The organism is Amycolatopsis sp. GM8 (assembly GCF_021653975.1).
GTDB lineage: Bacteria > Actinomycetota > Actinomycetes > Mycobacteriales > Pseudonocardiaceae > Amycolatopsis_E.
Genome location: NZ_JAJKFK010000007.1, coordinates 335554 through 520079, shown reverse-complemented (window position 1 = coordinate 520079; position 184526 = coordinate 335554). Strand labels below are relative to the sequence as shown.

The 184526-nt window shown below is 67.8% G+C and carries 169 protein-coding genes, 3 tRNA genes, 1 rRNA gene, 1 other RNA gene, 3 pseudogenes and 1 riboswitch (1 of these 178 running past the window's edge); of the genes and pseudogenes, 103 read left to right on the top strand and 74 right to left on the bottom strand.

Going from position 1 to position 184526, the window contains the following annotated elements; genetic code table 11:
* Positions 1-9 precede the first annotated feature (9 nt).
* The 4 genes from rrf to LOZ83_RS31245 all read left to right on the top strand — a co-directional run bounded on the left by rrf (position 10) and on the right by LOZ83_RS31245 (position 4481).
* Positions 10-126, top strand: a 5S ribosomal RNA gene (gene rrf / locus LOZ83_RS31260).
* Between the two features lie 118 nt (positions 127-244).
* The gene (locus LOZ83_RS31255) at positions 245-1003 is read left to right on the top strand and encodes a type 1 glutamine amidotransferase (RefSeq protein ID WP_236795329.1); all 759 of its coding nucleotides are present in this window, start codon (positions 245-247) and stop codon (positions 1001-1003) included.
* A 21-nt stretch (positions 1004-1024) separates the two neighbouring features.
* Positions 1025-4003, top strand: coding sequence for a bifunctional [glutamine synthetase] adenylyltransferase/[glutamine synthetase]-adenylyl-L-tyrosine phosphorylase (locus tag LOZ83_RS31250; protein ID WP_236795328.1), 2979 nt, complete (start codon positions 1025-1027; stop codon positions 4001-4003).
* Positions 4004-4046: 43 nt separating this feature from the next.
* On the top strand, positions 4047-4481 hold the full coding sequence (locus LOZ83_RS31245) for a thioesterase family protein (RefSeq protein WP_236795327.1): 435 nt from the start codon (positions 4047-4049) through the stop codon (positions 4479-4481).
* Between the two features lie 5 nt (positions 4482-4486).
* On the opposite strand, the gene LOZ83_RS31240 is transcribed toward LOZ83_RS31245, so the two are convergent.
* Both LOZ83_RS31240 and glnA (LOZ83_RS31235) read right to left on the bottom strand, forming a co-directional pair.
* Positions 4487-5521 carry a polyprenyl synthetase family protein gene (locus LOZ83_RS31240; RefSeq protein ID WP_236795326.1) on the bottom strand — a complete coding sequence of 345 codons (1035 nt, stop codon included), beginning with the start codon at positions 5519-5521 and terminating at the stop codon, positions 4487-4489.
* Positions 5522-5743: 222 nt separating this feature from the next.
* On the bottom strand, positions 5744-7168 hold the full coding sequence (glnA, locus tag LOZ83_RS31235) for a type I glutamate--ammonia ligase (RefSeq protein WP_236795325.1): 1425 nt from the start codon (positions 7166-7168) through the stop codon (positions 5744-5746).
* A gap of 175 nt (positions 7169-7343) precedes the next feature.
* Between glnA (LOZ83_RS31235) and LOZ83_RS31230 the strand changes: the two genes are divergently transcribed.
* Positions 7344-7829, top strand: coding sequence for an RDD family protein (locus LOZ83_RS31230; RefSeq protein WP_236795324.1), 486 nt, complete (start codon positions 7344-7346; stop codon positions 7827-7829).
* A 3-nt stretch (positions 7830-7832) separates the two neighbouring features.
* Here LOZ83_RS31230 and LOZ83_RS31225 read toward each other — a convergent pair whose 3' ends face one another.
* The gene (locus LOZ83_RS31225; protein WP_236795323.1) at positions 7833-8561 is read right to left on the bottom strand and encodes a DUF4191 domain-containing protein; all 729 of its coding nucleotides are present in this window, start codon (positions 8559-8561) and stop codon (positions 7833-7835) included.
* Between the two features lie 65 nt (positions 8562-8626).
* On the opposite strand from LOZ83_RS31225, the gene LOZ83_RS31220 reads away from it, so the two are divergent.
* The 5 genes from LOZ83_RS31220 to LOZ83_RS40295 all read left to right on the top strand — a co-directional run bounded on the left by LOZ83_RS31220 (position 8627) and on the right by LOZ83_RS40295 (position 13657).
* A complete protein-coding gene (locus LOZ83_RS31220) occupies positions 8627-10708 on the top strand; it encodes an ATP-dependent DNA helicase UvrD2 (RefSeq protein WP_236795322.1) in 2082 nt (693 codons plus the stop codon).
* 200 nt (positions 10709-10908) lie between these two features.
* Positions 10909-11157, top strand: coding sequence for a hypothetical protein (locus LOZ83_RS31215; protein ID WP_236795321.1), 249 nt, complete (start codon positions 10909-10911; stop codon positions 11155-11157).
* 119 nt (positions 11158-11276) lie between these two features.
* The gene (locus LOZ83_RS31210) at positions 11277-11681 is read left to right on the top strand and encodes a WhiB family transcriptional regulator (protein ID WP_236795320.1); all 405 of its coding nucleotides are present in this window, start codon (positions 11277-11279) and stop codon (positions 11679-11681) included.
* The gene (locus tag LOZ83_RS31205; RefSeq protein ID WP_236795319.1) at positions 11678-11920 is read left to right on the top strand and encodes a hypothetical protein; all 243 of its coding nucleotides are present in this window, start codon (positions 11678-11680) and stop codon (positions 11918-11920) included. Before LOZ83_RS31210 ends, LOZ83_RS31205 begins: the two co-directional genes overlap by 4 nt.
* 411 nt (positions 11921-12331) lie before the next feature.
* Positions 12332-13657 (top strand): trans-aconitate 2-methyltransferase, encoded by a 1326-nt coding sequence (locus LOZ83_RS40295; protein WP_304512165.1) that lies wholly within the window; start codon positions 12332-12334, stop codon positions 13655-13657.
* A 177-nt stretch (positions 13658-13834) separates the two neighbouring features.
* Here LOZ83_RS40295 and LOZ83_RS31195 read toward each other — a convergent pair whose 3' ends face one another.
* The 3 genes from LOZ83_RS31195 to LOZ83_RS31185 form a co-directional block, all read right to left on the bottom strand.
* Positions 13835-14788 carry a hypothetical protein gene (locus LOZ83_RS31195; RefSeq protein WP_236795318.1) on the bottom strand — a complete coding sequence of 318 codons (954 nt, stop codon included), beginning with the start codon at positions 14786-14788 and terminating at the stop codon, positions 13835-13837.
* 129 nt (positions 14789-14917) lie between these two features.
* On the bottom strand, positions 14918-16261 hold the full coding sequence (locus LOZ83_RS31190; protein WP_236795317.1) for an AarF/ABC1/UbiB kinase family protein: 1344 nt from the start codon (positions 16259-16261) through the stop codon (positions 14918-14920).
* 57 nt (positions 16262-16318) lie between these two features.
* On the bottom strand, positions 16319-17371 hold the full coding sequence (locus LOZ83_RS31185; protein ID WP_236795316.1) for a ThiF family adenylyltransferase: 1053 nt from the start codon (positions 17369-17371) through the stop codon (positions 16319-16321).
* Between the two features lie 164 nt (positions 17372-17535).
* On the opposite strand from LOZ83_RS31185, the gene LOZ83_RS31180 reads away from it, so the two are divergent.
* Positions 17536-18108, top strand: coding sequence for a M48 family metallopeptidase (locus LOZ83_RS31180; RefSeq protein ID WP_236795349.1), 573 nt, complete (start codon positions 17536-17538; stop codon positions 18106-18108).
* Positions 18109-18875: 767 nt separating this feature from the next.
* On the opposite strand, the gene LOZ83_RS31175 is transcribed toward LOZ83_RS31180, so the two are convergent.
* Positions 18876-20249 (bottom strand): zinc-dependent metalloprotease, encoded by a 1374-nt coding sequence (locus tag LOZ83_RS31175; protein ID WP_236795315.1) that lies wholly within the window; start codon positions 20247-20249, stop codon positions 18876-18878.
* 251 nt (positions 20250-20500) lie between these two features.
* On the opposite strand from LOZ83_RS31175, the gene LOZ83_RS31170 reads away from it, so the two are divergent.
* The gene (locus tag LOZ83_RS31170) at positions 20501-21508 is read left to right on the top strand and encodes a PDZ domain-containing protein (RefSeq protein ID WP_236795348.1); all 1008 of its coding nucleotides are present in this window, start codon (positions 20501-20503) and stop codon (positions 21506-21508) included.
* Positions 21509-21511: 3 nt separating this feature from the next.
* Here the strand turns inward: LOZ83_RS31170 and LOZ83_RS31165 are convergent, their stop codons facing one another.
* Positions 21512-22063 carry a PPA1309 family protein gene (locus tag LOZ83_RS31165; RefSeq protein WP_236795314.1) on the bottom strand — a complete coding sequence of 184 codons (552 nt, stop codon included), beginning with the start codon at positions 22061-22063 and terminating at the stop codon, positions 21512-21514.
* A 160-nt stretch (positions 22064-22223) separates the two neighbouring features.
* Between LOZ83_RS31165 and LOZ83_RS31160 the strand changes: the two genes are divergently transcribed.
* The 9 genes from LOZ83_RS31160 (at position 22224) to LOZ83_RS31120 (ending at position 31031) form a co-directional block, all read left to right on the top strand.
* Positions 22224-25199 carry a UPF0182 family protein gene (locus tag LOZ83_RS31160; protein ID WP_236795313.1) on the top strand — a complete coding sequence of 992 codons (2976 nt, stop codon included), beginning with the start codon at positions 22224-22226 and terminating at the stop codon, positions 25197-25199.
* A gap of 60 nt (positions 25200-25259) precedes the next feature.
* Positions 25260-25333: transfer RNA gene (locus LOZ83_RS31155), tRNA-Met, on the top strand.
* Positions 25334-26020: 687 nt separating this feature from the next.
* Positions 26021-26094, top strand: a tRNA-Met gene (locus LOZ83_RS31150).
* A 152-nt stretch (positions 26095-26246) separates the two neighbouring features.
* Positions 26247-26747 carry a PadR family transcriptional regulator gene (locus tag LOZ83_RS31145; protein ID WP_236795312.1) on the top strand — a complete coding sequence of 167 codons (501 nt, stop codon included), beginning with the start codon at positions 26247-26249 and terminating at the stop codon, positions 26745-26747.
* A gap of 68 nt (positions 26748-26815) precedes the next feature.
* Complete coding sequence (gene prfB, locus LOZ83_RS31140; RefSeq protein WP_236795311.1) at positions 26816-27919, top strand: peptide chain release factor 2; 1104 nt, start codon at positions 26816-26818, stop codon at positions 27917-27919.
* Positions 27920-28006: 87 nt separating this feature from the next.
* Positions 28007-28696: a cell division ATP-binding protein FtsE gene (gene ftsE, locus LOZ83_RS31135; protein ID WP_236795310.1), complete on the top strand. Its 690-nt coding sequence runs from the start codon at positions 28007-28009 to the stop codon at positions 28694-28696.
* Between the two features lie 58 nt (positions 28697-28754).
* Positions 28755-29651: a permease-like cell division protein FtsX gene (gene ftsX, locus LOZ83_RS31130; protein ID WP_236795309.1), complete on the top strand. Its 897-nt coding sequence runs from the start codon at positions 28755-28757 to the stop codon at positions 29649-29651.
* Between the two features lie 16 nt (positions 29652-29667).
* Positions 29668-30144 (top strand): SsrA-binding protein SmpB, encoded by a 477-nt coding sequence (smpB, locus tag LOZ83_RS31125; protein ID WP_236795308.1) that lies wholly within the window; start codon positions 29668-29670, stop codon positions 30142-30144.
* Positions 30141-31031: an amidohydrolase family protein gene (locus tag LOZ83_RS31120; protein WP_236795307.1), complete on the top strand. Its 891-nt coding sequence runs from the start codon at positions 30141-30143 to the stop codon at positions 31029-31031. The genes smpB and LOZ83_RS31120 overlap by 4 nt, the downstream gene beginning before the upstream one ends.
* Here the strand turns inward: LOZ83_RS31120 and LOZ83_RS31115 are convergent.
* The 5 genes from LOZ83_RS31115 to LOZ83_RS31095 all read right to left on the bottom strand — a co-directional run bounded on the left by LOZ83_RS31115 (position 31021) and on the right by LOZ83_RS31095 (position 35192).
* Positions 31021-32286 carry an acyltransferase gene (locus LOZ83_RS31115; RefSeq protein ID WP_236795306.1) on the bottom strand — a complete coding sequence of 422 codons (1266 nt, stop codon included), beginning with the start codon at positions 32284-32286 and terminating at the stop codon, positions 31021-31023. The genes LOZ83_RS31120 and LOZ83_RS31115 overlap by 11 nt on opposite strands.
* A gap of 96 nt (positions 32287-32382) precedes the next feature.
* On the bottom strand, positions 32383-32598 hold the full coding sequence (locus tag LOZ83_RS31110) for a hypothetical protein (RefSeq protein ID WP_236795305.1): 216 nt from the start codon (positions 32596-32598) through the stop codon (positions 32383-32385).
* Between the two features lie 93 nt (positions 32599-32691).
* Complete coding sequence (locus LOZ83_RS31105; protein ID WP_236795304.1) at positions 32692-33336, bottom strand: response regulator transcription factor; 645 nt, start codon at positions 33334-33336, stop codon at positions 32692-32694.
* Positions 33337-33390: 54 nt separating this feature from the next.
* Positions 33391-34521, bottom strand: coding sequence for a sensor histidine kinase (locus LOZ83_RS31100; RefSeq protein ID WP_236795303.1), 1131 nt, complete (start codon positions 34519-34521; stop codon positions 33391-33393).
* An 8-nt stretch (positions 34522-34529) separates the two neighbouring features.
* A complete protein-coding gene (locus LOZ83_RS31095; protein ID WP_236795302.1) occupies positions 34530-35192 on the bottom strand; it encodes a sensor domain-containing protein in 663 nt (220 codons plus the stop codon).
* Positions 35193-35349: 157 nt separating this feature from the next.
* Here LOZ83_RS31095 and ssrA point away from each other — a divergent pair.
* Positions 35350-35721: a transfer-messenger RNA gene (gene ssrA / locus LOZ83_RS31090) on the top strand.
* A gap of 84 nt (positions 35722-35805) precedes the next feature.
* Here ssrA and LOZ83_RS31085 read toward each other — a convergent pair.
* The 3 genes from LOZ83_RS31085 to LOZ83_RS31075 all read right to left on the bottom strand — a co-directional run bounded on the left by LOZ83_RS31085 (position 35806) and on the right by LOZ83_RS31075 (position 38042).
* The gene (locus tag LOZ83_RS31085) at positions 35806-36699 is read right to left on the bottom strand and encodes an SDR family oxidoreductase (RefSeq protein ID WP_236795301.1); all 894 of its coding nucleotides are present in this window, start codon (positions 36697-36699) and stop codon (positions 35806-35808) included.
* Positions 36700-36712: 13 nt separating this feature from the next.
* Positions 36713-37138 (bottom strand): hypothetical protein, encoded by a 426-nt coding sequence (locus LOZ83_RS31080; RefSeq protein WP_236795300.1) that lies wholly within the window; start codon positions 37136-37138, stop codon positions 36713-36715.
* A gap of 184 nt (positions 37139-37322) precedes the next feature.
* Complete coding sequence (locus LOZ83_RS31075; RefSeq protein ID WP_236795299.1) at positions 37323-38042, bottom strand: SDR family oxidoreductase; 720 nt, start codon at positions 38040-38042, stop codon at positions 37323-37325.
* 98 nt (positions 38043-38140) lie between these two features.
* Between LOZ83_RS31075 and LOZ83_RS31070 the strand changes: the two genes are divergently transcribed.
* The gene (locus tag LOZ83_RS31070; protein ID WP_236795298.1) at positions 38141-38599 is read left to right on the top strand and encodes a MarR family winged helix-turn-helix transcriptional regulator; all 459 of its coding nucleotides are present in this window, start codon (positions 38141-38143) and stop codon (positions 38597-38599) included.
* A gap of 79 nt (positions 38600-38678) precedes the next feature.
* Here the strand turns inward: LOZ83_RS31070 and LOZ83_RS31065 are convergent, their stop codons facing one another.
* Together LOZ83_RS31065 and LOZ83_RS31060 are read right to left on the bottom strand one after the other, a co-directional pair.
* Entirely contained in the window at positions 38679-39251 is a 573-nt protein-coding gene (locus LOZ83_RS31065; protein WP_236795297.1) for a TetR/AcrR family transcriptional regulator, read from the bottom strand.
* A 688-nt stretch (positions 39252-39939) separates the two neighbouring features.
* On the bottom strand, positions 39940-40722 hold the full coding sequence (locus tag LOZ83_RS31060; RefSeq protein ID WP_236795296.1) for an IclR family transcriptional regulator: 783 nt from the start codon (positions 40720-40722) through the stop codon (positions 39940-39942).
* Between the two features lie 72 nt (positions 40723-40794).
* Here LOZ83_RS31060 and hutH point away from each other — a divergent pair, with 72 nt between their 5' ends.
* The 7 genes from hutH to LOZ83_RS31025 are packed head-to-tail and all read left to right on the top strand — an operon-like array spanning position 40795 to position 48955.
* Positions 40795-42318 carry a histidine ammonia-lyase gene (hutH, locus tag LOZ83_RS31055; RefSeq protein ID WP_236795295.1) on the top strand — a complete coding sequence of 508 codons (1524 nt, stop codon included), beginning with the start codon at positions 40795-40797 and terminating at the stop codon, positions 42316-42318.
* Positions 42315-43961: a urocanate hydratase gene (gene hutU, locus LOZ83_RS31050; protein ID WP_236795294.1), complete on the top strand. Its 1647-nt coding sequence runs from the start codon at positions 42315-42317 to the stop codon at positions 43959-43961. Before hutH ends, hutU begins: the two co-directional genes overlap by 4 nt.
* A complete protein-coding gene (locus tag LOZ83_RS31045; RefSeq protein WP_236795293.1) occupies positions 43958-45157 on the top strand; it encodes an allantoate amidohydrolase in 1200 nt (399 codons plus the stop codon). Before hutU ends, LOZ83_RS31045 begins: the two co-directional genes overlap by 4 nt.
* Positions 45154-46416: a formimidoylglutamate deiminase gene (locus tag LOZ83_RS31040; protein ID WP_236795292.1), complete on the top strand. Its 1263-nt coding sequence runs from the start codon at positions 45154-45156 to the stop codon at positions 46414-46416. Before LOZ83_RS31045 ends, LOZ83_RS31040 begins: the two co-directional genes overlap by 4 nt.
* Entirely contained in the window at positions 46404-47570 is a 1167-nt protein-coding gene (gene hutI, locus LOZ83_RS31035; RefSeq protein ID WP_236795291.1) for an imidazolonepropionase, read from the top strand. The genes LOZ83_RS31040 and hutI overlap by 13 nt, the downstream gene beginning before the upstream one ends.
* 27 nt (positions 47571-47597) lie before the next feature.
* The gene (locus tag LOZ83_RS31030) at positions 47598-48725 is read left to right on the top strand and encodes an inorganic phosphate transporter (RefSeq protein WP_236795290.1); all 1128 of its coding nucleotides are present in this window, start codon (positions 47598-47600) and stop codon (positions 48723-48725) included.
* 8 nt (positions 48726-48733) lie between these two features.
* The gene (locus tag LOZ83_RS31025; protein WP_236795289.1) at positions 48734-48955 is read left to right on the top strand and encodes a hypothetical protein; all 222 of its coding nucleotides are present in this window, start codon (positions 48734-48736) and stop codon (positions 48953-48955) included.
* A gap of 13 nt (positions 48956-48968) precedes the next feature.
* Here the strand turns inward: LOZ83_RS31025 and LOZ83_RS31020 are convergent, their stop codons facing one another.
* Positions 48969-49763: a hypothetical protein gene (locus tag LOZ83_RS31020; protein ID WP_236795288.1), complete on the bottom strand. Its 795-nt coding sequence runs from the start codon at positions 49761-49763 to the stop codon at positions 48969-48971.
* Positions 49764-49797: 34 nt separating this feature from the next.
* On the opposite strand from LOZ83_RS31020, the gene LOZ83_RS31015 reads away from it, so the two are divergent.
* Complete coding sequence (locus LOZ83_RS31015; RefSeq protein WP_236795287.1) at positions 49798-50511, top strand: dienelactone hydrolase family protein; 714 nt, start codon at positions 49798-49800, stop codon at positions 50509-50511.
* Here LOZ83_RS31015 and hrpB read toward each other — a convergent pair.
* Both hrpB and LOZ83_RS31005 read right to left on the bottom strand, forming a co-directional pair.
* Positions 50498-52861 (bottom strand): ATP-dependent helicase HrpB, encoded by a 2364-nt coding sequence (gene hrpB, locus LOZ83_RS31010; RefSeq protein WP_236795286.1) that lies wholly within the window; start codon positions 52859-52861, stop codon positions 50498-50500. The genes LOZ83_RS31015 and hrpB overlap by 14 nt on opposite strands.
* A complete protein-coding gene (locus tag LOZ83_RS31005) occupies positions 52858-53658 on the bottom strand; it encodes a glutamate ABC transporter substrate-binding protein (protein ID WP_236795347.1) in 801 nt (266 codons plus the stop codon). Before LOZ83_RS31005 ends, hrpB begins: the two co-directional genes overlap by 4 nt.
* Before the next feature lie 87 nt (positions 53659-53745).
* On the opposite strand from LOZ83_RS31005, the gene LOZ83_RS31000 reads away from it, so the two are divergent.
* The 3 genes from LOZ83_RS31000 to LOZ83_RS30990 all read left to right on the top strand — a co-directional run bounded on the left by LOZ83_RS31000 (position 53746) and on the right by LOZ83_RS30990 (position 55233).
* Positions 53746-54255, top strand: coding sequence for a MauE/DoxX family redox-associated membrane protein (locus LOZ83_RS31000; protein WP_236795285.1), 510 nt, complete (start codon positions 53746-53748; stop codon positions 54253-54255).
* 5 nt (positions 54256-54260) lie between these two features.
* Positions 54261-55034, top strand: a complete 774-nt coding sequence (locus LOZ83_RS30995; protein ID WP_236795346.1) for a thioredoxin domain-containing protein — start codon at positions 54261-54263, stop codon at positions 55032-55034.
* 126 nt (positions 55035-55160) lie between these two features.
* Positions 55161-55233: transfer RNA gene (locus LOZ83_RS30990), tRNA-Ala, on the top strand.
* Positions 55234-56012: 779 nt separating this feature from the next.
* Here LOZ83_RS30990 and LOZ83_RS30985 read toward each other — a convergent pair.
* The 4 genes from LOZ83_RS30985 to LOZ83_RS30970 all read right to left on the bottom strand — a co-directional run bounded on the left by LOZ83_RS30985 (position 56013) and on the right by LOZ83_RS30970 (position 59363).
* On the bottom strand, positions 56013-56216 hold the full coding sequence (locus LOZ83_RS30985) for a hypothetical protein (RefSeq protein ID WP_236795284.1): 204 nt from the start codon (positions 56214-56216) through the stop codon (positions 56013-56015).
* Positions 56206-57297, bottom strand: a complete 1092-nt coding sequence (locus LOZ83_RS30980; protein ID WP_236795283.1) for a site-specific integrase — start codon at positions 57295-57297, stop codon at positions 56206-56208. The genes LOZ83_RS30985 and LOZ83_RS30980 overlap by 11 nt, the downstream gene beginning before the upstream one ends.
* Before the next feature lie 694 nt (positions 57298-57991).
* Positions 57992-58759 (bottom strand): SGNH/GDSL hydrolase family protein, encoded by a 768-nt coding sequence (locus LOZ83_RS30975; protein ID WP_308190340.1) that lies wholly within the window; start codon positions 58757-58759, stop codon positions 57992-57994.
* Positions 58760-58835: 76 nt separating this feature from the next.
* On the bottom strand, positions 58836-59363 hold the full coding sequence (locus tag LOZ83_RS30970) for a hypothetical protein (RefSeq protein WP_236795282.1): 528 nt from the start codon (positions 59361-59363) through the stop codon (positions 58836-58838).
* Positions 59364-59478: 115 nt separating this feature from the next.
* On the opposite strand from LOZ83_RS30970, the gene LOZ83_RS30965 reads away from it, so the two are divergent.
* The 5 genes and pseudogenes from LOZ83_RS30965 (at position 59479) to LOZ83_RS40905 (ending at position 61113) form a co-directional block, all read left to right on the top strand.
* On the top strand, positions 59479-59643 hold the full coding sequence (locus LOZ83_RS30965; RefSeq protein ID WP_236795281.1) for a hypothetical protein: 165 nt from the start codon (positions 59479-59481) through the stop codon (positions 59641-59643).
* Between the two features lie 154 nt (positions 59644-59797).
* Entirely contained in the window at positions 59798-60025 is a 228-nt protein-coding gene (locus tag LOZ83_RS30960; protein WP_236795280.1) for a hypothetical protein, read from the top strand.
* Between the two features lie 15 nt (positions 60026-60040).
* Positions 60041-60646: an IS3 family transposase gene (locus LOZ83_RS40915; protein ID WP_374202736.1), complete on the top strand. Its 606-nt coding sequence runs from the start codon at positions 60041-60043 to the stop codon at positions 60644-60646.
* Positions 60603-60920 (top strand): annotated as a pseudogene (locus tag LOZ83_RS40910) (DDE-type integrase/transposase/recombinase); the annotation flags it as partial. The gene LOZ83_RS40915 and the pseudogene LOZ83_RS40910, both read left to right, overlap by 44 nt.
* A gap of 79 nt (positions 60921-60999) precedes the next feature.
* A complete protein-coding gene (locus LOZ83_RS40905; RefSeq protein WP_374202735.1) occupies positions 61000-61113 on the top strand; it encodes an IS3 family transposase in 114 nt (37 codons plus the stop codon).
* A gap of 545 nt (positions 61114-61658) precedes the next feature.
* On the opposite strand, the gene LOZ83_RS30955 is transcribed toward LOZ83_RS40905, so the two are convergent.
* The gene (locus tag LOZ83_RS30955) at positions 61659-62183 is read right to left on the bottom strand and encodes a hypothetical protein (protein ID WP_236795279.1); all 525 of its coding nucleotides are present in this window, start codon (positions 62181-62183) and stop codon (positions 61659-61661) included.
* A 164-nt stretch (positions 62184-62347) separates the two neighbouring features.
* Positions 62348-63817, bottom strand: coding sequence for a S8 family serine peptidase (locus tag LOZ83_RS30950; protein WP_236795278.1), 1470 nt, complete (start codon positions 63815-63817; stop codon positions 62348-62350).
* A gap of 72 nt (positions 63818-63889) precedes the next feature.
* Here LOZ83_RS30950 and LOZ83_RS30945 point away from each other — a divergent pair, with 72 nt between their 5' ends.
* From LOZ83_RS30945 to LOZ83_RS40135, 4 genes are all read left to right on the top strand, one after another.
* Complete coding sequence (locus LOZ83_RS30945; protein WP_308190339.1) at positions 63890-73807, top strand: LamG-like jellyroll fold domain-containing protein; 9918 nt, start codon at positions 63890-63892, stop codon at positions 73805-73807.
* The gene (locus LOZ83_RS30930; RefSeq protein WP_236795277.1) at positions 73797-74309 is read left to right on the top strand and encodes a hypothetical protein; all 513 of its coding nucleotides are present in this window, start codon (positions 73797-73799) and stop codon (positions 74307-74309) included. The genes LOZ83_RS30945 and LOZ83_RS30930 overlap by 11 nt, the downstream gene beginning before the upstream one ends.
* Positions 74310-74564: 255 nt before the next feature.
* The gene (locus LOZ83_RS30925) at positions 74565-75218 is read left to right on the top strand and encodes a hypothetical protein (protein ID WP_236795276.1); all 654 of its coding nucleotides are present in this window, start codon (positions 74565-74567) and stop codon (positions 75216-75218) included.
* 81 nt (positions 75219-75299) lie between these two features.
* Positions 75300-75422 carry a hypothetical protein gene (locus tag LOZ83_RS40135; protein ID WP_255825840.1) on the top strand — a complete coding sequence of 41 codons (123 nt, stop codon included), beginning with the start codon at positions 75300-75302 and terminating at the stop codon, positions 75420-75422.
* Between the two features lie 316 nt (positions 75423-75738).
* Here LOZ83_RS40135 and LOZ83_RS30920 read toward each other — a convergent pair.
* Both LOZ83_RS30920 and LOZ83_RS30915 read right to left on the bottom strand, forming a co-directional pair.
* Positions 75739-76535, bottom strand: a protein-coding gene (locus LOZ83_RS30920; RefSeq protein WP_236795344.1) for an IS5 family transposase whose coding sequence is annotated in 2 segments (ribosomal slippage) — positions 75739-76205 and positions 76205-76535 — 798 coding nt in all. Because the reading frame shifts where the segments join, the coding sequence is not laid out codon by codon here.
* 98 nt (positions 76536-76633) lie between these two features.
* Complete coding sequence (locus LOZ83_RS30915; RefSeq protein WP_236795275.1) at positions 76634-78673, bottom strand: hypothetical protein; 2040 nt, start codon at positions 78671-78673, stop codon at positions 76634-76636.
* 962 nt (positions 78674-79635) lie between these two features.
* Between LOZ83_RS30915 and LOZ83_RS30910 the strand changes: the two genes are divergently transcribed.
* Positions 79636-80196 (top strand): PH domain-containing protein, encoded by a 561-nt coding sequence (locus tag LOZ83_RS30910; protein ID WP_236795274.1) that lies wholly within the window; start codon positions 79636-79638, stop codon positions 80194-80196.
* Between the two features lie 579 nt (positions 80197-80775).
* Here the strand turns inward: LOZ83_RS30910 and LOZ83_RS30905 are convergent.
* On the bottom strand, positions 80776-82143 hold the full coding sequence (locus LOZ83_RS30905) for a VOC family protein (RefSeq protein WP_236795273.1): 1368 nt from the start codon (positions 82141-82143) through the stop codon (positions 80776-80778).
* A 22-nt stretch (positions 82144-82165) separates the two neighbouring features.
* On the bottom strand, positions 82166-83329 hold the full coding sequence (locus LOZ83_RS30900) for an FAD-binding oxidoreductase (RefSeq protein WP_236795272.1): 1164 nt from the start codon (positions 83327-83329) through the stop codon (positions 82166-82168).
* Between the two features lie 110 nt (positions 83330-83439).
* Between LOZ83_RS30900 and LOZ83_RS30895 the strand changes: the two genes are divergently transcribed.
* Complete coding sequence (locus LOZ83_RS30895) at positions 83440-84354, top strand: LysR family transcriptional regulator (protein ID WP_236795271.1); 915 nt, start codon at positions 83440-83442, stop codon at positions 84352-84354.
* Positions 84355-84506: 152 nt separating this feature from the next.
* Here the strand turns inward: LOZ83_RS30895 and LOZ83_RS30890 are convergent, their stop codons facing one another.
* From LOZ83_RS30890 to LOZ83_RS30880, 3 genes are read right to left on the bottom strand one after another with little or no spacing between them, the layout of a single operon-like run.
* A complete protein-coding gene (locus tag LOZ83_RS30890) occupies positions 84507-84875 on the bottom strand; it encodes a hypothetical protein (RefSeq protein WP_236795270.1) in 369 nt (122 codons plus the stop codon).
* Positions 84872-85468 (bottom strand): TetR-like C-terminal domain-containing protein, encoded by a 597-nt coding sequence (locus LOZ83_RS30885; RefSeq protein WP_236795269.1) that lies wholly within the window; start codon positions 85466-85468, stop codon positions 84872-84874. The genes LOZ83_RS30890 and LOZ83_RS30885 overlap by 4 nt, the downstream gene beginning before the upstream one ends.
* Positions 85461-86288, bottom strand: a complete 828-nt coding sequence (locus tag LOZ83_RS30880) for an alpha/beta fold hydrolase (protein WP_236795268.1) — start codon at positions 86286-86288, stop codon at positions 85461-85463. The genes LOZ83_RS30885 and LOZ83_RS30880 overlap by 8 nt, the downstream gene beginning before the upstream one ends.
* A gap of 232 nt (positions 86289-86520) precedes the next feature.
* Here LOZ83_RS30880 and LOZ83_RS30875 point away from each other — a divergent pair, with 232 nt between their 5' ends.
* Positions 86521-87111 carry a class I SAM-dependent methyltransferase gene (locus LOZ83_RS30875; protein ID WP_236795267.1) on the top strand — a complete coding sequence of 197 codons (591 nt, stop codon included), beginning with the start codon at positions 86521-86523 and terminating at the stop codon, positions 87109-87111.
* 270 nt (positions 87112-87381) lie between these two features.
* The gene (locus tag LOZ83_RS30870; protein ID WP_236795266.1) at positions 87382-87663 is read left to right on the top strand and encodes a hypothetical protein; all 282 of its coding nucleotides are present in this window, start codon (positions 87382-87384) and stop codon (positions 87661-87663) included.
* A 781-nt stretch (positions 87664-88444) separates the two neighbouring features.
* On the opposite strand, the gene LOZ83_RS30865 is transcribed toward LOZ83_RS30870, so the two are convergent.
* Positions 88445-88744 carry a DUF3040 domain-containing protein gene (locus LOZ83_RS30865; RefSeq protein WP_236795265.1) on the bottom strand — a complete coding sequence of 100 codons (300 nt, stop codon included), beginning with the start codon at positions 88742-88744 and terminating at the stop codon, positions 88445-88447.
* Between the two features lie 258 nt (positions 88745-89002).
* Positions 89003-89362, bottom strand: coding sequence for a DUF190 domain-containing protein (locus LOZ83_RS30860; RefSeq protein WP_236795264.1), 360 nt, complete (start codon positions 89360-89362; stop codon positions 89003-89005).
* Positions 89363-89509: 147 nt separating this feature from the next.
* A riboswitch (Fluoride riboswitch) is annotated at positions 89510-89575 on the top strand.
* A 114-nt stretch (positions 89576-89689) separates the two neighbouring features.
* Here LOZ83_RS30860 and LOZ83_RS30855 point away from each other — a divergent pair.
* Genes LOZ83_RS30855 through LOZ83_RS30830 form a run of 6 tightly spaced genes read left to right on the top strand, consistent with a single transcriptional unit; the run spans position 89690 to position 96963 of the window.
* A complete protein-coding gene (locus tag LOZ83_RS30855) occupies positions 89690-90646 on the top strand; it encodes a respiratory chain complex I subunit 1 family protein (protein ID WP_236795263.1) in 957 nt (318 codons plus the stop codon).
* Positions 90646-91320: a hydrogenase gene (locus LOZ83_RS30850; RefSeq protein WP_236795262.1), complete on the top strand. Its 675-nt coding sequence runs from the start codon at positions 90646-90648 to the stop codon at positions 91318-91320. Before LOZ83_RS30855 ends, LOZ83_RS30850 begins: the two co-directional genes overlap by 1 nt.
* A gap of 3 nt (positions 91321-91323) precedes the next feature.
* Positions 91324-92784, top strand: a complete 1461-nt coding sequence (locus tag LOZ83_RS30845) for a proton-conducting transporter membrane subunit (RefSeq protein WP_236795261.1) — start codon at positions 91324-91326, stop codon at positions 92782-92784.
* A complete protein-coding gene (locus tag LOZ83_RS30840) occupies positions 92781-94160 on the top strand; it encodes an NADH-quinone oxidoreductase subunit C (RefSeq protein WP_236795260.1) in 1380 nt (459 codons plus the stop codon). The genes LOZ83_RS30845 and LOZ83_RS30840 overlap by 4 nt, the downstream gene beginning before the upstream one ends.
* A gap of 2 nt (positions 94161-94162) precedes the next feature.
* Positions 94163-94930 (top strand): NADH:ubiquinone oxidoreductase, encoded by a 768-nt coding sequence (locus LOZ83_RS30835; protein WP_236795259.1) that lies wholly within the window; start codon positions 94163-94165, stop codon positions 94928-94930.
* A complete protein-coding gene (locus LOZ83_RS30830; protein WP_236795258.1) occupies positions 94927-96963 on the top strand; it encodes a proton-conducting transporter membrane subunit in 2037 nt (678 codons plus the stop codon). The genes LOZ83_RS30835 and LOZ83_RS30830 overlap by 4 nt, the downstream gene beginning before the upstream one ends.
* Here LOZ83_RS30830 and LOZ83_RS30825 read toward each other — a convergent pair.
* On the bottom strand, positions 96909-97379 hold the full coding sequence (locus LOZ83_RS30825; RefSeq protein ID WP_236795257.1) for an ester cyclase: 471 nt from the start codon (positions 97377-97379) through the stop codon (positions 96909-96911). The genes LOZ83_RS30830 and LOZ83_RS30825 overlap by 55 nt on opposite strands.
* Positions 97380-97428: 49 nt before the next feature.
* On the opposite strand from LOZ83_RS30825, the gene LOZ83_RS30820 reads away from it, so the two are divergent.
* Complete coding sequence (locus LOZ83_RS30820) at positions 97429-97947, top strand: TetR/AcrR family transcriptional regulator (protein WP_236795256.1); 519 nt, start codon at positions 97429-97431, stop codon at positions 97945-97947.
* 5 nt (positions 97948-97952) lie between these two features.
* Here the strand turns inward: LOZ83_RS30820 and crcB (LOZ83_RS30815) are convergent, their stop codons facing one another.
* From crcB (LOZ83_RS30815) to crcB (LOZ83_RS30805), 3 genes are read right to left on the bottom strand one after another with little or no spacing between them, the layout of a single operon-like run.
* Positions 97953-98321, bottom strand: a complete 369-nt coding sequence (gene crcB, locus LOZ83_RS30815; RefSeq protein WP_236795255.1) for a fluoride efflux transporter CrcB — start codon at positions 98319-98321, stop codon at positions 97953-97955.
* On the bottom strand, positions 98318-98659 hold the full coding sequence (locus LOZ83_RS30810; RefSeq protein ID WP_236795254.1) for a DUF190 domain-containing protein: 342 nt from the start codon (positions 98657-98659) through the stop codon (positions 98318-98320). The genes crcB (LOZ83_RS30815) and LOZ83_RS30810 overlap by 4 nt, the downstream gene beginning before the upstream one ends.
* A 1-nt stretch (position 98660) precedes the next feature.
* The gene (crcB, locus tag LOZ83_RS30805) at positions 98661-99155 is read right to left on the bottom strand and encodes a fluoride efflux transporter CrcB (protein WP_308190337.1); all 495 of its coding nucleotides are present in this window, start codon (positions 99153-99155) and stop codon (positions 98661-98663) included.
* A gap of 266 nt (positions 99156-99421) precedes the next feature.
* Here crcB (LOZ83_RS30805) and LOZ83_RS30800 point away from each other — a divergent pair, with 266 nt between their 5' ends.
* Positions 99422-99937 carry a histidine phosphatase family protein gene (locus LOZ83_RS30800; protein ID WP_236795253.1) on the top strand — a complete coding sequence of 172 codons (516 nt, stop codon included), beginning with the start codon at positions 99422-99424 and terminating at the stop codon, positions 99935-99937.
* 1 nt (position 99938) lies between these two features.
* Here LOZ83_RS30800 and LOZ83_RS30795 read toward each other — a convergent pair whose 3' ends face one another.
* Positions 99939-100577: a TetR/AcrR family transcriptional regulator gene (locus LOZ83_RS30795; protein ID WP_236795252.1), complete on the bottom strand. Its 639-nt coding sequence runs from the start codon at positions 100575-100577 to the stop codon at positions 99939-99941.
* Positions 100578-100686: 109 nt separating this feature from the next.
* Here LOZ83_RS30795 and LOZ83_RS30790 point away from each other — a divergent pair, with 109 nt between their 5' ends.
* Positions 100687-101604, top strand: a complete 918-nt coding sequence (locus tag LOZ83_RS30790) for an NADP-dependent oxidoreductase (RefSeq protein WP_236795251.1) — start codon at positions 100687-100689, stop codon at positions 101602-101604.
* A gap of 24 nt (positions 101605-101628) precedes the next feature.
* Here LOZ83_RS30790 and glnA (LOZ83_RS30785) read toward each other — a convergent pair whose 3' ends face one another.
* Positions 101629-103053, bottom strand: a complete 1425-nt coding sequence (glnA, locus tag LOZ83_RS30785) for a type I glutamate--ammonia ligase (protein WP_236795250.1) — start codon at positions 103051-103053, stop codon at positions 101629-101631.
* Positions 103054-103439: 386 nt separating this feature from the next.
* On the opposite strand from glnA (LOZ83_RS30785), the gene LOZ83_RS30780 reads away from it, so the two are divergent.
* Together LOZ83_RS30780 and LOZ83_RS30775 are read left to right on the top strand one after the other, a co-directional pair.
* Positions 103440-104108 carry a TetR/AcrR family transcriptional regulator gene (locus LOZ83_RS30780; protein ID WP_236795249.1) on the top strand — a complete coding sequence of 223 codons (669 nt, stop codon included), beginning with the start codon at positions 103440-103442 and terminating at the stop codon, positions 104106-104108.
* Positions 104109-104136: 28 nt separating this feature from the next.
* The gene (locus tag LOZ83_RS30775) at positions 104137-105435 is read left to right on the top strand and encodes a nucleotide disphospho-sugar-binding domain-containing protein (protein WP_236795248.1); all 1299 of its coding nucleotides are present in this window, start codon (positions 104137-104139) and stop codon (positions 105433-105435) included.
* 32 nt (positions 105436-105467) lie between these two features.
* On the opposite strand, the gene LOZ83_RS30770 is transcribed toward LOZ83_RS30775, so the two are convergent.
* Complete coding sequence (locus tag LOZ83_RS30770) at positions 105468-106877, bottom strand: FAD-binding oxidoreductase (RefSeq protein ID WP_236795247.1); 1410 nt, start codon at positions 106875-106877, stop codon at positions 105468-105470.
* An 87-nt stretch (positions 106878-106964) separates the two neighbouring features.
* Between LOZ83_RS30770 and LOZ83_RS30765 the strand changes: the two genes are divergently transcribed.
* Positions 106965-108650: a GAF domain-containing protein gene (locus LOZ83_RS30765; RefSeq protein ID WP_236795246.1), complete on the top strand. Its 1686-nt coding sequence runs from the start codon at positions 106965-106967 to the stop codon at positions 108648-108650.
* A 9-nt stretch (positions 108651-108659) separates the two neighbouring features.
* Here the strand turns inward: LOZ83_RS30765 and LOZ83_RS30760 are convergent, their stop codons facing one another.
* Positions 108660-109229 (bottom strand): TetR/AcrR family transcriptional regulator, encoded by a 570-nt coding sequence (locus LOZ83_RS30760; protein WP_236795245.1) that lies wholly within the window; start codon positions 109227-109229, stop codon positions 108660-108662.
* 87 nt (positions 109230-109316) lie between these two features.
* On the opposite strand from LOZ83_RS30760, the gene LOZ83_RS30755 reads away from it, so the two are divergent.
* Both LOZ83_RS30755 and LOZ83_RS30750 read left to right on the top strand, forming a co-directional pair.
* The gene (locus tag LOZ83_RS30755; RefSeq protein WP_308190345.1) at positions 109317-110543 is read left to right on the top strand and encodes an amidohydrolase family protein; all 1227 of its coding nucleotides are present in this window, start codon (positions 109317-109319) and stop codon (positions 110541-110543) included.
* A complete protein-coding gene (locus tag LOZ83_RS30750) occupies positions 110540-111394 on the top strand; it encodes an alpha/beta hydrolase (protein WP_236795243.1) in 855 nt (284 codons plus the stop codon). Before LOZ83_RS30755 ends, LOZ83_RS30750 begins: the two co-directional genes overlap by 4 nt.
* Positions 111395-111397: 3 nt before the next feature.
* On the opposite strand, the gene LOZ83_RS30745 is transcribed toward LOZ83_RS30750, so the two are convergent.
* Together LOZ83_RS30745 and LOZ83_RS30740 are read right to left on the bottom strand one after the other, a co-directional pair.
* Positions 111398-112231 (bottom strand): alpha/beta fold hydrolase, encoded by an 834-nt coding sequence (locus LOZ83_RS30745; RefSeq protein WP_236795242.1) that lies wholly within the window; start codon positions 112229-112231, stop codon positions 111398-111400.
* A gap of 45 nt (positions 112232-112276) precedes the next feature.
* Positions 112277-113365 (bottom strand): cytochrome P450, encoded by a 1089-nt coding sequence (locus LOZ83_RS30740; protein ID WP_236795241.1) that lies wholly within the window; start codon positions 113363-113365, stop codon positions 112277-112279.
* 236 nt (positions 113366-113601) lie between these two features.
* On the opposite strand from LOZ83_RS30740, the gene LOZ83_RS30735 reads away from it, so the two are divergent.
* The gene (locus LOZ83_RS30735) at positions 113602-114312 is read left to right on the top strand and encodes a helix-turn-helix domain-containing protein (protein ID WP_236795240.1); all 711 of its coding nucleotides are present in this window, start codon (positions 113602-113604) and stop codon (positions 114310-114312) included.
* Here the strand turns inward: LOZ83_RS30735 and LOZ83_RS30730 are convergent.
* A complete protein-coding gene (locus tag LOZ83_RS30730) occupies positions 114309-115232 on the bottom strand; it encodes a MurR/RpiR family transcriptional regulator (protein WP_236795239.1) in 924 nt (307 codons plus the stop codon). The genes LOZ83_RS30735 and LOZ83_RS30730 overlap by 4 nt on opposite strands.
* A 272-nt stretch (positions 115233-115504) precedes the next feature.
* On the opposite strand from LOZ83_RS30730, the gene LOZ83_RS30725 reads away from it, so the two are divergent.
* From LOZ83_RS30725 to LOZ83_RS30680, 10 genes are all read left to right on the top strand, one after another.
* Entirely contained in the window at positions 115505-116689 is a 1185-nt protein-coding gene (locus LOZ83_RS30725) for a PLP-dependent transferase (RefSeq protein WP_236795238.1), read from the top strand.
* Between the two features lie 80 nt (positions 116690-116769).
* Positions 116770-117801, top strand: a complete 1032-nt coding sequence (locus LOZ83_RS30720; protein WP_236795237.1) for an ABC transporter ATP-binding protein — start codon at positions 116770-116772, stop codon at positions 117799-117801.
* Positions 117798-118730 (top strand): carbohydrate ABC transporter permease, encoded by a 933-nt coding sequence (locus LOZ83_RS30715; protein WP_236795236.1) that lies wholly within the window; start codon positions 117798-117800, stop codon positions 118728-118730. Before LOZ83_RS30720 ends, LOZ83_RS30715 begins: the two co-directional genes overlap by 4 nt.
* The gene (locus LOZ83_RS30710; protein WP_236795235.1) at positions 118727-119566 is read left to right on the top strand and encodes a carbohydrate ABC transporter permease; all 840 of its coding nucleotides are present in this window, start codon (positions 118727-118729) and stop codon (positions 119564-119566) included. The genes LOZ83_RS30715 and LOZ83_RS30710 overlap by 4 nt, the downstream gene beginning before the upstream one ends.
* 31 nt (positions 119567-119597) lie before the next feature.
* The gene (locus LOZ83_RS30705) at positions 119598-120947 is read left to right on the top strand and encodes an ABC transporter substrate-binding protein (RefSeq protein ID WP_236795234.1); all 1350 of its coding nucleotides are present in this window, start codon (positions 119598-119600) and stop codon (positions 120945-120947) included.
* A gap of 15 nt (positions 120948-120962) precedes the next feature.
* Positions 120963-122375: a sulfatase-like hydrolase/transferase gene (locus LOZ83_RS30700; RefSeq protein ID WP_236795233.1), complete on the top strand. Its 1413-nt coding sequence runs from the start codon at positions 120963-120965 to the stop codon at positions 122373-122375.
* Entirely contained in the window at positions 122375-123316 is a 942-nt protein-coding gene (locus LOZ83_RS30695; protein ID WP_236795232.1) for a serine hydrolase, read from the top strand. Before LOZ83_RS30700 ends, LOZ83_RS30695 begins: the two co-directional genes overlap by 1 nt.
* Positions 123294-123959 carry a phosphonatase-like hydrolase gene (locus LOZ83_RS30690; protein ID WP_236795231.1) on the top strand — a complete coding sequence of 222 codons (666 nt, stop codon included), beginning with the start codon at positions 123294-123296 and terminating at the stop codon, positions 123957-123959. Before LOZ83_RS30695 ends, LOZ83_RS30690 begins: the two co-directional genes overlap by 23 nt.
* A 13-nt stretch (positions 123960-123972) precedes the next feature.
* Positions 123973-124884 (top strand): TauD/TfdA family dioxygenase, encoded by a 912-nt coding sequence (locus tag LOZ83_RS30685; protein WP_236795230.1) that lies wholly within the window; start codon positions 123973-123975, stop codon positions 124882-124884.
* Complete coding sequence (locus LOZ83_RS30680; RefSeq protein WP_236795229.1) at positions 124823-125803, top strand: alpha/beta hydrolase; 981 nt, start codon at positions 124823-124825, stop codon at positions 125801-125803. Before LOZ83_RS30685 ends, LOZ83_RS30680 begins: the two co-directional genes overlap by 62 nt.
* 3 nt (positions 125804-125806) lie before the next feature.
* Here LOZ83_RS30680 and LOZ83_RS30675 read toward each other — a convergent pair whose 3' ends face one another.
* The gene (locus LOZ83_RS30675; protein ID WP_236795228.1) at positions 125807-126610 is read right to left on the bottom strand and encodes an SDR family oxidoreductase; all 804 of its coding nucleotides are present in this window, start codon (positions 126608-126610) and stop codon (positions 125807-125809) included.
* Positions 126611-126697: 87 nt separating this feature from the next.
* On the opposite strand from LOZ83_RS30675, the gene LOZ83_RS30670 reads away from it, so the two are divergent.
* Both LOZ83_RS30670 and LOZ83_RS30665 read left to right on the top strand, forming a co-directional pair.
* Complete coding sequence (locus LOZ83_RS30670; RefSeq protein WP_236795227.1) at positions 126698-127150, top strand: MarR family winged helix-turn-helix transcriptional regulator; 453 nt, start codon at positions 126698-126700, stop codon at positions 127148-127150.
* 46 nt (positions 127151-127196) lie between these two features.
* Complete coding sequence (locus LOZ83_RS30665) at positions 127197-128078, top strand: helix-turn-helix transcriptional regulator (RefSeq protein ID WP_236795342.1); 882 nt, start codon at positions 127197-127199, stop codon at positions 128076-128078.
* A 110-nt stretch (positions 128079-128188) separates the two neighbouring features.
* Here LOZ83_RS30665 and LOZ83_RS40900 read toward each other — a convergent pair whose 3' ends face one another.
* Positions 128189-128314, bottom strand: a complete 126-nt coding sequence (locus tag LOZ83_RS40900) for a hypothetical protein (protein ID WP_374202739.1) — start codon at positions 128312-128314, stop codon at positions 128189-128191.
* 70 nt (positions 128315-128384) lie between these two features.
* Positions 128385-128747, bottom strand: a pseudogene (locus tag LOZ83_RS40895) (SDR family oxidoreductase); the annotation flags it as partial.
* Positions 128748-128877: 130 nt separating this feature from the next.
* Here LOZ83_RS40895 and LOZ83_RS30655 point away from each other — a divergent pair.
* Both LOZ83_RS30655 and LOZ83_RS30650 read left to right on the top strand, forming a co-directional pair.
* Positions 128878-129711, top strand: a complete 834-nt coding sequence (locus tag LOZ83_RS30655; RefSeq protein WP_236795225.1) for an SDR family NAD(P)-dependent oxidoreductase — start codon at positions 128878-128880, stop codon at positions 129709-129711.
* 87 nt (positions 129712-129798) lie between these two features.
* Positions 129799-130872, top strand: coding sequence for an alpha/beta hydrolase (locus LOZ83_RS30650; protein WP_236795224.1), 1074 nt, complete (start codon positions 129799-129801; stop codon positions 130870-130872).
* Positions 130873-130917: 45 nt separating this feature from the next.
* Here the strand turns inward: LOZ83_RS30650 and LOZ83_RS30645 are convergent, their stop codons facing one another.
* Positions 130918-131982 carry an MBL fold metallo-hydrolase gene (locus tag LOZ83_RS30645; protein ID WP_236795223.1) on the bottom strand — a complete coding sequence of 355 codons (1065 nt, stop codon included), beginning with the start codon at positions 131980-131982 and terminating at the stop codon, positions 130918-130920.
* Positions 131983-132057: 75 nt separating this feature from the next.
* On the opposite strand from LOZ83_RS30645, the gene LOZ83_RS30640 reads away from it, so the two are divergent.
* The 7 genes from LOZ83_RS30640 to LOZ83_RS30610 all read left to right on the top strand — a co-directional run bounded on the left by LOZ83_RS30640 (position 132058) and on the right by LOZ83_RS30610 (position 138076).
* The gene (locus LOZ83_RS30640) at positions 132058-132492 is read left to right on the top strand and encodes a Zn-ribbon domain-containing OB-fold protein (protein ID WP_236795222.1); all 435 of its coding nucleotides are present in this window, start codon (positions 132058-132060) and stop codon (positions 132490-132492) included.
* A complete protein-coding gene (locus LOZ83_RS40590) occupies positions 132489-133691 on the top strand; it encodes a thiolase family protein (RefSeq protein WP_236795221.1) in 1203 nt (400 codons plus the stop codon). Before LOZ83_RS30640 ends, LOZ83_RS40590 begins: the two co-directional genes overlap by 4 nt.
* Complete coding sequence (locus LOZ83_RS30630; protein ID WP_236795220.1) at positions 133688-134425, top strand: SDR family NAD(P)-dependent oxidoreductase; 738 nt, start codon at positions 133688-133690, stop codon at positions 134423-134425. Before LOZ83_RS40590 ends, LOZ83_RS30630 begins: the two co-directional genes overlap by 4 nt.
* Entirely contained in the window at positions 134422-135510 is a 1089-nt protein-coding gene (locus LOZ83_RS30625) for a hypothetical protein (protein ID WP_236795219.1), read from the top strand. Before LOZ83_RS30630 ends, LOZ83_RS30625 begins: the two co-directional genes overlap by 4 nt.
* Positions 135511-135587: 77 nt before the next feature.
* Positions 135588-135941 (top strand): type VII secretion target, encoded by a 354-nt coding sequence (locus LOZ83_RS30620; RefSeq protein WP_236795218.1) that lies wholly within the window; start codon positions 135588-135590, stop codon positions 135939-135941.
* Between the two features lie 28 nt (positions 135942-135969).
* Entirely contained in the window at positions 135970-137577 is a 1608-nt protein-coding gene (locus tag LOZ83_RS30615) for a WXG100 family type VII secretion target (protein ID WP_236795217.1), read from the top strand.
* Entirely contained in the window at positions 137564-138076 is a 513-nt protein-coding gene (locus tag LOZ83_RS30610; protein ID WP_236795216.1) for a type VII secretion system-associated protein, read from the top strand. The genes LOZ83_RS30615 and LOZ83_RS30610 overlap by 14 nt, the downstream gene beginning before the upstream one ends.
* Here the strand turns inward: LOZ83_RS30610 and LOZ83_RS30605 are convergent.
* From LOZ83_RS30605 to LOZ83_RS30590, 4 genes are read right to left on the bottom strand one after another with little or no spacing between them, the layout of a single operon-like run.
* Positions 138058-139041, bottom strand: coding sequence for a phosphotriesterase (locus tag LOZ83_RS30605; RefSeq protein ID WP_236795215.1), 984 nt, complete (start codon positions 139039-139041; stop codon positions 138058-138060). The genes LOZ83_RS30610 and LOZ83_RS30605 overlap by 19 nt on opposite strands.
* 5 nt (positions 139042-139046) lie before the next feature.
* Positions 139047-140393, bottom strand: a complete 1347-nt coding sequence (locus LOZ83_RS30600; RefSeq protein ID WP_236795214.1) for a phosphotransferase family protein — start codon at positions 140391-140393, stop codon at positions 139047-139049.
* Positions 140390-141313 (bottom strand): hypothetical protein, encoded by a 924-nt coding sequence (locus LOZ83_RS30595; RefSeq protein WP_236795213.1) that lies wholly within the window; start codon positions 141311-141313, stop codon positions 140390-140392. The genes LOZ83_RS30600 and LOZ83_RS30595 overlap by 4 nt, the downstream gene beginning before the upstream one ends.
* Positions 141310-143238: an NAD(P)/FAD-dependent oxidoreductase gene (locus tag LOZ83_RS30590; RefSeq protein ID WP_236795212.1), complete on the bottom strand. Its 1929-nt coding sequence runs from the start codon at positions 143236-143238 to the stop codon at positions 141310-141312. Before LOZ83_RS30590 ends, LOZ83_RS30595 begins: the two co-directional genes overlap by 4 nt.
* 240 nt (positions 143239-143478) lie before the next feature.
* Between LOZ83_RS30590 and LOZ83_RS30585 the strand changes: the two genes are divergently transcribed.
* The 6 genes from LOZ83_RS30585 to LOZ83_RS30560 are packed head-to-tail and all read left to right on the top strand — an operon-like array spanning position 143479 to position 150695.
* Complete coding sequence (locus LOZ83_RS30585) at positions 143479-144924, top strand: carotenoid oxygenase family protein (protein ID WP_236795211.1); 1446 nt, start codon at positions 143479-143481, stop codon at positions 144922-144924.
* Positions 144921-145784, top strand: a complete 864-nt coding sequence (locus tag LOZ83_RS30580; protein WP_236795210.1) for an LLM class F420-dependent oxidoreductase — start codon at positions 144921-144923, stop codon at positions 145782-145784. Before LOZ83_RS30585 ends, LOZ83_RS30580 begins: the two co-directional genes overlap by 4 nt.
* Positions 145785-145809: 25 nt before the next feature.
* Complete coding sequence (locus tag LOZ83_RS30575; RefSeq protein ID WP_236795209.1) at positions 145810-146826, top strand: Rieske 2Fe-2S domain-containing protein; 1017 nt, start codon at positions 145810-145812, stop codon at positions 146824-146826.
* The gene (locus LOZ83_RS30570) at positions 146819-147925 is read left to right on the top strand and encodes an acyl-CoA dehydrogenase family protein (RefSeq protein WP_236795208.1); all 1107 of its coding nucleotides are present in this window, start codon (positions 146819-146821) and stop codon (positions 147923-147925) included. Before LOZ83_RS30575 ends, LOZ83_RS30570 begins: the two co-directional genes overlap by 8 nt.
* Positions 147922-149130, top strand: a complete 1209-nt coding sequence (locus LOZ83_RS30565) for an acyl-CoA dehydrogenase family protein (protein ID WP_236795207.1) — start codon at positions 147922-147924, stop codon at positions 149128-149130. Before LOZ83_RS30570 ends, LOZ83_RS30565 begins: the two co-directional genes overlap by 4 nt.
* Positions 149127-150695 carry a class I adenylate-forming enzyme family protein gene (locus LOZ83_RS30560; protein WP_236795206.1) on the top strand — a complete coding sequence of 523 codons (1569 nt, stop codon included), beginning with the start codon at positions 149127-149129 and terminating at the stop codon, positions 150693-150695. The genes LOZ83_RS30565 and LOZ83_RS30560 overlap by 4 nt, the downstream gene beginning before the upstream one ends.
* A gap of 96 nt (positions 150696-150791) precedes the next feature.
* On the opposite strand, the gene LOZ83_RS30555 is transcribed toward LOZ83_RS30560, so the two are convergent.
* Positions 150792-152216 carry an aldehyde dehydrogenase family protein gene (locus tag LOZ83_RS30555; protein WP_236795205.1) on the bottom strand — a complete coding sequence of 475 codons (1425 nt, stop codon included), beginning with the start codon at positions 152214-152216 and terminating at the stop codon, positions 150792-150794.
* A gap of 69 nt (positions 152217-152285) precedes the next feature.
* Positions 152286-153074 carry a TetR/AcrR family transcriptional regulator gene (locus LOZ83_RS30550; RefSeq protein WP_236795204.1) on the bottom strand — a complete coding sequence of 263 codons (789 nt, stop codon included), beginning with the start codon at positions 153072-153074 and terminating at the stop codon, positions 152286-152288.
* A gap of 131 nt (positions 153075-153205) precedes the next feature.
* Here LOZ83_RS30550 and LOZ83_RS30545 point away from each other — a divergent pair, with 131 nt between their 5' ends.
* On the top strand, positions 153206-154060 hold the full coding sequence (locus tag LOZ83_RS30545) for an enoyl-CoA hydratase/isomerase family protein (RefSeq protein ID WP_236795203.1): 855 nt from the start codon (positions 153206-153208) through the stop codon (positions 154058-154060).
* Positions 154061-154130: 70 nt separating this feature from the next.
* On the opposite strand, the gene LOZ83_RS30540 is transcribed toward LOZ83_RS30545, so the two are convergent.
* A complete protein-coding gene (locus LOZ83_RS30540; protein WP_236795202.1) occupies positions 154131-155729 on the bottom strand; it encodes a class I adenylate-forming enzyme family protein in 1599 nt (532 codons plus the stop codon).
* 90 nt (positions 155730-155819) lie between these two features.
* Here LOZ83_RS30540 and LOZ83_RS30535 point away from each other — a divergent pair, with 90 nt between their 5' ends.
* Genes LOZ83_RS30535 through LOZ83_RS30525 form a run of 3 tightly spaced genes read left to right on the top strand, consistent with a single transcriptional unit; the run spans position 155820 to position 159605 of the window.
* Positions 155820-156974, top strand: a complete 1155-nt coding sequence (locus tag LOZ83_RS30535) for a MaoC family dehydratase N-terminal domain-containing protein (RefSeq protein ID WP_236795201.1) — start codon at positions 155820-155822, stop codon at positions 156972-156974.
* A gap of 6 nt (positions 156975-156980) precedes the next feature.
* Positions 156981-157838, top strand: coding sequence for an enoyl-CoA hydratase/isomerase family protein (locus LOZ83_RS30530; protein ID WP_236795200.1), 858 nt, complete (start codon positions 156981-156983; stop codon positions 157836-157838).
* 48 nt (positions 157839-157886) lie between these two features.
* Positions 157887-159605, top strand: a complete 1719-nt coding sequence (locus tag LOZ83_RS30525) for an AMP-binding protein (RefSeq protein ID WP_236795199.1) — start codon at positions 157887-157889, stop codon at positions 159603-159605.
* Here LOZ83_RS30525 and LOZ83_RS30520 read toward each other — a convergent pair.
* The 8 genes from LOZ83_RS30520 to LOZ83_RS30485 all read right to left on the bottom strand — a co-directional run bounded on the left by LOZ83_RS30520 (position 159602) and on the right by LOZ83_RS30485 (position 167772).
* The gene (locus tag LOZ83_RS30520) at positions 159602-160309 is read right to left on the bottom strand and encodes an MIP/aquaporin family protein (protein ID WP_236795198.1); all 708 of its coding nucleotides are present in this window, start codon (positions 160307-160309) and stop codon (positions 159602-159604) included. The two genes, LOZ83_RS30525 and LOZ83_RS30520, sit on opposite strands and share 4 nt — an antisense overlap.
* An 11-nt stretch (positions 160310-160320) precedes the next feature.
* A complete protein-coding gene (locus LOZ83_RS30515) occupies positions 160321-160755 on the bottom strand; it encodes an arsenate reductase ArsC (RefSeq protein WP_236795197.1) in 435 nt (144 codons plus the stop codon).
* A complete protein-coding gene (locus tag LOZ83_RS30510; RefSeq protein WP_236795196.1) occupies positions 160742-161437 on the bottom strand; it encodes a helix-turn-helix domain-containing protein in 696 nt (231 codons plus the stop codon). The genes LOZ83_RS30515 and LOZ83_RS30510 overlap by 14 nt, the downstream gene beginning before the upstream one ends.
* A 33-nt stretch (positions 161438-161470) precedes the next feature.
* Entirely contained in the window at positions 161471-162898 is a 1428-nt protein-coding gene (gene pntB, locus LOZ83_RS30505) for a Re/Si-specific NAD(P)(+) transhydrogenase subunit beta (RefSeq protein WP_236795195.1), read from the bottom strand.
* Between the two features lie 14 nt (positions 162899-162912).
* Positions 162913-164442 carry a Re/Si-specific NAD(P)(+) transhydrogenase subunit alpha gene (locus LOZ83_RS30500; protein WP_236795194.1) on the bottom strand — a complete coding sequence of 510 codons (1530 nt, stop codon included), beginning with the start codon at positions 164440-164442 and terminating at the stop codon, positions 162913-162915.
* A gap of 132 nt (positions 164443-164574) precedes the next feature.
* Positions 164575-165348: a cyclase family protein gene (locus LOZ83_RS30495; RefSeq protein WP_236795193.1), complete on the bottom strand. Its 774-nt coding sequence runs from the start codon at positions 165346-165348 to the stop codon at positions 164575-164577.
* 37 nt (positions 165349-165385) lie between these two features.
* Positions 165386-166330 carry a fumarylacetoacetate hydrolase family protein gene (locus tag LOZ83_RS30490; protein WP_236795192.1) on the bottom strand — a complete coding sequence of 315 codons (945 nt, stop codon included), beginning with the start codon at positions 166328-166330 and terminating at the stop codon, positions 165386-165388.
* Positions 166327-167772 carry an amidohydrolase family protein gene (locus LOZ83_RS30485; RefSeq protein WP_236795191.1) on the bottom strand — a complete coding sequence of 482 codons (1446 nt, stop codon included), beginning with the start codon at positions 167770-167772 and terminating at the stop codon, positions 166327-166329. The genes LOZ83_RS30490 and LOZ83_RS30485 overlap by 4 nt, the downstream gene beginning before the upstream one ends.
* A 131-nt stretch (positions 167773-167903) precedes the next feature.
* Between LOZ83_RS30485 and LOZ83_RS30480 the strand changes: the two genes are divergently transcribed.
* The 8 genes from LOZ83_RS30480 (at position 167904) to atzF (ending at position 175900) form a co-directional block, all read left to right on the top strand.
* Entirely contained in the window at positions 167904-168791 is an 888-nt protein-coding gene (locus LOZ83_RS30480) for a LysR family transcriptional regulator (protein WP_236795190.1), read from the top strand.
* A gap of 119 nt (positions 168792-168910) precedes the next feature.
* On the top strand, positions 168911-169618 hold the full coding sequence (locus LOZ83_RS30470) for a GntR family transcriptional regulator (protein ID WP_255825799.1): 708 nt from the start codon (positions 168911-168913) through the stop codon (positions 169616-169618).
* On the top strand, positions 169593-170594 hold the full coding sequence (locus LOZ83_RS30465; protein WP_236795189.1) for an ABC transporter substrate-binding protein: 1002 nt from the start codon (positions 169593-169595) through the stop codon (positions 170592-170594). The genes LOZ83_RS30470 and LOZ83_RS30465 overlap by 26 nt, the downstream gene beginning before the upstream one ends.
* A gap of 64 nt (positions 170595-170658) precedes the next feature.
* Positions 170659-171432, top strand: coding sequence for an ABC transporter permease (locus tag LOZ83_RS30460; protein ID WP_236795188.1), 774 nt, complete (start codon positions 170659-170661; stop codon positions 171430-171432).
* A complete protein-coding gene (locus LOZ83_RS30455) occupies positions 171429-172268 on the top strand; it encodes an ABC transporter ATP-binding protein (RefSeq protein ID WP_236795187.1) in 840 nt (279 codons plus the stop codon). Before LOZ83_RS30460 ends, LOZ83_RS30455 begins: the two co-directional genes overlap by 4 nt.
* 13 nt (positions 172269-172281) lie before the next feature.
* Positions 172282-173898, top strand: coding sequence for a carbon-nitrogen hydrolase family protein (locus tag LOZ83_RS30450; RefSeq protein WP_236795186.1), 1617 nt, complete (start codon positions 172282-172284; stop codon positions 173896-173898).
* Complete coding sequence (locus LOZ83_RS30445) at positions 173895-174248, top strand: hypothetical protein (protein ID WP_236795185.1); 354 nt, start codon at positions 173895-173897, stop codon at positions 174246-174248. Before LOZ83_RS30450 ends, LOZ83_RS30445 begins: the two co-directional genes overlap by 4 nt.
* On the top strand, positions 174245-175900 hold the full coding sequence (atzF, locus tag LOZ83_RS30440) for an allophanate hydrolase (protein WP_236795184.1): 1656 nt from the start codon (positions 174245-174247) through the stop codon (positions 175898-175900). Before LOZ83_RS30445 ends, atzF begins: the two co-directional genes overlap by 4 nt.
* Positions 175901-175908: 8 nt before the next feature.
* On the opposite strand, the gene LOZ83_RS30435 is transcribed toward atzF, so the two are convergent.
* Positions 175909-176823 carry an alpha/beta hydrolase gene (locus tag LOZ83_RS30435; RefSeq protein ID WP_236795183.1) on the bottom strand — a complete coding sequence of 305 codons (915 nt, stop codon included), beginning with the start codon at positions 176821-176823 and terminating at the stop codon, positions 175909-175911.
* Positions 176824-176915: 92 nt separating this feature from the next.
* Here LOZ83_RS30435 and LOZ83_RS30430 point away from each other — a divergent pair, with 92 nt between their 5' ends.
* Complete coding sequence (locus LOZ83_RS30430) at positions 176916-177332, top strand: MarR family winged helix-turn-helix transcriptional regulator (protein WP_236795182.1); 417 nt, start codon at positions 176916-176918, stop codon at positions 177330-177332.
* 35 nt (positions 177333-177367) lie between these two features.
* Here the strand turns inward: LOZ83_RS30430 and LOZ83_RS40890 are convergent.
* Positions 177368-177970: pseudogene (locus tag LOZ83_RS40890) on the bottom strand (DUF998 domain-containing protein); the annotation flags it as partial.
* 215 nt (positions 177971-178185) lie between these two features.
* Here LOZ83_RS40890 and LOZ83_RS30425 point away from each other — a divergent pair.
* On the top strand, positions 178186-179310 hold the full coding sequence (locus LOZ83_RS30425) for a S1 family peptidase (protein WP_236795181.1): 1125 nt from the start codon (positions 178186-178188) through the stop codon (positions 179308-179310).
* Positions 179311-179333: 23 nt separating this feature from the next.
* On the opposite strand, the gene LOZ83_RS30420 is transcribed toward LOZ83_RS30425, so the two are convergent.
* The 6 genes from LOZ83_RS30420 to LOZ83_RS30395 all read right to left on the bottom strand — a co-directional run.
* The gene (locus LOZ83_RS30420; protein WP_236795179.1) at positions 179334-179543 is read right to left on the bottom strand and encodes a hypothetical protein; all 210 of its coding nucleotides are present in this window, start codon (positions 179541-179543) and stop codon (positions 179334-179336) included.
* Positions 179527-180879 carry an NAD(P)/FAD-dependent oxidoreductase gene (locus LOZ83_RS30415; RefSeq protein WP_236795177.1) on the bottom strand — a complete coding sequence of 451 codons (1353 nt, stop codon included), beginning with the start codon at positions 180877-180879 and terminating at the stop codon, positions 179527-179529. The genes LOZ83_RS30420 and LOZ83_RS30415 overlap by 17 nt, the downstream gene beginning before the upstream one ends.
* A gap of 60 nt (positions 180880-180939) precedes the next feature.
* Positions 180940-181833: an RNA polymerase sigma-70 factor gene (locus LOZ83_RS30410; RefSeq protein WP_236795176.1), complete on the bottom strand. Its 894-nt coding sequence runs from the start codon at positions 181831-181833 to the stop codon at positions 180940-180942.
* Positions 181834-181943: 110 nt separating this feature from the next.
* Positions 181944-182792 carry an SAM-dependent methyltransferase gene (locus LOZ83_RS30405; protein WP_236795173.1) on the bottom strand — a complete coding sequence of 283 codons (849 nt, stop codon included), beginning with the start codon at positions 182790-182792 and terminating at the stop codon, positions 181944-181946.
* A 74-nt stretch (positions 182793-182866) separates the two neighbouring features.
* Positions 182867-183688 (bottom strand): hypothetical protein, encoded by an 822-nt coding sequence (locus tag LOZ83_RS30400; RefSeq protein WP_236795171.1) that lies wholly within the window; start codon positions 183686-183688, stop codon positions 182867-182869.
* A 254-nt stretch (positions 183689-183942) separates the two neighbouring features.
* Positions 183943-184526 carry the final stretch of a serine/threonine-protein kinase gene (locus LOZ83_RS30395; RefSeq protein WP_236795170.1) on the bottom strand. 838 nt of this gene lie beyond the right edge of the window, so the window shows 584 of its 1422 coding nt (coding positions 839-1422); the start codon falls outside the window, past its right edge; the stop codon is at positions 183943-183945.

Sequence of the window (184526 nt, the reverse complement as noted above, 5' to 3'; positions counted from 1 at the left end):
CGTGAGTGTTTCGGTGGTTTTGGCGGTGGGGAAACGCCCGGTCCCATTCCGAACCCGGAAGCTAAGCCCACCAGCGCCGATGGTACTGCACCCGCCAGGGTGTGGGAGAGTAGGACACCGCCGAACTCAAATTAAGGACCTCGAGGCCCTGGTTGAGACCCCGCAAGGGATCTCCCAGGGCCTCGAGGCATTTCCGGGTCCGAATGGGGCTGAGTCGATCCGCCCGGGTCCGTATCCTGAATGGGTGACCGCGCCCCGCATTCTCGTGATCCAGCCCGACGAATCCGATCCGGTCGGTCCGCTGGGCGAGTGGTGCACCGCCGCTGGTGCCGAGCTCGACATCCGGCTGCCGCCGGCCGACGAACTGCCCGCCGGCCTCGACGGCTACCAGGGACTCATCTGCCTCGGTGGCGGAATGAACGCCGAAGACGACTCGGCGCACCCGTGGCTGAAGTCCGTGCGCGACCTGCTCGCCGCGGGCGCCCACAGCGGTTTGCCGACACTCGGCATCTGTCTCGGTGCCCAGCTCCTCGCCGTCGCCACCGGCGGCCGGGTCGAGCAGGGCACGAAAGGGCCCGAGGTCGGTGCCCATCTCATCGCGAAAAAGGACGCCGCCTGGACCGATCCGCTGTTCGCGGACCTGCCGCTGATGCCCGACGTGATGCACTTCCACGGGGACGAGATCAGCCGTCTCCCGGTGAACGCTGTCCTGCTCGCCTCCGCGCCGCGGTACCCCAACCAAGCCTTCCGGCTCGGGCGCTGCGCGTACGGGGTGCAGTTCCACATCGAGACCACCGCCGAGCTCGTGCAGTCCTGGGCGGCGGACGAACCCGACATGGCCGCCACGGCCAAGCCAGGGGCCTTCGACGCATCCACTCTCAATCAGATCCACCAAGACCTCGCCGACACCTGGCAGCCATTCGCCGAGCGTTTCGTGCGACTGGCGGGCGGTGCGCTCGAGCCGGCGACTCCGGCCCCACGCAACACTCTGCCGCTGGCCTGAGCACGGCTACGGTGGACCTCGATGGTTGAGCAAGCACGCGGGGCGGCTTCCCCCGCACGGTACGGCTTCACCGACGACCGGGCCGAGGGGCAGCTGCGTGCCGCGGGCTGGTGGACCGACGCCGGGCCCGACCCGTCGAGCACCGGCGTCCTGATCGCGCTCTCGCGTTCCGCCGACCCCGACCTCGCGCTCCGCGGCCTCGACCGCCTGCGCGAAGCGGACCCGGGCGGCTGGACCGAGCTGTCCGACGCGCTGTGCGGGAACGCGGGGCTCCGCGGCCGGCTGGTCGCCGTGCTCGGCACGTCGAGCGCGCTCGCGGACTTCCTCGTCGGCTCGCCGGGGGAGTGGCGCCGGCTCACGACCGACGAGTGCACCGACACCAGCTGCTTCACCGACGAACTCCTCGCCGCCGTCCAGGCCGGCCGGCCGGAGGCGCTCACCGGCACCGCCGCCGAACAGGCGCTCAAGGCCGGGTACCGGGGCCTGCTGCTGGAGATCGCGGCCGCGGACCTCGGCCAGTTCGTCGAACCCAACCTCGATCCGTCGCCCTACACCGAGGTGACGGGCCGGCTCACCGCCCTTGCCGAAGCGGCGCTCACCGCCGGTCTGGCCGTCGCCCACGCCGAGCTGGCGGACAAGGAGCTCGACGGCACCCGGCTCGCGGTCATCGCGATGGGGAAGTGCGGCGGCCGCGAGCTGAACTACGTCAGCGATGTCGACGTCATCTTCGTCGGCGAGGGCGACCTCCAGCTCGCGACCAGGCTGGCCAGCACGATGATGCGCGTCGTCCATGGCGCGTGCTTCGAGGTCGACGCGGCGCTGCGGCCCGAAGGTAAGGCCGGGGCCCTCGTCCGGAGCCTCGACGGGCATACCGCCTACTACCAGAAATGGGCCCGCACCTGGGAGTTCCAGGCGTTGCTCAAGGCGCGCGCGGTCGCCGGGGACAACGAGCTCGGCAGCCGGTACATCGAGATGGTCGACGACGTCGTGTGGTCCGCCGCGGAGCGCGAGAACTTCGTCGAGGACGTCCAGCAGATGCGCCGGCGCGTCGAGAAGCACGTGCCGTCCGATCTCGCCGACCGTGAGCTGAAGCTCGGCCGCGGCGGGCTGCGTGACGTCGAGTTCGCGGTGCAGCTGTTGCAGCTCGTGCACGGGCGCGCGGACGCCGATCTGCGCCAACGGTCCACAATGGACGCTCTGCGGGCACTCGGCACCGGTGGCTACGTCGGTCGCGAGGACGCGGCCCAGCTCGAGACCGCGTACGAGTTCCTGCGCACCGTCGAACACCGTTTGCAGCTGCGCCGTCTGCGCCGCACCCACCTGTTCCCCGAAGACTCCGATATCGCCGAGCTCCGGGTGATCGCCCGGGCGATGGGGATCCGGCCGGAGCGCGGGCAGGGCGCGGCGAAGGTGCTCCTCGGGGAGTTTCGCCGGTACGCGCAACGGATCCGCAGACTGCACGAGAAACTCTTCTACCGCCCGTTGTTGCAGTCCGTCGCGAGCGTGCCGACAGAGGCCCTGCGCCTCACCACGAAACAGGCGGCCCAGCGGTTGAGCGCACTTGGCTATGCCGCGCCCGACGGGGCCCTGCAACACATCCGGGCGCTCACCACGGGCGTCTCGCGCCGGGCGTCGATCCAGCACACGCTGCTGCCCGTGATCCTCGACCTGCTCGCTGACACCCCGGACCCCGACGGCGGGCTCCTCGCGTACCGCAAGGTGTCCGAGGCACTCGAGGAAACCCCTTGGTACCTCAGGGTTCTGCGTGACGAAGGTGCCGTCGTCGAGCGGCTGGCGCACCTGCTCGGCACGTCCAAGCTGGTGCCGGACCTGCTGGTGCGGGCGCCGGAAGTGTTGCGCCTGCTGGCCGATCCGGCTCAGCTCGCCGGCCGGGATCCCGCCGAGGTCGCGAACTCTTTGCGTGCCGCCGTGCGGCGGCAGCCGGGGATCAAGGCGGCGGTCGCCGCCGCACGATCTTTGCGGCGCCACGAGCTGCTGCGGGTCGCGGCCGCCGATCTGCTCGGCCTGCTGGACGTCCGCGCCGTCTGTGCGGCCCTGTCGAGCGTCTGGGTCGCCGTGCTGCAGAGCGCGCTCGCGGCGGCGATCACGCAGCGCGTGGCCGAAGTCGGCCACCAGCCCGCGACCATCGCAGTCATCGGGATGGGGCGGCTCGGCGGCGCGGAACTCGGTTACGGGTCCGACGCCGATGTTCTCTTCGTCTGCGAAGCGAACGAGGGAGCTGAAGACGGCGAAGCGGTCCGGTTCGCTTCGTCGGTCGCGGAGACGGTCCGCAAGATGCTGGGGCAGCCGAGCGCGGACCCCCCGCTGGAGGTCGACGCCGACCTCCGGCCCGAAGGCCGCGGCGGCCCGCTCGTCCGCACGCTCGAGTCGTACCGTGCCTACTACGCGCGCTGGGGTGAGGTGTGGGAGGCGCAAGCCCTGCTGCGCGCTCGCGCCATCGCTGGCGACAACGATCTGGGCGCACGGTTCATCGAGATGGCCGACGCGATCCGGTACCCCGACGGCGGGCTGGACGCGACACGCGTCCGCGAGGTCCGGCGGATGAAAGCGCGTGTGCAGACCGAACGCATCCCCCGCGGCACCGACTCGAACCTGAACACGAAACTGGGCCGCGGCGGTTTGGCGGAAGTCGAGTGGACCGTGCAGCTGTTGCAGCTACGGCACGCACACGACGTGCCGGCGCTGCGCACCACCTCGACCCCGAACGCGCTGACCGCCTTGGCCGAGGCCGGGTTCATCGGCGCCGAAGACGCCGAGGCCCTCACCGAGGCATGGTTGCTCGCGACGCGGGTCCGCAACGCGACGGTGCTGGTGCGTGGCAAGGCATCCGACCAGGTGCCGAGCACCGGCCGCCCTCTCGCCGCCGTGGCAGGCGTGTTCGGCTACGACGAGGACGACCTGGGCCGGTTCCTCGACTACTACCGCCGGATCACCCGGCACGCGCACGTCGTGGTCGAACGGGTGTTCTTCGAGGACTGACATCACAGCGAAACCGTCCGGCCCGCCGCCTACAGTTGGGGCCGTGAGCGAGCGCGAGCCCTTCCGGATACAGATCAAGGTGCGGATGTACGAGCTGGACATGCTCGGCCACCTCAACCACGCCGTGTACCACTCGTACTGCGAGGTCGCGCGCATCGAGGGGCTGGCGAAGGCCGCCGGCGGGGCCACCCCGATCGAGGAGCAGCACATCGCGCCGGTGCTGCTCGCCTCGACCATCACCTACCGGCGCGAGATCCGGATGGGCGAGACCGTCGAGGTGACGGCCGACGCCACGTTCGGCCCCGGCAAGACCTTCCAGATCGAGCACCGCATCTACAAGGCGGACGGCACCGTGTCCGCCGAGCTGGTCTGCACCATCGGCCTGATGGACCTGGCCCGGCGCAAGCTCGTCGACGACCCGCGCGGCCGGTTCGAGCGAGCCGGCTACGACCTGAAAGTCCTCTCCACCGCGGAGTAATTCCCTTAGGCGGCACGGGAAGTGGCGGCGTGGGTGAGCCCGCGCAGGTCTGCCCGCGCCGCGTCAGTGATCGGTGCGTGGTCCAGTGCGGCCAGCGCCCGTGCGGTCCGCTGGACGATCATCTGCTCGACCGTGGCCGGTGCGCCGGTCGCGGCGATCACCTCCCGCAGCAGCCCTGCTTCGTCCTGGCCGAGGTCCGGTTTGCCATACAGGGCACGGATTCGGCCGGCCTGCGCGGGTGTCGCCTCCCGCCGGGCCATGGTGATCAGCACCGTGGGCTTGCCATCCCGCAGATCGTCCATAGTGGACTTTCCGGTGACCGCCGGATCGCCGAACACACCGAGCAGATCGTCGCGCAGCTGGAAGGCCTCGCCCAACGGGATCCCGAAATTCGTGAAGGCGCGCAACAGCTCGGGCTCGGCGCCGGCCAGCACCGCACCGATGTGCAGCGGACGCTCCACAGTGTACTTTCCCGTCTTGTACCGGATGATGGTCAAGGCTCTGGCAAGCGAGTCGCCCGAGGTCTGGTCGAGCAGATCCAGTGCCTGCCCGGTCATCAGCTCGGTGTGCATGTGATGACGCACGGCCTGCGCTTCCCGGATCCTGGCCGCGGGCAACCCGCAGGTGTCCAGCATCTCCTGCGACCAGGTCAGGCACAGATCTCCGCTCAGGATGCCCAGCGGCACACCGAGCGTCCGGTGCAGCGACGGGCGGCCACGACGCGTCTTCGAGTCGTCCATGATGTCGTCGTGGATCAGGGCGAAGGCGTGGAACAGCTCCAGCGAAGCCGCGGCGACGATGATCGCGTCGTCGTCCTCGGCGCCACCGGCGCCGCGCCAGCCCTGGTAGCAGAACAGCGGCCGGAGCCGTTTTCCGCCGGACAGCACGAAATCACGGATACCGTCGAAGATCGGCGTCAGCTCCGGCGGGTCCGTGAACACGGATGCCTTGCTGTCGAAGAAGTCTGCGAGGGCGCGATCGACCCGCTGGGAAAGTCCCGGGACGGGAGCGCGATTGTTCTCGACAATGGGCGTACACACGGGGAAACCTCCTGTGGCGCAAGGTAGGCATCTCCCGGTGTAGCTGACGCGCCGCCAATACAGAACAACGTGGCCGGTCAACCGCCCGTTTGCTCGACGGATTCACCCACCTCCGTGCCGGGGTAAGCCCACTGTTGCACGTAGGGTGACCCAAAAAGGAACGCCGACGGCGAGGGCGTTTTCCACTCCCCGCCGCCGGCGTGCTCTTGTTTCCCAGGCGACTTACACGTCGTAGTACAGCGCGAACTCGTACGGGTGCGGGCGCAGCCGCAGCGGGTCGATCTCCTGCTCCCGCTTCAGCGAGATCCACGTCTCGATCACGTCGGGGGTGAACACGCCACCCTCGGTGAGGAAGTCGTGGTCGGACTCCAGGTTCTCGAGCACGGTGCCGAGATCGGCCGGCACCTGCTTGACGTCCTTGGCCTCCTCGGGCGGCAGCTCGTAGAGGTCCTTGTCGATCGGGTCGGCCGGCTCGATCTTGTTCTTGATGCCGTCCAGGCCCGCCATCGTCATCGCGGCGAAGGCCAGGTACGGGTTACCCGACGAGTCGGGGCAACGGAACTCGATGCGCTTGGCCTTGGCGTTCGTGCCCGTGATCGGGATCCGCACGCAGGCGGAGCGGTTGCGCTGTGAGTACACCAGGCTGACCGGCGCCTCGAAGCCCGGCACCAGGCGGTGGTAGGAGTTCACCGTCGGGTTCGTGAACGCGAGCAGGCTCGGCGCGTGCGCCAGGATGCCGCCGATGTAGTGCCGGGCGGTGTCGCTCAGGCCCGCGTAGCCGGACTCGTCGTAGAACAGCGGCTGGCCGTCCTTCCACAACGACTGGTGGCAGTGCATGCCCGAGCCGTTGTCGCCGAAGAGGGGCTTCGGCATGAAGGTCGCGGTCTTGCCCGCGTTCCACGAGGTGTTCTTCACGATGTACTTGAACAGCTGCAGGTCGTCCGCGGCGTGCAGCAGCGTGTTGAACTTGTAGTTGATCTCAGCCTGGCCCGCGGTGCCCACCTCGTGGTGCGCGCGCTCCAGCGTGAAGCCGGACGCCATCAGGTGCTGGCTGATCTCGTCACGCAGGTCGGAGTAGTGGTCGACCGGCGGGACGGGGAAGTAGCCGCCCTTGTACTTGGTCTTGTAGCCGCGGTTGCCGCCCTCTTCTTCGCGGCCGGTGTTCCACCAGCCTTCGATCGAGTCGATCTCGTGGAAGGTGCCGTTCTCGGCGGAGTTGAACCGGACCGAGTCGAAGATGTAGAACTCCGCCTCCGGGCCGAAGAACACGGTGTCCGCGATGCCGGACTCGGCGATGTACTGCTCCGCCTTGCGGGCGATGTTGCGCGGGTCGCGGCTGTAGGCCTCACGCGTGAACGGGTCGTGCACGAAGAAGTTGATCGAGAGCGTCTTCTGCTTGCGGAATGGGTCGATCCGCGCGGTGTCCGGGTCCGGCAGCAGAAGCATGTCCGACTCGTGGATCGACTGGAAACCACGGACGGAGGAGCCGTCGAAGGCCAGTCCCTCGGCGAACGCGTCCGTGTCGAACGACTTCGCGGGAACGGTGAAGTGCTGCATCACGCCCGGCAGGTCACAGAACCTGACATCGACAAACTGCACGTCCTCATCCGCGATGAGGCGTTGGATATCTTCTGGAGTAGTGGACACCCTCTGTAACTCCTTCAACTGTCTTGCCGGGAGGCAGTACTCTCTTCGGCTCACGCTAAAAGCGCGGTGTTGCCCGACCGTCACCCATGTGTTTCATCGGTGTTAACTGGCTTTCGCGAGCTCTGCCAGCACACCAGGTCAAGCAGCGATTCTGCCAGCGACATACCCTGTTGGTGTGGCGAGATGGACCGGCGAATGGTTGTCAGGTGCCCAAACGGGTGTCAGCACCGGTGACGAGGAGCCCGCACGCTGGCGTGGCGAGCGGCTGGGCCTGCCCGAATCCGGCCCGGGTGCGGCCGCCGGCGGTGGCTCGCGGGTGCTCGCCTTCGTGCTCGACCTGGTGCTCGCCTCGCTGCTGACGTCGCTGTTCATGCGCCCGGCGCTGCAGGACACGCCGGCCATGCAGAACTACAACCTGTGGTCGATCGTCGTCTGGGCGGTCATCACGGTGCTGCCGGTGGCGTTTTTCGGCTTCACCCCCGGGATGGCGATCACGGGCGTCCGCGTCGGGCGGCTCGACGGCAGGTCCATGGTCGGGCCCTGGCGCGCCCTGGTGCGTGCGGCGCTGACGGTCCTGATCGTTCCCGCCGCGGTCCGCAACACCGACGGCCGCAGCTGGCTCGACCGGCTCACCGGCACGGTGGTCGTGCGGCTGCGCTGACGGTCAGCGGCGGCGGATCGTGCGCTGCACGTTGCGCATCTTGGCGCCCTGCGGGATCGGGCCCTTCGGCATCGCCGCGCCCCGGTTGCCCAGCGCCGCGAGCTTGGCTTCGAGCGCGTCGACCTGTGCGGGCTTGAGGTTGCGCGGCAGCTTCATCAGCGTCGGCTGCAGACGGCGCAGCGGGGTCTCGCCCTCTTCGCTACCGACGATCACCTCGTAGATCGGCGTTTCGCCGACCAGCCGCGCGATGCGCTTCTTCTCCTGCGAGACCAGGTTCTTCACGCGATGCGGGGTGCCCTCGCCGACCAGGATGACGCCCGGCCCGCCCAGCACGCGGTGCACCGCGTCGAGCTGCGTGGTGGCGGCGACGGTCTGCGTCACCCGCCAGTTGCCGCGCATGTTGTCCAGCGCCCAGCCCGCCGCACCCGGCTGCCCGTCCGCCTTCGAATACACCGTCTTCTGCACGCGGCGACCGAAGATGATCACCGCCGCCAGCACGCCGAGCACGATGCCGAGCGGGAGCAGGATCCACTGCGCGTTGAAGAAGAACCCGATCCCGAACACCACGCCGGCCACGACGATGATCGAACCGGCCAACCAGGGGATGAGCGCCTTGTCCTCTTTGCGCTGCATCTTGAACGCTTCGAAGATCTGCGAACGCCGAGCCTTGCTCGCCGCGCGCTTGTCCCGCTTCGCCTGCTTGGCAGCTTCTTTGTCCAGCTTTCCCGCCATATCTCCCAGGATACGGCCGAGCGTCCCGCACGGAATCTGTCGGCCCCCTCTGCGAGGATGCCCTAGTGGTTGACGCAGCTGTTCGAACGCACCGGCCGGGCCTGCTGGACGGGCTCGATCCCGAACAACGAGCCGCCGCGGTCGCGCCGCGGGGGCCGGTGTGCGTGCTCGCGGGTGCGGGCACGGGGAAGACACGGACGATCACGCACCGCGTCGCGCACCTGGTCAGGTCCGGTCATGTGGCGGCGGGACAGGTGCTCGCGGTCACCTTCACCACGCGCGCCGCGGGCGAGATGCGCACCCGGCTGCGGGCGCTGGGCGTGGAAGGCGCCCAGGCGCTGACCTTCCACGCGGCGGCGCGGCGGCAGCTGCGGTACTTCTGGCCGCGCGTGATCGGCGACCGGCCGTGGGACCTGCTCGAGGGCAAGCTGCGGCTCATCGGCCAGGCCGCGAACCGGGCCGGGCTGGGCGCCGAGTCCGAATTCCTGCGGGACCTGGCGAGCGAGATCGAGTGGGCGAAGGCGTCGCTGGTCAGCCCGGACGACTACCCGGCGACAGCCGTGCGCGTCCAGCGGGACAGCCCGGCCGCGCCGCAGCAGGTCGCCGAGGTCTACCGCGCGTACGAGAAGCTGAAGAACTCCGCACAGGTACTCGACTTCGACGATCTCCTTCTGCACACAACGGCGGTTCTGGAGGAGCACGGCGAGGTCGCGCGCGAGTTCCGCGACCGGTACCGCTGCTTCATCGTCGACGAGTACCAGGACGTCACGCCGCTGCAGCAGCGTCTGCTCGACGCCTGGCTCGGCGGGCGGGACGACCTGACCGTGGTCGGTGACGCGAACCAGACGATCTACTCGTTCGGCGGGGCGTCGCCGCGCCCGCTGCTCGAGTTCACCCGCCGCTTCCCGGAGGCGACGGTGGTGCGGCTGGAGCGTGACTACCGGTCCACGCCGCAGGTCGTGGAGCTGGCGAACAAGGTGATCGGCGCGGCGCGCAACCGGCCGGCCGGGTCCCGGCTCCGGCTGCTCGGGCAGCGGGCGGCCGGGCCCGAACCCCGGTTCGCCGAGTTCGAGGACGAGCCGACGGAGGCCGCCGCGGTCGCGTCCCGCATTCGCGCCCTGCTCGACACCGGGGTCGCCGCGAGCGAGATCGCGATCCTGTACCGCGTCAACGCGCAGTCCGAGGGCTACGAGCAGGCGTTGTCCGAGGTCGGTGTGCCGTATCTGGTGCGCGGGGGAGAGCGGTTCTTCGATCGCCGGGAGATCCGGCAGGCGATGGTCTCGCTGCGCACGGCGGCGGGTGATCCGCCCGGCACGGAGCTGGTGACGGCGGTCCGTTCGGTGCTCGCGCGGGTGGGCCTGACCGAGCAGCCACCGTCGGGCGGCTCCGCGAAAGAGCGGTGGGACGCGCTGCTGTCGCTGGTCGAGGTGGCCGAGGAACTGGCGGCGACGGTCGAGGGTGCGGATCTGCCGCGGTATGTGGCCGAACTGGAGCAGCGCGCGGCCGCGCAGCACCCGCCGACGGTCGAGGGGGTGACGCTGGCGTCCCTGCATGCCGCGAAGGGCCTGGAGTGGGATGCGGTGTTTCTGGTCGGGCTCGCCGAAGGGACCGTGCCGATCGTGCACGCCGACGGGGATGACGAGGCCATCGAGGAGGAGCGCCGGCTGTTCTATGTCGGTGTCACCAGGGCCCGGGAGCATCTGTGGCTGTCGTGGTCGCTTTCGCGTCATCCGGGCGGCAAGCGGAACCGGCGGCGCAGCCGATTCCTGTACGGACTGCTGCCGGAGCACCACCCTGCGGCCCGGGTGTCGCGGTCGCAGTCCGCGCGGAGCGGCCCGAAGCCGCGCTGCCGGATCTGTGACGGGCCGGTGCTGGACACCATGGAAATCAAGCTGGGCCGCTGCCGGCGTTGTCCGTCCAATGTGGACGAAGAGTTGCTCGACCGGCTGCGGGAGTGGCGGATCACGCGGGCGAAGGAGCTCAAGGTGCCGCCGTTCGTGGTCTTCACCGACGCGACGCTCATCGCGATCGCGGAACAGCAGCCGGCCGACCACCGCGGTCTGGTGGCGATCTCCGGGATCGGGCCGAACAAGGCGTCGCGGTTCGGGGAAGATGTGCTGGCGGTGGTGAATGGTGAGCGTGGTTGACCGCGTCGACAGCTCGATCCGTGCGGCAAAACCGCCGCTCAGGGCGGATCTTCGTCGATTCGGGGAGTCTTGGGAAAATAAGTTGCAGCCATCAGGGCAAGAGCAATAGCCTGCATGGGTCGGGTGGAGACCGCCACCCGAGGGGGATTCCGCCCGTCGCGAAAGCGATGAGCGCTGGACAGCGAGAGGAGGCGCCTGGAATGAAGATCACCAATCTGATCGGCAACCCTGGCACCACGCTGTCCTGCGCCAGCCCGATGGGCGCTGTCAACGGCCAGGGCATCGGTGTGCGTTGGTCCGAGGAAAGTGTTGCCGGGAACCCGGTGCGCGTCCTTGCTGACCGCAGCCGTGCCTTCGGTGTCGAGCTCATGCTGGCCGATGCCGTCCTGCCGACGTACGAGCAGCCGAAGATCCACGTTCCGCACCCTCCGCTTGAGCGAAGTCCCTGACACCCTCTGGGAAATAGGCTCACGAAGGCCGCGGAACCGTACATCGGATCCGCGGCCTTCGTGTTTGTGCTGTACCCCTCCATAACCGGAAAACCGTTACTACACAAAGGAGAACGGGAATGTCATCGGCAATCGCCTTCGCGTCAGAGGGGGCGTTACCCGCCGAGTTCACCGATCCCAGCACCCTGGGTACCGGTGACCTGCTCGACGTGGCCGTCTCGCCCGAGCTGGACCTGCCCTGCCGGTCCGGGGATGCCGACCTGTGGTTCGCGGAGGCTCCCGCGGATCTCGAGCGTGCCAAGCGCCTGTGCGGCGACTGCCCGATCCGGGAGTCCTGCCTGGCCGGCGCGCTCGCGCGGCGTGAGCCGTGGGGCGTCTGGGGCGGCGAGATCTTCGAGCGTGGCGTCGTGGTCGCGCGGAAGCGGCCTCGGGGGCGTCCGCGGAAGCACCCGGTCGTCGAGCGTTCCGTGGCGGCGGAGCAGCCCCAGCGGACCTCGACCGAGCGGCGGAGCGCCGCCGCATGAGTGACCTACTTCTGATCAGCGAAAAGCCAGACACCACGGATGTCCGACCGAGTTCGGCACCCGTATTGACCAAGGAGATCACCGAGATGTTGATGTACGAAGAACTCGCGAGAGCACGAATACAGGACATGCGCCGGGATATCCGGGCGCAACAGGAACGCGGACACGCCCGCGCGGCCCGCAGATGGGACCGGATGGCGCACTGGGCCGCCCGCCGCGCCCAGCGCCACCGGTCCTGAGTTCCTGGGTCCACGTCGCGATCGCGCTGCCACCGGGTATCCCGGTTGCCGCCGGGCGTCCCGGCTGTCACCGGGTGCCCGGTGGCAGCGCGTGTCCCGATTGCCACCGTGCGGCCCGGCTGCCACTGGGTTGTCCCTGCGCCACGGGTGTCCGGTGGCAGCGCGTGTCCTGATTGCCACCGTGCGGCCCGGCTGGCACCGGGTGTCCCGGGTGCCACTGGGTGTCCGGTGGTGGCGCGCCGTGGGTCCGGTGGCAGCGCACCGTACGGCCCGGCCGGGATCACCCGGTGACGCAAGGGATGTTCGCTGTGCGGCCCGGGCGGGATCACCTGGTGAGGCAAGGGATGTTCGCCGTGTGCGACCACGGCGAACATCCCTTTTCCGCGTGCGGGGGTCGTGTTGAATGGGCTCATGGCGGCACATGCGCATACCCACGACCACATCGATTGGGCCACCCGGATTCCCGACCTCCGCCGGGTCGACGACCTCGACGCTGGCGCCTACGCCGCGATCGCCGCCCGCCTGATGGCAGCGGTACCCGCCGGCGCGACAGTCGTCGACGTCGGTTCAGGAGCCGGTGGGATGAGCGCCGCGCTGGCCGTCGCACTCGCCGCCCGTGGTGGTGGCACCCTCCTTCTCGTCGATGCTGTTCCGGAGCTGCTGGCCGTCGCCGCGGAAACCGCGCGGGCAGCCGTTTCGCGCGCCACGTCCGCCGTCGCGGCGCCCGCGGCTGTATCTGGCGCGGCGTCCGTCACCGCCGTGTCCGCCGCCGGTGTGTCCGCCGCCGGTGTGTCCGGCATTGGCTTGTCAGGCGTCGCAGCGCCTGACGCGGTTGCCGCGACGGCGGCGCCCACCCCGGCGACTTCCGCGGCAGCGCCGAGTGTCGTGCCTTCCACTACCGCGCCCGTCACGGCGGCGTCCGCAGCGGCGCCGAGTGCCGCATCTGCTACTGCCGCGCCCGCCACCGGCGCGTCGGCCGCCGACGCGTCTAGCACCGCCGCGCCTGCTGATGGCACGGCGGCTACTGGCGTGTCCGTCACCGCAGTGTCTGACGCGACGGCAGCCGCCACTGCCAGCACGCCGGGTGCGCCCGGGGTGGTAGCCGACGAGCGCGAGACCGGTGCGTCGGCGGGCGGAGCTGCCTCGGCGACGGTCGTGATCCGCGCGATCCACGCCGACGTGGCGACCCAGGATCTCGGCGACCTCGTCCCGCCCGCCGACCTGGTTTGGGCGGCGCGGATGGTCCACCACCTCCCCGACCAGCAAGCCGGGGTCACTGGTCTTGCGTCGGCGCTGTCGCCAGGCGGTGTGCTGGCCGTGGCCGAGGGCGGGCTCGAGAGCCAGACCCTGCCGTGGGACCTCGGCATCGGCGAGCCGGGCCTCGAACGCAGGCTGTCGGCAGCCGGCGACGAATGGTTTCGTGCGATGCGCGCGTCGATGGAAGGCGCCGTCCGCATGCCCTACGGCTGGACCACTGCACTGGCCCGAGCCGGGTTGACCGACGTCAGCTCCTTCACCGCGCTCACCGATCATCCTGCCCCGGCCACCGACGAGGTGCGCCAGTTCGTGATTACGCACTTCGGCCGTCTTGCCGAGACCGTCGAGGACCGCGCCGGAGACGAGGACCGCGAAACGGTGCGACGTCTGCTGGACCCGAGCGGTCCGGACTACCTCGGTAATCGGGACGACCTTTACGTGCTCAGCGCAAGGACCGTCCACTTCGGACGAAAGCTGTGATCGCGACCTGCGCCAGGTGCGGCGCTACTCGTGAGGCGGAGCAGGATCCGGCGCTCGCGCTCGCTTGGGTGTCGGAGCGCGAACGTGGCGACATCCAGTGGTTGTGCCCGCGGTGCGCTCGCGAGCACGTCCGTGACATCGAAGGCAAGCTCCCGGCCGAATACTGGTAGCTGCCATTCACACCGTCGCAGGGACCGAGCCGAGGGCGCGGACCCTCGGGCGTCTTCGCTTCGCCGCATTGGCGAACGCGCTCGTCAGCTCCTGCGCGACGCGCCTGACTTGCTCGCGCATCTGGTCCGGCTGGGTGCGCACCAGGACCACGCCCGCCGCGACGAGGGCCAGGTGGTTCATCTTCGGCCCGCGGGTGCCCCACGCGCCCGCGCCGAATTGCCAGCCGAGCGCGACCTCGTCCCACCAGGCGTCCACCATGCCGATCGGACGTCCCAGCACATCGCAAACGGTCACGTTCCAGACCGGCGGCGGCAACGGGACTTCTTCGAGCAGCTCGCGGGCGAGGCCCTGCAAGTACGTCTCGCCCATCGAACCGCCCAGGTTGCGCAGCATCTCGCGGACGGACGCCGTGCCGCGCTGGTTACCGGCGTCTAGTTCGGCGCGGAGGTCGTCCGAGGTGCACAACCCGTAGTAGATCGGTAGCGCCAGCAGCCGGCGGAGCCGTTCCGGCGTTGTTTCCCGGCGGGCGATGTCGATCGTCGCCCTGGCGGGCGGGGCGAACGCGATGCCGTTGTGCCAGAACGGCTCGGGCAACCGGGACGTTCGCTCGAGGTGCACGAAGTCCTGGGAGTGGATCCGCCGGTGCAGCGCGACGAGCGTGTGCACCTGGGCAGGCGGCAGGACCGGAACGCCGTGCGCCTGCAGCGCGTCGATCCCGCTGACGACCGAACCCGCACCACCGTAGAACGTCGCGGCGCGGAGCTTCTGTGGCCGGGACAGCTCTCCGTCATCGAGTTGGATGATGCCCGGCAGCAACCGCCGCCACGGGCCGCCGGCGCGGCACCGTGACGCGATGGCGTGCGGTGTCACACCGGCGTTGCGCAGCCTGGCGCTCGTCGTCACGCCGTTCGTGTCCGGCGCGCCCAGAGCCGTCAGCTCCGCGGAAGTCAATCGGGCCATGCGTCCAGCGTGCCGCTGAATCCGGAATCAGGGAACCCGTTCATGAAAATTGTGGATAACTCGCACGTGCGAATGGCTCGTTCGTCCGAGAACGTAGGGCTTCTGTGGATAACCTGTAGGTCAAATGGGTTAATCTGCGAAGCCCGGTTGCCACCGTTCCACAATCGCCCGCGCCGGAATCTCGGCATCCAGCTGGCAAAGGATCCCGGTCGATCCGGCTGTCACGCGGTGGATCATCAAGTATTCCGGGGGTAGATTCAGTGACCTTCCCACCCGGAAGTCCTGACCTCGGGAATCGCCGACCCGCATCGCCTGCCGCTGCATCCACTTACGGGTGAAATGGAACCGCTCGCCGGCCAGCGGCTCCGTGAACGGTGCCAAATAGGCGAGCACATCTTCGGCACGTAAATCGCTGTCGGGGCGCACGAAACCGGCTGCCCGGAGGAGTTCCATGAGTTCGGTGGAGCGGCCGTCCAGTGCGAGTCTCGTCATTTCCCCGAGATGGCGCGGAATACCGTTCGGTAACCGGGAGACCGCGCCGAAGTCGATCACCCCGAGCCGGCCGTCGTCCAGTAACAGGAAGTTCCCCGGATGCGGATCCGAGTGCAGCAACCCCGCCCTCGCAGGTGAGGAATAGTGGAACTCGGCGAGCATCTCGCCGACGGTGTCACGGGTCGCCTTGTCCCCGCCCGCGATGATCTTTGCCAGTGGCGTGCCGCTGATCCACTCGGTGACCAGCGTCTTGGGCGCGCTCGCGACGACCCGGGGGACGTGCACCCGCGCGTCGTCCTCGAAGGCCTTCGCGAACTTGCGCTGGTTGTCGGCTTCGCCGCGGTAGTCCAGCTCCTCGTCCATTCGCGCCGCGAGTTCGGCGAGCAGCGGTTTCACCTCGGCGCCCGGGACGAGCGCCTGGAACAGTCGGCTGAACCGCTGTAGCTGGCGAAGATCGCTACGCAGCGCCACGTCGGCCCCGGGGTACTGGACCTTGACCGCGACCTCGCGGCCGTCGTGCCAGACGGCCCGGTGCACCTGCCCGATGCTGGCGGACGCGGTGGGGTCGTCGTCGAACTCGCGGAACCGGTCCTGCCAGGAGCGGCCCAGCTGCTCGGCCAGCACTCGGTGCGTCTGCCTGGTCGACATGGGCGGTGCGGCCGCCTGGAGCCGGGTCAGCGCGTCCCGGTACGGCGCGGCCAGCTCGTCCGGCACGGCCGCTTCGAACACGCTCAGCGCCTGGCCGAACTTCATCGCGCCGCCCTTGAGCGCGCCCAGCACCTCGAACAGCTGCTCCGCTGCCTTGGCCGACAACGCCGCGTTGACTTCCTCGGCGCTCTGCCCGGTCAGCCGGCGACCCCAGCCACCGACGGCCCGCCCGGCGATGCCGAGCGGCAAGCTGGCCAGTTTCGCCGTCCTCGCCGCGGTCCGGCGGGGAATGCCGGGACGATCCTGGTCCTCACGCTCCTGGAAGTCCGTCACCTGAATGATTCTGCCTTGCTGCTGATCTCGTGTGCAGACTCCAGGGGGCGTAGCCGATCAGCCTCCGGGCGGCCGGGCCCCGCAGGCGCACGCGGGGTTCGGCGGCCACGGGCGATGCTCGACCACGCCGCCGTGGGCGTCGATCTCGATCGTGGTGTTCCACGCCGGCGGCGGCGGACCTTGTACGTGGTCGAGAACCCGGAGAACCTGCCCGGCCGCCATGCCGGCCGTCGTCTGCACGCTGCACAGATCGGCCTGCTGCGAGCGCCCGGCGAGCTGCCCGGCCACCATCGGCCACTGCGGGTCCATCGACTTGCGGTGCAGGTCCGCACAGCCGAGGCAGGTGCTCCTGCCCGGGTAGACCAGTGGCCCCACGATGCCGACGCCTTCCCGGACGCGCACCGGCAGGTGCGGAATGCCTTCGTGCAACAGCAGTTTCACGATTTCCGGGGCCGGCACAATGGCGTCGGCCAGCACGACGAGCTCCGGCTGCCGGTCGCCGCGCAGGCGGGTGTGCTTCACCGCCGGGTTCGCCCGCTTGACGGCGTCACCCGCGGCGCTGCGGCGCTGCCGGCCGATGTCGGAGTCGAGGTAGCCGCTGCCCGTGTCCTGATCGCTCACCGCCCCGTCCGCCTCGACCTGGACGTGCCCGACGCCGGACGCCGCGAGCAGGGTGGCGATGGCGATGGTCAGCCGGCCGGTGCCGTGTACGAGCACCGCGCTGTGCTCGCGCCGGGTGAAGCTCTCCGCACCGGACTGGCGGGCGCGCAGCGACCACAGGCCCACCTCACCTGCCGTGCGACGCTGCCCGGCCGGCGTCCACGCCTCTTCGACGAGGCCGAGGCGGGTCAGGTCGGTGAGCAGCTCGCGGAGGTAGTCGGTGTTCTCGGCGTCGGCCATCGCGAGCAGCTCGTCGGTCCGGTGGCGGCCGTCGATGCTGTGCAGGACCCGGACGAGGTCCGGGCTCAGCTCGGTGGCCACCATCGCATGCCGGGGATCGAGCCCGATCTGGATCTCGCCCGGACATCGGTCGTACACCTCCAGGCCGGGTCTCAGCCGGGGGCGTTTGGGCAGCCGGGCTTCCGCGCTGCGCGTCGTTGGATTCGCCATGACACATACGGTGACAAGGCGACTACGAAAACGCCAGCTGAACACAGAAGTTATCCACAGGAAGAATTCGATGTGGATAACCAGGCCGGTCTCGCCGCGAAGACTCCCGGGTTGTCGGTGGCTGCCTTTACCGTGGACGAGTGGCGAACGCACGGGTGCCCTCGCTGAGGGGCCGGGACAAAACCGAGCAGGTGGAGAACCCGCAGCAAAAGGTTGAAATACGGCGGAGCAAGCGGCGGCGGAGCACGATCTCCGCGTACCGCGACGGAGACACGTTGGTCGTGCTCGTCCCGGCCGGGATGAGCCGGGCAGAGGAGAAGCGGTGGGTCGCGGAGATGGAGCGCAAGCTGCAGCGCACCGAATCGCGGCGAGCGTCGCCGCCGAAACAGTCGGACGCAGCGCTGCTGGCGCGCTGTGCCCAGCTGTCCGCCCGCTACCTGGACAAGCTCGCGTTACCCGTGAGCGTGCGCTGGGTGCCGCCCATGCGCACGCGGTGGGCGTCCTGCACGCCCACGGACGCGACGATCCGGGTCAGCGAGCGGTTGCGGCAGGTGCCGGCCTGGGTGCTCGACTACGTCCTCGTGCACGAGCTCGCGCACCTGCGGGTGCCTGGGCACGACGCGGCGTTCTGGGAGCTGGTCCGGCGCTACCCGAAAACGGAACGGGCGATCGGGTATTTGGAAGGTCTTTCGGCTGCGGCGGGCTGGGGGATCAGCGTGCTGGAGATCGAGGAGTGAGGGTTGTGACGGATGGGGAGGTGACCTAGGAGCGGACGGGACGCGTCGGCGGCACTTGCCGGATATCGCGTGGTCGTGCTGGGTGTCGGGTTGGGCCGGATGCTGGACCGGCACGGCCGGATTCTCGGCTACGGCGACGGCTGTGCCTGGCGGGTGTTTGGAGCGAGGTGCTCGGCGGGACGCGGCGGATGGCGCGGTGAAGGCCGTGGCGATGGCGTGCCCGAGCGCGGCAGGCCGTTGGCGTTGGCACGGCGTGCCACCGTAGCGCGGGGTCGCGCTTAGGACGCCCGGACGGCGTTTGCCGATATGCCGGACATGCCCGGATGCCGCTGTTGCAGGGAGGGGCAGAGCGCGGCGAAACGACTGCCGCGGGGCAGGCCGCCGTGGGTCGCGGCACGCCCCGGGTACGGGTGGGCGGTGGGCTCACGCGCCTGCCGGGGGGAGGGCTGGCTCCGTGTACGGGTGTGCCGCCGGGTTGGCCGGGCAGCGACAGCGGCCGCTGGTCAGGGTGCGGCGGGCTCAGGCGTCTGCCGGACCGGGCGTAGCAAGGGGTATGCGGCGGCCAGCCAGAGCGCAGTGGCGCAGCGGGGCAGGTCCACGGCGGACCGGGCGCGACGGCCCGCGTGCCGCCGAGGCTGGTAGCGGCGGGTCAGACCGCCGAGGCTCGGCGGGCAGCCGCGCCCAGCCGGAGTGGGGCACGGCGGCCGGAGCCTAGCCAGCCCGTCGTAGCCGCGGCAGCTCCTGCGCCCAGAACGAGCCCGGCAGGGTCAGCTGGACTTGCCGTCCTCCCCACCCTTGTCTTCGCCGGTGTCCTTGCCGGACTCCGGGGTGGCGTCGGACTTGCCCTCCGCCTGCTGGGTGCGTTCCAGCTCGGCGATGGGGTCGAGGTCGTCGATGCTGGCCTGGTTGCCGAGGCGCTCGCTGAACTCCATGGGGTCGTCGAGGTCCGCGGCGTTGGGCATCAGGTCCGGGTGCGACCACAGGCCATCGCGCTTCTCGGTGCCGTGCTGCTCACCCACGAGCTTCCACAGCGCCGACGCGGCACGCATCCGGCGCGGCCGCAGCTCCAGGCCGACCAGCGTCGCGAACGTCTGCTCAGCCGGGCCACCTGTCGCGCGGCGGCGGCGCAGGGTCTCGCGCAGCGCACCGGCACCAGGCAGCCGGTCACCGACGGCGTCGGCGACCACGACGTCGACCCAGCCCTCGACCAGCGCGAGCAGCGTCTCGAGCCGGCCGAGTGCGGCCTGCTGCTCGGGCGTCGTCTTCGGCTCCAGCAGGCCCGAGGACATCGCCTCTTCGATGCTCGCCGGGTTGCTCGGGTCGACCTGACCGGCCAGCTGCTCCAGCGCCGAAGTGTCCACCTTGATGCCGTGCGCGAACTCCTCGACGGTCGCCAGCAGACGCTGCCGCAACCACGGCACATGCGTGAACAGCCGCTGGTGCGCCGCCTCGCGCGCGGCCAGGAACACGAGCACCTCACTGTTGGGCAGCTCGAGCCCCTCGGTGAACTTCTCGATGTTCGCGGGAAGCAGAGCGGAAGTGGCGTCCGGCCCCAAGGGCAGACCCACCTCGGTCGACGTCAGCACCTCCGACGCCAACTGCGCCAACGCGTTACCCAGCTGCGAGCCGAACGCCATGCCGCCCATCTGGCCGACCATCTGCAACAGCGGCCCCGCCGCCTGCTTGGCTTCGGCCGGCAGCGCCTCGACCCACGCACCGGACACCTGCTGCGCCACCGGGTCGCACAGCCGCTGCCACGTCGGCAGCGTCTTGTGCACCCAGTCGCGCGCCGACCAGGCCACCGTCGTGGTGGCGCCCGCGGGCAGGATCGTCGCCGCGTCGAGCCACAGTTCCGCCAGGTGCGCGGCATCCCGGACCGCCGAGTCCGAGTCCCCGCTCGAGGCGACGCCCATCTGCCCGCCACCGGAACCACTCAACTTCTGCAACGCGATCTGCTTCGCGAGGTCATAGTTGACGGGCCCGGACGAGCTGCCCGCCTGGCTGAGCATCTGACCCAGCTGGCTGAGCATCTGGCCCAACTGGTTGAAGGCCTCCGCGCCGGACTGGCCGCCACCCTCGGGCTCGTTCTCGCCACGTTTGTCGGGATCGGAAGGTCCAAAGCCGAACGGGAGATTGCTCATAGCACCACCGTACGCGGACAGCGCCCGGCACATCGGGTCAGCCGGGCGCCGAAATCCGGGCCGACGAGGAGTCCTGATCGGGAGCTCAGACCCGTCACCGTACGCTGTCCCGCGTGAGCGAGTCCCGTGATCAAACCACAGCTCCAGGTCCCAACCCGGCGAGCGCGGCCGACGACGGAGACCGCCGCGACGATACCGGGCGCACCCGGCGCGTGGGGGCGCCCAAGCGCCCCACCCGCCGAGGCTGGACGGTGCTGCTGAGCGCGCTCCTCGTGATCGCGTTCGGGCTCACGGGCGCCTTCGTTCAGGTCCCTTATGTCGCCATCGGCCCCGGCCCCACCTTCGACACGCTCGGCCAGGCCGGCGGCACCCCGGTCATCCAGATCAGCGGGCAGCAGACCTACCCGACCTCGGGCGAGCTGCGGATGACCACGGTCTCCCTCAACGACCAGATCACCCTGTTCGGCGCCCTCGGGCTGTGGGCCAGCGGCCGCTACGCGCTCGCGCCCCGCGAGGAGTACTTCAAGCCGGGGGAGAGCGACGAGCAGGTTCAGCAGGAGAACGTCAAGGAGTTCCAGGACTCTCAGAGCAACGCCGAGGTCGCGGCCCTGCGGCACCTGGGCTACCCGATCAAGGTGCTCACCCAGGAGGTCGTCGCCGGCAGCCCGGCCGACAAGGTGCTCGCCGCGGGCGACCGGCTGCTGGACGTCAACGGCAAGCCGATCGCGCAGGAGGACGACGTGCGCACCGCGCTGGCCGACACCAAGGCCGGGCAGACGATCCAGATCACCTTCCAGCACGGCACCGACGCGCCCCGCACCAGCCCGCTCACCCTCGCCGCCAACCCGGACCCGAAGCAGGCGCAGGGTTTCATGGGCCTGCAGCCGATCGACCGGGCGGATGTGCCGTTCGACGTGAAGGTGTCGCTGCAGGAAGTCGGCGGGCCCTCGGCCGGGCTGATGTTCGCGCTGGCCATCGTGGACCGGCTCACCCCGGGCGACATGGCGGCGGGCGAGCACATCGCCGGCACCGGCGAGATCAACGAAAAGGGTGACGTGGGGCCGATCGGTGGCATCTCGTTCAAGGTCGTCGGCGCGCGCGAGGCCGGGGCGACCGTCTTCCTGACGCCGGAATCCAACTGCGCCGAGGCCGAGGCGGCCGTCCCCGACGGCATGAAGCTGGTGAAGGTGACGAACCTCGATTCGGCGCTCGCCGCGCTCGACGACCTCAAGGCGGGCCGGCCCGGCCCGTCCTGCTGACGGTCAGGGCAGGAACGTCGTCCGCAGCGCCTCGACCAGGTTCGGCGCCAGGTCCGGGTGCTCGACCACCTCGTCGACCGGCTCGCCTTCCGGGGCGGCCGTGTACCCGCGCAGGCGCATGACGCAGGCGGCGGGACCGTCGCGCAGTACGGCGGCCACCAGGCGTGCCTCGGTGCGGTCCGGGTGGTCCGCGGCGGCCTGACGCAGCCGCGCGATGTCCGTCGTCTCGTCGTCGGGCAGTGACTCTTCGGCACTCGGCGGCAGCACGATGATTTCCTGCGCCACGGCACACCCGACCACCGCGTCCGGCCACGCGATGCGCCCCAGCGCTTCCGCCAGATCACCTTCGGGCAGCTCGTCCTGCGCGACCGGGGTCAGCGAGCTCGCCGTCGCGTCCAGCTGACCGGCCAGCTCCGGCTCCTGCCGCAGCAGCTCCTCGGTCAGCACCAGCGCGAACAGCTGCGCCGGCTGGTCCCAGCCCGCGGAGGCCACGAACTCCTCCACCTCGCGGGCCACCGCCGCCACGTCGGCCGTCTGGTTCTCAGGTGTCGCCATGGCGTCATCGTGTCAGGGGGTCCATGTCCGATTTGGGGTGGGTGGGGAACCCAGAGCGCCCTCCGTAGAGTTATGTGACCAGGGGTAGCGTGCGGTTTCATCGCCGCCCCGGACCGAACTCGCAACAACAGGAGCGTGTGCAGTGGCCAACCGGCCCCCTGTGAGCTTGCCGAAGCTGTCCCGCCGCAGCCGGATCCTGCTCGTCATCGCCGCCGTGATCGTCCTGGCGCTGCTGCTCGGCGCGCGACTCCTGGATGCCTATGTCAACTGGCTGTGGTTCGGCGAGGTGCACGCGCGCGAGGTCTTCAGCACGGTCGTGCTCACCCGGATCGTGCTGTTCTTCGCGATCGGGTTGCTGGTCGGCGGCAGTGTCTCGCTGAGCCTGTGGATCGCCTACCGCACCCGGCCGGTGTTCGTCCCGATCTCCGGTGCCGACGACCCGCTTTCCCGCTACCGCTCGGCCATCGTCGGCCGCATCCGGCTGTTCGGTATCGGCATCCCGGTCATCACCGGCCTCATCGCGGGCGCGACCGGCAACGGCGACTGGCAGCGCGTGCAGTTGTTCCTGCACGGCACGAGTTTCGGCCAGACGGATCCCGAGTTCGGCAACGACATCGGCTTCTACGCCTTCAGCCTGCCGTTCTACCAGTGGCTCATCGGCTGGTTGTTCGTCGCGATCACGCTGTCCTTCATCAGCGGGCTGATCGCGCACTACCTGTTCGGCGGGATCCGGCTGGCGGGCCGGGGCGGGCAGCTCGCGTCGGCGGCGCGGGTGCAGCTGGCCACCACAGCAGGGCTTTTCGTGCTGTTGAAGGCGGTCGAGTACTACTTCGACCGCTACAACCTGCTCTTCTCCGATCGCAACGCGCCACTGTTCTACGGCGCCACCTACACCGACCTGAACGCGGTGCTGCCGGCGAAGCTGATCCTGCTGTTCATTTCGGCGATCTGCGCGATCGCGTTCTTCGCGGGCGCTTTCCTGCGCAACATCCAGCTGCCGGCGATCGCGCTGGTGCTGCTCATCCTGTCCGGGGTGCTGGTCGGCGCGGCGTGGCCGGCGATTCTCGAGCAGTTCTCGGTGAAACCCAACGCGAACCAGAAGGAAGCGCTTTCCATCAGCCGCAACATGACGGCCACAAAGGACGCTTTCGGCCTCAACAACGTGCAGTACCAGGATTACAGCGGCACCGGGCAGGCCACCGCCTCCCAGATCAATGCGGACACGACAACCGTGCCGAACATCCGGCTGCTGGACCCGAACGTGCTCGCGCCGACCTTCACCCAGCGCGTCGGCCGCGAGAACTTCTACGGCTTCCCGGCGAAACTGGGTATCGACCGCTACACCATCGGCGGCACGACCAACGACTACATCGTCGCCGCGCGCGAGATCAACACCGCGAACCTGACCGGGAACCAGACCAGCTGGATCAACAAGCACATGGTCTATACCCATGGCAACGGGTTCGTCGCGGCGCAGGCCAACACGATCGACCGCGCGGTGTCCAACGCGAACAGTGACGGCGGTTACCCGATCGCGGCCACCAGCGACACGCAGAACCCGACCGGCAAGGGACTCGTCCCGAACGATCCGAACGCGCCCGGCATCCAGGTTCAACAGCCGCGCATCTACTACGGCCAGCTGACCAACGACTACGCGATCGTCGGCGGGCAGGCCGGCAAGGCGCCCGGTGAGTACGACAGCGCCGCGAGCAGCGACTACCGCTACGACGGCTCCGGCGGCGTGCCGATCGACAACTGGTTCAACCGCTTGGCTTTCGCGGCGAAGTACGGCGAGCGCAACATTTTGTTCTCCGACGCCATCAGCAGCGGTTCGAAGATCATGTACAACCGGGACCCGCGCGAGCGCGTGCAGAAGGTCGCCCCGTGGCTGACCGTCGACGGCGACCCGTACCCGGCGGTCGTGGACGGCAAGATCCAGTGGATCGTCGACGGCTACACGACGTTGAACAACTACCCGTACTCGCAGCAGACGCAGCTGGGACAGGCCACCGAGGACTCGCTGGTCGGCACCGCGCGGCAGGCCAACAACAACATCAACTACATCCGCAACTCGGTGAAGGCGACCGTCGACGCGTTCGACGGCACCGTCACGCTGTACTCGGTGGACGACAAGGACCCGGTGCTCAAGGCCTGGGAGAACGTCTTCCCCGGCATCGTCAAGCCCAGCTCCGACATCAGCCCGGACCTGCGCGCGCATTTCCGTTACCCGGAGGACCTGTTCAAGGTGCAGCGGGAACTGCTGGCGAAATACCACGTCAACGACCCGCAGGAGTTCTACACCACCAACACCTTCTGGAACGTGCCGCAGGACCCGACGCAGGAGGGCGGCACCAACCTCGACGCGTCCGGCCTGGCCAACCAGCCGGGCTACTATGTGCTCGCCGAAACGCCGGGGGAGAGCACGCCGACGTTCCAGCTCACCAGTTCACTGACCGCGCTGCAACGGCAGTACCTGGCGGCCTGGATGTCCGTTTCCAGTGATCCCAAGGACTACGGCACGATCCGGGTGCTGCGACTACCCACGACCGCGGCCGGCAACAGCCAGGCCGACGGTCCGGTCCAGGTACAGAACAAGTTCCAGAGCGACCCGAACTTCGCGCAACAGAGAACGTTCTTCAGCAACCAGTCCGTCAGCGTCATCTTCGGCAACCTGATCACGCTGCCGCTGGAGGGCGGGTTCCTGTATGTGGAACCGGTCTACATCCAGCAACGCAACCAGAACAGTTACCCGCAGCTGGCCAGGGTCCTGGTGGCGTACGGCTCCAAGGTCGGCTTCGCCTCGACACTCAGCGACGCGCTGAAACAAGTCTTCGGCGATACCACCAGCCCCGCGGCGACCCCACCGGCCCAGCCGACCGGCCCCACGACGACACCGTCGTCGCCATCGAGCACCACCCCCACGCCGCCACCAGCGTCCGGTGGCAGCAACCCGGCGCTGGACAAGGCCGTCAACGACATCACGACGGCACTCAGCCAGCTCCGCACCGCACAACAGAACGGTGACTTCACCGCACAAGGCCAGGCCCTGGCGGCGCTCGACGCGGCCACCCGCGAATACGACGCGGCGAAGGGCAGCACCCCGACCAGCACAACAGCCCCGCCACCAGGAGGCTGACGCTCCAAGGGACCCCGCCCCGCACCTCCCCGCAACCACCGCGTACACTGAATTTCACAACGCGGGGTGGAGCAGCTCGGTAGCTCGCTGGGCTCATAACCCAGAGGTCGCAGGTTCAAATCCTGTCCCCGCTACAGAGAAGGGAGACCCATACCTGCGGAAAGCGCAGGTATGGGTCTCTTTCGCATTGCCCTGGGGGTCGAACCCCCAGACCCCCGGCAGGGAGGGCTTCGCCCCCCTGCACCCCCCATCGCGGTGCCGGCGCCGTCGTTGGGTGCAGGCGCGGTGCGGGTGTCGTTGTTTGGTGTCGCTGGTGCGGGCTGGGTGTCGTTGTTGGGTGGCGGGTGCGGTGCCGGGCCTGTTGTTGGGTGCGGGTGTTGTTGTTGGGGTCTGGGTTGGTGGGGTGGGGTGGGTGTGGTTGCGTTCGGCTGTTGGGGGTGGGGGCGTAGGTCATTTGTCTTGTGGGGGATGGGACGGGTGGCCGCGGTGGCGAGGTGAGGGGGTGCCGGGCAAGGCGTTCTGCCGGGCCGATCCTCAGCCGCACTTGCGGTTGGCGGGGGGTTTGGAGGGCCCACATAACCCCCGGACAAACCACCCCCCCCCCCCCCACAAACCGGGGGGTGGGGGTGGTGGTCCCTCTCTCCCTCGCCCGCCCCCACCCCCCCCGCCAACCGCGAACACTCACGGATCGGCCCGGGAGAAGGCCAAAAGGCAACGTGCGGCCCGCGGGCCTGCGACGGCCCTAAACCAACCAGCGTCCCGAGTGGACAGTGAGGGGCGAATGTGACGGCGAACAGCCGGGTGTATAGTTCTCCTTACAACGCGGGGTGGAGCAGCTCGGTAGCTCGCTGGGCTCATAACCCAGAGGTCGCAGGTTCAAATCCTGTCCCCGCTACTGCCGAAAAAGGCCCGGTCCGCCACGGATCGGGCCTTTTTCGTGCGTGTGGCGCACCGTGGGTTGGGCCGGATGGCGGATTTCAGTGACCATTGTGGACGGAGCTGGTGGCCACTGTGGACAGAACGGCCGAAAAGTGGGACGGTGAGGGTGTGTCTGAACTGAATGCGACAGCAGCGGCATTGCTTGGTCTGCTCCAGGACGGTCCGGCGACCGGGGGACAGTTGGTCGCGAGCGCCGAGGAGCGCTTCGGCGCGTTCTTCAGCGTCACCCGCAGCCAGGTCTACCGGGAACTGCCCGCGCTCGCCAAGGAAGGGCTCGTCCGGCTCGGCAAGCAGGGTCCCCGCTCCAGCCAGCAGTACGCCATCACGGCCGCCGGCAAGAAGGCCTTCAGGACGTGGCTCGGCTCCGACGCCGGCCCCGATCACCTGCGCAGCCCGCTGATCCTCCGGCTCGTGCACGCGGGATCGCTGACGGCGAAGCAGCGCAGCTCGCTGATCGAGGCCGCCCGGACCGCGTACGGCCAGGAACTCGACGAGGCCAAGGCCGCGGTCAAAGCCGCTACCGACCCGTACGTCAAGGCCGTGGCGGAGTTCGGCCAGGCGCACGCCAGGGCCGCGCTCAAGCTGGTCGACGGTATCCCGCAGGCCTGAGCAGCTACGGCGCGTCACGACCGGTTCGCTCGTAACCGGTCGTGGCCCTTGCCGTAGCCTTGAGGGTTGTGAGTGCTGAGTTCGAAACCGACCTGAAGGACCTTGCCGGCAAGTTGGCACAGGTCGAGGCCGTCATGGACCTCGACGGCCTGCGTGCCCAGGTCGCCGACCTCGAGCAGCAGGCGTCGGCGCCCGACCTCTGGAACGACCCGGAGGCGGCCCAGAAGGTGACCAGCCAGCTCTCCCACCGGCAGGCCGAGCTGCGCCGCGTGACCGATCTCCGCGGCCGCCTCGACGACCTCGAAGTGCTCTGGGAGCTGGCCGAGGCCGAGGGTGACGCCGGCAGCCGCACGGAGGCCGAGTCCGAGCTCACCCAGCTGGCGAAGGACATCGACGCCCTCGAGGTGCGCACGCTGCTGTCCGGCGAGTACGACGACCGCAACGCCGTCGTCACCATCCGCTCCGAGGCCGGTGGGGTCGACGCCGCCGACTGGGCCGAGATGCTCATGCGGATGTACCTGCGCTGGGCCGAACGCCACGGCTACCCGACCGACGTCTACGACATCTCCTACGCCGAAGAGGCCGGCATCAAATCGGCCACCTTCAAGGTGAGCGCGCCCTACGTCTACGGCACGCTCTCGGTCGAGCAGGGCACGCACCGGCTGGTGCGGATTTCGCCGTTCGACAACCAGAGCCGCCGCCAGACGTCGTTCGCACACGTCGAAGTTCTGCCCGAAGTGGAAGAAGTCGACCACGTCGACATCCCCGAAAAGGACATCCGCGTCGACGTGTACCGCTCGTCGGGCCCCGGTGGGCAGAGCGTGAACACCACCGACTCGGCGGTGCGCATCACCCACCTGCCGACGGGCATCGTCGTGTCGTGCCAGAACGAGAAGTCGCAGCTGCAGAACAAGGCCGCCGCGCTGAAGGTGCTGCAGGCACGGCTGTTGCTGCGCAAGAAGGAAGAGGAGCGCGCCGAGCTGGACGCGCTCAAGGACGGCGGCTCCAGCTGGGGCAACCAGATGCGCTCCTACGTGCTGCACCCGTACCAGATGGTCAAGGACCTGCGCACCGAGTACGAGGTCGGCAACCCGAGCGGGGTGCTCGACGGCGACATCGACGGCTTCCTCGAAGCCGGGATCCGCTGGCGGAAACAGACCGCCGCGGCGTAGCGATCACTGCTAGTGAGCGGGTTCTGCGCCAAAACGGGGACGATGCCTACCCGGGCTTAACGGAGCCCATGAGTAGGATGGCCCACCGTGATCCGGCTCGACAGTGTGTCCAAGATTTACAAGACGTCGACACGTCCCGCGCTCGACGGTGTGTCTGTTGACGTGGACAAGGGCGAGTTCGTCTTCCTCATCGGTCCTTCGGGATCGGGGAAGTCGACCTTCCTGCGGCTCCTGCTGCGGGAGGAGGTGCCCAGCAAGGGCCGGGTGTACGTGTCCAACTTCGACGTCGCCAAGATGGCCCGCCGCAGGATCCCCCGGCTGCGGCAGACCATCGGCTGCGTGTTCCAGGACTTCCGGCTGCTCGGCAACAAGACCGTGGCCGAGAACGTCGCGTTCGCGCTCGAGGTCATCGGCAAGCCCAAGCACACCATCCGCAAGGTCGTGCCGGAGGTGCTCGAACTCGTCGGGCTCGACGGTAAGGCCGACCGGATGCCCAACGAGCTCTCCGGTGGTGAGCAGCAGCGCGTCGCCATCGCGCGGGCGTTCGTCAACCGGCCGCTGGTGCTGCTGGCCGACGAGCCGACCGGGAACCTGGACCCGGACACCAGCCAGGACATCATGTTGCTGCTGGAACGCATCAACCGCACCGGCACCACCGTGCTGATGGCGACCCACGACCATTCCATCGTGGACTCGATGCGGCGCCGGGTCGTCGAGCTGCAGTTCGGCAAGGTGATCCGGGACGACGCCCGAGGCGTGTACGGCGTAGGCCGGTAGTTCCCCCGCTACAAGGTCCCCGCCCTGTCCTTCCCCCGACACAAGGATCCGACCCCCGATGCGCGCAAGCTTCGTCTTCAGCGAGGTCTTCACCGGTCTACGCCGGAACGTCACGATGACCATCGCGATGATCATCACCACCGCGGTGTCGCTCGGCATGCTCGGTGGTGGTCTGCTCATCGTGCGCACGATCGACAAGATGCAGGTCGACTACCTCGCCGACGTCGAAGTGTCGATCTACCTGACGCAGGACGTCAGCACCAACGACAAGGACTGCTCGCAGGACCCGTGCCGGAGCCTGCGCCAGCAGATCCAGGCCAACCCGGCGGTCGAGTCCGTGGTGTTCGAGAACCGCGACCAGGCCTACGCGCGGTTCAAGAAGATCTTCCAGGACAACCCGATCCTGGTGCAGTCCGCGCGTCCCGAGGCGCTGCCGGCGTCCCTGCAGATCAAGCTGCACGACCCGAGCCGCAGCGAGATCATCCAGCAGCAGTACGGCAAGAGCCCGGGCGTCGACCGGATCGAGGACCAGAAGCAGTTCCTGGACCGGTTCTTCGGCCTGCTCGGCGCGGTCCGGGACGGCACGTTCGTCATCGCGCTCATCCAGGCGCTCGCGGCGCTGCTGCTGATCTCGAACACGGTGCAGATCTCGGCGTTCACCCGGCGCACGGAGGTCGGCATCATGCGCCTGGTCGGTGCGACCCGCTGGTACACGCAGCTGCCGTTCCTGCTGGAGGCGGTGATGACGGGCATCGTCGGCTGGGCGCTCGCCGTCGGCGGGCTGATCGCGCTGAAGTTCGCGTTCCTCGACCGGATCCTGCAGGTCACCTCGGGCATCATCCCGAAGATCGAGGTCCTGGACATCATCGTGACCTCGCCCTGGCTGCTGCTCGCGTCGGTCCTCATCTCGGCCAGCACGGGGTACGTCACGCTGCGGCTATACGTTCGACACTGACGTTAAGCTGGATCTCATGTCCAAGGAACGTGGCCACAAGGTGATCGTGTCGAACCGGCGTGCACGGCACGACTGGTCGATTCTCGACACCTACGAGGCCGGCCTCGTACTGGTGGGCACCGAGGTGAAGAGCCTGCGCGCCGGCCGGGCGTCGCTGGCCGACGCGTTCGCGACGGTCGACGACGGCGAGGTCTGGCTGCGCAACCTGCACATCCCCGAGTACGAGCACGGCACCTGGACCAACCACGAGGCGCGCCGGCACCGCAAGATGCTGCTGCACCGTGGCGAGATCGAGAAGCTGATCGGCAAGACCAAGGAGAGCGGGCTGAGCCTGGTCCCGCTGTCGCTGTACTTCAAGGACGGCAAGGTCAAGGTCGAGCTGGCGCTCGCGAAGGGCAAGAAGGCCTACGACAAGCGCCAGGACCTGGCCAAACGGGACGCACAGCGCGAGATGACCCGCGCCGTGGGGCGGGCGTTGAAGGGTCGTCGTTGACGCCGGAGCGCGACGAGGACATCGCCGGGTGGGTGCGGGGGCTGGGCCTCGACGGCCTGGTCGACCTGCACCTGCATTTCCTGCCGGAACGGATGCTGACCAAGGTCTGGGCGTACTTCGACGAGATCGAGGAGCGGCTCGGTTCGCCGTGGCCGGTCTGGTACCGGCAGCCGGAGGCTGACCGCATAGCGCTGCTGGAGTCGTTCGGCGTGGCCAGGTTCGCGCCGCTGGCGTACCCGCACAAGCCGGGGATGGCGGAGTGGCTGAACGGCTGGCTCGCGAAGTTCGCCGAGCGCGTGCCCGCCTCGGTGCGCACCTCGACGTTCTTCCCCGAACCCTCGGCGGCGTCCTATGTGGACAGTGAGCTGCGCGCGGGTGCGCGCTGTTTCAAGGCACATGTGCAGGTCGGCGCCTACGATCCGCGCGATCCGCTGCTGGACCCGGTGTGGGGCGCGATCGCCGACGCCGGCGTGCCGGTCGTGGTGCACGCCGGGCACGGCCCGGAACGCGGCGTGTTCACCGGGCTCGACGTGTTCTGCGAGGTGCTCGCGCGGCATCCGCGGCTCGTTGCCGTGCTCGCGCATGCGGCGATGCCCGAGTACGAGACGGCGCTCGAACTCGTGGCGCGGTATCCGCGGGTGCATCTCGACACGACCATGGTCGGCGTGCCGTTCACCGAGAACCTGATGCCGCTGCCGGGAAACTGGACCGACCGACTCGCCGATGTCGCCGACCGGATCGTGCTGGGCACGGACTTCCCGAACATCCCGTACTCCTATGCGACCCAGCTGCGGGCGATCGCCGGCTGGGCGGCCGACGATCGCCTCGGCGAGCCGTTCCTGCGTGCCGTGCTGCACGACACTCCGGCCAAACTGCTCAGTCTCTGACCACCACCAGGCTCCGGCGAGAGGCCAGCAGCAAGCCGGTGAACACCAGCGTCGCCCACGGGATCGGGCCGTCGAGGACGTTGCCGCCCAGCGGCGTGGTGAACCCGCGCGCCGCCAGACCCAGCAGGCCGATCGAACCGAGCAGGGCCGCGGTGACCAGCCGCGGCATCGGCGCCGGCACGGTCATCGGGAGCCGTCGCGTCTCGAACCGGCCGAACACCCGCAACAGACCGAAAAGGACGGTCGCGGCTGCGGCGAACCACAATGGCGCGGCGGCGAACCACTCCGGTGAGCCCGGTTCCGGTGTGGCGTAACCGAATGCCAGCACGCTGACCCCCGCGACCACCACGAGCGCCGGCATGTGCCACAGGTAGACGCTCATGAACCGGGCGCCGATCCAGCGCAGCGCGGCACCGGCCGCCGGGCGGGCCGCGAGCGCCCGCAGCTGGGGACGGATCGCCAGGATGAGGCCGATCTGGCCGACGGCGAGGCTCGGCAGGACCACGGTCGGCGGGCTCATGTTCGACACCGGCGCACCGGGCATGCCGATCATGCTCATCGGGTACGGGCCGAACGCCACCAGCAGCGCGGTGACCCCGAAGCCCGCCGCCGAGAGCGTGAGCGCGGATTTCCGGTTCAGGGCACCGAGTCCGCGGTCGACGTAGTGGAATCCGAGCTGGTGCACGGCGAGCCAGACGAAGACGGCGTTGAGATAGCCGACCAGGCCGAAGCCGTCGAACCGGGCGACGTCCACGAGGACAGCCAAACCGCCCAACACGGCCGGCACCGCGAGCCCCCAGCGGCGATGCGCGGCGGCCATGAGCGGAGTGGCGAGCACGGTCAGCAGGTACACGGCGAGGAACCAGAGCAACTGCCCGGCGATCGCGCCCGCCACTTCGACGGGTTGTTCGGGCGCGCCGAGGTCACGCAGGAGCGATGGTGCGACGAGCCACACCGCGGCCAGCGGCAGGACCGGTAAGAGCAGTCTGCCGATCCGGCCGGCGAGCCAATCCCGCGACGATGGCGCGCGGTGCAGCGAGATGTAGTTCGCCGCGCCGCCCGCGAAGAACACGAGTGGCATCACCTGGGAGAGCCACGTGATCGCCGCCCAGCCCGGGGTGGCGAGCGCGTTACCGGTCGCGAGGCGGCCACCCGAGTAGCTGAGCACCGGCATCAGCCAGTGCTGGGAGATCACCGCCAGTATCGCGCCGGCGCGTACGACGTCGAGGAAAGTGTCCCGCTGGCTTCGTTGCATGGCTTGAAGCCTGGTCGGGCAAGCGCTTTCAGACAGCCGGGCGAACCGCCGTCTTTCCGCCGGTTTCCAGGCCTGGACAGGGTAGGGGCAGCCCTACTAGACCTCGTCGACCTCCGGCGTCGCGAGCCCGCAGAGGCGGTACTCCCAGCCCGCTTCGGTGCTGTAGCCGAGGCGGTAGTGGGTCTCGATCTTCGGGCCGTCGTGCAGGTGGACGTGCCGCATCACGGTGCCGGACACCGGTTCCGCGTCCCCGAGGGCCTGCACCCTTCCGTCCAGGGGACCGCCGAAGAAACGGACACTCACCTCGCTCATCGGTTCCCCCTCCGGAAATTGTCGATGTGGCGACGTCCGATCAGGATAGGCGAGCGAACGCCGCCGTGGGGCCCTCGGATCGGGTGAGAATGTTCAAGCCCGCCCGAGATACGTCAGCACGGCGCGCACCCGGCGATGTTCCTCCGGGCTCGCTTCGAGCCCGAGCTTCGCAAAGATGTTGCCGATGTGCTTCTCCACGGCACCCTGCGAGACGAACAGCCTGGCGCCGATCGCGGTGTTCGACAGGCCCTGCGCCATCAGTCCGAGCACCTCGGACTCGCGTGCGGTCAGGCTGTCGAGCGGGTTCCTGCGACCTCGTGCCATCAACTGCGCGATCACCTCCGGGTCGATCGCCGTGCCGCCACGGGCGACCCGGCGCACCGCGTCGAGGAAATCGCCGACGTCGGCCACCCGCTCCTTGAGCAGGTACCCGACACCGCCCGCACCACCGGACAGCAGCTCGACCGCATAGCTCTCCTCGACGTACTGCGAAAGCACCAGCACCGGCAGGCCGGGCACGGACACGCGGGCGGCGAGGGCGGCACGCAGCCCTTCGTCGGTGAAGGTCGGCGGCATCCGGACGTCGACGATGGCGATGTCCGGCCGGTGCGTCGTGACCGCCTGGACGAGATCGTCGCCGTTGTCGACGGCGGCGACGGTCTCGATGTCCTCGTCGGCCAGCAGCCGCTGCACCCCCGCGCGCAACAGAACGGCATCCTCGGCCAGTACCACACGCATGCGGCCCCCAGGTGAGATTCGTGAGTGTCAGCCGCCATTCAACTCACGAATCGCTTACCACGCGCACGGGAGGTCCGCTCGGATGATGGTCGGGCCGCCGTCCGGGCTCACCACCGTGATCACCCCGTCGATCGTCGCCGCCCGGTCGGCGAGCCCGGCGAGCCCGCCGCCCGGCCGGACCTCCGCGCCACCGTGGCCGTTGTCGGTGATCTCGACGACCACCTTGTCCTCGGTCCGCCAGACCTTGACGCCCGCTTCGGTCGCGCCCGAATGCTTCGCGACGTTCGTCAGAGTCTCGCCGACGATGAAGTACGCGATGGTCTCGACCGCGGCCGGCGGGCGCGGCTCGACGTCCACCGCCACGTCGACGTGGATCGGCGATTTCGCCGCCTGCGCCGACAAGGCCGCGTCCAGACCACGGTCGCCGAGGACCGCCGGGTAGATGCCGCGCGCGAGATCCCGCAGTTCCGACACGGCGAGCTTCGCGTCGAGATGGGCCTCGTCGATCAGCGCCCGCACCGCTTCCGGGTCCTTGTCCAGCTTGTTCTTCGCCCGGCCCAGGCTCATCGCCACCGACACGAGTCGTTGCTGCGCCCCGTCGTGCAGGTCGCGCTCGATCCGGCGGCGCTCGGCCTCCGCCGCGTCGACCCCCCGCGCCCGCGACGCCTGCAGGTGCTGCGCCTTGATCTCGAGCCGCTTCGCGCGGTTCGGGCCCAGCAGCGCCAGCGCCATCGAGCCGTGCAGCCAGCCGATCCACGGCGCCACCCAGATCGCGATCGGCAGCAGCACGATCGACGCGATCCCGATCGGGCCTTCCAGCACGCTCAACGGGAAGGTGACCAGTACATAACCCAGATCCCGCCAGGTCGTCGGATCGACCATCCGGTACCGCCAGCGGCGCACCAGCCCGCCTTCGACCGGGGCTCGCTCGACCGGCGGCAACGGGGTATCGAGCATTCCGCGGACGAACCGGCGCTCCAGATTCCCCGAACCGCGCACGATGCTCGTCGTCGCGATCAGGATCGGGATGCCGACCCAGATGACCACCGTGCCGATGCCGACCGCGATCCCGGTGACGATCAGGATGAACTGCGCGAGATGCAGGAAGAAGCCGCCGATCATGTACAGGATCGTGCGAACCGCCTTCGGGCGCGGCTGTTCGAGGGGCGCCCGATCTGCGGCCATATCGGTCATCATGCCACCGCGCTCAGCGGCAGGTCATCGGATTCGGCCAGCCGCCGCGCCCGCGCACCGGGGCCCAGCACCGACCGCGCGAACACGGCGTGCGCCACGCCCATCGAGCGGGTCAGCACGACGGCGAGCGCGAGGATCAGCAGGCCCACCACCGCGAACGGCAGGGCGTGCACCACGTCGCCGACCAGGACATGGTCGAAGAACACGACCGGGTCCCCGGGCACGTAATGGATGTAGAGGGGAAGCGTGGCCAGGCCCAGCCCCGCCGACCAGCACGTCACGACGATGACGAACTCGGCGACCCCGAGCGGGAACAGCAGCACGAAGTAGCCCAGATCCCGCCAGGTCGCGCCGTCGAGCAGCCGAGCACGCCACCGCGCCTGCCAGCCCGTCGCGGGCAGCGGCCGGTACGGCGTCGCGATGTAGGTGCCGAGCAGGGCGTGCGCCCGTGCCCGCTCGAACCGGGCCGCGGCGCGCGAGCCCAGGAACAACAGGGCCAGCGCCGGCACCCCGACCCACACGATCGCCGTGCTCACGCCCACCGACACCAGCGTCACCACGGCGACGAACCCGGCGATGCCCACCGGCAGGTTCAGCAGTAGATACCCCAGCGAACCGGCGGCCGACGGGCGCGGCCTCGTCCCGTCCTGGATCGCGTGCATGATGGTTCCTTCCTTCGGGGATGACGGAACCAGCTTCCTGCGCCTCCGGTGGGAGAACCATGGGGAAACCGGGCATCTCCGGGGTAGGGCCAGCCCTACCGCCAGGAACAAACCGGCTTGCCCGACGCGTTACACTGGGTCAGATCAAACATCACCAGGGGGTGAACGGTTTCGACTTTGGACGTTGAGTCAAGGGAAGCGTGCCGGTGCAGGCGAGAGACCACCGTAAGCGTCATCGCAACCAAATAAGCGCCAAGACGAATAGTCAGCGCGACTACGCCCTCGCCGCCTGAGCGAGTGCGTGTCTGTCGGCCCGGGGGCGCCTCCGCCCCGGTAGCCGGCATCAGCTAGGAGGCTCACCGTCCGGACCCGGCCGCGGGGACCGGACGGGAAAACCACAGCGGCTGGGCCCGTCACACCGGCTTGTTCGCGAGAACGGTGGGGCCGAGTAGAGACATAGCGAACTGCGCACGGAGAAGCCTTGGTGAGGCGCCAGAGGACCCGGGTTCAATTCCCGGCACCTCCACAACGTTTCACAACCCGGACTCTCGGCACTTGGGACAAGTGCCGAGAGTCCGGGTTTCTTTTTGTTGTCTACTTCGACCTGAAAAAGTCAGGCGTAGTCGGTGCTGCGGAGGTCGGTGAGCAGGTCCGGGCCGGTGGGGTTCCAGTCCAGTCGTTGCTGGGTTTCGGTGCCGGAGGCGGGTAGGTCCATTTCGGCGAGTTGGAGTAGTGGCCCGAAGTACGCCTGCGCCTGCTGGGGTGTGAGGGATTGGACGGGCAGTCTCAGCTGGGTGCCGAGTACCTCGGCGATCGCGCGCAGGGTCACTCCTTGCTCGGTCACGGCGTGGTACCGGGCGCCTCGTTGGCCGTTTTCCAGCACCAGCCGGTAGAGCCGGGCGACGTCGGTGACGTGGGCGGCGGGCAGCCGGTTGGTGCCGTCGCCGATGTAGGCGACGCTGCCTTGCTGTTTGGCCAGTTGGATGTGCCGCAGGATGCGGCCCTGGCGGTGGGTGTCGTGTACCTGGGGCAGCCGTATCACCATGACGTTGCCGCCTTGTTCGATGAGGGCCTCGGCGGCCTCTTCGGAGGCTGCGCGGGGGAACACCGACGACGGGGCGTGGGGGTCGGTCTCGGTCACCGGGCCACCGGTGGCGGACTGCGCCAGGCCGGTGCCGGAGGTGATGATGAGCGGCGCGTGTGGCCCGGGGAGCGAAGCGCCGAGGGTCGCGATGACCTTCCGGTCGTTCTCGCTTTCCTGTCGCACGTCGGCTGAGCTGTCGTGATTGAACGCCGTGTGGATGACGGCCTCGGCGCCGGAGGCGATCTCGCGCAGCCGTCGCAGGTCGTTGACGTCGCCGCGAGCGACCGTGGCTCCGGTGCGGATGAGGGTCTCGGCGCCGGCGTCGGACCGGCTGAGTCCGATCACCTCGTGACCTGTGCTGATCAGCTCCGATACCGTGGCTAACCCGACGAACCCGGTCGCTCCGGTCACAAATACGCGCATATGTGGTTCCTATCTATTTCTCGGGCGTGTACCGGAAGCGGACGACGAATTCGGTCGTGCCGTCCGGGCGTTCGCGGCGGAACTCCTCGGCGTGAGAGAGCCGGGGGTCGACGGTCTTGTAACCGTCGATGAATCCGTCGAAGTACGCCTGAGTGGGCGGTGACTGCTCGCCGACGGACCCGAAGGAGTCCTCGGTGCGGGTCACCTCGACCACCTCGTGGTCGTACCGGGCGAACAGCGCGCTGGTGTGCCGCGCGCCGGCCGAGGCGTGCGCGGTGTCCTGCCACCGGGCAGTGCCTGCCCGTGGAGGAACGTGTGCAGGCGCCGTGTCCCGTGCGCGAGTCCGGCCGCGTAGGCGACGTGGCAGGCGCTGTCCATCGAGGGTGTTCTGCACAATCCGCACCTGAAGGTCCGAGCGATCGAAAACGAGCTCGCGCACCTGTTGCACACCTTCATCGCGAGCCTGGAGTCCTCGACGCCCGGCTGCTGCTGGCGATAGCGAGCCAGCGCCGTGGCCGCCGCGTCCGCCCAGGGCACTGTGGCCAGCCTCCGCTCTGAGGAATCGGCCGCGTCGCCGGTGTACAACCTTCGCCTTGTCCATCGTGGTGTCTCCTTCCTGCGGTTCAGGTCAGGCGAATTCCGCCGTCGACGGGCAGCACCACGCCGGTGATGAACGGGTTGTCGATCAGCGCGAGGATCGCCGAGGCGACATCTTCCGGGCGACCGTTGCGGCCCAGGGGTGTTTGCTGGGCGAAGTTTTCGAATGCCGTTTCACGGTGCTCGCCCAGCGAGTCCCACCATTCGGTCACGATCACCCCGGGCGAGACGGCGTTGACGCGACGTGGGGCGAGCTCCCGCGCGAGCGGCGCGACCGCGGCTTCCACGGCACCGTTGACGGCGGCGGGTTCGGCCGTGCCGGCGAAGCCGGCCTGCGCGGTGACACCGCCCGTCATCGTGATCGAACCGTCCTCGGACAGCGCGTCGAGCGACTCGCCGACCGCGCGCAACGTGGCGATCGCCTTGCCTGCGAAGGAGCCGGCGAGGTCGGCCAGTCCCAGGTGATCCGCGTCGCGCGACGATCGGTGGCCGCGGCGGGTCAGGGTGATGACGAGATCGTCGATCGGCCCGGCCGCGCGGAAGAATCCGGCTAGCGAGGACATGTCCTCGGCGTCGACCGGGATGGCCGTCGCCCCGGTCTGGTCCGCTGCGGCCTTCAGGCGCGTCTGGTCGCGGCCCCCCAACGTGATCCGGGCCCCGCGCTCGGCCGCCAACCGGGCGGTTGCCAGGCCGATCCCGGAACTGCCGCCGAGGATCGCGATGTGCCTGTCCAGCTTCAGAGTCATCGTGTTCGTCCAATCCGTTGCGGACCCCAGGGGGAGACCACGACCCTAACACAACGTCTTGTGTACACAAGTTCATGTTGGGTGGGTAGACTGGAGACGTGACTGCGACATCGACCGACGACACGGCGACCGGCCCGGCTCTCGCGGCGTTACTGCGCGGTCGCCTCCGGGAGGTCAGCGTGCTCATCGAGCGGCGGGGGGATGCCGCTCTCGCCGGCACGTCGCTCTCGCTGCCGCTGAATCACCTGCTCGACGCGGTCGTGGCCGAGCCCGGAGTGACCGTGACCGAGATCGCCTCCCGGCTGGGCAAGAGCCAGCAGGCCATCAGCCAGGCGGCCAACCGGCTGGAGAAACTCCGCTACATCGAACGGCGGGTCGGATCAGGCCGCACGGTCGCACTGCACGCCACCCCTGCCGGTCGCGAAGCCTCAGTCGAGGCCGTCGCCCGCGAACTCGCCGCCGAGGACCGGCTTCGCGAGCTGCTCGGACCACAGCAGTTCGACACCCTCATGGCCCTCCTCGCCGCGACACGGGACACCCTGCTCGACGAGGCATGAATCCGCTCAGCTGAGGGCTCCGTTCAGGTGACGGTGTTCAACAACTCGTGTGGTGTGACCAGCATCAGCGGGGCGGGGGTCAGGTCGGGGGGCGGAGGCCGGACTGGAGGGTTTGCAGGTAGGTCTTGACCAGTCGTGGGGGGTGGGGGCCGCAGGTCAGGGCGTAGGTGGTGCCGGCAATGAGGCGGCGCAGGTCCGCCGGCCGCACATCGTCGCGGACCTGGCCCTGTTGTTTCGCTTGGCGCAGCAGTTTGCCCAGCGCTCTGTCCAACCGGGACTTCTGGTTCGCGGTATCTTGATCCACTGTGGTCGGCGAAGCCAGAACCGTCGCGAAACCGGGTTCGCTCAGTGTCCGGGCGAGTGCGTAGCGTAATAATTCATGCAATTCGGTTAACGAATTGTTCGCCGTTACCGCGCTTTCCGCGCGGGACGCCAATTCCGTCAGCGACGCACTGGAAAGCGCTTCCAGCAAGGCCTGCCGGCCCGGGAAATGCCGATAGACGGTGCCGACGCCGACGCCCGCGAGCCGTGCGATAGTGTTGAGCTGGAGCGAGTCGTCACCGGCGGCCAACTGCTCGCGCGCGATCCGCAGCACCTGCTCGCGGTTGCGCGCCGCGTCCGCACGTAGTGGCGGTTCACCCCTCGATTTCACGCGCTCATCGTACGGTAGACGGATGAGTAATCCGAATGGATAAATGCTCCGGTTGCGCGGAGTGCGGGCATTTCCGGCGTGTTGCACTCATGTGACGGAGTGAAGCGAAACTGGACGTCCCGCGATACGACTGCGATGCTTATCACGAGTGTGGCGGAAATCGCCACCAAACTCGCCGGAAGAAGGTGCCCAGATGGCCCGGGTAAGCCGTGCAAGCAGCTCCGATGAGGCTCTGCAAGGGGGCTGGCTCGCAGGTGTTCGCGCGGAGGAGAAGGTCCTCCGGGACGTCCAGGAGTGTAAGGCCGCACGGACGGTGGCCGGCCACTCGGTCGACGCCAGCGAGTGCGCGGAACTGCTGGAGATGCTCGGCCTGCACGCTGAGCAGGGCAAGCAACTGATCTAGGCGCGAAGCGCCTCGTTCTGGGGTGATGGTCGGGCGAGGTGCCGGCGCTAGCGGCGCGGAGCGCCTCGTTCTGGGGTGGTCGTCGGATGAGGGGCTGGCGCTAGCGGCGCGGGCGCCTCGTTCGGAGGGCACGCGGTCGGACCGAGGGGCTTGCGCTGGCGGCGCGAAGCGCCCGTTCTGGGGTGGCGGTTGGATGAGAGACCGGCGCTAGCGGCGCGAAGCGCCTCGGTCCGGGGGCGCGCGGTCGGGCAAGGGGCGCGAGCGCTTCGCTCAAGGGCGCCGCAGCTAGGCCCCAGGGCGACCGCCGATGCGGGCGGTCAGCTCACCGGCCACGAGCCGCACGCGCTGTGCCAGTTCGGGCCAATCCTCCCCGCACACCACCGGTTCTCCGGGGCAGTGGTGCCGCAAGGTCACGCTGATCGCCGCCATCGGGCGGCCGCCGTGGTCGAACACCGGGTAAGCCACCGACGCGAACCCGGCCGTCACGAAGCCGTCCTCCACCGCCCAGCCACGCCTGCGTTCCGTCGCGAGCAGGCGGCGTAGCTCGGCGAGACTGCGCGGTCCACGGTCCGTGCGGCGGACGAACGCGGCCGCGTTCGGGAACAGCGCCCGCACATGCGCGGCCGGCAGGTGCGCGAGCATCGCGCGGCCCGACGCGGGCAGGTGCGCGGGAATCCGCACACCCACATCCGTCACCAAGGTCGCCGGCCGCGCCGGATTTTGCTTGAGCAGATAAACCAGCTCGTTCCCGTGCAGCACACCGAGTTGCGCGGTGTGCCCGGCTTCGTCGACGAGCTTGCGCAGCAACGGATCCGCGAGCCGTTCCAGCGGATCGTGGCGCAGGTACGCCGAACCCAGCTCGAACGCCGCGATCCCCAACCCGTATCGCCGCTCCGCGGGCAGATGCACCACGAAACCGGCGGCTTCGAGCTCGGCCAGCAGGTGATACGTCGTCGACCGCGGCAGGTCCAGGTCACGCGCGATCGCGGCGGCCGACGCCGGTCCGGCCCGCCTCGCGAGCGCGCCCAGCACCGCCAGGCCACGCCGCAGAGCAGGCACATCCGTCATCTGTCTGGGATACCAGACACAACCAGGCTGTCGTCAAGTGTGCTCGGCGGCCCCAGCGGGTGGAATGGGCGGATGGAACGCAGTGTGCGGGTGGACGCGGGGCCGGTGAGCCGCGAGCAGGTGGTCGAGGTCGCGCGCGGTGAGGCCCGGGTCGAGCTGGCGGACGCCGTGCTCAAGAACCTGACCGAGACGCGGCGGCATATCGACGCGCTGGCGCAAGCGACCGAGCCGACTTACGGGGTTTCGACGGGGTTCGGTGCGCTGGCCATCCGGCACATCCCGGCCGATCGCCGGACCGCGTTGCAGCGTTCGCTGATCCGGTCGCACGCGGCCGGCGCGGGGCCGGCGGTGGAGCCGGAAGTCGTGCGTGCGCTGATGTTCCTGCGCCTGAGCACGCTCGCCACCGGACTTACCGGCGTCCGCCCGGAAACCGCGGTCGCACTGGCCGGACTGCTCAACGCGGGCATCGTGCCGGTGGTGCACGAGTATGGATCACTCGGCTGCTCCGGGGATCTGGCGCCACTCGCCGCGGTCGCGCTCGCGTTGATGGGGGAGGGCGAAGTCGAGCACGGCGGACGGCGCAAGCCGGCCGCGGAAGCCTTGCGTGAAGCCGATCTTCACCTCGTGACGCTCGCGGAGAAGGAAGGTCTCGCGCTGACCAACGGCACCGACGGCATGCTCGGCATGCTGGTGCTCGCGCTGGCGGACCTGCACCGGCTGCTCGACACCGCCGATCTCACCGGCGCGATGAGCGTGGAAGCCTTGCTGGGCACTGATCGTGCGTTCGCCGCCGATCTGCAGGCACTGCGGCCGCATCCCGGGCAAGCGCTTTCAGCCCGGCGGATGTTCGCCGCGCTCCGGGATTCCGAGATCGTCGCGAGCCACCGCGGACCGGACGACACCCGTGTCCAGGACGCGTATTCGCTGCGCTGCGCCCCGCAGGTGCACGGTGCGGCGCGCGACACCGTGAGCCACGGCGAACTCGTCGCCGACCGGGAGCTCGCCTCCGCCATCGACAACCCGGTCGTGCTGGCGGACGGGCGGGTCGAGTCCAACGGCAACTTCCACGGTGCGCCCATCGCCTACGTGCTGGACTTTCTGGCGATCCCGGTCGCCGACGTCGCGAGCATCGCCGAGCGTCGTACCGACCGGATGCTCGACATCACGCGCTCCCAAGGACTTCCCGCGTTCCTGGCGCACGATCCCGGCGTCGACTCCGGTTACATGATCGCGCAGTACACGCAGGCCGCGATCGTCAGCGAGCTGAAGCGGCTGGCCGTTCCGGCGTCGGTCGACTCGATTCCCAGCAGTGCCATGCAGGAGGATCACGTCTCGATGGGCTGGTCGGCCGCGCGGAAGCTGCGGCGCGCGGTCGACGGTCTGACCACCGTCCTCGCCGTCGAGTTGCTGACCTCGGCGCGGGCGCTGGACCTGCGCGCCCCGTTGCGGCCGGCGCCGGTGACCGCGGCGGTGCGGGAGATCGTGCGCACGCGCGTCGACGGGCCGGGACCGGACCGGCATCTGGCGCCGGACATCGCCGCGGTGGAAGAACTTGTCAGGTCCGGAGCCGTTCTCGAGGCATTGGAGGAAGCATGATCGTGCGAGCTGCCCGCGGATCCGTCCGCACCGCCAAGAGCTGGCAGACCGAGGCCGCACTGCGGATGTTCCACAACAACCTCGATCCGGAGGTCGCCGAGCGGCCGGAAGACCTGGTCGTCTACGGCGGTACCGGCAAAGCGGCCCGCAACTGGGAAAGTTTCGAGGCGATCACCCGCTGTCTGACCACTTTGGACGATGACGAGACGCTGCTCGTCCAGTCGGGCAAGCCGGTCGGGGTGTTCCGGACGCACGAGTGGGCGCCGCGGGTGCTGCTCGCGAACTCCAACCTGGTGGGGGACTGGGCGAACTGGCCGGAGTTCCGCCGGCTCGAACAGCTCGGGCTCACGATGTACGGGCAGATGACCGCGGGATCGTGGATCTACATTGGCACGCAAGGGATCCTGCAGGGCACCTACGAGACCTTCGCCGCGGTCGCCGCTAAACGGTTCGGCGGCTCGCTCGCGGGCACGCTCACGCTGACGGCCGGGCTGGGCGGGATGGGCGGCGCGCAACCCCTTGCCGTCACGATGAACGGCGGGGCGGTGCTGGTCGTCGAATGCGACCCGGACCGCGCGCGCCGCCGCTTGGAGACAAGGTATCTGGACGAGCTGGCGTCCGATGTGGACGATGCGGTACGGCGGGTGACGGCGGCGAAGCGGGATCGGAAAGCGCTTTCGGTCGGGGTGATCGGCAACGCCGCGGAGGTGCTGCCCGAGCTGTTGCGCCGCGGGGTCGAGGTCGACATCGTCACCGACCAGACCTCCGCGCACGACCCGCTCGCGTACCTGCCGATCGGGGTGAGTGTCGAGGACTGGCACGACTACGCGGCGAAGAATCCGGACGAGTTCACCGACCGCGCGCGTGCTTCGATGGCCGAGCACGTCGGCGCGATGGTCGGCTTCCTCGACGCGGGCGCCGAGGTGTTCGACTACGGGAACTCGTTGCGTGGCGAGGCAAAGCTCGGTGGCTGCGAGCGAGCGTTCGACTTCCCGGGGTTCGTGCCGGCCTACATCCGGCCGCTGTTCTGTGAGGGCAAGGGCCCGTTCCGGTGGGCCGCGCTGTCGGGCGATCCGGCGGACATCGCGGCGACCGACCGCGCCATGCTCGAGTTGTTCCCGGACAACGAATCGCTCGCGCGGTGGATCCGGCTGGCCGGGGAACGCGTTGCCTACCAAGGGCTTCCGGCACGTATCTGCTGGCTCGGCTACGGCGAGCGGCACCTGGCCGGGGTCCGCTTCAACGAGATGGTCGCCAGCGGCGAGCTGAAGGCGCCGGTGGTGATCGGGCGCGATCACCTCGACTCGGGCAGCGTCGCTTCGCCTTACCGCGAGACCGAGGCGATGGCCGACGGCTCGGACGCGATCGCCGACTGGCCGTTGCTGAACGCGCTGGTCAACACCGCGTCCGGGGCGAGCTGGGTGTCGATCCACCATGGCGGCGGCGTCGGGATGGGGCGGTCCATTCATGCCGGGCAGGTGTGCGTCGCGGACGGGACGTCGCTGGCGGGGCGGAAGATCGAGCGGGTGCTGACGAACGACCCGGGCATGGGCGTGATCCGGCACGTCGACGCGGGCTACGAACGCGCGGTCGAGGTCGCGGACGAGCTCGGGGTGCGGGTGCCGATGCGGGAGAAGCCGTGAGCGCGGTCGAACTCCTCGCGGAGATCGCTGGTGTCGGACGGGATCGGGCCCGCGGCGGCTATTCGCGGCATCTGTTCGATCGCGCGGAGGGTGAGCTGCGGACGTGGTTCACGGAGCGCGCCGGGCGGCTCGGGCTCGACGTCGAGACCGATCGCAACGGCAACCTGTGGGCCTGGTGGGGCGCGCCGGGCCCGGACGCGCTCGTGACGGGGAGCCATCTCGACTCGGTGCCGGGCGGTGGCGCGTTCGACGGTCCGCTCGGGGTGGTCAGCGCGCTCGACGCCGTCGAGACCCTCCAGAAGGAGGGCTTCAGGCCGGGAAAACCGTTGGCAGTACTGGTGTTTGCCGAGGAGGAGGGTGGTCGCTTCGGGGTACCGTGCCTCGGCTCACGGCTGCTCACCGGCTCGATCGACGCCGATCGCGCGCGGGCGTTGCGGGATCCGGACGGCGGCACCCTGGCCGAGGCCGCGGTTCGGGCGGGCTTCGACCCGGTTCGGTTCGGCCGCGACGAGGAAGCGCTTTCCCGCATTGGTACCTTCCTGGAGCTGCACGTCGAGCAGGGCCGGGGGCTGATCGACCTGGGTGCGCCGGTGGCCGTCGGCAGCACGGTCATCGCCCACGGGCGGTGGCGATTCTCCTTCACCGGCCAGGGAAATCATGCCGGTGCGACGCTGATGAGCGACCGGCACGACCCGATGATCCCGGCCGCGGAAGTGGTCGCGGCCGCGCACCGGATCGCGTCGCGGGTCGAGGGCGCGCGGGCGACCGTCGGCCGTCTCGTGCCCAAGCCCGGCGGGACGAATGTCATCGCGTCCACTGTGGACGTGTGGCTCGACGCGCGGGCGAGCGGTGACGATCAGGTGCGCCCGCTGGTCGACGAGATCGCCCACGTGGCGAGCGAGGCCGCGGCCGCGGAAGGCTGCGTCGTCAAACTCGCCGAGGAGTCCTACGGCGGGTCGGTCGCGTTCGACGCGAACCTGCGGGACGAGCTGACGAATTTCCTTGGTGGTGCACCGGAATTGCCGACCGGTGCCGGGCACGACGCCGCGATCCTGGCCCCGTATGCCCGGACCGGGATGCTGTACGTGCGGAACCCGACAGGGATCAGCCATGCGCCCGAGGAGTTCGCCGAGGACGAAGACGTGGCGCGCGGCGCGCGGGCGCTCGCCGACGTGCTGAGGCACCTGTCGACATGACCACCTACTGGTGTGCCCATGCCTGGCTGCCCGGTGGGGTGGCGAGTGACGTGCGGATCGACGTCGAGGACGGCGTACTGAAAGCGCTTATACCAGGTCAGCCGCGCACCGGAACAGTCCTGAGTGGACTGGTGCTGCCCGGTTTCGCCAACGAGCATTCGCACGCCTTCCACCGCGCCCTGCGGGGTCGGACCCACCACGACCGTGGCACGTTCTGGACCTGGCGCGAGCGGATGTACACGCTCGCCGGACGGCTCGATCCCGACTCCTACTACCGCCTCGCGCGCGGGGTGTTCGCCGAGATGACGCTCGCCGGGTACACGAGCGTGAGCGAATTCCACTACCTGCATCACGCGCCCGGCGGGCGCCCGTACGACGATCCGAACGCGATGGGCTACGCGCTGGCAGAAGCCGCGGCGGATGCGGGTATCCGGCTCACCCTGCTCGATACCTGCTACCTGGCAGGCGGTTTCGGTCGCCCGCTCGACGAACGGCAGCAGCGGTTCGGGGACGCCGACGTCGACGCATGGGCGCAACGGGTCGAGGCCTTCAAGCCCCCCGCGCAGGCCCGGGTCGGCGCCGCCGTGCATTCGGTCCGTGCCGTTCCGGACGATCAGCTGCCGCTCGTCAGCGGGCGGCCGCTGCACGTCCACCTGTCCGAACAGCGAGCGGAGAACGAGGACTGCCTCGCCTACCACGGCCGGACCCCGACGCGGGTGCTCGCCGACGCGGGCGTGCTCGGGCCGGACACCGTCGCCGTCCACGCCACGCATCTGACCGAGGACGACATCCGCACGCTGGCCGAGACAGGCACGCGGGTGTGCATTTGCCCCACCACGGAACGGGATCTCGGAGATGGCATCGGTCCCGCCCGGGCGCTGGCCGACGCGGGCGTGCCGCTGTGCCTCGGCAGCGACAGTCATGCCGTCATCGATCCGTTCGAGGAAGCCAAGGCACTGGAGATGAACGAGCGGCTCGGGTCGGAAAGGCGCGGCCGGTTCACGACGGACGAGCTGGTCGCCGCGGCGACGGGGCCAGGTCTGGTCGCGGGCGCGCCCGCCGACCTCGTCGTGGTGGACCTCGGATCGGTGCGGACGGCCGGGATCGAGCCGGCGGCCGTCGTGCTCGCCGCGTCGGCGGCCGACGTGACCGACGTGTTCGTCGCCGGGCGCCGGGTGGTCCGCGACCGGGCGCACCAGCTCATCGAGCGACCGGAAACGTTGCTGGCAAAGGAGATCGAGGCGCTGTGGCGATCCTGATCGACAATATCGGCGAGCTGACCACGAACGATCCGGAGACCGGCCGGCTGCGCGACGCTGCGGTCGTGCTCGACGGTGAGCGCATCGCGTGGGTCGGCCCGGCCGGCGCCGCGCCCGCGGCCGACGAGCGCGTCGACGTCGAGGGCAGGGCCGCGCTGCCGGGCTGGGTGGACAGCCACACGCACCTGGTCTTCGCCGGGGACCGGACGGCCGAGTTCGAAGCGCGGATGGCGGGAAAGCCTTACACCGCGGGCGGAATCGTCACCACGGTGACGGCCACCCGTGCCGCGTCCGATGAGCAGCTGGCCGCCAACCTGCGAAAACACGTCGACGAAGCGTTGCGTCAGGGCACGACCTGCCTGGAGACGAAGACCGGCTACGGACTGTCCGTTGTGGACGAAACGCGATCCGCGCGGATCGCCGCCGAGGTGGTCGACGAGGTCACGTTCCTCGGCGCCCACCTAGTCCCGCCGGGCATCGACGCGGAGTCCTATGTGGACGATGTGTCCGGCGAGATGCTCGACGCTGTAACGGATCTGGTCGGCTGGGTGGACGTCTTCTGTGAGCGGGGCGCGTTCGACGAGGCCCAGTCCGGGCGGGTGTTGCGGGCGGGCGCCGAACGCGGGCTCGGTCTCCGCGTGCACGGCAACCAGCTCGGTCCCGGCCCCGGAGTTCAGCTCGCGGTCCGCCACGGCGCGGCCAGCGTCGACCACTGCACCTATCTGACGGACGCGGACGTAGACGCCCTCGCGTCGTCGGACACCGTGGCGACCCTGTTGCCGGCGTGTGATCTGTCCACCCGCCAGCCACTCGCGCCCGCCCGGCGGTTGCTGGACGCGGGCGCCGTCGTCGCACTGGCCACCAACGCCAATCCCGGCAGCTCCTACACGACTTCGATGGCCTTCTGCGTCGCGACCGCCGTCCTGCAGATGGGGATGTCGGTCGAGGAATCGATCTGGGCGGCTACAGCGGGTGGTGCACGTGCACTCCATAGAGATGATGTGGGGGTAGTCCGGATGGGTGCACGGGCGGATTTACATGTACTGAATGCCCCATCCGTGACACACTTCGCATATCGCCCAGGAGTACACCTGACCTGGGGTGTTTGGCAGCGCGGCGTTCACTCGATGTTCAGCTACAGACCGTCTATGTGAGTAGCTCCCTCGGTAGCCTCGGCGCCCGTGGATCCCTCACTCATTGTCATTGTCGTGGTGGTCGCGGCATTAGCCTTCGACTTCACCAACGGCTTCCATGACACAGCAAACGCCATGGCGACATCAATCGCAACTGGCGCGCTCAAGCCGAGAATCGCGGTCGCGATCTCCGCCGTCCTGAACCTGGTCGGCGCATTCCTGTCCATCGAGGTCGCCAAGACGATCTCCGGCGGCATCGTCGACGACACCAAAGTGACGCCGGCGATCGTCTTCGCCGGGTTGGTCGGCGCGATCGTCTGGAATCTCCTCACCTGGTTGCTCGGCTTGCCGTCGAGCTCTTCGCATGCCTTGTTCGGTGGCCTGATCGGCGCGACGTGGGTCGGCGTCGGTGCCGACGCCGTGCACTTCAGCACCATCGTGTCGAAGATCCTGATCCCCGCCGTCGCGTCGCCGATCGTGGCCGGGATCGTCGCGGTGGCCGGCACTTTCCTCGTCTACCGGATCACCGCCTCCGCGCGGCAGGACACGGTGTCCAAGTCTTTCAAGACAGCGCAAGCACTTTCGGCGTCGCTGGTCTCCCTCGCCCACGGCACCAGTGACGGGCAGAAGACGATGGGCGTCATCACGCTGACGCTGATCGCGTCCGGATCGCTCGCGGCCGGCTCCACGCCGCCGCTCTGGGTCATCATCGTTTCGGGGGTGGCGATCGCGGCCGGCACGTACCTCGGAGGCTGGCGGATCATCCAGACCATGGGCAAGAAGATCACCGAAATCGAGACCCCGCAAGGGTTTGCCGCGGAGACCAGTGCCGCGGTGACGATCCTCGCGTCGTCCCACCTCGGGTTCGCGCTGTCCACTACGCACGTGTGCTCGGGCGGAATCATCGGCTCGGGTGTCGGTCGCAAGCTCGACGAGGTGCGGTGGGGCGTCGCGGGCCGGATGGTGCTGGCGTGGCTGTTCACGCTGCCCGCGGCGGCCATCGTCGGTGCCGTTGCCTCGGAGGCCGCGAGCACGGGCAGCGTCGGCACGATCCTGGTGGGCGTGGTCGGGGTGGCCATCGCGGTGGCGGTCTACCTGTTGTCGCGGCGTAACCCCGTGACCGCCAGCAATGTCAACGACACCGCGCCGGCCGCGCCGGCCGCCGCGGCCGCCTGAGGAGCGCGATGAACATCGACTGGGCTGCCCTGGGCAGCGTCTTCCTGATCGCCATCGTCGCGGTCGTCATCATCACGGGCGTGTTCGCCTTCGGGGTGCGCGGGCTCGCCGCTCGCGTGACCGCGCGCGAGGGGGGTACCAGCGGCGCCGCCGGTCTCACCACGGCGGTGATCTGCTTCGCCGTCTGCGTTGCCATTGTCGGATATGGGATTTATCTGATCGCCGCGTAGCGGTTCCGGTGCCTCAGCCCGCCAGATCGTCGTCGATCCGGTCGGCCGGGAGCACGTAGTGCACGCGCGCCGGGTCGTCGAGCAATTCGGCGACCCGGGCCAGCGCATCCGGCGGAATGACTTCGACGCTCGCCATGATCGTGCGCCGCGGCAGCATGTCGACGAACCGGGCGATGGTGATCCAGTCCTCGCGGCGGGCAAGCTCCGCCGCCACCTTCGTCACCACCGGCGCCGGGAGACCGGCGATGATCCCGGCCGCGCGCCGCGGATCCAGTTCTGCCGCCACATCGGCGAGAAACCCCGGCGAGAGCCGTTTGGCGATGTCGACCCCGTGTGTCACGTCGACCAGACCCGCTATCCGGGCCGACAGCAGCGGCCCGAACACCCGCTCGGCGATCCGCGCCAGCAGCGAGTTCGGCAGCAGGCGGCTCGCGCCGGCCATTCGTTCCAGCACATCCAGGTGCGCGTCGTAGAGCGCGCTGGTCACTTGTGCGCGCAGCCGCCGAAGCTCCTCGGGCGGCACTTCGCGCAGGTAGCCGAACCGTTCCGGGGCCACGCCGAGCGTCCGGGCGAGCTTGCGGATCTCCGCGTCCGAGGTCATCCAGAGCCCCATCGCGCGGCGGACCGCCGGCCGCAGCAGCGCGGGGATGAACCGCAGCGCCTCGTTTCCCGCCTTCGCGAGTGCACGCGCCTGCCGTCGTCTCGCCTCGTGCAACGCGTCCGAGAGGTCCTGCTGGTCCTCCTCCGGAAGCGCCGCGATGCCCTCGGGCAGGCTGCCGAGCTGCGCGGCGAGAGTGCGGTCATTCATCGGCCGATCATCTCATCTCGCTACGGTTCCCAGCATGACAATTGCGACGGAGACCTCCTTCACCAGCGTGAACGGCCTGAACGCCTACCTCGCCCGCCCGGTGGGCGGCTCCACCCGGGGCATGCTCCTGGTGCCGATGATCACCGGTATCGGAGCGCAGATCCGGGAGTGGGCCGACGAACTGGCCGCCCGCGGGGTGACGGCGCTGGCCTGGGACCCTTGGCATGGCGTGAGCAGCGACGACACCAACCTCGCCGAGCTGTTCGAGCGGATGGCCAAGCTCGACGACGACACCTGCCTGACCGAGCAGCGCACCTTGCTGGACCACCTGTTCGGCGAACTCGGCTGCACCAAGGCCGGCGTCATCGGCTGGTGCCTCGGCGGCCGGTTCGCGCTGATCCTGGCCGGACAGGACAAGCGGGTCGCGAACGTCATCGCCTACCACCCGACCGTGCCGGGTACCCCCGCGCCGAACCACACCGTCGACGCCGTGACACATACCGCGCAGATCGAGGCACCGGCGCTGCTGATCTACCCGGGGTCGGACGACCTGGTGCCGGTCGAGAGCTTCCGCCGGCTGCGGGACGCGCTCGAGTCGCGCGCGAGCGGCGCGACTTTCGTGCAGCTGTTCCCGCACGCCGAGCACGGCTTCAGCAGCAGCCAGCGACACGGGAACCCGGTCAACGCCGAGGCTTTCTCGCTGTCGTGGCCGCAGGCGCTTCAGCTGATCGACCTCACGACCGCTTGATCCGCCGTGTCGCGGTGGCGGTGAGCGGGTCCTCCGGCCAGGGATGTTTGGGATAGCGGCCGCGGAGTTCCGCGCGGACGGCTGGATAACCGTTGTGCCAGAAGGATTTCAGGTCACTCGTCACCGCGGCCGGCCGACCGGCGGGGGAGAGCAGGTGCAGCACTACCGGCACGCCGGACACGCGCGGGGTTTCCAGCCAGCCGAACGTTTCCTGCAGCTTCACGGCGAGTACCGGTTCGCCGGTCGCGTAGTCGACCCGGATGCGCGAGCCCGACGGCACCTCGATCCGTTCGGGCGCCAGCTCGTCGAGGCGGGCGGCCTCGGGCCACGGAAGCAGGCCACGCAAGGCCCGCGCCGTGTCGATCCGGGCGAGATCGGCGCGGCGGCGGGCCGTGCCCAGCCAGTCCACGGCGCCGGCGAGCAGCGCGTCGTCGGACATGTCCGGCCATGGCTCGCCGTGCACGCGGTGCAGGAAAGCCAAGCGCTGCCTCAGGTTCCGAGCACCGTCCGGCCAGGACAGAAGGTTCAGACCTTCCTTGCGCAGGCCATCTCGTAGCGCCACCCGCACCAGTTCCGGGTCGGGGTCGGCCAGCGGACGCTCGGCCAGCACGATCGCGCCCAGCCGTCGCACGGAGCGCGCGACCACATCGCCGTCCCATCGCACTTCGTCCACTTCGGACACCAGATTCGGCGCTGCCCGCAGGGCGAGCTCGGCGTCCGCGCGAGCGGCGAGCCGGATGATTCCGTGCGCCCGCCCGGGATCGCGCGTCGCTTCGGCGATCGCGAGCCATTCGACGTCGCCGAGCCCGCTGCCGCTGGGCAGTTCCGCCGCCGTGCCACCGGCCATCAGGTACACCGGCGAATGCTTGTCCCGGCGGCGTGCGAGCCGTTCCGGATGGGCCAGCGCGACGACCAGTGCCGGGTCGGGCGCCTCCGGCGCGCCGGGCACGAGACGGGCGAGCCGCCGGACTTCCGTGCGCCAGCGCTGATCCGTGGCGATCCGGCGCAGTTCGGCCTCGACGTCGGTGAGCGTCCCGCCCGTGTCCAGCAGCGCCACGACCTCCGCCGCGGAGCGGGGTCCGACCTGCGCGGCACCGTCGAGGAGCGCCCGCGCGAGCCGGGGGTGCAGGCCGAGCGTGGCCATCTTCCGGCCGCGTGCGGTGACCTCGCCGCGTTCGAGCGCGCCCAGCGTGCGGAGGAGTTCCTGGCCGGCGTTGAGCGGGCCTTCCGGCGGCGGGTCCCACCACGACAGCCCGGCGCCGTCGGGCGTTGACCAGCAGGCGAGTTCGAGGGCCAGCCGGGTCAGGTCGGCGGTCCGGATTGCGGGTTCGGGATAGGCGGGCAGGCCGGCCTGTTCGTATTGCGCCCAGCAGCGGTACACGTGGCCCGGCGCCTCTCGCCCGGCGCGCCCGGCTCGCTGGTCCGCGACGGCCGCGGAAACCCGCACGGTCGCGAGCCCGGGCAGGCCGCGGCGATGGTCCACGCGCGGCACCCGGGCCAGGCCGGAGTCGACCACGGCGCGCACCCCGGGCACGGTGAGGCTCGACTCGGCGACCGCCGTGGCCAGCACGATCCGGCGGCGTGGGCCGGATCTGAGTGCCGCGTCCTGCCGAGCCGCGGTGAGCCTGCCGTGTAGCGGAAGGACATCAGCGTCCACATCGGACAGGAGTGAGCTGGTTCGCGAAATCTCCCCGGCGCCGGGGAGGAACGCGAGGACGTCACCGTCTACTTCGGACAATGCGGTGCGGATCGCCCTGGCCACCGACGCTTCCACGCGCTCGTTCCGCGCGGGCGGCAGATAGCTGAGCTCGACGGGGAAAGTCCGGGCGTGCGCGGTGATCACCGGGGCCCCGCCTAGCAACGTCGCGAGCCTCCCGGAGGCGACGGTGGCCGACGTGGCCAACAACTTCAGGTCCTCGCGCAGCCCGCCCCGCACGTCGAGCAGTAGCGCGAGCAAGAGATCCGCGTCGAGATGGCGTTCGTGGCACTCGTCCAGCAATACAGTGTCCACATCGGACAGTTCTGGATCACCTTGGACGCGCCGCACGAGGAGCCCGGACGTGACCACCTCGATCCTCGTGCGCGCGGACACTTTTCGATCGCCCCGCACGGAATAGCCGACCGTCTGCCCGACTTCCTCCCCGAGCAGCGACGCCATCCGGCTCGCCGCCGCGCGTGCCGCCAGCCGCCGGGGCTCGGCGACCACGATGCGCCCGCCGGTGTGCTCGGCCAGGGCGAGCGGGACCAGGGTCGTCTTGCCGGTGCCCGGCGGCGCGACGAGCACCGCGGTGCCGTGCGCGTCCAGTGCGGTGGTCAGCTCGCCCAGTACTGCCGAGACGGGCAGGGTCATCGTTCGGTCACGGTGGGCGGCGCGGGCAGCGGGTAACCGGACGGGCCGATGTTGGCACGCAGCGAATCCAGCCATCGGCCGCTCGTGACCATCTGCTGGATGGCGTCGTCGATCGCGTGCTGCCCCTCGGGGTCGCCCTTGCGCAGGCCGATGCCGTAGCGCTCGGTGGAGAACGGTTTCCCGACCACCTTGAGCAGCTCGGGATTCTGCATGACGTAGCCGGCGAGGATGACGCCGTCGGTGGTCACCGCGTCGACCTGGCCGGCGAGCAGAGCCGTCACACAGTCCGGGTAGCGCGGATACTCGACCAGTTGCACGGCCTGCGCGAAGCGGGTCTTGACCTCCTGGGCGGGTGTCGAACCGGTGACCGAGCAGAGGCGGCGGCCGTTGAGCGCCTCCGGGCCGGTGATCGCGTTGTCGGAGTGCCGGACGAGCAGGTCCTGGCCGGTTTCGAAATAGGGGCCGGCGAAGGAGATGAGCTGCTTGCGCTTGTCGGTGATGGAGTAGGTCGCGACCACCAGGTCGACGTTGCCCGACGTGAGGTCCGTCTCCCGGGTCGCCGAGGTGGTCTCGCGCCACGTGATGCCGGAGGGGTGCACGCCCAGTTGGCCCGCGACGTACTCGGCGACGTCCACGTCGAACCCGACGAACCGGCCGTCGAGGGTGTGTTCGGCCAGGCCAGGCTGGTCGAAGCGGATGCCGATGGTCAGCCGCCCACCGTCGGCCGCGCCACGCACCGTGTCCGAGTCCGAGGAGGAACAGGCCGTGAGCGCACACAGCAGGAGCAGGACGGCCATCACTCGAACGAGCGGCACGAACTACTCCTTCCTGCCGGGCGGGCAGGACCTCACAGGTTTCTCAGGACGCGCCGATAGCCTAAGGGGGTGGTGCGACCTTCCCAAGCCGTGCTCGACGTCGTCGGGACTTTCGTACGGCTCGGCCTGGCCGCGGTATGGCTCACTTCGGGGTCGATCAAACTCGCCGATCCCGGGCAGACCTACCTCGCGGTGAAGGCCTACCAGCTCATGCCCGACGCCGTGGTGCATCCGGTCGCCACCGCGTTGCCGCTGCTGGAGCTGGCGCTGGGGGTGCTGCTGGTGGCGGGGCTGCTGACCAGGTGGGCGGCGGTCGTGTCGGCGGTCGTGCTGGTGCTGTTCATCGCCGGTGTCGCGCAGTCCTGGGCGCGCGGCCTCACGATCGACTGCGGCTGCTTCGGCGGCGGCGGTCAGGTCGCGGCCGGGCAGACCCAGTATCCACAGGAAATCGCTCGTGATGTGGGCTTCCTCGTGCTGGCCGGCTGGCTGATCGTGCGGTCGCGGACGCGGCTGTCGGTCGACGGGTGGCTGCGCCCGCGGGAGGCGGAACCGGCCGTGCGCGAAGTAGAAAGGGCTTGAGACAAGTGGGTGGAGCGGAGCGGTCCGAACGCAAACGCCGGCAGCAGACGGCTGCGGGTGCGCGGGCGGTCGCGCAGGCACGAGGGTCCGCGGGCAACCGGCGGACGATCGTCGTGGTCATCGCCGTCGTCGTGCTGGCTGTGCTGGTGATCGGCGGGGTCATCTGGACCAACTCGTCGAAGAACCAGACCGAGGGCCAGGCGATCCCGCCCGTGGCGACGAACGCGTCGTTGGACACCCAGGGTGAGCGGCAGGGTGCCGTGGTGGTCTCCGGCAAGGCGGACGCCAAGGTGAAGATCGATATCTACGCGGACTTCCTGTGCCCGTATTGCGGGCAGTTGCAGAAGTCGTCCGGGGCGCAGATCGAGCAGCAGATCCAGGCCGGGAACCTGCAGGTGAGTTATCACATGATCCCGTTGCTGAACAGTCGATCCGACCCGCCGGGCTACTCGCTGGCGTCGGAGAACGCCGCGCTGTGCGCCGCCGACCAGGGCAAGTTCACCCCGTTCCACGACAGCCTGTTCGCGAAGCAGCCAGAGGAAGGGCAGCGCGGTTACGACAACGCGCAGCTGATCAAACTGGGCCAGGACCTGGGCATCACCGCGCCGGAGTTCGCTTCGTGCGTCAACGCGGGGACGTACAACCAGCCGCTGAACGATGCCCTGGCGAAGATCTCGGCCGACCCTTCGTTCCAGGGCACGCCGACGATCCTGCACAACGGCACCCAGATCGACTGGACCCAGCCGGACTGGCTCACGAAACTGGTAGCGCAGCCCTGACTCACGGCGCACTCTCGACACGCTCCGTGCGCGGGGGCTCCCCTTGCTGGTGGGACCCCCGCGCAGGGGGCGGCCGAGGTTCATGTACCGTATCCACAGACACGACGCGGAGTTCACTCCGCTCGCGGGGCTATGGCGCAGCTGGTAGCGCACCTCACTGGCAGTGAGGGGGTCAGGGGTTCGAGTCCCCTTAGCTCCACAAGTTGATCATATCCCTCTGGTCGCGCGTTAGCGCTGGTCAGAGGGTTTTTGATCTTTCGGGGTTGAGCGAGCGTGATCGTTTCCGGGCGTGGGATGCGTGTCCCTGCTGGAGTAGAGCTGGAGCACACCGCTCCGGATATGCGCGGCGTTGATGCGGTGACGCGGGGTTGTCCCTATCTGTGAACCCCATGGGGGTCACAACGCCCGATCATTGCTGATGGTTGACGCATGAATGCGTCTTGTGTCCGTGAATGGGTGCGCGTTATCGCGGGGGCCGACCTTGATTTATGGTGGTATCGAGCCGTCCCTCGCGGTACTCGCCAGTATCGGCGTTTCCGATCAATTGTCGATGTTGTTTTCCTTTCGTCGTGTTATATTGTCGTGAGTTCGGTATGCTAACTGGCCGTCGGCAGAACGTTTATGCTTCGATGATCGAGCGTTTTCCCGTGAGCGTTAGGCGACCCGATCGGGGCCGGTATGCAATCGTGCCACTCGGCCTCGGTTAGCGCCATTTTTGTGTTGACAATGCTGTGTTTCGATGCGTGGTCTCGTTTTCCGATCAACGGTGTCCTCGTCCGGTGTGACGGGTGCCGGTCTGTCGCGCGCCGCGCCGGAATACGACCGGGCGTGACGGCGGGGACAAGGGCGACGGCGCGATCGTGATCACGGTCGTCGCCGACACAGACGGTGTGCACGGGTTCCTGAGTTGTGTCCATTGTGGAGGTATTGCCACCGGCCGGGCTGCCGCCGTCACAGCGAGCGGGCGGTGTCGGCCGCTCACTGCGTTCGGGCGTGAATGGGTCTGTCTGCTGTTCGGTGCCAGCACTGGTGTGGGGCCGTGTGCCAGCGGTGTTCAAGGCTGGCGAGGAGCCGCTGGTGGATCTCGCCGGAGACGTGGCTGTAGGTTTCGGCGATCCGGTTGTCGGCGTGGTGTCCGAGGCGGCGGGCGCGGGCGATCTCGGGGATGTCGTCAGTGATCAACCACGTGTTGTGACTGTGTCGCAGCCCGTGAAACGTCAGCCCCGGGCAGGCTGGGGTGGGTGCGCACTGCCGGCTTGGCGACACCCAGGTTGCCGTCGGCGGCGGGGTGCAGGATGCGGCGGGTGAAGGTGGAACGCCACAGCCAGGTGCCGGACTCGGTGGTGAACACGTACTCGTAGGGGTGGGTGTCCAGGTGCTGCCGTAGCAGTTCGGTGAGGAACGGGGGCAGGTGGATGCGGCGGGCGGAAGAGGCGGTCTTGGGTGGTCCGATCCACCGCTTGCCGTTGGACTCGTGCAGTGCGCCTTCCCAGGTGTCGATGGTGATGACGCCATGCTGAAGGTCGATGTTGTCGCGGTGGAGTCCGGTGAGTTCGCCCCAGCGGCAGCCGGTCCAGGCCGCGGTGATGATCAGCAGACGGGCGATGTGGCCGCCGAGCATGCCCGCCTGGTCCGCGACGGCGAGGACTTGTTCGGGGGTGGCCCAGATCCGTTCTGGCCGGAGGTGGCGGGAGCGGCGTCCGCGGCCGCGGTGTTTGCGGACGGGGTTGGTGGCCACGAGGCCTTCGTCGACGGCGTCGGTGAAGATCATGGACAGTAGGTTTTTCCAGCCGCCGATGGTGGCGGGGGCGTAGCCTTCGAGGGCGTGGGTGCTCCAGGCCTGGATATCCAGGGGCGTGATGGCCTGGATCGGGAGCGTGCCGAAGCGGGGCAGGATGTGGCAGCGCAGGTAACTGCGGTAGTTCTCCAGGGTGCGGGTGTCCAGATCGAGCGTTGGCCACCAGTTGCACACCCAGTCGGCGAGGGTGATCACCGTGGTGCGGTCGTTGGAGAGGTTCAGCCAGCTGGTGCGGCGCCGATGGCTGTCGAGCGCGCCGGCGATGTCCTGCGCGGCTTCGGCGTTGTCGAATCCGTAGATCGACTCGACGCTGCCGCCGTCGCGCCGGTGCCGCACCCTCCACGAGTGTTGCGCGATCTTGTCTACCCAAGCCATGACAGGCCTCCCATCAGACGAGGCGCACACCGTCTGGTGCGCCAAGGAGGCACATTCTCCACAGTGCACAGCCTTGACCTGCACGAACATCCGAAAGTGCAGCTTCGGTTAGCGGTTGGTCGGGACGTGCTCGCGACGGCCACCAAGTCTTCATGGACGGCCCCAGCTGCCGGCCCAACAAGCGACCCAAAGGCCGCAACACCACCCCGAAGGAGGACGCCGCCTAAACTCCCACACAAGCCAGGAACTGCGAAATTATCTGATTTCAGCCGCGGGAATTAGCTGATCGCCCACAGTTGAGCATAGTTGACACGATACAGGTCACTGGTTCGATCCCAGTATCGCCCACCATCTGTTTACGCTGGTCAGACGGCCTGTCGGTGATTTTTGCCGACGGGCTGGTGGTGTGTTTGGGGAGCATTTTGGGAGCACGCTGTGCTGAACACTTTCGGTTTTCCTAAGTGTCAGCACGGCTCCAGGTGCCATACGTCTCCCAGCGCTGCTGCAGTGCCTTCAGCGTGTCCTCGATCGTCTGGTCGGTGACGTGCGAGTAGATTTGGCCGTGCCGTGGGGGTACGAAGGACCATGGCTGACGGACGCCGTCGCGGTGGCAAGGGCTGACGCATTGGAACCTGTCCGGGCTGACCGTGGTGCGAGCAATAGTGTGCAACTGCCGCTCCGGGCTTCGAGCCCGAGGCCTGTCGATCAAGAACTTGTTCACGGTGTCTGGGCTAATGGGTGGAGTCAGGTGTGTGTTCGATCTCTTGATCGATTCTAGGCCGGTTTAGCAGATGGAGGCGATGGCGGAGGCCCAGCCCCAGAATCCGCCGTATTCGGCGAGGTTTCCGGCGTCGTTGAGGTGGATATTGTCGGAGTTCCAGGGGCTGGGGTTGGGCAGGTTGGTGCTGGCGGCGGCTGGGATGTATTGGCGCATGTCGATCATGGCGACGCCGTCGGTGACGGCGGTGTTGTAGATCTGGGTGGCGTATTGGCTCCAGGTGTAGTTTTCGGTGGCGGCGTCGGGGTTGGGGGCCCAGGCCAGTTGGGCGTAGGTGGACAGCAGGATGGTGGCGCCGGGTCTGGCGGCTTTGACACTGTTGACGACGTTGGTGAGGTTGGTGGCGAAGGTGTTGGGTGGGACTTGGGAGTAGAACTCGTTGCCGCCGAGGTCGATGATGACGAGTTCGGGTTGTTTCGCGGTGATGTCGGTGGTGGCGCTGGTAGTGGCGGTCCAGCGTCCGCCGGGTAGGTAGTCGGAGGCGAGGGCGCCGTTGTGGGCGTAGTTTTCCATGGTGGTGCCCCATTGGGCGTGGAGGCTGTTGGCGAAGCGGAGTGTCCAGCCGTAGGTGGTGGGTTGGTAGGTCTGGGCGTTGGAGGGGTAGCCGGTGGTGCCGTACCCGGTGTCGGCGGAGGTGCCGACGATCGCCACGTTGTGCTGCGAAGTGCACCAGGCGGAGCTGGCTCCGGCGGCGTCGGAGGGGACGGCGTCGACGACGATCGCGACCAGTGCGGCAACGACGGTGGTCGTGATCAACATGGCGGTGCGTTTCACCAGTAGTCCTTTGTGGTCTGTTCGGGTGGGTGGTTGTTTCGCAGGAGCTTCGGGCGGCGAGGGCGGGTGGCGGACGCTATCGGGCGGGGGTGGTGGGTGCCGCGGCGGCGACGAGCGCGGTGAGGGCGTCGGGTTGGCTGGGGATCGAGTCGACGTTCGCCAGGGGGTCGTGGGGTGGTTGGATGAGGAATCGTTGCTGCGGATGGGTTTTCGCGACGTCAAGGGCGGGTTGCGTGAGGTCGGTGCCGGCGGTGATGATCAGTCCGCAGTGCAGTGAGATCAGGCTGTTGAGGTAGGGCACGAGTTGGTCGCTGGTGCCGGCGGGTGCGGTGATGTGCTGGGCGTTGATGGCGGCCCGGGTGCCCGCCGCCTGGATCGCGGGCCAGACGTGCTCGGAGTCGTCGGCATCGCGTGTGGTGGACAGCAGGCACGCCTTGAAGTTGGCCGACACGTTGGTGTAGACGACCGCCTGGGGTGGACTGTCGGGTAGCACCCACATCACGATCGCGAGGGCGATGCCCGCTACGACGACAATCCCCGTTGGGATGGTTATTTTCCAGTGTCGTCGCAACACTGAAAACGACCACCTAGAAATCGCCCGCATGTTTCCTCGTGTGTTTCGTTGGTGAACCGATGTGGCCCATTTCGGGGTCCGCGGCAACGCAAGTTTTGTCATCACGTTACGGCCTGGATCCGTGTGGTGGCAAGGAGTCTGCCGGGTGGCTGTGATCATTCCATCGCCCAAAAATTATTGTCCAGATTTGCCTGAAAGTCCGCAATTGTCGTACTCCGAATGGCTGCAGAAGCAAGATCAACAGAGAGAAGAGCGCACATTAATCGGCCTTGAAGCGTTCCGTCGTTACAGTGATCGTGGTCACAATTGACGTTGTGCGTTTGTTTCGCGTGAAATCCGTTGTTGGTGCAACTCCGCTGGGGAGGAGCCCGTAAGCGGAGGACTGCACGATGGTCGCTGCGGCACGCTGGGCAAATCGTGATCGGGGAGAGAACTCGCGGCTGAGGCGCGGGCTGGGGACGCGGGTGACGGCCGTGCCGACGGCGGTCGCGCTGGTGGTGTCGGGGATGGCGCAGCCGGCGTGGGCGAGTGTGTCCTCGCAGCCGACTCAGCCGACTCCGCAGCAGCGCTCCAGTACCGCGGCCGGGGCCCCGCACAGCGCGGCCCCGGCCACAGCGGCGACGAAGGGCGGTGCCGCCCAAGTGACGCCAGCCGGCGCCGCACCGCAGGCGAGCACGCAGACGCACCTTTGAACCCGCATCTGTCCAATGTGGCGCAGACCGGTACGGCGACAACGGCGCCACCGCGGCAGCGCACGGCACCGCCGAGCCCCGGGCGGGAGATCACGGGCAAGCGGTCGGCGACGACGCCGGTGTTCGCCAACCCGGATGGAACCGAGACGGCGAAGGTGTATTCGCGCCCGGTGCATTACCGCACTGCTGATGGCAACTGGGCGGATATCGACACCACACTGGGGCAGGGCGGATCGGGGCGCTGGGCGGAGAAGGCAGACGCGGCGGCGACTTCCTTCGCGCCCTCCGCTGCCGATCCCTCATTGGCGTGGGTGCCGGCCCAGCTCGCGTGCCGGGTGCTGGAGGTGTCAGAGTCGGGGGTTCTACGCCTGGCGATCCCGCTCACCATCAGCTCGATCGATCCGGCACGCTTGGCTGACCGATGTGATCACCGATATCCACCAGAACTCCCGGGGTCGCTACGGTGCCCGCCGTGTGCACGCCGAGCTGCGGCTGGGGCGTGGGATCCTGGTCGGTCACGGGGCGGTGGAGATGCTGATGCGCCGCGCCCGTCTGGTTGGCGCCATGGGCGGCCGCGGTGGAAGCACACCAAGCCCGACGAGATCGCCAAGGATCTGGTGAAGCGCGATTTCACGGCAGCGGGACCGAACCGAAAGTGGCTGAGCACCGCACTCCTCGCGAGGGCGAGGTCTACTGCGCGGTCGTGCTCGATGTCTACTCTCGTCGCGTGGTGGGCTGGTCTATCGATTCCTCGCCCACCGCGGCCCTAGTGACGAACGCGCTCGGCATGGCCATCGACAACCGGCTCCGCAGTCTGGCACGATCATCCATTCGGATCAGGGAGTCCAATATGGATCGTGGGCGTTCACCAAGCGCGCGAAGGACTCCGGGCTGGTGCCCGTCGATGGGCAGCATCGGGGACTGTTACGACAACGCGATGATGGAGTCGTTCTGGTCGCGCACGGAGGGTCGAGTTGGCCAACGCGATCTTCGAGTACCTCGAGATCTGGCACAACCGCCAACGCCGTCACAGCCAACTGGGATGGCTCACTCCGATAGAGTTCGAGAACGCAACCGTCGTGGCATGAAATCCAGCAATCGGACTCCACGAAACCCGGGGCAGACCACATCCAAGCAAGGCTGAGCCGCAACACCGCGCTGATCGACCTGGCCGCTCAGCTTCCCGCTACGGTCCTGTCCGACTTGTTCAACCTGTACCCTGGGACCGCGACGGCCTGGAACAACGTCGCCGGAAGCACCCGTTCCGGCTATGCCGCCGAAATATCCCGGCGGAATGCCGAAGCCTGATTGTGTAGCGCAATATTGTCTCGTCCTTCAACGGGTTTCCGCCAGCGCAGGCGGTGCCTAGAACGGGCATTCCATGCTCAACGCAACGCGTCCGCGGCCGTACGCGCCGCGCGACCTCGGCTGGCCGTGGCAGCGGAAGGATGTTCGCGCCGCTGCCTCGTTTAGGGTCGATCAACCACAGTGGGCCAATGACCGCCGTGGTCCGCGATTTTCTCGCTATCGAGTTCGGCGAGGGTACGGGCCGGTTGGGTGCGAGACTGCGTTGCGTGGCATGGTTTGTAAAGACCCGATTGTGCCTCGCGCGTCGCGGTGCGCCTGTCGTCTCCTAGTGAGGTGCTGGTGGTGGCGCATGCGCTGCCGTGATCACGGCATTGGTCAGCTCCTGCGCTGTGGCCGGAATCGCCTCGGCATTGGCGGGCGGGTTGGACGGTGTGGTGACCAGGAAGTGTTGTTCAGAGTGGGTTTTTGCCGCGGCGATCGCGGGATCGCGCAGGTCGTCGCCGACTGCGACGATGACGGCGCAGTGCATCGCGATCGCACTGTTGAGGTAGGACCCAAGGTCGTTGTCGCTCGTGGCGGGGGCGTTGATGCGCTGGGCATTGATGGCCGCGTGCGCCGTGGCTGCCTGGACGGCGGGCCACAGCTGGTCGGCCCGCGCCGTGTTCCGCACACTGGTCACCAGGCATACCCGGACGTGGCGCGACAGGTTCGTGTAGATGGTCGGTTTCGGTGGGGACGTCGCGTCCAGCAAGACCACAGCAGCAACGATTCCAGCAACCACAACGAGAGCCGAGGGGAGAGTTATTTTCCAATACTTACGCAGAGTCAGAACCCGCTGTTTGAGGCTCATGATGCGTCCCCTCCTGGGTAACGTCGCCTGACGATGCATGTGTGTTGGACAAGGACCTGTGGTTGACGTTGCTGGCGGGCTTGGCCGTGCATCGCAACTGCGATCGTCCTTGTGGTGTTTGGTCGAGGGTTTCGTGGTGCGGTGACCGGCTCAGCAGCGTTGGTTCAGCGTTTTCCTCGGGATGGTTGGCGCCCGCGGACAGCGGGTATGGACCTGTCGCGTTGTCGACGTGCGTGGTTCCCCTGTCGTGATTCGGCAGAGTGGGGGGCACTAGAGGTGCGACGACGTCGACGAAACCGGTAGCCGATCGTAGCGGCGGCCACGCACACGACGATCACGACGCCGATCACAACCGCGACCGACAATGACGACGATCCGCTTGACGCGGGCGGCGCGGTGGGCTGCAGAAGAGGGTTACTCGTCGCTGCGGCGGGTGGTGAGGTGACCGCGCGGAGAGGGTCGACCACTCCGTAGCCGTAATGGTCGTCGTGTGGACGCGCACCGTGGGGGTCGGCAGTGTTGACGAGTTGACGAATGACTTGCCCGGCGCTGAGTTCCGGGCGTTGCGACCATATCAGCGCCGCCGTCGCCGACACGTACGGCGCGGAGTAACTGGTTCCGTCACCAGTAAGGTACTTTCCATCGTTCGCGGCGGAGTAAATATCAACAGCTGGCGCGGCGACTGTGGTCGTGCCGCCGGATTCGCTGCCGGACCACGGCTGGCCGCCTCTGTCGACGCCGGTCACGCTGATCACCCCAGGAAAGGCGGCCGGATAGATCGGCAGGTTTGCTTGACGTCCGCTGTTGCCGGCGGCTGCGACAACGACGGTGTCGTGCGCGAGTGCGTAGGTGATGGCGCCGCGGATCTGCGGATCGGGGACGGTGGTGCCTTGCGAGATGTTGATAATGCGGGCGTGGTGATCGACGGAGTAGACGATTGCCTGGGCGAGCGATATCGGCTCGACCCCGTCGCCGATTGCCACACGAACGGGGAGGATTTTCGAACCGGGCGCAAGGCCGATCATTTTCCCACTCGCTGTGCCGTGTCCAGTTCCGGCGATGATTGCGGCGATGGAGGTGCCGTGTGAGTCGCGGGAAAAATCAGATTGTCCCGTGTCGGAGGCGATCCCAGCGAACCCGGTGCCGGGCAGTATTTGTCCGGCGAGATCGGGATGCGTCGCTTCGACGCCGGTGTCCAGGACGGCGACTGTGACGCCTGTGCCGCGACTGTGAGTCCACACTTGCTGGGCATTGAAGTGCTCGCCATCCAGGGGCCATTCCGTCGCACCGATCTCGTCGGCGTGGGCAACGGCCGTGGTGAACGCAAGGGTTGCGGCGGCAGCAAGTGCTGCTGCTTTGCGGGCGACACGGCTGTATCGCGGCGCCGGATGGGAACCCACGTTCGGTGCTCCTTGGATATGTTGCCGAGAATGCTCGACCTCAAGCGTCGATGAGCGTACCTGGTCCATGTGGCATAGTTGTCCGAATTTCCCTTTCCGTGTACAAATATGAGCCTTAATACAACTTTGACTGCTCCATTGGAGCGACTTTTCGGGCCGGGCCGCAATTAATTGAGCATTAAGATCGAACTGGTCTCCCTTTTTATTACTATGACATGGATCACTATTGCTCATTGGTGTTCAGTGCACGTCAAATTGATTCCGGTCGCGCCTCCGCTGCGGAGGGGCTGGGCGGAGGAGTCTGTAGTGGCCACCTGGGGTTGGGGATCACATCGAAATCGCAAAGCGTCGCGACTGGCGGATCGTTGCGGGGGTGTGGTGCGGCGATGGCTGGCGTTGTTTGTGGCGGTGACGCTTCTGGTGTTGGTGGGTGGACAGTCGGCATGGGCCGTGTCGCCGGCGCCAACGCCCCCGAGTCCGGCCACACCGCTCCAGCAGTCTGGCTCGGCGGCGGGAGCCCCGCACACGGCAAGCTCTGCGATTGCCAGCTCGAGGGGTGGGGCGGCGCCGAAGGCGCCGGCGGGTGCAGCGGAGGAGGGGAAAACTCAAGCGGCGCCGCTGAATCCGCATCTGTCCAATGAGCCGCAGCAGGGGACGGCGAACCCTGGGCCGCCGCGGCTGCATGAGCCGGCGGCGAGTACAGGGCGGGAGCTGCCGGAGAAGCGGACCGCGACGAAAACGGTGTTCGCGAACGGGGATGGCAGTGAGACGGCGAAGGTGTATTCGCGTCCGGTGCACTACCAGCGCGCCGACGGTAGCTGGGCGGACATCAACACCAGCTTGGCACTGGGCGACAAGGGGCGGTGGGGTGAGAAGGCTGATTCGGCGTCGGTGACGTTCGCGCCGTCGGCGGATGATCCAGCGTTGGTGTCGGTGCCGGTGGGGCCGGGGCAGAGCATCGCCTTCGGGCTGCAGGGCGCGGCGAAGAGCGCTGGTGTGGCGACGGATTCCACGATCACCTACCCAGGCATCGCCCCGCACACCGACCTGAACTACCTGGCCACGGTCAATGGCGGGGTCAAAGAAACTCTGGTCCTCAACAGTGTGGACGCGCCGACCACGTGGGTGTTCCCGCTGACCCTGTCCGGGGTCACGCCGTCGATGGGGCCGGATGGCAGTGTGGTGTTCACCAACGCTAGGGGCCAGGTGGTGGACACGATCGCGCACGGCTACATGCGCGACGCCAACATCAACCCGCAATCGGATGAAGGTGTCCTGTCCACCGGCGTCACCTACGCTCTGAACACCGTCAACAACCAGCCGGCGCTGCAGGTCACGCTGGATGCGGCGTGGTTGCACGACAAGTCCCGCATGTTCCCGGTGCGGGTGGACCCGTCGGTGGCGAACCCGAACACGTCGGGGTCGACGTATGTGATGTCGCCCTACAACAACGACTTTTCCGCCGACACGGTCCTGGATGTCGGCACGTGGGATAGCGGCTCCAACGTGACGAATTCCTATCTGAAGTTCGACACGATGGGCCTGACCAACGACTACATCGAGAAGGTCTCGCTCAACCTGGACGAGGTGTGGTCCTACTCCTGCCAAGCGCGACGCGTGTGGGTGTCTCCGATCACCTCGGGTTGGTCGACGGGTGGGTTGAAGACGTATCCGTGGGTGTCGATCGGTGGCGCGGTCGGATGGGGCGATTTCGCCACCGGATGGTCAGGAACCGGTTCGACGTGCGCACAAGCTGCGTGGGAATCCGTTGACTTGGGTGACAATCCATCGGCTGCGGGCACGCAATTGGTCGAGTCCTGGACGCATGGTGGTGTGAACAATGGCCTTGCCGTGACCGCCGACACCTACGATTCCTACGGTTGGAAGAAGTTCGCCAGCCTCAACTCCACCAACCCCCCGTTCCTGTCGGTCACCTACAGCCCGTTTGGCGCAAGCTACAACCCGGCACCCAACTACACCGCGCCGACGGGGACGGCGAGTGGGTCGCAGCAGGTGACGGTCACGAACCTGGGCAACAGCACGTGGATGCCGGGCCAGCAGCACTTGTGGTACCAGCTGTATGACTTGAACGGGAACAACCTGCGCATCAACGGTTCGGTCGACCCGTGGACGGAGCTGCCGAGTCAGGTGGCGCCGAATCAGTCGATCACCTTGAACGCAATTATAGGACCAGTTAATCCTGGGCAATATACCTTGTGCTGGGATATGTTCGACGGCACAACCTCATCGAATCTCACCTATAACGTGCCCTCAACGTGCGAGACGATCAACTCGCTGAACACGCCACCCCAGATCGACTCCACAAATCCACCGTCAAACGTGGTGGTGAGCAGTTTGCGGCCGCAACTGTTCGCGACCGGACACGACCCGGACAACTATCCGGGGAACGGAATCACGTTCGATTTCCAGGTGTACTCGGTGCCCGCCGGTGGTGGAAACCCAACGCTGGTGGTGGACTCCGGGGCACAGTCCAGTGGAAATTACGTGGTTCCGTCGGGGAAGCTGGCGTGGAATCAAACCTATTACTGGACGGTCAGGGACTACGACACCATCGGCTACAGTTATTGGTCGACCCCGTCGTATTTTTCCACGACGGTGTCGCAGCCGCTGGTGACCTCGCATATGGGGGCCGCGAAAACCAGTAGCCGCGATTTCGACCCCGGGGTCGGGGACTACACCAGTGGCGCGACCGATGCCAGCGTCGCGGTTGCGGGCCCCGCTCTGTCGGTGGTGCGCTCCTATAACTCGCAAGACCCCCGGACCGGGAACCTGTTCGGCGCCGGGTGGTCCACCGTGTACGACATGACGGCCGTGCCCGACAACGACGGTTCGAACAACGTGGTGGTCACCTTCCCCGACGGCCACACAGCCCGGTTCGGACTCAACGGTGACGGCACGACCTACACGCCACCGCAAGGAACGTACGCCACCTTCGCGTCGATCACCGGTGGCGGCTACATCCTGACCGACCGCGGCGGCACGGCCTACACGTTCGGGCAGCAGGCAGGTGCGGCGTGGAAACTGACCAAGATCACCGACGCCGACGGCCGCGCCGAAACCCTTACCTACGACACGAGCGGGAACCTGACCGCGATCACCAGCGCAGCCGGCAACCGGGCGCTGCACATCACGGTCACCGGCGGGCACGTCACGCAGGTCGCCACTGACCCGGTCACCACCGGTGCAGCCGCGTTGACCTGGGCCTACTCCTACAGCGGGAACAGCTTGACCGGGGTGTGTCCGCCGACGTCGACGACCGCGTGCACGGCGTATGCCTACACCAGCGGAACCGGATCGGGCTCGCATTACCGCTCCACCGTTCTCGACGCCCAGCCCTATGCCTACTGGCGACTCAACCAAGGCTCGACCACCACGACCGCGGCCGATGAGGTCGCCGCGAACCTCGGCACCGACAACGGCGCGTTGAGCAACGTGACCGTGAGCAACTCGACGCCGCACCCCGGGTCGCCGAGCGAGTCGACGTGGTTCAACGGTGTGAACGCCTCCCTGCAGCTGCCGAACAACCTGGTCGAGACTTCCACCTATAACTCGGTGCAGTTATGGTTCCAAACCACGCTGAACGGCCCCGCTGGGGTGTTGATGTCCACCGGGCACTCCGCGATCGGGTCGGCGAACCCGAGCACGGGCGCGATGCCGGTGCTGTATGTCGGCACCGACGGCAAACTGTATGGCCAGTTCTGGACCGGCAGCGTCGCCCCGATCGTGTCGGCGAACAAGGTCAATAACTCCGCCTGGCACCAGGTCACTCTTGTTGGGCAAGGCAACACGCAGTCGATGTATCTCGATGGGGCCCTGGTTGGTAGCCGGTCGGGGAATCTAGCCAACCTCGACCCGATGAACTTCATCGGCGCCGGCTACGTCAACGGCAACCCGTGGGTCAACGGCCCAGCGGGCGGGTGGAGCCATTTCACCGGCAACATCGCCGACACCGCCTTCTACACCCACGCCCTCGGCGCGCCGGCGATCGCACAACAGTGGGCGGCCGGCAGCCAGCCCGCCGCGGAGCTGACCACGATCACCACCCCCGCCGGTGCCAAGGCCGGGCAAGTCACCTACGACAACATCCTCGACCGCGCCACACAGGTCACCGACCTCCACGGCGGCGCGTGGGCACTAGCCCCACCGAGTACGGCCGGATCCTCGGCGCAATACCGGGGTGCGGTGTTTGCCAGCAACCCCACCGACTTTTGGCCGCTGACTGACACCACCGGCACCCAAGCGGTCAACCAGGTCCCCACGAGTGCGATCAGCGCCACCAGCGACGGCTACGGCACCTACAACAATGTCACCCTCGGCCAAGCCGGGCCTCTGGCCAATACCGGCGATACAGCCGCAAGCTTCAACGGCACGAGCTCCTCGCTGACGATTCCGGTGCAAAGCAGTTACTGGTCCGGCATCGGCAAGTCAGTGAGCCTGTGGGTCAAAACCTCAACCCCCGGCGAAGTTCTCGTGGGCTTGAATAACGGTGCCCTGGTCTATATCGGCGCCGATGGCAAGCTCTATTCCTGGTATGGCAGTGGTTACCTGGCCAGTCCACGAACGGTCACTGATGGCAAGTGGCACTACATCGCGGTCGTGCAAAGCGTGGACTTCAGCCACAACTCTATTTCAGAAACCGAATACATCGACGGTAAGTCGGCCGCGTCAGCGACCGGACCGATCAACCCCTCCGCGGCCCAACCCACGATCGCGATCGGCTCCGGCACCTTCGGTAGCGGCGCCCCAGCCAGCGCTGCGAGCACCAACCCGGGCGGTTACTTCACCGGCTCGGTCGCCGACATCGCCTTCTACAACACGCCACTGAGCGGGACCGCCGTGTCCGGGCTCTACACCGCGGCCCAGAAGTCCTCGACCAGCCCCACGCCGGTCACCACCGCGACCGTGACCGACCCGGGCAGCCACACCCTGTCCTACACCTACGACCCGGCCAAGGGGTCGAAGCTGATCGCCGCGTCCGACGGACTAGGCAACACCACCCACTACACCTACGACACCAACGGGTTCGGCTACACCACGACCTACCCGGATGGTAACTACGTCACCACCAGTCATGACACGCGCGGCAACACGTTGTCGCGCACCACGGGTGATTCCAGCGGTTCCTCCGCCACCAGCTATTACACCTATCCGGCTACGGGTACCTATGCCGTCACCGATCCCCGCGACGACAAACCCTTGACCTACCTCGACCCGAACTCCTCGGGCCCGTCGGACACCACCTACCGCACCAGCTACACCTATTCCGCGGGCGGCGATCTGCTGACCACGACGGCACCGTTGGGTGGGGTCACCACCAACACCTATACCGCCGGCACCGAAGCCGCGGTCGGCGGCGGCACCGAACCCGCTGGGCTGCTCGCGACGGCGAAAGACCCGATGGGGAACACCACGACCTACAGCTACACCGCGGCCGGTGACCTGGCGAAGGTAGTGGCGCCGTCAGGGTTGACCACCACCGGCACCTACGACAACCTCGGCCGTCGCACAGGGCAAACCCAGACCTCGGACACCTTCCCGTCCGGTGTCACCACCTCCTACACCTGGGATGGCAACAACCAGCTTTCCACCCAGACCGGCCCGGCCACCACCGATGCGGTCACCGGCACCCTCCATACCCCGCAGATCACCAACAGCCACGACGCCGACGGTGACCTGCTCACCCAAGCTGCCGCCGACACCACCGGCGGCGACGCGACCCGCACCACCACCAACACCTACAACAGTGACGACGAACTCGCCACGACCACCGACCCGCTGGGTCGTAAAACCAGCTACAGCTACGACAGCTACGGCAACCTGACCTCCAGCACCGATCCGGGTGGCAACACCTACACCGGCACCTTCGACGCCAACGGGCACCGCCTGACGACGACCCTCACAGGCTGGACGGGTAACCCCGTCAGTCCGTCCACGGCATCCAATTTGGTGCTGGATTCCCGCGCCTATGACCCCGACGGCTACCTGGCCTCCGACACCGATTCGATGGGGCGCCAGACCATTTACACCTACGACTGGCGAGGCCGCCTGCTGGACAGCACGCTGGTCAACTTCACCCAGGGCACCAGCACCACCAACCTGACGCTGGACCAGTACCAGTACGACGCGGCCGGCAACCCGGTCAAGGTTGTTGTCCCACTCCAGCACTCCAGCGACACCTACACCTACGACGCCAACGGCCGCGTCAGCACTGACCAGAACGCCAGCAATAGCACCACCAGCAACACCTACGACGCGGACGGCCACATCACCGCAGCCGTCACCCCCATCGGCAGCATCAACTCTGATGGCACCACCACGATCCCGAGCAACGCGCCCAGCGCGGAAACGGACTACACCTACGACACGCTCGGCGATGTTCTCACCGAGGTGGTGAAAGACGGCTCCAACCTGACCACGAGCCATACCTATGACCAGCGTGGCGCGTTGACGTCCACTGTGGACCCGCGCGGCAACGTCTACGGCGCCGGGGGCGCAGGCTTCACCACCAGTTACACCACCGATGCTGTTGGCCGCCGCACGATGGTCACCGGTGCGCCCGTCAATGCGGAAACCAACGGCGGCACCGCAACCGTGGTACACCCGATCACCGAATACGGGTACAACACCTTCGGGGACCAGACCAGCGTCTCCGATCCCGATGGGAACATCACCAGCTACACCTATGATGCGGACTCCGAAATCCTCGGTGTGTCCCGCCCGGTCTATACCCCGCCGGGGTCGACGACGGCGATCACTCCGCTGACGAAATACAGCTACACCAACCTCGGCAACGTTGCGACGGTGACCGACCCTTTGGGCAACGTCACCACCGAGACCTACGACCAGCTAGGAAACCTGGTCAAGAGTGCGCAGCCCACGGTGGGCACGACAGCCACGACCTGGCTCTACACCTACGACACCGACGGGGAACAGCTTTCCGTGATCGACCCGAGTGGTGCGCAAACCCAAGCCACCTACGACAAACTCGGCGAAAAAATCACCGGAACCCAGGTGGTCCGGCAACCCACCAGCGTCGCCGACACCACCATCTACACCTACAGCCCGACCTCCGGCCCGGTCAACTTACCGACCGCGGTCACGCTGCCCGGCGGGCAACAAACCAGCTACACCTACGACGGTTTCGGCGACCCGCTGACCGTGACCGACCCCGCCAGCCACAAGACCAGCTACACCTACGACAGCCAGCAGCGCCCCACCACAACCACAATGGCGGACGGCACTGCGGTCACCGCGACCTACGACCTGGCCGGTCGGCGCACCGGGACCGCGCAACTGGACGCGACCGGCGCGACGCTGCGCTCCACCAGCACCGGATACGACGTCGCCGACAACATCACCTCCGCCACCGACGCGCTGGGCAACGTCACCAAGTACACCGTCGACGCCGGTAACCGCCGCACCCAACAGGTGGAGCCGGTGTCCACCACCGGAACGACACCCCCGGTCACGACATCGATCACCACCAGCTGGGGCTATGACGCTGCTGGGCAAACCACCCGCTACACCGACGGCAACAACAACGCCACGATCTACACCTACAACCCGCTGCAGCTACGCGAATCCACCATCGTGCCCGCGGTAACCAACTACACCACCACCGCGGACCGCACCATCACCCGCGTCTACGACGCCGACCAGCACGTCACCGGGATCACCCAACCCGGCGGCGTCACCGAAACCCTCACCTACGACGTGCTCGGCCGGCTCACCAGCGCAGCCGGCGCCGGCGCGGAATCGGCGAGCACGACCCGCGCCTTCGGCTACGACGCGGCCGGGCGACTCACCTCGGCCAGCGCGCCCACCGGCACCAACACCTTTACCTACGACGACCGCGGCAGCATCCTCTCCGCCGCCGGCCCAGGCGGCACAGCCAGCTACACCTACAACTCCAACGGGCAACTCACCTCCCGCACCGACAAGGCCGGCACCGCCAACTTCACCTACAGCTCGACGGGGACCTTGGCGACCGCGGCTGATCCACTCACCGGCACCACCGCCACCTACACCTACAACACCCTCGACCAGCCCACCGGCATCAGTTATGGGACCGGTAACGCCGCCCAGAGCTACACCTACAACACCGCCCACGAACTCACCGGGCAAACCCTGGCCACCTCCACCGGTGCCGCGCTCGCCGGTATCACCTACGGCTACGACGCCAACGGCCGGATCACCTCCAAAACCAACACCGGCACTGCTGGTGCCGCGGCGAACACCTACACCTACGACCAAGCCGGACGCACAACCTCGTGGGCTGCGGGCGGCACGACCACCAACTACACGTACGACGGTGCGGGTAACCGCACCCAGGCTGGGGCGACCAGTTACACCTACAACGCCCGCAACCAACTCGTCACCAGCACCACCGGTGCGAACACCTCGAGCACGACCTACAACGCTCGCGGCGCCATGACCTCGGTGACCGCAGGTGGCGCGACCACCAACTACAGCTACGACGCGTTCGACCAATTGGCCACCGCCGGAACCACGAACTACAGCTACGACGCCCTCGGCCGTACCGCGACCGCCGGCACCTACACCTTCACCTACGACGGCACCGACCCCACCCCAGTGGCCGACGGCACCCAGACCTTCAGCCGCGACGCAGGTGGCCAGGTCATGGCCGTGAACAGCGGCAGCAGCTCGGCCCTGGCGTTCAACGATCAGCACGGTGACCTCACCGCCCTGGTCACCCCCGCCGGGACCGCGCTCGCCGGGTCGGTCAACTTCGACCCCTGGGGTACCCCGACCACCACATTAGGAACGCAGGCCAACATCGGTTACCAAGGCGGCTGGACCGATACCGGCAATACCCAGTTCGTGCAAACCGCGTCCCGCTGGTACTCGCCCGCTATGGGAGCGTTCACCAGCCGCGACACCACCACCAACCTCGCGGGGTCCGCGGCGGACGCGAACCCCTACCTCTACGGCAATGCTGACCCGCTCAACCAGAGCGACCCCAGCGGCGCCAGCGCCTGTGACACCAACAGCGGAGGTGGTTCCGGCGGAGGCGTTGGCCACTCTGCAGGCGGTTCCGGCAGAGGTGGTGGTAACGGCAGAGGCAGTGGCTACGGCACAGGGGGTGGCTACGGCGGAGGCCGCTACGGCGACGGCGGACTCGGGGCACTCGGATCCGTGCTCGACGCAATCCTCGCGCTCGAGGGAATCGGCGCGGGCCTCGGGTTAGACGACGACTTGCTGCAGTCCCTGTCGAGCTGTACCAGCGAACTGCAAGCCCCTTCCGATGCCGCGCAGGTTCAACAACGCGTCAACGAACCCGCGTCCAACTCCAAACCCCTCAACGGACCCAACACCCAAGCCCAAGGCTGGACACCCCAACCTGGCACCAGCAACCCCGCCCTTGACGGACCCGGCTCCGACACAGCCCCCATCACCAACCTCACCGAAGAAACCAACCCGACACTCGACACCACCACAGCCCACCAATCAATCGCGCAAGCCGCCGAATACACCACCGCAACCAGTGGCGGAGACACCCCACCCGACGACCAGCAACGCGCGACAGACCAATACGTACAGCAACAGTACGAAGCGTGTCTTGTGCCAGGTAACCCGGCCTGCGATAACCCCGGGGCGATGCAACGCAACATCGACAGCCAGTTCAACCACTTTCACGAACCAACCAGCCTCGGTGAGGCACTCCAACAAGGCTACGACGAATTCGACGGTAAATTCCTCGCTGATATATCCGGCATAACCGACGCCTACAACTGTGGCACCAACCCTCAACTGGGATCCTGCGCCATGGCCATCGGCGGCTTCATACCCTTCTTCGGTAAAATCGGCGAACTCGTAGGCGAAGCCACCAAGCTCGGAAGAGCCGCAACTGGCACCGACGATATCCTGAATACTGCTGGTCGGGCGTACCCGAAGGTGCTCGATCCACGGACGGGTGATCCGATCCCGGCTCCGCCGTCTGGTTTGTCGAAGGTGCCGGTCGGTGATCGTGTGCCGTGGGGTGCTCAGCAGCGTGGCGCGTACATCAAGGAGTGGTACGACCGGGGCTACTCGACGCCGGAAGGCGGATGGTCGCAGTACGACATCCACCACATCATCCCGCGCGAGTATGGTGGCACGAACGACTTCAACAACCTCGTCCCGGTGCCCCGCACGGTGCACCAGCAGGAATTCAACCCGTGGTGGATGAACTATGGCGGATGACGTGGCGGAGGCGCTGAACGCCTTCCGCGCCTACACCGAGCCGCACGACGGACTCGGCGACAACCCCTTCAAGCTGGCGTGTTCCTTCGACGAGCCTGCTACCCATGCCGAGATCTCGTCGGCATGGACCGGTGCCGAGGTCCCGGGCGAGCTGGTGCAGGCGTGGTCGGCCAGCCGCCAGTCGCGGCTATTCGAAGACGTCGACTACAGGCAGTGGGGCCTGTTGTTGCTCTCACCTGAGGCCACTGCCCAGCGCACCGCGGAGGAGCGCGCCCGACGTCCCGGCGCCTACCGCGCTGACGATGTCGTCGTCGGCGAATTCCTCGGCGATCAGGAACTCGTCGTGATCGCGCCCGCGGAGGCCGACCGCCGTCACGTGCTGATCGCGCTGCCGATGGACGACCGCCCGGACTGGCATGCCGCCGCTGGCAGTCTCGCCGAGTTCTTGGATTCCTATCTGAGGGCGTTCGGCGACAAATTTTGGGAGCAGGGTACCCATTAAGGACCGTCAGCGCCGGGAACCGATGTGAAGCGCCCCCAGAACTCCTAACAAGATTCGTGGGAAGTGGACTTGCTGCTTTCATGTTGGCTGAGTTGCGTTCGGATTGGGAGTTTGGCTCGCGGTCCGCTACTTACGACGTCATAGACCTCGACCAACGGTGAGTTGATCGCCAAGCTTAGGGCGGTAACCCCGCCTTTGACGGACCCGGTCCACACAGCCCCCAGTGTCATCTCGCTTGAACCAGGTGATGGAGCCATGACCGAGGTTGACTTGAGTCGCGCCGCCGCGCTGAGGAAGGTGACGGCCGAAGGTATCGAGGCAGTCCTGCTGCCTGCGGGGTTCGAGTCTGCGAGCAAGCATGCGTGGCTTCGTCGAACACCTGAGCTTCATCATGTGGTCGCTCTGCTCTCGCGCCGTGGCATGTACGACATCCAATGGGGTGTGGTGAGTCCTGAGGCTGCGCCGTTCTTGTGGGGCGTTGAAGCTAAGCACGGCGACGTCGGAGCGGCCATCATGAGCGGTACGCCGGGCACGATCCACCATCCGCCGGAGTGTCAGTCGTTCCGGTTAGGCAACACGGTTTCGCTGGATGATGTCGAGCGGATCGCCTCTGGCGTCGCGACCGACCTACGTCGAGTCGAGCAGAGACTTCGCGTGTTCTCCACGCGAGGTGACGTTCGTGCGTCCCTGCTTCTCAACCGCGAACTGAAGGATCGGCGTGACTTTGTGGTTCCGGCGAATCTGCCGCTGAAGTTGTTCACGGCAGCGACCCTTGCTGTCATCGACTTGGATCCTGGTGCGGGCGAACTTGTCGCGGAGGCTGAGCAAGCGATGGTGCGGTACAGGGATGAGCTGTCTGTTGCTCGCTTACGTCGGCTCCGCGACGCGCTTCAAGCGCAATATGGCTGACCAGGGCAGCAACGCGCGTGGTCGCTCGCCTCGGCGCCGCGTCACCGCTGCCGCAGGCAGCGCGCCCTCGGTAAGAAGCTAGTGCTGCGCCGCAGTGCCTACTGGAAGGATGGGACCGTCGTCATCCGGAATCCCAACGCCGTCGACGGCGGCACAGCCTTCCGGCCGACCAACGGCTACGACTACTTCCTGAACCTGCATTGAGGACGGCAATGAAGATCCTGCATCCCGACTCTCCGTGGATCGGCGACGTCGAGGTCGCCGACGACGAGTTGGTGATCGCGACGACGCGCGACGCTCGCGACCCTTGCCAATGCCCTCAACGAGGCGCTGGGGGCGATCGAGGAGTGGGAGTTCGCCACCAGGCTGGGCGTCGCGACCGAGCAGGCGCGAGCGCTGCGCGACCGCACCGACGAGGTCTTGCGAGGAGCGGTTCCGCCCCGAGTAGCTGCTCAGCTGGTTTGGGCGAGCCGAGGTCCGCAACGGAGAGATCACGAACGGAGGACTCTAAGAGCGTGTCTCATTTGGTTAGTTTCTTGTGGCAGGTGATGGCGGCGCCGAGGGTGAGGAAGGCGAGGTAGTGGCTGGGTTTGCGTTCGTAGCGGATGCTCAGGCGCCGGTAGCCGGTCAGCCAGGCGATCGTTCTTTCGATCACCCACCGGTGTTTGCCGAGTTTCTCGGAGGATTCGATGCCCTTGCGGGCGATGCGCGGGATGATTCGGCGTTGACGCAGCCAGTCGCGCAGGGCGGGGATGTCGTAGGCCTTGTCCGCGTGCAGCTTGGTCCGCTTCCGTCGCCGGGGTCCCCGGCGTGACCGGATCGCCGGCAGCGCGTTGACCAGAGGCTTGAGCGCGTGGCTGTCGTGGATGTTGGCCGCGGAGATCGCGACGGTCAAGGGCAGGCCGGCCCGGTCGGACAGTACGTGGATCTTCGAGCCGGGTTTGCCGCGATCAACCGGGCTTCGACCGGTCAGACCGCCCCCCTTGTGACCCTGATGGATGCTCCGTCCAGGACCGCGCGCGACCAGTCGATCAGCCCCTGGCCACCCAGTTCGTCCAGCACCGCCTGGTGCAACTGTCTCCACAGTCCGGCCTCGGTCCACTCGGTGAACGTCCAATGCGCCGTGGGTACCGACACCCCGAACGACGGCGGCAGGTGCCGCCACGCACAACCGCTGGTCAACACGAATACGATGGCCGTCAACACCGCCCGCGGATCCGTCCGAGCCCGGCCGCCACCCTGCGGACGCTCCATTGCCGGTGGAATCAGCGGTTCCACCAACGCCCACAATTCGTCGGGCACCAGCCGTTGCGACAGCGAGTCGATCACAGCGCAAGATCATTGCAGCCCAACGACAGAAAACCAAACGAGACACGCTCTAAGATATATTCTCCGCGTTGGCAATCAGTATCATGTCACCTCTTCTCTGGTTTATGGTTCTGTTCCAAGATCCAGGGCAGAACGATCGGTGTCGAGGCTTGCCATGCGCGAGCGACGCCGTCCAGGCCGTTGGCTGCCTCGCCGAAGGAACCGCTAAAACGCATCAGCTGAGTTGACAGCATGGCGAGAAACGATGTCAGCCGTCGACGAGCAGGTCTTGGGAAGAGGGTCATGGCCGCTCCAACACCGCGAGCTACCCTTTTGAAAGTCTCAGTCAACTCCTCAAGTGCTGCGCCGTCATGGGCACGGAGCCGTGGTTTCAACTGATCACGCTCACCCAAGATTGTCGATGTCGCCAGGCCTATCACCGAGCGGGAAACGGCTTGCGGCGTCGCGCCGGAGTTAAGGAGCGCACCGGCATAGAGGACCAACTCTGCCGCATGAGGATGCAATACGGCACTTTCGCGGGCGCCAACTTCGGCGACGGTCTCCGTAGTCGAAATCGTATTGGCATCCAGCAGGATCACGGGGCGGCCTTCTTGGACGATCTCCCACGCCTCAGCATGGGGAATGTGGTGACCGGCGGCGGCGACCCCGACGAGATGATCCCGCAGGGTGCTGATGGTCAATGGCGGCACGTGAAGTTGGACCGTCGTACCTTGGCGTCGCAGTTTCATGGCCTCGATGCCCAAGTTGCCGAGTCTTCTGAGCGCCTCGCCGTCCCACGCTACAAGGTCCGTCGTTGGCGGTAGCAGGTGATGAGGATCGCCCTCCCGGTTGAGCGCGACGGCGACACCAGTATGAAAACCCTTGCAGATGCTGTGCGCCCGGATTGCGGCCTCGACGAGGTCAATCGGATCGACAAGCTCATCGCCCAGCGATATTTGCTGTTCGACTGCATCCCACCGGAACCGAGCGTGCGCAGCAGCATTGCGCCAACTCCGGTTGATACACGACAACAATAGGGCGCACGCCACCTGATCTGGCTGTGTCGCCAGTCGTTCCTCCAGTGGTCCCAAAGTTTCGTTGGACTTCACTGGGCGACCAAGCAACCCGAACACCATCTGGGCGGTGCGCCGAACGTCACCCTCCATGATCGCGAGATAGGCGTTGCACGCCGGGCCCATCCTGTCTTCCGGATGCTCTCCGCGACGGAAGGTACTCAGCTCGTCGATCAACCGGCGGTGGGTCGTGAGCATCAAGCCTTCCAGGTCAGTCTGGCCGGCGATCACTTCCAACACCCGCGACGTGTCGTCTGCAAGAGCCGCGAGCGTCAGGTCGCGCCCGGCGACCGCTGCCAGGTGCGAGGGAAGTGGGTTCTCGCCCGCCAACAGCCCTGCCAGATGAAGCCACACGTCGACAGTCAATGTCTGGTCAGGGTCAAGCAAATGCGGAAGCTGATCGCGCAACCTCGCACCCAGCGCCGCACGATCACGCGACCACGCCGAAGCCAATCGCGACGCCGACGACAAGCCATCACCGATGGTGACGGACACCGGTAGACCAAGCGCTCTCTCGACTGCACTCTCTGGCAGGTCAGCCGGAGGGTTTACGGTGAGTAGCCCTTCCAGCAGCCTGTCTCGGCGGCCAACCTGTTCAACCACACCAACCAAGTAATCGGTGTCCAATGCTTTGGCAGCGCAATCAACGACGGTGCGCACGATCTCGCCGATCGCCAGGAACAGTTGGGCAAGAACGGCCGTCGTGTCCCCAACCTCCTCGGGTGGGACGAACCGTCCCACCTCCACGAGCGCGAGACGAGCGTCGGAGTAAACCGTCAGAACCTGATCAAGCTGGCCAAACAGACGACGTCCGATGTCCCGTGCAGGCAATGACACCACAGCGAAAATCTCAGTGATGCTGTCGTCGAGGTCTAAACAAACGCCCTCGATATCGCTGTCGGTTAATACATGACACCACTGCTTAAGGGTCACAAGTACGGTGCGCGACAGGCGCAGCGGCTGTTCGAGCGAATCCTCCGATCTCTTCCGCCACGCTGTCGCGCACTTCGCGATCGCAGTCCGCTGCTGTGGGGTTAGCGCACGGATGTGGTGGATCACGTCATCGAGGGGCACCAAGCCATCATGCCAAATCTGACGCGAGGCCTCAGGCAATTTCTGCACACGGCGCAGGCCGACAGGCAAAGAGGCTGCGAAGATCAGGGCAACAACACGATCGCGACTTCTGTCTGTCGTGGTCGGGGTGGTGCAGCGAGGTTGATCATTCGAGCGGGGTTGAGCGGGTGCTGAACTGGGGAGCGGGCGCGATCGTGGCCGTTGTGGTGGGTGCGGACTTGGCACCCGGGATGCTCGTCGAGCATCCCGGGTGCCAGGACGCCGACATATCGTCGGAGTGCGGCGCGACCTGCAGCCCTCTCTCCGACGTCGCGCCCGGCTCGCACCGCACCAGGTCGCCAAGGTCGAGGTCGTGCGGCCGGAACGGCAAAAACCGTTCAAATATCACCGGAAAAGTAGTAGGATGGAAACAAGCGTTGAACACGCTCGCCATGCATTACGGCGACCGACTCGACGTGCAGCACTGACAAGGTGATCACACCGTCACCCACAAGATCGCTGACACTCCCAGGGCCGATGGCATAGCCGAGATTCGCACACAATTGTGTGCTCCTCTGGACTATTTCAAGACGAGGAGTTCACCGGATTTCGTGAGCGTGGTGGTCAGCGCCGGGCGCCTGCGCAGTGGCGGGCGGAGCACTGTGGCTTGCCACAACCTACGGCGAGTACAAGAGCCAGGGGAGTGTCAACTGGGCCGCTGCGGGGATGAACATGGCTGGGCTCGCCGCAGGCGCCGGAATCGCACGTGCCGTAGGTGGGATGGGCGCGCTCAACCCCCGCAACCGCAACATCGCGCAAGACCGCAGCCGGCCACCCGTGCAGCGCGACCGGGGGCGGCACCGTGCACCGGTGAACGCCACGGCCACCAGAGGGAACTACCTGTGGAACGTCGGCCAATCCGGCGTATGGTATTCCTACGGCACCGGCGTCAATACTGTGATCTGCCAGCAAGGAAGCCGTGCATGCATGTTCTAGTTGGAACTCCCGGCACCGGGGAGATCATCACAGTGGTCTACCGGAATGGCGAACGGATATTCAGCATCGCCGCGCTGGTGTTCTGTGTCCTGATTGCGCTGGCAGGTATCGCGCCCGATGACGCGGTCACCGATAACATCGGAGCCCTCGTCGGCGTGATCCTCGTGACAACGCCGGCCATCTGGCTGATTATCGCAGTGATGCAAGCCAAAGTGGTGGTCCGAAAAGATGGCATCTACGTTCGGAATTGGTTCTTCTCGTGGTGGGTGACGTGGAGCGCGATCGCCGGACTCGACGTCGATGACGATCTCGTGGTTGTCCTGAACAATGGCCATCACATCACCCCGTCCGTCGGCGGTGGTTCAATAGCATCCGCCTTGCGTGGCAACCGGAAGCAACGAGACTTGCGTGACCGAGTCGACGGAGCCCGCGCCAGCGCCGACTCCGCTTTGGAACCGATAGCTGAGCAGCGAAGACGATTCGGAATCTGGCGACTGGTAGCCCTGTATGCCTTCTTCTACGGTATGGCTGGCCTGATGCGCCTGTGAAAACCCCTCGTGCGGGTACCGGGAGTATCTTGACGCCGCCTAGAAGCGCCACGACGCCGGCGAAGAAGTCACCGCGGATGGCGTGGCCACGCACAGTGCCGCCCGCGCCAACACGGCCTCCGTTGTGATGGGGTGAGCTCGAGTTCGGCGTAGCAGGGCAGCAGGCAATAATCGCATGACGGCAAGACGGACGCTTGAGGTAGTCGAACCAGCAAGCGGTGAGCAGGCTGAAGCGATAGGTCGTTACACGTTGTGACGACGCGCCGTTTTGGTTCACGCGGTTATCGCTGGGGCAAATCCGGGGCACGGGCGCGTGTTGAACTGCATCCAACGGCAGGCAACAACAGCCAACGGCAGTGTTTGACGTGGGGATTCTCCACCTGCTACTACTGACCTGTAGACTTAGGGTGATGCGCACCTCACTGGCAGTGAGGGGGTCAGGGGTTCGAGTCCCCTTAGCTCCACAAGTTTTACGATCGCCCGGCACTGCGGTTTCGCAGGCCGGGTTTTTTTGGTTGCGCCGAATAGCTGTCCATTGTGGACTTTCTGGGCGCTCGGCGTCCCTTCCTGGACGCGTGATCAGCGCAGAGGTCCGGTCAGCTCCAACGCCTTCGCGACGTCGGCGATCGAGGCGTTCTGCTGCCGCTCGTAGAGGGCGAACGGGTCGTGGATGTCGCGATCGATCGCGCCGGCCAGCCAGTCCCGGTCATAGCGAACGCCTTCGCGGGAGTTGTCCCGCGTGCCCTCGCCGCTGAGGTTCGACTGGAAGATCCCGGCCGCCGAACGCGGAAGGAAGTCCTCGTAGACGATGGGATCGGCGCGTATCCAGCCCTGGTCGAGCAGCCCGGCCACACTCGTCGGCGGCCGCCCGTGACGAGGCCGGTCGTCGCGCAGGTGATAAGTGAACCAGGCCAGGCCCTCGTCGATGAGTCCGCGCTCCGTGGCGGGGAATCCCTCGCGCCAGACCCTGTCGGCGGCAACGTCGCGCCGGTCGGTTTCCTCGACCAGCCGGTCGTATCGGGCGCGGCCTTTTCGCGTCAGGGCGATGCCGCGAGCCTCGACCTCGCCGAACCGCACCCGCAGCGCCCCGGTGATGATGGAGCCGTCCTCGAGCCGGAGCCGCCGCGGCTCGGCCAGGGCACGGAAGGAGGTCTGGCGCAGCAGGACGTCCGGGCCGTCCCAGCGAGGCGGGCCCTGGATGGCGTCGATCATCTCGATGCCGCGCTCGGTCATCGCCTGGTACAGCGCGTCGATGTCGAGCACACGCGGGGTGAGGTGGTTGACATGGGTGCTGCGAACCCCGCCGATATCGGCGGCAACGGCGGACACCCGTTCCAGTTCCTGGTACCACGCCTTGTCGACAGGATCGGCGGACAGCTCGAAAGCGCCCACCGCCAGCTCCAGGAACCGTTCGGCATCGTCCGTGGACAGCTCCCGGTCGCGCTCGGCCCGGTCTGCCAGTTCGATCAGTTCCGGCGGGAACAACTCGCGCCCGGCGAGGAAGTTCTCCAGCCGGGTCCGCAGGTCGCCATCGAAGAACCGGGGATCGGCGGGAGTGAGCATGGAGGTGAATACGCGGAACGGGTTGCGCGCCAGCTCGTCGGTGTCGATCGGGCGGAAGGCCGTCGAGATGACCGGCACCGCGCTCGCGGCGGCGTCCCGCAGGTCGTAGAAGCCAACCGGGTGCATACCCAGTGCCCCGAAGATCCGGGCAACCTGGTGCAGTTCGGACGGTGTGCCCACCCGGATGGCACCGTGACGTTCAGCCGTGACCCGGGCGATGGAACCGAGCCGTTCGGCGTCGCCGCCGGAACGCCCCAGCACCTGCGCGTTCACCTCGTGGGAGACGTCGACCAGCGTGGTGTAAGCCGGAACCTCGTGGCCGTACATATCGGACAGTCGGCGCGCGAACTCCGCGCGCAACCGCCATGGGCTGACAGTCGTCACTGCGTTCCTTTCGACTCGCGTGTCACACGACGTGGGTTTCGGGACGGACCGAGGCGCCGGTCGCGAACCGCGCCGCACTCAGCGGGCGCACGTCGACGAACGGCTCGCGGCCGAGACAGAGGTCGCGGATCACCTCGCCCACGGCGGGCGCCTGCAGGAAGCCGTGGCCGGAGAAACCGGTGGCGTACAAGAAGTTCGCCGTCTCCTCGGCGCGTCCGATGAGCGCGTTGTGATCGGGTGTGACCTCGTAGAGACCTGCCCAGCCGGGAGCCAGCCCGACGTCGAGCAGCCGTGGCGCACGGGCCTCGATCGCCGCACCCAGTCGCGGCAACCAGCCATCGGAGTACTCGAGGTGAAAACCGGGCTCCTGCTCCGGGTCGGACATGCCCAGCAGCAGGCCGCGGCCCTCCCGGTGGAAATAGAACGACGTGGCGAAGTCGATCGTGAACGGCACGGCCGGTGGGAGGCCGGGCATCGGCTCGGTGAACATCACCTGCCGTCGCACGGGCTGCACCGGGAGGTCGACACCGGCCATCTCGCCGACCGCCGCCGACCACGCGCCCGCCGCGCAGATGACGGTCTCCGCGGAGATCGTGCCCCGATCGGTCACCACCGCGGTCACACAGTCGCCCCGTCGCTCGAGGTCGAGTACTTCGATGCCCGTACGCAGAACGGCACCGTGCCGCCGCGCCGCGGTCGCGTAGCCGAGCACGACCGACTCCGGGGTGCAATGCCCGTCATCGGGTGAGAACGCCGCCGCGAGCACGCCCTCGGTATCGATCAGGGGCGACAGCCGCCTCGCCTCGTCGACGTCGATCATCCGCGAGGTGACGCCGAGTTCGTTCTGCAGCTCGACATCCCGCTCGAACGCCGCGACCTGTTCCGGGGTGGACAACAGGAACAGATAGCCGACCTGGTGCAGGTCGATCTCCTGCCCGGGGCGCTCGCGGAACCGGGTGAACGCTTCCAGGCTGCGTGCTCCCAGCGCGATGTTGAGCTCGTCGGAGAACTGGGCGCGCACCCCGCCGGCGGCACGGCACGTGGATCCGCAACCGAGTTCGCCGCGCTCGAGCAGAACCACGTCGGGCACTCCCGCCTCGGCGAGGTGGAAAGCAACGCTGGTACCGATCACCCCACCACCGATGACGACAACGGAAGCGCGGTCGGGCAAGGGAATCCGGGACATCGAGGGCGGCCCTTTCCGGAGGTTGCCGGACGAACGTTCTCCCTATGGTGAGAGACAGAACCGTTGATGTCCATTCACAGTTTTTCCTCTTCATTGTTTAGAATCAGTAGATGGAGTGGACGAGCGCGCAGCTGAGGTCCCTGGTCGAACTCACTCGCCGGGGCACGGTCACCGCGGTGGCCCACGCACTCGGCTACACACCCGGCGGCGTCTCCCAGCAACTCAGCGCCCTGGAGCGCGCGGCCGGGACGCCTCTGTTGCGCCGGGTGGGACGCCGGGTCGAGCTCACCGACGCGGGTTCCGCACTGGCCACACACGCGGAGCGGATACTGGGCATCGAGGCCGACGCCGTCGCCGCCCTGGAACGCACCACACGCACGGTGCTGGGGACGCTGAACGTCGGCCTCTTCGCCACCGCCGCGGCCGAGATCCTGCCGGTCGCGCTGGCCCGGGTCCACACCGAACACCCGCACCTGACCGTGCACAGCCGAGAGATGGTGGTCGACGACGTGCACGACGCCGTCGCCGCCGGCTCGGTCGACCTCGCGCTCGGGCTGGACTACCCGGACATGCCGATTCCCCGCGACCCCACGCTACGGCTGGTTCGGCTGCTGCGAGAACGCTTCTCGCTCGCGGTTCCGCCGGGCACCCTTCCGGGCGTGCGGGAGATCGGCCTGGCGCAAACCGGAGATCTCGGCTGGATCCTGCCCGATCTGGACACGCATTACGGCCAGGCGATCCTCACGGTCTGCCGGCGCGCGGGAATCGAACCCGACGTGCGGCACCAGGTCACCGACACCGCCGCGTCACTGGCCCTGGTCGAGGCGGGCGTTGGTATCACGCCGGTCACCGATCTCATGCTCATGCTCCGGCCGTCCCGCTTCCGGATCCTGAGCCTGGCGGAGCGGTTCGAACGGCACATTGTCGTCGTCGTGCGCGCCACCGCGCAGAGCCGCCCGACCGTAGCCGCATTCGTCGACGTACTGCGCGAACTGACCAGTGGCGAGGGAGCAGCCCTGGTTTGATACGTGGCGATGCTGGGTTGGCGGTTCGCCAGATGTCCAGTCAGCCAAGTGGCGACGAGGTCCGACAGTGGTGTGACTGGATCGACTTCGAGCGGGGCGGCCACAAGTTGTTGCCCCTCGGGTGGCCGGACCTGATCGCGTGCGCGGACGGTCTAGTGGCGCAGCAGCCAGCGCCATCGCGGCTGTTCGAGGACGACCGATGTCGCGGTCAGCGCGGTGGTGAGGATCGCCGCCCAGGTGGGCCATGCGAACCACGGCGCCACCGCGGCGGCGGTGACTTCGAGGAGCACGAGCAGAAGCATGGCCGCGCCGGGAATCGCCACTGGCGGGTCGAAGGGCCGGTCGCCAGGTGTCCCGAAGACGGCCGGCAGTCCGATCAACAGGCCCAGCGCGACGATCGCGACCACCCAGTCCACCCGGTGCAGCGCCCACGGGGTGGCCGTCCAGCCGATCAGTTCGGTCACGAACCGCAGCCCGGAGGCGGCGTTGGTCCGGTTCGGGGAATCGGCGGCCTGGGTCATGATCCGTCCCTCACATCGAGCAACGCGGCGTCGGCCTCGGCTCGCATACCGCTGATCAGGGTGTCGACAAGGAACCGGTAGCTGTCGGCGGGGTCGCGCGACATCTGGAAAGCACCGCCACCTTCGAGGCCGGCGAACCCGTGGACGACGCTGCGCAGAGCTCGGACCGCGTCGACGGCACGGTCGTCGGTCAGCCCGAAGCCGGCGACCGCGTCGAACAGGACCTGCACCGCGTCGTTACTCACGGCCTGGTACTCCTCGTCCTCGGGGCCTGGGACACGGACGGTGGCGGCGTACCGGCCGGGGTGGTCGAGGGCCCACCGCCGGTACGCCTCGGCGATCGCGCGGACCGCGTCCGGACCGGACCGGCCGACGGCGGCCCGGGTCAGGACGGCGCCGATGTCGCGGATGGCCTGCAGGCCGATGCCCCGCTGGAGGGCGTCCAGCGAATCGACGTGCTTGTACAGCGACGGTGTGCGCACGCCGACCCGCTCGGCCAGCAGGCCCATGGTCAGGCCGGCGAAGCCGACCTCGTCGGCGAGGGCCGACGCCGCCGCGATGACCGCGGCCGGGTCGAGTCCGGCCCTAGGCACGGGCCGTCTCCAGGAACGAGCGCAGCAGGCCGACCACTTCCGACGGGAACTGGACATGTGGGTAGTGGCCCGCCCCGGGGAGCATGTGGAGCTGGCCGACGCCGTCCGGCAACGCGGCCACGATGGCTTCGCCCTCGACCTTCGGGTCGCCCCAGTCGGGATCGAGGGTGCCCATGACGACGAGCACTGGGCAGTGCACATTGCCGAGTTGGGCACCGGCGTCGGCGGCGCTGTTCATCTGCTTCTGCAGGGCCTTCATCCGGCCCGGTTCGCGCAGCATTGCGTCGGTGCGGTCGAGGCTCTCGGCCCAGTCCGCGGGGCGCGGCTCGGGGGTCGCGATCTCCAGGTACTTCCGCCATTGCTTGTGGTTGCCGAACATCGCGACCCCGGAGATCGCCATCGCGCCCTTGCGGTAGCGGGACACGCCCAGGGCGCTCAGTGAGTACTCCACTTTGCGGGTGAACGGTGCCAGCTCGACGACGGCGCTTATGAGCGTCGGCGCCTTGGCCGCGGCGATCGTCGCGGCGCCACCGGAAATGGAGTGGCCGACCAGCACCGCGGGACCGCCGAGGTGCTCGATCAATGCGATCAGGTCGCCGGCGATGTCGGTGCGGGTGTAGGACGGCCACGTCGCGGTCGACTCGCCGCTGCCCCGCAGGTCAACGGCCGCGACCCGGTATCCGGCGGCCACCAGCTCCGGCACCATGAACCGATAGGCGTCGCGGCTCTGTCCGATCCCGTGCGCGAGCACCATCAGCGGCCCGGAACCGGTCACCTCGTAGGCGAGGGTGCCGCCGTCCACGCTCAGAAACTCAGTCATGTCGACCTCCTTAGCTAATCTTGATAGCTAAAAAGCTATCCTCGTTAGCCAAGGCTGTCAAGGCCGGTGCGAGGGCTCCTGGCCGCGCGAATCCGGGCGGGTCCGCTGGGGGCGGCCCATGCCTGAGACGGGTCGCCAGGACCAGCCGACCGCTGCGATGCGCGCCAGTGCGCCGGAGCGCAGTCCTCGGGTGCTTCTGGGGCTTCTAGTTGCGTGCGGGATCCTGGGTGTGGTGGAACAGACGCGGGAGTTTTGGGACGCGCAGGCGGCGACGTTTGATGAGCAGCCTGATCATGGATTGCGAGATCCGGAAGTGCGGGCAGCGTGGGCGGACGTGCTCCTGCCGCTGATGCCCCCGGCCCCGGCAGCGGTGGTTGATCTCGGGTGCGGGACGGGCAGTCTTGCCGTGCTTGTTGCCGAGGCCGGATATTCCGTACGTGGGGTGGACCTGTCCAGCCGGATGGTCGCCGCTGCCGAGGAGAAGGCCGAAGCGGCGGGTGTGGACGCGGAGTTCATGCGGGGCGATGCCGCTGTCCCACCCTATCCCCGGGCGTCATGTGACGTTGTCCTGGCGCGGCACGTGTTGTGGGCGCTGCCCGATCCCGGCGCCGCCTTGGACCGGTGGGTGGAGCTGTTGCGACCCGAGGGATGCCTGGTGCTCATCGAAGGGCGGTGGTTCACCGGCGCCGGACTGACGGCAGTTGACTGCCAAGCCCTGGTACTCGGCCGTCGTCGGGAGGCGACTGTGCGCTGGCTGGACGATCCGGCATTGTGGGGCAGCGCTATTGAGGACGAGCGATACTTGCTGTTCAGCCGAGCTTGATTCCAGTTGGCCAGGACGCGCAGCCGTGGCAGAAGCGGATATCGGAGTTCCGCCACGTAGGGTCGAACCATGAGGCTCGGTTCCGCACTGTATCGCGCCGCGTCTGGTTGGACGGCGGCTGTTCACGGTGCCTTGCCGTCCGATCTCGTCCGCGCGTTCGACCCCGCTCTGCCGCACGTTGTCATTGAGGGGCACTCACCGGCCGCCTCAGGGTGGCATTCTCTGGAGATTCCGATCGCCGCAGGGCACGGGCCCACGAGACTGAGGAGCGTGCGACGCGTTCGGTTCGATCTCCTGCTCAGCCCTCAGGAAGTCATCGCATCTGCGTCCGAACTCGACATGGCTGACCACGGTGGACTCTTCGCCTGGCAGGCCACTGCGGCACCCACACATCTCGCCCTGAGCATGGTGGACGGCAACGCTCGCGAAGCAGCCAGGCGTTCGGCCGGTGTCACGCTGATGATCGATCTCCCGCACCGCAACGAGACCGCGGTGCTATGGAGCTCCGAACGGAGCACGCTCGAAGCCGGCATGGCGCGATTGGGTGCCTGACACTCTCATCGACTCTCTGCCTTCGGGTCGGCGCAGGTCCCGACCGGCACTCTTCTCGAAGTGTGCGAGGAACGCGTCCCATTCCGCGTCAATTGGCGTGAAGTATTTTTGGTCGGGTCGCTCGATGTGCCTCAATTGTTTCGGCCGGACAGGCGGCTTTGTAACCCATGGTTGTGCCAATGGCCAGATCACCATGGCTGATGGCGGTCCGGGTTGCTCAGGGGGATCCAGTGGCGTGCTGCGATCCAGGGGGTAGCTGTGTCAGCTGACGAGTCGGCCACTGCATTCCCTGAGGCAACTGGAAACCCGCGGCGGCGCGGTGCGGTTCGCGTTGCAGGAGCGCGACGCTAACTAATAGGTCTTCGTCTACCACCCAGTCTGGGAACGGGGGTATTGCGACGTCGCCGTCGAGGTAGTCCAGTATTCCGCGGCCGTGTTCGTCCAGGCCGCGAAACCGCGGTGCACCGGTGAAACCGACTTCGTCAGGTGGGTCAGGAAGAGGCGGACCTGGGAACGCGGCCGGACCGCCAGGTCGGCGCACGGTGTCATCGACGCGGACGACCGCGCCGGTGTTATCGACTCCGCCTGCCAGGGGTTGTTCCTCCACTTGGGAATCCATGCAATCATCCTCCCTTGGGGGCTGGGCCTGCGCTGGTGGCGGGACATGATGGCCGAGTGCCGCCGTGTCGGTTCCTGAGCCTGGATCTTCCGCGCCATTTCGGCGCGCACGTCTGACCGAGCCGCCGCGGACGGACGGGCCGGGGCGCCGTTCTTGTTGCGGTCACCGGCGGCGAGACCACGGTGCGCCGTGGCGCCACCACCGCCACCCGATCATGAGCGGCAGGAGCGCCGTGACGACCGCGCCTTCGGCGATGGGGGCGGCGGCGCCGACGTTGATGCCGATCACCATGAGTGTCACCGCCGCCGCGAACAGTGTGACCGCGGAGGCCAGGCCGGCGACCAGCATGGCTGTGATCATCAGGGGGAATCGCGCGAATCGGCGCGCGAGCCGCGGGCTGGTCGCGGCGAGTTCACGTTCGATGGCGGCCAGCCGCCGCTGGTACTCCTCGGACAGGGTCACGATCGCGCACGCCTCCGATACCGGATGGACCTGTCAGGGACCGTCAGCGGCACGACCGCGGTTATGAGGTGAGCCCCCTCACCTTTGGAGCGCAGTAGATATTATCCCTGCCTGTCAACGTGGCGATGGGGCCCTGACGACTACAGCGGGCCGTGTCCGCACCGCCAAGCAGGTCGCGGCACGACGCATTGGGGGGAGACCGAGGAGGAACCGACCCCGCCGAGGTTCTGTTCGCATTGACCGAGGCCGAGGTCGCCGTCAGCCCCAGATGCGGTGTTTCTTGGGGGCGCCGGCGGTGTAGCGGACGATCTCGACATCATCGAGTGCGACCAGGCCCTCGATGGTCAGATCCTCCAGTTGTGGCAGGAAGGCGCGGATCTTGGCTTCGGTATCCACGATGACGATCAGCAGCGGCAGGTTCTCGCTGACCCGGAACAGGTGGGTGGTGTGGATGCGGGAGGTCGCGCCATAACCCTCGATGCCACGGAGCACCGTGGCGCCCGCCAGTCCGGCCTTGTGGGCGCGGTGCACGATCTCGGTATAGAGCGGCTTGTGATGCCAGACATCGCCCTCGTCAATGAAGATCGACAGTCGCAGCTCGCGTTCGGACAGCTTCACCGGCGCCTCCCACCCCGAAAGATGTTGTGGGGCAGGAGCCATCAGCCGTGGCGGGCTCCATCGCCCGGCCACCAGTACACCGCGTCCGGGCGACACCGGTCAACCGGAACGCTACTTGCGCGGCGAGCCCCACGTGCCGCACACTGAGTGATCGCAGGCGATGGGGCTCGCCTCAACCGCGGAGCGTCTTCCGCTAATGGCCTCTACCGAACACCTTCGTGTCCGCACGCTGGTTGACCGGTAGAGGAGGCCTGATGGACCAGGAGCCATCGCCCGACGATCACCGTCACCATCACCCGCCCGCCGGATTCGGGCGGGGGTGACGCGATGACCGTTCCAATTCCCGTGGTGCAACTGCTGCAGGTGCTCACGGTGCTGATTGCCGCACCGGGCGTTTCGGGCGTGATCGCGCGCGTTGAGGCGCGGGTGCAGGGGCGGCGCGGTCCGCGTGTGCTGCAGCCGTATTACGACCTGGGCAAGCTGTTCCACAAGGAGGCCCTCGCCCCGCACGGCGCGACCTGGGTGTTCCTCGCCGCGCCGCTGGGCGCGATGGCGTGCTACTTGACGGTGCCGCTGCTGATCCCGGTGCTCACGACCTACCCGCTGCCGCTGGGCTATCTGGGCGACATCCTCGGTGGCGGTTTCGTGCTGGGGCTGGCCAGCTTCGTGGTGGCGGTCGCGGCGACGGAGACCGGGTCGCCGTATGCGCAGCTGGGGGCGAGCCGGGCGAAGACGTTCGGGGCGATCACCGAGCCGGTGGTGCTGTTCGTGGTGTTCACCGTCGCGCTGATCACCGGCACCGACCTGCCCTATGCCCTGGCGGCAACGGTGCGCTCCAGCGCGGAGCAGATCGTGCGCCCGGCACACTTGCTGGCCGCGGCGGCGCTGTTCCTGGTGATCTTGTACGAGACGGGCCGGATCCCGGTGGAGACCCACACCGGCACGAACGAGTTCGGGATGATCGAGGAAGCCCGACCGTTCGAGCATTCCGGGCCGTATTTCGCGATGCTGCGGTGGGGATCGGCGATGAAGCAGCTGATCCTGTTCACCATCCTGCTCAACGTGTTCATCGCCCCCTGGGGTCTCGCCGCCACCGCCACGATCGGTGCGGTGGGGATCGCGATCGGGGCTCTGCTCGGCAAAGCCGTGCTGCTGGGCGTGGTGATCGCGCTGATCGACAACTCGTTCGCGAAACTCCGCCTGTTCAAGATCACCGAGTTCGTGGCGGCCGCGTTCCTGCTCGCCGTGCTGGCCGTGTTCACCCTCTACTTCGGAGGTGGCTGATGAATCCCGCGGTCAGTCCGCCTGGGATCTATGCCGGGATCGCCAACGGGCTCGCGGTTCTCCTCCTGTTGACGGAGTTCGCGATGCTGCGCGCCGCACTCTTGCGGGCCCAGGTCCGGCTCTACGCCGCACAATCGTTGCTGGTGTCGATTCTCGCGGTGGTTGTCGCGGCGACCCGGCACCTGCCGGAACTGTATGTCCTCGCGGGATTGTCCTTGGCGCTCAAGGTGATCGTGGTGCCATGGCTGGTGTCTCGGATGCTGCGCCGGACCACCACCGAGATCGCCGGCAGTGGCGCGCTCGGCGTCGCGAGTGAGGTGCTGGTCGCGGTGGCGGTCGCCGCGTTCGGGTTCTTCGCCACCAGCCGGTTCCACATCTCCAGCCCGGCGCTGCCTACCACCGCCCTCGGCCTCGGAGTGGCGGTGATCCTGGTGGCGTTCGTGCTGATGGTCGTCCGCCGCGATGTCGTCTCGCAGGCCATTGGATTCTTCTCGCTGGAAAACGGGGTGTCGCTCGTCTCGCTCGTGGTGGCCGCGGGGATGCCGTTGATCCTCGAAGTCGCGTTCCTGTTCGACCTGCTGGTCGCGGTCGTGGTGTTCGGGGTGCTGATGCAGGTGCACCACGCGCGCTCGGAATCGCTGTCCACCACCCACCTCACCAGGCTGCGGGGGTAAGTCATGCCCGTCGTGCTGATCCTGCTCACCACGCTGCCCCTGGCGGCCGCGGTGGTCTCGCTGCTCGGCCGCACCCGTGCGAGCCAGGCGCTCACCCTCGTGATGGGGCTGGCGTGCCTGGGCCTGGCAATCGCGCTGGTCCCGGCCGCCGCCCACGACTCGCCGCACACCGGGTTCTTGCGTGCGGACGCGATCTCGGTGGTCTTCCTGCTCGGCACCGCGTTCCTCTACGCCGCGGCCGCCGTGTATTCGATCGGCTACCTGCGCGCTGAGGAGCATCGGGAGGATTTCGCCCGCTACGCGCGCCGCTTCTACCTCGGCGTGAACCTGTTCGCCTGGTCCATGCTGGCCGCACCCCTGGTCAACGGGCTGGCGCTGCTGTGGATCGCCGTCGAGATCACCACTGTCGTCTCCGCGCTGCTGGTCGCCCTCGACAACACAGACAACGCCGCCGAGGCCGCGTGGAAGTACGTACTGCTCGCCTCCGCCGGGCTCGGGATCGGGCTACTGGCCACGATCGTCATGTACTACGCCGGGTCCACAGTGGCCGGTCAGTCCTACGATCTCGCGTTCGCGCCGCTGCTCGCGGCCGGGACCCGGTTGCCGCACACCGCAGTCCAGTTGGCGTTCGTGTTGGCGGTACTGGGTTTCGGCACCAAAGTCGGGCTGTTTCCCGTGCACACCTGGCTCCCGGACGCGCATTCCGAGGCCCCGACGCCGGTGTCGGCGATGCTGTCCGGGTCGCTGCTGGCGGTGAGTTTCTACGCGGTGCTGCGCTACTACCAGATCGCCTCCGGCACGCTCGGTGCGTCCTTCCCCCGCACCGTGCTGCTGGTCTTCGGCGTGCTTTCCCTCCTGCTCGCGGCTTTGTATCTGCTGGAGCAGCGGGATCTCAAGCGGCTCTTGGCCTATTCGAGCGTGGAACACATGGGAATCCTGGCGATCGGGATCGGGCTGGGCGCACCGCTGGCGACCGCTGGGGTGCTGCTGCATGTCATCGTGCACGCGGCCGCGAAGGGCAACGCGTTCTTCGGCGCCGGGGTGCTGGTCCGCAAGTACCGCACCAAGGACGTCGCCACGATCCGGTCCGGTTTGGACACTCTTCCGTGGACCGCGCCGCTGTTCCTGTTGGCCATCCTCGCGCTCGCGGCGATGCCCCCGTTCGGGCTGTTCCGCAGTGAGTTCCAGATCGTCGCCGGGGGCCTGGCCGCCGCCCACAACGCCGTCACCGTGGTGCTGGTTGTGCTGGTGACGGTGGCGTTCCTCGGGTTGTCGGTGGCCACCACACGGATGCTGTTCACTCCTGGCCCCCGCGTGGTGGCCCGGGGCGAACCCAGCGCTTGGATGGTCGCCCCCATGCTCGCCGGACTCGCCGTGCTCGTGCTGCTCGGCATCCATCCACCCGCGGACCTGGCCGACCTGTTCGCCCGCGGTGTGAGCGACCTGGCAGGAGGTGGGACATGACCGACCTCACCGGGCGTCGCTTCGCCGCGTTGATCGGCGACGGCGACACGACCAGCGGCATCACCCTGCACACCATCTGGGGCACACCATTGGGGCTGGAAGTGGTGGCTATGCCGTTGGCGCCCGGCACCACGCACTACCCTTCTCTGACCCCGGACATCCCGTCCGCGTTCTGGTACGAACGCGCCCTGCACGACCTGTACGGCGTCATCCCTGACGGGCATCCCCGCCTGGATCCGTTGGTGCTGCCCCACATCGACAACGGCACGCCGCTTCCGCGCCGGGTGATGGGGACCGGGTTGTTCACCATCCCGCATGGCCCGGTCCGCTCGGGTGTCTTCGAATCCGTCGAGTACGTGGTGGAAACCCCGGGCGAGGACATCCCACACGTCAATGTCCGGCCCTTCGCCAAGCATCGCGGCCTCGAGGTCCGGTTCGGGGCTATGACAGTCCACAGTGGAGTGATGTTGGCCGAGCGGGTGGAAGGCATTGCCTCGGTTGCCCATGCGCTCGCGTTCAGCCACGCTGTCGAGCGCCTCACCGGTGCCGAGCCGCCGCCGCGGGCGCAGCTGGCGCGGGTGCTGCACGCGGAACTCGAACGCATCGCCAATCACCTCGATGTCGCGGTCAAACTCGCCGACGCCGCCGGGCTCGCCGTCGCGGTCGCACGCTTCGGCTACCACAAGGAACGCGTCTTGCGGCTCGTTTCGGCCCTGTGCGGCAACCGTTTCGGCCGCGGGGTCGTCGTCCCCGGTGGGATCCGCAGTCAGCCCCGCCTCGCCCCCGGTGTTCTCCAGCCACGACTTGATGAGCTACGCCACGACATCCAGGCCGACGCTGGTGCGCTGATGGGCACCGCATCGTTCCTCGACCGGCTTCGAGCTACCGGGCCGCTCGATCCGGACGAGGCGGCGCTGTACGGGTTGCTCGGTCCGGTCGGGCGTGCGTGTGGTTTGGACCTCGATACCCGCTGGCGCCACCCCTACGACGCGTATCCGTTGCTCAAACACGACTCGGGGCCGCAGCGGGACGCCGGTGACGCGATGGCCCGATTGCAGGTCCGGTGGGACGAGCTCGACCAGTCCTTCGACCTGCTCCGCCAAGTGATCGAGCTGCTGCCGGACACCGAGGACACGCTGCGGGCGCCCGTCGAGCCGGTCGCTGGAATCGCGGTGGCCGCCGTCGAGGCACCACAAGGCGAGGTGCTGTACCTGATTCGCGCCGACGCCGAGGGGCACCTGTCGCGCTGCGCGCCGCGGTCGGCGTCGTTTCACAACCTCGCGGTGTTCTCCCACACCTTCGCCGGCGACATCCTCACCGACTTTCCCTTCATCGAAGCCAGTTTCGGAGTCTCGATCGCCGGGGTGGTGATGTAGTCGTGCCGTGGATCTTCCGGGGACTGCGCGACGGAGTACTCACAACCCGGTATCCGCGCCGCCCGGATCCCTACGCCGACGACGGTGTCGAGTCACTGGCCCGCCCGTTGCCCGGCGCCGAGTGGGAACCTGGCCTCGACGGGTTGTGCCCGACCGGCGCGATCACCGGCGACGCAGACAGCATGGTGCGGCTCGACCAGGGCGGCTGTGTCGGCTGCGGCGCCTGTGTCCTCGCGCGGCCGGACACCTTTGCCTGGCAACACGGCAGCCGACAATCCCGAGTGGACCGCGCCGGTCTCATCGTGCCCGAAGTCCCGGGAACCGACGAGGAGCTGGCACGTCTACGCGCCGAGTTGGGGCAGCGCACCAAGGCTTTGCGCCGGTCTGTCCACATCAGACACGTTGACGCAGGGTCGGACGGCAGCGAGGAATGGGAGATTCTGGCGCTGCTCAACCCCGTCTACGACGTGCACCGGCTCGGGATCTTCTTCACTGCCAGCCCCCGTCACGCCGACATCCTGCTCGTCACCGGCGCCGGCACGCACGGCATGGCCGCGCCATTGGCCCGCACCCTGGAGGGCACACCGCGCCCGCTGGTGGTGATCGCCGCCGGCACCGACGCCGTGAGCGGCGGGCTGGTCGCGCCGTCCTACGCCACCAGCAATGGCATCGGCTCACTCGTGCCGGTCGACGTGTGGGTGCCGGGCTCGCCGCCGAGCCCGTTCGCGTTGCTGCACGCGATCCTGCTCGCCACTGGGAGGCTTCGATGAACTGGTTGTTCGTGGCCGGTCTCGCCTTGCTGGGCCTGGCATTGGCGTGGGACCTGGTGTTCGGGGTGCGGCACCGGTGGGCGCGTGTGGTGCCCTATGTGTGCGGCGCCGTGGCGTCGGTGGTGCTGGTGATCGTCGGCGCGGGTGGGCTGGCGGACATCCCCGCCCGGTGGAGCCTGGATTCGGTGCTCGGGTTCGGGTCGGCCGCATTGACGGTGGACCGGCTCTCCGGCCTGTTCCTCGTGATCAGTTTCGCCGTCGCCGCGCCCGTGTCGCTGGCCTGCGCGGGTTGGGCGTCGCGCCCCGAGCGGGTTCGCGCTCGCGGGCTCGGCGCCGCCTATGCGCTCACCCTGGCCTCGGTCGCGGTCGTGGTCACCGCCGACAACGCGTTCGTGTTCCTGTTCGCCTGGGAGTCACTGACGCTCGCGTTCTACCTGCTCACCGCCCACCGTCGCGACACCGCCACTCCCGCGGTCGTGACCGTGATGCTCAGCAAGATCAGCGGCGCCGCCCTGCTGCTCGGGCTCCTGTTGCTGGCGGCACAAGCGCACAGTTTCGCCCTGCCCGCCTTCACCGGCGTGGCCCCCGGCGTGCGGCGCGACATCGCGTTCGCGTTGCTGGTGCTCGGGTTCGCGGTCAAGGTCGGGCTGATCCCGGTGCACATCTGGATGCCCCGCGGCTACCGGGCCGCGCCCGGACCGCTGCGCGCGATCATGGCCGGGGTCGCCGTCAATGTCGGCTTCTACGGGCTGTGGCGCACCCTCGCGCTGCTGCACCAGCCACCGGTGTGGCTCGTCGGCGCGCTCCTGCTGCTGGCCGGGGCGACCGCCCTGCTGGGCATCGCGCACGCCACCGTGCAGACCAATCTCGCGGAGGTCGTCGCCTATTCCAGTGTCGAAAACGCCGGCCTGATCGTCAGTGGTTACGGCGTCGCGCTCGTCGGCGCCCTGCTGAACCAGCCGCCCCTGATCGCCGCCGGGCTGCTGGCCGCCACCCTGCAGGTGGTCGCCCACGCGATCGCCAAGAGCCTGCTGTTCACAGCCACCTCAGGTATTGAGGACGCGACCGGCACCTGCGAACTGGACGAGCTGCGTGGCGTCGGGCACCGGCTTCCGTGGAGCGGCACGGGGCTCGCGATCGGCGCGCTCACACTGGCGGGGCTGCCGATGACCGCGGGGTTCGTGTCCGAATGGTTCCTGCTCGAAGCGCTCATGCAGCAGTTTCGGGTCGGGCACCTCGGCTACACGCTGCCGATGGCGGTCACCGGTGCTCTGGTCGCGCTGACCGCCGGCTTCGCCGCCGTCGCCTTCGTTCGGATTGTCGGCCTGACCGTGCTGGGTCCTCGCGGTCCCCACGAGGTTGTTCGTGTCCGTGATACCTCGTGGCCGGGCAAGGTCGCGGTGGTCACGCTCGCCGCCGCGTGCGTGGCCGTGCCCGCGGTGGCCCCGTTGGAAATCCGGGTGATCAGCGCCGGACTCGGCCCGGTGCTGTCGTCGACGGTGACCGTGGGGGCGTTGAAGGCGCCGTGGGTGCTGCAGCCGGTGTTCGGCGAGTTCTCCGCGCTGTCCCCGAGCTGGCTCGCGATCGTGTTGCCGGTCCTGTTCGGTGCCGCTCTCCTGCTGTGCCTCGCGTTCGGCCGCGCCCGGATGTTCGCTGTGCGCCGCGTACCCGCGTGGCGCTCGGCCAGCGGTGGCGTGGAAGGAGAGAACCAGTACAAGCCCTTCGCGTTCACCAACCCCACCCGCAAAGTCCTGGCCAACGTGCTGCTCACCCGCGCCGAACTCCGCACGGTGGAACGCCAGACCGGCGGCCGGGACGACGACCCCCGCCGTGATCCAGGGGCCGCGCACCTCGGCTACACCAACGATGTCGTCGAACTCGTCGAACAATTCCTGTACCGGCCACTCATCCGGCCCCTGCGGACGTTGGTGCGCAACGCGAAACGCCTGCAAAGCGGTCGCCTCGACGCTTACGTCGCCTACATGCTGCTGGCCCTCATCGCCGTCCTCGCCCTGATCCTCACCATGACCTGACTACCTCGCGGTGTCGGCGAAGGCGGTGGGGTCGGGGAGGGCGCCGAGCCTTCAGTGCGGTAGATGTGCACGGTGGTCATCTGATACGGCTTGCCTTCGGTGCCCGGGCCGTGAACGGCATCGACGCCGATTCCGGTGGCGGTCGCGCGGATCACGACGCGGTCGCCGGTGTCGAAAATGTCGTCGATGGCGTAGCGAATGGCCAGCACATGGTGCACGAAGGTGAGGATCTGGCGGTAGCCCGCCGGACCGGGCGGCAGCGGGAACGGTGACCCGTGGTCGACGAAGTCCTCGGTGACCAGGTCGTCCAGTACCGACAGTTCTCCGGTGTTGATCGCGTCGAACGAGGGGGCCGTGGCAAGGCAGTACCGTGCCCCGCAGCGGGCCGAGCGGGCCCAGGCCACCCGCGCGCACATCGTCAGGACCGCGCGTGAGCTGCTCCTCGGCGGGGGAGGCTACGCGGGAATGACGATCAGTCGGCTCGCCGAAACCGCGGGCGTCAGCCCGCAGACGGTGTACAACTCGGTCGGCGGCAAGGCCGAGGTCATCAAGGCGGTGTACGACGTCATGCTCGCCGGTGACGAGGATGGTACGCCGATGAGCGAGCGTCCCGAATTCCGGCGGGTGACCGGCGCGACCGACGTGACGTCCTATGCGGCCGCGTACGCCGCGTGGGTCCGGGTGATCTACGACCGAGTGGGACCGCTGCTCGGCGTGCTGCTCGCACACGGCCCCGGCGGCGACCCGGTGCTGGCGAACTTCGTGGCGACCATCGACTCCGAACGCAGGCACGGCAACACCAACAGCCTGCGCGGCGTGGCCGAACGCGGGCAACTGCCGTCACACCAATTCGACGGCGCGGTCGATGCCGTCTGGACCCTGACCGCGCCCGAGGTCTACGACCGGCTCGTCCGCCGCTGCGGCTGGGCATCGGCAGCCTACGAACGGTGGTTGACCACCCAATTGGGCGCGGCGCTGTCCTGAGCCGCTCAGGCGACTCCGGCGTGGACGAACGTGTACCCGAGCAAGGCGGCACCCAGCCCGGCAACGACGCTCACGACGACGTTCGTCACGGCATAGAAGTACGCGCGCTGCTCCACCAAGCGCAGCGTCTCGTAGCTGAACGTGCTGTAGGTGGTCAGCCCGCCGCAAAAACCGGTGCCCAGCAAGGCCAGCTCCGGCGAGGGCAGCGCGCTCCCGGCGCCCGCGAGGCCGCCGAGGATCAGGCAGCCGACGAGGTTGACACTGAAGGTGCCCCACGGGAACAGGCTGTCATGACGGGCCTGCACCAGGCGGTCGGTCAGGTACCGCAGCGGTGCGCCGATCATCGCGCCGACGAACACCAGGACGACGGTCACGACAGCGGCCTCCCCGCGTAGTGGACGACCTCGACGTCCTCGAGCGTCACCATGCCTTCGCCGACCAACTCGTCCAGTTCGGGCAGGAACGCGCGGATCTTCTCCTCGGCGTCGATGATGATCACGACTACCGGAAGGTTCTCGGTGAGGTCGAGGATCCGGGTGGTGTGGATGACCGAGCCGGCGCCGTAGCCCTCACACCCGTGCAACACGGTCGCCCCGGCCAGCCCGGCGTCACGGGCGCGTTTGACGATCTCGTGGTGGACCGGCTTGTGGTGCCACCTGTCGTCCTCGCCGACGAACACCGACAGCCGTGTCGCAAGGCCTGCCAACCGCATCTCACGCCGTCCTTTCCGGGCTGCGATCCGAACCGGTCACCGCGCGGGTGAGCCACACACCCAGCACGACGGCGAGCAGCGCCGCCACGAGGGTGCCCGCGAGATAGGCGACGGCGATGCCCACGGTGCCGGGCTGCAGGAGCGCGCGGACCTCGGTGGCGTAGGTGGAGAACGTGGTGAACCCGCCCAGCACACCGACACCGAGGAAGGGGCGGACCAGCCGGTGCGCCGACCACACCTCGGTGACCAGCACCATCAGCACACCGATCAGGAAACACCCGAGCACATTGGTGAGAAAGGTGCTCCACGGGAAGTGGCCGGCGGGAGTGGGCAGCCATTGGGCGAGGCCGTAGCGGGCGATCGCGCCGAGCCCGCCACCGAAAGAGATCACGACCAGTACCGCACCGTGCGAGCGAAGCAGCTCCCGCCGCTGCGCGGGCACGTGCACGTCGACATCTGGATCGATGGGTTCGGTCAGCTCCACCTCGCTGCTCACCGGCGCCTCCTAACTCTTGGCCAGAGCACACTCCGACACACAAGGTTAGGGGCCATTGACAGCGGCGGACCGCTGTGGTTCTCCCGAAACGGGACGGCGGGCTCCACCACCGGTTCGATCATTTTAGCGGGCACCCGTGACCGGTGGGCGATCTTGTCGGGCGCGTCACTCGTAGTCCCGGGCCGCGGCACCCCGTCAATACCGCCGCCATTGTGCTGAAATGGGAAGTGCTCCACGCCCAGTCGTGAATGGTGGGGGCGGAAACGATGCGACAGCTGATGATCCTGCGCCACGCCAAGTCCGCGTGGCCTGACGTCCCCGATCATGAACGTCCCCTGGCCGACCGAGGCCGCCGGGCCGCACCACGGACCGGACGCTGGCTGCGGGACACCGGCAACATCCCCGACCACGTCGTCTGCTCCACCGCCCGCCGCGCCTACGAAACCTGGCAACTCGTCGAGGGCGCGCTCGGCGCCTCACCACCGGTCACCTACGACGAGCGGCTCTACGCCGCCGACCGCGCCGACGTGCTAGCCGTGATCCGCGAAACCCCGGACTGGGTGGCGCGGTTGTTGATCGTCGGGCACGACCCGGGCGTGCCCGACGTGACCCTCCACCTCGCCGACCCGGCCCAGGACGATCTCTTCGACCAGGTTCGTACGAAGTTTCCGACCGGCGCCGTCGCCATCCTGCGCCTACCGGACGCCTGGACCACCGTGGACCCCGGATGTGCCACGCTGACCCACTTTTTCACGCCCCGGCGTGGCGCACCGCGGCCGTGAGCTAGCTCTTTGGATCGGGCGTTGCGAATGTCTGCACGTGGTCGATGGCTGCCTGCAGGGCGTCTCTCAGCGGGGTGATGTCGCGGGCGACTTGGGCGAGGAGCATGCCGCCCTGAAAAGCCGAGAGCAGGAGATGGGCCAGCCGAGTGGGATCCGCGTCAGCGCTGAGGCGGCCGAGCGTCCGCATCCGTTCGAGTCCGTCGCGGAAGATGTCTCTCCACTGCTCGAACGCGTTCGCGAGTTCGGTGCGAACGTCGAGGTCGGTCTTGATGATCTCGCTGGCGAGTGAGCCGAGGGTGCAGCCTTCCTGGTACGAGCGCTCGTAGGCGATGTAGAAGCCCGCCCATTCCCGAAGCGAGTCCAGGCTTTCGAAGTGGGTGAACCGCTCACCGCGATGGAACGTGAGGACGTGCTCGGCCTGCCACTCGATGACCGCGAGGACGAGGCTCTCCTTGGTCGGGAAGTAGTGGTTGAGCTGCGACCCGCTGATGCCTGCCGCATGACGGAGCTGCTCGTTGTTCGTCGCGTGCACGCCCTGGGTGTAGATGAGCTCCGCGGCGTGCTCGAGGATGCGGGCCCGGGTCGCCTGCCCCTTGCCGGTGAGCTTCTGCGGTACCCGAGCGTCCGTCTTGGCTTTCATACCGCACACGGTATCGCAAATTGGGCTTGACAGCCCATATTCGGGTCGTGTTGACTGCCACTAGTGGGCTTGCAAGCCCAAAAACGGTCCGAGACACAGGGAGGCAGCAATGAAGGCAATCGTCGCTACGGATCAGGCCGCGGAAGCAGCTGGAATCGCACTCGCGGAGCGGCCGGAGCCGACGCCGGCGATCAACGACGTCGTCGTTGAAGTCCAGGCGTCGGGCTTCGTCCCCGCCGAGTGGGAATGGCCCTCGACGTGGGTCGATCGCTCCGGTCACGATCGAGCCCCGGCGATCATCGGCCACGAGTTCGCGGGCGTGGTCACGGCTCTCGGCTACGGCACGACGGGACTTTCGCTGGGACAACGGGTTTTCGGCATCACCGACTGGCACCGCGATGGAACCCTCGCCGAGTACACGGCCGTCGAGGCACGCAACCTTGCGCCGCTGCCGGGGAACGTCGACTTCACGGTGGGCGCGAGCTTGCCGATCTCCGGCCTGACCGCCTGGCAGGGCCTGCTCCAGCACGGTCGTCTTCAGGCGGGGCAGAGCGTGCTCGCACACGGCGCCGCCGGCGCGGTCGGATCCGTGGTGACGCAACTCGCCCGGGAGTTCGGCGCCTACGTCATCGGTACCGGGCGGGCGGCGGACCGCCAGGCGGCGCTCGACTTCGGCGCGAACGAGTTCCTCGACCTCGACCACGAGGATCTCGACGACATCGGCGGGGTCGACCTGGTCTTCGACGTCATCGGCGGTGACATCCAAAGGCGCTCGGCGAGCATCATCCGGCCTGGCGGAACGCTGGTGTCGGTGGTCGGCCCCGCTGAAACCCGCCCGGTCGACGGCCTCGCGGTCGACTTCGTCGTCGAGTCCGTTCCGAGTCAACTGGTGGAAATCGTCGACCGGGTGCGAGATGGGCGCCTTCGCACGCACCTTGGCACCGTCACGACCCTCGACGACGCCCTTCCCGCGCTCAACCCGACCCAGCGGCGTAAAGGCAAGACCGTCATTCGCGTGCGCCCGTGAGCGCGCTGGAACACGCTCGCGCCTTTACACGTCGTAATAGAGGGCGAATTCGTACGGATGCGGGCGCAGCCGCAGCGGGTCGATCTCGTGTTCGCGTTTGAAGTCGATCCAGGTTTCGATCACGTCGGGGGTGAACACGCCGCCGGCGAGCAGGAACTCGTGGTCGGTCTCCAGCCGGTCGATCACCGCGTCCAGTGAACCGGGGACCTGGGCCACGTCGCGGGCCTCCTCGGGCGGGAGCTCGTAGAGGTCCTTGTCGATCGGCGTCGGGGGTTCCAGCTTGTTCTTGATCCCGTCCAGGCCGGCCATCAGCATCGCCGCGAACGCGAGATACGGGTTGCCGGAGGAATCGGGGCAGCGGAACTCGATGCGCTTGGCCTTCGGCGAGGTCCCGGTGACCGGGATGCGCACGCAGGCCGAACGGTTTCGTTGTGAGTAAACGAGGTTGATCGGCGCTTCGAACCCGGGCACGAGCCGGTGATACGAGTTCACCGTCGGATTGGTGAAGGCCAGCAGGCTCGGGGCGTGATGCAGGATCCCGCCGACATAGTGCCGCCCGAGATCCGAAAGCCCGCCGTAGCCGGATTCGTCGTAGAACAATGGGCCGTTCTCATCCCACAACGACTGGTGGCAGTGCATTCCGGACCCGTTGTCGTTGAACAGCGGCTTGGGCATGAAGGTGACCGTTTTGCCCGCGTCCCAGGCGGTGTTCTTGATGATGTACTTGAACAGTTGCAGGTCGTCGGCGGCGTGCAGCAGGGTGTTGAACTTGTAGTTGACCTCGGCCTGGCCGCCGCTGCCGACCTCGTGATGCGCCTTCTCCACCTCGATGCCCACGCCGGCCAGGTTGAGCACCATCGCGTCCCGTAGATCCGCGAAATGATCGCGAGGCGACACCGGGAAATACCCGGCCTTGTACGGGGTCTTGTAGCCCTGGTTGCCGCCGTCCTCCTCGGCTCCGGTGTTCCACCAACCCTCGATCGAGTCCACTTCGTGAAAGGCGGTGTTCTCAGTATTGGTGAAGCGAACCGAATCGAAGATGTAGAACTCCGCCTCCGGCCCGAAAAAGGCGCGGTCCGCGATGGTGGATTCGCCGATATAAGCCTCGGCCTTGCGGGCGATATTGCGCGGGTCCCGGGAGTAGGACTCGTGAGTGAACGGGTCGTGCACGAAGAAATTCATCAGCAAGGTCTTCTCCGCCCGGAACGGATCCAGCCGCGCCGTGTACGGATCGGGCAGCAACAGCATGTCCGACTCGTGGATCGACTGGAAACCGCGCACCGACGACCCGTCGAACGCGACTCCCTCGGCGAACGCGCCGGCATCGAACGCGGCGGCGGGGACGGTGAAGTGCTGCATGATGCCCGGCAGGTCGCAGAACCGGACGTCGACGAACCGCACGTCCTCGTCGGCGATGAAACTCAGAACCTCGTCGGCAGTGGTGAACACGTGCTCGCTCCTTCGCCGGCGGCGACAGCGGAGATGCGTGGGAAGGGGATCAAGCTCATCCCGGTCGGGCCGCTGTCGCCGGCCATAGTCGGTACTGATGGCGGAGACAGGGACCGTTGGCGGCACGACCGCGGTTGGCTCACCCGGCGAGCCCCACCACCGGGGTGCCACCCGAGTGGCAGGCGGCACGGGATTCATTTTTGGGCGGATCAACATTAGCAGCTTTGGAGCCATCAGCGGGATACCGAAGGAAGCCGCGACGCATCACCGGAGAGCACAGGCGGGGTCACCGAACGTGAACAGCCGGACTTCTTACCCGACCTGAACCTCGACCAGGTGGTCGCGGCGATCTCCTTGATTCACCCGTACGTGGTACTGTCCAATTCATGGCGAGAGAGCACCGGTCGCCGGCCGTGCGCGCGTACAAGTCACCGCTGAGGAAGCAACAGGCTGCTGCGACCAGGTTGCGTGTGCTGAGCGTCGCGGGGGAGTGCTTCGGCGCGCACGGGTATCCCAATACGACGCTGCGCGACATTGCCCGCGCGGCCGGAGTTTCCCTCGACACGGTCCAGGCCCAGGGCTCGAAGGCGCAGTTGTTCCTGGCCGCCTTCGACCTGGCGCTGGTCGGCGAAGACCAGGCGCTGCCGCTGCGCGAGCAGGAAAATCCCGAGCTGCGCGAGGCATTCGCCGGCGGGGATCTCGAAGGGTTCATGAAACCGATGTGCGCGTACCTCGCCGATTCCAACCGGCGCAGTGCCGCGCTGTGGCGGGCTTTCGTCGGCGCGACCGCCGGCGAACCACTGTTGGACGAGGCATACGCGGCGAAGATGGACGCGATGCGGGCCGAAGGCGTGTCGAGCTTACGGCTGCTGATCTCGCGTGGCGTGATCAAAGCGCCCGCGAACCTTTCCGAACTCGCCGACGAACTGTGGATGACTGCGCACGTCGCCCAATACCACCTGCTCGCACACCAGGCCGGCTGGCCCGAACAGCGCTATCTGGCCTGGCTCACCGAAAGCATGATCGCGGCCGTGCGCCGTCACTGCGCCCAATAGTGCATTCGAGAACCGGAGAAAAACGAGCATGACACGAATCATTATCGCGGCCACGCCGATTTACGGCCACGTCGAACCGCTGCGCCCGATCGCGGCGGACCTCGTGCGCCGTGGTGAACAGGTGACTTTCCTTACCGGTAGCGGCTTCCGCGCCTCGGTCGAGGAGACCGGCGCGCGATTCGCCGCACTTCCCGGAGAAGCCGATTACGACATCGCGGAGTTTCTCGCCCGGCACCCTGAGCGAACCGAACTCGAGCCCGGCCCGCCCGCGATTTCCTGGGATCTCATCAATCTGTTCATCAAGCCGATTCCCCTTCAGCACGAAGCGCTTCAGCACCTGCTCCAGGAGGCGGACGGCGAGCCCGTGGTGGTACTGGCCGAGACTTCCTTCCACGGGGCGAAACCCATGGTGCTCGGCGCCGGCATCCGGCCGGCCGGGTTGATCGGGATTGGCGTCACACCGTTGCCCTTGTCGAGTGTGGACACGGCTCCCTTCGGCCTCGGACTGCCGCCGGACGCCTCACCGGAGGGCCGCGCACGCAACATCGAGGCGAACCGCGCGGTGCGGCAGGCGTTCAGCGAGGTTCAGCGTTACGCCGTCGACGTCATGCGCACGCTGGGCGCCACCGAGGACCTGCCCTTCTTCTTCGACGCGGGCGTCACGGTGCCGGATCTGTACCTGCAACTGTCGATCGAGGGCCTTGAGTACCCCCGTAGTGACGCGCCCGCGTCACTGCGTTTCGTCGGCGCCTTGCCCGAAGACGCGTCGGCGCGGCCCGCGCCGCTGCCCGGCTGGTGGCCCGAAGTGCAAGCGGCACAGCGGGTTGTCGTAGTGACGCAAGGAACGGTGGCGAACGGCGACTTCACCGAGTTGGTCGAGCCCACGCTCGATGCCTTGGCGGACCTGGATGTCCTTGTCGTGGCGGTACTCGGGCGCGGCGGGACGCTGCCCCGCGTCCCGGCGGACGCGCGGGTCGCGGAGTTCATTCCGTTCGCGGACCTGTTGCCGCACACCAATGTGCTGGTCAGCAACGGCGGCTACGGCGGAGTCCAGCGGGCGCTGCGCCACGGCGTACCGATGGTGCTTGCCGGCCAGACCGAGGACAAGATCGAGGTCACCGCGCGCACAGCCTGGACCGGCGCGGCCATCAACCTGGCGACGCAACGCCCTGCCACCACGGATATTCGCGCCGCCGTCGAAAGCGTGCTCGACACGCCCACGTACAAAGAGCGGGCACTCCAACTCAGTGCGCACTACGCCAAGCACGACACCTTTGCCGAAATCCATGCGGCGATCGGCGAAATGATCGCACGGCACGGAGCCTGATTCGCCGGAGCGGTGACGGCGTTTGCTGAGCGTCACGCCCCGTCCGGCTCGGTCGCCATTACCTTGCCGGGGTTGAAGATCCCGTGCGGGTCCAGCGCGTCCTTGACCGCCCGGCCGAGGGCCAGCACGACCGGCCCGGCCTCGGCGGTCAGCCCGGCCCGTTTGAGCAGGCCGACGCCGTGCTCGCCGGTCACCGTGCCGCCCAACTCCAGCGCCGCCGCGATGATGTCGTCGAACGCCGCCTGTGCCCGCTTCTTCGCGGCATCGTCGCCGGGCGGGGTGATCAGCAACGGGTGGAGGTTGCCGTCGCCGGCGTGCGCGATGTTGGCGATCAACGTGTCGTGCCGCGCGGCGACCTCCTCGATCCGCGCGAGCATCTCGGGGACCGCGCCCTTGGGCACGCAGACGTCTTCGGTCAGCACCGGCCCGAGCCGTTCGAGCGCGGGGTAGGCCAGGCGCCGCGCGTCGAACAGCGCGTCGGCCTCCTGCTGGTCGGTCGAGCGCGCCGCGAACGTCGCACCCGCCTTCTCGAAACAGGCCAGCATCGCGTCGGCCTCTTGTTCGCCCGCCGGACCAGCGCTGTCGGTGCGGCCCAGCAACACCACGTCGGCCTCGGCCGACAGGCCCATATGCTTCCACGCGTCGACGGCGGCCAGACAGTGCCGGTCGATCAGTTCCAGCGCGGAGGGCTCCAGCCCGGATTCGGCGACGGCGGCGACCGCGTGCCCGGCGTCGACGATCGAGGAGAAGTAGCCCACGACGGTGTGTTCGGGTTCGCGGGCCGGGCGCAGCCGCACGGTGACTTCGGTGATGACGCCGAGCGTGCCTTCGGAGCCGACCATGAGCCCGGCGAGGTCGTAGCCCGCGACGCCTTTGGCGGTGCGACGGCCGACCCGGGCGAGCTCGCCGGTCCCGGTCACGAACTCCAGGCCCAGCACGTAATCGCGGGTGACGCCGTACTTGACGCAGCACAGTCCGCCCGCATTGGTGGCGACGTTGCCGCCGATGGTCGACCACGGAGCGCTCGCGGGATCCGGCGGGTACCACAGGGCGTGCTCGGCGCAGGCCGCGCGCAGGTGGTCGTTGACGACGCCGGGCTCGACCACGGCGAGCCGTTCGCGCCTGTTGATTTCCTTGATCGTCGTCATCGCCTCGGTCGAGACGACCACGCTGTGCTCGATCGCGTTCGCGCCGCCGGACAGCCCGGTGCCCGCGCCTCGCGGCACGACCGGGGCGCCGAGTCGCAGGCAGACCTGGACGACGTGCCGCACCTCCTCGGCCGTACGCGGCCGCACCACCGCCGCCGGTGTGCCGCGCGGCGCCCATTCGGCCTCGTCGTGCACATAGCCGGACACCACATCGGGATCGGTGAGCACCCGGCCGGCGGGCAGGTCCCGGTCCAGGTCCTCGATCAGCTCGCGCCGCCACGCGTCGTCACGCATGACGGCGACGCTATCGGCGTCCACGCCCTCCGCTCAATGTGTGAACCGGCTACCGTTGACGACTAGTGATGGATGGAGCGTCTACTGGTGCGCGAGTCATGGCTGGACCTGCTGCTGCGCGACGCCACCCTGGACGAGCTCCAGCGGCACGGCAGCGAACTGGTGCGTTCACGAGACACCGCGGCTGCCGACCGGGAGACGGCGCAAGCCCTGCGGCTGACGATGGTGCTGCGGCAGCAGGCGCAGCGGGCGGCCGAGTTGGCCGCGCTCAACGACATCGCGATCCGGCTGGCCACCCTCCACGCGCCCGACGACCTCCTACCGGAGATCGTCGACCAGGCACGCCGGCTGCTCGGCGCGGACCTGGCCTACCTCGGCCTCGTCGAGGACGGGCAGCTGCGGCTGAAGGTCACCAGCGGTGCGCTCACACCAGAGCTGGTCGGGGTGGTGATCCCGTTGTCGGTGGGGCTGGCCGGCGAGATCATCGAGCACGCCGCGCCCCGCTGGACGGCCGACTACCAGGTGGAGCGGCGTTTCCGCCACGACGACATCGCCGATACGGCGGTGCGCGCCGAGAACATCCGCGGGCTGCTCGGAGTTCCGTTGCGCCTGCGTGGCCGCGTGCTCGGCGCCCTGTTCGTGGGCAAGCGCCAGGAACGGGACTTCACTGAGCACGAGGTCACGCTGGCCTCGGCGCTGGCCGCGCACGCGGCGATCGCCATCGAGAACGCCAACGCCATCAGTAGCCTCAACACCGCGAACGACCAGCTCGCGCGCCGTACCGACGAACTGGAGCAGACGCTGCGCTGGGACCAGCGGCTGACGCGGGTGGTGCTCGCCGGCGGCGGTGTCGAGGAGTTGCTGGCCGAGATCAGCTCGATGGCGCGCGGGCAGGTCCGCTTCGTGACGGAACCGCCGGATGACGGGACCGTGGCGCAACCCGTCGTGGCCGGCGAGAGGCGCTTCGGCGCGCTGGTGCTCGACGGCGAGCCCGTCCGCGATGACCGGCTGCTCCTCGACCGTGCGGCCCCGGCGCTCGCGCTCGCGCTGCTCGCCGAGCAGGCCGCGGCCGAAGCGTCGTGGCGCACCCGCGCCGCCCAGCTGATCGATCTGCTCACCACGACGTCGGAGCGACCGGCCTTGCGGCAAGCCGGGCTGGACCCGTCGGCGCGATACTCGGTGCTCGTGGTGGCCTCCGGACGGGCGCGGCTCCCGCAATTGCCCGGCGCGCTCATGGCCGAGCACGGCGGCCGGCTGCTCGTCGTGACCACAGCCGATCCCGACGGCATCCGCCGGGATTGGCCGCGCGAGGCACCGACCGCGGGCATCGCCGGCCCCGCGCGTGGGCAGGCGGAGCTGCGGCGGTGCTTCCACGAGGCCCGGCAGACGCTGCATGCCCTGGAAGTCTTGGGGCGCAAGGGAGAAGCCGCGACCGCCGGGCAACTCGGGCTGTACCGGATCCTGCTCGACCATGCCGGTCGCCGCGATCTGGCGGAGGCCTTCGAGCACGTGCTGGGCCCGGTGCTCGCCGAGGAACGACGCCGTGGCGTGCCGCTCGTGGAGACCTTGCGCGTGTTCCTCGACCATGGCCGCCGCCCCCGCCCGGCAGCCGCCGAATTGGCGATCCATGTGAACACGCTCTACCAGCGACTGGCTGCGGTCGACAGCCTGCTCGGCGAGGACTGGCGTTCCCCACAACGGGCGCTGGAGCTGCACATGCTGCTGCACCTCAAAGCGGCAAGCGGCCCACTGGATGGGCCGGAAGGCGGCTGATTCACGGGATCATCGGCCCTTGCTCATGCGCAGGATCAAGGCGACCGCGTCCTCCGAGGGGACTGCCGGCGTCAGCACTTCCTGTAAGAGCAGGCCACGAATAGCCGCAATGGCGACGGTGGCCATCGTCAGCGCTTCCTGGGCGTCGAACCCTTCGCGTTCCGCGAGCGAGGCCAGCATCTTGGTCAGGTCGTCGAGCGAGTCGATGAACTCACGAAAGTCTTCTGGGCTGTACGCGGCCAGTCCTACGACGTGAAAGAAGCCGCGGGTACGCGACAGCTGCTCCGGGCGGGTGTAGGTCCGCCAGATCGCCACCACGAGGTCGTCGAAGGTGCCGTGTTGGGCGGCCTCGAAAAGCGCCGCGTTGTCACGAGATCGCAGTTCCTCGAGCATGGCCGCCAAGACGCCCGGGAGTGACCCGAAGTGGTAGCGCAGGAGGGCGTGGCTGGTCCCGGTCCGGGCGGCGATCTCACGGAGCGACACGTCCGGTGAGGGCAGGGCCTCGTCGAAGGCGTCGAGAAGCCGGGCCAGGAGACGCTCGCGTGCGTCGCCGTTGCGTTCCGTGCTTGACAGGATCACTCCTACAGTTTATCCATTGGAAAAGAAAGCTGCCGTGGTGCTTCCCACATGGTCGCAGGCAGCTCGCAACGGCGGAGGGAACGACTCGTGGGACCTTTTCAAGTGGTCGACGCGACGATCGTCGATGGGTCGGGTCGTGACCCCGTCGACGTCACCGTCGCCATCGAAGACGGGCGTATTTCCCAGCTCGGTGCCGCCGGCGCACACGGCGAGCGCCTCGATGCCGGGGGATTGACGATGACGCCCGGCCTGATCGACGCTCACGTTCACCTGGGTTTGTCGAGCCCGATCCAGCCGCAGTTCTCGTTCCAGATCAGTACCGCTGAGATCGCGGCCGACATCTTCGCCACGGCCGGCGCGACGCTCGATGCCGGCTTCACGACCATTCGGGACACCGGCGGGATCGACGGCGGCGTTGTCACCGCGATCGCGAAGGGCAAGGTCAGGGGACCGCGCGTGCTGTCGTGCGGACCTGTTCAATGCCAGATCGGTGGGCACGGCTACTACGGAGCCGATTGGGAACCCACCGAACTGTGGAGCAGCCATCACGTTCCGGGCCTGTGCGCCCTGTCCATGATGTCGGGCAATGCGGACGAGCTGCGACGCAATGTGCGCGAGGCTTTCCGTCGCGGGGCCTCCTTCGTGAAGCTCTGTGTGACCGGCGGAGTGGTCGGCGCGCACGACCGGCTGACCGACACCCAGTTCACCGCGGAAGAGATCGCCGTCGCTGTGCAAGAAGCCGCGGCGCGGGGCACCTATGTGACGGTGCACGCCCACAACAACGAAGGCATCCGGAACGCGATCGAGGCCGGGGTGCGCTGTGTCGAGCACGGCACCGACCTCGACGAGTCCACGGCGACCCTGATGGCCACGCACGGGGTTGCCCTTGTGCCCACGTTCGCTGTCGTCGAGCAACTGTTGCATGACACCGCTGGCGCCGGCCTCGGCGAATCGACCCGCGATCGTGTGCTGGGTGTTCGTGAGCGGATGACCGAGGCACTTGCCGTCGCCAAGAAGGCCGGAGTGCGGATCGGGCTGGGTTCCGATCTCATCGGTCCGGCCCAGGACCGCCGGGGCGAAGAACTCAAACTGCGCGCAGAGCTCGAGACGCCGATGGAAGCCCTTGTGGCGGCTACGAAGACCAACGCCGAGGTCCTCGGTCTAGCCGGCGAGGTCGGGGTCATCGCGCCCGGCCTGCAGGCAGATTTCGTGCTCTGGAACGGCAATCCGCTCGAAGATCCGAAGATTTTCGCCGACCCCGCCAATGCCGTCCTGGTTGTCCAGGCCGGCCGAATTGTGAAGGACCTCCGATGAGCATCATGTGGCAAGGCTGCCTCGCCGACACCGACTACTTCGAGCTGCGCTCCAGCGGAGGGCACGACTACGGCGTCTGGGTCACGACGCCACCGCGCTACGACCCCGCCACGACGCAAGCGCCCGTCGTGTATGTGCTCGACGGCAACTGGGCTGTGGGCATGACGGCTCCGCTCATCGTCACCCAGCTGGACCCCATGCAACGGATCCAGCCCTATATCCAGGTCAGCGTCGGCTATGCGGGCGAGGAAGCACAGCACTGGGCACGGCTGCGCAACAGGGACCTGGTGCCACCTGGCGAACCGATCGCCCAGGAGTTCATCGATGCCGTGGAGATGGGACTGGAAACGGGCGCGATGACACGCGAGGAAGCCGACGCCTACCTCGCCGAACTGCGCGACACCCACGCCGACGCGTTCCTGAGCTTCATCACCGCGGAACTGCACCCGCGGATCGAACGCGACTACGGCACGGCCACGAGCGGTCACGGCCTCTTCGGCTACTCCTATGGCGGGCTCTTCAGTCTCTACACCTGGCTCACCGGCAGCACGCTCTTCGAGACCATCGGCGCGGGCAGCCCCGGCGTTGCCAGTGAAGACAGTCAGATCTTCGCCCAGCTCAAAGAGTTCGGGGACAGCGAGCAGGCCGCCAAGCTGCACGTGACCTTCAACGACCGCGAGCTTCTCGGAGACCTGGCCATCTACCAGAACATCACGAAGAACACGGCCGCCGTCCTGCACCGCCTCACCTCACGCAACGGCGCCGTCACCAGCGCGGTCCTGGGCGAGACGCACGTGACCGGTCTGCAGGCCTCGTTCCTCAGCTACCTCAGGACCTGCCGCGCCCTGTGAGGCTCACTCCCGCAGCTTGCGAAGGAAGTCCGTAATGAGTTCGGCGACAGTTCCGGGGCACTGCGCATGCGGATAGTGCCCAGCCCCGTCGATCATCTCGACGGTGCCGAGTCCGGCGGGCATCGCGGCGACGAGGGCCTCGGCCTCGGCCCGCGGATTGGGCCAGTCGGGATCCTCGGTGCCCATGATGACCAGAACCGGGCAGGCGACACGAGGCAACGCGGCACCCGCGTCGGCGCCGGAGGTCTTCATGGTCTTGACGAACTCGGCCATCCGCCCGGGCTCGGAGAGTTTGGCCCGCAGCGCAGCCATGTAGGCGTCGTAGTCGGCCGGCTTCTGCGGATAGGCCACGTCGAGGTAGCGCATCCACTGGCGCAGGCTGCGCATCATCAGCACGGCGGTCATCGCCAGCGTGGCGCGGCGGTAACCCCGGTTGCGCAGCAGCCCGCCCAGGCTGTACGTCGGCGGGCGGGTGAACGGTCCTATTTCGACGATGCCGTCGATCAGGTCGGGTGCGTTCGCGGCGGCGATGGTGGCCGCCCCGCCCGACAGGGAGTGCCCGACGATGACGGCCGGCCCGCCCAGGTGCCTGACCAGCGCGACCAGGTCGCCGGCGACGTCGGTGCGGCTGATCGACTTCCAGTCGCCCATGCTCGACTCACCGTGCCCGCGCAGGTCCGCCGCCGCGACCCGGAACCCGGCCCGCACCAGCTCCGGAACCACGAACCGGAAAGCCTGCCGCAGGTCCCCAATACCGTGCGACAGCACGACGAGCGGCCCCGTCCCGGTCACCTCGAAGGCGATCCGCCCGCCATTGATGTCGAGAAATTCGGCCAAGGTGTCCTCCAGAAAGGGTGTTGTTGACGGCTTTGCGGTGATGGCTCAGGGCCGGACGGGAAGGCTGGCCAGGGCGTGCATGAAGTCCGAACGCCAGCGCAGCTCGCCGGCCGGGACGGCGAGATCGAGGTCGGGGTATCGCTTCATCAACGCGGCGAACGCGACCTGGGCCTCCAGCCGGGCCAGGGGAGCGCCGAGGCAGTAGTGGATGCCGTGGCCGAAACCGAGATGCGGATTCTCGGCTCGGTCCAGCTGGAGCTGGTCTGCTTGTGGGAAGCGGTTCTGGTCGCGATTGGCTTGCGCCAGGCTGATGTCGATCGGAGTGCCGCTCGCGACTGTCCGGCCGGTGAACTCGAACGTCTCGGCGGCGGCTCGGTAGGTGGTCGTGGCCAGTGGGGAATCGAATCGCACGAGCTCTTCGATCGCGGTGGGCAGAAGCTCGGGCCGGGTGCGGAGAAGGTTCCATCGTTCGCGGTTTTCGAGCAGCCGCAATACGCCGGTGCCGATCAGGTTCGCGGTGGTTTCGTGCCCGCCGACCAAAAGCGCGAAGACCATCGAGGTCAGCTCGTCGTCGGAGAGCCGGTCCTGCTCCTCGCGCACCGCGATCAGGGCACTGAGCAGACCATCGCCCGGGTGAGCACGCTGGTCGGCGATCATTCCCCGGATCACGCCGAGCAACCGGGTCAGCTGGGCGGGCTGCTCGTGTTCCCTGGCCGCCCCGCCGGCCACGATGGCCGTCCAGGTGCGGAACTCCTCGCGGCTGTCGGCCGGAACTCCGAGCAGTTCACAGATGACCTGCAACGGCAGTGGCCACGCGTACATCTCGATCAGATCCAGCGTCTCTGGACCGTCCATGGCGTCGAGCAGCTCGGCCGCGGTGCGCTCAATGCGCGGGCGCAGCGCCTCGATGCGCGCGGCGGAGAAAGCGTCCGAGACCAGACGGCGCAGGCGGGTGTGGTCTGGCGGATCGAGGAACAGGATCATGCGCAGCATCGCGTTGCCCAGTTCCGGTGGGAATCCCATGGCTTGTGGGTCGAGGACTTTCGTTGTCCGTCGTTCGGACAACATCCGCCGGGCAGCGTCGAAACCGGTCACCAGCAGGTGGGGTGGAGTGGATTGGTGCGTGCTGGTCAAGGGCTGCTCCTTGTAGAGTCCTGCTCGCTGGCCCTGCCAAGCTAGGTGGTGAGCCGGTGTCGCCGATTGGATCTGGGAGCCAGCTGGTGGAACATGCGGGCCACGATGACTGCGGCCGGCCGCCGGAATACGCCACCGGCACTGAACTCGGCGCCCGTGTGCGGACCCGGGAGGCGCGGGTACGGGACGCGGTCCTGACGGATTTCCGCACCGCGGTCAGGGTGCGGTCAGGCGCTATGCAGCAGCCAGCGGACGAGCTGCAGCTTTACGTCGTGCACCAGGGTTCCTGGACCCTGCAGTACTCTGGCGGCCCGGTCGCCTTGCCGGGCGGGCGGTTCATGGCGCGGCGCTCCACCGGTCTGACCGGTTTCGACGCGAGCCCGCAGACCGCAGGCGCCACCATCGTCTTGCCGTCCGGGGCAGTCGGCGGCTACCCGGGCGACAGACCGATCATCGGCTCGGCCGTCACACCCGAGGTACGCCTCCTGCTGGCCCACGCCAGCCTGCTCCACGAGACGTTCGGTGAACTCACCGACTACGGCGCCGAAGCGGCCCGGAACGCACTGATCGAGCTGACCCGCGGTGTGGTGCACCAGTACGTCGATGCCGGCGAGCCCGCCTTGGCTCCCGCGCTGGCCACGGCTGCCCGCGAACTCGCCGACCAGTGGCTCACTCACGCCGAACTGACGCCCCGCCTGCTCGCCCGTGAACTGCACGTCTCCGTGCGCACCTTGAACCGCGCGTTCGCCCACACCGGGGAACCGGTCGCGGCCTACATCCGGCGTCGTCGCCTGGAAGAGGCCCGCCGTGCCCTGACCGCCGGCCACACCGTCTCGGAGGTCGCGGCGCGCTGGCAGTTCGCCGACAGCAGCCACTTCATCCGGTCGTTTCGCCAGCGCTACCACCAGACCCCGGCCCAGTACGCCCGCAGCCGGCAACGGTCCTAGGTCCTGGGGCGTCTCACGGTGTTGACGTCGGTGACGGAAGTGATCGCCTGGAAGCCGACCGCGGCACGGGATTCGACGAGTGACGCCACTCGGCCGTACAGCGCGTCCAGGACGGCGAGAAGGGCGAGCTGGCTGGTCATTCCCTTGATCCGGAAACCGAGTTCGGGTGCGCCGGAGATCAGGGCGTAGTCACAGGCCGCGGCGAGCGGGGCGTTGTGAAAGCTGGTCATGGCCACGGTCGTGGCCCCGCCTTCGCGCGCCATTTCCGCGGCTTCGAGGGTGGGCCGCATCGTTCCGGTCCTGCTGATCGCGATGCAGACGTCTTCGCGGCTGAGCTGGCGGGCCTGAACCTGTTGCAGCCACACGTCGTCGGGCGCGAACGCGTGCAGGCCGATGGTGGTCAGACGGCTGGCCGCATCGACCGCGGGGGTCCGGGAGGTCCCTACCGCGACGAACAGGATCCGCCGGGCGTGGGCCACCAGATCGGCGACGGTTTCGAACGTGTCGTTGTCGACCGTCGAAATCGCGTCGATGAGTGATTGAGCCGCACCGCGGAGGACCTTCTCGAGGATTCCGCCACCTGGGTCACCGGTTTCGCCTTCTTCGGTGCCGAGCCCTTGGCTGAACCGGACTCCCTCGGTGCGGGCGAGATCGCGCGCCAGCACGATCTTCAGGTCCGGGAACCCATCGAAGCCCAGGTCCCGGCACGCGCGGACGACCGAACTGGCCGAGGCGTCCGCGGCTTCGGCGAGATCGGCCACCCTCGCCGACACCACCCAATTCGGCTGCCGCACGATGATGTCGGCCACGCGCCGCGCCACCCCGCGCAGTTCCGGCGCGGCGGACCTGATCCGGGCCAGCGCCTCGGCCGGTGGCTGCGCGCCGGCGCCGGGCGACGAGATCTCATCGCTGTCGGTCAAGCCCGTCCACCCCCTGTCGCCACCAAGACCGTACACCACGTGGGCGATTGACGGAATCCAGTGCCATCGTGGCCGCCCCAAGCTCCAGACACGCGTGTCATGCAGACAGTGAGCGCAGGTGGACAGCTTGTGGCATCGGATTCGACAATATCTGCATTAGGACAGAATCCAGTTTCATCTGTTCATCTCGAAGCAACGTCGTCGCAACTGTGGCTGCTTAGCGTCAACGCCGCACCGCTCAGCCCACACAGGAAGGTCCGCCGTTGACCGCAATGTCACGCACTGCCTGCCCGGACACGACAGCCCCGTCGTGGCATCAGGCGGCCGTCTATCGCGAACTCGGTGTCCGCCCGGTCATCCACGCGGGCGGCACGACGACCATGTTCGGCGGGTCCAGGCCGCCGGAGTTCGTCTGGACCGCGATGGCCGAGGCGTCGGCGAACTTCGTGCACATCCCGGAACTCAACCGGGCCGTCGGGAAGTACATCGCCACGGTGACCGGCGCGGAGGCCGGCATGGTCACCGCCGGTGCGGCGAGCGCGCTAGTGGTGGCCGTGGCCGCGGCGATGACCGGGGCGGACCCCGCCAAGGTGCGGCAACTGCCGGACACCGCCGGCCTGCGGTCCCGGGTCGTCATCCAGAAGGCCCACCGCGGCCGCTTCACCTATCTCGCCAGGTACACGGGAGCCGAGTTCGTCGAGGTCGGCAACACCAATGAGTGCTACGACTTCGAGGTCGAGAGTGCTCTCGACCAGCACACGGCGGCCATCCTCTATTTGCTCGGGCCCGGCCAGCGCCAGCTCGGCCCGACGATCGCCGAGACGGCGCAGTTGGCACGGCGGGCGGGGGTGCCGTTGATCGTAGATGCCGCCGGGATGCTGCCGCCCAAGCGGAACCTGACGCGCTTCATCGCCGAGGGTGCCGACCTGGTGATGTTCGGTGGCGGGAAGTTCCTGCGCGGTCCCCAGAACTCGGGGCTGCTGTTCGGGCGCAGTGATCTGATCGAAGCCGCGCTGGCGCATTCGGGCCCGAACTACGGAATCGGCCGTGCCCACAAGATGTCTCGCGAGACGATCGTCGGTGTCTACGAGGCCCTCAAGGCGTATGTGAGCAGTGACGAGGACAAGACGCTTGCCGCCTACCGCGCGCAGGCGGACCGGATCCGGGACGGCATAGGCGAAATCCCCGGCGTCGAGGTCACGGTCCGGCATGACGACTTCGAATTCTTCGTGCCGACCACCGTTGTCAGCCTGACTCCGGAATGGACCGGTCCGGAAGCCGACGAGATCGCGCGCCGGTTGCTGTCCGGGGAGCCCCGCGTCTTCCTGTACCACGATCGTCAGTTCCGCCGGCTCACCGCCAACCCGACCTCCCTGCAGGACGGTGAGGCGGAAATCGTCGGCCGCCGGATGCGTGACGAACTCGCCGGTGCCCGGCACGGGCTCGGTTCACAATGACCGCCGCGGCCCGCGTGTCCCAGCCATCGGCATCGATGACACCGCAGGCGGATCAGGTGGCGGCGTTCGAATGCAGATCCGTGTCCAAACGGTTCCCCGGCGGGACGCTCGCGCTCGACGACGTCACGTTGCGCGGCGAACCCGGGCAGATCGTCGTACTGGTGGGGCCATCGGGCTGCGGCAAGACCACGTTGCTGCGCTGCCTCGCCGGCCTCGACTCGGTCACCGCGGGGGAGATCCACCTCCAGGGGCGGGACGCGGCGGGCGTCCAGCCGCATCTTCGCGGGGTGGCGATGGTGTTCCAGAACTACGCGCTCTATCCCAACAAGACGGTCGCGCAGAACATCGCCTTCCCGTTGCGGATGAGCCGGGTACCGAGGCGGGAACGCGACGCGCGAGCCCGGGAGATGGCCGAGATCCTCAAGATCGGGCATCTCCTCGACCGCCGCCCGCGCCAGCTCTCGGGCGGCCAGAAACAACGCGTCGGTATCGGCCGCGCGCTGGTGCGGCGCCCGGCGATCGTCGCGATGGACGAACCACTGTCCAATCTGGACGCGCAGCTGCGGGTCGAGATGAGGGCCGAGATCCGGGCGCTGCAGCAGCGTCTCGGGATGACGGTCGTGTACGTGACCCATGATCAGACCGAAGCGCTCAGCCTCGCCGACCAAATCGTGGTGATGAACGGCGGTGCGATCGAACAGGCCGGATCGGCCGAGGAAGCCTTCAATACACCGGCAACGCCGTTCGTGGCGGGCTTCCTCGGCGCGATGAACCTTGTTTCCGCCACCGGCGAAGCCATTCCGCTGCCGCGCTGGCTTTCTGCCGACGATCGGGACGTGGTCGCGACGATCGGTGTCCGGCCCGAGCACCTCATCGCCGGACGACCGCCAGAGGGCCGGTGGTCGGTGTCGGGACGCGTAATTTCCAGCGAACTTCTCGGCACCGAGCGCCTTGTCGCGATACGCGTGGGCCACAACGGCGAGCAGTCCCTCCGGATCCGCGTACCTGCCGAGCTGCCGCTGTCCTCCGAACTGTACGTGTGGGCCCAGGATGAGCACCTGCACGCCTTCGACGGCGACGGAAAACGGCTGAACGGCGAGGGCGTCCGATGATCGGTGCCGTCACCGCGGAACGGTCCAAACAGGACAGACGCCTGCTCCGGATACCGGGCACAGACGGCGTGATCGGCTGGATCCTCTGCGCGCCCGCCGCGATCCTGCTGGGCCTGTTCATGATCGTCCCGCTGGTCGCGGTCAGTGTGCTCGCGTTCTTCGGCTGGGATCCGCTCACCCAGACCGACCATGCGGTCGGCTTCGCCAACTTCTCCAGGATCCTCACCAGCCCGGACTTCCGTTCGGCAGTACTGCGAACGCTCGAATACACCGTCTTGACCGTGCCCGTGACGTTGCTGCTGGGCCTCGTGATCGCGGTGGCCGTCAACAACGTCCGGCACGGCGCGATGGTGTGGCGCACGGTGTTCTTCCTGCCGGTCGCGTCCACTTTGGCCGCGACCTCGGTCGCGTGGCGCTTCATGTTCTATCCGCACACCGGGATCATCGACCAGACCATCGGCCGGGTGCTGCCCGTCCAAGGTTGGCTGCAGTCAACGGATCTGGCGATCGTCGCGGTCTCGATCGTCGGCATCTGGCAGGCACTGGGCACCACCATCGTCATCTTTCTCGCGGGGTTGTCGGGGGTTCCGCGCCACTTGCACGACGCGGCCGCACTCGACGGGGCGACGGCGTGGTCGCGGTTCTGGCACGTCACGTGGCCCGCCCTTGGCCCGGCCACCGTGCTCGCCCTCGTCATCGACACGCGTGACTCGCTCCGGGTCTTCGACCAGGTCCAGGTGATGACCGAGGGCGGGCCGCTCGGGTCCACCACCACGCTGTCCTATCTGCTGTGGCAGCGCGGCATCCACTACAACGACCTCGGCGGCGGCGCCGTCATCGATCTGGTCATCCTGCTCGTCGTGTTCGCGTTCATCGGCATCCAGCTCAGAACGGCCGGCCGGCGGCTCAACGACGGAGCGACCCGATGACCGCACGAACCACCCGTACCCGCGCGGCGTTCCGCCAGATCGCGCTCCACGTCGTGCTGGCCATCGCGGGCATCCTGGTACTGCTGCCGTTCCTGGTCATGCTCCGGACCGCGCTCACACCCGACGACTCGATCTTCCGGGGCACGCTCGGCCTGCACGGACTGACGGTGCGCCATTTCCTGGACGCGTGGAATCGAGCGCCGTGGGCGCACTACTACCGGAACGGCCTGCTCGCGGTGGCAGGGATCTACATCGGACAGATCCTCACCTGCCTGCCGGCCGGATATGCCTTGGCCCGCCTGCGTTTCCGCGGCTCGGGCACCGCGACGTGGGTGATCCTCGCCTGCCTGGCCATGCCGACCCAGATCATCGCCCTGCCGGTCTTTCTCATGATCTCCCGCGTCGGCTGGCTCGACACGCTCCCGGCGCTGATCGTGCCGTTCGTGACCTCCGCGTTCGGGATCTTCGTCTTCCGGCAGTTCATCCTCACGATCCCGCAGTCGTTGTTCGACGCCGCCCGGCTCGACGGCGTGGGACCGTTCGGCGTCGTGTGGCGTGTGGTGTTGCCGAACGTCCGGCCCGCCCTCGCCGCGTTCGGCGTGCTCAGCGTGATGGGCCATTGGAACGACCTGTTCTGGCCCTCGGTCGTGCTCCGCACCCAGCGTGCGGCGACCGTCCCCTATGGCATCGTCGACTTCGCCTCCGGCGAGGGCGGCACCGACTACGGAACCCAGATGGCCGCCGCGGCCATCGCGGCGATCCCGCTCGTGATCGCCCTGTGCTTCGTCCAGCGTCAATTCGTGCAAGGCCTCGCCCCCTCGGCGACGGCCGACTGACCCATCGATCACCGACTTCCCCGGAGCCACCATGAATTTCGCAGATAACATCAACCGGCGCGGCTTTCTCACGCTCAGCGGGGGCGTCGCCGCCGCGGGGTTGCTCGCCGCGTGTGGCAGCCCCACCGCCAACCAGAACACCGGTGGTACCGGGTTCGCGAGCCTCGACGCCGTGAAGGCAGCGGCCAAGGGCCAGACGGTGTCGATCGTGTATCCCAACAACCCCGGCTTCGACAGCACCCTGAAGCAGGTACTCGGCTCCGCGTTCACTGCCGAAACCGGGGTGACCGTCAAGCTCGTGGGACTTCCCTCGAACAGCTACGACGATGTCACACAACGAATCCAGACCGATCTCACCGCCGGGCAGGTCGATGATCTGGCCCTCATCGGCCTGCAGAACGTTCGCACCTATGCCGACGCGAAACTGGCCCTGCCACTCGATCCCTTTCTGACGCTGAGTCCCGGCTACCGTGATCAGCTTTACCCCACCTTCGCGACGCTGGGGAAGCGAAGCGACACGACCTACGCGATCCCGTTCTGCGCCTCGGTCCTGATCATGTACTACAACGCGGACCAGTTCGCCCGTGCGGGACTCGACCCGGCGAACCCGCCGCGCACCTTCTCCGAAGTCCGTGCGGCCGCGGCGAAACTCGTCGACGCCAAGATCGCGCGATACGGTGCCGTCGTACCGTACGACTCCGAGGACATCTGGCCGCACCAGACATTCCTGTCCTCGGCCGGTGGCTCGTTCATGAGCCAGGACGAGAAGAGCATCACGTTCGACTCCAGCACGGCCATCGCGAACCTCGACTTCTGGGTGCAGCTGACCAAGGCCGGCCACTCGGCCCCGTTGGCGGCCGCCGATGCCCAGAAGGCCTTCCTGAGCGGGGAGCTGGCCATGTTCATCACCAGCAGCGCCCAAGTCGTCTCGACCAAGAAGGGAGCGTCGTTCTCCCTGAAGACAGCCAAGACACCGATTCCCGACGGTGGCACCCTGGCCGCGCCGGCGGCGGGTGCCGGCATCGTCGTCCTCACCAAGGACGCCAACAAGCAGGCCGCGGCCTGGCAGGTCGTCGAAGCGCTCACCGGCAAGGCCGGATCCACCGCGCAGACCATGGCCAGCGGCTACCTGCCGGTCAACAAGGCGGCGGCCGAAGACCCGGCCGGGCTGGGCAAGTTCCTGAACGACGACCCGCTGCGCGCGGCCGCGGCGAGCGAGGTACCGGCCATCGTTCCGTGGTACCAGTTCCCGGGCACGAACACCGCCGAGATCAGCAAAGCCCTCCAGGACGCCGTTCTCGCCGCGACCAGCGGCAAGAAGACCGCTGCGGACGCGCTCCACGACGCTGCGAAACAAGCCGGATCCCTGCTGCCCCGGTAATAGTGAGGACCCGCCATGGGAGATCGCAACGTACTGCTCATCCTCGCCGACCAGCACACGCCGCGCGTGCTGGGTGCCTATGGGAACAACCAGGTGCAGACACCCAATCTCGACGCACTGAGCGCTGACGGGCTCCGGTTCGGCGCGGCGTACTGCAATTCGCCGTTGTGCGCGCCGTCCCGCGCCAGTCTGGCCACCGGCCGTTACGTCCACCAGTTGGCCACCTGGGACAACGCGGCGCCCTATACCGGCGCTCAGGCAGCGAGTTGGGGAGCCTTGGCCACCCGGCACGGGGTGGCCGTCACCACGATCGGGAAACTCCACTTCCGCAACACCGAGGACCCCACCGGGTTCCCTGATCAGCGACTCGCGATGCACGTCGCCAACGGCACGGGCGATCCCTATCCGCTGCTGCGAGGCCGCATGCGCACCAACCCCAGCGAACGTGCGGCGCTGCTCGCCGCCGGTCCGGGGGAGTGTCCCTATGACGAGTACGACGCCGACATCGCCGCCGAGGCCGTCCGCTACCTGACGCACGAAGCACCCGCGGATCGGCCTTGGCTGCTCACCGTTTCCTTCCTCCGGCCCCACGATCCCTATGTCGTGCCACAGAGTTACTGGGACCGGTACGACTCCGACGCGCTCCCACTGCCCCCGGCCTGGGCGCCGGAGTCGTGGCCCCGCCATCCCGGTTACGAGCTTCGGCGGCGGCTCACCGACACCGAGACCGGGTTGACCGAACAGGAACTACGCCGGGTCCTGCACGCGTACTACGCCTTGGTCAGCGAAACCGATGAGCACGTCGGCCAGGTCCTCGACGCGCTCGCACACCGGGCGGACGCCGGTGCGACCACCGTCATCTACACCGCCGACCACGGTGACCTGTTGGGAGCGCACGGACTCTGGACCAAGATGGCGATGTACGAGGACAGCGTCCGGGTCCCGCTGATCATCGCCGGGCGGGGCGTGGACGCCGGCGTGGTCGATACGCCGGTCTCGCTCGTCGATCTCTATCCCACGATTCGCGATCTCCTCGAACTTCCAGCGGCCGCAGAGGACACCGACCTGCCCGGGCAGACCCTGCTCGCCCCGGACGACAGACCCGTCTTCGCTGAGTTGCATGCGTCCTACGCGCCCTCGGCCGTTTATATGCTGCGAATGGGTAGCCACAAGCTGATCCACCACGTTGACGGACCGCCACAGCTGTTCGACCTCGACGACGACCCCGACGAACTCGACGATCTGTCCGGCCGCCGCGAGCACGCCGCCACCCTGGCCGCACTCACCGCGAGACTTGAGCAAATCGTCGACCTGTCCGGCGCCGACCGGGCGGCGAAACAGAGCCAGCAAACCCGTATTGACCGGGCCGGCGGTGAAGCGGCACTGCTGGCCCGCGGCATCGGCGTCCACTTCACCCCGGTGCCGTGATGACCCACTACGCCGAGCAGAACTGGGCTGCCGCAAGCGATCTCGTGCTCCGGGCCGGCGGGTACGCCGTGGTCGTCGTCAACCGTGACGGCGCCACAGTGTGGGTCCGGTACGCGTCCGGTTTCGACCCCGCCACGGCCGTGGACATCGCGTCAGCCCAGAAAAGCGTGGTGGCCATGCTGCTCGCCCGCTCGGTGCACAGACACAGGCTCACCAACGACACCGCGATTTCGGACATCCTCGGGCCTGGCTGGTCCAGAGCACCGCGCCACATCGAGCGGGATATCACGCTCGCCCATCTCCTCGGTATGACCGGCGGACTCACCGAAACCCTTGAGCCCGCGGCCCCGCCCGGCCACACCTGGGCCTACAGCAACGCAGGCATCCACATGCTGAAGCACGTTCTGACCACGCTGCACGGCACGGATCTGGACACACTCAGCCACGAACTGCTGTTCGCCGAACTGGGTCTTGGTGCGCGCTGGCTGCCACGAAGAACCCTCGATGGCGGCGGCATTGTGACTGGGCCGCTCGGCGAACCTGTCTACGCCCTTGTCGCGTCCGCTGACGACTTGGTCCACATTGGACGCCACCTGCTCGCCACTTCGCCGCACGCACCCGTATTCGGCGACGCATCGAGTGCGACGAGACCGAACCCGGCGTGGCGGGACGGCTGGTGGCTCGCCTGCGGCAGGCCCCACCAATTGCCGGACAACACCCGGCATGATCGTCCACTTGTCGACTCGGCGCCGGCGGACGCCTATCTTGCGATCGGGGCCGGGCTCAACCGGATCTATGTGCTTCCCGGCAGCGGGCTGGCGATGGCCTGGCTCGGCCCTAGGACCGGGAACCTGGCGATGCCGGAACTCGCCGCGGTGGACAAGCCCTTCTTCGCGACCATCAAGAACGGAGTACGACATGCCACTGCGGATTCCTGGTGACAACGGCCAGATCACCCTCGCCGTCTTCGATCTGGCCGGCACCACGATCGACGAAGGCGGCACCGTTTATCGCGTGCTCGCCGAGACGGTCAAGGCCACCGGCGCTCCCGTCACTCCGGCCGACGTCGCGAAAACGACCGGCATGGACAAGCGGGAAGCGATTCGCCTCCTCCTGCCGGACGCGCGAGAACACGAACCGGTGTACCAACGCTTTCGCGAAAACCTGGAAACCGCTTATCGCCAGTCGCCGCCGCGCCCGTTCCCGGGCGTCGAAGCCCTTTTCGAGCAGCTCCACCGGGCCGGTATCGCGGTCGCGCTCACGACCGGATTCGATCGAGAAGTCACGGAGTTCGTGCTGAACCCGCTCGGCTGGGGTGCGGACCTCGTCGACGCCGTCATCTGCACCACCGACGTGCCCCAAGGCCGGCCCGCGCCGTACATGATCTTCCGGGCGATGGAACGCACCTCGACACTGTCGGTGCGGCACGTGCTGGCCGCCGGTGACACGGTTGCCGACCTGCAGGCCGGCACCAACGCGGGCGCCGCATTGGTCGTCGGCGTGCTCACCGGCGCGGACACCAGGGAGCAACTCGAACAGGTACCCCACAGCGCCATCGTGCGGTCGCTCGTCGAGATCGGTTGAGAAAGGAAAGAAAATGCACACGGTCAAGCACGTCAACGGGCACCTTCCCGCGCAGCTGGATCTTGCTGAGCGACTGGACATTAATGAGGTGAAATCGGCAATCGCCGGTTTCGACGACAGCTATTCCACGACAACGCTCAGGGACATCGCCGTCCAGTCCGGCGCGACTACGGAACTCGCGGCCGTCGCGCCGTCGCTCGCCGCGGTGGCCGGGGAAATCACGAAGCTCGTAGCCAGCGCTGGTTCGTGTGTCGTGCGGAACCTGCCGCTCGACTCCGACGTGTTCCTGATCCTGTTCGCGTCGCTGCTGGGTCCCGTCACCGCGCCCTCACACCAGGACGAGCTGATCGAGTACATCACGCCCGCTGACGTCAAGACTACCGAGAACGCCCGGTATTTTCCCAATCAGCGGACGGCCCTGGGACCGCACACCGATTCCGCGCTGATGGCTCGCCCGCACCAGTACTTGATGTTCGCCACCTACGAGAATCGTCTCGAGGACGGCGGGCACACCGTGCTGCTTCCTGCCGCTGCCGTTGTGGAGGCGATCAAGCGGCAGGCAGGGGAGGACGCTGTCCGGCTATTGAGCACCGCGGCACTGCCCTTCCGCTCGCGTGACGCGGATCCGGCCGAGCCACCGCGGACCGTCCGGACGATCTTCGAGGGCACGGGCGCGGATACCCGTGTCCGGTACCAGAACTTTTCGCTCCGCCGGGTGTTCGACGGCGCCGAACCGGCGATCGACAGCGAGACGGTGGACGCACTGCGCGTGTTCGACGCGGTCGTGTCGGACGAAGAACTGTGGAATGTGGTCGGTTTGGAAAATGGCGAGGTGCTGATCTTCGACAACTGCCGCAGTCTCCATGGCAGAACCGCCATCGAGCCCGCCGCCCGGCGGTTCCTCAAAGCCTTCCACATCAACTAGCCGGCGGTGCACCGTGCCGCTGGACGAGGATGCCGCCGCCTACCTGGAGCACTATCGGTCTCCGCTGCACCTGCTGCGTTCCGGGGAACAAACAATGGCGTCAATTCGCCGGGATCAGGCGCGCCCGGTGTCCGCCAGGCTGCCTCCGCTGAGGAATGTGGTCGACGTGCTCGGCGCCGGGCGGACACTCCGGTTGTACGTTCCGCAATCGGCCCGCCCGCTACCCGTGGTGCTCTACCTGCACGGCGGTGGCTGGGTGTTCGGCAGCTTGGAAACGCATCACGTCGTGTGTGCGGAACTCGCGCACAGGTCAGGCTGTCTGGTCGCCTCCCTGGATTACCGGCAGCCACCGGAGTTTCCGTTTCCCGCCGCTCTCGACGACGTCTGGGCGTCTCTTCACTGGCTACACCAAGGTGCCCGCGAATATGGCGGCGACCCTGCCCGGATAGGCGTCGCCGGAGACTCGGCAGGGGGCAACCTGGCGGCGGCCGCGGCCATCAAAGCGCGTGACAACGGATTCCCGCTGCGCGCGCAACTCTTGATCTATCCGATCGTTGACGACGATTTCTCGAAACCGTCGTACGTCAAGTACGGATCCGGATTCGGCTTGGACGCGGAAAGTATGGCGTGGTACTGGGATCAGTACTCGCCACAGCGATCGTCGCCCTATGCGAGCCCATTGCGATGTCACGACCTGTCCGGGGTCGCCGACGCCCACATCGTGTCCGTGGAATTCGACCCCCTGCGCGACGACGCGTTCCGGTACCGGCAGGCACTGGCCGAGGCCGGCGTATCCGTGACCCACCAGCACGAGGACACGCTGATCCACGGCAGCCTGCGGCTCACCGGCGCGATCCCGGCCGCGGGCTCGGTTCTCGCCGGCGCCACCGGCGGACTCCGGTCGCTGGTGTGGCGATGAAGCTCAGAGGGTCCGGCCTTGGTGGTGTCCCGCGCGGCGGTTGAAGTCGCCGGCCAGACGTGCGGTCCTGGAGCGGGGGAGCAGCCGGGGGACGAGGGTGCGCAGGCGGTCGGAAGTGCCGCCGGGGAAGGATGTTGCCCGGCCGCGGGAGAAGTCGTCGAGGATTCTGGCGGCGGCGTGCTGCGGCGAGACCGCCTTCGGGTCCATTGTGGCCGTTGTGTGGTCGAAGAACCCGGTGTCCGTCGCGCCAGGATAGGCACCCATCACCCGGATCTTGGTCCCGCGCAGCTCCTCGGCGATCGCCTCGGTGAAGGAGAGCACGAAGGCCTTGGTCGCGCCATAGCTGGCTTGGTACGGCATCGGCTGGAACGCAGCGCCGGACGCGACATTGACGATGCCGCCGCTGCCACGCTTCAGCATTTCCGACCCGATGTGATGGGTCAGCGCCATCAGACCCGTGACGTTGAGACCGACCGACTGAACGTTGGGGTCGAGCGGTTGCGTGAAGAACGGCCCGAGGGCTCCCATACCCGCGTTGTTGACGAGCAGATCCAGCTCGGTCCTGCGCTCTGACAGCGTGTCCGCCACTTGTTTCGCACCGTCGGGTGCGGCGAGATCCGCGACGATGACCTCCGTGGTAACCCCATGTGTGGTGCGGGTTTGCTCGGCCAGCGTTCGAAGCGCGTCGGCGGAGCGGGCGACGAGGACGAGGTGAGCGCCGCGCGCGGCGAGCTCACGTGACAGGGCTTCCCCGAGACCCTTGGACGCGCCCGTGACGAGAGCGGTCTTTTCGGTGTATGACTGCACAGCGAACTCCTTCGAGGCTCGAAGTAGATGTTTCAAGGCTCAAAGTACATGATTCGAGTATCGAAGTGAAAGTGGTAGGCTCGCCCCATGTCCACGAGCACCTTGGAAGTGGCAGTCGTGGCCGTGCAGTCGATCGTCACGCAGACCGACGACCTGCTGGGGGAAGCACTGGCCGAGCACCGGTTGACGGGTGTCACAGCCCAGGCGCTGTGGGCGATCGACCCTTCCGAGGCGCCCCCCTCGATGAAGGCGATGGCGGAACGGCTGTTCTGCAACGCCCCGAACCTCACCTTCGTCGTGAATCAACTGGTCGAACGCGGCTTCGTGGAGCGCACCGTCGATCCGTCCGATCGCCGATCTCGCCGGGTGTCCCTCACTGATGAAGGCCGTCGCGTGCGGGCTGCGGTCATCGAGGCCGCGCTCGCCACCAGCCCGCTCGCCCGGCTGGCTCCGAAGGATCTGGACCGCCTGGTCGCGATCCTGAGGAAGGCGCTCCCGGCGCCGGGCGATCCTGAGGGGGACGAGGTGGGCCACCTTTAGCGCTCCGGCCGCCGGTTCCGGCGGCACAATGGAGGCCATGAGCGCCATGAAGAGCAGGGAGCTGGCGGAGTTCCTGCGGTCCAGCAGGGCCCGGGTGAGTCCCGAGGAACTGGGGCTCGACCAGCAGCAAGCCCGCCGTCGCGTGCCCGGCCTGCGGCGGGAGGAGCTCGCCCAGCTGGCCGGCGTCAGCGTCGACTACTACAGCCGGCTGGAGCAGGGCCGCAGCCGCAGCGCGTCGGCCGAGGTCCTGGACGCGTTGGCGACAGCGCTGCGACTCGATGACGCCGAGCGCCAGCACCTGATGGACCTCGCCCGGCCCGGACCGGCGCGGCGCAAACGCCGCAGCCGCCCGCAGCGCGTGGATCCCGCCACGCTGCGGTTGATCGAAATGCTCGACGAGGTCCACTCCCCGGCGTTCATCCTGGGGCGGCGGCTCGACGTCCTGGCACACAACCGGATCGCCGGTGGGCTTATCACCGAGTTCCGGGCCTTGCCCGCGGCCGAGCGCAACCAGGCCAGGTTCGTGTTCTTCGACCCGCACGCTCGTGAGCTCTACGCCGACTGGGCCGCTGTGGCGGCCGACACCGTGGCGATGCTGCGGCTCGACGCCGGGCGCTACCCCGAGGACCCGCAGCTTTCGTCACTCATCGGCGACCTGTCCATCCACTCCGAGGAATTCCGTCACTGGTGGTCCGACCACAAGGTGCACCGCCGCACCACCGGTAGCAAGGGGTACCGCCACCCGCTGGTGGGTGACCTGACCGTGCAATACCAGGCCTTGCAACCGGCCGGGGATCCCGACCAGATCCTCTTCGTGTACACCACCGAGCCCAGTTCGCCGTCGGAAACGTCGATGCGGCTGCTGGCGAACTGGAACGGCGACCAGGATCGGCAGCGGAATACCACGTCAGCGGCGGAGCTCCGCTAGGTTTTCGCGGTCAGACTGCCTGTGCCGTCGGGGCACGGCGGCGATGAACCCGATGGTCTCCGCGACGTCGGCCGGGCTGAGGCACTCGATGTCCCGCAACAGGTCGTCCATCAACTTGCTGGCGTCGGTTCGATCGCGGACACCCGGACCATTTTCCGGCCCAGCTCGACGCGCGCGAGCCGGGAGAAATGGCTGAGGTAGGCCTTGGTGCCGGAGTAGACAGAGAATTTCTCCAGGATGCGCGTCGCGGCGATGGAGGACGTCGTGATCAGGTCGGCCGGGGCCGCCGGCCTCCGCCGACGCGATCAGCTGGGGCACGAACGCGCCGAGGACGTTCATGACTCCCGTGACGTTCAGGTCGATCTGGCGCTGCCAGTCGTCGACTTTCAGGTCTTCGATCGGCGAGATCAGCTGAACCCCGGCGTTGTTGACGACGAGGTCGACGCGACCCAGTTCCCGCTCGATTCGTTCGGCCGCGTCGCGAACGGCTTCGCGGCCGGTCACGTCCAGTGGCACGGCCAGCGCGGTGCCACCGGCTTCGCCGATGCGCGCCACGAGCGCGTCGAGACTTTCCTTGCGCCGGGCCGCAACGGCGACTTTCGTGCCCAGTTGGGCGAGTCGGAGGCGGGACCTGATTGGTCCGTGCCTCCAGAAAACCAGCCGTGCCACCGGAAAAGCGGACCGAGAAAGGCTCCGCGTATCCGGGGACAAAATGGTCCCCCATCAGGCTGTTTCCGGCCACTCGTAGCTGGTTGAGTACGGGTACAGGAAAAAACCGGCCCACTGGAAGGAAAAGACCATGGCCACCTGGTTCATTACCGGAGCTTCTCGCGGACTCGGCGCGGAGATCGCCCGCGCCGCATTGGCCGGCGGCGACACGGTCGCGGTGGCGGTGCGCAACCCGGACCGCCTGCCCGACGACCTCAAGTCCGCCGAGCGCGTGTTCGCGATCGCGCTGGATGTCACCGACACCGCCGCCATCGGCCCGGCCGTGGAGTCCGTGGTGACGCGGCTCGGCGGCATCGACGTACTGGTCAACAACGCCGGCCGTGGTCTGCTCGGCGCGTTGGAAGAAGTCAGTGACGCCGAAGCGCGTTCGCTGTTCGACCTGAACGTGTTCGGCCTGATCAACGTGACCCGCGCGGTGTTGCCGTACCTGCGCGAGGCCGGCGGCGGCAAGATCCTCCACATTGGATCGCGCTCCGGCTTCGAGGGCGAGCCCGGCGTGAGTATGTACAGCGCCTCGAAGTTCGCGGTCGCCGGTATCAGCGAGGCACTGTCGGCGGAACTGGCGCCGTTCGGGATCCAGAGCATGGTCGTCGAGCCGGGTGTGTTCCGTACCGACTTCCTCGACCAGAGTTCCCTGTCACTGCCGGCTAACCGGATCACCGCCTACGACGGCACCCCGGCACACGCCACATTGGACTGGGTCGGCGAGGCCAATCACACCCAGCTCGGCGACCCGGTCGCCGGGGCCGCGCTGATCTACGAGGTCGCGGGCGAAGCGAAGCTGCCGAGCCACCTGCTGCTCGGCGCCGACGCGATCGACCGCTGGCAGGTCAAGGTGGACACCGTCGCCGACGATGTCCAGGCCTGGCGCGAGAAGTCGGTCGCCACGGCCCACCAGGACTGACGACGAACTCTCCAGTTGCTTAAGTAGGTATAGTACTCTACCTTTATCTCCGGCTCCGGAGGCCGTCAATCTACTGAGGAGGCAAGTGTGGGAACAGTCAGCAGACGCAAAGCCTTGTCGCTCCTGGCGGTGGCTGTGCTGGGATTTCTTGGTGTGCCGGTGTTTACGGCGGGGAGTGCGGCGGCGACGCCGGGACCGGTGTGTTCGGAGGTGACTGTCCCGGTGCGGATCCAGACGGTGGTGCCTCCGTTGCTGCCCACGCCGGGGCAGATTTCCGGCACGTTGTGTCGCCCGGCGGATCCGGGGCCGAAGGCGCAGACGATTCAGTTGTTGTTGCATGGTGGTGCGTACAACCGGTCGTACTGGATGTTCCCGTACGACCCCGCGACGTACAACTATGTCGATAACGCGGTGGGGAACGGCTATACGACGCTGGCCATTGACCGGGTGGGTTATGGCGGTAGTACGCATCCGCTCAGTGCGCTGGTCACCGAGCCCACCACGGCGGACACGGTGCATCAGGTGGTGCAGTACATTCGCGACGGTGGGCTCGGTCGGAATTTCGCGCACGTCGCGCTGGTCGGGCATTCCATGGGGTCGATCGCGGCGATCCAGGAAGCCGGGATCTATCACGACGTCGATGGCATCGTGATCACCGGGATCGTCCACAACCAGGGCGCCGGACTCGTGCAGACCGTGGCCTCCATGGGACCCGCGATCCTGAACCCGAAGTTCGCCGGAAGCGGCCTCGACCCGGGCTACCTGGCGGTCAATTCAGGAGCACGCGAAAGCCTGTTCTATGTGCCCTCGAATACCGACCCCGGCGCGGTCGCCGCGGACGAGGCCACGGGCGACACTTTCCCGGCGGTCGAGGCGACCGGATATGTGCAGGAAGTCAATCGTGTCCCGCTGCTGTGGCAGGCGCCGAATGTCATAGTTCCCGTCCTCGTGCTGGAGGGTGACCACGACATCCTCGGTTGTGGTGGTGCCTTGGATTGCGGCAACACCTCGGCGGTCGTGGCGAGTGAGCAGTCGGCTTACGTGAATTCGCCGTCGGTTTCCGTGCAGGTCATCCCGAATGCCGGTCACGATCTGAATTTGCAGAAATGCGCGCCCGAGGTTTACGGCACGATCAGCTCGTGGATCGATCAGCACATCTGACGATCCAGGTGGTGCGCCCGCTCCCCGCCGGAGCGGGCGCATTACTCACAGGGCGCGGTAGCGCGGCGTGCTCTCGTCGGTGACCGAGACCAGACCACGACGGCGCAAATGGCCCAGATGTGCCGCGGTTTCGCCGATTGCCGCGATCTGCAACAGCCCGTCGTAGGACTCCCAAGGGCGCGACCAGGTCAACTCGGCGGCAAGTTCCCATGGGACGGTGCTGCCGTGGCGGCGGACCGCTTCGAGTACCTCGCTCAGACGCGCTTCGTGATGTTTCTTGAGCTGTTCGACCCGCACGGCGACCTTCCGGTAACGCCACTCGTGCGCCGGGAGTACCTCGCTCACCTCCAGCTGCGAAACGTCGTCGAGCGACTGGAGAAAATCACCGAGGGCATCACTCTCCGGATCACGATAAGCACTGATATTCGGGGTGATCCGGGGCAATAGATGATCACCACCGAACATCGCCCGGCTCTCCTCGTCATAGAAACAAAGATGACCCGGCGTGTGTCCTGGAGTGTGAATCGCGGTGACGGTCCACCCGGGGAGCCGGATGCTTTGCTTGTGCTCGATCAAGCGATCGGCCAGCGCCTGGGAGCTGCGGGTGTCGTGGGGTCCCATGGCCGCGATGAGCGCATCGGCCTGTTCGGTCGACGCGCCCAATGACCTGAACCACCTCCGATCGGCCTTGGCTGCCCGCTCCCGGATGCGGTAGTCGGGGTCGGCCAATCCCTCGGCATCGGCGGGGTGCAGCGCGACCCACGCTCCCGACGTCTCGTGGAGCCGGCGCGCGAGCCCGACATGATCGATGTGCATGTGCGTCACCAGCACGCCGCGCACGTCTTCCGGGGTGGCCCCGAATGTTGCCAGACCGTCGACAAGCGCCGTCCACGCCACGTCGTCGTCCCAGCCGGCGTCGATCAACGTCAGGCCGGAATCACCGGCCAGGGCATAGACAAGGACGTAGCGCAGCGGATTGTCGGGCATGGGAACGGGAATCGACCACAGGTCCGTGCGGAGCCGCTCGACCGGAGGCGCATCGCGCCGCTGCCACGCGGCGCGCTGCTGCCCGCCCGTGACGTCGAGGTCCGCTACCGAATCCCGTTTCATAGAGCACCCCTGATCGCCTTGACCTACTGAGTATAGCGGGTACTGTATCAACTAACGAAGCGTGCGGGAGCCACTATGACGAGCAGAGCAGCTACGCCACCCGATTCCGAGACGACCGTGCCGCTGGTCAACTATCTGGTACTCGGAGATACGCCGCACCTGATCGCGCAGGAATGCCAGACGTGCCAAGCCCGCTATTTCGGACGGCGGAGCGGCTGCGCGTGCTGCGGCGGTGACACCTTCACCGAAGTGCCGGTGGCGACCGAAGGCACCGTCACGGCGTACAGCATCGTCGAGGTGGCGGCACCGGGCGTCGAGGTGCCCTTCGTGTCGGCTGTCGTCGACTGTGCGGGGACCACGGTGCGTGCCAATCTCGTCGATGTCGCGCCGGACCCCGTCCACGTGCGGCTCGGCATGCCGGTGCGGCTCACGACCTATCCGCTGGGTGTGGACGGGTACGGAGTTCAGGCGATCGGATTCGGCTTCGTGCCGGCGAAGGTGGGCAAGTGAACGACGACATCTGGATCCTCGGTATCGCGATGACGCGGTTCGGCAAGCACCGGACCCTGGACGAACTGGACCTCGCGACCGCGGCGACACGGTCGGCGCTCGCGGACGGCGATGTGTCCATTCAGGACATAGACATGATCGCCGGCGGCTGCTATCGAATGGCGGCGGAGAACATCGGCCAGTTGCTCCAGAAACAGATCGGGCAGACCGGGATTCCCGTCTACAACGTCACCAATGCGTGTGCGACGGGGGCGACCGCGCTCCGCACGGCGATCATGGCGCTCAAGGCCGGCGAAGCGCGGTTCGCCCTCGCCTTCGGCGTGGAGAAGCTGTCGGGAGCCGGCCTGCTGGCCGGGCATGATCGCGAATCGACGGACGAGGAGTGGGTGCCGAAGGGGCGCGTGGGCGCGGTCACCGCGCTGGACGGACACGTCGGCACGGACACGATGCCCGGCGTCTTCGCCGAGATCGGCATGGAGTACGCCCACCGTTACGGCGGGGTCGACGCGGAGGTGTTCGCGGGAATCGCCGAGAAGAATCACGCGCACTCCACGTTGAATCCCTTGGCCGCCTACACCAAGCCGATGTCGTTGGCCGAAATCATGAACGACGTGATGGTCGCGTACCCCAATACGCGTTCGATGTGTTCGGCGAACAGTGACGGTGCGGCCGCCGCGGTATTGACCACGGGGGAGGCCTTGCGGCACCTGTCCGCCGCACAACGTCGCCGCGCGGTCAAAGTGAGTGCCTCGGTCCTGACCAGCGATCCGTACACCGACGGCTGCCAGGTGTTGCCCGATATCAACACGTTGACCCGCCGGGCGGCCGATCTCGCGTACGAACAGGCCGGAATCGGTCCGCAGGATCTCGATCTGATCGAACTGCACGACTGCTTCGCGACCGCCGAACTCGTGCACTACGACAATCTCGGGCTCTGCGAACCGGGCGAGGCAGGGGAGTTCTTCCGCTCCGGGGCGACGTGGCGGGACGGTGCGTCCCCGGTCAATGTGTCGGGGGGACTGATCTCCAAGGGCCACCCCATTGCCGCCACCGGAATCGCCAATGTCTGGGAGATCACCCATCACCTGCGCGGCGAGGCGGGCGAGCGCCAGATCGCGGGCGCGCGGGCCGGGCTCGCGCACGTCCTCGGATTGGGCTCGGCGTGCGGTATCCACATTCTCGAGAAGGCCGCCGCATGACCAAGCGAAGAATGCTGGTGACCGGCGGCACGGGATCGGTCGGCCAGGCGATAGTCCGCGCATTGACGCACGATGGTCATGCGGTCGACTTCCTGTACAACAGGTCAACCGCTGCCGCGGAGGCGCTCGCGGCCGACACCGGTGCCCAGCCACGGAATTTCGATCTTGCCGCCACTTCGGCGCCGGAGATCGTGTACGACTACGACGTCCTCGTTCATTCGGCGGCCGTCCTGCTGGGCAAGCAGGAGGTGGCGTCCACACCGCTGGCCGACTACGAACTCACGATGGCCATCAATGTCCGGTCCGCGTTTCTGCTGGCGGCGCAATGCCTGCCGCACATGATCGAGCAGGGCTGGGGCCGCATCGTCAATGTCGGCTCGGTGTATTCGTTGCGCGGTGGCGGCCTCAATCTGGCCTACAACGTGTCGAAGCACGCGCTCAGTGGGTTGACCAAGAACCTCGCCCGTGCGCACGCCGCACAAGGGATCACCAGCAACGAGGTCTGCCCGAGCGCCATCGAGTCGGACATCATGACCGAGCTGGCGCGGCAGACGGCCTCGATCGGCGACGCGCCTTCCGCCGATGTGTGGCTGGGCGCGATTCGCAAGTCGAACCCGACCGGGTCGATGGCGGCCCCCGAGGACATCGCCGGCGCGGTCCGGTATCTCGTCTCCGACGAGGCGCGTTTCGTCAATGGCGCGTCGCTCGTGGTGGACGGTGCGCAGATCTCATGACGCGGGTCGGCGTGTTCGGCCCTGGCGGGATGGGATCGGTGGCCATCTACGAAATCACCCAGAGACCAGAGCTCGAACTCGCCGCGGTGCGTTGCTACAGCAGGAAAAAGGCCGGGCGCGACGTGGGTGAGTTGCTCGGGCTCGACCGCATCGGGGTGACGATCACCGATGATCCGGACGAGGCTCTCGCCGCGCGATGTGACTGCGTGCTCTATTGCGCACGGGACACCGGCGACAACAGCACCGACGACGAGATCCTCCATCTCCTGGCGAGCGGCGCCAACGTCATCACGCCGATCCCCTATCACAACGCGGCGTTGTGGCGCGAGCCCGAGTTCACCGTCCGGCTCGGGCAAGCGTGCACCGAGGGCGGTTCGACGTTCCACTCGACCGGGATGAGCCCCGACCTCGTGTCCGAGCGGCTCGCCCTGGCCCTGACCGGAATGACCGCCGACCTGCGGTCGCTGACCATCCGCGAGAACTGGCCGGCGCACGGTCTCGGGCCGGTCCTGCTCGAAGCGGTCGGATTGGGGCTGCCGGTCGCCGAGGCACAGCGGAAACGGTTGCCCGCGACGATGAGCAAGAACGTCCTGAGGTCGGTCGGCCGCAGCATCGAACACGCCCTCGGCGTAACCTTCGACCGGGTCGAGGAGACGCACGAGTTCCTGCCGGCGCCGGTGGATACGAGGGCCGGCCGGGTGAGCATCGCGGCCGGCACGGTCGGCCGGATCCGCCACCGGTTTCGCGGGTGGGAGAGCGCGGAACTCCCGTTGTTCACGCTCGAACTGAACTGGTTCATCGGGCCCGAGAACCTGCCGGACGGCGTCAATCCCGGCGAGTACTGGATCGTCGAGATCGAAGGGCGGCCGTCCGCGCGGATGACGATCGACCTGCGGGCGTCGCTGGAGAACGACGATCGCTTCTTCCGTGTCGGTGCGAGGCGAACCGATCCCGGCTACCATGGCACGATCGCCGCCTGCCTGCAGGCACTTCCACATGTGATCGCCGCGCCGCCGGGGATACTGCCGAGCTTCGAAGCGCCGCTGCACTGGACGCGTGATCTGGGTCATCCCTGGCCTGTCTGAACCAAAGCCGTTGCCCCAACGGCCAAGGACCCCGCGACCGCGGCAAGGATCGAGGCCGGAATCGGTACGCTGAGCGCATGACGTCAATGCGTTTCGAAGTGGTGCCGGACGAACTCGCCACCCACGCGAGCCATGTGAGCGCATTGAACGACCGGACGGGCACCGCGCTTTCCGCGGCGAACACGGTCAGCATGGACAACAAGGCCTACGGCCTGCTGTGTGCCTTCCTGCCGCCGATCGTGAACCCGGTGGAACAGAAGGGAATGGACGCGATCAAGGCCGCTTCGCAAGCGTTGGGTACCACGGCCGGCAACGTGCGTGCGGCGGCGAACGCCTACCGGGACAACGAGCGGAACAGCACCGAAGCGCTGACCAATCAGTACAAAGATCTGACTGCTCTTTCCGTGCCCAGGACAGTACGTGCCGGGTGACTGCTCCCTGCCGGGCTAAGGAGCTTGGATGAGTAACCCGTTGGTCGCCCCGGTGCAGAGCTCGACGGGGTCCTTCACCGGCGCGGACCTGATGGAGGACGTCGCCAGTACGGCACAGGCGATCCAGAGCGGTGACTGGGCCGCCGGTGTGATGGGCTTGGTGGGCGCCGCGATGGATGTGGTGGGCGCGGCGCTGGACCCGTTCGGGGCGATTTTCTCGGCCGGGGTCGGCTGGCTGATGGAGCATGTCGGGCCGTTGAAGGAGGCGCTGGACGCGCTGGCCGGCAATCCCGACGAAATCCAGGCACACGCGCAGACCTGGCAGAACATCAGCGCCGAACTGGGAAAGATCAGCCAGGATCTGAACCAGGCGATCACCTCCGATGTCGCGTCGTGGCGCGGGGCGGGTGCCGATGCGTATCGGGCGCGTGGTGGCGATGTCGCCAACCTGATCGCCGCCGCCCAGGCCGCGGCGGCCGGTGCCGCCAGCGGGGTGGGCACGTCGGGTGAGGTGGTGTCGGCGGTGCGCAGCACGGTGCGTGAGATCATCGCCGACCTCGTCGGGCATCTGGTGAGCTGGGCCCTGCAGGTGTTGTTCACGTTGGGGATCGGCCTGATTTGGGTGGTGCCGCAGGTGGTGCGGGCGGTGGCCTCGACCGCCATCAAGATCGCCGGGCTCACCCAGAAGCTGGTGCAGGCGCTGGGAAAGCTGATGCCGATGCTGTCGAAGCTGGGTCGTTCGTTCGATGACGCGGCCAAGAGGCTGAACGACATCAAGCCGTCCAAGGTGGACACTCCGCGGGGTTTGCCGTCCGAGGACAGCAGTACGACGGCGTCGAGTTCCCGTAGTTGGGCTTCGAAACCGTCGGGCACCACAACGCCCTCCGCCGACAACAGCAAATCTCTCACCGGCCAGATCGAGACGGCCGGGCCGATGGGGCGCAACGGCGAACCGCCGGCGGCCGTCACCACCACTTTCGAGCCGGGGCAGGTCGTCTTCAAGCCGTTGCTGGACAGGAACGGCGAGGTGGTCGGAATCTGCTTCCCGACGAAGCGCGGCGACGTGGACGAGGCCGCCCGTTGGCTCGGCAAACCGAACCGCACGTCCGACAGCACCTACGTGCACGATTTCCGGCCCGGCGCCGATTACACGTCGGCCCCCACGAAGCCGTCCCCGTGGGCGGGACAGAAACCGTTCTACATCTACGGGCATGCGAACCCCGACGAGTACGCGGTCGCGGTGCGCCGGCCCGGGGGCGGTACGGATATCAACACGATCGACGGCGCGACGCACGGCAAACTGGTGTCCGACAACTACTTCTTCCAGCAGGCTTCACGCGCCAACCCACACCGGCCGGTCGTGTACACTTCGTGCCTGTCGGGGCACCCGGACGGCACTGCCGCAGCCGACTCGGCGGCCGCGGTGCACGTCGGTGGACACAAGGGGACCGCCTACGCGCCGACCGGAACCGTCTACTCCATATCGAAAAACGACAGCTCCTATTATGGAGTCGAGCCCGCCGTGGACGGGCAGGGAAACACGGTCGCCGGCGAGTTCAGGCCATACCCGAAGCCGGGCGGTTCGGACAGTTCCTGGATGCGATGGCTAAGGAGTCTTCCCGGTGGGAGATCGTGACGATTGGGCCGTGCTGCTGGATCCGGTGTGGGAGCCGCGTTTCGACGGCGAGCAGCCGCCCACGGAAGCCCTGGTCGGCGGCTGGCCACTGGACGAGCACGGCAACCCCGGGCGGTTCGAGCCGAACCCGGAGTATGTGCCCGCCACCGCCTCGTCGCCGACGGACCCCGCCGACGCAGTGATGCGGTTGGTGATGGAGGGCACGGCGCCGGGCGACGCGCTGCTGCCGATCGTGCGGGACGCGATGCTGGCGCTGGCGGTCAGCGAGGACGGGTACCCGCTGGTCGGCCCCGCCCCGGACGGTGTGCCGTGCGTGGCTGTGGTGACCGCGCCGGCGCATCGCACGCGAGTGGAAACCGACCACTGGGCTGAGGTCACGGCCGAGCAGTTGCTGGACGTTTTGCCGCCGGACACCGACATCCTGCTCAACCCGGACGGCCCGGCGTCGACCCGGCTGCTCGCCGGCGCGCTGCGCGCCAGCTACACCGAGCCCGACTGAGTCCGGCCGGCGGTGAAGAATGATTGTGGGGCATGCACCAGCATCGTCTGGATGTCCTCATCGCGCACGCCGGACTCGCGCAGTGCCGGCACCACCGTCTCGGGAATGTAGGTGTGGTGCCAGTTCGGCGCCATCTGCTCGGCGTACCCCGGCGGGAACCAGTCCACGTGACAGGACGCGTCGTGCGCGAGATGCAGCTGCGAGGCGTAGCCCGCGTCGGTGAGAGCGGCGATCGTCGCGACGCGGTCGGTGGTGGCCAGCGGGAAGTCCAATCCGAACCGGTCCATGCCGAGGAACGAGCCGGCATCCAACAACTGCCGCAGGTAGTCGAGGTCCGTCGTGTCGCCGCTGTGCGCGATCTGCACCCGAGTCAGGTCGACGCCCTCCGCGCGCAGCACCTCCTGCGCCACGAGCCCCGTCCGGTGCCGGGTACTGGTATGGACCATGATCGGCACGCCGGTGCGCTTGTGGGCCTCCGCCACGGCACACAGGACCCGTTTGACGCCCCGGGTCAGCTCGCGTTCGATCGCACACTTGAGGAACGCCGCTTTGATACCGGTGCCGCCGATGCCCTGTTCGATATCCGCGACGAACATCGACACCATGCGCTCGTCGCCCTCGATGAGCGCGCCGGGCCCCTCGTAATGGAAGAACAGCGGGACGTCGCCGTAGGTGTACAGTCCGGTGGCCACCACGATATTGAGGTCGACCTGCTCGTTCACCCGGGCGATGCGGCGGATGTCCCGGCCGAGGCCGAGCACGGTCGGGTCGGCGATGGTGTCGACGCCCAGTTGCCGAGCCGCGCGCAGCTTGGCGATCGCATTGGCGACCTGGGCCTCCTCGTCCCACAAGTCCGGATAGTTGAGCCGGATCTCTTCATTGAGCACGAAAACGTGCTCGTGCATCAGGGTGGTTCCGAGGCCACTGACCGGGACCGGGCCGCGGACCGTTTCGATATCGGGCATCAGGGTCACCGGCGATCCACTGTGGTGGGAAGCGGCTCGAAATGCCGGGCCGCCATCGAACCGGCCGCCGCCTCGACCAGTTGGCAGTCGCGTCCGGCCTGCCGCACGAAATAGGTCAGCAGATCGCGATCGGATACAGCTCGGGTTTCGGCAATCGCGCGGCGGGCCTGGCGCAGATCGTCGACGGGCTTGCCCAGCAGGGCGGCGAGGTCGGCACGTTCGGCGGCCTCCAGAGCGGGCTGAAGCCGATGGGCCGCCCGGAGGTACTTGATCATGCGACTCACGGCCTTGGCGCGCGCCGCCCCGAACGAGCTGCTGGTCTGCGGAACGACGACGTCGCGCAGGTCGGCAAGAGCCTTCTCATAGAGCCAGTCGAGCGGCGGCGCCGGTGCGCCGACAGCAGTCGCGGGGTGAACGTCCATATCGGACAGTTCCGCCAGCGCCTCGGCACACAGGCGCCGGTGGATCGGGCCGAGTGTCAGCCAGGTCGCGGCCTCGCCGGCCGCCGGGTCGGCCGCGCGGAGCAGGGCGAGGATGACCACCCGGAGTTCGTTGAACGCGCGGTAGTACCGGATCCGGTCGACATCGACCGTGAAGTCGACCCGGGTCGCGTACTCCGCGATACCGCCGGCCAGGTCGGGCAGCGGATCGAACACGCTGCGCACACTGATCCACGCGAGGTCTTCCATCGGATCGCCGAAGTGCGCGAGTTCCCAGTCGAGCAATGCGGTGACGCGGTGACCGTCGTGGAGGAAGTTGCCGGGTCCGCAATCGCCGTGGACGATCACGACCGGACCCTCGGCCGCCGGGATGTTCTCCCGCAGGTATCGCAAACCGAACTCCACCAACGGATCGGCCTGCACGGTGCCGCGGTACAAGGCCTCCCAGCGGTCGATCTCCCGGCGTGCCACAGCGCGGAGATCGGGGAGCAATGGCTCGGTTGTGAGTGCGACGTCCGTCGCTGGCAGGGCGTGCACGGCGGCGACAGCATGCATGAAGGATCGGGCGACCCGGGGCCGGTCGGCGGGGTCGAGGCCTGCGAGCGAGACACGACCCGCCACCCGCTCACACAGCATGGCCCGCCCCTGGGGGTGCATCGCGACGACGCGCGGCGCCGGTACGCCCCGCGGTGCCATGACACTCAGAAACTGCGCTTCCCGATCGAGGGTGAACGGGGTTTGTGCCTCCTCCGAGTTGAACGTGAGGAACAGCGGCTCGAGCGATCCGTCCCGATCGACGTCGACAGACCACGCCTGGCGCCGCCCGCCGCCCGGAACCCGCTCCGCGCGCGTTACCGAAGCGCCGGTCGCGGCGGCGATCCAGCTGAGCAGTTCGGCGGGTAACTGGGTCACGTGGTGTCCTTCCGGAGGTGGTCACGGAACATGCGCATCGGCCAGATGTCCTGGTCCTCGCCGAAACAGGTGACTCCGTCGACCTCCCACCTCAGGGTGGTGATCACACAGACACCGGTGGCGAGCGGCAGGAAGAACCGATTGATCGCCTGCGCGCGGGCACACAGCGCCGACTCGTCCGCGCCCTGTGCCGTGAGGTCCACTGTGGACACCCAGCCGTGCAGTGGGTCGCGTCCGGTGCGCCGCTCACCGCCGGTCAAGCGCACCGTTTCCGGTCCACGGCGGACGTAGCCGGCGAACAGTCGTTCCCCGCCGTCGCCCGGGGTCGTATAGGCGAGGGCGCTGCACCCCGGGCCGGCGAGCCAGGTGTAGTTCATTCGCCGCCAGCCGCGTTCCCGGCGCGGGCCCCACGAGCGATCGCGCATGGCGTAGCAGTCCACTGTGATGTGCTCGCCGTCGAGCCGGAGTTCACCGGTCACACGGCCGGTCTGGTCGAGGTGTCCGGCGTGCGTATAGGGCGCCTCGCCGGTCACCTGCGGCGGTTCGGCCGCCTCGAACCGCAGGCCGATCTCGGTGCCGGCCCGGTCGCTGTAGGCGACGTCGTAGTTGCGAAGCGGTGTCCGGGTGGTGACCGACATCCCGGTCGGGAACACGATCCGGCGCTCGGACACTTCGGCCGGAAACTTCACGTGCGTGAAGTTCTCGTAGAACCGCGCGTCCCACGGGCTCGACGAACGATCGTCCCAGATCCACATACCGCCCGTGGTCACGCCCGAATTCGGCCGGACCCCGGTGTACAGCCAGCCGGACAGCAGCCGGTCCGGCACGTGGAACGCGTACCAGAACGACTCGTAGTGGTAGAAGTCGTCGGTCGGCGGATGCAGACCATCGTCGGCCGGGGACAACCGCGGCGTGGTCATCGCAGGCCGGGGTCGGCGGTTTCGCTCAGGTAGTCATCGGGCTTCAGCTCCCGGGTGCGCCGCCAGTACTCCAGGTACGTCCACGGGCTGCTCACGACGACTCGCCCCGCCGGGTTGCGGTAGTAGGTCGTCATTCCCGGGTGGGCCCAGATCGACTTCGCCAGGGCCGCGTCCAGTTCCGCGTTGTAGTCCAGGAAAACGTCCTTGCGTACTTCCAGACTCCGCCGGTGCTGCTCGATCATCACCTTGATCGCCTGCTGGACGTACCGCACCTGGAGTTCGATCGAGAGCACCGCGCTTCCGCCGTGCCCGGCGGTGGTGTTGGGTCCATTGAGGATGAACAGGCTCGGGAAGCCGGGGACCGTCATGCCGAGATAGGCACGCGCGTCGTCCTGTCCCCACACCTCGCTCAGCTTCTGGCCGGCTCGTCCGGTGATTTCGATCGGCCAGAGAAACCGCAGTGCGCGGAACCCGGTGGCGAGCACCAGAACGTCCACCGGGTGCTCCACTCCGTCCGCCGTGTGCACGCTGTGCGGGCCGATCCGCTCGACCGGAGCGGTCAGCAGGTCTATGTCGTCGCGCCGCATCGTCCGATACCAGCCGTTGTCGATGAGCGGACGCTTGCCGTACGGCGGATAGTCGGGAACGCAGGCGTCGACGAGGTCCTCGCGATCGCCGAGTTCTGAGCTGATGTAGTTGGTGAGCCAGACCCGGTGGGCTTCGTTGGCCGCGTTGATCGAACGATCCGGGTGCTCCCACGCGGGGTCGACCTGCAGCTGGGAATGCAGGCGGTCGCCGAACATCCACAGTGCGCGCAGGCGATACCAGCGGGCGTAGAACGGAATGTGCTCCAGCGCCTGGCGAATGCGGTGGGGGACCGGCAACTGACAGTTCGGATGGGGGATCGCCCACTGTTTGGAGCGCTGGAACACCAGGACCCGTTCGGCATGGCCGGCGATGGCGGGCACCAGTTGCATCGCGCTGGCCCCGGTGCCGATCACGCCCACCCGGCGGCCGGTGATCTCGACATCGGAACGCCATTCGGCCGTGTGCATCCGAGGACCCGCGAAGTCGTCCAGTCCGGGAAGATCCGGCTTCATCGGCCGGTTGAGCACGCCTACGGCGGAGATGAGCACGTTGCCGACGTAGTCCGTGTGGTCGCCGTTCGCCGCTGTCGTCCGCACCGTCCAGGTGCCGTCATCGTCGTTGTAGGCGGCCTGATCCACTTCGGTGCCGAAGACGACATCGTCGAGGACACCGGACTTTTCGGCGACGCGCACCAGATAATTGCGCAGCTCGTCCTGGCGGGAGAAATAGCGAGTGGGGCCGACGAGCGGATCGAATGAATACGAGTAGAGGTGACTGGGCGTATCGACGCCGCACCCGGGATAGGTGTTCTCGAACCAGGTGCCGCCGAGGTCGGGGTTCTTTTCGAGGATCGTGAAGCCGACCCCGGCCTGCTTCAGTTTGATCGCGGCACACAGCCCGGCCAGGCCCAATCCGATGATGAGCACCCGGAATCCGGGCGCGGCCGGGCTGTCGATTTGCACATCGCGGCCGGTCTGCCCGAACTCCTCGGCGAGCAACGGCCCGTACTCGGCCGGGACCGGTTCGGCCAGTGCGGCGCTCAGCAGCCGTGCGATGTCTATAGGTTCCAGTGACACCGGCACGAGGTCGCCGGCGTAGTACCGCAGGACCGCCTGCAGGGCGGACTCGCGGACGTGATGCTGCAGGTCTTCCGGTAATCCGCCCGAGTCGTTCTCGTCGAAACCCCGTGCCCCCGTCGGCGTGTACGGACTGTCGAGCCAGCTGTGGTCGCCGGTCAGCTGGGCGAGAACGAGCAGCAGGATGGGGATGTTGGCCGCGGCCAGTGCAGCCCGGAGCTCGTCCTCGGCCAAGCCTGTATACGGGGCCTCGTGCGCCATGGATCCGTCCCCTAGTCCGGGCACCGCAGTGCTGCGTCAGTAACTATAGTAAGTACACACTATCATAGGTCCGCGAGCCCGCGTGTGACGTTGACAGGCGGCTCGCGAAATTTGTATAGTTGGTACTCGCTTAATGTCTTTCCTGAAATCGCTTGAGGCAACGGAGCCGCTGTGGAGATCACCAGTACCGATACCGGTCGAAACCGCATTCCGGACCACCTTCGCGGCCCCCTCGCGCCGATGCGCTTCGAGGCGACCGTCGAGGAATGCGTGGTGTCGCAGGGGGTCGTGCCACCGGAACTCAATGGCGGCTTCTACCGCAACGGCCCGACCTGGAAGCGGCCGACGATCCAGGGACTCGACACCGCGTACTCGATGGACGGCATGATCCAGGGCCTGGTGTTCCGTGAGGGACGCGTCGACTTCCGCAACCGCTGGACCCGCACCCCCAAGTACCTCGCCGAGCAGCAGGCCGGACGTGCGCTGTTCGAGTGGAGTGACGCACACTTCGGCGACTGGCGCGCCTGGGCGCTGGGCGACGTCAAGCGGGACGAGTGGACCAGTGGTGTTCCGCAGGGAACCAACGCGGTCAACGTCGTCCCGTTCGCCGGCGAGATCCTCGCCCTCGGTGAGAACGACGCGCCGGTCGCGCTCGACCCGCTTTCCCTCGAGACCAACGGGGTTGTGCCGTGGTCGGCCAAACTCGACCGGTCGATGGTGCCGCCGGCCTGCTACGGCGACGGGGCGTTCGCGGCGCACCCCAAGTGGGACGCCCGAACCGGCGAGCTGTACGGATGGTCCTATCGGGACTCGCCGCCGTACGTGACGTTGCACTGGGTCCGGCCGGACGGATCGGTGAGCTCGCGACAGGTCTGGGACGCGCCCTATCACACCGTCCTGCACGACATCTGGCTCACCGAACGCTATGTGGTGCTGCCGTTCCAGCCGTTCACCGCGTCGCAGGAGCGGATCGAAAAGGGATTCTCGGCGTATGCCTGGGACCCGGATCTGCCGATCTCGATGGGCCTGGTGCCCCGCGCCGACATCGACGCCCCGGTGCGCTGGATATCGGGGGAGTTCCCGGCGCAGTACGTCATGCACATGCTGTCGGCCAACGAGATCGGCGAGAGCAAGATCGTGCTGGACGCGCCCATCTTCGACCGGCCGCCGTTCCAGTTCGAGGATCGCTTCAAACCCGGGGATCCGTTCGTACCGTTCTGGAAACTTGCCACGAGTGGCATGGGCCGGTGGACGATCGATCTCGATCGCGGCGTCGCGAGCAGTGAGATGCTGGGCGACCGGCCGGTCGAGCTGCCGAAGGTCGACGAACGCCACTACGGACAGGCCTACACGTGGGCCTTCCTCGTCGGCGGTGATCCGACCCGCGACGGGGGCATGCGGATGAACACCGTGATCAAGCGCAACGTGCACACCGGCGAGGAGGACGTCTACCGGGTCGACTCGGACCGGCACGTGGCCGTTTTCGAGGGCACGTTCGCCCGCCGGTCGCCCACCGCACCGGAGGGCGATGGCTATTTCATCGTCCCCGTATCACGATTCGCTGAGCGGACCTCACAGTTCCTCATTTTCGACACTCGGAGTTTCGCGGCCGGTCCGGTCGCCACGATCGACCTTCCGTTCCTGATCGGCTGGTCGCCGCACGGTCACTGGATGGACTTCGCATGACCGGCCGGCAGCCGCAGCTCGGTTTGTTCTTCTTCTACACCGACGCCGCGGCCCCGCTGACGGAACTCGCCCGGGTGGCGGAGGAGGCCGGGGTCGAGTCGATCTGGGTGCCCGAGCATTCCCATGTACCGCTGGAGACGGCGACCAAACCTCCACTGGGGGAACGGACTCCGGACAAGTACGCGCGGCTGTACGACCCGCTGATCGTGCTGTCCTCGCTGGCCGCCGTCACGTCCCGGGTCAAGCTGGGTACGGCGGTCAGCCTGATCGCCCACCACGATCCGATCATCCTGGCCAAGCAGCTCGCCAGCCTGGACCAGCTCTCCGGCGGCCGCCTGATCCTCGGTATCGGGGCGGGGTGGAACCGGGCCGAAATCGAGAACCACGGCGTGGATTTCGACGCTCGCTGGCCGCGGGCCATCGAGCACCTGCGGGCGATGAAGGAGATCTGGGCCCAGGACGTCGCCAGCTTCGCCGGCCCGCACGTGTCCTTCGACCGGATCCAGAGCTGGCCGAAGCCGCGCCGGAACGGGCACATCCCGGTGTTGCTCGGCAATCTGAATCCCACTCCGATGGTCGCGCGGCACGGTGACGGCTGGCTGCCCCTCTCGATGGCGCACCCGGGGGATCTGCCCGGCCAGATCGAGATCCTGCGCAAGCGGGTGCGGGAGGCCGGCCGCGACGATGCCGATCTCGACGTCACGGTGATGTGTCTGGAAAGGACAAGCGCCGCCACGGCCGGCGAGTATTTCGCCGCGGGCGCGACACGTGTGGTGCTGCGCGCGCCCCTCGGTGACGCCGGCAAGCTCCGTGAATTCGTCGCCGGCTACACGCCGGCGCTGTCAGCCCGGGGAGCGTGAGGACTTGCAGGAAGGAGCACACACGATGACCGCGACCACGGAACGTGTCGCCTTCTCGTCCCAAGTGGACGAATGGCCGCATTCGGTTTTTCCGACCGGCTGGTTCCAGCTCGGCTGGCTCGACGATCTGCAGCCGGGGGAGGTGAAACCGCTTCGCCTGTTCAGCCGCGAGCTCGTGCAGTTCCGGACCGCCGGCGGGGACGTTCACGTGCTCGACGCACATTGCGGGCACATGGGCGCGAACATCGGGCACGGCGGCTGGGTGGAAGGCGAATGCGTCGTGTGCCCGTTCCACGGCTGGCAATGGGGAGGCGACGGGATCAACCGCTACGTGCCGGCCGAGGACCGTGCCATTGACCGTCGCCGGCAGCGCTCCTGGCCGGTCACGGTCACCAATGGCATCGTCTGGATCTGGCACGACGCCCAGGGTCGCGAACCGCAGTGGCAGCCACACGCGACCCAGCCGGAGTTCGGGCGGGACGACTACTACCCGCTCAAGCCGCACTGCACGCGGCACTATCCCGACGCGGTCGCGCGGCCGCAGTACCTGGTCGAGAACAACTCCGACGTCGAGCACCTGCGCTGGGTGCACGGCACGAAGAGCCCGGTCCGGCTGGTGGACCAGGTCGAAGACGGGCCGTACATGGAGACCACGATCAGCCTGACCTACGGCTACGGGAAGAAGAGCACCAAGTTCACCCCGGACGGCCCGGTGGAGACGTTCCTGCTGTCGAGCACGCAGGGGGTCGGCGCGAACATGGTGCGCTATCCGCTGGACGGCACGATCACCTTCTATTGCTGCACACCGATCGACGACAAACTCGCCCATCTCTACCAGACCCTGTTGGTACGGCGGGAAGGTGGCACAGGGGACGAGCCGAGCGGTCTGGCGGGCGCCCGGGTACGGGAGCTGATCGCTCAATTCGCGAACGACTTCCCGATCTGGGCGCATCAGATCTACATCACGAAGTCACCGCTCACACGAGACGAGGCGAAGCCGATGGGCACGCTGCGGCGGTGGGCGAAGCAGTTCTATGCCTGATCGACTGCGGGCGTTCGCCGGCGACCTTTCCGACACCGCGCTCGCCGAGTTCACCGCGGCCCTGCGGGATTTCTTCGCCCAGACACTCCCCGGGGAAGCCACCGCGGTGGCCGAGGATCCCGGCGGCTGGTCAGCCAAGCTGTGGCCCCGGCTGGTCGCCGAACTCGACGTCGCCGGGCTCGCGCTGCCAGAGGCGTACGGCGGCAGCGGCCTCGGGATGCGCGCGCACGCCGTCGTTCAGCGTGAGGCCGGACGTCTGCTCGCGCACACCCCCTATTTGGCGAGCATCGCGCTGGCCGGCTCGGCTCTACTCGCGGTCGACGACGTGGCCGCACAGGAGCGATACCTGCCGCGGCTGGCCACCGGCGACCTCACCGCGACCCTGGTCCTCGGTGACGATCCGGGGATCAACGCCGCCCCGGGCGCAGGTGGCTACGTGCTGAGCGGGACCGCACCTCGCGTGCTGGACGGCGCGACGGCCGATGTCCTGTTCGTCAGGGCAAAAACTCCTGACGGCGTAGGCCTTTTCGCAGTGCGCGCCACCGCAGCCGCGGTCGAGCGCACGGTCCTGCAGACGCTCGATCTCACGCGGCCCATGGCGAACGTGACGCTCGCTGAGGCCGAGGGCGAGCTCATCGGTCCGCTCGAACAAGAACAGGCGCAGCCGCCACTCGTGTGTGACGCCGGTGCGATCGCGCTCGCCGCGGAAGCGCTTGGTGCGGCTGAACATTCGCTCGACCGTGCCGTTCGCCACGCCCGCGAGCGGTACCAGTTCGGCCGTCCGATCGGGAGTTTCCAAGCGGTCAAGCACCAGCTCGCGGACATGAGGCTTGCCGTCGATCGTGCGCTGTTCGGCGTCGACATCGCGCTCGGCGGCGTTGACGTCGGTCTGGCCGACTCCGGTTGCCGGTCCTCCCTCGCGCTGGTGACGGCGGTGGAGGCGCTCACCCACGTCGCGCAGCAGGCCATGCAGGTGTACGGCGGTTTGAGTATCACCTGGGAACATCCGGCCCATCTCTACCTTCGGCGCGCTCACTCGACGGCGCAGCTGCTCGGTCCACTGACGACTCATCGCGAGCGATTCCTGGTGCGCCAATGAGCGTTGACGAACTGAGTGCCTGGCTGGCCGGACGGCTTCCCCCTGAGTGGATCGCGGCCGTCGAGCGCGACGACGTGGCTGCGATCAGGCGTGCGCGAGCCGACGTCGACACACGATCGCTGCTGCACGACCTGGGCATCGCGGGCTGGGCCACCCCGGACTGGCCCGTCGAATACGGCGGACGCGGCCTCGACCGAGGCGCGGCGCGGCTGGTGGCCGCCGAACTCGCCCGTTTCGGCGTACCACGGCAGTACAACGTGATCGGGCTGGCGATGGCGGCCCCGACACTGCTCGCGTTCGGCACGGAGACTCAGAAGCGGCATTTCCTGCCGGCCATTGCCACGTATGACCATTCCTGGTGCCAGCTGTTCAGCGAGCCCGGCGCCGGCTCGGACCTCGCCGGGCTCGCCACCAGGGCGGTGCCTGTCGAGGGTGGCTGGCTGGTGAACGGTCAGAAGGTCTGGTCGAGCATGGCCCACGAGGCCGACTTCGGACTGCTGCTCGCCCGGACCGATCCGTCGTTGCCCAAGCACGACGGCCTCTCCTATTTCGTGCTCGACATGCACGCCCCAGGAGTCGACGTACGCCCGCTGCGCCAGCTCAACGGCGACGCCGAGTTCAACGAAGTGTTTCTCACCAACGTTTTCGTCCCCGCGGAGCACCTGCTCGGCAGAGTCGGCGACGGTTGGCGTGTCGCACTCACAACGCTGCAAAACGAGCGCAGCGCCCTGTCCGGTGCCGGTAGTGTTTCGGGCTCCAACATCGGCGGGCTCAAAGCCGGTCAACTCCTGTCGCTCGCGCGCGAGCGGGGACGCGACCACGACCCGCGTACCCGGGACCAGATCGCGGCCCGGCTCATCGACGCCTATCTGCTGCGCGCGGGCAATGCCAGGGCGGCGCTGATCCGCTCGCTCGGCCACAGCGCAGGCGCCGAGGGCGCGGTGACGAAGCTGATGTCCGCGGAGCACAACAAGCGGGTGCAGGCGCTGGTGATGGATCTGCTCGGTGCCGACGGAATCGCTTGGCTCTCGGACGCCACGCCGCCACCGGTCAACGGTTTCCTGCGGGCGCAGGCGAATACCATCGAGGGCGGGACATCGGAGATCATGCGAAACGTCATCGGCGAACGTGTGCTCGGCCTGCCCCGTGAACCCGACGCGTCGCGCGGCGTTCCGTGGACGGACATCCCGAGGGCCGCCAAGTGAGCGCGGATCTCGCGTGGGGGAGCGAACTCACCCACGAGGACGTGCTGGGCAGCCCGTGCCGGATGTTCTCCGCGAGGCGGCATCGGGTGGCCGACGTCCTGGACGACGCGGCGCGGTTCGGTACGCGCGTCTACCTGGTGGACGGCGAAACCCGGTTGATGATCGCTGCGGTGACCGCCGCGGTCGACGACGCCACCGATCGGCTGTGTGCGCTCGGTGTCCGCGCCGGCGATCACGTCATGCTCTACGGGCGCAACTGCGCGGAGTGGGTGATCGGGTTCTGGGCGGTGATGCGCTGCGGCGCTGTTGCCGTGCTCGGCAACACTTGGTGGACGGCGGATGAGCTCACGCATGCCGTCGCATTGGCCACCCCGGCCGCGGTCGTGTGTGAGGAGCAGTCGCGGGAGAGTTTTGGTGGCCTGCCCACGCTTAGCTTCGGGGAATTGGGGAACGCGCTATCGGCTTCTGGGCAGCGGCCCGAGGCTCCGCCGATCGGTGAGGGCGACCCGGCGGTGGTGCTGTTCACGTCGGGCACGACCGGCCGCCCGAAAGGCGTGGTGCTGTCCCAGCGCAGCGTGCTCGCGAACCTGCAGAACCTGCTCGCGTTGTCCCGGCGGCTCCCGAAGGACTTGCCGGTGGACGCCTCCCCGAGCGTGACCTTGCTGAGCGTGCCGCTGTTCCACATCGGCGGCGTGCAGCAGCTACTCACTTCGGCATTGACCGGAGGACGCCTGGTCTTCACGGGCCGGCGGTTCGATGGCGCCGAGGTCCTGCGCACCATCGAACGCGAAGCGGTGAAGGCCTGGGCCGCCGTGCCCACGATGGTGGGGCGGGTCCTCGAGGCGCGTGACGCCGGCGTGGAGGCCGACCTGTCGTCGGTTCGCGTGGTCACCCTCGGCGGCGCGCCGGTGCCCGAATCGCTGCGGAGCAAGGTCCGCGAGGCGTTCCCCAATGCGGTTCGCGGCACCGGGGTCTCCTATGGTCTGACAGAGGCCGGCGGTGTGGTCGCGGCCGGTGCGGGGCATGACGTGGCCACCCATCCGGGCACGGTCGGCCGGCCGACGCCGCTCGCCGAGGTGCGCATTGACGGCACCGGTGAGATTCTCGTGCGATCGCCGACGGTCATGGACCGCTATCTGGGCGGCGACGAGCAGGACGCCCCGTTCGCCGACGGCCGTTGGCTGCGCACCGGTGACCTCGGCAGTCTCGACGGCGACGGATTTCTCTATGTCACCGGCAGAGCGAAGGACGTCATCATTCGCGGCGGGGAGAACATCTGGAGCGCCACGGTCGAAGAGGCGATCGCTCAACACCCGGATGTGCGCCAGGTCGCGGTTGTCGGTGTGCCGCATGCCGATCTGGGGGAGCAGGTCGCGGCCGTCGCCACACTGCGGGCCGGGACTTCGCTCAGCCACGCCGGCCTGCGTGCGCATCTCGACGGTCTGGTGGCCCCGATGTCGATGCCCACGGTGTGGCGGGTCCGCCAGGACGACCTGCCGACGAATGCTGCCGGCAAGATCGTCAAGGCGCAGCTGCGCGCGGAGTTGCTGGCTGAACTCGGCTAGCGGTGCCGTTCGTTACTAATCCGACCACAGCCACGGCTATCCGGCTTACGTAGCAACGGTTCCGCGCCGCTCGGGGTCCGCCTACTTCTGGTCGGATTAGTAACCCGCTGCTGGTGGGCTGTAGAGGAGCTGGAGTTGCGTGTAGGACTCCAGGCCCCACGTGCCGTTCTCGGTGCCCAGTCCGCTGTCCTTGGCGCCGCCGAAGGGGCGGTTGGGTGCGAGTGCCAGGTGGGAGTTGAGCCAGACCGTCCCACACTCCAGTTGCTCGCCGACGGAGCGCACGCGATCATCGTCACCGCCCCACACCGACGCCGAAAGCCCGAAGTTGGTGTCGTTGGCGCGCCGGATCGCCTCGTCGAGGTCGGTGTACGGCAGGACAGGCAGCGCGGGCCCGAACTGCTCCTCGGCGACGATGGGCATGGTGTCCTCGACACCGGTGACGATCGTGGGCCGGTAGAAGAATCCGGGTCCCTCGGAGGCGGGACCACCGCCGATCGCCCGGGCGCCCCGGCGCACCGCGTCGTCGACAAGTCCGCGAACGCGCTCGAACTGAGGACGGTTGCTCACCGGGCCCAGCCGCACTCCCTCGTCGAAACCGTTCCCCACCAGGACATTCCGGGCGAGATCGACCAAGCCGTCGACGACTTCGTCGAACATGTGAGCCGGTACGAACACGCGCTTCATCGCCGAGCAGACCTGCCCGCTGTTCGTGAACGCGCCCCAGAACAACTCGGGCACGATGTCACCGGCGACGGCGTCGTCGAGGACGATCGCCGGGTCGTTGCCGCCCAACTCCAGCGTGGCGCGCTTGAGACCCGCGCCGGCAGCCTTGCCCACTTCCCGGCCGGCCGATCCCGAACCGGTGAACGTGAGCTTGCGCGGGATCGGATGCGTCGTCATCGCCGCCCCCAACTCGTCCCCACCGCTCACGGCATTGAGCACACCCGGTGGCAGAACCTGTTGCGCGAGCTCGATCATGCGCAGTGACGCGACCGGGGTGAAGGGAGACGGCTTGAGCACGAACGTGTTGCCGGCGAGCAACGCGGGCGCGATCTTCCACGCCGCGAGGAAGATCGGGAAGTTCCACGGCGTGATCCCCGCGACGACGCCGAGCGGGAGATGCCGGACCTTCGCGTGCCCCTTGCGATCGTCCTGGATCGTCGCGTCGAGCGGTGCCATCCGCCCGGCGTGCTTGAACCACACACCGGCGCCCTGCACCTCCGCGATCGCATCGGCCAGTGGTTTGCCCTGCTCGTGGGTCACGAGCCGGCCGAGTTCACCGGCGTGGGCGAACAACATCTCCGAGATCGCGAGCAGCGCCGCCTGGCGTGCGCTGCGGTCGCGTCGCCACTGTGGGAACGCTTCCGCGGCAGCGGTCATGGCCGCATCGAGTTCCGCGGTGCCGCAGTCCGGCACCGTGGCGAACGTGCTCCCGGTCGCGGGATCGAGCACGTCGAACGTGCGGTCGGTCAGTTCCGGCTGTCCGCCGATCGTCGCGGCCTGGGTGACTTGTGACGGCATTGTCGGCCCACGCCTTCAGGTAGGGTATGTAATGTGCTCACTATACATAACCCTGCCAGCTGCGAAACCTCAGGAGCGAGACGACTTGCGCTTACCCGCTGCCTTCCGGGGCGGAGCGTCCTCGGTGTTGCCGAGACGTTCCTGCACGCCCCCGACGAACATCATGGTGATCTCGCGCGCGGTCTCTTCCACATCCAGCGGCCGGTCGCACAGGATGCTGTCCAGCGCCGCTCCGAAGTGGATGCCGAAAAAGCCCTGCACGACGACGTCCAGATCGACCCGGGGCGGGTCCCAGCCCGAAATATCGGTAATGATCGTCTCGATCGCGTCGTGCAGCAGGGGGCGGATCGAGGACTGATAGAGGTCCTTGCCGCGGGCCAGCTCGGAGAACAGCGCGACGATGAGCAGCGGCGTGGTCTCGGTCAGCGCGCCGAGCAGGATCTCGTTGGCACGCCTGAGCATCGTGGCTCGCGGGACACTCTCGTCCTGGGCCAGTTCCTTGATCTCGCTCACCAGCTGGTCGGTGAGCTCGCGCAGCGGAATCTCGATCGCCTGGCGGTAGATCTCCTCCTTGGACGAGAAGATCCGGTACAGGAAGGCCTCGGTGATCCCGGCCTGGTCGGCGATGTCGCGGCTGCGGGTGCGGGCGAGACCCGACTCCAGGAAAACCTCACGCGCGGCATTGATGACCTGCGCGCGGCGGTCGGCCGCGTTGAGCCGGACCCGTGGCGCGGGGTTCTTGGCCGGCGGCTCCGCTGCTCGCGCGCCGCCGTTCCGGCCCGACGCCGCCCGGCTGCCGGCCGGTCGCTTTGTCGCGGCGTCGGTAGGGGTGCCGCCGGTGCGGGGCTTGGGTGCCATCAGCCGTCCGTTCTTGTCGTTCGACGTTGCCGGTACAGCGCTATACTACCTAAACGCTCAGATCTGTTCAGCTCGCGTCCGCGTGGGCGAGGTCCCGTCGAGCGGAAACCCATTCGAGCGAAAGTGGTGTGATGACAACTCAAGCGCGTCTGGTGTCGTCCGAGCCGGTGCTGCTGGTCGATCGACCCGCCGATGGGGTCGTCCGGCTGACCCTGAACCGGTCCCACAAGCGCAATGCGCTCAACAACGAACTGCGCGGCGAGCTGTTCGGCCGGCTGCGCGAGGCCGACGCCGATCCCGAGTGTTCGGTGGTGATCATCCGTGGCAGCAACGGGGTTTTCTCGGCCGGTTACGACCTGAGTGAGCGGAACCACCCGGTGGAGCGCGCGGCGGCGACCACCGACGGATGGTGGGCGCGCCATGTGGTCAACAACTGGTTCGAGATGTGGGACATGTCGATCCCGATCATCGCCCAGGTGGAAGGCTGGTGCCTGGCCGGCGGATCGGAACTCGCGGCGGCGTGCGACCTGGTGTACGTGGCGGACGACGCCCAGATCGGGTATCCGCCCGTTCGGTCCATGTCCACGCCGGACATGGTGTGGCAGCCGTGGCTGCTCGGAATGCGCCGGGGCATGGAGGCGATGCTGACCGGCTCGGCGCTGACCGGCGAGGAGGCGGTCGCGCTCGGCTACGCGAACCGGTGTTTCCCGGCCGCGGATATCGACGATGAGGTGGTCCGCATCGCCACTCAGATCGCGACGGTGCCGGCTGACTTGCTGGCGATCAACAAGCGCGCCTGCCACCGCGCGATGGAAGCGGCCGGCATTCGCGACGGCCTGCGCGCCACAGCGGAACTCAACGCGCTGGGCTTCCACCAGCGTTCCTCACGCGAATACATGCGCGGCTTCCGGGAGAAAGGCGTGCGGGCGAACCTTTCGGAACGGGACCGGGCTTTTGGTGATTACCGCGAGGGCGGCGCGGATTGAGTGTCGGCACCTTGCCGGCGGCGTTGGTGGGGCGCGCCAGCCACCACCAACGCCGACGACTTCGCGCGACCTACCGCGAGGGCACCGCGGACTGGGCCTCAGGTGGCCAACCGGCGACGAGTTCGCGCTTGAGGACCTTGCCCGCGGCGTTGGTGGGCAAGGGCTCAGTGCGCAGCCACCAGCGCGCCGGTACTTCGAAGTGTCCGAGCCGCTCCGCCGCGAACGCCGTCAACTCGCCGGTCTTGGGCGCAGGTGACGACGCGACCACCACCGCGCCGACGACTTCGCCGAGATCGGCGTCTTCGAGGCCCACCACCGCGACCTCGGCGACACCGGGGTACTCACGCAGAACCGCTTCCACCCGGCCGGCGCTGATGTTTTCCCCGCCACGGATGATCACATCCTTGATGCGACCGGTGACGTACAAGAAACGCTCGGCGTCGACGCGGCCGAGGTCCCCGGTGGCGACCCAGCCATCGTCGTCGATCGTGGTGTCATCCGGAAGTCCCCAGTAACCGTCCATACAGGCCGGTGACCGGACCAGGATCTCGCCGGTGCCCGAGCTGTCGGGATCCTTGACACGAACCTCCACCACCGGCGCGAGCCGCCCCGACGAGCCCGGGTGGGTACGGATGTCTGCGCCGACCCCGGTACTCACGACCCCGCCCGCCTCGGTGAGTCCATACGTTTGCCCGACTCCCCGTGTCGTACTGGGAAACGCGGCGGCCACCCGGGCGAGCAGCCCGTCATCGACCGGTGAACCACCCAGCACGACCGTGCGCAACGAACGCACATCGCGATGGCCCAAATCCCCGTGCGCTAGCAGCCGTTCCATCATCGTGGGAACGCCGGAGAACATCGTGACCCCCTCGTGCTCGACGAGCCGCAAGACGGCCGACGCTTCGAAACGGCCTTCGAGGAACACGATCCGGCTGCCGGTCATGAGCGGCACCAGGATCAACTGAATGGCGCCGATATGAAACAGCGGCAGGCCGACCAGGGTCACGCTCGCCGGGTTGTCGTCGCCGATCTGGTGCGGCAGCTTGTTCGACACGATCAACAGGGTCTGCAGGTTCGCCACGAGAGCGCGATGCGACAGCACCGCTCCCTTCGGGAAGTTCGTCGTCCCAGCGGTGAACAGGATCACGGCCGGCGCGTCCTCATCCACCTCCGGATCGTCCCAAATGGACGGAGCCAGGTCTTCGGCGGGCGTGCTGAGCCATTCGATCGGGATCGTGCTCAGTCCGGCCGGAACACGTCGCAAATGCCGCTCGTCCGCGACGAGGAAGGCCGGCCCACACGTCGCGCAGGCGTGCGCCAGCTCCTCGGCCGACCACCATCCGTTGCAGGGCACGACAATGCCGCCCAGCTTCAGCACCGCGAAGAAAGTGGCCGCCCACTCAGGACTGTTGGCGGCATAGATGGCGACCCGGTCCCCACGGCTGACCCCGCACGACGCCAGGCGATCCGCGACCGCGCGGGTCAACCGGGCGAACTCGCCGAAGGTGACGTGCCGATCGCCGTGCACGATGAACGTCCGGTCCGGCCAGCGCTGGATCTGGTCCAGGACGGCGACGATCGTTCGGCGACGGTCGCGATACACCCGGCACGGGTGGCCGTGTACCTCGCTGTGTGCGACGTCGGCGCCCCAGCCACGGTCGGTTGTCATTCCGGCTCCCTCATCGAGTGGCACGTTGACTCCGTTAGTATAGCTGGTACTGTATGAACTAACGGTGGTGCAGCGATGGGAGAAGCAGGGATGGCAGCAATGGAGCCGCAGTCCGGTCACGTCGCGACGCAGGAGCGCGACTTCCCGCAGATCGACGACGCGGAGGTGGCGGCGCTGCGGGACATGATCGGCCGCCCGATCCGCAGCGACCGGCCGCACGTCACCACATTGACCCCTGACGCGATCCGGCATTACGCGTACGGGATCGGTGACCGGAATCCGTTGTGGAACGATCCCGATCACGCGGCCCGGCGCGGCCGCGTGCAGCTGGCGCCGCCGACGGCGTTGCTGGCGATGGACAAGGTCTTCAGCGGGTACGTCACGGGGTTGCCGGGTATTCACGCGATGTACGCCGGCGCCACTTTCGACTTCGAACGCCCACTGCGGGCCGGTGACTCACTGACCGGTGACGCGCGCCTGCTCGAGTTGGTCGAACGGCCCAGTCGTTTCGCCGGCCGGTCGCTCCAGCAGATCTACCGGGTGCCTTTCCACGACACCGAAGGCAATCTCGTGTGTACCGGCCATTCCTATTGCTTCCGGCTGGAGCGGGACGCCGCGCGCGAGCGCGGGAAGTACAAGCCCATCCGAGTGGTCTGGACCAGTGAGCAGATGGAAGAGATCGCACAGCGCTACGCCGACGAGGAGGCCCGGCGCCGGGGCGCGACGCCACGATACGTCGAGGACGTCACGCCCGGCGACGCCGTTCCGCCGATCACGAAGGGCCCGTACACCGCCACCACCGCGATCGCTTTCCTGCTCGGCTGGGGCGGGCTCTATGTCCGTGCCCACGGCGACGCGTTCGACCTCTTCCGGCGGCACCCGGCGCTGGGCATCCCCAACGAGTGGGGCGTGCCGGAACCGCCCGAACGCGTGCACTGGGATCCGGATCTGGCGCGGCGGGTCGGTGTGCCCGGCGCCTACGACTACGGTCCGGAGCGGGTGTCCTGGATGGGTCACGTCGTGACCGACTGGATGGGCGACGACGGCTTCCTGCAGCACCTGGACGTCCAGGTACGGCGGCACAACGTCATCGGCGAACTCGTCACGTGCGACGGCACGGTCACCTCGGCCGACCCGGCGACCGGGCTCGTCAGGCTGACGTTGCGGGCGGTCAACCAGGACGGTGAGGAGTCCGCGCGCGGTACCGCTCGCGTCGTGCTGCCTCGTCGCACCCAGACCGTGTAGGCACTCATGAGCGACCTCGAAATCGAGCGGGACGGCGGCGTGGCCGTGCTGACGATCAACCGGGCGGAGCAGCGCAACACGGTGGGTGGCAGCCTGCTCGCCGATTTCCTTGGTGCGGCACAGGAACTCGACAACGACGACTCGGTGCGGGCAGTCATCACGACCGCGACCGGACCGATGTGGTGCGCGTCGGCGGAGTTCGGCAACCTCGGCGAGCACGCGGATCGGTCGGCCGACGAGATGCTCGCTGATCCCGCCTTCGCGGGCGAGAAAGGGCTGCGGGTGTTCTCTCCCGGCACCCGCCGGTTCGACCGGCTCGGGCTCGGCCGGTGGGTGCTTGCCTTCCTGCAGCTGGAAAAGCCCATGATCGCCGCCATCAACGGATCGGCGGCGGCCGCGGGACTGTCGATCGCGCTGCTGCACGACATGAGGTTCGCCGCCGAGACCGCGCGGTTCCGGTCCGGTTTCATCAGCCTCGGGGCCGGTCCGGAGCTGGGCCTCAGCATCACGTTGCCGAACGTGGTGGGCCTGGCCGCGGCGACCGACCTGCTGCTCAGCGATCGCAAGGTCACCGCCGACGAGGCGCTGAAGATCGGTCTGGTGCACCGTGTCCTGCCCGCGGACGAGGTGCTGCCTGCCGCGCTCGAATACGCCCAGCGGCTCGCCGCCCTGCCGCCCGCTGGTGTCCGCGCGACCGTGCGGGCGCTGCGGGCGGTCGCGCACCGCTCGCTCGCCGAGCAACTCCAGTTGGAATGGGATAACCAGCGTATTACCCTGGGAAGCCCCGATTTCAAGGCTGCCGTGGAAGCCGCGGTGGCGCGCGCGAACACCCAGCCGCAGTCGAAAAGGCCCAGTCCGCAGTAGCCCAGGTCGTCCCGCAACGAGGCGGGACCTCATGAAGAGGCATCGGTCATGAATGACTCCAGCGTCCCAGTTTCCCACGCCGGCCTGCGCACCATACCGAGCCGGCCGTCCCGGCGCCTCAGCGCCACGGTGATCGATTTCCTGGCCGAACAGGCCGCCGCCCAACCGGATCGGCAGTACCTGCGGTGCGGCGACGACCGTCGCACGTTCGCCGAACTGGCGGCGGGCGCGGACGCCGTGGCGGCTGGGCTTGCCGAACTTGGTGTCCAGCCTGGAGATCGGGTCGCCCTGCTGGTCCCCAACCGAGTCGAGACGGTCGAGGCGTTCTTCGGTTGTGCCCGGCTCGGCGCGGTCGTCGTCCCGCTCAACACCTTCCTGAAGCACGATTTCCTGCAGTACCAGATCGACGACAGCGGTGCGGAGGTCGTCATCGTCGACGCGGAGGGGCTGGAGACGCTGCTGCCGATCCTGGGGCGGCTGCCCGGGGTGCGCGTCGTCGTCACGGTCGACGACGGCGCGCGGGCCGATGTGGGGGAGCGGCGGGTGGTGGACTTCTCGGTCGTGCGCGGGGCGCGGCGGACCGAGCCGCTTCCGGCGCCGCCCACGCCGCATGACGTCGGCGCGCTTCTGTACACCTCGGGAACGACCGGAATGCCGAAGGGATGCATTGCCCCGCACGGATATCTCGTCCATGTCGGGGAGACTTTCGCGATCGAGCTGATGGGGAATCTACGTTCGGACGACGTCGTGTACTCGACGATGCCGCTGTACCACCTCGCCGGCCTGGCGTGTGGCCTGCTCGCGCCGCTCATCGCGGGGATACCGGTCTTTCTCGACGCCCGGTTCTCGGCGTCGGGTTTCGTGCAGCGACTGATCGATTCGGGCGCGACGGTCACCATGGGGACCGGGGCGATGGCCAACGCCATCCTGGCCACCCCGGCCGGCCCGGCGGATCGCGCCCACCGACTCCGCCAAGGCTCTTACGCCCCACTCGAACCCGCCAAGCAACACGAGTTCACGGCGCGGTTCGGCGCCGAGGTGGGCGGACTCGGTTATGGCCAGACCGAATGTTTCAACATCGGCGTCGCGCTGCCGCCCGGCGCCGTGGAGGACGCGTCCGGTCTGCACCAGGGACCGAAGGAAATGACCCCGCCGTGGACCGAAGTGCGTATCGTCGACGCCGACGACATCGAACTGCCGCCCGGTAAAGTCGGTCAGATCGTGGTGCGCCCGAACTGCCCCAACGTCATGTTCAGCGGTTATTGGAACAAGCCGCACGACACGATCGAGACATTCCGCAATCAGTGGCATCACACGGGCGATCTCGGCGTCATCGACGACAATGGGTACCTGACCTTCTGCGGGCGAACGATGGACGTTTTGCGCCGTCGCGGCGAAAACCTGTCCGCGTACGAACTGGAGCTGGCCATCGTCCGGCACCCGGCCATCGCCGACGTGGCCGTGCACGCGGTGCCGTCACCGATCGGCGAGGACGACGTGAAAGCGTGGATCGTCCTCGGCGACGGTTCCCGGCTGGAACCCGCGGAACTGTTCCAGTTCTTCAAGGAGCGCCTCCCTTATTTCGGGATTCCGCGCTATGTGGAATTCGTCGACGAGGTGCCGCGCAACCATTCGGGAAAGGCGCTGAAGAAACAACTCCGCGAGCGCCCGGTCAACGGCCCCGAGACCTACGACTTCGAAGCCCTCGGTCTCGTCGTCAGCGTGGCCGACCGTCGCGGCGCGACTGCCGCTGTTCAGCCGAATTAGGTCACAGTCTCACGCGGGACCACGGCGGCCTGGCGAGCGACCGTGGCCGGGTAGAGCGTGCGTACCAGCAGCAGCGCCAATCCGCCGCCCACTACCTGTGCGGTGATGAACAGGGGAGCCGACGCCGGGGCGATCCCGGCGAAGCTGTCGCTGAACATCCGGCCGACGGTGATGGCGGGATTGGCGAAGCTGGTGGAACTGGTGAACCAGTACGCCGCCCCGATATAGGCCCCGACCGCGGCCGGGGCTTTGTCGGCGCGGCCGGAGCGGGTCAACGAGAAGATCACCAGGACCAGGCCGACGGTGGCGACCACTTCGGACAGTCCATGTGCGACTGTGGCCCGGTGCGTGGTACTGATGCTGACCGCGGTGGTGGAGAACATCAGGTTCGCCAGCACAGCGCCGCTGACACAGCCGGCGACCTGCACCGGCAGATAAGCCAGCGCGTGCCGCCACGGGAGGCCGCCGAGCGCTGCGTCCACAAACGACACGACCGGATTGAAGTGGGCACCGCTGACCGGGCCGAAGATCAGGATGATCGCGAACAGGCCGGCCGCCGTCGCTGCCGCGTTCTCCATCAGCTGCAGCCCGGTGTCGCCGGGTGAGAGCCGCTGCGCGGCGATTCCGGACCCGATCACCAGCGCGGCCAACAGCAGGCTGCCCAGATACTCTGCCGCCAGCTTGCGGGACAACGGGTGCACCATCAACGCTCCCCTCACGCGACAGCGCGCACGCCGAGGTCGGCGAGTAGCGCCCGGACCCGGCGTTCGATCTCGTCCCGGATCGGGCGGACGTCCGCCACGCTCTTGCCGGCCGGGTCGTCCAGTTCCCAGTCCAGGTACCGTTTGCCGGGGAACACCGGGCAGGAATCCCCACAGCCCATCGTGATCACGACATCGGCCGCCCGGACGATCTCGTCGGTCCACGGCTTCGGGAACTCGCCGGTGATGTCGATGCCGCGCTCGGCCATCGCGCTCACCGCGGACGGGTTGATCTCGTGGCCGGGTTCGGAGCCGCCGGACCAGGCCACCGCCTGGCCGCCGGCCAGCTGCCGGAAGAACCCGAGTGCCATCTGGGAACGCCCGGCGTTGTGCACGCACAGGAACAGCACCGCCGGTTCGCCTTCGTGCGAGGACTCAGTGTCCGTCATGGTGTTCTCCGGGGAGGTGGACGGCGGGCGCCAAGCGGTCGATCCGGTCGGCGAGGTCGGTGAATGCCCGTTCGAAGGCGTCGTCGGTGTCGGCGCGGGCGGGATCGGGCACCGACCAGTGCAGCCGGTCACCGGACCCGAGTTCCTCGTGGGCGTTGTCGCACACCGCGACCACGAGATCACCGTCGTGCACGACCTCGTCGACCCGCGCTGTGCGCGCCCGCGCCAGCGACAGGCCGCGGGTACGCGCGACAACCACCGCGCGGGGATGCACGCGGGCGGCCGGGTGAGTGCCCGCCGAGGCCACCGGCACCGGGCTCTGGCGCGCCCAGAGCGCGGCGGCCAACTGGGACCGGGCCGAATTGTGCGTGCACACGAACACCACCCGCGGCGCGGTCCACAATCCGACCGGCATCAGGCCGGTCAGGGACCGGGGGCGCAGGCGCAGATACGTCCGCCGGTGATCGCCTTCGGAGCGGGACCGTTCGATCAGACCGGCCTGTTCCAGCAGCTTCAGGTGATGGGCCAGCAGGTTGCTGGGCAGGCCCAGCTCGCGGCCGAGCTCGGTGGGCGACGCGTCGCCCAGCACGAGCCGGTCCACGATCGCCAACCGGGCAGGCTCACCCAGGGCGGCGTGCACCGCGGCCCGCTCCCGCACCGACGAAGACCACTCAGCATTCATTGACTCAATGATAGTTGAGCGGTGTGCGTTACCTCAAGCGGGAACCCGGGCGAGCGCTGTCACGATCTCGTCGACCTTGGTCTTGGCGTCGCCGAAGAGCATCTGGGTGTTTTCCCGGAAGAACAACGGGTTCTGCACGCCCGCGTACCCGGCGGCCATCGACCGTTTGAACACGATGACGTTGGCGGCTTCCCACACCCGCAGCACCGGCATGCCGGCGATCGGGCTGCTGGGGTCCTCCGACGCGGCCGGGTTCACGGTGTCGTTCGCCCCGATCACCAGTACGACGTCGGTACTGGCGAGGTCGTCGTTGATCTCGTCCATTTCCAGCACGATGTCGTACGGCACCTTCGCCTCGGCCAGCAGCACGTTCATGTGACCGGGCAGGCGTCCCGCGACCGGGTGGATGCCGAAGCGGACGTCGATCCCGCGCTCACGCAGGCTCCGGGTCAGCTCCGCGACCGGGTACTGCGCCTGTGCGACCGCCATGCCGTAGCCGGGGGTGATCACCACCGAGGACGCGCCGGCGAGCAGATCGGCGGCGTTTTCCGCGGAGATTTCCCGGTGTTCGCCGTAATCGGTGTCGTCCTGGGCCTTCGCCTCGATGCCGAAGCCGCCCGCGATGACCGAGATGAACGAGCGGTTCATCGCCTTGCACATGATGTACGACAGGTAAGCACCGGAGGAACCGACGAGCGCGCCGGTGACGATCAGGACGTCCATGTTGAGCAGGAAGCCCGACGCGGCGGCCGCCCAGCCGGAATAGCTGTTGAGCATCGAGACGACGACCGGCATGTCCCCGCCGCCGATGGAGGCGACCAGGTGCCAGCCCAAAGCCAGCGCCAGCACGGTGACCGCGATCAGCAGCCACAGCGCGGGGGAGATGACGAACCACACCGTCAGCGCCACGAACAGCGCGAGTGCCCCGAGGTTGAGAATGTTCTTGCCCGGCAACATCAATGGCGCCGACTTGATCCGTGCCGAGAGCTTCAGGTTGGCGACGATCGAGCCGGTGAAGGTGACCCCGCCGATGAAGATGCCGATGAACACCTCGGCGTGGTGGATCCCGAGCAGGCTACCGGTGAACTCGGCGGATGAGCCGCCTTCGACTTCGAGATAGCCGTTCCAGCCGACCAGCACGGCGGCCAGCCCGACGAACGAGTGCAGCAGCGCGATCAGCTGCGGCATGCCGGTCATTTCCACGACCCGGGCGCGCCACAGTCCGATGCCGCCACCCGCGGCGACGGCGACGATCAGCAGCACGATCCCGATCCCAGGCCCCTGCCCCGACGGCGGGGCGGCCACCAGCCCGATGGTCGCCGCCAGCGCGATGACCATGCCGGCGATGCCGTAGGCGAGGCCTTGCCGCGCTGTCTCGTGTTTGGACAGTCCGGCGAGGCTCAGGATGAACAGCAAGGAGGCGACCAGATACGCCGCGGTCGCGATGGCGGTGGTGGACACTGTCCTGTCTCCTGTCAGCTCTTGCGGAACATGGACAGCATCCGGCGCGTCACGGCGAAACCGCCGATGACGTTGATGCTGGCGAGCAGGATGGCCACGGTCGAGAGGCTCCGGATCGCGCTGTCGGCCATGCCGACCTGCAGGATCGCACCGACGACGATGACCCCGGAAATGGCGTTGGTGACCGACATCAGCGGCGTGTGCAGCGCGTGGTGCACGTTCCCGATCACGTAGTAGCCGATCACCACGGCCAGCGTGAGCACCGTGAAATGCTGCGGCAACGGGGCCGGCGCGAACGCGTTGATCAGGAACAACGCCGCCGCGCCCAAGCCGACCAAGCTGAACTTGGCCGTCGCTGAAAGCGCTTTCTTCTCTTCCTTCGGCTTCACCTCGACGGTTTTGGTCGCGGCGGGCGCGGCCGAGACCTGCACCGGCGGTGGCGGCCACAGTAGTTCGCCCGCGCGCGCGACGGTCAGGTTGCGCTGCACCACGTCCTCGAAGTCGAGCGTGAGCTGACCGTTCTTTTCCGGCGTCAGCAGCTTGAGGAGGTTGACCACGTTGGTGCCGTACAACTGCGAGGACTGTGCCGGCAAGCGGCCCGGCAGATCGGTGTACCCGATGATCGTGACCCCGTTGGCGGTGGTCACGACCTCGTCCGCGACGGTCCCGGCGACGTTGCCGCCCATCGCGGCGGCCATGTCCACGATGACCGAACCGGGCTTCATCACGGCGACGTCGTCCGCGGTCAGCAGCCGGGGCGCCGGGCGGCCCGGGATCAGCGCGGTGGTGATGACGATGTCGACGTCGGCGGCCTGCTCCCGGTAGATCTCCGCGGCCCGCTTGTCGTAATCCTCCGAGGTGGCCTTCGCGTAGCCGTCCGTGGACGCTTCCTGCGCCACGTCAACGGCTAGGTACTCCCCGCCCAGCGACTTGACCTGATCGGCCACCTCCGGACGCGGGTCGGTGGCCCGCACGATCGCCCCCAGCGACGACGCGGCGCCGATCGCGGCCAGCCCGGCCACCCCGGCGCCGGCGACCAGCACCTTCGCCGGCGGCACCTTCCCGGCCGCGGTCACCTGCCCGGTGAAGAACCGGCCGAAGCGGTGCGCGGCCTCGATCACGGCGCGGTACCCGGCGATATTGGCCATGCTGGAGAGCACGTCGAGCGACTGCGCCCGGGAAATCCGGGGCACGGCGTCCATCGCGAGCGCGGTCACGCCGCTTTCCGCCAGCGCGGCGAGCAGCTCCGGATTCTGGGCGGGGGCGAGGAGACTGACGATCGTGGTGTCCGGCTTGAGCCGGCCGACCTCTTCGATGGCGGGTCCGTTGACGCGAAGCACCACGTCGGCGGTCCACGCGTCGTCCGGCGCGCCGATGGCGGCCCCGGCCTCGGTATACGCCTCGTCGGAGAAGCTGGCGGCGGCGCCGGCTCCCGCCTCGACGGTGACGTCGTAGCCGAGGCGGATGAGCTGACCCACCGTCGCCGGCGTCGCGGCGACCCGGGTTTCTCCTGGTTTGGTTTCGCGTGTCACTCCGATGCGCACCTGGACCGAACCTCTTTCATAGAGGAGCCCAGGTCAGCCCAGGCCTCCGCAGTAACTATCTTGTGAAACGCCGGCATCACCTGTCCGATTCCACATCATGCCGCAGTCGCCGGCGGCGGCGGGTGGCGTACGTCACGACTCGATGATCGCGACGGCCCGGGTCCAGCCCGCGGAAGCGGCGTGCACCTTGACCGGGAAACAGGCGATCTGGAAGCCCTGGTCGGGAAGTTGTTCCAGGTCGTGCAGCTTCTCGAGGTGGCAGTAGCCGATCTCGCGGCCGGCCCGGTGGCCTTCCCAGATGATCGAAGGGTCGCCCTCGGCCGCGTAGCGTTTGGCGGTGTGCACGAACGGCGGGTCCCAGCTCCACCCGTCGGTGCCGGTGAGGCGGACACCGCGTTCGAGGAGGTAGAGGGTCGCCTCACGGCCCACACCGCAGCCGGAGGACACGTAGTCGTCCTCGCCGTAGCGGGCACCGGCGGCGGTGTTGACGACGACGATCTCCAGCGGGGAAAGCTCGTGACCGATGCGGTCGAGTTCGGCTTGGACGTCGGCGGCGGTCACGACATAGCCGTCGGGGAAGTGCCGGAAATCGAGTTTGACCGCCGGCTGCAGGCACCATTCCAGCGGTACCTCGTCGATGGTGATCGCCCGTGCGCCGCCGTCCATTGTGGCCGAGTAGTGATACGGCGCGTCGAGATGCGTGCCGTTGTGAGTGGTGAGGCGGACCCATTCGTGCGCCCAGCCTTCACCGTCCGGCAGGTCGTCGACGGTGGCGCCGGGGAAGAACGCCAGCAGGTCCGCGGCAGTCTGTGCGTGGGTGTAGTACTCGATCTCCGGGCGGAGCCCCGGCGGGTCGGACGCGATCCCGGCCCGCAGTGGCACGGAAATGTCCACGAGCTTGCGCATCGGCTTCTTCTTTCTTCTCAACGAATGGGCGAACTGTTCAGAATCCCGATGACAGTGGGATGACGTCTATTCCTGGTACGACGATTTGCCGGGTCTCACCGAGTCCTTGCCCGCGCAAGGTGACGACGTCGCCGGGCCGGAGCCAGCGCGCGAAGTCCGCCATGTCAGGGGTATCGACGTGTTCGAGCAGGCAACCGCCGGGGACGGTGCCGGAGCCGATCACGTCACCCGGTGCGAGATCGGTGCCACGCGAGACGAAAGCCGCGAGTTCGCCAAAGGTCCAGTCCATTTGGTCGAGGCTCCCGCGAGTGAGCTCCTCGCCGTTGACCGTGGCGGACAGTTCGATGGCGAGCCGCCCGTCCCGGCGGTGGTCCTCGAGTTCGTCGACGGTGACCAGCGCCGGGCCGAGCGTGATCGCGCTGTCCTTGCTCTTGCCCATCCCGATGCCCAGAGCCAGATCGCGGACCTGGTGGTCGCGTGCGGTCCAGTCGTTGAAGAGGGTGTAGCCGACGATGTGCCGTTCCGCGGTGGCGGGAGACAGGTCGCTCCCGCCACGCCCGATCACCGCGCCGATCTCCAGTTCGAGGTCGAACATGCGGCTGCCCGGCGCGACCGGAACGTCGTCGTGCGGGCCGACGACGGACCCGGCGTTGGTGAAGTAGAACGCCGGGATCTCCGACCAGACCGGGTGCAGCTGCTCGGAGCGGCCGAGCGCGCGGTAGCAGCCGCGCAAGTGGTCGAGGAAACACAGCCCGTCCCGCACCGACGGTGGACGGGGGAGTGGCGCGAGCAGCCGGACTTCGTCGAGCGGCCGCACCTCTTCCGGAGCGAGGCGGGCGGAATCGCCCGCCTCGGCGAGGGTGTCGTCACCGGCCTCGACAAGCGACAACAGGCTGACTCCGGCCCGGAGTCCTCGGACCGTCTCCCCGTCGAGGATTCCGGTGCGCCGGCCGGCGCCGGACTCGTAGGTCACCCATTTCATCGGTTCTTCACCGCCCGCACGGCCTGTTCGTGGAACTCCCGTGCCATCGGTTCGACCGCGGCCCAGGCACCCGGCGGTGTTCCGGGGAGCGCACGGCCCGCGTCGCGTACCCGGCCGAGGATGCGCTCCGCGGCGGCGTCGGCATCGGCGGTGATCGTGGTCAGGTCCGTCGCGGTCAGCACACCGTCGCGCTTGACCACCTGTCCGTTGACGAACACGGTCCGCACATCCGCGGCCGTGGTCTGGAAAACGAGCGTCGCGTACGGGTCGACCCTGGGGTGCTGCTCGATCGCGGGGCCGCCCACCAGCATCAGGTCGGCGCGCTTGCCGGGTGTCAGCGAGCCGATCCGGTCACCGAGCCCGAGCGCGTCGGCGGCATTGACGGTGCTCCAGCCCAGCGCCTCACGCGCGGTGACCCGGACGGTGTCCGGCATCGCTCCGGCGAAATTGACGGGGTCCGCGGCATCCGCGCGGGCGCACGCGAGACCGAACCGCAGCTGGTGCCACAGATCGCCGCTGTTGAGCGAAATCACGTCGGCGGACAGGGTCGGGGCGAGCCCGTGCCGGCGGCAGCGTTCGAAGACCGGGCGGCCGAATCCCATGTTCATCTCGGTCTCGACCGAGATGGACACCTTGGCGCCGCTGCGGGCGAGGGCATCCCATTCGGCGTCGCCGAACGTCGTGCAGTGCACGTGGACCATGTCCGGTCCGAGCAGGCCGAGCGCGTCCAGTTCGGTGATCCCGGTGCAGAGGCGGCTGCCGAAGACACATCCGGCGTGGTTGACGAGCAGGGCGTGCCGTTCGCGGGCGGCGTCGAGTTCGGCGACCGAGTGCGCCCAGGGCAGGCCGAACAGTTCCGACAGTGACACCCCGATCGTGAGCAGGCCGTCGGTGGCGAAATAGGTGTCGGCGATGCGGTGGAAGTCCGCGATGCGGGCCGCGTGGTCGCCGAATCGGCTCTGCTCGGGGGAACTTTCGAAGAAGCCGTAGCAGAACGCGGCCCGGATCCCGGCCTCCTGCAGGCCACGCACCGCGGCGTCCGAGTGGTCGGGGGTGTTGTTGCAGTGGGAGAAGTCGAGCAGGGTGGTCACCCCCGAGTTGAGCGCGTCCACGGCTCCGAACAGGTTGCCGAGGCGGACGTCGTCCGGCGTGTAGGCGGGCGAAATGCCAAGGCGGATGCCGAAGTAGTAGTCGCCGAGCGTCCAGTCGCCGCAGATCCCGCGCACCAGGGACTGCCACGTGTGGCGATGCGTGTCGATCAGGCCCGGCAGGACGAGTTGCCCGGTCGCGTCGATGATCTCGGCGTCGGTCACCGGAAGGGACGCGGCCACGGCGGTGATGGCGCCGTCCTCGATCAGGACGTCCCCGGTGGGAAAGTCCCCGAGCTCGGGATCCATCGTCAGGACTTGGCCGTTACGGATCAGAATGCGATGTGGGCTCATCGTCGACCTCCTCAGCGTCGTTGCTGCGGGAAGCATCGCCCGCACCGGGGCCGCGGTCATGAACCGAATCGGTTGCGATCACAGGGGCCTGTGCGCTTACAATCCGGCGGCGCGGAAAGAGGTGCTGGGACATGGACGTCCGGTCATTGCGCTACGCCCTCACCTTGGCCGAGGAATTGCACTTCGGCCGCGCCGCGCGTGCGCATTTCATCGCGGCCCAGCCGTTCGGCCGCCGGATTCAGGAGCTGGAGCGCGAGCTCGGTACGAGGCTGTTCGAGCGCACCAGCCGCCGGGTGTCCCTCACCGCCGCGGGCGAACGGTTCATGCCGCGGGCCCGCCGCGTGCTGGCACAGCTGGATTCCCTGATGGAGGCGGCCGAGGGTGATCACGTCGAGCCGGTGCTGCGGGTCGGTGTGCTCGGTTTCGGACTCGCCGACCGCTGGGCGGTAACGCGTTCCGTGCTGGCCCGCTACCGTCCGGAGCTGGAACTCGCTTACGTCGAGTTGGACTGGGTGAACCAATACGACGCGGTTCGTACCGGTGAGGTCGACGTCGCGATCGTGCACAACGTCGGCGGGGCCGATGACCTCGTCGTGGAGTCCGTTATGGACACTGGGCGCTATGCGGTCGTCCCGGCGGAATCGGAACTCGCCGACGCCGACCACCTCACCGATGCCGATGTCTTCGATCATCCGTTGATCGCCTTGGTGGGCCAGCCCGGGCTTTCGGACTGGAGTGGCGACGGCCCGCGCGGGAACCGGGTCGGGGTGCGCTCCCCGGCCAACATCCCGATCGCCGTGGCGACCACCGGCTGCCTCAGCCTGCACGGCGAGCCGGCGGCACGCTTCTTCCCGCACCCCGGGGTCCGCTACCTCCCCCTGGACGATGGCCCCCACGCCATCGTGGCCATCGCGTCCCGGAAACGAGAGCGCCGGGACACCGTCGCCGCCTTCCGGAGCGCGGTCCACGCGAGCGCAGCCATGGAGCGGCTCGCAAGTTCGGCGCGCGGAGACAGCTGAGCCGCTCGATCGAGCGGTTACATGCTGGAAACGGAAGAAACCGCCGTCCGTTACGTGTGGTGCTTACCTTTCCCACCTGTACACGACGTCGGATACCGGACGGTATACGGAGGTAAAAGATGGGTTCCCTGGTCGACAAGGTCCACGGTGAGCTGCGCAAACAGCTCCTGGGCGGGTCCTTCTCGATCGGTGAGGCGTTGAGCGAGGAACGGCTGGCCCGGTTGCTCGGGGTCAGCCGCACCCCGGTCCGGGAAGCGCTTCGCAGGCTCGCGAACGAGGACCTTGTCGTCGCCGACTCAGCCGGCCGCTACCGGCCGAAGGTGCCGGACCTGCCCCGCATCCAGGGCTTCTACGAGGTCCGGCTGCGGCTGGAGGAATTGAGTGTCGAACGAGCGGTCCGAGAGGCGAGCGACAAACAACTGCACGAGATCGAGGATTACTGGCTCCGGCTGAGTAAGGCCGTTCCCGGCCCGGACCCGTCGTTCGTCTATGAAGACGAGTCGTTTCACGTCGGAATCGCCCGGGCCGGCGGAAACCTCGCGCTCGCCGAACTGCTCGGAAACATCAACAATGCCATCCGCATCATCCGCGTGCACGACTTCGTCATACCCGGGCGTATCGAGGCCACGATCGCCCAGCACCTCGAAATCATCGCGGCGATCTTGGCGAGAAAACCGGAACTCGCGGTCGACCGGATGCGAGAGCACATCAGCGAAAGCGCGTCGCTCGTCCAGGACAGGGTGCTCAGGGCGCTGACCGGGATGCTCGAGCGGACTTCATCGGATTTTCCAGGAGGTAGCAATGAACCAGCCATTGGCGCGCCGTAGCGTGCTCGCCGGCATGGCGGCCGTGGCCGCGGCTTCGGTGGTGAGCGCCTGCGGCTCCCGTTCCGGCGCGACCACGGAAGGTGTTTCCCTGAAGGTCGGGAACCTGGTCGGTGCCTGCATGTCACCGCTGTTCCTGGCGCATGCGACGGGGCTGTTCGCCAAGCAGGGAATCAACGTCGAACTCACCTATTTCGGCAACGCGGGTGACAACCTTTCCTCGTTGGTCACCGATACCACCGGGGTGGTCCACAACCCGTTCTCGAACACGATGGTCGCCAAGGAAAAAGGCGAGGACCTGGTGATCGTCGCGGGCAGTGGAAGCTACGGCCTGGAAATCATCGCCCGCAAGGGTATCGGCGTGGAAACCCTGTCGGATCTTGCCGCGAAAAAAGGAACCGGTCTCCGGGTGGCGACCGCACGAGTCAACACCCAGGAGTTGACCCTGTTCCACGTACTGAAATCCCAGGGACTCTCGTACCAGGATTTCGATATGCGGTTCTTCACCGACAACCTCGCGCTCGGCCAGGCGCTCGTATCCAAGGACATCGATGTGGCGACCGTGGTGCAACCCTACGCCGCGCAGGTCGTCCGTGAGGCAGGCGCGACCTATCTGGGGAGCAACGAGCAGGCGTGGGGCGAGCACGCGCCGGATTGTGTCGTGACCATGAAGCGCGAGCGCGTCGAGCAGGACGGACCGTTCGTCGAGCGGTACCTGACCGCGCTCACCCAGGGCGAGGACGCCTACAAGGCGGATCCCGTGAAATCAGCGGAAATCCTGGACAAGGGCAAGTACTTCAAGGTGACCGGGCAGGCGCTCAGTGAGGGGCTCCAACGCACTCCGCCGCTGGTCCGGCTCGACTCGGCCGCGGTGACGGCGATGGAAAAGGGCGTCGGTGACATGCGCGATCTCCAGTACATCAAGAACACGAGTGCGAGCGACGTGCTTCAGTTGGCACTGTTGAAGAAGGTCGGGTGACGGCGTGATCCAATCACTGGTCCCCCCGCGTTCTCCCGCACGGGCGCGTAGCCGGCTACGCGCCGTGTGTGTTGCCGGCGCCTACGGTCTCGGCAGCTGGGCAGTGGTGATCGCGCTGTGGGAGCTGGCCGCCCGCTGGGGCTGGCTCAAGGAGTCCATTTTCCCACCGCCCAGCCATTTTCTGTCCTACCTGATCAACGACGGCATTCAGATCGGTGTGGGCCCCGACGCGCCGACACTGGTCGACGCGACGCTGGCGACCTTCGCCCGGGTGGGCGCCGGACTGGCCATCGGCATCGTCGCCGCGACAGCCATCGGCGTCACGGCCTCGGTGATCCCACCGGCCCGGCGCGCCGTCATGCCGATCGTCCGGGTGCTCGCACCCGTGGCGCCGATCGCCTGGATTCCGCTCGGTCTGTCCTTGTTCGGTATCGGCGACGGCACCGCGGTGTTCATCGTGACGCTTGGCGTGGTCTTCACGCTGACGGTGGCGACCGTTGCCGCGATCGACGATGTCAACCCCGAGCTGTTGAAGACCGCGCGCAGTCTCGGCTCCAATTCGGTACACCTGTGGGCGAACGTGATCCTGCCGGCGGCCGCGCCACAGGTGTTCACCATGGTCCGCCTGAACTTCTTCGCCGCCTGGATGGCGGTTCTGGCCGCCGAGATGGTCGGGCTGCGCTCGGGATTGGGCGCCGCCATCATCATCGGCCGCGAGCAGTTCAACGCCGACCTGGTGCTCATCGGCATCATGGTCATCGGGCTCTGCGGGTTCGCCGCCGATTCGCTGCTCGTGCTCATCCAGAAGCGGGTGCTGTGGTGGGGGAAGCAGTCATGAGGACACTGCGATGGGAAGGCGTTTCGAAATACTGGCCGGCACCGGGCGGGGAAGGTGTACCCGCGGTCCTGGACGTCGACCTCGCCGTGAACGCGGGCGAGTTCGTGGCGCTCATCGGGCCGAGCGGGTGCGGCAAGACCACCCTGCTGGAGATCGCCGCCGGGCTCGAGTCACCCACCTCAGGGTGTGTGACGTTGGACGGCAAGGCGATCGACGGTCCCGGTCCTGACCGCACGCTGGTATTCCAGGAGCATCACCTGTTTCCGTGGTTGCGGGTGCGGTCGAATGTCGCATTTGGACTGCGCTTCGCCGGGCTGAGCCGGTCCGACCGCAAGAAACGGGTCGACGGCCTGCTCAGTGCCGTCGGGCTGGCCGGTGTCGCGGACAAGCTGCCTCCGCAGTTGTCCGGCGGGATGCGGCAACGGGTGGCGCTGGCGCGGGCCTTGGCGGTCGGGCCGGAGGTGCTGCTCCTGGACGAGCCGTTCGCCGCGCTCGATTTCCAGACCCGGATTCTGATGCAGCGCTATTTGCTGGCCGTGTGGCAGCGGTTCGGCACGACCATGGTCTTTGTCACGCACCAGGTCGACGAGGCACTACTGCTGGCCGACCGGGTGGCATTGGTTTCCGCGGGCCCTGGACGGCTGCTGGAGGAGATCGCGATCGACCTGCCGCGGCCACGGGACCCGGCCGACCCACGTTTTCTGAAGTTACGGGCCCAACTCACCAGCCATCTCGAGCGCGAGGTGATGGCGGCGGCCGACGAAGGAATGGGTGAGCTGTTGCTTCCGGCGGAGGAATCGGAACACGGAATCGAAGCACACGAGCGGGTTTTCTGAGAATGGTGGACGTATGAGCATGATTCGCGCTGGAGCCGCACAAATTCTCGCCGAGTTGGGCCGGCCCGAGAACAATCTCGAACTGATCGGTGAGCATGTTCGTGCGCTGGCCGCGGACGGGGCCCAGTTGGTTGCCTTGCCGGAGGCGATGAATGCCGGTTACCTGTTCGACGACCGGGAGCACGCGCTGGCACTGGGCGAAACTCTCGACGGGCCGTTCATCGCCGGGCTGGGCGAGCTTGCCGACTCCACGGGCACCTGGCTTGCCTGCGGGATCACCGAACGGGACGGTGCGCGCCTGTTCAACAGCGCCGTGCTCGTCGGCCCCGAAGTCGGCCTGGTTGCCTGTCACCGCAAGGTGAACCTCGCGCCGCACGACAGGCAATGGTTCAGCGTCGGCGACGGGACTCCCGCGGTCGCCGACACCCCACTCGGCCGGCTCGGCCTGTTCATCTGCTTCGACTCCCGACTGCCCTGGGTGGCGCGTAATCTCGCGCTTGCCGGCGCCGAGCTGCTGGTGAACTGTGCCAATTTCTTCAGCGAGGACAAGGCCGCGCTGCATCTGCCGGTGCGGGCCGCGGAGAACGGTCTGCCGGTGCTGGCCGCGTCCAAGGCCGGTCACGAGCGAGCCGCCAGGTATCAGGGTGGCACTTGTGCGATCGACGCCGACGGCACGGTGATCGATGTCCTCGGCCCCGATGTCACCAACGCGACGTTGCTCGCCGATCTGGAACTCGCCCCGAAAACCCGGGACGAGCGGCTCGCGTCCCGTCGTCCGCAGGCGTACCACGTGCTCGAAAGTCCTTACGTCACAACCAAAGCCGCCGAGAAGGCGCGGCAAGCGGTCGTCGTCGCCGATACGTGCGTGCAGGTCGCCGCGGTACAAGGGACGTGGGCACAGCCGGAGGCGCTGGAAGCTCGGCTGGACGAAGTGGCGATACTCGGCGCGAAGATCTGGGTTCTCCCAAGCCATCCGTGCGGCGAGCCACCGGCGGACGCGCTTGCAGCTGACGTCGCGGCCGACAGCGCCCCCGCACTGTTCGCGGCGATAGGCCGAGCCACCGTCCGCGCCGATGCCTGGTGCGTCCTGTCGACAGTGGTTCGTGACCCCGCCGGACCGGCATCGGTGCTCGCCATTGTCGGCCCCGACGGGCAGGTGCGCACTGCTCGCCCGGTTCACCCGGACCCCGCGGAGCCATGGTCGAGCGCCGGCGAGGAATGGCTGGTGGCCGACACGCCGTGGGGACGACTGGGTGTGCTTGGCTCCGCGGATCTGGCCCATCCGGAATCGGCCCGCTGCCTGGCTCTGCTCGGCGCCGATCTGCTGTGTGTGCCGGCGGCGACCAACTCGGTCTGGCTGCGTGATCTGGCGCCACTCGAACGCAGCTCCGAGTCGCGGTGCCATGTGGCCATGGCCAATCGGCCGCAGGGCTGCGACGCGCCAGGACGCAGTGTCGTCGTGCCGCTCACCGGTTTTCCCACCGCGAAGCCCGGTGCGGTCGGCCGGGCCCTCGTGGACGAGACCCATCGCGTCGTCGCCGGGTTCGTCGAATTGGCGACAGCGCGGAACAAATGCATCACCAGCGGAACCCACTTGTTCGAACGCAGTCGCGTCGAGGAGACCGTGTGACCGCGAAACAGGGAACCGAAGTCACGGTGCTACGGCTCGCGGATCTCGTCGCGCCAAGCGGGGTCGGGTATTCCGAGCTGACCCGGCAACTCGACGGACGTCCCGTCATCCTCGAAGGACCGTTGTGGCAGAACAACAATGAGCTTCAGGTCGGCACGACCACGGCATGCGCGCACGGGAATCCCGACCCGGTCGTGCCGTTGGTCGAGCCGGCGCCCGCATTGTGGCTGCTGCGACCAGGGCTGAAGGTACGAGTGCTGGGAATTTTCGAATACGGATTGAATATTTCCGACACCGGTGACGCCGGCTACGTCCGGCTGCGCAATGCCACCTTGGCGTCCACGGCATGAACCTCGTGACACGCCGGGTGCAGGCTTCGTACCGGCGGATCGCCGATGTGGACAGACCCGAGGTGTGGATCGACCTGCGCCCACAGGAAGACGTCGAACGGGAAGCGGCCGAACTGGATCAGCGCCTGGCGGCCGGGGAGCAGTTGCCGTTGGCCGGCACGGTGCTGGCGGTCAAGGGCAACATCGATGTCGCTGGGCTGCCGACAACCGCCGCCTGCCCGGAATACGCGTACCTGCCGGCCGAAGACGCCGCCGTGGTGGCCCGGTTGCGTGCGGCCGGGACGGTGGTGCTCGGCACGACCAATCTCGATCAGTTCGCCACCGGCCTGGTGGGAACCCGCAGTCCGTACGGCGTGGTACGGAATGCGGTCGACCCCAGCCGGATCTCCGGCGGCTCCAGCTCCGGGTCCGCGGTGGCCGTCGCGTTGGGCATCGCCGATCTCGCACTCGGCACCGATACCGCCGGCTCCGGCCGGGTGCCGGCCGCCTTCAACGACATCGTCGGTCTGAAGCCCACGCGCGGGCTCGCGTCCACCCGCGGTGTGGTGCCGGCCTGCCAGAGCCTGGACTGTGTCTCGATCTTCAGCCGTACGCTGGACGACGCCGAGCAGGCGTTGCGGTTGATGGTCGATCCCGGCACGCCGCGAAGTAACACATTGGCGACACCGCCCGTTGGTCCTTACCGGGTCGGTGTTCCGTTCGAGCATCAACTCGGGGAACTGGCGCCAGGATGGGCCGATGCCTACTTCGCCGCGGCCGGGCGGTTGGCGGAAGTGGGCGTGCAACTGGTTTCCGTCGACCTCGATCCGTTCCTCCAGGCCGGCACATTGCTGTACGGCGGTGCCTTGGTCGCGGAACGCTATACGGCGGTGGGAGCCTTCATCGACAAACACCAGGACCAGGTCGACCCCACGGTCGGTGCCATCATCTCGGCGGCCAGGGACATCCCCGCCCACCACATGTTCGCCGATCAGCAGCGCCTCGACCGCCTGCGGCACGAGGCTTTGGCGACACTGTCCACAGTGGACGCGCTCTTTCTGCCGACCACAACGGACCATCCGGCGATCAGCGATGTGCTCGCCGATCCGATCCACCTCAACAACCGGCTCGGTCGGTTCACCACCTTCGCCAACGTGCTCGACCTGTCCGCGGTCGCCGTCCCAGCGGGAACGGTGGCCGGTCTTCCGTTCGGTGCCATGTTCGTCGGGCCCGCGTTGTCCGACCACCGGCTGGTGAACCTGGCCAGGCTGCTGGAACGTCAACTCGGCCGGGTTCGGCTGGCCGTCCTCGGCGCCCACCTGACCGGCCAGCCACTGAACCACGAACTGGTTCTGCGTGGCGGGCGGTTCCTCAAGCACGCCACGACATCGCCGCACTACCGGCTCTATGCCCTGGCGACCACGCCGGCCAAACCAGGGCTGGTTCGCGTTGACGAGCACGGCGCCGCGGTACGGGCCGAGGTGTGGGAACTACCGGCGACCGGGTTTGCCAATCTGGCCGCGTCGATAACCCCACCCATGGCCATCGGCCATGTCGAACTCGTCGACGGCGACCACATACCCGGTTTTCTCTGCCAGCCCGGCGCACTCCACGACGGCGTCGATATCACCGAACACGGCGGCTGGCTGTCCTATCTCGCACACTCGACGTAACCCCCGGGTTACAGGTGGTCCGAGTAGAAGGCGACGAGCCGATCGACGGCGGCATCGACGTACTCGGGCACGTCGTACATTTCGTAATGGCCGGCGCCTTCGACCACCATGAGATCGACCGGGTTGGGCGCCAGCTTCCACAGCCGCATGCCGGACTCGTAGGAGCCGGTGTTGCCGAGGCGTCCGGCGAGGATGACCTGCAGTGGCTGGGTCATGAGCTGATCGACCAGGTGAAAGGCGTCGTATCCCAGGAGCAGCGAGTCGCCGCGCGCGAGGCGGCGGTTCGTCGAATGCTCGTTCTTGCCCCGCTCGGTGCGGTAGAAGGTGATCGCCTGGGTCGTGTCGATATCGGTCAGACCGGCCGCGGCCGCGTCTTCCAGCGTGTCGGGCAGCCAGTTCGCGCGGTTCAGCTCACCGGTGCGGGTTTCCTCGATACGTGCGGCGGCCATGGCGTCGAGTGCGGCCACCGGGCCGTCCGGCTGGAAGCCGCGGAACGACGTGCCCATGTTGCCCGGAACGACAGTGCCGACTGCCTTGATGCGATGGTCCGTGCGAGCGGTGTGCACCGCGTAGCCGCCACCGGCGCAGATACCGAGGACGCCGACGCGGTTCGGGTCGATGCCGGGGATCGTGCTGAGCGCGTCGATCGCGTAGGAGATGTCCTCGCCGCGGCGGTACGGGTCTTCGAGGTCGCGAGGCTCGCCGCCACTCTGCCCCTGGTGGGCCGGGTCGAACACGAGCGCCGCGATACCGCGGGCGGCGAGGCGGGACGCGTAGTTCGCGCCGATCTGTTCCTTCACGCTGCTGCCCGGCGTCGAGAGCACGACGGCTTGCAGCGGCGCGGTTTCCCCGGCGTCATCGGGCAGGTGGAGGTTCGCCGCCAGCTCGATCGGGCCGCGCGGGATCGTGATGTGCTGAAGCACCTGATGGCACCTTTCGCGTAGAGTTTGTTCGAGAGATCCATTAGTACGATCTGGAACTACTTCAGAACTGTACCACCCGAGGAGGGGTGCGCGTGCCGAACGACGCCGCACAGCTGTGGACGCTGAACCATCGCCTGCTGACCGTCGTGCTGGACGCCTGCACCGCCGAGCTGACCGAGCTGGGATTGGATCCGAAGGAGTTCTTCGTGCTCGCCGAGGTCGCCACGTCGCCGTACCCGGCCGAGCTGGCGGTCAAGCTGGTGATCCCCAAGGCCAGCGTGACGGTCTACGTGCGCAACCTCGTCGCCAAGGGATTCATGCGACGTGAGATCGACGACGCGGACCTGCGGCGGCACCGGCTCGTGCTCACCGACGAGGGCGAGGCGGCGCGGGATCGCGCGCTCGCGGCGCTCGGCGCGGAGTTCGACCGCAGGCTGGCGACGATCGAGCCCCGCGATCGCGCGGAGCTGCGCCGGATTCTCCTGGCCCTGCTCGAATCCGGACGTTGACCGGCGGCCAGCTCTCGGGTCCACAACGCCAGCACCAGCATCACCGCCACATCGACGACGATCATCCCGCGTTCGAACAGCCCGATACTCAGGCCGGCGAACCGGTCGCGTCCGCTGTGCGTCAGGAACCCGACGACGAACGGGATCATGCAGGCCACGGCCAGACCGCTGAGCACCAGGAGGGTCCGTGCCTGCCGGCGCGCCCGGCCGCGAAACCGCCACCACAGCAGCACGCACAGCGCCGGCACGCAGGCCGCCATCACAGTGGTACAGACCATGTGGACGAAGCCGTACCAGGTGCCCGGCGAACCGATCGGATCCTTGAGGAACACGGTCAGCCCGAGCAGGCTGACGCACCACGTGACCAGCAGTCCGGGCGCCAGTCGCCCCCGCGCCAGCCCGTGCCGCGCCATGGCGAACGTCAGGACCACAGCCGCGGCGTTCATGCTCAACAGTGCGAGCACGTACGGAATACCGGTACCGTAAGCGTGCAACGGATAGTCCGACACGAGATCGTGGATCGGGTCAACGCCGCCGAATCGTGGCAGTAGGTGCAGCGCGACCAGCGTCGAGACGCCGAGAATTCCCAACAGGACTCCGGTTCTGGTCACCAGCCGGTGACGGGCGATGATCGGCATGGTTCGACGCTAAGGATTCACCCGTGCCGTGGGCCACGCGGCTTACTCCCGGATCCTGGGTCCGGTTAACCCCACCACCGCCGTTCGGGCGGGGCCGAATGGCGCAATACGGGACAGGAATCGGACAGGCCGTGGCAAAAGTCTAGACCAATTTGGGAAACTGCTCGCACACTGGACGAACGGTGTGTTTTTCCCCGTTCCACGGAGGTGTATCCATGCATCGACGAACAATCGCCCGCGCGGTCCTGCCCGCGCTCGTCCTCGCCACCGTCGCGGTGGCGCCCGCCACCGTCGCGCAGGCCTCGCCCGCGCTGATCACGGCCATGCAGCACGACTTCGGCCTCACCGCCCAGCAGGTCCAGAACAGGCTCACCCAGGAGAAGGCCGCCACCGACGTGCTGCCCGCGGCGCAGCAGGCGGCGGGCGCGGCGTTCGGCGGCGCGTGGTTCGACGCGGCGCAGGGCAAGCTCGTGGTCGGCGTGACGAACCCGGCAGCCGCGGCGGCGGTCGAGCGGACCGGCGCGGCGACCGCACCCACCCAGGTCAGCGCCGCCGCATTGGACGGCGCGAAGAAAGCGCTCGACAACTCGGCGAAAGCCCAGCCCGCGCCGGCGTCGGTGACGAGCTGGCGCACCGATCCGCGCACCGGCAGCCTCGTGGTGACGCTGCAGCCGGGCGCGCGGGGCGCGGACGTCGACGGGTTCCTGGCGCGGGCGCGTCAGACCGGCACGCGGGTGACCGTGGCGACCGCGCCGCGCGCGTCGACCGAGTCGGCCGGCACCGTCGGCGGGGATCCCTACTACATCAACGGAAACGTGCGCTGCTCCATCGGGTTCTCGGTGCAGGGCGGGTTCGTCAGCGCCGGGCACTGCGGCACCCCCGGCTCGACGACCGCCGGCTGGGACGGCTCGGCGCAGGGCACGTTCGCCGGATCTTCCTTCCCCGGCAACGACTATTCCTACATCACCATCGGCAACGGCTGGTGGACCACGCCCGTCGTGCTGGGCTGGGGCACCGTGAGCGACCAGCTGGTGCGCGGTTCGGCGGTGGCCGTCCCGGGGACGTCGATCTGCCGCTCGGGTTCGACTTCGCACTGGCACTGCGGCGTTGTGGAAGGCCTGAACGAGACCGTGAACTACCAGCAGGGCGCGGTGTACGAAATGACGCGGACCACGGTGTGCGCGGAGCCGGGCGACTCGGGTGGTTCGTTCATCTCCGGTGACCAGGCACAGGGCGTCACCTCCGGCGGGTACGGCAACTGCACCTCCGGCGGCGAGACGTGGTTCCAGCCGGTGAACGAGATCCTGCGGACCTACGGGCTTTCGCTCGTCACGGCCTGAATCGTGGTGTCGTGCGGGCCCGGTCAGGCGCGCAGCTTGGCCGGGTTCCGCACGATCCACACGGCGGTGATCTTGGCGCCCGCCACGTCGAAGCTGACCGGGCAGGCAAAGCCGTGACCAGGTGGACGACGTCGTCCGCCGCCGTCACACACCGCGGCCCCGAGCGCGGCGACGTCTGCCCGCCGGCAGGCCTCGGCGAACTCGCGCACGACATCCTCATGCCGATTGAGCATGCTCGGATCGGACAGCCGGTTCCCCCGGCTCCTCGCCAGTGACGAACGCGCGCCGCGGGTCCTGCACCGACGCCAGGGACACGATGTCGCGCCCGGACACCGCCGCGGTCAGCCAGACCGCGAACACCCGGATCTTCCGTTCCCAGCTCGGCACGGCGAGAACGTGGTATCCGCGGTGCATCACCCACGCCAGGAATCCCTTGATGACGATGCCGTGGTACTGGAAGATGCCGCGGCCCAGCCCCAGCGTGGCGATCGTGCCGAAGCTGTGGTGCAGATACGGCCGCACTTTCCGGCCGCGCAGGTCGGCCACGATGTTCTTGGCGAGGAGTTTGCCCTGACGCACCGCGTTCTGCGCGTTCGGGACGATCGCGACGCCGGGCCGGCCGGCGGTGAGGTCGGGCACCGCCGCGTCGTCACCGGCGCCCCAGGCGTCCGGCACCGGCTCACTCTCGGTGCCGACCCGCAGGTCGGCTCGCACGACGAGCATCCCGCGCCCGTCGATCGGCAGGTCGGTGTGGCTGCGCACCATTGGGTTCGCGGCGTTGCCGACGGTCCACACGATCAGCTCGGAGTCGAACTCGTCGCCGGTCGACAGCACCACATGCCCGTCGGTCGCGGCGAGCAATTGGGCGTTGAGATGCACGTGTGCGCCGCGCTTCTGCAGTGACCGCACCACCCACTCGCCGGGCCTGTCGGTGACTTCGGGCAGGATCCGGTCCCGCGCCTCGACCAGGTGGAACTGGAGTTCGTTCCGGTCCAGCTCGGGGTACGAGCGGAGCAGCGAGGTCGCCAGGGACAGCAGCTCGCCGAAGCCTTCGACGCCGGAGAACCCGCCGCCCACGAACGTCGCCGTGAGCAGCTTCCGGCGCTGTGGCCCGGGTTCGAGCGTGGCGGCCCGGTCGAAGGCGGTCAGCAGCCGGTCCCGGATCGCCACGGCCTCCTCGACGTGCTTCATGCCGATCGCCTGCTCCGCCACGCCAGGCACGGCGAGCTTGCGGGTCACGGCGCCGGCTGTGACGGCGAGGATGTCGTAGCCGAGTGGGAAATCCGGCCCCTCGGCGGGACGCACTGTGGCGGTCCGGTGCGCGTGATCGACCTTGACGACCCGGCCCGAGATGAGTTTGGTGTGGCGCAGGTGGCGGCGCAGCGACACCGCCGCGTGGCGCGCTTCGACCGATCCGGCCAGGACTTCGGGCAGGAACGGCTGATACGTCATGTACGGGCGCGGGTCCACAACGACGACTCGCGCCTCGCCCGGCCGGAGCTTCTTCTCCAGTTTCCATGCCGTGTAGAAACCGGCGTACCCGCCGCCGACCACCAGAATCGTGCGCATCTGGGCCTCTGTTCTCTCGCTGTCACCAGGAAAGACCGGGTAGCGCCGCGGTTTGTGACATCAGGCCGGGACGGACACCGCCCTGTTCTTCTCGGGATTGACCATCCACAGCAGCCGGTCGATACCCTCGGTGGTGGCGTTCACCGTGAGCAGGCCGTACAGCTCGCCGTCGACGCGCAGCACGGCAGATGTCTGCCCATTGGTGGTCGCCCACTGGACGTCGACATTCTCCCAGAACGAGCCCGAGATCGCCGTCAGGAACCGCACCACCCGCCGCACGCCCACAATCGGCTGGCGGGCGACGCGCACCCGGCCGTTGCCGTCGGACAGGCTGGTCACGTCCGGTGTGAACAGCCGCTCCAGCGCGGCCATGTCGCCGGACCGGGCGGCGGCGATGAAGGTGGTCAGCAGTTCCCGCTGCGCGGCGGCGTCCGCCGGGGAGTGCCGTTCGCTCGCCATGTGCTTGCGCGCCCGGCTGACCAGCTGGCGCACCGCGGGTTCGGTCGACGACAGGATGTTCGCGATCTCGGCGTAGGCGTAGTCGAATGCTTCGCGCAACACATACGCGGCGCGTTCATTGGGCGTGAGTTTCTCCATCAGCAGCAGGGCCGCGAATTCGAGTGCCTCGCCACGCTCGGCGCCAAGGTACGGGTCCGCGCTCGTGTCGATGGGCTCGGGCAGCCACGGCCCGATGTACGTCTCGCGCCGCACCCGCGCCGACCGGAGCGCGTTGATAGCCAGCCGGGTCGTCGTCGTGGCCAGGAACGCGTCCGGGTTGCTGACCTGGGAACGGTCGTACGCCTGCCACCGCAGCCAGACTTCCTGCACCAGGTCCTCGGCCTCGGCGGCGCTGCTGAGCATGCGATAGGCGATCCCGAACAGCCTTGGCCGCGCCGTCGTGAAGACCGCCGCGGCCTCCTCGAGATCGTCCGCCCCTCCCGGCTCGGCACTCACGTCGGAGTCCGTCACTCCGCGAGCGGCGGATTGCGGGGGAATAGGGTCGGCCGGAATCCAGGAGCCGCGTTGATCGTGCGGGCGAAAGGGTCCATCCAATCCGGACACCACTACGGCTTGCGGCCGATCCCGACCACGCAATGCGTGCGCCACGGCTCGACATTCGGCGGGTCCGGGTTGAGCCAGTGTGACGTGTAATCCAGCGGTGTCACGAGCGGGAAGTCGCCGAAGAACGTGATGATCTCGTCCTGCGTGCGCATGAACGCGTTGGTGGTCGTCTGGCCGTACTGCTCGATGAGGTCCCGGAACTCAGGCGTCGCCCCGTCGAACGTGCCGTGTGAGATGGCCAGCAGCGAACCTGGCGGCAGCATGTCGCGGTAGAACGCCATCGCGGCGTGCGCGCCCGCCGAGTCCCCGATGAAATGCAGGACCGCCATCACCAGCAACAGGATCGGCTCGCCGGGACGCAGGACCTGCTCCGCGAAGATCTTGTCCCACAGGTTGTCGAATTCGAGCAGGTCGGCGAAGACCGCGCGATGCCGGTCGGGATCGGCGGTCCGGCTCAGCAGGATGTCGGAATGCGCGTGCGCGATGGTCTCGTTGTCGACGTACAGCACGCTGCACTGTCCCGGCGCGATCTCGTCGGCCACCTCGTGCACGTTGCCGACCGTGGGCAGGCCGGACCCGATGTCGACGATCTGCCGGATCCCGTGCTCGCGAATGGCGTATTCGACGACCCGCCCCAGCGCGCCACGGTTGGAGCGGTACATGTGCCGGATGTTCTGACCGGACTCCAGGTACCGCCCCTCCGCCCGCTCGGCCCAGACACGGTCGACGGCATAGTTGTTCGTACCGCCGAGGAAATAGTCGTAAACCCGCGCTGGGCTGGCCTTTTCGTCCACGTCGGTCCGGCCGGTGGCGCGCGCTACCTCGTCAGGTGAAACCGGCTGATATGACACTGCGTGTCCCCTTGGTGATCGCGAACGGTGTTCACCATCAGCCTATCCCGCCGTGGATCAAGGACCGAGGGGTGTCAGGAGTCGACCCGGGTGACGGGCGGCAACGGCTCGCGGGCGGTGAACCGGAGCTGGGGGAGTTCCTCGCCCTGGGCCCAGGCGTTGAAGGCCTTCAAGTAGAGGGTGAGGTGCTCGCGGGTGTCGCGCCGTTTGAGGACCTGGCCGGCCTGCTTGCGGGCGAGCCGGAACATGTGGTTGCGGAAGGTCAGGCGCGGGTCGGCGCGCTTGAGGCCCGCGCCGTCGATGATGCCGTCGTACCACTCGTCGAGGTTGGCCTTCTGGTTCGCGTGCCACACGAGGTAGCTGGCGGCGCCGGCGGCGGACTTGATCATGGCGGCTTCGGTGGCGATGCGTTCGCCGATCTTGACGAAGTCACGGATCGTGGGGTGCTCTTCGAGGGCACCGATGATCTGGTGGTTGGTGACGATCCCGTTGTTGCCGGACCAGCTCACGTCGGGGCGGTTCTGATAGAGCCACACGGTGCGCAGCATGGACGCGAGCATGTGGCTGTTCGTTTCACCTTCGATGGCCAGCGCGTCGGCCGCGTTGCGCTTGCGGCCGGTGTCGAGCACGTCGAAGGTGTCCGCCGGGACCTCGGTGAACACGGTCAGTTCCACCGGCTGGTCGGCCTCGACGATGGCCGCGAGCCGGTGCTGGCCGTCGACCAGGACGCCGTTGGTGTCGAAGGCGATGCCCTGGTGGGTCACCCGCCAATCGCCGCGGCGCATCGCCTCGGCGAACGAGCGGACGAGTGGCCTGGACAACGGCCGGTTGGCGGTATTGGCGGACAGCATCTCTTCCGCCTTTTTCGGGGTGATCTTCTGAATCCGGCTTCGCATTGTGCGTTACTCTCCTCTGCCCACCGTGGTCACCGGCGATTATGCCAAACGACCGCTTACCGTGCCTAGCAGCACCCTATTTACGGCTCATTTCGGCCGCCGGGACGGTTCGAGTCCACTGTGGATTTCATTCTGAACCCGGCACGGCCAATACGCGGGAAAAACGCGGCAACTGTCGGCCGCGCGAAGAATTAGCGGTGAGACAACGGTATTGCCGGGGTCGAACTGATCACTGTGGACGGTGCTGCCGCGCGTCAGCGGGCGTCGTGTGCGGCCGGTGCGTACCAGGCCAGTGCCGCGTGCAGTTCCTGTATCTCGCGGGTGCGGCGGCGCCGGGGCCGCTCGTGCCCGACCGGATACACCCGGAGCCCGCCGTGATAGGGCTCGAACACCGAGCCGCCCATCGGTTCCGGCACCGGCCGTCCGTCGGCGAGCCAGACCACCAGCCACGGCCGCGTCCGCTCGTCCACGATCCGCACCCGGGCCACGTCGGACCACGGCAGTTCGTGGAACCGGTCGCCGCGCCGTACGCCCAGCGCGCGCGTGCCGATGTCCAGTGACACCTGCTGGCGGCCGGCCCGGATCAGCAGCCGGACGCCGTTCACCACGAGCATCACCAGCAGGACGAACGCGGCCAGCCGGATCAGTCCCCACGCTCCGGCCGCCGGGTCGGAGATCCGGCCCGCCACGGCCGCGCCGAGCAGGCACGCGCCACCCCAGGCCAGCGCGGCCGTCCGGGATGTGTGGAAGCGGGCGCCCGCCGCCCGTTCGACCGGCGGCGAATAGAGATCGGCCAACTGGGTGTACTGGTGGGTGGGCGCCTGGCGCTGTTCGACCA

What these genes read in the sequence shown, in the direction of transcription:
- LOZ83_RS30775 (WP_236795248.1), top strand. Translation starts at nt 104,137, where the DNA reads ATGACACGAATCATTATCGCGGCCACGCCGATTTACGGCCACGTCGAA.
- LOZ83_RS31015 (WP_236795287.1), top strand. Translation starts at nt 49,798, where the DNA reads ATGACAATTGCGACGGAGACCTCCTTCACCAGCGTGAACGGCCTGAAC.
- LOZ83_RS30580 (WP_236795210.1), top strand. Translation starts at nt 144,921, where the DNA reads ATGACCGGCCGGCAGCCGCAGCTCGGTTTGTTCTTCTTCTACACCGAC.
- LOZ83_RS30595 (WP_236795213.1), bottom strand. Translation starts at nt 141,313, where the DNA reads ATGACCACGCCGCGGTTGTCCCCGGCCGACGATGGTCTGCATCCGCCG.
- LOZ83_RS30665 (WP_236795342.1), top strand. Translation starts at nt 127,197, where the DNA reads ATGAAGAGCAGGGAGCTGGCGGAGTTCCTGCGGTCCAGCAGGGCCCGG.
- LOZ83_RS30455 (WP_236795187.1), top strand. Translation starts at nt 171,429, where the DNA reads ATGAGGACACTGCGATGGGAAGGCGTTTCGAAATACTGGCCGGCACCG.
- LOZ83_RS30750 (WP_236795243.1), top strand. Translation starts at nt 110,540, where the DNA reads ATGAGCATCATGTGGCAAGGCTGCCTCGCCGACACCGACTACTTCGAG.
- LOZ83_RS30845 (WP_236795261.1), top strand. Translation starts at nt 91,324, where the DNA reads ATGCCCGTCGTGCTGATCCTGCTCACCACGCTGCCCCTGGCGGCCGCG.
- LOZ83_RS30735 (WP_236795240.1), top strand. Translation starts at nt 113,602, where the DNA reads ATGCAGCAGCCAGCGGACGAGCTGCAGCTTTACGTCGTGCACCAGGGT.
- LOZ83_RS30540 (WP_236795202.1), bottom strand. Translation starts at nt 155,729, where the DNA reads ATGACAACCGACCGTGGCTGGGGCGCCGACGTCGCACACAGCGAGGTA.
- LOZ83_RS30855 (WP_236795263.1), top strand. Translation starts at nt 89,690, where the DNA reads ATGACCGTTCCAATTCCCGTGGTGCAACTGCTGCAGGTGCTCACGGTG.
- LOZ83_RS30570 (WP_236795208.1), top strand. Translation starts at nt 146,819, where the DNA reads ATGCCTGATCGACTGCGGGCGTTCGCCGGCGACCTTTCCGACACCGCG.
- hrpB (WP_236795286.1), bottom strand. Translation starts at nt 52,861, where the DNA reads ATGACCCTGCCCGTCTCGGCAGTACTGGGCGAGCTGACCACCGCACTG.
- LOZ83_RS30970 (WP_236795282.1), bottom strand. Translation starts at nt 59,363, where the DNA reads ATGCGGGCGATTTCTAGGTGGTCGTTTTCAGTGTTGCGACGACACTGG.
- LOZ83_RS30895 (WP_236795271.1), top strand. Translation starts at nt 83,440, where the DNA reads ATGGAGTGGACGAGCGCGCAGCTGAGGTCCCTGGTCGAACTCACTCGC.
- hutU (WP_236795294.1), top strand. Translation starts at nt 42,315, where the DNA reads ATGATCGTGCGAGCTGCCCGCGGATCCGTCCGCACCGCCAAGAGCTGG.
- LOZ83_RS31060 (WP_236795296.1), bottom strand. Translation starts at nt 40,722, where the DNA reads ATGACGGATGTGCCTGCTCTGCGGCGTGGCCTGGCGGTGCTGGGCGCG.
- LOZ83_RS30950 (WP_236795278.1), bottom strand. Translation starts at nt 63,817, where the DNA reads ATGAGCAATAGTGATCCATGTCATAGTAATAAAAAGGGAGACCAGTTC.
- LOZ83_RS31210 (WP_236795320.1), top strand. Translation starts at nt 11,277, where the DNA reads ATGTCATCGGCAATCGCCTTCGCGTCAGAGGGGGCGTTACCCGCCGAG.
- LOZ83_RS30930 (WP_236795277.1), top strand. Translation starts at nt 73,797, where the DNA reads ATGGCGGATGACGTGGCGGAGGCGCTGAACGCCTTCCGCGCCTACACC.
- LOZ83_RS30480 (WP_236795190.1), top strand. Translation starts at nt 167,904, where the DNA reads ATGGACGTCCGGTCATTGCGCTACGCCCTCACCTTGGCCGAGGAATTG.
- LOZ83_RS30555 (WP_236795205.1), bottom strand. Translation starts at nt 152,216, where the DNA reads ATGCCGTCACAAGTCACCCAGGCCGCGACGATCGGCGGACAGCCGGAA.
- LOZ83_RS30465 (WP_236795189.1), top strand. Translation starts at nt 169,593, where the DNA reads ATGAACCAGCCATTGGCGCGCCGTAGCGTGCTCGCCGGCATGGCGGCC.
- LOZ83_RS30520 (WP_236795198.1), bottom strand. Translation starts at nt 160,309, where the DNA reads ATGGTGCACCCGTTGTCCCGCAAGCTGGCGGCAGAGTATCTGGGCAGC.
- LOZ83_RS30655 (WP_236795225.1), top strand. Translation starts at nt 128,878, where the DNA reads ATGGCCACCTGGTTCATTACCGGAGCTTCTCGCGGACTCGGCGCGGAG.
- LOZ83_RS31020 (WP_236795288.1), bottom strand. Translation starts at nt 49,763, where the DNA reads ATGAATGACCGCACTCTCGCCGCGCAGCTCGGCAGCCTGCCCGAGGGC.
- LOZ83_RS31005 (WP_236795347.1), bottom strand. Translation starts at nt 53,658, where the DNA reads ATGGCCGTCCTGCTCCTGCTGTGTGCGCTCACGGCCTGTTCCTCCTCG.
- LOZ83_RS30725 (WP_236795238.1), top strand. Translation starts at nt 115,505, where the DNA reads ATGTCACGCACTGCCTGCCCGGACACGACAGCCCCGTCGTGGCATCAG.
- LOZ83_RS31110 (WP_236795305.1), bottom strand. Translation starts at nt 32,598, where the DNA reads ATGAGCGAGGTGAGTGTCCGTTTCTTCGGCGGTCCCCTGGACGGAAGG.
- LOZ83_RS31105 (WP_236795304.1), bottom strand. Translation starts at nt 33,336, where the DNA reads ATGCGTGTGGTACTGGCCGAGGATGCCGTTCTGTTGCGCGCGGGGGTG.
- LOZ83_RS30800 (WP_236795253.1), top strand. Translation starts at nt 99,422, where the DNA reads ATGCGACAGCTGATGATCCTGCGCCACGCCAAGTCCGCGTGGCCTGAC.
- LOZ83_RS30630 (WP_236795220.1), top strand. Translation starts at nt 133,688, where the DNA reads ATGACCAAGCGAAGAATGCTGGTGACCGGCGGCACGGGATCGGTCGGC.
- LOZ83_RS30710 (WP_236795235.1), top strand. Translation starts at nt 118,727, where the DNA reads ATGACCGCACGAACCACCCGTACCCGCGCGGCGTTCCGCCAGATCGCG.
- LOZ83_RS30715 (WP_236795236.1), top strand. Translation starts at nt 117,798, where the DNA reads ATGATCGGTGCCGTCACCGCGGAACGGTCCAAACAGGACAGACGCCTG.
- LOZ83_RS30420 (WP_236795179.1), bottom strand. Translation starts at nt 179,543, where the DNA reads ATGCTCAATCGGCATGAGGATGTCGTGCGCGAGTTCGCCGAGGCCTGC.
- smpB (WP_236795308.1), top strand. Translation starts at nt 29,668, where the DNA reads ATGTCCAAGGAACGTGGCCACAAGGTGATCGTGTCGAACCGGCGTGCA.
- LOZ83_RS30770 (WP_236795247.1), bottom strand. Translation starts at nt 106,877, where the DNA reads ATGCGTGACGACGCGTGGCGGCGCGAGCTGATCGAGGACCTGGACCGG.
- hutH (WP_236795295.1), top strand. Translation starts at nt 40,795, where the DNA reads ATGGAACGCAGTGTGCGGGTGGACGCGGGGCCGGTGAGCCGCGAGCAG.
- LOZ83_RS31195 (WP_236795318.1), bottom strand. Translation starts at nt 14,788, where the DNA reads ATGGCCCGATTGACTTCCGCGGAGCTGACGGCTCTGGGCGCGCCGGAC.
- LOZ83_RS40915 (WP_374202736.1), top strand. Translation starts at nt 60,041, where the DNA reads ATGTGGCGCAGACCGGTACGGCGACAACGGCGCCACCGCGGCAGCGCA.
- LOZ83_RS30535 (WP_236795201.1), top strand. Translation starts at nt 155,820, where the DNA reads ATGGCAGCAATGGAGCCGCAGTCCGGTCACGTCGCGACGCAGGAGCGC.
- LOZ83_RS40295 (WP_304512165.1), top strand. Translation starts at nt 12,332, where the DNA reads ATGGCGGCACATGCGCATACCCACGACCACATCGATTGGGCCACCCGG.
- LOZ83_RS30890 (WP_236795270.1), bottom strand. Translation starts at nt 84,875, where the DNA reads ATGACCCAGGCCGCCGATTCCCCGAACCGGACCAACGCCGCCTCCGGG.
- LOZ83_RS30510 (WP_236795196.1), bottom strand. Translation starts at nt 161,437, where the DNA reads ATGAATGCTGAGTGGTCTTCGTCGGTGCGGGAGCGGGCCGCGGTGCAC.
- LOZ83_RS31175 (WP_236795315.1), bottom strand. Translation starts at nt 20,249, where the DNA reads ATGAGCAATCTCCCGTTCGGCTTTGGACCTTCCGATCCCGACAAACGT.
- LOZ83_RS30485 (WP_236795191.1), bottom strand. Translation starts at nt 167,772, where the DNA reads ATGAGCCCACATCGCATTCTGATCCGTAACGGCCAAGTCCTGACGATG.
- LOZ83_RS30670 (WP_236795227.1), top strand. Translation starts at nt 126,698, where the DNA reads ATGTCCACGAGCACCTTGGAAGTGGCAGTCGTGGCCGTGCAGTCGATC.
- LOZ83_RS31075 (WP_236795299.1), bottom strand. Translation starts at nt 38,042, where the DNA reads ATGACTCTGAAGCTGGACAGGCACATCGCGATCCTCGGCGGCAGTTCC.
- LOZ83_RS31215 (WP_236795321.1), top strand. Translation starts at nt 10,909, where the DNA reads ATGAAGATCACCAATCTGATCGGCAACCCTGGCACCACGCTGTCCTGC.
- LOZ83_RS30545 (WP_236795203.1), top strand. Translation starts at nt 153,206, where the DNA reads ATGACAACTCAAGCGCGTCTGGTGTCGTCCGAGCCGGTGCTGCTGGTC.
- LOZ83_RS30925 (WP_236795276.1), top strand. Translation starts at nt 74,565, where the DNA reads ATGACCGAGGTTGACTTGAGTCGCGCCGCCGCGCTGAGGAAGGTGACG.
- LOZ83_RS30575 (WP_236795209.1), top strand. Translation starts at nt 145,810, where the DNA reads ATGACCGCGACCACGGAACGTGTCGCCTTCTCGTCCCAAGTGGACGAA.
- LOZ83_RS30425 (WP_236795181.1), top strand. Translation starts at nt 178,186, where the DNA reads ATGCATCGACGAACAATCGCCCGCGCGGTCCTGCCCGCGCTCGTCCTC.
- LOZ83_RS30850 (WP_236795262.1), top strand. Translation starts at nt 90,646, where the DNA reads ATGAATCCCGCGGTCAGTCCGCCTGGGATCTATGCCGGGATCGCCAAC.
- LOZ83_RS30700 (WP_236795233.1), top strand. Translation starts at nt 120,963, where the DNA reads ATGGGAGATCGCAACGTACTGCTCATCCTCGCCGACCAGCACACGCCG.
- LOZ83_RS30640 (WP_236795222.1), top strand. Translation starts at nt 132,058, where the DNA reads ATGACGAGCAGAGCAGCTACGCCACCCGATTCCGAGACGACCGTGCCG.
- LOZ83_RS30680 (WP_236795229.1), top strand. Translation starts at nt 124,823, where the DNA reads ATGGCAGAACCGCCATCGAGCCCGCCGCCCGGCGGTTCCTCAAAGCCT.
- LOZ83_RS31085 (WP_236795301.1), bottom strand. Translation starts at nt 36,699, where the DNA reads ATGCGCGTATTTGTGACCGGAGCGACCGGGTTCGTCGGGTTAGCCACG.
- LOZ83_RS30590 (WP_236795212.1), bottom strand. Translation starts at nt 143,238, where the DNA reads ATGGCGCACGAGGCCCCGTATACAGGCTTGGCCGAGGACGAGCTCCGG.
- LOZ83_RS31205 (WP_236795319.1), top strand. Translation starts at nt 11,678, where the DNA reads ATGAGTGACCTACTTCTGATCAGCGAAAAGCCAGACACCACGGATGTC.
- LOZ83_RS30705 (WP_236795234.1), top strand. Translation starts at nt 119,598, where the DNA reads ATGAATTTCGCAGATAACATCAACCGGCGCGGCTTTCTCACGCTCAGC.
- LOZ83_RS30830 (WP_236795258.1), top strand. Translation starts at nt 94,927, where the DNA reads ATGAACTGGTTGTTCGTGGCCGGTCTCGCCTTGCTGGGCCTGGCATTG.
- LOZ83_RS31115 (WP_236795306.1), bottom strand. Translation starts at nt 32,286, where the DNA reads ATGCAACGAAGCCAGCGGGACACTTTCCTCGACGTCGTACGCGCCGGC.
- LOZ83_RS30585 (WP_236795211.1), top strand. Translation starts at nt 143,479, where the DNA reads ATGCGCTTCGAGGCGACCGTCGAGGAATGCGTGGTGTCGCAGGGGGTC.
- LOZ83_RS30900 (WP_236795272.1), bottom strand. Translation starts at nt 83,329, where the DNA reads ATGTCCCGGATTCCCTTGCCCGACCGCGCTTCCGTTGTCGTCATCGGT.
- LOZ83_RS30825 (WP_236795257.1), bottom strand. Translation starts at nt 97,379, where the DNA reads ATGTGCGCGCGGGTGGCCTGGGCCCGCTCGGCCCGCTGCGGGGCACGG.
- LOZ83_RS30605 (WP_236795215.1), bottom strand. Translation starts at nt 139,041, where the DNA reads ATGCCCGATATCGAAACGGTCCGCGGCCCGGTCCCGGTCAGTGGCCTC.
- LOZ83_RS30820 (WP_236795256.1), top strand. Translation starts at nt 97,429, where the DNA reads ATGACGATCAGTCGGCTCGCCGAAACCGCGGGCGTCAGCCCGCAGACG.
- LOZ83_RS30620 (WP_236795218.1), top strand. Translation starts at nt 135,588, where the DNA reads ATGACGTCAATGCGTTTCGAAGTGGTGCCGGACGAACTCGCCACCCAC.
- LOZ83_RS30695 (WP_236795232.1), top strand. Translation starts at nt 122,375, where the DNA reads ATGACCCACTACGCCGAGCAGAACTGGGCTGCCGCAAGCGATCTCGTG.
- LOZ83_RS31185 (WP_236795316.1), bottom strand. Translation starts at nt 17,371, where the DNA reads ATGGCGAATCCAACGACGCGCAGCGCGGAAGCCCGGCTGCCCAAACGC.
- LOZ83_RS30415 (WP_236795177.1), bottom strand. Translation starts at nt 180,879, where the DNA reads ATGCGCACGATTCTGGTGGTCGGCGGCGGGTACGCCGGTTTCTACACG.
- atzF (WP_236795184.1), top strand. Translation starts at nt 174,245, where the DNA reads ATGAACCTCGTGACACGCCGGGTGCAGGCTTCGTACCGGCGGATCGCC.
- LOZ83_RS31165 (WP_236795314.1), bottom strand. Translation starts at nt 22,063, where the DNA reads ATGGCGACACCTGAGAACCAGACGGCCGACGTGGCGGCGGTGGCCCGC.
- LOZ83_RS30530 (WP_236795200.1), top strand. Translation starts at nt 156,981, where the DNA reads ATGAGCGACCTCGAAATCGAGCGGGACGGCGGCGTGGCCGTGCTGACG.
- LOZ83_RS31040 (WP_236795292.1), top strand. Translation starts at nt 45,154, where the DNA reads ATGACCACCTACTGGTGTGCCCATGCCTGGCTGCCCGGTGGGGTGGCG.
- ftsX (WP_236795309.1), top strand. Translation starts at nt 28,755, where the DNA reads ATGCGCGCAAGCTTCGTCTTCAGCGAGGTCTTCACCGGTCTACGCCGG.
- LOZ83_RS30400 (WP_236795171.1), bottom strand. Translation starts at nt 183,688, where the DNA reads ATGCGAAGCCGGATTCAGAAGATCACCCCGAAAAAGGCGGAAGAGATG.
- LOZ83_RS31250 (WP_236795328.1), top strand. Translation starts at nt 1,025, where the DNA reads ATGGTTGAGCAAGCACGCGGGGCGGCTTCCCCCGCACGGTACGGCTTC.
- LOZ83_RS30645 (WP_236795223.1), bottom strand. Translation starts at nt 131,982, where the DNA reads ATGAAACGGGATTCGGTAGCGGACCTCGACGTCACGGGCGGGCAGCAG.
- LOZ83_RS30780 (WP_236795249.1), top strand. Translation starts at nt 103,440, where the DNA reads ATGGCGAGAGAGCACCGGTCGCCGGCCGTGCGCGCGTACAAGTCACCG.
- LOZ83_RS30690 (WP_236795231.1), top strand. Translation starts at nt 123,294, where the DNA reads ATGCCACTGCGGATTCCTGGTGACAACGGCCAGATCACCCTCGCCGTC.
- LOZ83_RS30795 (WP_236795252.1), bottom strand. Translation starts at nt 100,577, where the DNA reads ATGAAAGCCAAGACGGACGCTCGGGTACCGCAGAAGCTCACCGGCAAG.
- LOZ83_RS30450 (WP_236795186.1), top strand. Translation starts at nt 172,282, where the DNA reads ATGAGCATGATTCGCGCTGGAGCCGCACAAATTCTCGCCGAGTTGGGC.
- LOZ83_RS30495 (WP_236795193.1), bottom strand. Translation starts at nt 165,348, where the DNA reads ATGCGCAAGCTCGTGGACATTTCCGTGCCACTGCGGGCCGGGATCGCG.
- LOZ83_RS30550 (WP_236795204.1), bottom strand. Translation starts at nt 153,074, where the DNA reads ATGGCACCCAAGCCCCGCACCGGCGGCACCCCTACCGACGCCGCGACA.
- LOZ83_RS30955 (WP_236795279.1), bottom strand. Translation starts at nt 62,183, where the DNA reads ATGAGCCTCAAACAGCGGGTTCTGACTCTGCGTAAGTATTGGAAAATA.
- LOZ83_RS31095 (WP_236795302.1), bottom strand. Translation starts at nt 35,192, where the DNA reads ATGCACGCGATCCAGGACGGGACGAGGCCGCGCCCGTCGGCCGCCGGT.
- LOZ83_RS30840 (WP_236795260.1), top strand. Translation starts at nt 92,781, where the DNA reads ATGACCGACCTCACCGGGCGTCGCTTCGCCGCGTTGATCGGCGACGGC.
- LOZ83_RS30810 (WP_236795254.1), bottom strand. Translation starts at nt 98,659, where the DNA reads ATGCGGTTGGCAGGCCTTGCGACACGGCTGTCGGTGTTCGTCGGCGAG.
- LOZ83_RS30615 (WP_236795217.1), top strand. Translation starts at nt 135,970, where the DNA reads ATGAGTAACCCGTTGGTCGCCCCGGTGCAGAGCTCGACGGGGTCCTTC.
- LOZ83_RS31100 (WP_236795303.1), bottom strand. Translation starts at nt 34,521, where the DNA reads ATGGCCGCAGATCGGGCGCCCCTCGAACAGCCGCGCCCGAAGGCGGTT.
- LOZ83_RS31225 (WP_236795323.1), bottom strand. Translation starts at nt 8,561, where the DNA reads ATGGCGGGAAAGCTGGACAAAGAAGCTGCCAAGCAGGCGAAGCGGGAC.
- LOZ83_RS30980 (WP_236795283.1), bottom strand. Translation starts at nt 57,297, where the DNA reads ATGTTCGTGCAGGTCAAGGCTGTGCACTGTGGAGAATGTGCCTCCTTG.
- LOZ83_RS30565 (WP_236795207.1), top strand. Translation starts at nt 147,922, where the DNA reads ATGAGCGTTGACGAACTGAGTGCCTGGCTGGCCGGACGGCTTCCCCCT.
- LOZ83_RS30910 (WP_236795274.1), top strand. Translation starts at nt 79,636, where the DNA reads ATGCATGTTCTAGTTGGAACTCCCGGCACCGGGGAGATCATCACAGTG.
- LOZ83_RS30625 (WP_236795219.1), top strand. Translation starts at nt 134,422, where the DNA reads ATGACGCGGGTCGGCGTGTTCGGCCCTGGCGGGATGGGATCGGTGGCC.
- LOZ83_RS30685 (WP_236795230.1), top strand. Translation starts at nt 123,973, where the DNA reads ATGCACACGGTCAAGCACGTCAACGGGCACCTTCCCGCGCAGCTGGAT.
- LOZ83_RS31025 (WP_236795289.1), top strand. Translation starts at nt 48,734, where the DNA reads ATGAACATCGACTGGGCTGCCCTGGGCAGCGTCTTCCTGATCGCCATC.
- LOZ83_RS30880 (WP_236795268.1), bottom strand. Translation starts at nt 86,288, where the DNA reads ATGACTGAGTTTCTGAGCGTGGACGGCGGCACCCTCGCCTACGAGGTG.
- LOZ83_RS30515 (WP_236795197.1), bottom strand. Translation starts at nt 160,755, where the DNA reads ATGACGGACACTGAGTCCTCGCACGAAGGCGAACCGGCGGTGCTGTTC.
- LOZ83_RS30790 (WP_236795251.1), top strand. Translation starts at nt 100,687, where the DNA reads ATGAAGGCAATCGTCGCTACGGATCAGGCCGCGGAAGCAGCTGGAATC.
- LOZ83_RS30470 (WP_255825799.1), top strand. Translation starts at nt 168,911, where the DNA reads ATGGGTTCCCTGGTCGACAAGGTCCACGGTGAGCTGCGCAAACAGCTC.
- LOZ83_RS30490 (WP_236795192.1), bottom strand. Translation starts at nt 166,330, where the DNA reads ATGAAATGGGTGACCTACGAGTCCGGCGCCGGCCGGCGCACCGGAATC.
- LOZ83_RS30525 (WP_236795199.1), top strand. Translation starts at nt 157,887, where the DNA reads ATGAATGACTCCAGCGTCCCAGTTTCCCACGCCGGCCTGCGCACCATA.